Below are 230,686 nucleotides of genomic sequence, written 5' to 3'. Positions count from 1 at the left end.
TTACCGGCGGCGAAGTGCGTTACGCCTCCAACAGGCTTACCAAAACCTACTGATCCTGCGCAGTCAGTTCCGGAACATCCGGCCGTTTGCTCATTGCGCGATAGCCGCTTGGTGGTTAAGTTGGAAGCGGATGATTTTTGCGGGTTATCATTGCTGAAAAAACATCCGGCAACGATGACGAGCAATCAAAAACTTATCCGCTATACACACCAACTTTTACTATGGCTGTTTTTTTTCGCCTGCACATTCTCATGCACCAACCACACGCATAGGAACGATGTCAAGCCCGAGGAGAAGACCTTTCCGGAAATCCATACGGGGCCCGCTACGTTTCATGTGCTGGGCGGTGTGGTTGAGACTTTCAGTGTCAACTTCGACAAGTTTGGCAACATCCCGGTGGAGGAGTATGGGGTCGTGTATGCATTTCTACCCGAAACTACTTTGGTAGACCTGGTTGTGGACGGCCCCTACCCAATGGCCAGATTCAAAGAGACGGCCAAGCTGGGCGCTAACACCGAAACTTTTAAAATTGGTTTCCCCACGGATAAGCACGCCCTGAGTTATCGGGCGTATGTAAAACTGAAAGGCGGCGAGGTACGCTACGCCGATAACAGTTTTACTAAAACCTATTAATCGTGCACCGCCCGCTCCTGAAACTTCCTGCTGACGAGGTGGTAATTGAATAGTTCCACCAGATCGATCAGCACGGTATTGGGGTCATTGGTATTCAGATAGGTGCGGACTTTTCGGATGAAATCGTAAAGCGGCTCGTAATACTTATGGCCGGTCTCCTCCTGGAAATCCTGGATCGTGAACGCATTGCCTTTTTTCAGGATCATATAAACAGCGATGAAAAAGTACGAGATCGGAAGTTTGCTGCCTTCGAGCACGGTGCCGCTTTGCAATGTGGTGCGGAACCGGCATTGCTTGCATTGGAACTGCTGCTTCGGCGCGAGCCAGTAATGATGGGTGCCGCCACACTTCTTGCAGACGATCCCGCGCCGTAACCTGAAATCCTTAAATGCCTCCGTCGCGATGGTTTCGTTCTTGTAAATGTCGATCAGATTGCCCGCTTGCATAGTAAAATGATAGAATGAGAAGTCCAAAGCTAACAAAAAAGTCAATATAATATAAAGTCTATCGAATTTATATAGAATAATTTTAGTGGTATACTTTCGAATCGATCAATCCACGAATTCTATAAAAACGATAGGGAAATTAGCCAAATTTTAGTCGGCTTTCGGGTGGTTTTTGAATACATTATTTCTGGTGTTTGATTAATGAAAACAGTATCTTGGTATAATCTATGGAGGCTGGCCGATTGGAGAAATGCAGTGGCAAACGGCTGGTGGCAGGTTATGGGGTTCTTTAAATGCCTGATTTATAGTTCACGTATGTTTGTGATCGTTAATCCGGCCGCTTTCCGGCAATGTCCGGCGGCGCAATGCAGCTCGTTTCTCATTAATAATCAAATACAGAATGGCCAAGTTAAACCAAAATCAAACTGCGCTCGGTGACGTGGCAGCACGGCAGTTGGCGATCGCAACCCGTACGGTGCCTCAATTCGAGGCGATCACACCGCGTTGGCTGACGCATTTGCTAAACTGGATACCGGTAGAGTCTGGCGTGTACCGCCTGAACAAGGTGAAAGAAGGCAGTACCGCTGAGGTGGATTGCTCCCGTCGCGACGAACGTGAATTGCCGCATACCTTTATCGATTACGTTGAAAATCCGCGCGAGTATAACCTGACGGCCGTGAACACGGTGCTCGACGTGCATACCCGCGTGTCGGATTTGTACAGCAAGCCTTATAACCAGATTAGCGAGCAGCTCCGCCTGACCATTGAAAGCATTAAAGAGCGGCAGGAAAGCGAGCTGATCAACAACCAGGAGTATGGCCTGCTTTCGAGCATAGCCGATAGACAAAAGATTTCTACCCGCCTCGGCCCGCCTACACCGGACGATTTGGACGAACTGCTCACGAAAGTCTGGAAAGAGCCTGGTTTCTTCCTGCTGCATCCCAAGGCCATCGCCGCATTCGGTCGCGAGTGTACGCGCAAGGGCGTTCCGCCTCCGACAATTTCGCTTTTTGGCTCCCAATTTATCACATGGCGGGGCATTCCACTGATCCCATCCGACAAGGTGCCGATTGAAAACGGCAAAACGAAAATCCTTTTGCTCCGGACCGGCGAAAGCCGCCAGGGCGTGGTAGGGTTGTATCAACCGGGATTGCCGGGTGAGCAGTCGCCAGGGCTTTCGGTCCGTTTTATGGGTATCAACGACAAGGCGATCGCCTCGTACCTGGTTTCGCTTTACTGCTCGCTGGCCGTACTGGTCGACGACGCGATTGCGGTGTTGGAAGACGTAGAAATCGGTAACTACCATGAGTACAAATATTGATGGAATGCCGGAAGGCATCCCAAACGGTTTTCCGGGCGGTTCTTCAAGCGGTCTGCCCGATACCGGCGCTTTGGAGCGGCTCGCCAACGAGCTTTTCAAGGCACTGCCGGGCGAAATGCCGTCTCCCGTATTCTCGGCGAATCTCGAAGACCATCCGAGGGCGCAAAAGATGCTGGGGATCATTCAGCAGGAATTCGGAGGCGGGCAATCGCCATCAGACCCGTATTCCCAATCGCATCAGGATTTTGATCTGAGCGAGCCGCAGACGAGCCTGCCTGACCCGCATTTTACCGATGGCCATGTTCCGCCATCGGCCGCCGGCGTAGGTATTTCCCCGGCTGGCCAGGTGCCTACGGGGCAGTCGCCGGTCAGTAATACGAATCCGGCATTGCCTTACCAGGATAGCCAGCATGATTTGACGGATGTATTCAACAGACTTCCGAATTTTGGGAGTTCTGCGCATTTGCCCTATTCAGGTGCTTCGCCATCGCTGCCATCCTATTATTTTCTGAATGAAAATTTCACAGAAAAGCCGCATGTCCCGGGCGCTGCCAACTTTTTGCCACATAGCTTTTCACCGTTTTCATTGGGTAATATCCATGTCGGCAACGATCGCGACCAGCTAGGCCGGGCCGTACAGAGTCCGATTGGCAAGATACCCTTTGATGTAAATCGCGTTCGAAACGACTTCCCGGTGTTTAAGGAAAGGGTGAACGGCAAGCCGTTGATCTGGTTCGACAATGCGGCTACTACCCAGAAGCCGAAACAGGTAATCGACCGGATCAGCTATTTCTACGAACACGAAAATTCCAACATTCACCGTGCCGCGCATGAGCTCGCGGCCCGCGCAACAGACGCATACGAGAGCGCACGTGAGAAGGTACGCGCATTTGTGAATGCGAGATCGGTGAATGAGATCGTGTTTGTACGGGGCACTACCGAGGCGATTAACCTCGTAGCGAAAACCTGGGGTGACCAAAACTTGAATGCGGGCGACGAAATCATTGTAAGCCATCTCGAACACCATGCGAATATCGTTCCCTGGAAGCAGCTGGCGGATAAAAAGGGCCTTGTGCTACGTGTAATCCCTGTCGATGACGACGGTCAGATTTTGCTCGACGCTTACGCAGGATTGCTGAACCCGAAAACCAAGCTCGTTTCTTTTACGCAGGTTTCGAATGCATTGGGCACGGTAACACCCGCAAAGCAGATCATCGAAATGGCCCACGCTGTCGGTGCAAAAGTGCTGCTCGACGGCGCACAATCCGTTTCGCACTTGCGTACGGATGTGACGGGCCTCAACTGCGACTGGTTTGTCTTCTCGGGGCATAAAGTTTTCGGTCCGACGGGCATCGGTGCCTTGTATGGCAGGGAGGAAATCCTGAATGCGACGCAGCCATGGCAAGGTGGCGGTAACATGATCGTGGATGTGACATTCGAGCATATTCAATATCATAACGCGCCTTCGCGCTTCGAAGCGGGCACCGGCAATATCGCCGACGCAGTAGGCCTCGGTGCGGCATTGGATTATGTGAATCAGCTCGGTATAGAGAATATTCACCAGTACGAACACTTCCTGCTCGAATATGCGACCGGTTTGATGAAGCAGGTGCCGGGCCTGCGTCTGATCGGCACAGCGAAGGAAAAAGCATCGGTGCTATCATTTGTTTTGGATGGTTATAAAACCGAGGAAGTAGGCGCGGCGCTCAACAAGGAAGGCATTGCCGTGCGCTCAGGCCACCACTGCGCGCAGCCCATTCTCAGAAGGTTCGGTCTCGAAACCACCGTGCGTCCGTCGCTGGCATTTTATAATACCTGCGGAGAGATAGACGTGCTTGTGACAACGCTGCACCGGCTGAGCGGCCAGAGGAGATAAAAAGCATGTCACCACTCATCGATCTTCTTAAAAAAACACATCATGCCGAGTGGGAGGCGACTCCCTCCTGGCATGATGCCACAGCCTGGCTCGACGATCTGATCCGTTTTCTTTTCCCCAGCAATCATTTGCCCAAAAAGACCTCATATGAAGGTATTTTAAAGAAGAACCAGATCGATCTTGAAAACATCCTGCTCAGTTACCTCGATCCTAAAAAGGTAGCCATCGAGCAAAAAGTGGCTTCATTTTACGACGAGCTTGAAACGATTTACAAGAACCTGCGCCTCGACGCCAGCAAAATTTATGAATACGATCCGGCCGCTACGAGTGTCAACGAAGTGATCGTTTCGTATCCTGGTTTTTACGCGATCGCCGTTTACCGAATCGCCAATTACCTGAGTATCCTGCAAATTCCCGTTTTGCCGCGTATCCTTACCGAATATGCGCATGGTAAAACGGGCGTAGACATTCACCCGGAAGCCACCATCGGCGTGCCATTCATGATCGACCACGGTACCGGCATTGTGATCGGCGCCACTTCGGTGATCGGCCGGAATGTAAGTATTTATCAGGGCGTTACGTTGGGCGCATTGCAGGTCGCGAAGGAGCTTTACAATACCAAACGCCACCCCACGGTCGGCGATAACGTTATCATTTACGCTCGGACAACCATCCTGGGAGGCGACACTGTCATCGGCGAAAACAGCGTCATCGGTGGCAGTGTTTTTCTCACCAAAAGCGTCGCACCCAATTCGCAGGTGTTTAATACACATCAGCTGCGGATTACGACCCGCGGGGAAGGGTAGCGATGGGGGCATTTGTCAGGAGTAGTCAAGAGTAGTCAAGAGTAGTCAAGAGTAGTCAAGAGTTGTCAAGAGTAGTCAGGTGTAGTCAAATATCTTGAATGTCGGTTTGGAGCCGCTGTCACGTAGTGAGAATAAAGCATAGCCAACTTACTATTTCTGACAATAAATGACCATTCCTGACTACACCTGACCACCACCGTGATAAAAATGCTATCGGTCGTCGGCGGTCAGCGGTCGGTCGTCGGCGGTCATCTAGCTTTTTTCGCTATCTTGGCATCATGCCATTCGCCGTCGACCGCAACACCATCAAACTCCTGAGAATCCCTTTCTCATTATTTCTCGCGCCGCTGTTTTTGTTTGCATACAGCCAGGCCGAAGCAGTGGTACACAGGCAGGCATTGTGGAGTTTCCTGATCATCCATTTCCTCGTTTATCCGGCGAGTAACGGGTATAACAGCTATGTCGACCGCGACGAAGACAGCATTGGCGGGCTGGAAAAGCCGCCGCTTCCCACCAGGGACCTTTTTTACCTCACGATTTTTTTGGACGTTGCCGCAACCGTTCTCGCACTTGTTTTCGTAAATACATTGTTCGCGTTTTGCCTGGTGCTGTACATCGGGGCGTCAAGGGCGTATAGTTCGCGGCAGGTCAGGCTGAAAAAGTACCCGATCATCGGTTTTCTGACCGTGGTGATTTTTCAGGGGGCGTTCACCTATTATATGTCGATTGCCGGGATTTCGGGAGGCGCGCTGCGGCTCGATACGGCCAATATCTTCGTATTGTTGGGTTGCTCTTTCCAGATCGCGGGCGCGTATCCGCTCACGCAGGTGTACCAGCACGAGCAGGACCTGTGCGACGGCGTGGTTACATTGAGCTATAAATTGGGCTATATCGGCACTTTTGCATTCACGGCCGCCATGTTTGTGCTCTGCAATGTGTTTTATTATTTGTATTTTACGACCAGGGAGCTTGGAATGATTTTTTACATTGTCCAGGTGTTTTTTATTCCCATTGTGATCTGGTTCGGGATATGGTTTTCGCTGGTTTGGAAAGACCGCCGGCAGGCCAATTTCCGGAATACCATGCGGATGAACTGGGTGGCGGCGATTTGCATGAATAGTTGTTTCATCGTTTTAATTATTATCAGCAGAATTCCATTGAGTTATCTATCCTCTATTGAAACAGCCGTTCCCGAATATGGTTATACACAGGAAACGCTCACCGATTTCTATTTGCGATCGACCGACGACCTGAATACCCGCCGGAAAATCAAGATCGTCGCAAGAAAAACGGGTATCGAAAAACGTTATTCCGTAATTCCCGATTTTGATAAAACACCCGAAGAATTCGAGTTCTTCAACCGGGATGCTACATTACTCCCGGAGCCCACGCTTTCGCGGCGGATGCAGCTTTACCAAAAACACGCGACCGCGCTTTCAAAAAAGGCCATCGGGCAAATCCCCGGTTTTGAAAACATAAAAGAGGATATCACCCATCTGATCACAGTCACCTGCACCGGTTTGTTTGCGCCCGGTCTGGACATCGAGCTAATGCGCGAGTTGCGTTTGAATCCCGCTATCGAGCGTAGCAGCGTCAACTTTATGGGTTGTAATGCCGCCATTCTCGCATTGAAGAACGCCGATGCTATTTGTAAAAGCCATGCAAATGCCAAAGTGTTGGTCGTATGCACGGAGCTTTGCTCCATTCACTTCCAAAAGCGGTATAATGACGATTACCTGCTTTCGAATATGATTTTCGGCGACGGCGCGGCGGCCTTGCTGGTATCGTCTCAGCCGGACGACCGGTATTTGCATCCCGTGAAAATCGATGGTTTCAATTCGATGGTGTTGCATAATGGTTATTCCGACATGGCATGGCAGCTTTCTGAAACGGGTTTCATCATGAATTTGTCGTCCTACGTACCCGACCTTATCCGAGAGAATATCGGGCCTATGCTCAAAGCCGTGGGGCTCAAACCGGAGGATTACCGGCATTGGGCGGTGCATCCCGGCGGAAAACGTATTGTGGACGACTTCGCTATGGCGTTGGAGCTGGACAAATGTCTGCTCGGGCCTACCTATGACGTGCTGAAAAATTATGGAAATATGTCGTCGCCGACGGTGCTGTTTGTCCTGAAAGAAGTGCTCGAAAAAGCACAGCCCGAACACCTGGGTAACCGCATTTTCGCTGCGGCATTTGGCCCGGGACTGAGTATCGAAACCATGCAGTTGCAGTATGTTCAGGCATAGGAGCTTGCAAAAGGAACTGCTCGACCGGGACGATATTCCTTCGGCAGATCTTTTTCAAAATCTCCGGGAGCTGGATTTTATCAACCATTGGCTGGGCGGTTATAACATTTCATTCACGGCATTGAAACGTGTGCTGCAAAAAGGCAGGCGCTACACGCTGGTCGACATTGGATGCGGGGGCGGAGATACATTGAAACGCATTGCCCATTGGAACCGAAAAGCGGGTTTCGCGCTCGATCTATACGGCGTCGATTTGAAACCGGATTGCATCGCATACGCCGAAGAAAACCTGAAAAACAGCGGTGTGACACTCATTTGTGATGATTATCGGAATACTTACCAGCATTTGGCGAAGGTCAATATCATCCATGCGTGCCTTTTTTGTCACCACCTTACCAACGACGATCTCCGGGAGTTGGTGCAATTTGCGTTGCGCAACCGGGCTGTGCTGGTTATCAACGACCTTGAAAGAAATCCCTTGGCACATTATTCGATCAAAATACTGACCCGGTTTTTTTCAAAATCATATCTCGTGAAAAACGATGCCCCGTTGTCGGTTTTGAGGGGTTTTAAGAAGAAAGAATGGCACGAAATATTGAAACAGTCCGGTGCCACTCGATTTTCTGTGCGTAACAAATGGGCATTCAGGCATGAAGTGATCGTTTATGGAAACCAGTAATGAACATTTCGAATGCGCTATTATCGGCGGAGGGCTGGCGGGCATTTGCCTGGCGATTCAATTGGCTGACGGCGGTGTTTCAGTGGTGGTATTCGAAAAAGGCAAGTATCCTTTCCATAAGGTTTGCGGGGAGTATATTTCGATGGAAAGCTGGCCGTTTCTGGAAAGTTTAGGATTGCCGCTTGCCGATCTCGCATTGCCCAAAATCAATAGCCTGGGTATTAGTTCTGACCGCGGATTTCTATTAAATCACAACCTCGGAATGGGTGGTTTCGGCATTAGCCGGTACAGCCTCGATCATTACCTGTGCGAAATAGCCTTGCGCAAGGGCGTGCGCGTGATGCAGGAATGCAGGGTTACGGATGTGCAGGGGAGTGCCGCGGATGGTTTTCAGATCCGTACTTCTGCCGGGGATTTTAGTTCGGAGGTTGTTTGCGGAAGTTATGGCAAATATGCGCCGCAATTTGTCCGGTTTTCCGAAAGTGAAAGATTAAATGCTGATAACCAGAATTATATCGGCGTTAAATACCATATTAAAACTGATTTTCCTGCCAATCGAATTGAACTGCACAATTTCAGTGATGGCTATTGTGGTATTTCCAAAGTGGACCACGACTGGTATTGCCTCTGCTACCTCACCACCGCACGGAACTTGCTTGAAAATGGTAAGGATGTAAAGCAAATGGAGGAAGCAGTTCTATTTAAAAACCCATTTCTGAAAAAATACTTTCAAAACTCCAAGTTTGTAAATGCGCGGCCACTAGTCATCAGTAATGTGCAATTCAGCAAAAAGCAAACCGATTTAAGCGGCATATTCCTGCTTGGTGACGCGGCAGGTTCCATTACGCCGCTTTGTGGTAATGGCATGAGTATGGCCATGCGTGCTTCCAAGCTGCTTGCGGGGCAGTTACTGCACCTTTTTAATGGAAAGCAAACGCACGGCCAGGCCGCGCAAAATTACCGTCGCGAATGGAACGCGGTGTTCGGTAGGCGCATCAGGGCGGGGTACCATTTGCAAAAGCTTTTCGGGAAAAGCCGCACGACCGATTTCGCATTAAAAGCGCTGAACAAATCCCCCTGGCTCACATCAAAGCTGGTTGCGCTTACGCATGGGGACGTGTTTTAAGAATTGCTTTAGTCGCCAATCCTGCGGGCTATGACCGGCATGCATATTTTGAACCATTCGGTGTAGGCATGCGGGTTTTGCGCGATGTCGGCCTGGATTTCAGGTACTGTCAGGTATTTGTAGTCGCTGGCTTCCGCAGGGTCGATGGCCGGTGTGGCGTCCGTCACCCCAAAGAACACATGGTCCAGTTCGTTTTCGGTCAGGCCGTTTTCCAGATCGGCACGGTATTGAAAGGTGTAGAGGAATTCGAGGTCGGTTTCGATCCCCATTTCCTCACGCAGGCGTCGCACGGCCCCGTCGTGTACGGCCTCGCCCGGGAGCGGGTGACTGCAACAGGTATTCGACCAGAGGCCTTCCGAGTGGTATTTTCCGAATGCGCGCCTTTGCAACAGCATTTCGTTTTTTGAATTAAAAATAAACACCGAAAACGCGCGGTGCAGCACACCTTTTTCATGCGCTTCCAGCTTGGGCATCAGGCCAATGGCTTCGTCGTTTTCCGTTACAAGCACCACTTGGTCGTTCATAGGATGGTGGGTTTCAGGTTTTGTGTTGTGGGTATATCCCCCCTGTACAACACAAAAACGTCATAAAAGGTCAAACTGGTGCCCCAGTAATGACCGAAACCTTATCGATATCCGGATTCGTAAGTTGGGTCGATCATACCAATGCTTTTATCTCGCCTGTTGGGGTTTCGTTTGTTAGGCACTTAGCCCGATTGTTTTATAAAATAAATTCTTTACTTTTTTGTAGGAAAAATAAAAATTGCTGCTACTTTTGATATTGATAATATCTTATGTCTGATTTTAAAAATATCAAATCATGGGTGCGCAGGATACATTCTGGTCTGTCAATATCAAGTTCCTTCGTTTGCGTCAGAAACTGAGCCAGGAGGCGCTGGCGGAAAAACTCGGGATCAGCAGGGTGAAGCTCAACGCGATCGAGAGTGGCAGGACGGCCAATCCCACGGTCGACGACCTGATCAATTTCTCCGAGTATTTCCGGATGAGTATTGACAGCCTTCTGAAAATGGATCTGGGCAAGCTTTCCGGCCAGAAGTTGAAAGACCTGGAAGAGGGGAGCGAGCTGTTCATGAAAGGCAGCCAGATCCGCGTGCTGGCTATTACGGTTGATAAGGAAGACAAGGAAAATATCGAGTATGTGCCAGTGCAGGCGCGGGCTGGTTACCGCTCGGGATATGCCGATCCGGAGTTTCTGGCTTCATTGCCCCGCTTCAACTTGCCCACCGTGCCTAAAAACGGTACGTTCAGGATGTTCCCCACTGTGGGAGACTCGATGCTGCCAGTACCCGAAGGTGCGGATATTATCACGAGATACGTGCAAGACTGGACGACCCTCAAACCTGAAACCCCTTGTATCGTTATTTTAAAGGGCGACCAGGATTTTGTCTTCAAACAGGTAACGATCAATCAGTCGGCAGGTACTATGCTGTTGCAATCATTCAATAAGCAGTATTTCGCCTATACGGTGCCGGTTGGCGAGGTGATCGAGCTCTGGGAATATTACAGTTTCCACAGCAAGGCGTTACCCGAACCGCAAACCGACATGCAGCAGCTCATGCGGATGTTGCAGGAAATGCAGAACGAATTACGGGAGTTAAAGAAGCGGTCGACCTATAAATAGGGGCGATCGGACACCTACAAATAATTGGACAGGCTGGCTGATACCCGGCCTTTTTTCATTTGAGGGCTGGTGGTTGTCTTGGAAATGTTATAGTGATTAAAATGGGGGTTAACGGTGGGGAATCGAACATTTTACAGTTTTCGGGATACGAAATTCTAGGAATAACGATGGTTTTAAATATTTTGTGTAAAACTAGTACGACTATTTACACATTAAAAATGTTTTCATAGACTTAATACTACTTTGCTATCAAGTGTGCGTTATCTTCGATTAGTGCAATTTTTATGGAAGTTGTCACCCCCGAAAACGTTGAAATCACCCCAAAGTCCCCCGGACTGGTCACAAAAAGAATAATGGATCGAAGGAGGAGGTCTAATTTCGTTGAGCAAGAAAATAAAACTCAACAATATGCTCGTCAAATCTTTCCTTATAAGTCTATTAGCGCTCCTTTCGTTAAATGCAAGCCAGGTATCCGCTCAGAGCCCTACATCTGCTGCTCAGCGGTTCAATATATTCGTCAAAGGTGATGCCACACTACAATCCAGTGAAACCGAAGGCCCGATTGCGGCTGGCGGTAATGTAACAACCAATCAATACCAGATCAGCTTCAATAAGCAGCACGGTGCTTTTTTCGTAAACAATGCATCCATCGGCTTGGCGGTTCGCGGGGCAGTAAAGCTCAATAGCGGAAGCCTTACCGTGAATGGCGACAACTATGTCAAAATCGGCAACTGTGATCCTTCGAATGGTTCAGGCACGAGCCTGAAAGTCTGGTATAAGGACAACAATAATGCTGCTTCCACGATCCGCATTACGGAAAACAACAAGCAGTATTGGGAAACACCGAATATCACGATCAATGCAAATATCAACGCCTGGTCGCCAAGCGTCAGCGAGTCGGTGAACCCGGTTTGCGAAAATGTCTTCGGGACCGGTGCAAATCAGATCGATATCGACGGTGCGTTCGCAACATTTATTAAGCGGTCGAACCAACTGAGGGATATGGCAGATAACCTGCCGATCCGTGATCAGAACGGTAATATCATGGCCTCTGCGCCGATGGGACCTTACCTGGACCCCAATGTGATAGGCAATAACCCCAAAATTGTCGTTGATCCCAATAAAATCAACGTCCTGACCGTATCGGCAGCCGTTTGGAACAAGATCGGAAATGCCAATATCGAAGGTATACCCCAGGGCCCGCAACTGGGACAAACCGCTTCCGGCAACAGTTTTGGCCTGGTCATCAACATTGTCGATTTCCCCACATTCTGCGGAATGACGGGCAGTAACAAGATTAATTTTCCTGGTTTCGGCGGACTGTCCGATTCGCAAGGCAGCTATGTAATCTATAACTTCACCGATGCCACCAAAGGCATTACATTGGGCGGCAATGCGCAGATCAGCGGTACCATTTTCGCACCACAGGCCGATTTGGTGAAAGAAAACAACGGAAATATCAACGGGCAGATCATCGCGAAAAGTTTCGTACACAAGAGCGACGAGGTACACTTCTGGCCGTTCCTGCCGTCGGTCCCCGAGCCGGTTGAAAAGAAAATCGATGCGGCCGCTTCATCGAAATGCTTGAAAAATGCTGCCTGGCTGGATTACAGCGTAACACCCAATTACGACGCTACCGGCAAGACGGCGAAAATTGAATGGATCAATTCGGAAGGAAAAGTGATCCAGGAGGATAGCGACTTACCATTGACAGGCAGCCTCCTGTTCCCCGGTGCTGCCGTGGATGTTAACGGAAACGGCATAGCATGGCCCGGATACAAGCAGGAAAACAGCAAATGGGTGGAGGATCCGAGCGATCGTTACGGCTCGCTGCGCGCAGATGGTGCGACCATCCGTGTGACCGTTGATCCATCGACTGTGTTGAATATTACCTTCCCTGCGTCGACCACAACATGTTACACTTCGCCACCTCCTTCAACAGCTTTACCTGTAACATTAGCATATTTTACCGTACAAAATGTAAATTGCAGTGCGGAACTGAAATGGAAGGTAACCGAGGCCAAAAATTTCTCACATTTTGAAGTCGAACGCTCATCAGATGCAAAGACTTACAATGCTGTTGCCCGGATCGATTACGACGCCACCAAGGCCACATATAGTTTCAACGACACACCATTTTCATCAGAGTCTGTACCTGTAAAGAGCTACTATTATCGTCTGAAGCAGGTAGACAGCGACGAGACATTCGAATATAGCGCAATCCGTAGCGTACAAGCCGGAACGTGCGACGCCCGGTTGGCGGTGGACTTCTTCCCGAACCCGACCCAGGACGAAATGAATGTCAGAAGCTTCTCGCCGGTGAAAAAAATCGAAATCTACACACTAGGAGGAAAGCAGGTTTACCAGGCAATGCCGGTGACCGGTCAAACAGAAATCAAAGTTAATGTTCAGGCTTTTGCGCAGGGAATGTATATTGTGAACGTGGTAAATGCAGAAGGGAAGTATTCTTCCAAAGTGCTCAAAAAATAGAATGAATTGATCTTATATAGCGTTATGTGAAACTTAAAGCTGCCGGCATTTTGCTGGCAGCTTTTTTATATGCCTGGCGGGCCGCGCCCCTTTGGCTCAGGACAGTTGCCTTCCCTTCCACTCGTACTGGCCTTTCTGAGCTGCCAATCCGAAAAAGCAAACGTATAGCGGGTAAAAGAGCTGGGTTACCGGAATGAATGCGAGCGACTTCCTTTTTTGCAGAAAGCTGAGCACGGAACCCAGGAAAAACCATTCAGGCACACATTTCAAGGCCAGCATCCCGCCAAAAGCGGCGGCAGAAATGCTTCCTGCGGCTGCGAGTCCGCCTGCGAGTAGTACCGAAAAATTGCTTGCGAATATGTAAACGGCCAATATCAGCGGTGTTTTGCTCTGGTAATGCTTCCATTTGCTGGCCCATCGTTTTCGCTGCCTGTAAAAGCTCGCCCAGTTACGGTGTGGTGCGGTGCGGATGATGGCATCGCGGTGGCGGAGGAAATGTACCGACCCGGGGTACCGCGCAGCGATTTTATGCATCAGAAACTCGTCGTCGCCGGAGGCAATATGCCGGACGCCGTCGTATCCGCTTACTTCCAGGAAAGCTTCTTTCTCGTAGGAAAGGTTTGCCCCATTGCACATCGACGGATAGCCAGCCGACATCGAAGCTGCCCCGCTGCCGATCAGGCTGGCGAATTCGACCGTCTGCAAATGGTCGGTTAGACTGGTTTCGTCGGTAAATGTGACCGGCGAACTGATGAGCTTCGCACCCGTATGCAGGTAGCACGCCGCGATCGCGTGTAACCAGCCTGGCTGCGCGCGGCAATCGCCGTCGGTGGTTACGATCAGTTTCCCTTGCGCGTGCCCGATCGCCGTTTCGATCGCCCGTTTCTTCGGTGCCGAAGTGCGTATGTCGGGGAGGGGTATCAGTTTGATCTGCGCCTTTGAACTTTTCGCGAATGCACGTACGATGTCGGCGGTGTTGTCGGTAGAGCTGTCATCCATCACCAAAACCTCGAAATGGGTAACGGGCAAGGTTTGTCGTTCCAGGTCTTCGAGCAGGAAGCGGATATTTTCGGCCTCGTTCCGCACCGGTACGATGACGGTAATATAAAGATCATCGGGAATAGCCGCTACTGCCGCAGACCTGCGAATCCTGGACCACAGAAACGTCAGCGCGAAAGTGAACACCGCATAGCTGCCCAGCAATATCCAGATGACTGTGGCGGTCCAGGAAATGAATGCCGTACTGCTCATCGGGATTTCTTCCATTTGTATTTCCAGATCAGAAATATGCCTACGAGGATCGGACCCAGGACGTTTAATATCCAGATCAGGAATGTGGCCGCGATGACCTGCTCGGCGGGCAGTTTGAATGGGGCGAATACCAGCAGGGCCGTAAATTCGCGTAAACCCAGATCGCCCAGCACATTGATCGCGGGTATCAGTGTTTTGGCCAAAAAAATCAATGTAACGCACGCTGCCAGCTGTTCGATGCCCACGTGAAAGTGGAACAACGACAATGCGAGTACAAACTGTGTGAGGAAGACCAGGTAACGCAGCAGGCCGTAGCCGGTACCGGTTGCCAGTTCGGAAGGCGTGTAGCGCCCTATTACATTTAGATATTCTTTTGTCTTGATAAAAATCTTTCGCGAAGGCTCCCAACTATCAATCTGCTTTCTGAAAGGGACCAGCGCGGGGCCCAGGCAGATGATCAGGAACAAAACGCTGTTCACGATTAATCGCGCTGTTTGAGGTATGTCGAGCTGATTATTCAAATAAAGCCAGCCGCAAGCGCCGGCGAGTACCGACACGTAAAACTGGATCCCGTTTGAAACGAGGGCGGCGCCGATTGCCTCTAATCGGCGGTCGGATTTGAGGGCAGCCACGCGCCCGAGCGTATCGCCCAGCTGTGCTGGTACGGCCACACCCACGGCCAGGCCCGTAAGGGTTCCCCGCATCGCGTCACGGAACGAAAGCGGTATGATGCGCGAGATGAGTTTCTGCCATTTAAGGCTTTCGAGCGCCCAGTTGACGGGCACGAGTAAAACCATCAGCACAAATACCGGTGCGTTTGGCGCAGTCCAGATTTCGCCGAACACGCTTCCAATATCGCCAATGCCCTTTTGCTCGTTGCGGAATGTGCGGTAAATGTAACTCAGCACCAGAGCCGTCACCACGAGTTTGATCACCCAGAGCAGCTTTGCCTGGTTGCTTTTTGGCTTTGGAGGGGAGAGTTCCTTATCTTGCACCATGTTAAAAACGGAGGTTTCGGAAAAGGTCATTATCGGGGTCGATCCCGGTACCCAGGTGATGGGTTACGGGGTGATATCGGTCAAAGGACAGCAGATTTCGCTGGTTCAATACGGTGTGATTCATTTGAGCAAATATAGTACGCACGAGTTGAAGTTGAAGAAAATCTTTGAACGCCTTACCCAGCTGATCGAGGATTATCTGCCCGATGAAATGGCCATTGAAGATCCTTTTTACGGTAAAAACGCGCAATCCATGCTCAAACTCGGCCGTGCGCAGGGCGTAGCGATGGCCGCCGCACTTGCCCGCAACATCCCGATCGTCGAATATTCCCCCAAGAAAGTAAAGCAATCCGTGACCGGCAGCGGTAATGCTTCCAAAGAGCAGGTTGCCTATATGCTCGAAAAGATCCTGAAAATGGAGCTCAGCCGCGAATTTATGGATGCCACGGATGGCATTGCCATCGCGATTTGCCATCAGTACCATGCCAATTCGCCGGCTTCGGCGGCAAGCGGTAGCTCCAAAAAGGCCAAAAAAGGCGGCTGGGATGCTTTTGTGAGCGAAAACCCCAACCGGGTCCGGTAATGTCAGTGAATGAGTTTCAATGATTTGACGACTTTGCCTGTTGTCAGGCGGTAGACATATACGCCCGATCTCAAATCGGCCAGGTCCGTTTGTATAAAATTCCATCCTCCCGGAAATGCGGTATTGCGAAGCTGTCTGATGAATTGTCCGCGTACATTGAACAAGTCGATCCGTGCTTCTGCGGCTTGCGGAAGGTAAAACGCAATCTCCGTCGGGCCTGTCGCAGGGTTGGGCGTGTTTTGCAACAGCGTCACCTCATCCGGCTGTGTATTGGTCGGCGAATCTTTCGGCACGACCCGGAATGGCTGGCTTTCATGGCTCATGATTTCAGGCGCGGTGGTTAGGAGGTTGATGGTATATTGGCCTGCACGAAGTGTGTCGGGTAGTGTAAAATCGACGGCATGGCCATTCACGGTGGTCTGGGTAAGGGTTATTTGGGCGCCGGTGGTTTGGTTGTTCAATTGGATGGAAATCCGGTTCTCGGCATCAAATGTCGAATTGGTACTGAGCTTGACAGTAACGGAAGAGCCGGCAGGGTAGCTTGCTTGCGGTTCAAAGGAAAGGATCTGGCGTTCATCGAACGTATGGAGTTCACCGCCGGTGGTGAGGATAACGAGCTCGCCTTTGAAAAACTCGATCTCAAAGGGCTCGCGAAGGAAATTGAGGCCTTCGGTGTAAGCATTAACTTTCCCATTGGCATAACGAAGAAGCCCGAATTGGGTGAAATCATCATCGGAAACCTCCGGCCAGCGGTACATAACGAGCCACATCCGGTTCTGGTCATCAAATAGGATTCTCTGAATGCTTTTGTCGAACAGTGGGCGGATCACTTCCCATTCGCCTTTCTCCTTGTTAAATCCCATCACGCCCCAGTTGCCATAGGCGTATGCGTTGTTGTCGTTATCGAACGCAAGGCCATGAAGCGCGTTCCAGAATGGCATTCGGGGTTGGGATACCCATTGATTGTTTTCAAAATACCAGGTAGCACCGCCCTCGGTGATGGTCCAAATCCTGTCCTTGTTGTCCTTCGCAAGGCAAATAGGGCGCAGTGACTGCAACGCGGCATTGTGGGAGATCCAGTTTCCGTTCAGGAATTGCGTGATACCGGCAGTATAGTTCATATAAAACAGGCCGGCAGTTTCGGTGGCAAACAAATCCTCCATGCCGCTCACGCCGCTGAGTGGTGGGAGCGGCAGCCGGGTATAGGTATTGTCAGTTTTCTTGACCATGGCATCCAGTCCGTCGACCGTATAGGTGATACCATCCGGGTAAGCGGTAATGGCTGTTACCCTTTCCGGGCTCTGGCCGTTGGTAGTCGAGGGCAGGAACGGGGTCCAGGTTTCAAGGTCGGTGGTTTCGTAATATCCGGCCAATGTGCTGGCGACAAATAGTTTTTCCCGTGATTTGAATAGCTTCATCGTCCTGATGTAGCTGCCCGAGCCGCGTGCGCTGAGCATGGCGGGATGCGGAACGCCCAGGTAAGTGAACCGTGTGTCTTTTACACCCGTCCGGAACTGGCCGTTCGCCCATAGCGACTGAAAACCTGTTTTAAGTCCAATGTTCGACCGCGAATAATAGGTGGTATTTTCTGCAAGAGTGGGGAACAGGAGTTTTTTGTCAAAGAAGCCGTTATTGGGCGCATTGGGATGGGTAAACAGCTCGTCGATGACCAGGTTTTTGAATTCCGGGTCGGTGGCGAGCTGGAAAATACCGGATACCGGGCCCGCGGTAGGCGTGGGGGTCCATTGCCGGATTGCCAGAATGGGATCGGTCGAAACGACGGGGTTGCTCCGCAAGGGGGCGGAGGTAGGAATGGTGACCACATTTATATTGTCAGACCACACGCTCCACTGGTTGTTCCGAAATACCCTGTACCTGAGTTTGGCCCTGAGGACCACACCTTCTTCGGGTCGTAAAGAGAATGTTTCTATGGCTGTCCCTTTCGGGATAAGATCGAACGTTTCCTCGGAATCGCGCCATTGTTCGGATGTCCGAACCTGATAGGCGGTAATACCTGATAATGCTCTGAATGATCCGACAATATTCCCTTCATTGTCCAATGCAACCGACAGGAGCACAGGAGGGGCGCCCTGGGTTTGGGTATCATCGATATTAAATGAAAGCGCCTGAGACCATTCGGCGGACGAGGAGGCGTTCTGTGGTTGGTATCTCACAAAATAGTTGCCGGGATTCAGGCCTGGGGAACGGAAGAACGGCTGAGTTACCAGTGTGTCGTCCATAATGCCCTGAAAACCGGCATCGCGGGCAATCTGCACCCGGTACCGACTAGCCTTTGCGGACGGATACCACTCGAACGCAGGCAATGCCGCCGAGCCGCCGGATTCACCGGGAAGTTTCGAAATCAGACCGGGGGCGGCGGGTTTCTCTTCCAGTTCCGTCAATTTAAATGCGGGGTTCACCGTCCCTTCCGCATAATTGCGTATCAAGTTCCGGCATAGTGGATGAAAGGTCATTTCGCCCAGGCAATACGACATGATGGTACCGTTCGCCTCCTCCCTGAAACCGTCAAGGCAACTTTCGGAAGTACCCTCTACCGCCACGCAGCGGTCAATCGGTCCGCCTGGCCAGAAGCAGTTGTGCGTATGCGGCGATCCCAGCGTGTGTCCCAGTTCATGACAAAGCAGATCGATGGAGAAATATTGGTTCGGGTCCGGGAAGTTAGAAGTGCACATGCGAAATCCGCCATAAAAAGTACCATACCGGTTCGACATGCCCACCACGGCATCCCGCACCTCATGACGCTCTGCATTCCAGTAAGTCAGTACATTGCCGAAATAGTCCTCCGAAGTGGTTAATGCGTAAGGTTCCGGCTTGTCCCAGATATGAATGTGATAAACCGTGAGTTTGATACGCATCTCCTCCTCAAAAATCGCCGACGCCTCTCTGAATATTTCGTAGACCCGCCGACGAATGCGCATGACGTCGCCCCCGTAATCCAGGTAGGTTTTGTGATCTATATCTACGCCGAGCCGGTATTCGAGCACGGGCTGATTGGCTGTACGGGCCCGTGTGAGGTCAATTCGTTTACTGATTTTTTCGAGGTATTTCGCTGCAAGGGAATCGTTGGTGCCGCATGACGGTACCGCCTGCTGGGCGGTAAGCATGCGGGATGTGATGGATAATAGGATGATTATCAGAATTTTAAAGGTATAACATGTTTTCATGGAAAGGTTGGAGAGGCTATGTAACCGGTCGGTTTCCAGTGTTAGACAAAAAAAGTCCCTTCGAGGGTTGCACCTTTTTAATCTCAGTATTAAAAAAAATTAATGGTACTAATCCAACATTTGCTTTTACTAATCAAACGTTTGTTTAATAAAATCAAACGATCGTTTGATTTTTGTCTGACAGCCGGTTACCTTTGTATTGTCATTAGCAAAAAGAAGAAAAGAATCCCTGCTAATGAGCTACTTAAATGGAATACAACGCGAAACAATTGCAGATAATAGAAGTGGCGGAGCGGCTGTTTTCACAGAAAGGTTTTGCCGGAACTTCGGTCAGGGATATCGCCCAGGAAGCAGATGTGAACGTCTCGATGATATCCTACTATTTTGGTTCGAAGGAAAAGCTGATCGAGGCGCTTTTTCAGCTACGTATGACGGAATCGAGATCCCGGCTCGAAACACTGATGATGCTCAGCGAGCTGTCGGCGCTCCAGAAGTTCAATGTGTTTATCGACAGTGTGATCGACCGTCTGATGGGTAACCAGTGTTTTCATAACATCATGCTGCGCGAGCAGCTGTCTTCGGAGCGAACGCCCGTGATTTCCGAATATATCCGCGGGTTGAAAATGCGGAATGTGGAACTGATCAAGCGGATGATCCACGAGGGCCAGGAAGCCGGGGATTTCCGGAAGGATATCAACGTGAGCCTGGTAACTACTACACTCTATGGCACGGTGAACTACGCCATCGCTACGCAGGATTTTTACAGAATCTTCAATAACCTCGAACACCTCACCGATGACGAGTTTCAGGCGCATCTGCGGAATGAGCTGAGCCAACACCTAAAGAACTTATTCAAATCAACAATAACCAATGAACACCACATCCAGAATTAAAAGAATGGTTTGTCTGGCAACCGGGATCATCTGGATTACCGTGACCGGCCATTCGTACGCACAAAGCGCACGCACGATCAAGCTGGAAGAGGCCATTACGATGAGCCTGCAAAACAGCAAGCAGCTGAAACTGAGCCAAAGCAATATCGACCTCGCCGGACTGGGTATCCGCCAGGTGAAGGAAAATCAGTTGCCGAGCTTCAGTGTATCGGGTTCCTATTTGCGGGTGAACTCGCCGAATGTGAACCTGAAAATCAAACAGGAAGGTAACGACAGCACAGGTAACTCGGGGGGAATGCCGAATGTACATCAGGCGATGTACGGAATGGCGAGCGCTTCGATGCCCTTGTTTTCGGGTTTCCGTTTCAAATACGGCCTCGAATCGGCCAGGTATGTGGAGCAAGCCGCAAAACTGGATGCCGACAATGATCGCGAAGCGGTGATCCAGAATACCGTGGCCGCTTATGGAAACCTTTACAAAGCCCAAAAGGCGGTTGACCTTGTAACGGAAAACCTGGCGAGCGAGCGCGAACGGGTGCAGGAGTTTACCAACCGTGAAAAAAACGGAATGCTGGCCCGCAACGACCTGATGAAGGCGAAATTGCAGGAATCCAATGTGGAACTGGCTTTACTGAACGCGCAGAATGATTTGAAAATTACTACCATTAATATGAACCTCTTGCTGGGCTTGCCGGAGGAAACAGTGCTTGAAGCAGATTCCAACAGCTTTACCGCGCTCAAAGAAGAAGGTATTGCAGCAGAGTGGGAGCAAACAGCCCTGGAACACCGCAAAGACTTCGCAGCGAACGGTATCCGCCAGAAAGCGGCCGATAGCGATATCAAGGTAGCGAAAGCAGATTTGTATCCCAGCGTGGCGCTTTCGGCAGGGTATGTAGCATTGAGTATTCCGGGTGTAGTGACCGTTCCGAATGCGGTGAATGCAGGCATCGGTTTTAAATACGATGTAGCATCGCTCTGGAAATCGGGAGCGAAGATCGCCCAGGCTCGTACAAAGGCTTATCAGTTGAAAACCAACGAGCAAATCATTCTCGACAAGATTCACCTGGAAGTGAACACTGCCTACTACAACTACGTGCTGAGCAAAAGAAAGATCGATGTGTATGCGAAAGCAGTAGAACAAGCCAACGAAAACTATCGCATCACCAAAAACAAATACGATAACAGCCTCGTGACTACGACCGAATTGCTGGATGCAGATGTGGCACAGGTCCAATCACGTATCGATTACGAAGCAGCGAAGGCAGACGCCGTCGTAGCTTATAAGAAACTCGAACAAACGGCAGGAGTTATTAACTGACATTCACTCATTCAATCATTCAGTCATTCACAATTGAATATGGAAACGAAACAAAACACCACCGAAGAAGCACCTAAAAAGAAAAACACCCGCTTCCTCATTATCCTGGCCGTGCTGATTATTGGCGGCGGTAGCTGGGGTTTTACCAAATATAACCACGGACAGCACCACGAAGAAACCGACGACGCACAGATCGACTCAGACATTAGTCCCGTAATTCCCAGAATTTCAGGATATGTGACCGAGATCCGGGTGAAGGATAACCAGACTGTGAAAAAAGGCGATACCCTGATCGTGCTTGACAACCGTGACCAGATTATCAAACTCGAACAAGCCAAAGCGGGCCTCCTGGGTTCGGAAGGCAGCCTGACCGTAGCACATGAAACGACGAATGCCTCCGCGGCCAGCGGCATTACCTACGAAGCGAACATCGCCGTGGTAGCAGCGCAGATCGAAGAAGCGAAAGTGAATTTGTGGAGAGCTAACCAGGACTATGCACGCTACGAAAACCTGATCAAAGATCATTCGATCACCCAACAGGAATTTGAGCAGGCGCAGGCAACCAAGCAGAAAGCGGAACGCGCATTGGCGGTTTTGGAAGCACAGAAAGGTGCAGCGGAACGTCAGGCAAAAGCAGCTGGTCGCCAAACCAAAGCTACTTCGGTTCAGTCGGCTGTGGCGAATGCGAACATCAAGGCACGCCAGGCTGAAATTGCGAATGCAGAACTGAACCTGTCGTATACCGTTATTACCGCGCCTACCGATGGTCGCGTGTCCAAAGTGAATGCACAACTGGGCCAGTACCTGCAAGCCGGACAATCGCTGTTCAGCATTATTTCAACCCACAAACCATGGGTTACCGCAAACTTCAAGGAAACACAGCTGACTAAAATGAAAATCGGCCAACATGTTAGAATCCATGTCGATGCCTATCCGGAACACGAGTTCGAAGCACAAGTAGCGTCGTTTTCACCTGCCACAGGCGCTCGTTTTGCGTTGCTGCCTCCTGATAATGCAAGCGGTAACTTCGTGAAAGTGGTACAACGTCTGCCGGTGCGCATCGAGTTTACCAAAGCCGACGATGAAAAGATCGCGCAACTGCGCCCGGGCATGAACGTGTTCGTGGACGTGGAGCTGAACTAAGGTGTTCGAACCGAATTTTTGATTCTAAAAACCAATAACGAATGGAATTACAGGAATCACTCGTCGAGTACGGCTACCGCAGGGTAATCATTACCATCACGGCTGTACTGTGCGCGCTGCTGGAAATCGTGGATACCACGATCGTGAACGTGGCGCTCAACGACATGCGCGGAAACCTGGGCGGCACATTGTCGGAGGTGAGCTGGGTGATTACCGCTTACGCAATCGGTAATGTGATCATCGTGCCGATGACCAGCTGGCTCTCGCAGCAATTTGGTCGTCGTAACTACTTTGCCGCTTCGATCATCATATTTACGGTTGCCTCATTTCTTTGTGGTAATGCCGACAATATCTGGGAGCTGGTATTTTTCAGATTAATACAAGGTTTCGGTGGCGGTGCATTGCTCGTAACCGCGCAAACGCTGATCACCGAAAGTTACCCGCCTGAAAAACGCGGAATCGCACAGGCTATTTATGGTCTGGGTGTGATCGTAGGCCCTACATTGGGTCCGCCGCTGGGGGGATTTATCGTAGATAATTACAGCTGGCCTTACATTTTTTATATCAACATCCCGCTGGGTATCATCGCAGCCATGCTGACTATGGAATTTGTAAGAAGTCCAAAGTTTGCCAACAAAAAGGCAGCCAACGAAATCGACTGGTGGGGCATTATTTTCCTGGCCGTCGCAGTAGGCTCATTGCAATATGTGCTGGAAAAAGGTCAGGAAGAAGACTGGTTCAATGATGAGATCATCTTGATTCTTACCGTAGTTTCCGTTTTTGCATTCTTCTTCTTCATCTGGAGGGAATGGACTTACAAAAACCCGATCGTGAACCTGCGCGTACTATCCAACGGTAACCTGCGCGTCGGAACGGTGCTGTCTTTCATCCTGGGCTTCGGTTTGTATGGGTCAACATTCATCATTCCGCTTTACACCCAGGCTACGCTGGGCTGGACGGCCACGCAATCGGGTATGCTCATGGTGCCCGCGGCGATCGTGACGGCAATGATGATGCCCGTCGTCGGCCAGCTGCTGCAACGCGGCGTGAAGCAACAGTACCTCGTGGCAATCGGGATGATATTCTTCTTCGTATACAGTTACTGGGGCTACCTGATATTGACACCCGACACCGGTAAGGATGCATTTTTCAGCATGCTGATCGTTCGTGGGATTGGTCTGGGGCTTCTTTTTGTCCCCATTACCACCCTTGCATTATCGACGCTGAAAGGCCGCGAGATTGGAGAAGGTGCGGCATTTACCGGTATGATGCGGCAGTTGGGCGGCTCGTTCGGGGTGGCGGTGATCACGACATTTATCGCACGCCAGAACATGGCGCACCGCAACGACCTGGTAAGTAAACTGGACGTGAACAGTCCCATTGTTCAGCAGCGCGTAGAAGGCCTGCAGCACAGTTTTATGGCTAAGGGCATGACGCCCGATGTCGCGCTGAACAGCGGGTATAAGATATTGGACTACACGGTGTCCAAGCAAGCACAGGTAATGTCGTACATGGATGTGTTCCTGTACCTGGGCGTGATGTTTTTGATTTGTGTTCCCTTTGTGTTATGGACGCGGAGCGGCAAAACAAAAGTCGACGCTTCGTCCGTGCACTAGTGTTTTTAAGTGTAGTAGTATTGCAGAAGAAGCCTTCCGACACCGGGAGGCTTCTCTTGTTTTGTTTAAAAGGAGGAAAGGGACGATGGAGGCCGGTCGGGTGTGCACGAATCACGGCCCGGAGGGCCATCCTGTTTATAGCAAAAGGGATTTGTGCGAAATTTGGCTCCGGAGGAGCCTCCTGCTTGTGTCGAAGGAGGCTCCTCCGGAGCCAGGAATATAGTGGAACCGTACCTTTAAACAAGCAGCCGCTCCGCGGCTATTCGGATCGCATATATCAGATTTTTAGACGCAGTGCTACTCATTTGGCAGGGACAAATCGCGTAGCGATGTAACATCGGTAGCCAAAAGAATGAGGTGTATAGCGGAAAATCCCGTCAGGGATGTAACAACAAATCGACGCACCAACCACTTCATGAGGGCGTTTTGCTATTCCTGCGCCACTTCACCGCCTCGCCATTATGGTTGTTACATCCCTGACGGGATTGCTATACCATTTATTCTTTTCTGTGCTACCAACATTACATCGCTACGCGATTCAAGGTTTGTTTGGTATATGTTTCCTTCTTCCTCCCTACATTTGCCCGAATACAATCCCGAATAAAAAGTGCATCAGAATTACCATTTCATCAAACAACTCGCGCCACGCCTGCATTCTGAACTGGCAGGTAAGCGGTTTGTGGAAGCATTCAGCCAGCAGAAGGATGAGCTGATCATCATGTTTGCAGAAGAAGCAGACGGTGAGTGGAATGATCAGCCAGAGCAGCAGGATCATCCATTGATTAACCCATTCTTCATCAAAGCCACTTTAACCAATAGCTTTTCATGCCTCAGCTTTCCCGAACGTTTCGACCGGGCGCGACGGAATAGCGTCAATCTTTTCAACGATTTCGAAGGAGATAAGGTCGATTTTGTAAAAGTCTGTAAAAACGAGCGGGCGATTCAGGTGCATTTCGAAAGTGGCAGGGATTTGATATTCAAACTCTTCGGGAATCGCTCCAATTTCATCGCTTTGAATGCGGACGGGGAGGCTACACAGCTTTTTAACAACAAACTTTCAACGGACCGCGCGTTGACCGTAGCGTCGCTGAACCGTGACATCGATCAGTCGTGGAAGGCATTCGTTGCCAATGACGGCCGTTTTGAACCGCTTTTTCCTACATTTGGAAAGGTGGTGAATAAATACCTTGCTGGCAAACTGGAAGGCAAAAGTGATCTTACCGAGCGCTGGCAGATTGTGCAGGAGGTTTTGGCAGAGCTGGAATCATCGGTTTTTTACATTACTAAAATTGAAAATATCCCTGCCCTCACACTCTTCGAAACCGGCGAAGTCGTGCAGGTTTTACACGATCCAATCGAGGCGTTAAACGCCTTCTATCTCGCTTACATCCGGCTGAGTGGGCTGGATAAGGAGAAGGCCGATATCATAAGGCTGCTGAAAAAGCGTATTCAGCAGACGGATAATTATCTTGAAAATACCTTCCAGAAACTCGTGGATCTGGAAAATGCGACCAAAAACGATGAATTGGCTAACATTATCATGGCCAATCTTCACATCATTCCGGAGCGCGCGGAAAAAGTGGAACTGTACGACTTTTACCGCGATCAGCCGATTACCATTAAATTGAAGAAAGACCTGTCCGCACAGAAGAATGCAGAAGGCTATTACCGCAAGGCGAAGAACGAAAAGATCGAAATAGATCGACTGAACGACAGCCTCGCCGCGCGTGAGGCAGACAGGAAGCGGTTGCAGGAGCATTTGACGCATATTGAAGTCATAGAAATGCTACGCGATTTGCGGGCATACATCAAGGCCAACAAGCTGGAACAGGGAAGCGCAGCCCCTACGATCGACGATCTTTTCAAACGGCTGGATTTTATGGGCTACACCATTCTGATCGGCCGCAATGCGAAGAACAGCGATTTGCTGACGAAGCAGGCCCATAAGGAAGATTTGTGGCTCCACGCAAAGGATGTTACGGGCTCGCACGTGGTGGTGAAGAACCAGCCCGGACGCAAATTTCCGGCACCGGTGATCGAGCGGGCGGCGGAACTGGCGGCATTTTATTCGAAACGAAAGAATGATTCGCTGTGCCCGGTGATCGTCACGCCGAAGAAATTTATCCGCAAACCGAAAGGCCTCCCCGACGGACTTGTGCTGATAGACAAGGAGGATATTGTGATGGTAGTCGCGAAGGGGGAGTAGAAGGGGGCAAATGTCCTAAAAATGAAGTTTTTATTATTTATTAACCGAAATCCTACTTTGAATAATCTTTTGCTATTGCGAACTTCGTGTGAAAATTGAGAACCGGAATTTTTAGTGCAGAATGCTCGAAAGTCGTCGATTTGTTATCATTGGATTTTTTGCTTTAGTAGGTGTTATATACTTATTACGACTTTTCTACCTCCAGGTGCTGGATGAGAGCTATTCCATCGAGTCTTCCAGCAATTCCATCAAACGTGTTACCGAAATCCCGTTCCGCGGCCAGATCTATGACCGTTACGGGAAACTGATCGTATATAATACCCCCGTTTACGACCTGCTTGTGACGCCAAACAGGGTGAAAATGGACGATACGCTCCGTTTTTGCCAGGTTTTGGGAATTGAAAGACATGATTTCGACAGTCTCATGGCCGCGGCGAGAGCTTACAGCCCGGTAAAGCCGTCGCTGTTTTTACGGCAGCTTTCCAAAGAGGATTTTGCCTCGATCCAGGACATTATGGTCGATTACTCGGGTTTTGAGTTTGCCAAAAGCTCCCTGCGCACCTACACCGCGCCTACGCTCGCGAATACGCTCGGGTATGTGAGTGAGATCACCAAAGGTCAGCTCGAAAAACAGGAAGAGCCCTATTACCGTCAAGGCGATTATATAGGGCAGAGCGGTGTCGAACGCATTTATGAAAATGAGCTGAGGGGAAAACGGGGAACCAAGTTTGTGATGCAAAACGTGGCCGGAGTGTATAAAGGCCCGTGGAAAAACGGGGAACTCGATACGATGGCCGTGGCAGGAGAGAACCTCTACACCGGTCTGGACCTTGAAGTGCAGCAGTACGCCGACAGCCTGATGGTGAACAAGGTAGGAAGCGTGGTGGCGATAGAACCGAAGACCGGGCAGATCATTTCCATGGTGTCGGCCCCGACGTATGATCCGAACATCCTTGCGAGCCGCTATTTTTCCAAAAACTTCGCTGCGCTGGCCCGTAACCCTTACAAGCCGTTGTTCAACAGGCCGGTCATGGCGAGTTATCGTCCGGGATCCACTTTCAAACTGATCCAGGCGCTGATCGGTTTGCAGGAGGGAGTGATAACCCCCAGCAGCGGTTTTACGCATGCCAACTGCCCGGTAGGATGTCACAATCACCCCGCGACAAGCACGGTGGCACTTGGGGTGACGCATTCATGCAACCCTTATTTCTACAATGTATTCAGGCGGTTGATTTATAAAAACAATATTAAAAATACCTTTAAAGCTTCGGCGGTTGGTCTGGATGCGTGGCACGACGACATCGCCAAGTTCGGGATCGGGCAGCGGCTCGGGATCGACTTGCCGAGTGAGTACAAGGGGAATTTGCCTAACAAAAAATACTACGACCGCTTCTATGGCGAATACCGGTGGAAATTCTCGAATATCTACTCGCTTAGTATTGGCGAGGGAGAGTTGCTCATTACGCCTTTGAAAATGGCGAATGTGGCCGCCATTATTGCCAACCGAGGGTATTTCTACACGCCACACGTGATCCATGGCATTGGTGACAAGAAAACCGTGAAGCCCGAGTTCCTGGAAAGACATGAAACCGGTGTGGATGCCCACAACTTTGAGCCGGTAATCGAGGGGATGATCGGGGCAGTGGAGGCTGGTACCGCACGCCGTTCGCGCGTGGAAGGCATTACGATTGCGGGTAAGACCGGTACTTCACAGAACAAGCGGGGTGACGACCATTCGATTTTCATCGCGTTCGCGCCTGTGGAAGACCCGAAAATCGCGATCGCCGTATTCGTAGAGAATGCAGGTGCAGGTGGTTCGGCGGCGGCGCCTATTGCTAACCTGATCATCGAGAAATACCTGTCGCGCAAGGTGACCAACAAAGCGCTGGAAGAACGGATGATGAAGCTCGACCTGATGAGCAAGGTGGTGTTGCCGACGACGAAAAAGCCGGACGATACGGAAACGAAGAAGAAAACCGAGGAGGTGAAAAAGCCGACCGGTGACCCGAATGATCCGGCCAACCGCCTGCCGGGCGCACCACATCCGGCCAACCCGGCCGCGATGAGGGGGCCGATAACCCTGCCGAAGCAAAACCAGCAAAAAAGACTTTAAGAACTTACAAACCGATACTGAAATGGCTGAAAGCAAGCCGATAACCAAGAATGTGGACTGGATGGTGGTGCTGATTTACATCGCTTGCCTGATGATTGGCTGGTTGAATATCTACGCTGCCGTTTACAATCCCGAAGCGCACACGAATATGTTCGATTTGTCGAACAATGCGGGTAAGCAGCTGATGTGGATCGGGACGGCCGCATTGCTGATCATTTGTATCCTGGTGATAGACTACAAGTTTTACGAGACATTCTCTTTCGTCATCTATGCCGTCGTGATATTCCTGCTCGTGGTGGTGCTCTTTGCGGGGTCTAATATCAATGGATCGCGCTCCTGGATCAAACTGGGGAGTTTTTCATTGCAGCCGGCAGAGTTTTCGAAACTGGCGGTGAGCCTGGCCATCTCCAAATACCTGAGCGACCCGGCGATCAGTCTCAACCGGAAATTGAAGGACTATTACCCGATTATGGGGATTATCGCATTGCCCGCGTTCCTGATCCTTTTATCGAACGAAACAGGTTCCATGCTGGTTTTCGCCTCCTTTGCGATCGTACTGTACCGTGAAGGCATGCCTGGTTTCATCCCGGCCATCGGGATGATCGGCGCGGCTTTGCTGATCATTACATTGCTTTTTGTGAAATGGTATATTGCCGGTGCCATTATCGTGATCGCCGGATTGGTGATCTGGCTGATGCCGGTCATGACACGACGCCGAGGCGGGCTTTGGGCTACGATCATCGTGGCTTTTGTGATGATCGGCATTGTGTTCGGGGTGGATTTCTTTATGAATAATGTGCTTCAAAAGCACCAGAGAGGCCGGATTATGGTATTGTTAGATCCCGATTCGGACCCGCGGGGTATCGGCTGGAACGTGATCCAGTCCAAAATCGCCATCGGTTCCGGCGGGCTTTGGGGCAAAGGCTTTTTACAGGGCACCCAAACCAAATTCGACTTCGTACCCGAGCAGAGTACCGACTTTATTTTCTGCACGGTGGGAGAGGAGCACGGCTTCCTGGGAACAACCATCGTGGTGTTCCTTTTCGTTGCATTGATTTCGAGGCTTGTAGTGCTCGCTGAGCGGCAGCGCAGCCGTTTCGCGAGGGTATACGGCTATTGTGTGGCCGGGATTATTTTCTTCCACTTCCTGGTCAACGTCGGCATGACCATCGGGCTAATGCCCGTAATTGGTATCCCGTTGCCGTTTTTCAGCTACGGAGGATCGTCGCTGTGGTCGTTTTCCGTACTGCTCTTCATTTTCCTGAAAATCGACGCGCAAAGGCCGTTTACGCTTTCGAGGGGGTAATGAGTTAATGAGTGAATGAGTTAATGAGTGAATGAGTGAATGATCCGCCGTGGAACGGGGAATGAGTGAATTTTGAATGAGTGAATGGATGTTTGAATTTTTTAAAAGTAGTCGTGCGAGTTGGAATGCCGTTAGGCATGCAATATTGGTAGAAGAAATCTTTGCCAGAAAGTTCTAAAATGCCCTTGGGCATGTAACAACCGCGCTGATGCTTTGTTGTCGCATCCCTGACGGGATTTTGAAAACATCTTACCTCTTTGTTTCTACCAATATTGCACCGCTACGCGATTTACTAAGGCTTAAATATCCTCTACGGCCAACGGTCCATTCCCGAAAATGCCGCAGCCTCCATTCAATCATTCACTCATTCAATCATTCAAAATTCACTCATTCCCCATTCCACGGCGGATCATTCAATCATTCACTCATTAAAACTTCCCCGCCGCCAAAATCAGCAGCACCCATCCAACAATCAGCGCGAGTCCGCCAATCGGGGCCGTTGCGCCGAATTTGGTGATCCCGGTAAAGCAGATCGCGTACAGGGAGCCCGAGAAAATGATCACGCCTACCGCAAATGCATTACCGGACCAGCCCAGCAGCTTCACCGCGTCTTCGCCTGCGCGTTGCATGAGAATGCCCACGAGTACCATCGCGAGCGCGTGGTAAAACTGGTATTTCACGGCTGTTTCAAACGTTTCGGTGCGACCGGAAGCTTCCAGCATTCCTTTTAATGCATGTGCGCCGAATGCGCCGAGGGAAACTGCCAGAGCACCAAGGATGCCGCCTGCCTGTATCATGAATTTCATATCGTAAACCGGTATTAGGTATGGGTTAAATTGTGATAAAAGCCATTTGCCGTTTAGTAGAATACGGGCAAATCGGTCCGGTAAAGTTAGGCCCGGGCGGAGGCGCGACCAACTCTTTATGCCAATTTTATTAACTTGCGCGCTTCGGAAAGGCATTTCCGAATGCCGATCTTAGGGGAAACGATTTGACCAATGACGATAGAACGACTTATCCAGCTGTGGACACACCGCTATCATAAATACACACACATTGCAAAGGCGCATTTAAAAGGCCGGCAGGCCCGGGCGCATTTCCGGGGCGTGAAACGGGGGCTGAAAAAAGGCCGGGAACTGATCGGTATCATTCGTACCGAGCATTTCGGGGACATTGTGGCTGCTGAGCCGATCTCACGTTACGTGCGCGAGCAATATCCGGATGCGCACATTGTCTGGTTTGTTAAGCCCGGTTTTGCGGAGCTGGTAAGCCATAACCCGAATGTGGATGAGGTTTTTAAGGAGTTCTGCGTCACGGAGCGACGGGTGTTGCTGGAAGGCAATGTGTTTGACAAGGTTATCGAACTGCAATTCGCAAATAATAATTATTGTCCTAAATGTCAGGTGTTTACCGATAATCCGGTGGCACTGAAACGGGATATTAATGTTCTTAACTATTTTGACTACGGCAATCTGCTGGAAGTTTTCGCACAGACGGGCGATCTTATTCCTCCCAAGGCCGCTTTTCCGGCAGATGATCAGCCGCGTTTGTACCTGCAACCGTCCCACCAGGCGAAAGTAGCTAGTCTGGGTTTACCCGAAAAATACATTGTGATGCATTGCCGCTCCAACTATGAACCCAAAGACTGGCCGGCCGAACACTGGAACCGGTTGGTGCATTGGATGGCTGGACAGTATGATTATCAGTTGGTTGAAATTGGCTTGGAAAGCAATCTGAATGTAAAAACACCCGCATACCGGAACCTGTGCGGCCAGCTGAGCATTTTGGAAACTGCGGAGGTGATCCGTCGCGCGTCATTTTTTATCGGACTCGACAGCGGGCCTTCGCATTTGGGTAATGCAACAGGTACGTTCGGCATTATCCTGATGGGTGCGCTGAATAACTTCCTGAATTACAATCCGTATTCGGGCAGGTACGGTCGGGAGGAGAATGCATTGCTGGTGCGGCAGGCAGGCGTGCCTTGTGCACAGCTACCATTCGAATTTGTACAGGAGCAGGTGAAGTCGGTGCTCGAAAAGAGCGCGGATAATGCGCCCCGGGTGCTATCGTGAGCCAAAAATGGCGCTTCCGACACGCACGAGCGTGCTGCCTTCTTCCTGGGCGATCAGGTAATCGCCGCTCATGCCCATAGAGAGCTCACGCATCGTAACCTGGCCATTTTCGTGGGTTTTGAAGGATTCGAAAGTATTTTTCAGACCGCGGAATTCCGCCCTTACGATACGGAGGTCGTCGGTATTGGAAGCCATGCCCATCAATCCGACAATCCTTATATTCGTCAGTGCCGTGAGTTCAGCGGAGGTGATGATTTCCCATGCTTCTTCTTCCGAAAGACCGAATTTGGTTTCTTCCCTTGCAATGTAGATCTGCAAAAGACAGTCGATCACACGGTTATGCTTTTTAGCCTCCTTGTTGATTTCTTTCAGCAGCTTGAAACTATCGACGGAATGCACCAGGCTCACAAAAGGCGCCATGTATTTCACCTTGTTGGTTTGCAAATGCCCGATCATATGCCATTCGATATCCTTGGGGAGCTCCTCGTATTTCGCCACCATTTCCTGCACCTTGTTTTCACCAAAAAGCCTCGCTCCGGCCTCGTAGGCTTCGGTCAGCAGGCTGGTTGGTTTGGTTTTTGTAACCGCTACCAGGCGTGTCTCGGGGCGTAATCCTTGTTGTATCTGGGCCAGATTGTCGGCTATGGAAGGCATGTGGAGTGACTAAAAAATTGATAATTAAGCGGTTAATGCAGGAATTTATTGACCGGACACTATAAATCGCCGTTGGCGTGTTTCAAAATTGAAAAAAACATACTTCTTTTACCAACTAAATTCAAAATTTAACCTTCTGTATGGACTACAACCAGGAACAAAAGCAAGACAGAAAAACTCTCCTATGGGCCGCATTGGCCGTTTTGCTGTTGCTTAATTTGGTGCTTGTGTACTTTATATATCACGAGAAGCAGGAAAACCTCGCGAAGGACGAGATCATTACCGCCAAAACCGAAGAGGTACTTTCCATTAAAACCAAACTGGATTCTATTTCCACAGAGCTTGACATTAAAATCGCGGAAATCCAGAAACTGGGTGGAAGCGTGGATTCACTGGTGGCATTGAAAGCCCAGCTTGAAAAAGATAAGAAAGAGCTCAAAAATGCCAGCACCTATTCGGCTGCCAATTATAACCAGAAGATCAAGAACTACGAATCGGTACTGTCTGAAAAGGACGGCGAGATTGCCCGCTTGAAACAGGAACTGGGTATTGCTACGACGAAAAACGAAGAGCTGAACCAAAAGGTGACCGGTCTGGAATCAGAAAAACAGGTGCTCGCGGATTCGGTGTCGACCTATTCGGCTCAAAACAAGGAGCTGGCCGAAAAAGTAACACTGGCTTCTGCACTGCATGCCGAGAATGTGAGCGTCAATGCGGTTTCTTCCAAAGGAAAAGAGCGCGAAGGCGGCAAATACAAGGCGAAACGCATCGATAAGCTCAGAGTGAATTTCAAACTGGCGGAAAACGCCGTTGCGAAGCAGAACGAGAAAGATATTTACCTGCGCGTGCTCGATCCGGACGGAGCGGTGCTTTCCGACATGGCTACCGGCTCAGGTTCGTTCATGTTTAATGGCAAGGAGTTGATTTATAGCTCTAAACAGACCGTAAGTTTCACGAATACAGGCCAGTCGGTGGATATTTTCTATGGCCGCGGCGGCATTCCGATGAAAGACGGAAAATACGTGATCGAGCTGTACAGCGAAGGTTTCAAGATCGGCCAGGGCGATTTTACGGTGAGATAACAGGGCCGTAGTTTTGGTTAAGTCATTGCAGGGCTTGGAATTTTAAATTTCAAGCCCTATTTTTGCACCCTCATTTTGATGATTCTGTCAGAATGAGGTTTTTAATTTATCATACAATAACCAATTACCGTATGTCTAAGCAATATGAAACGGTGTTCATTCTAACTCCCATTTTGTCTGAGGCCCAGGCAAAGGACGCCGTTGAAAAATTCACGACAATCATCACTTCAAACGGTGCTAAGATTGTACATGAAGAAAACTGGGGATTGCGTAAGCTGGCCTACCCCATCCAAAAGAAAAACTCAGGTTTCTATCACGTAGTAGAATATACTGCGAATGAAGGAAACGTGGTGGATGTTTTGGAAACCGAGTTCCGTCGTGACGAGCGCGTTTTGCGTTTTATGACCATCGCCCTGGATAAGCATTCGATTGCTTACAACGAGAAAAAACGTAAGGGTCTGGTAGGCAAGAAGAAAGAAGAAGCAACTGAGTCAAAAACCGAAAACGCATAAGCTATGTCACTCGTAAACGAGCCGGTTGAAAAAAACATTAACCGCAAAAAATACTGCCGTTTCAAAAAAGCAGGCATCAAATACATCGATTACAAGAACCCGGATTTCCTTCTGAAACTTGTAAACGAGCAAGGTAAAATCCTTCCGCGCCGCCTTACCGGTACCAGCCTGAAATATCAGCGCAAAGTATCACAGGCAATTAAAAGAGCACGTCACCTGGCCCTGTTGCCGTTTGTTGCTGACCAATTGAAATAATACAGTAAAGAGCTATCATAATGGAAATCATACTTTTAACGGATATTGCTGGGGTAGGTTACAAGAACGATATCGTAACTGTGAAAGCAGGTTACGGTCGTAACTACCTCATCCCGCAAGGTTTTGCGTTGCTCGCGAATGAGTCGAACCGCAAAATCGTTGCTGAAAACGTGCGTCAGGCTGCGCACAAAGCTGAGAAGCTGAAAAAGGACGCAGAAGATATCGCAACGGCGATCGGCGACCTGGTAATCGATATCAAAACTGTGGTAGGTGAAAGCGGCCGTATCTTCGGACGTGTTACCAACACACAGGTGGCTGACAGCCTGAAAGCAAAAGGCTTCGATATCGACCGTAAGAAAATCACTGTGGATGACGTGAAATCGATCGGTACTTACGCCGCATTGATCGACCTTCATAAAGAAGTGAAACACAAAGTTACCCTGAACGTTGTTGCAGCGGAAGACTAGTTGTTTCCAAGATCATAAAAAAAGGCAACCTTTCGGGTTGCCTTTTTTTATGATCTTGGAAATGCTTTAGGCTCTAAGCTTTAAGCTATATGCTCAATATACATTCTGCCTTCGCCTATTGCTTACAGCTTAAAGCCTATTGCTTATAGCTTAACGCCTACTGCTTACTGCTTAAAGCTTACAGCTTAAAGCCTATTGCTTATAGCTTAGGCCTACTGCTTACTGCTTAAAGCTTACAGCTTAAAGCCTATTGCTTATAGCTTAACGCCTACTGCTTACTGCTTAAAGCTTACTGCTTAAAGCCTACTGCTCACATCCCCAACTATTTCAACGCCGGAATCCGCAATACCTGTCCCGGATAAATCAGATCGGGATCCTTCAACATAGGCTTGTTGGCTTCGAAGATGATCGGGTATTTCATCATGTCGCCGTAAACAGTCTGGGCGATTTTGGAGAGGGTATCGCCTTTTACAACCGTGTGATAGGTTGCTTCCGGCTCCGGTGTTGCGACCGACAGGCGGTTGTCGACCACGCCTACGCCTTCCACGTTACCTACGGCCAATGCGATTTTCTCCGCGTCCTGCTGTTGGGCAACCTCGCCCTCGAGGGTAACCGTGTCACCCGATGTTTTCACTGTAAGGCTGTTATACGCAAGTCCGAGTGACTTCACGTGCGCGAGTAATGCGCTGGCCCGCAGCGGTTCTGCTTCCGGGGTAGGAGCTGCTGCGGGAGCATCTTTACCACCGAATACTTTTTCTCCAACGCCTTTGATAAAAGAGATTAAGCCCATGTTTTGTTGGTTTTGGTTAGATAATAGATTTGAGTTTGTAAATGAAAGGTAGCGGTAATGTTAACTTTCTTGCCGGTAAGATGCAATTATTATGCCAAAATTGCCAGCGCATATTGATTTGATAATATGGTTATTTCCCGGCGCAACTTCGTACTTTTGCAGCTGGTCACAACTACGCTGAATCTGCTTTAAGTCTCAATGAACCGCACCACATCGCTTGCCAGGTTACAAAATGAATTCTTCGATATCTGTATCATCGGCGCAGGTGCCAGTGGGGCCGGATGTGCCCTGGATGCGGTTTTAAGGGGATATAAGGTCGCCCTGATCGATAAAAAGGACTTTGCTTCCGAAACATCTTCCCGTTCCACCAAGCTGATCCACGGTGGCGTCCGCTACCTCGAACAGGCATTTAAAAAGCTCGATTTCGCGCAGCTCAAACAGGTCCGCCACGGTCTGGAAGAGCGACACATTGTGTTGAAAAATGCGCCGCATCTTGCGCGCCCGCTCGCGCTGATGACGCCGGTCAACTCCTGGTTGGAAGGCCTGTATTTCAAGATCGGCCTGTCGCTGTACGACACTTTTGCGACCAATGATACTCTGCCGAAAAGCAAATGGCTGAACAAGCAGGAAGTGCTGGACAAAATTCCTACGCTCGACCGGAAAAAGCTGCATAGCGGCGTGCTCTACTACGACGGCCAGCTCGACGATGCACGATACTGCCTTGCGTTGGCGCAATCGGCCTCTGAGAATGGAGCGGCGGTGGCCAATTATGTGGAGGTAAATGGATTCGGGAAAGATGGTAGTGGCAAGTTGAATGCGGTGCAGGCGACCGACGCGCTGAGCGGACAGAAGTTGACTATCCGCGCGAAACTGGTCATCAATTGCACCGGACCGTTTTCAGACCATATCAGGCTCATGGCGAACGCCGTGTTGAGCGAGCGTATCCGGCCGAGCAAAGGCGTCCACCTGGCATTGCCCCACAATACACTGAACAGTGAGTATGCGATGCTGATCCCGAAAACCTCCGACGGACGCGTGGTATTCGCTATCCCGTTCGAAGGTTCGACGATGATCGGCACGACCGATACCGAATGCGACGAGATTGACGCGGAACCGACTCTTAACAGGGCGGAGAGGGAGTATCTGGCGGCCACATTGAATCCCTACCTGGCCAAGCCGATCGACCCAAGCGAGCTCAGGGCCGGTTTTGGCGGGCTGAGGCCTCTGCTGGCAGCGGACCCGTCCAAATCTACCAAGAGCCTGGTGCGTGACCACGAGGTGGAGATCGATGAAACCTCGGGACTTGTCAGTTTGCTCGGAGGTAAATGGACTACCTATCGCCTCATGGCGAAAGATACGGTCGATGAGGCCGACAAGATACTTGGCGCGGGTGGCGCCTGCAAAACGGCGGACTACATATTGGCCGGAGGTGAAAACTATCAGGCTAAAAGCTGGCAGGATATTCAGGCGCAATATGCCTTGCCGGAAGACATTGCGCGGCATTTGGCACGTAAATACGGCTCGCGCGCGCACATGGTAGCGTCGCTCGCACGCGAGGATGCGCAGCTGAAAGAAAGGCTGAGCCAGGCTTATCCGTATATCCGTGCAGAAGTGGTGCACGCCGTTCGGAATGAAATGGTGGTCACTCCGCGCGACTTCCTGGCGCGCCGTATCCGCCTCGAAATTACCGACTGGGATGAAACCTTAAACTCCCTGCCGGTTGTTGCTGATCTAATGGCGGGCGAACTGGGCTGGACCGAAGCGGAGAAGACCAGGTATGCCGACGCGTACGCCGGCGAAATCGGGAAGTTTATGGCGGACGCCCGATAAGCCCATTCGTCAGCCGCAAACCGTTTGCCCGGAACCACCAGAGTTAATTTTCAAGAATGTATATTACCGATTCAGCCTGTATATCGCCCCAGCGCACTTTTGACAATGCTTTTTTCGAAGGCGATATCAAGGTGCATGAAGGCGACAGGTACATTGCGATTGAACCTGCCTATGGTCAGCTCATTCCCGCCGGCCTGCTCAGGAGAATGGGCAAGGCAGTCCGAATGGGCGTAGGGGCGGGCCTTCCGCTGATCCAGCATACGCAGATCGAAGGAATTGTACTCGGTACCGCGAACGGAGGTCTCGAAGATTGTCTAAAATTCCTGAACCAGATTGTCGATTACAACGAGGGGACGCTCACCCCGACGAATTTTGTGCAAAGCACGCCCAACGCGGTAGCGGGCAACCTCGCATTGATGAGCAAAACAACGGGCTACAACACCACCCATGTGCATAAGGGCCTCGCATTCGAGGCTGCATTGCTGGATACGATGCTGCTGCTGGAAGAAAAGCGCGGCAAAACGTACCTGGTTGGAAGTATCGAGGAAATTTCAGATTACAACCATAATATAGACCTGCTTGCTGGCTCTTTTAAAACCGGGCATTTCACGTCGGAAAACCTGTTTACGCTCGATTCCCCCGGCTCCGCCAATGGCGAGGGGGCAGCGATGTTCATCGTAAATGCGGAACGTCCTGAGAATGCCATTGCACAGATTAAGGACGTATTTCAAAGCAATAACCTGGCTGAAAAGGAGCTGGCGCCGGTTGTGAATTCCTTCCTGCAACGCAATGGCTTACAGGCAGTCGATGTAGATACGGTGATCATGGGCATCAGCGGTGATAACCGCACGGACCATTGGTATTTTAATCTTCAAAAAGCATTGTTCGAAGAGGGGAATATCTATACCTACAAGAATATGGTGGGTGATTACCCTACGGGCTCCGCGTTTGCGACGTGGATGGGCGCGCAAGTGCTCGCGGGCAAGCGCATACCTGATGCGTGTACGTGGGCACAAAAAAACACCCGCACTCCGAGGCATATCCTGATTTACAATCATTACAAAGCTTCGCAGCACGGGTTTATATTGCTGGGGGCCTAAATCAGTTCTGGCCCGCTTCTTCTGCCTTTTCTTTCATTTTTATCACTTTCGCAAGCGTGGGCAGGATGGTATCGTGCTTTTTCACGAAGGGGTTGGTCTGGTCCCAAACGTAGCCGGCGAGTACCGAGCAAATTTGCCGCTTGATATCCTCGTCTATGTACTTGGCAAATACAATGGTTTGAAAATCACCCGTATACCAGCCGCTCACATAGCTTCTGAACACGTCGATCCCTTTCTGTATCACGTCTTCGTAATCCTTTTTCCAATCGACAGGGTCGCCTTGCAAATGTTTATGCGTCATTTTGGCGGAAAGCAGGCCGGAAGCGGTCGCGAACGTCACACCCGACGAGAAAATAGGGTCAAGGAATTCGGTGCTGTTGCCGGAAAGGACAAAACCTTCGCCCGACATTTTAGTCACGCCGATCGAGTACCCCAGGATCGCCCGCGGCTCGAATTTAAGCTGGGAATCGGCGAAGCGGCCATGCAGGTCCTCGAAGTTCCGGATAAATGCTTTGTATCCTTCGCCATTGTTTTCGGCTAACGCTTCGATTTTCTCCCGATCGCCTACGATACCGACGGACGTCGAGCCGTCGGAGAACGGGATCGCCCAGATCCAGGACCTGTTATTGTCGAATGAATGCACGAAAATGTTGTTGCTGGCTGTTTCAGTGCGGTTCTTGTCTTCCAAATGCGAGAAAACCGCCCCACGAGGAGTGAATGCGGAAGGCTTGCTCAAATCGAAAAGTCTTGGTAAAACACGGCCATAGCCGCTGGAATCGATGATAAACTTCGCCTCGATGCGATGCGCGTTGCCTTCTGCATCCTTGTAATCGACGATCTGCTTTTCGGGGCCGCACTGCACGGCGGTTACCTCGCATTCGAAGTTGACGTCCACCCCTTTTGCACGGGTAGCCTCTGCCAGTTTACTGTCGAAATCGGCCCGTTTTACCTGCCATGTCCAGGTCCAGCCTTTGGTAAACTGGTCTTCAAAGAGGAATTCGCACCGCTTTTCACCCCGCATGAACGCTGCGCCCGTTTTTTTCTGGAAATTCAGGGGCTCTATCGCCTCCCGCAGCCCGGCTTCCGTTAAATGCTCCATACAGCACGGGAGCAGGCTTTCCCCGATCTGGAAACGGGGGAATTTCTCTTTTTCCAGGATCGTGACGTCATAGCCTTGCTTTTTCAGGTAAGAAGCCGCGACAGTTCCGGCAGGGCCGGCCCCAATAACCAGCACATCGACAGTTTGCATATTCAAGCGTTTTTTACTTTTTGAATGAGTTTTTCTTTATCTACAAATGAGAAGCACGTCACAAATGCGCCGACGGTCACCCCTAAAATTCCGTGCAACGACACATTTTGTCCCGTCAGGTGCAAGTTCGGTATTTTGGTGCGGGTATTGATCCGTGACTTCATCGGAGAGGTCGAATCTTTGAGGATGCCGTACATCGTACCATTGCCATTGCCGATGTAATCCCGGAAGGTAAGCGGCGACGCGCTGTGTATGGCCTTGATACTGGCCGAAATACCCGGAAAGACGGTTTCCAGCCGTGCGATTACTTGTGCTTCCTTCTCCTTTTTGAATTGGGCGTATTCAGCATCCCGCTTGCCCGGCTCGGCTACGGTACTGAATGTCCCGGCCCATTGCGCGGTTTCGGACGCGTCCATATAGCACATGACCGACATGGAGTCGGCATATTCCCCTTTTTTTGAAATATAGGGCGTGCAGATGAAATAGGTTTGCGGCCAGGTAGCCTCGTCGTATTCAACCCCGCTCCAAACATCGTCCGTATGGTGCTGGTAAATGTTGTAATTAAGGTATTTGAAACTGTTTTCCTGAAACGAAATATGTACAAGGAACGTGGAAATGCTGTTTTCGAGTGCTTGGACCCGGTTTTTATAAACACTCAGAAACCGCTCCTGACCGAAGATATCGATGGTAACGGTCGGGTGCACATTGGAAATAAATTCTTTTCCCCGGAAAGTCTCGCCATTGTCACATACCACCTCGGTAATGCGGCCTCTTTCATCATAATGGGCCGACACTATTTTCTTATGCTTGTAAATCTCTCCGCCATGCAGGCGTACCGACCTGCTCAGTTGAATGGCAATCTGCGAACCGCCGTCCACGAATTTGTAAGCGCCCGTCAGGTAGCTTTTCATGATGAGCGCATGTACGTAAAACGGGGTTTTTTGCCTTACACCTGCATATAACAGGTTGCTGCCCGCCAGTACGTTGCGCAACCTGACGTTATCGGTCAGGGAGGCGATATAGTCGTGCGCGTTCAGGGACAGTACATCTTCGTCGGTGAGGTAGCTGTCGCCGGCTGTTTCGAGGTTGTAGAGCGGGAATTTATCGCAGGTTTCGTTCAGCTTATCGCAATAGGCGTATATGGCTTTCGCCTCTTCGGGAAAGTAGGAGACGAGTTTTTGCTGAAAATGTTCCAGTCCCTGCGCATAGCCGTATTCGGACCCGTCGTCGAAGCGGATCAGGTCGAATTGCTCGTCGTCGAGCCGTTTCAGTTTCAGCTTGTCGAGAATGCCGAAGTATTTGAAGAACTGGTGCAGATTTTCTCCTTCATCCAACCCGCCTACATAGTGCACGCCGGTATCGAAAATGCTTTTATCGCGGCTGTAAACCTGCAAATGCCCGCCGATCTGGTGGTTTTTTTCCAATACCACCACACTATAACCTTCCATCGCCAGAATAGCGGCGCAAGCCAGACCGCCCAGTCCGCTTCCAACAATCACAAAATCGTATTCCTTTTGCACGGCGGAAGTTTGCATTTAAATATCTATTCGGGAAATGCTAGTTAGTAATCGGCGTCTTTACAGGCTGCTGTATGGAAAGTTTCCGCAACACGAAAAGAACATTGGATGTGTTCGACGAATGTTCCTGCATTTCATAACCAAAACCATACCGTGCGGCAAAGTCGCGGATGTCCTGGGACGAAAAGAAATGGAAATCGTCGGTTTTCCGGTTGAAGGCAAACAGGCCGGTCGATAATGCTTCCGTTTTTCGTGTATTCTGGTGTTTGGCGGTCAGATCGGTAATGCCGTCGCGGATAAAAAGCAACCCGTCGGACGGGAGGGCGGCTGCACACCGGTCGAGCAAAATACGCTGTTTTTCTTTGGACAAGTAATGAAGTACGTCATTCAGGCATATGACATCCTGCGCGCCAAGGTCGGCGGCCATGATGTCCTGGTACACAAATCGCAGGTTGCCGGTTTTGTTGTAGCTGTTCTCCGCGATTTCGATTTTGTCCTCGTCGTAGTCAATGCCCGTAATTACTCGTTCTTCGTTTTTATAATGCAGGAAAAACGACAGGTAGCCATAACCGCAGCCGACGTCGAGAATGCGCTTCCGGTCGCCGATCAGCTCATTATAATAAGTGAAATTCTTGCTTTCCAGTCGCCATTTGACTTTGAAATACCATTCCAGTACGGGCCCTTTGAAAACATAATTGGTAAAAATTTTGTGTTTCAAATAGCCGGTATCCTCCATTTCATATTTAAATGCCGCGAATTGCTCTTTGTAGTAAGCAGCGATGGCCTTCGTTTTTTCGCGCAACGTCATACCCCAGCCCGCGTCCGCGTACGTAATGCGAGGGAGCACGCGCACATTGAGCGCGCCCGGACGTATGAGGAAGTCGTTTTTGGGCAGCACATCGTGTGCGCCGTGGAGCAATATCGGCTGAATGTCGAGGTTCAGCTGCTCGGCTAGGTAGAATGCGCCTTTATGGAAGCGTGCAATGGTGCCGTCTTCCGAACGGGTACCTTCCGGGAAAATGAGAATGGAATAGCCGTCCGCCACCAATGCGCGCACTTTCTCCATGTTCTCTTCGGGGCCGTCTTCGCTGTACACATAGCCGGCATATCGGATAATAGGCCCGAAAAACGGCGATTTGTACACCCATCCCTTCACCATCAGCACGATTTTCGGATGCAGCATGATCGCCAGCAGGATGTCCAGGAACGACGTGTGATTGGCAATGAAGATCACCGGTTTGTTCATATCCAGGTTTTCCCGGCCGGAGATATTCTTCCGCACATGCGGACCGGAATAAATCACGGTTTTGGCATAAAAGGAAAGCGAATTATTGATCGCGGCCTTCTTTTTCTTCTTCGACATCGGTAACAAAAGGATCGTCACCAGTTTGGAATGCAAAAACAGGCAGCCCGAAAGGAAATAGGTGAAGCTCGAAATGCTGATCAGGAACGGCAGCATCGTCACCGGCGCTTTCTTTTTGGCAATGCGTTTTTGAACAAAAAAGTCAAACAATACCGGCTGGAACACAAAGGATATGAACAGAATGCAGACGATGCCCAGCACGCTGATCAGCGAAATGGAATGAATGGCCGGATGTTTGGCAAAAATCAGTACACCGGTGCCTATTAATGTGGTCGTCGCCGATAATGCGATCGCGGCCTGGTAGGAACGCAGCGTGTCTTTGCCGGATTTGTATTTGCTCAAAAGCCCATCGGTGACGAAAATACTGAAATCGTCGCCCAGGCCGAAGATGAATGTGGTTACGATCACATTCACGAAGTTGAATTTGATGCCGAGAATGGCCGCGATGCCCAAAATCCAGATCCAACTGATCACCATCGGGAGGAAGGACAGCAATGTGAGTTCGATACGACCGTACACGACCAGCAGCGTGAAGAATACGATGGAAGCTGAAATGAGCAGCAAGTAATTGAAATCGTCCTTGACCATCGTCAGCAGCTCTCCCGCAAGCTCACCACGATCGAACAGTTCCACGCCCGGAATGGCCCGCAGCTCTTTTTTGACGTCGGTCAGTTTCGCCTGGTCCACTACCACGGTGGAAATGAATGTGGTGCCGGAAGCTTTGACGTCGATCAGGTTGTCGACGCCCAGCTCGCTGAAAAGCGTATCGAGCGAAATATGGGAAGTGCTCCGTCCGCCAATCCAGCCTTTGAAATCATTGAACGCGTAAGCATTGAACCCGTTTCGGGCCGCGGCCTGATTGAACACGCGGAAGGTGGAATCGGTGCGGGCAGGGTTCCAGTACTCCTGCCAGCGGCGCATACGCTCGCGTTTGAGGTCCTGCGGGATCAGCAGCGAACCGGAGGAAACAAAACTGACAATGCGCCCCTCGCCACGCAATGCAGCCAGTTTTTGGTAGGCGTCATGGTTGATCTTTTCGGCTAGGTCGCGGCGCGGGTTGGAGGCAAAAACGTAAATCCGTTTCTGTTTCCGGGGATTAATGCCTGTCAGCGCTTCCTCACGACCGCTTAGTTCCGGGTCCTGAATGCTGAGGTTTTCAAAACCGGCATCAAACTCCGTGCCGCCGGCAAAAAACAGGAACACGATGGTTAAAACGCCGACGCCTGCGAGTGTGATACCGCGCCATTTCTCCGGAATAGTGGGGATGCGGAACGAACGATTCTCGCCGGGGATTTTCTGAATGTCGAAACGGGTCGAGGATAGGACGACCGGTAATGCGGTGAGCGTGAAAACTGCCGCTCCGAAGAGGGCGAGTGACGAAAACAGCCCAAAATCCTGCAAGACGGTGGAGTTGGCAAAATGCAATGCGCTGAATGCCATCACCGTCGTGAAGCTTCCCGTCAGCAACGGCCCGCTCACTTCCTTAATCGCGACCGGAATAGAATGCGTATGCCGAAGGTGTGTGAAAAAATGGAATGCGTAATCGAGCAGAATGCCGAAGATTACCGCGCCCGTAGCCAGGGATATCCCCGAAATCTCTGGACGGACGTACCCGACGATCCCCAATGCGAACAGCGCCCCGAAAATCCCGGGCATTGTAATATATATAGGTATAAGCAGCTTGCGGTAATAGGCGATCAGCAGCGCCAGAATGCCCGCCAATGCGAGAAAGGACGTGAAATAGGAGTCCTGCTTTACCTGAATCGCGTTGCGTGCAGCGATTTCGAACGTACCGAAATAGGAGAAATGGTGGTAGCGATGCTGCTGGTTCCACTTCGTTTTGAATGTTTCCATGAGCTCGAACAGCGCTACATTCTTGTCCGAACTGCCTGAATCGAAACTGGTGGAGGCGAAAATGAGGATGTTTTTGCGGTTGGCTGAGAACATAATGCCATCGTCCATCACCATCGCATTGGAATTGTTGGCGGCATTCAGCGCTTTGAAATACTTTCCGGTAAGGCCTAGCGGGTCGTTTAATACAAATTGTTTCAGGAACGAGCCGCCGGGCGTTAAGAGCTGGTTGTAGGTGGATGCGACCGATGCACGGATCGAGTCGGGCGCAATGCGCGCCTGGATATGCGTGTAATAGGAAGGTTCGATCAGCAGCGGAAAGTGGCTGTATACGTATTGATATACATCTTCCTGCACATTCGGTCGTTCCGCCTGGATATTGCGCACATAGCCGTTGGTGTAGCGCCCCAGCGAGTCGGTGAAGTTTTCGGCGAGCTCCCTTGCGGCATCCGTGTCCATATCAGCCGGGATTTCGAGTGAAAACACGATCTGATTGATGATGTTTTTACTTTCCACCAAACGGTTGAACTCTTCGAAGCTTTTACCCTTCGGTAGCGTCGCGAAAATACTTTCGGTTACTTTTAGCCGCGCAATACCGGCCACGAGGATACTGACAATGACGAGCAGGCTAAGGAAAAACGCGGGTTTGTGACTGGAAAGGAATTTGTTTAGCCTTAATAGTAAATCTCCTAGCATTGACAGGGGAAACGTGAATGTCCGACAAAATTAATGAATTGTATCACTCAGGCAACTTCCGTGCCTGTGACCGCTCACCGGGTCGTGTTTGCCAAAGCCGCAAAAAAAGATTTATTTTACACCATATTCAATTACGCCATCATTAAATGAATCGTATTTCATTAGCTCAGATCGAGCAATATGCTTTTGAAAAGAAGGAATTTATCTTAGCCGAAGACGCCCTCCATCAAGTATCCCAATCATTTGCCTTTTTAACGAATTTCTCCAAAGACAAGATCATATACGGCATCAATACCGGTTTTGGCCCGATGGCGCAATACCGTATCGAAACCGACCAGCTCAATAACCTGCAATACAACCTCATCCGCAGCCATTCGAGTGGGGTAGGTAGGCCGCTGAATGAGATATATGCACGGGCTGTGATGCTTGCGCGCCTGAATTCATTTTTGCAGGCCAACTCCGGTGTGAGTACGGCCGTCATAAAGCAATTGGTGGCCTTTTTAAATAATGGCGTTGTTCCCGAAATTTTCGAGCACGGCAGTGTAGGCGCCAGCGGTGACCTGGTACAACTCTCACATCTGGGCTTGAACTTGATCGGCGAAGGGCATGTGTACGAGCAGGGCTTGCGTCGCAAAACCGCCGAAGTATTGGCCGAAAAAGGTATCAAACCACTCAAAATGGAGCTTCGCGACGGCCTCGGGCTGATCAACGGTACCTCCTGCATGACGGGTATGGCGGCTATCAACATTATATATGCCAAAAGGCTGGTACAATGGGCCATTACCGCGTCGTCGATGATCAATGAGGCCATCGAATCGTTCGACGATTCTTTCTCCAAGCAACTGAATGCGGTAAAACACCACAAAGGTCAGCAGCTGGTGGCGCAGCATATGCGCGATTTCGTGGCGGGAAGCGGTCTGATCCGCAGCCGCGAGGAGCTTTTCCGCGACGATACGGCGATGCAGAAGACCGAGTTTGAAAGAAAAATACAGGAATACTATTCGATCCGCTGCGTGCCGCAAATCCTGGGCCCGGTGCTGGATACGATCCAATATGCGCAGGAAGTGGTTGAAAACGAGTTGAATTCAACCAACGATAACCCCATCGTGCGGCCGGAAGACGACAACGTTTTCCACGGCGGTAACTTCCACGGCGATTATATTTCGCTGGAAATGGATAAGGTGAAACTGGTGTTGACCAAACTCACCATGCTCATGGAGCGCCAGCTCAACTTCCTGATGAACAGCAAACTGAATGGTAAATTCCCGCCATTCCTCAATGCCGGCACCTGGGGCCTGAACTTCGGATTCCAGGGAGTGCAGTTTACAGCCACGTCCACCACGGCCGAGAGCCAGGCATTATCGACTTCGGTTTACATTCATAGTATTCCAAACAATAACGACAACCAGGACATCGTAAGCATGGGTACCAACTCCGCGGTGATCGCGAAGCAGGTGCTTGAAAACGCATTCCAGGTCATGGCGATCCATATCATGGCCATCTGCCAGGCGATCGATCTGCTGCATCCGGAAGAGAAGGAGAAACTTTCGCCGAATGCGAAATCGGTGTACACGCAGATTCGCGAGCGCGCCCAGTTTGTGACAGACGACGTGCCGCAGTTCGAAAGTATTGCCGCCGTTTTTGAATATATCAAAGAAACCCCATTCCACTTATGAATTGCGCATTGGTAACCGGTGCATCCAGGGGACTTGGCAGGGCCATCGCGGTCCAGCTTGCCAAGGACCATGGTTTACATATATTGGTCAATTACGCCTCCAACCAGGCGGCAGCGGAAGAAACGCTAGCCGAAATCCAGGCCAATGGCGGCAGCGGCGAGTTGCTGCATTTCAATGTGCAGAATAAGCTGGAAGTGGACGGAGCATTGAACGGCTGGCGGGAAAAGAACGAAGACAAGTTCATCAGTGTTTTGGTGAATAATGCGGGCATTACCCGCGACGGGTTGTTTATGTGGATGCCGGAGAAGGACTGGGACGATGTGTTGAACATTTCGGTAAAGGGCTTATATAATGTAACCCAGAATGCGATCCAGCAAATGCTGCGGAAGCGCTCCGGCCGGATCGTGAATGTGGCGTCGGTGTCGGGTATGAAGGGGGTCGCCGGGCAGACCAATTATTCGGCGGCAAAGGGGGCGATCATCGCTGCCACCAAGTCGCTGGCGCAGGAAGTTGCCAAGCGGAAAATCACGGTAAATGCGGTAGCGCCGGGTTTCATCACCAGCGACATGACCAAAGATCTCAACGAGGACGAATTGAAGCAAATGATCCCGATGAACCGTTTTGGCAAGGCGGAAGAAGTGGCGCACCTGGTGAGCTTCCTGGCTTCCGACAGGGCTGCGTATATTACAGGAGAGGTAATCAATATAAACGGAGGAATTTACTCATAGTCCATGAGCCATAGGGTTGTCATTACCGGTATCGGCATTTATTCCTGTCTGGGTGCAAACCTGGGCGAGGTCACCAAATCGTTGTATGCCGGTAAAAGCGGGATCGTGTTCGATCAGGTAAGGAAAGATTTCGGCTTCCGCTCGGCGCTTACCGGCATGGTGCAGGAGCCCGACCTGAAAAACTACCTCTCGCGCCGCCAGCGTGTGGGTATGCACCAGCCCGCTGTGTACGCGTACATGGCTACGCACGAGGCATTGGCTTTGTCGGGCCTCGATGTCGATTTCCTCGAACAAACCGAAACCGGCATTATCTACGGCAATGACAGCACGGCGGCATCGGTGATGGAGGCGATTGATAAGGTCCGTGAAAAACATGATACGACGCTGATCGGCAGCGGTGCTATTTTCCAGAACATGAACAGCACCGTGAATATGAACCTTTCGACGATATTCAAGCTGAGAGGTATCAATTTTACATTGAGCGCGGCTTGTGCGTCGGGTTCGCATTCCATTGGTATGGGTTACCTGATGATCAGCCAGGGTTTGCAGGAGCGCGTGATATGCGGGGGCGCACAGGAGATCAATGCTTCCGCGATGGCGAGTTTTGACGGACTGGGTACATTCTCGGTTCGTGAATCGGAGCCGGAGAAAGCCTCCCGCCCATTCGACCGCGATCGCGACGGGCTGATCCCGAGTGGTGGTGCAGCCACCGTTATCCTTGAATCTTACGAAGCCGCTGTGAAACGCGGCGCGCCCATATTGGCCGAACTGATCGGTTACGGTTTCTCTTCCAATGGTGACCATATTTCCAATCCTAGTATCGACGGCCAGACACGTTCGTTGCAAATGGCTTTGAAACAGGCCGGCATTACAACGAGCGAAGTCGACTACATTAATGCACACGCTACCTCCACACCGGTGGGTGACGGCAGCGAAGCGCGTGCGATTTACGAGGTGTTTGGTGGTGATGTGCCCGTGAGCTCCACGAAATCGATGACCGGGCATGAATGCTGGATGGCGGGAGCGAGCGAGATCGTTTACTCATTGCTGATGATGCAGAACTCCTTCGTTGCGCCCAACATCAATTTCGAAAACCCGGATGAGGATTCGGCGAAAATCAACATTATCCCGGAAACTAAGGAGCAGACAATCAATTGTTTCCTTTCCAATTCGTTTGGTTTCGGCGGTACCAACTCCACGCTGATCGTCAGGAAAATCTGAGCGCGGGCGGGCGGAGAGCCCGTCACATTACTACTACAACTTCGTAAACGGCGGTATGCTGCCGGTCGAAATTCTGTATTTTTGTTAACCTCCAATATTCCATCCGCCAACTGCAATGATTTCCAGTGGAATTTATTGTATGACGAGGGTCTTTTATTTGAAAATTTGGGAATATTTTTAAACTATCAGCAAGAATAAACTAATTTTGTGGCTATGTATGCTAACGACGTAAAAATGAGTTTGGAAGAAGTTATTGAAGAAACCAGAGATTTTTTATCTGAGGAATTTGAGGTGGACCGGGATTTGATTCTTCCTGAAAACAGTCTGAAAGACACTTTGGATCTGGACAGTCTCGACTACGTCGATCTGGTTGTGCTCATTGATGAAAACCTCAATATCAAGCTCACCGGGGAGGATTTTAAAGGAATCGAAACCTTCGGTGATTTCTATCAGCTTGTCGGTAAGAAACTTGCGTTGTAAGAATGAGCCGTTGGGACGGTAAGACCAAAGGATCGTTAACGGGTTACAAAATTTTCCTGTTTTTTATCAATACCCTGGGGCTCGGGTTTGCCTACGGGCTCCTGAGGGTGGTTACTTACTACTACTATCTTTTTGCCGCAAAGCCCAGGAAGGCATTGCTGGATTTTTATCAGAATACCCTTCACATTGCCGGTTCCGACGCCCGAAAAATGGCGCGAAGGAACTTCTATATTTTCGGGCAGACGCTCGTGGACCGGGCGGCGTTCCTGCTGGGAAAAGACCGGCAATTTTCCCACGTTTTTGAAAACGAACAATACCTGATCGATATCCGCGACGCGGGCAAGGGCGGTATATTGCTGAGTGCGCACGTTGGCAACTGGGAAACAGCCGGTAACCTGCTGAAAGGCCGCATTACCCCGACGATTAACATTGTGATGCTGGACGCGGAGGTCGAGAACATCAAAAAGTACATGGATCTGTCCACCGGCGGCTCGCGGTTTAAAGTGATTGCCATCAAGGACGATCTTTCACATATTATATCCATCCGTAATGCGCTGGTCAACAACGAATTCGTAGCCATTCACGCGGACCGCTACCTCGAAGGCGCTAAATTCATCGAAATGGATTTTCTGGGGCGTAAGGCCAAATTTCCTTACGGACCGTTTGTAATCGCTTCGAAGTTCAATGCGCCGGTAACGTTTGTTTTCGCCGCCAAAGACGGTAAATACAGCTACCATTTAAGCGCCACGAAGCCGATTGAGGGGAAAATGAAGCCGGAGGAAATCGCGCAGCTGTATGTGGAAGAGCTGGAACGGAAGGTGAAAGCATTTCCGGAACAATGGTTTAACTACTTCAACTTCTTTCAATAATGATCGTCGCGAAAGACGCCATCACCGACTATATCCCGCATCGCCCCCCGTTTGTGATGATCGATAACCTCGTAAGTGCCACGCGCGAGCGGTTTGAGTCGGATTTTACGGTTACGGGCGACAATGTACTGGTGCAGGATGGCTTTTTCCAGGAAACAGGGTTGATCGAGCACATGGCGCAGACCTGCGCGGCGTCGTTCGGTTATCTGGACAGGGAAGAAGGGGGCGAGCCGAAAATCGGTTTTATCGGGGCGGTCAGCAAAGTACTTGTGACTGAGTTGCCTCCGGTTGGTGCTACGATCCGCACGGTGGTCATCCCTGTGCACCAGTTGGGAAATATTTACCTTGTAAAGGGCGAAAGTTTCCTGGATGGGCGTATATTGCTGGGATGTGAACTAAAAATCGTAGTAAGCGAATAACCCCTAATAACTGATTGATGATTGCTTCCGAAATAGATATAGATATCCGATTCAGCGAAACCGATGCCATGGGTGTGGTGTGGCACGGCAACTACCTGAAATTTTTCGAGGACGGCAGGGAGGCTTTTGGAAAGAAATTCGGATTGGAATACCTCGACATCCACGCCAAAGGCTTTGTGACGCCCATTGTAAAGTCGGAAATCGACCATAAGGCACCTGTTTACTACGGTCAGGCGATTAGAGTCATTACCAAATACATTCCTACCAAATCGGCGAAAATTCAATTTGAATATGAGGTGATCAACGTCACCACCGGCCAGCTTTGCGCGACGGGCAAAACCATGCAGGTGTTCCTGGATCGCGATTCGCGCGAGCTGGAACTGATCTCTCCGGATTTTTACAAGGAATGGAAAGCGCAGTACGACCTATGATCTATATTGGTGCCGAGGTCATCGTAAGCCCGCTGGGCGACAATGCCGAGGATAACTGGCAGGCGCTCGCTGAAAATCGCAGCGGTATTGCACTCGTCCCGGCGGTCGGTTTTAATAAGGAAGATATTCATTTAGCCAAAATAGCCGGCCTGAACGGCCGATTGCGCTTTCAGCAGCTGGTAATCAAAGCATTGATCGGGGTTAAAGCGTGTATTGACGACTCTATTCTTACGTCCGATCGCACGATTGTGCTGATCAGCTCCACCAAAGGTGCGCTGGACGATAACCTGCACGACCAGTTCGGCGAAACCTGCGCTGCGGTCATGCAGCAGTTTAACCTTGCGCATTTGCCGCTGGTGATTTCCAATGCCTGTATTTCAGGCGTGCTCACCTTGAATGTGGCGGGTAATATGGTCGAGGCGGGACAGTACGAGCATGTCATCGTGATCGGCTGCGATGTGGCTTCGGATTTCGTACTTTATGGTTTTCAGTCCCTTTTTGCGGTAAGCGACAAGCCTTGTGCGCCGTTTGACGCGGCCAGGAATGGTATTACGCTGGGAGAAGGTTGTGGGGCGGCATTGGTTTCCGCTTCAGAATCAGTTTTCAAAAACACCCCATTGCAACTCCTGACGGGAACAAGTGCGAACGACGCCAACCATATCTCAGGACCGTCGCGTACGGGCGAGGGACTTGTGCGAAGTGTAAGCCGCACTATGCAGAAACACGGGATTGGCACGAAGGAGATTGATTTTATCTGTGCGCACGGTACAGGCACGGTTTTCAACGATGAGATGGAAGCCATTGCGTTCGACCGCCTGTCGCTGCCGGATAAGCCGCTGAATAGTTTGAAAGGCTATTTCGGGCATACGCTTGGAGCCGCAGGGCTGATCGAGACGGCCGTTTGCATGCAAATGATGCGCAATGGGATGCTGATCAAAAGTTTGGGTTACCGGAATGAGGGCACTTCCAGGCCTTTGAATATCATTCTCGAAAACGAACCGAAAAGCTTGCGGACGATTCTCAAAACGGCCTCTGGTTTCGGAGGTGGTAATGCTTCATTGATGATCAGGGATTTATGAAAGTGATTACGGCATATTGCAACCTGCGGGCCGACGAATGTCTCGTGAACGGCGAGGTAGTCTCGCGGCGGGATGCGGGTTCGGACGATTCCTGGTTCAAGCAGATTTACAAGCAGCAGGAGTTGGCCTATCCCAAATTTTACAAAATGGATGTGCTTTCCCAGGCAGGTTACCTGGCTTCGGAACTCATTAAGCGGGCAACCCCGGGTATTTCGGAGACATATGCGGACGATGAGATTGCGCTGGTGTTTGCCAATGCGTCGTCCAGTGCGGAAACCGACCGGCGGTTTATTCAGTCTTATGAAGGCGGCGGCTCGCCAAGCCCGTCGCTTTTCGTATATACATTACCCAATATTGTACTGGGTGAAATCGCCATTCTGAACAAATGGTACGGTGAAAATATGTTTGCTGTTTTGCCTAAATTCGTCCCCGGTTTTTACCTCGATTACGGCGGGATACTGTTTGCCTCGGGTAGCCGCGCGCTGCTTGGCGGATGGCTGGAAGTGACGGCCGGCGGCACCGATGTTTTACTTTTTATGGTGGAAGAGCAGGAAAGCGGAATGGAATTCAATGAGGCCAACCTCCTCCACCTGTCGCAGAGGGTTGCGGCATATTAACAGACGCTCAATTAATCAGCAATATGGATAGTTTAAAAGAAGATCTTAAAAAACAGATTATCGAACAGCTTAACCTGGAAGACCTGACGGTGGCAGATATCGCAGACGACGCGCTGCTTTTCAACGACCAGGGCCTCGGGCTGGATTCGATCGACGCGCTCGAGCTGATCGTACTGCTCGAAAAATACCACGGTATCCAGCTCACTAACCCGGAAGAGGGTAAGGAGGCATTTAAGTCCATCGATACGATGGCAGCATATATCCGTAAAAGAAAAGAAGCTTAATCACCATACCGAATGGGCGTTTGCATTACCGGGATCGGCGTCGTGTCGGCCATTGGCATGTCGGTGGACGAAAACCTGAGCGCATTGCGGGACGGGAGGACGGGCATCGGGCCGCTGCATTACCTGCGGGGCACGAAGGCATCACTGGCGGGCGAAGTGAAGGCTTCCAACGACGAACTGCGCGCCGCATTGGGCGTCGGCACGGAGTATGTTTCGCGGACTTCCCTGCTCGGTTTGCAGGCAGCGCGCGAGGCCTGGGGTGCTAACAAACGCTCAGGCGTGATCCGTACCGGCTTGATTTCGGCCACATCGGTAGGAGGGATGGACCGCAGCGAGGTTTTTTACAAAGATTACCTGGCCCAAAGCAACCCCGATTACCGGCTGCTTACCACGCACGACAGCGGCAGTACCACCGAGCGCATTGCGAAGGAGCTGGGGATTACGGGTTACATTAATACGCTTTCGACCGCCTGTTCCTCAGGCGTGAACGCCATTATGCTCGGTGCGCGGCTGATCCTGCAAGGTGTGCTCGACCGCGTGCTCGTAGGCGGTTCCGATGCGCTCAGCGGTTTTACCATTGATGGCTTCCGGTCGCTGATGATCTATGACGACCAATGGTGCAGGCCATTCGACGATTCGCGGGCCGGGCTGAACCTGGGCGAAGGAGCGGGGTTTTTGCTGCTCGAAGGGGAGAAAAGTCTTGAACTGACAGGTAACAAGCCCATTTGTAATGTGAGCGGCTGGGCGAATGCAGCCGATGCCTATCACCAGACGGCGTCGTCGCCCGACGGCAAAGGCGCTACATTGGCGATAGAGAATGCTATTCGCCGCGCCGGAATAGGGTCCGGCCAGATCTCTTACGTGAACGCGCATGGCACCGGCACGAAGAACAACGACCATTCCGAATCGGTGGCATTGCAAAACGTTTTCGGCAGCCACATTCCGCCATTCAGTTCTACCAAAGCATTTACCGGACATACTCTTGCTGCGGCAGGCTCCATTGAAGCGGTGTTTTCGGTGCTGGCCATTCAGCATAACCTGATTTTCCCTAACCTGAACTATCATACGCCGATTGCGGAGACAGGCCTGGTACCGGCAACGCAGCTCGAAACCGGTCTGGAAGTAAATGCGGTGCTTTCCAATTCATTCGGTTTTGGAGGAAATAATTCATCATTGGTTTTGACGAAATATGAATAAACCGGCATTGTACCTATCGGCGGCGTCGTCGATTTCGCACCAGCCTACGTTCGGTAACCCGGGCTTTTCGGCGGCACTGAGGCCGGTTGAAGCGTCTTCCGCATTGATCAGTCCCGATTATAAGGCCTATATCGAAGCGGGGTTGTTACGACGCATGAGCAAGCTTCTCAGGATGTCGGTAGCCTGCGCCAAAGATTGCATTGAACAGGCCGGTATCGGCCAGCCCGATGCGATTGTGGTGGGCACCGGGCTGGGCTGTTTGCAGGATACCGAAAAATTCCTGAACACCTCGCTGACAGTGGAAGGGTTGCTGCCGCCTACGTCATTCATCCAGTCGACGCATAATACCATGGCGGGGCAGATTTCGCTGAGCCTCGGCAACCATGGCTACAATATGACCCACACGCAGAATACGCTTTCTTTCGAATACGCATTGCTCGACGCAGCCATGCTCCTGCGTGAGGGCGATCGTAACGTGCTCGTAGGCGCAGCCGATGAACATATCGATATTCTGGAAAATATTGCAGTTCAACTGGGATTCGAAATCAATGCTCCGCTGACGTCCGCTACTTCGTTTTTTGTGCTTTCTGCTGAAAAACAGGGTAGTGCAAAGGCTGCTCTGGCCGATGTGTACACGAGCGGCGGAACGGCATACGGGCAGGAGGATATCGACGCGTTTCTGGATCGCAACGGCTTACGGGCCGGAGATATTGACCTTGCATTGTGCGCGGGAGCTCCCGTGCCAGGGGTAACACGGAACCTCGACTATCTGTCGCTGGCCGGTACTTATCCGACTGCATCCGCATTTGCCTTGCACTATGCAGTGGATTTGCTCGGAACGAGTGGCGAGATAAAGAATGTGTTGATTTGTAATGGATTAAGGAAAAGTAACCTTGGGCTAACCCTTCTGAAAGCCATTGAAGCATAACCTTCTCATATTCTTCTGCATTACCGCGGCGGCGCTCAGTACCATTATTTTCTGGGAGACGGATTACATGTGGCTGGTGCTGGCAGGCATTGCATTGCTTTTTATCAGCATGACGGCTTACGGTTCCGCGCAGATCCGGGCCAATTACTTTGTAAAATCCATCAATAAGGGACGCACGAAAGCGGTCGCGCTCACATTCGATGACGGCCCCGATCCGGACTCGACGCCCCGCATTCTCGACACGTTGCTTGAAAACAACTTGAAAGCGACCTTTTTCGTGATCGGGAAGAAGGCCGTAAACCACCCGGACCTGTTACGCCGGATCGTGGACGAAGGCCATACCATCGCAAACCATTCGTACAGCCACCATTACCTGATAGCTTTGTTTTCGACGCAGAAACTTCGGACGGATATTCAGCGGTGCAACGAGGCGATTCATGACATTACCGGTCGCATGCCGGTGTTTTTCAGGCCGCCATTCGGGGTGACAAACCCCAGGTATGCGGCTGCTTTGAAGGATTTGCAAATGCAGTCCATCGGCTGGTCGCTCCGTAGCATGGATACCCGTGCGAGGAACAAGTATCACCTCATTCAGAAGATTATTTCAAAATTAAAGCCCAGGGACATCGTTCTGCTTCATGATCACCTGTCGCTGACAGCTGATACCCTGCCGGACATTATCGGGCATTGTCGTGAAATGGGCATTAAAATAGAACCGCTTCCCGGGCTGATCGGGAAGGAACCTTATGAAAAGCATTAAAGTACTCGTGATACTGGCCGTTCTGACGGCCGCCCGCGGCTCGATGGCGCAGTCGTTCAAGCCGTCGGCCAGCCCCGAAAAAGTGCTGGCTGAGTTGAAAAAAACTTCGCAGGGCACGACGTCCATTCAGGCAGCATTTACCGAAGAAAAGTACCTGGCGGTACTCAAAGAGCCTGAAAAATCCTCAGGATTGTTTTATTACCAACAGAAGGATAAAATGCGCTGGGAGCAGCGTACGCCTTCGAAATACATTATCCTGATCAATGGCGAGAAGCTTCGTGTGCAGGAAGGTAATAAGGAGAAAAACGTAGGACAGGCCGGACGGATGGCGGCGCAGATCAAAGAGCTGATGATCGGGCTGGTAAACGGAGATTTTCAGCAGAATAAAGGCTTTTCGTCGGCTGTTCTCGAAGATAACGATGCGTACCAGATCGTGCTCACGCCGGTGAACCGCCGTTTAAAGAATATTTATTCCAAAATAACGATGAACTTTTCCCGGAGCTCGCTGCGGCTGAAAGAGCTCTCTTTTTTCGAGAAAGGCGGGGACAAGAGTATCATGAAGTTCCAGCAGGAGAAATTCAACCAGCCGATCGCTGAAAACCTATTCAAAGACCTTTGATGACCATGCCCCTGAGCGATTTATATACGATTACAAGCCTGGAACAGGTGCCTGGTCAGATCACCTGCACGTTACAGATCGACGCGACGCATCCGGTATTTCAGGGACATTTTCCGGGCGCTCCCGTGCTCCCGGGCGTTGTCCAGGTGGAAATGGTGAAAGCCGTGTTATCAAAAGCATTGGAAAAAGCATTTGCATTGAAGGAAATGAGCACGTGCAAGTTCCTGGAAGTGTTGAATCCGGCCGAAACGCCGGAACTGACGCTCCATATTCAGTACAAAGGGGATGAAGTACTGGACGTGAATGCGTCGGGCAAGCATGGCGAAAAGACCTATTTCAAAGCGAGGGCCAGTTTCCATTCAGTCATTTAAATCTAACATTTAGAAGCCACAATGACCCTCTCGGACATTCAATGCTGTGTGATTATTCCGACCTACAACAATTGCAACACGTTGCGGCGGGTGATCGACGGCGTTTTGCACTATGCGTCCGGGCAGGAAGTGATTGTGGTAAACGACGGCTCTACGGACGATACGACCGCCATTCTGGCCGGTTACGGCGCGAAAATCCGCGTGCTGGATAATGTGGTGAACAAAGGAAAGGGGTATTCGCTTCGAAAAGCATTTGCGGAGGCCATACGGCTGGGTTTTGCGAATGCGATCACCATCGATTCGGACGGCCAGCATTTACCTTCCGATATACCGCTTTTCATCGAGGCGGCTATCGAAAACCCGGGCGCATTGCTCATGGGATCGCGGAATATGCAACAGGAAGGCGTGCCGGGCAAGAGCTCTTTCGGGAATAAATTCTCCAATTTCTGGTTCAAATTCGAGACCGGGCTAACATTGCCCGATACGCAGACGGGCTTTCGCCTGTACCCGCTCGGGCCGCTGAAAAAAATGTCGCTTTTCACGACGAAATTCGAGACGGAAATCGAAGTGATTGTCAAAATGGCCTGGAAGGACGTGCCAATCCTGCCGATCAATATCCGGGTGATTTATGACAAAGACGAGCGTGTGACGCATTTCAGGCCGTTCCGCGATTTTACGCGCATCAGCATCCTCAATACCTGGCTGGTTACGCTCACGCTGGTGTACTATCTGCCGAAGCGGCTGTTCAGGTACATTCAGAAAAAAGGCCTCTGGAAAATCATCCGCGACGAGGCGGTTAAGTCCGATGAAAGTAATTTCAGCAAAGCCAAGTCGGTGGGTTTCGGTTTTTTTATGGGTATCGTGCCAATCTGGGGTTTTCAACTCATGGTGGGCATTCCGCTGTCGATCCTGTTCCGGATGAACAAGGTGTTATTCCTCACCGCGGCGCATATCAGCATTCCTCCGGCCATTCCTTTCATCATTTACGCCAGCTACAAATTCGGCGGGTTGTTTTACCGCAATGGGGTACAGATTACCTCCCTTGAAAACCTGACGCTGAAGTCGATTCATGTCAACTTTGTACAATATTTTTTAGGTGGCACGCTCCTTGCTGCAGCGGTGGGTGCAGTCGGTTTTGTAGCCAGTTTTTTACTGTTGGCCTTGCTTCGTCCGAAGCGTTAAATCAGGCATTTTTAAGCCTGTTTTTCATTGATTATCCCAAATAATTCATTTTATTATTCTATTAAATAGGGGCGGGATTGCTTTCGCTAAGTGTTCCTGTTATTCCTTGAGAGCCAGTTTGTTACCAAAACAATGCTTCGGAATTGGCTTAAAAACTCTCCGAAATTTTATAAAATCTATACGAATTGATCAAAAATAAGGGTTTTGCGATTTTGATATGAGGTGCCTTTCTCTATATTTACGAGAATTATAAAAAACCATTTAACCAAATCGTTGATCATCGCATGAGTAACATTACCTATTTAGTGCCGGCGTTAGGCCTTGTTGGCTTGCTGGTTATGTTCTTCAAAAGAGGCTGGGTTGTCCGGCAGGATGGTGGAAGTCCTGAAATGAAAACCATAGCGGACGCAATTGCAGATGGTGCCCTGGCCTTCCTGAAAGCCGAATGGCGTGTACTCATTGTTTTTGGTTTGATTGTAAGTGTGATACTGGGTTACTCAGGCACACTGGTTGAAAATTCCAGCGCGTTTATCGGTGTATCGTTCCTGGTGGGGGCTTTTATTTCCGCATTTGCCGGATATATCGGGATGAATATCGCTACCAAATCGAACGTGCGTACCACGCAGGCGGCGCGTACGAGCCTTACGAGAGCGCTCGAAGTGTCGTTCACAGGCGGTTCCGTGATGGGGATCGGCGTTGCGAGCCTTGCGGTACTGGGATTGGGTGGTTTGTTTATCATTTTGTATTCCACTTTTATAGGCGACAGCACCGACGTGAACGGCCTTCCGATGGAGCGCGTGCTGGAAGTTCTCGCGGGTTTCTCGCTGGGAGCTGAGTCAATCGCCCTTTTTGCACGCGTGGGCGGCGGTATTTATACAAAGGCAGCCGATGTTGGCGCCGACCTCGTGGGTAAAGTCGAAGCCGGTATCCCGGAGGATGATCCGCGTAATCCTGCTACTATCGCCGATAACGTTGGGGATAACGTGGGTGACGTGGCCGGTATGGGCGCCGACCTTTTCGGGTCTTACGTTGCGACAATCCTTGCCACGATGGTACTGGGCCGCGAGATCGTGGCGCAGGGCACCGATAACTTCGGCGGTATCGCGCCGATCCTTCTACCGATGGTGATTGCCGGTGTGGGCCTTATTTCTTCGATCCTCAGCATGTTTCTCGTACGCGTGAGCGACGATCACGGTAACGTGCAGGCTGCATTGAACCGCGGTAACTGGGGTTCGATCATATTGGTATTGGTCGTAAGCTATCCGCTCACGATGTGGATGCTGCCGGAAGGTAATCTGAATATCCGTGGTGTCGATTTTACGGCCATGGACGTGTATTGGGCGATTTTGCTGGGCTCGGTTGTAGGGGCTATTATGTCGATGGTTACGGAGTTTTATACCGCAATGGGTAAGCGTCCGGTTCAGTCCATTGTAAACCAATCTTCAACGGGCCACGCAACCAACATTATCGGCGGACTTTCGGTAGGTATGGAATCGACAGTGATCCCGACCCTGGTACTAGCGGCCGGTATTTTTCTCAGCTATGAGATGGCCGGGTTGTATGGTGTAGCCATTGCCGCGGCAGGTATGATGGCCACAACAGCCATGCAGCTGGCGATCGACGCATTCGGCCCGATTGCCGATAATGCGGGCGGTATCGCCGAAATGGCGCATTTGCCGGAAGAAGTACGCGGCCGTACCGACATTCTGGACGCAGTAGGTAATACCACGGCAGCCACAGGCAAAGGCTTTGCGATCGCTTCTGCGGCGTTGACCTCCCTCGCACTGTTTGCTGCATTCTGCGGCGTCGCAGGGATCAACTCGATCGATATTTATAAAGCCAACGTGCTGGCGGGGCTCTTTGTAGGGGCTATGATACCGTTTATTTTTTCGTCACTCGCCATTGCGGCGGTAGGACGCGCCGCCATGAAAATGGTGGAGGAAGTACGCCGCCAGTTCCGCGAGTTGCCGGGCATTATGGAAGGTACAACAAAGCCTGAATACGATAAATGCGTGGCGATTTCGACGCAGGCGTCTATCAAAGAGATGGTGGCGCCGGGGTTGATCGCGCTGATCGTGCCGGTTTTGGTAGGTTTCCTTTTTGGCCCCGAGGTATTAGGCGGAACACTGGCAGGGGTGACGGTTTCGGGGGTGTTGATGGGTATATTTCAAAACAACGCGGGCGGTGCCTGGGATAACGCTAAAAAGTCGTTCGAAAAGGGCGTTGTGATCAACGGCGAGACCTACTACAAAAAGTCGGACCCGCACAAAGCTGCGGTAACCGGTGACACGGTGGGTGACCCTTTCAAAGACACTTCCGGGCCATCGATGAATATTCTGATTAAACTGATGTCGATTGTGTCATTGGTAATCGCTCCGCATATCGGAACCGGTTCTCACGGAGCGGCAAGTGTTAAGGTTGACCAGAAAGTGCAAACCGTGACAGTCGCACATACGCCTGAAAATGCGGATGCACCGGTGTCGCGTCTCGAAAGAAAGGGAGAATGAATTTTCCTGAAAGATATGTGACAAAGCCCGGCGATGAGCCGGGCTTTTGTGTTGCTGTCGTTGGGGCATCGGATTTGCTTTTCAGGACGAAGATTTCTATTTTAGACTAAAACTGATTATCATGGAAACGCTGACTATCGAAATAAATAACCCCAAAGCCAGACGTTTGATTGACGACCTGGCAGACCTTGGACTTATATCCGTGAAAGAGGAGAAATGTCCGTGGAGTGAACGTTGGGAGGAGTTTTCCAAGACATTGCCCAATACGGACTCAATTACAGAGGAGGAGATTTTAGAGGAAATAAAAGTAATTCGTGCTAATTCACATTGAGAGTTGTCATTGACACAAACTTATATGTTAGTGCGCTGATTAATGAAAATTCGAGGCGCAGGTTAAATCTCGTTCTTGAAAGCCCCAAATTTGAAATTGTCACGGATGCTTTGCTGCTGAAAGAGCTGACGCTCGTTATTTTTCGGCCTAAATTCTGTCGTTTGGTATCTGATGTTCAAATCAGAAACTTCTTCGAGCTCTTGCATGAAAGAAGCATATTCTTTGAAACCACTTCCACTGTTCAACACAGTCCCGACCCAAAGACGACTTTTTGCTTGCCTTGTGCCAGGATAGCTCCTCAGACTTTCTCATAACCGGAAATAAACTCGATCTGCTGGGTTTGAAAAGATTCGGAAAAACAGAGATTGTGAGTCTGACCCAATTCATTGATTTGCACAAACTGTAACTAAAAGCTTGGCTAGTACCGGGCTTTTAGTTACAGCTCCACAGAAAATCACCCCAATTTCTTCTTCAAATACGCCAACGACAGCTTGTACGCATCAGCGGCGGCATTGGCGTCGTATTTCGGGTTGCTGGGGTTGGCGAAGGCGTGGACGGCGTCGTACATTTTGATGGTCACTTTTTTGCCGGCTGCCTTCATATCTTCTTCGAATTTAGCGACGGTAGCAGGCGGAATGCCCTGATCCTGACTACCGAAAATGCCCAGCACATCGGTGTTGAGTTTTTTCAACTTCTCCACATCACTTTCGGGGCGGCCGTAATACATCACGCAGCCCACCACCTGGTCGCCACCGGCAATGGCATTCTGCAGTGACAGCATGCCACCAAAGCACCAGCCGATGCTGGCGATTTTGGCCTTAGCGCCGGCATACTCAATACCCCCTTTGGTAATGGCCGAGAGGCGCTCAGCAGGCGTACTTTGCATGAGCTTGCCGGCCTCTTCACGTGTGGTGCCTACTTTGCCATCGTACATATCCAATGCAAGTACGTTTACGTCTCCAAGGTCTTTGTGCAGTTTGGCGGCCTCCTGTTTGACATAATCGTTTAATCCCCACCATTCCTGATACACAAAAAGCCATTTGTCGGACTTTTTCGGGGATTTGAGAAGAAAGCCGGATGCAGTTTTACCATCGGAAGTCGGGAAAGTGATGGTTTCGCCGGCGCCTTGATAGGTGAAAGGCAGCGGTGTTTCGTGCAGCATCCGGAAATCCGGGTCCGCGGCCAGTTCCGACATGGCGTTGGCAGGCGTGTGACAAAGCGGAATGGCCGTCGAGATAGCTTCCGGGGCGGGCAGGTTCATTTTGACCAGAAAAATGGTAACAAGGATGAAGATAGCTCTCATGTGTACAGGATTGAAATGAATAGTTAGGATTGTGATATTAAATATATACAAAATACGGACCAAGGAGAATATGAGTTGCGTTGGCCTTTTTGTTGCAGATTGATGAAATTCTTGCACTTATCAAAACACAGGAACTTAATGTGCTTACCTGCCCGTTAACTTTACATTGAGTGAATGTAAGTCCATGAGCCGTAAGCAATATTTCTTTATTATCCTGATCCTCGGATCGCTGGCGACCGTCAGTCCTTTTTCCATCGACATGTACCTGCCGGGCTTTCCCAGGATTGCGTCGGACCTGCAAACCACTATCGACAAAGTACAACTTTCGCTAACGAGCTATCTCATCGGTATTTGTATCGGACAGGTGCTTTACGGCCCGCTGCTCGACCGCTTCGGTCGTAAGAAGCCGCTTTATGCCGGGCTGATATTGTACGTGATCGCTTCGTTCGGTTGTGCGATGACTTCATCCGTGGATGCGTTGATCACGATGCGTTTCTTCCAGGCCATGGGAGGGTGCGTGGGCCTCGTAGCTTCACAGGCGCTCGTGAGCGACCTTTTTCCTGCTGATAAGCGTGCAGAAGTTTTCTCGCTGATTACGCTGGTAATTGCAGTTTCACCCATGATAGCACCCACCGTGGGCGGCTATGTGACGGCTTCTATCGCCTGGTACTGGATTTTCGTGATCCTCGCGGGCATTGTCAGCCTTATTATTACGGCTATTTACTTCTTCCTGCCTACCGGACGTAGCGCAGATGCTACGGTTTCACTGCGCCCGGAAGCGGTGTTGGGAGGGTATATGACCGTTATTTCGCAGCCCCAGTTTTTGATTTACACCCTCGCAGGAGGCTTGGCAACAGCCGCGCCATTTGCCTATATTTCGGGCTCTTCGGATGTGTTTATGAACATCTACAAAGTCTCCGAGCAGCAATATGGCTGGATTTTTGCATTCCTGGCCGTCGCCATGATCGGTTCCACCCAATTAAACCACTTTCTACTTAAAAAATACACCAGCGAGCAGATCATCCGCTTCACGCTCATTTATCAGAGTATTGTCGGGCTGTTCCTGATAGTCGGCGTCTATAACAACTGGTTCGGGCTCTTTTCACTGATCGGGACGATGTTCGTCTTCCTGACGGGACAGGGACTTACCGGCCCTAATGCTTCGGCGCTTTCGCTCGCTCCTTTCCGCAAGCATACAGGCAGCGCGTCGGCACTCATGGGTAGCTGGCGTATGGGTGCAGGGGCCGTCATTTCGGCCATCGTGAGCTTCCTGCATAACAATACCGCCATGCCGATGGTCGGCATGATGGCTTTCTGCGCATTCGGGGGCCTGGTTATCCTTCACGCGGGTAACGTGGTGGTACGTCACCGTGCCGCGCGCCGGGATGTCGAGGACGAGGTTTCGGTACTACTTTAAGGCAACACTTTGATCGCGTTGAAAAGTAAATCCATAAACGCGTCACGGTCGATATCGTAGGCTACTGTCGCGTTGGGTTCCATTTGCAGGGTATTGTAAAAATCCACCACCGTTGCGCCACGGGTAAGTTCGCCTTTTGTTTCTACATCGACGTAGCAGGATTTGGTTTTAAAAATGCCCGGATTGATCAGCCACGCAATGGCACAAGGATCATGCAGGGCGGCACCGCCGTTGAGCTCCACACGATTTTCACGGTAAAAAATGGAAAAGAAATCCATCAGGTCGGCAGCTGCTTTGCCGGACTGGTTTCCTAATGCCCGTAAAAGTTCGATATCCTTCTGAAAAACAAGCGCTTTGTGGGTTACATCGAGCCCGCACATGGTGATAGGAACGCCGGCCCTGAATACAATAGCGGCTGCTTCCGGATCGGCGTAAATGTTGAATTCGGCAAGGGGCGTCATATTGCCCCGGAATATCCCGCCACCCATCAGCGAAATGCGTTCGATTTTACTTTTGAGATGCGGATAAGCGAGCAGGAACGTCGCGATGTTGGTCAGCGGGCCGGTAGGCACAATGGTAACGGGCGTTTCCGACGCGGCGAGTATCGCGGCTATCCCTTCCACGGCGCTTATGGGCTGAGCTTGCATCACCGGCGCAGGCAGGGAGGGACCGTCGAGGCCGGTTTCGCCGTGCACGTAATCCGCAATGACGAGCTCTCTGAACAGGGGCTTGTCGGCACCGTGGTAGACCGGAATATCCGTGGCTCCGATGAGCGTCAATACCTTCAGGGCGTTCTGCAGCGTTTTTGCCTGCGTCTGGTTACCGGCCGAAATCGTCACGGCCTTGATATCGAAATGTCCGCTTCCGTGCGCGAGCATGAGCATCAGCGCATCGTCGTGGCCGGGGTCGCAATCTATGATAACGGGGATTTTAGTCATGATTAAAAAAGGTATCTAGTTCATGTTGATATGGGGCCGAGCTTTGCGCACCCATACGCGTAACCGAGATGGCGGCCGCGCGGCATGCGAAGCGACTGGCTTGTTCAAGTGTTGCACCATCGGCAAGCGCTTTCAGCAATGCACCATTGAAAACATCCCCGGCAGCCGTTGAGTCCACCGCTTCCACAACCGGCGTCGGAATGATACCGGTGAAGCCGTCGCCGGCTAGGTAAATGCCTTTGCTGCCGAGCGTAATAATGACATTCTGCACGCCCTGTTCAAACAGATGTTGTGCTGCCTTTTGAAGTGCTTCTTCGCTTTCTACTGCAATGCCTGTGATGAGTTCGGTTTCGGTTTCATTAGGCGTGATCAGGTACAGGCCTTTGAGAAACGCTGGGCCGAGCTGCATGGCGGGGGCGGGGTTAAGAATAGCGCGGATTTGCTTTTCAGCACATTTCGCCAATGCCCAGCTGACCGTTTCTGCCGGAATTTCGAGTTGGAGAAGGGCTAATGCCACATGGTCAAAAGCGTCATCGGCAATGTCCGTGGGATGCAGGTCCATATTCGCGCCCGAGGCGACTACAATTTCGTTCTGCCCTTGCGCATTGACGGTAATCAGCGCAACGCCCGAAGCCAACCCCGCCGACTCGGTCATGAATCGGGTATCAATGCCCTCCTTTTCAAAACCTTCAAGTGCCTGCTTCCCGAAAATATCATTTCCTGTTTTGGCCACAAAACGCACATCGGCGCCGAGCCTCGCTGCCGCCACGGCCTGGTTTGCGCCTTTCCCCCCCGGGTTCATCAGAAATGTTCCACCCAGCACGGTTTCGCCGGGCTTAGGAAAATGTTCCGTTTTGACCACCATATCGGTGTTGGAACTTCCGATAATCAGCACGCTCTGTCTCATTTTCGTTTCGCAATTGTTTTTGTGTCGACCAGAATACCCAGTCCGTAATGATGAGGATAATTGAACAGTTGCTGCCCGGTGGCTTTTGCAATGTCCTTTACGGCTTTACGGACCTCCGGGAAGCTTTCCGTATCGTGGAAAACAACGCACTCGCTATGCCGCGCTGCCCATAACCCGCATTCGAAGGTCTCTTTGTAGTTGTGTACAATGTCGACGTGTGCAAAGTTATAGCGTTGGTTGTCGCGCACAATCCAATCGCGGTAGTCGGACTTTACCAGGTGGATATTGCCGTACGGTTTCAGCCTTTCGCGGGTCTGTTGAAAGTGTTCCAGTTTGTTAGCCGTGTGCATATCGCCTTCAAACGTATCTACTCCGGTAACGCGTTCGAAAAAATTGGAGAAAACCACTGCCGAATAGCCGAACTCGACGCCGAATTCAATGCATTTTTCCCTCCCTATCCCGAAGCGGGTAATAATGTCTCCGATGATCATTTCAAGGCCCTTCCAGGCGGATACGGCGTCGAGCAGCTTCTCTGGTTTGGTGAGGTTGGCCGGTTTGTAGGGCCGGATATCTTCCAGGAAGTTCTCGCGTATGTAAGTTCTCAATCCCATGGCTTATCAGAATGTTGTCCTGCGCAAATTAATGTCCCCTCATTTCTATTCATAGTGTGGAATGAAATAAAACTAAACGAATAGTTTCTAGCCATGTCTAAATTTCTTAGCGTACTTGTAGAAGAATTTTAAATTTTTTTTGGGGAGAAAAAAGTGCTTTTGTAGTACGCCTGAGGGCTATTTGCCTGATAATTAATGTGCTTTTGTTTGATTCTAAGTAATTTGTAGTATTAATTTGCATGATTTTGTACCACATTATGTGACGGATTTATTTTATATTTGATGTAGAATTGGATAACCTTATAACTATGCCTCGAATTTGTTCTATAATTCTATCTGTGTTGTTTTTCTGGGGAGGTAGTCGGAGTGTGAGCGCGCAAGACAACAGTGCGATCTTCACCAAGAGAGATTCGCCCATTGGTATTGTAAGTTTCGGAGCGGCAGTCACTTCGGGTGTGCTGGGTGACGGCAAGTTTATCGATGGCTACATCAAAAAATCGGGCTCTGAACCATTCATTTTTCCGGTAGGCGATAATGGCGCATTGCGTCCATTCTCGGTCGGCTCCGATCAGGCGGTTGGGGCGTATTACGGCGTCAACCCGGCGGTGGCCATTACAAGCAATCCTGCCGGCGGCGACTACGGCGTGTTACCGGAAGGAGGCCCGTTTAATACCAGTACAATGGGAGACGGGCTGGCCGCTATCAGCACCAGCGAATACTGGGATATCAATGGCACTTCGCCAACCCGCATTACCCTTTCGTGGAATAGTAACAGCGCGGTGAATGCGCTGGTGACCAACCGGGGCCTTTCCAAGCTGACGATTGCCGGATGGGACGGTACCAAATGGGTGAACCTGACCTCTACCGTCGACGCGACTTCACTTTTCGGGCAGCCCAGTACGGAATCGTCCGGGTCGCTGACGACGATGGTCGATATTGTTCCCAACACTTATAATGTATATACACTTGCTGCATTGCGTGACGGGGCGTTGCCGGTTGTGCTGGTGAGTTTTACGGCGGTTGCCCGTGAGCACACAAGCCATCTCGAATGGGCCACGTCCGAGGAGGTCAATAGCAGCCATTTCGATGTCGAACGCAGCGATGATGCGAAATCCTGGCGGCAGATAGGCAGTGTGGCAGCACGCGGGGATGGCATCACAACGCCTTTGGAGCCGTCGCGATATGAGTTCACTGACAAGAATCCTCTGGGCGGCAACAATTTTTACCGGCTTAAAATGGTGGACCGCGGGGATGAAAAGTTTGCTTATAGCCGCATTGTCAAAGTGGCTATGGATGGCCAGCCCGACTGGGCCGTTTATCCTAATCCGGTCGCCGAAAAATTGTTCTTTTCTTCAAATATCAGGCAAAACCTGGCCTCCGCGCGGCTTACGGATGCGGGCGGCAGGACGGTGTACGCGTCGCGCGAAGTGTCGGGCGACGGCATTGATGTAAGCCGGATGCCTGCCGGCCTTTACCTGCTGAAATTCTCCTTTACCGATGGGTTGTCAAAATCATATAAGGTGCTGATCAACAGATGATCATGTGCTCAACCGGACGGAAAATACTAATTCAATGACATATGGCTTATCTTGATCCCTATACAGTACCCCTAACGGCCAACAAGGCGGCCCATCTGCTCAGAAGAGCAACTATGGGCCCCACACGCTCGGAGATTGCCGCATTTACCGGCCTGAACCCGGGTACGGCCGTTGACCAGCTATTTGCGAACGTCAGTTACACTGCGTCACCGCCCCCGCCGATCGATCTTACACCCACCAGCCCTAATTACCAGCAGCCTCTGATGAGCTATCCGTTCATTTCAGCCAAAAGCGGGGAGCATAGCGTGCATTTGCGCTATTGGTGGGTTGGGCTCATGATGCTTCAGAACGGCAAGCCGTCGGTATTGGAAAAGCTGACCGCTTTCTGGCAAAACCATTTTGTGGTTTCGCAAAACGTGATGGCCGATTACCGTTACATGTACCGTTACCTTAAATTCCTACGCGATAATAGCCTCGGGAATTTCAAGACGATGGCTATCGGGATCACAAAAGACCCGGCTATGCTCATTTTCCAGAACGGGGCCGGTAACAATAAAGACCAGCCTAACGAGAACTACGCCAGGGAATTGCAGGAGCTTTTTACCGTAGGGCAGCAAGACTATTACGGTAATCCGAACTACACTGAAGAAGATGTGAAGGCAGCGTCGAAAGTGCTGACTGGCTGGTGGGTTACCAACTACTATGTGAACGGAACGACCGATTTTACCTCGGAGTTCCACAGGAACTACCACGATACGTCCAACAAAACGTTTTCGGCGAAATACGGCGGCATCACCATTCAGGGCCGCAGCGACGACACTGCCGGCGACGTGGAGATGAATGAGCTGATAGACATGCTGCTTCGGCATCCCGAGACGCCAAAGCACATTTGCCGTAAGCTTTACCGCTGGTATGTGAACCAGAATGTGACACAGGACATCGAAAACAATGTGATTGTTCCGCTGGCGGCATTCTTCGCGAGCCCGGAGAATAATTATAATATCAAGCCGGTGCTCGAAAAGCTGCTCAAAAGCGAGATATTTTTCAGCGACCAGAACGTTGGCGCGATCATCAAATCGCCAATGGAATACCTGCTGGGTATGGGGCGCTATTTCGAGTTGCCTTGCCCGGACATGATGACGGACACCGCGGCGTATGTCAACTACATCCGTTTTTTCCTTTGGGGAATGGGCGGTATGAACCTCGAAATTCTCAACCAGCCGTTGGTGTTCGGCTATCCTCCCTATTACCAGGTGGGTTACTCCAAAAACTGGATCAATGGTTCGACAATCACAGCGCGCAGAGGGAATAGCGACACGATCATCTTCCCAAGCCTGGTTGTGAAGACGGGTTATACTTTGGGGATCGATTTCCTTGCCTGGATCCAGAAGATCCAGCCCAATTTTTCCGACACGAGCACCCCGGCCATCACCCCGGATGAAGTGTTGGCCGCATTCTCCAAAAACCTTTTTGCGATCGACCTCTCGGATGCACAGAAAACCTACCTCATCGATGTGGTTTTTATGAACAACCTGCCGCGGATCGAATGGCGCTACGAGCTGAACGGCTACCGCTCCAATCCGACGAGTACCACCGCTGCCAATGCCGTTAAAAACAGATGTTCCAACCTGATGCGGTATATGATCAGGATGGCTGAGTATGAGGTGTTTTAATTAGAAATTGTATGAAAAGAAGAGACTTCCTGGCATCAGCCTCAGCCATGACGTTACCTGTAATGGTAAACGGATTTGGCATAACCAGCCTCAGTAACCGCTCATCCCTGGTGCAATCGCTTATGGGGACGGCCGCCGCGGCTACCGACCGCATTCTGGTGATCATTTACCTGAACGGGGGAAACGATGGGCTCAACACAGTCATCCCGCTTCAATATTATTCCAAATACCAGAGCATTCGACCCAACATCGCTATTCCGCAAAATAAAGTACTCACGTTGTCGGGTATGGCGGAGGCGGGGTTACACCCGTCAATGACCGGCATGCGCGACATGTATAACCAGGGCCGGCTCGCGATTGTCAATTCGGTTTCCTATCCGAACCCCAACCAGTCGCACCACCGGTCGTCGGATATCTGGATGACCGCCACGGATGCCAATCAGTATGCCAACAGCGGATGGGCGGGTCGTTATCTCGACAACCGCTTTCCGGGTTATCCTCAGAACTACCCGAACGATACCATGAAGGACCCGCTGGCTTTGCAGATCGGTGTACTTAACTCGACGAGCCTGCTGGGGCCGCAGAACCCGATGAATATCTCGGTGGAAAACGTCAATAACTTTTATGCCTTGCTGAACGGGGGCCAGGGATTGGCTTCCAATGATTTGCCCTGCTGCGAGGCCGGGGAGATGATCAAGCACGTGCGACAGCAGCAGATCCTTTCTACCGGGTATTCAGGGCAGATCAAGCGGGCTTACGATGCCGGTAGAACGATGGCGACATATCCTACGGCGAGCACCGCCACCGAGCTTTCAGAGCAGCTCAAAATTGTGGCGAAACTGATCCACGGAGGTTTGCAATCGAAGATTTATTTTGTGGAGCTAGGTGGATTTGACACACACGGCGATCAGGTCACAGCGAGCGATACTACGTTGGGAACCCACGCCAATCTGCTCAAAAGGCTGTCCGACGCAGTGTCGTCATTCCAGAACGACCTGGTGCTTCAGGGTACTGCCGACAGGGTTGTGGGTATGACCTTCTCGGATTTCGGGCGACGTGCCAATTCCAATGCGTCGAGGGGTACCGACCACGGCGTGGCGGCGCCAATGTTTGTGTTTGGAACAGGTATCAAGCGCCAAATGGTAGGCGTTGTGCCGGACCTGAACAACGATCTCGAGCCTCCAACCACCACGCCGACCAATGATAATCAGGAAGTCAAAATGCAGGTCGATTTCCGGCGGATCTATTCCGATATCCTGCGGGATTGGTTCGGTGCCCAAAGTAACGTTACCGACTCACTGCTGTTCAGGAACTTCAAGACCACGTCTCTTTTCTCGAATGTGATCGAAACAACTGCCTCGGGCGCGTGGCTCGACCGCTCGATATGGTCAGCCGGGCGGCCGCCGGGCGTAGGCGACTACGTGCGCGTGAACCCCGGCCACGTGGTGGCGGTCGGTCAGAATATCACTGTCCGGAACATCGAAGTGGAAGGAGGCGGAGAGCTGAATATCCTCGGAAATTATACGATTAACACCACAGGGTAAGCAAGAAACTTGCCTGTCGTCTTGTTGAAAGTGCCGGAGAACGTTGATTTCTTCCGGCACTTTTTGTTTACTTTACGCTGTTCCAAACGATATCATTCATGAAAAAACTGGTTTATTACGCGTTTGTCGCCACGGTTCTGCTGATGCAGGCCTGTCAGAAAAAATCAGAAAAAGCAGAAGGTACCATGCCGCCGATTAGTGAAGTATTTGCCCGCTATTATGAAGAAAGGCTTCCGCTCTATCCGCTGGAAGCGACCATGAACGGTGATAACCGTTACAACGACAAGATGTCGGACGACCTCTCGCAGGCAGGGAAATCCCGTATGACGGCATTTTACAGGAAGTATCAGGATGAGCTCGCCAAATACGACCGCGGGAAGCTGACACCGGAGGAAAAAGTAAGCTGGGACCTGATCGAATGGGAATGCGGCATTAATCTGGAAGGCTTAAAGTATCCGGTAGAGCTGATGCCGATCAACCAGATTTTCTCAACGCACCTGATGATCGGGCAAATGGCGAGCGGCAGTAGCTTGCAGCCTTTTAAGACAGTGAAAGATTATGACAACTGGCTGAAACGCGTAGACGGTTTCGTCGTGTGGTGCGATACGGCTGTGGTGAACATGCGTAACGGGATCAAACTGGGCTATGTTTTGCCGGCACCGCTGATCAAGAAGGTGATCCCGCAGTTGGCGGATATGGATCATGGTCCGGTGAAGGACCATCTCTTTTATTCGCCGGTCAAAAATTTCCCGAAAGATTTTTCCGAAGAAGACAAGGCCAGGCTTGAAAAGGAATATGCTGCGATGGTCGAATCGAAAGTCATTCCGACCTTCCAGAAAATGCATGTTTTCATGGAAAAGGAGTATCTCCCGGCCGGGCGGATGACCGATGGGTTCGCGGCGCTTCCGAATGGCAAGGCTTTGTATAATTACTATATTAAATACTATACCACCACGGACCTGACAGCAGAAGAGATCCATCAGACCGGATTGAAGGAGGTAGCGCGCATTTCAGCCGAAATGGAGAAGGTGAAGGCGCAGGTGGGTTATCAGGGCGATCTCAAATCGTTCTTCAACGCGGTGAGGAATAACAAGAAACTCATGCCGTTTACGAAAGCCGAACAGGTTATCGCGCATTTTAACGAGATTCACGAGCGGATGAAGCCGAACCTGACGAAGCTTTTTGAACTAACCCCCAAAACACCCTTCGAAGTGCGCAGGACGGAGGCATTTCGGGAAGCATCGGCTTCTGCCGAATACAATCCGGGACTGCCAGATGGCTCGCGGCCGGGGATTTTCTATGTGCCCGTGCCGGACGCCAAAGCGTACAATATTGTTTCGGATGAAAGCCTTTTCCTGCATGAAGCTATTCCGGGGCACCATTATCAGATTTCGTTGCAACAGGAGAACTCCGCGCTGCCCGAGTTTCGGAAAAACCTTTGGTACAGTGCCTATGGCGAAGGCTGGGCGTTGTACACCGAGTCGCTGGGCAAGGAGCTGGGGCTTTATACCGACCCTTATCAGTATTTTGGTATGCTGAGCGCCGAAATGCACCGTGCGATCCGCCTCGTGGTGGATACCGGCCTGCATTCGAAAGGCTGGACGCGCGACCAGGCGATTAAATATTCGCTGGATCACGAAGCCGAATCGGAGGAGAGCATTACCGCGGAAGTGGAGCGCTATATGGCAGGTGCCGGGCAGGCATTGTCGTACAAGATCGGTCAGCTGAAAATCCGCGAACTGCGTTCGAAAGCGGAAAAGGAAATGGGCGCGAAATTCGATATCCGCGCATTTCACAAGCTCGTGCTGGAATCGGGGTGTGTGCCGCTCAAACTGTTGGAAGAGAAGGCGAATGCCTGGATCCTTGCAGCTAAATAACCTATTTTAAGGGGCAATGCCGGTCACGGCGTTGCCCTTTCATGTATTGTCACTTTTTCCCTTTTCGAACGACCACGTTCGTTACCTTGCACTCTTCGAGCACGTCGGGGTTGTGTGAACAAATGAACAGGCCCACCAATACCTTGTTTCCGAAGTTGGCCATCTCGTGAGTACCAATTAGTTGAAGCGGTTTGCCTTTTGCTGCGCCGTGCATCATGTAGGTGTTACCTTGCCGACTTACCTCGATGGTTTGAATAGATTTCTCCTTACTGAAAATCTCGTCTTCCGGGTCGCGCATTTTATCCCCTTTCCTGACCCGCCACTGCAATACAGTGAGCCCGTCGCCATGAATGACGGCGCTCAGATGCGAGGCATTGTCGTCCGTCGATTCCCGCACCATCCATCCCACTTTCCGATGTGCATCTTGCCCTTTTCCGACGAATTCAAAGTCGGCGGAAACTGTAAAATCTCCTTCCATTTCACGAAACAGGTATTGGAATTCGTCGCGCTCAAACCAGATATTATAGCCACCGCCTTTCATGGTGTAGGTTTTGGTGGAATGGTCGTAAGTGGAGGAACCTGCCAATTTTGGGTTACCAATGTCCTTTCCTGTCTCGAATAGGCCGATTTTGGAGGGAGCGAAACTTGCCAACGCAATAGTTGTCAGTAGAATAGCTAAAAAAGTTCTTTGCTTCATTGGAGAAAATAAATGGAATAGGAACAGTATAGAACAGGATAGTTGCTAGTTCTTAATTGGCATTATTGCTTCAATAAATGTACATTTTTTTAGTTAAGTATATATACTAACAAAAAAGTGTGACTGATGAACCTGAACCCAAGATGATGTATTTAAGGACCAGTTTTTTGCTGCTGACCGGGGCGGTGGTCACTGCTTTGAGCTTCCAGTCTTGTAATCAAAACCCTGGAAGCCCTGCCGAGGAGAAACTGCCCGAGCAGGTAAGTTACAACTTCGATATCAGGCCCATTCTTTCCGACAAATGCCTGGCTTGTCATGGCCCCGATGCCAACAAGCGGGAAGCCGGTCTTCGCCTGGATGACCCTGTGAGCGCATTCGCCGCATTGAAGGATAATCCCAAAGCGCACGCGCTGGTGGCAGGCAAGCCCGATCATTCCGCCGTTTACCTGCGCATTACCACGGAGGATACGACCCTCCGGATGCCGCCACCCGCCTCTAACCTCAAACTATCCCAGCGGGAAATCGACCTGATCGGCAAGTGGATCAGGCAAGGTGCGAAGTATGAAAAGCACTGGGCATTTGTGGCGCCGAAAAAACCGAAAGTGCCGGAAGTTGATCACAAGGATTGGGCTAAAAACGACATTGACTATTTTATCCTCGAAAAACAGGAGCAGAAAGGATTCGAACCCAGTGCCGAAGCCGATAAAGAGCGTTTGCTCAAACGCCTGAGCCTCGACCTGAACGGACTGCCGCCGAGCTTGCAACTGATGGACGAATTCCTGGCCGATAACAGCCCGAATGCCTATGAGAAAGTCGTTGACAAGCTGCTGGCCAACCCGACCTACGGGGAAAAAATGGCGATCCACTGGCTCGACCTGGCCCGCTATGCCGACTCACACGGCTACCAGGACGACGGCTACCGCACCCAATGGCCATGGCGCGACTGGGTAATCCACGCATTCAACAAGAACATGCATTATAATGATTTTGTGACGTGGCAGCTGGCCGGCGATCTGCTTCCCAATTCTACCAAGGAGCAACTCCTGGCCACGGGCTTCAACCGCAACCACAAGATCACCGAAGAAGGCGGGGTAATACCCGAGGAATACCGCATTATGTACGTTACCGACCGAAACGACTTGTTTGGTAAAGGTTTGCTCGGTGTTACACTCGAATGCGCGCATTGCCACGACCACAAATACGACCCGTTCTCGCAAAAGGAATACTACCAGATGTTTGCATTCTTTAACAACGTGAACGAAGTCGGCATCGAATCGGTGATTGGCGGGCCGGAGACATATGCGAAGAAGCCGCTGATGGAAATCAGTAACGAGGAGGCCAAGAATATCCTGACGTTCATTAACAAGCCTGATACCAACCGGCTGATCGTGTCGGTGATGGGGGACCTGGACACGCTACGCAAAACTTATGTCCTTAAACGCGGGGCGTACGATGCGCCGGGCGAGGAAGTGCAGGCTGGTACCCCGAATGCGATCCTTCCATTTGACAAAAAATATCCGAAAAACCGGCTGGGGCTTTCGCAATGGCTATTCGATAAGCGTAACCCGCTGACAGCGAGGGTGTATGTGAATATCCTCTGGCAGGAGTTCTTTGGAAAAGGTATTGTCAAAACGTCCGGTGACTTCGGTATGCAAGGCGAGCTGCCGACCCATCCCAAACTGCTCGACTGGCTGGCCGTGGATTTCATGGAGCATAACTGGGATATCAAACGGTTTGTGAAGCAAATGGTGATGTCCGCTACTTACCGGCAATCGGCCGTGGTAACGAAAGAGCACCTGGCGCACGACCCGGATAATGTGTACCTCGCACGCGGCCCGCGCTACCGCATTCACGCGGAGTTTGTGAAAGACCTCGTACTCGCGAGTAGCGGGTTGCTCAACCGTACCATTGGTGGACCGAGCGTGAAGCCTTACCAGCCTGCGGGTTTGTGGGAAGGTGCTACTTCGGGACGCGGTCTGCTGTCGGTATACAACCAGGACCACGGGGCAAGTCTCTACCGGCGCGGCATGTACACGCTCATCAAGCGTACCGTGCCCCCGCCTACGATGGCGATCTTCGATGCCAGCAACCGTGACTTATGCGAGGTAAGGCGACTGAAAACCAATACGCCGTTACAGGCATTGGTGATGATGAACGACCCTACCGTGCTGGAAGCCTCGCGCGTGCTCGCCGGCAAGCTGTTGCAGGAAAAAACCAGTACGGAAGAGAAGATCACGAAAGCATTCAGGCAGATCGTTTGCCGGAAGCCCAGCCAGAAAGAGCTGGAAGTGCTTATGGGCTATTATGCGAAGGAACTGAAAGAGATTCAGCCCAAAACAGCCGAAAAAATGGTGTCGGTAGGGGAGTATCCGCTCATCAAAAACGTAGATAGAAAAGCGCAGGCTTCATTAATGCGGGTTATTTCGACAATCTACAACCTGGAAGAGACGATTACGAAATCATGATGGCTGTCGGCAATCGGCTGTCGGCAATCGGTTGATTGTAAATAGCATAGCTAAAAAAAGCCGACTGCCGAAAGCCGAAGTTTATTCCCAAAAAGCCGACTGCCGACTGCCGAAAGCCGAAGTTTAATCCCAAAAAGCCGACGGCTGATTGCCGAAAGCCGAAGTTTAATCCAAGAAAGCCGAAGTCTATAAAGATGGAAAAGGAAATCATTGAACACGGATTCAGTTTCAACAGGAGGCGCTTCCTATCCACGATGAGCCTCGGGATCGGGAGCGTGGCGCTGGGCTCATTGCTCATGCCCGATTTGTTGAAAGGCGGAGGACTGGAAGAGGAGGGACTCGCGCCGGGTATCCCGCATTTCGCGCCCAAGGCCAAGCGGGTAATCTATTTATTCCAAAACGGCGCGCCTTCGCAGCAGGAGCTTTTTGACTATAAACCGAAGCTGCGCGAAATGTTCGGACAGGAAATACCGCCTTCCGTACGAGGTACGCAGCGGCTTACCGGCATGACCGCCAATCAGGCGTCGTTTCCGCTTGTTGGATCCTTTGTGGATTTCAAACAATATGGTCAGTCGCAGGCTTGGGTGAGCAATCTTATGCCTTATACTTCCAAAATCGTGGACGACCTGTGCTTTGTGCGCTCGATGTATACCGAGGCGATCAACCACGATCCGGCATTGACATTCCTGCAAACAGGCTCGCAACAGGGCAACCGGCCCAGTATGGGTTCCTGGCTGAGCTATGGGCTTGGAAATGAGAATAAAAACCTCCCGAATTTCACAGTATTGCTGTCACGCGGTGTGGGCAACGGGCAAGGCGTGTATTCCAAGCTATGGTCTAATGGCTTCCTCGACTCGGTGCATCAGGGCGTGCAGTTCAGCAAGGGGGAGGACCCGGTGCTTTACCTGCGCGATCCGGAAGGAATGGACCGCAAGGAGCGCCGCGACATGCTCGACAAGCTCTCCCAGTTGAATGAATTGTCGTATCAGGAATTCGGCGACCCCGAGATTACGGCGAAGATCAAACAATACGAAATGGCCTACCGCATGCAAACGGCGGTGCCTGAGGTAATGGATCTGTCCAAAGAATCGGATGATATTATCAAGTTGTACGGTCCTGAATGCCTCGTACCGGGTACGTACGCGGCCAACTGCCTGCTCGCGCGCAAGTTGTCGGAAAATGGTGTGCGGTTTGTGCAGCTCTATCACCAGGGCTGGGACCAGCACGGTAACCTTCCTTATGAAATTACCAAACAGGCCATGGACGTCGATCAGGCATCGGCCGCATTGGTGACCGATTTGAAACAGAGAGGATTACTGGACGAAACGCTGGTTATCTGGGGTGGGGAGTTCGGCCGTACCAGTTATACCCAGGGCAAACTCACACCGGAAAACTACGGCCGTGATCACCATCCGCGCTGCTTCACGATCTGGATGGCCGGCGGCGGTATCAAGCCGGGTATTGTGTACGGAGAAACCGACGAGCTTGGCTATAACATTGCCAAAGACCCCGTCCACGTGCACGATTTTCAGGCGACGATCCTGCATCAGCTGGGCCTCAACCACGAAAAGCTGATATTCAAGCACCTGGGACGCCGCTACCGCCTTACCGACGTTTCGGGCAAGGTGGTCCGCGATATTATCAGCTGATTTTTTGAGAGTTGTTATCATTGGTCAATTTTTTGGTGGATTATAAATGCATTTGAAACTCAGGGTTTTCGCGGAACAGTTACTCGTTGCTTCCAATATTTTCATACTGTTTTTACTGCTCTTCGAAAGCAAACTCGTGATCCCGGCGTGGCTGCAAACGATCGGCCGCATGCACCCGCTCATTCTGCATTTCCCGATCGTGATCCTGCTGCTGGCAATGCTGCTCGAATTCTTCCGTTTCAAACCGGAATATGCGGGCAATGCGTTTTACCGCAACTTCTTGCAGGGCTTGTTGCTGATCGGAGCACTTTTCGCGGCGGTGACGGTGATAATGGGCCTGTTTTTGTCCAGGGAAGAAGGGTATGAAGGTGCCACTCTGACCTACCACAAATGGACCGGCGCGGGAATCTTCTTTTTTGCATCCATCATCTATTGGGTAAGGAACGCCCGCTGGTACAAATCGGTGACGGCAAAGGCCGGTGCACTGCTGACCGTGGTGGCGCTGGTGCTGACAGGACATTACGGTGCTGCGCTCACGCATGGCAGCAACTTCATTTGGGAGCCTATTTCAAATAAAAAGGAAATCGCGGAAGTGCCATTGGAGCAGGCGGTTGTTTATACCAATGTAATCCGGCCTATTCTCGAACAAAAGTGTACGAGCTGCCACAATCCTGATAAGCTCAAAGGAGAGTTGATCCTGACCGATCCGCAGTCGATCATGAAAGGAGGGAAGTCGGGCAAACTGCTGGTACCGGGCAACCCGCAAATGAGCCTTTTGCTGCAACGCGTCCACTTGCCGATGGAGGAGAAAAAACACATGCCGCCAACGGGCAAGGCGCAGCTTACCTTGCAGGAAATTTCGCTGCTCACATTATGGGTTAAACAAAAAGCGGATTTCAAAAAGAAACTGACCGATTTGCCTGCTTCCGACTCGCTGCGCATGCTCGCGACCGCGTTCCTTCAACCGCATACGCAGGAGGAAGAATTCGATTTCCCGGCTGCCGATGAAGACAAAGTGAAGGCGCTTAATACCGACTACCGGACGATATTGCCTCTCGCGCGCGAGTCCCCGGCATTAGCGGTGAACATTTACAATGCCGCAGCATATCATGTAAACCAGTTGGATGAATTGGGCGATATCCGTAAACAGGTTATTTCGTTGAACCTGAATAAAATGCCGGTCAAAGATGCTGACCTGAAAAGCGTTGCGAAGTTTGAAAACCTCCGCAAGCTCGACCTCAACTTTACGGACGTCAGTGCAGCGGGTTTAAAGGAGCTTTCAGGATTGAAACATTTGCAAAACCTCACATTATCCGGCACAAAGCTCGGTTTGAATGATCTGAAAGGATTGTTGCCCCAGCTGAAAAGTGTGAAGACGGTCGCCGTGTGGGATACAAAATTGTCGGCTGCCGATGTGCAGCAATTGCAGCAGGCCAACAAGGGAATGAACATTATCGGAGGGTTCAAAGACGACGGGAAGAACCCGTTGAAGCTCAATCCGCCGCAAATGAGGAATGCTTCGCCGATTTTCGCACAGAGCCTGGTCGTGGACATCCAGCATCCGATCAAGGGTGTAGATGTGCGCTACACCATGGACGGTTCCGAGCCGGATAGTATCAAATCGCCATTGCTCGACCATAAAACGGTGATCAACAGCAACACAACCATCCGCGCCAAAGCTTACAAAAATGGCTGGTATGGCAGCGACATGATCACTTTCGATTATTACAAAAGCGCCTATCAGCCCGATAGCGGCACATTACTCGCGCCACTGAACCGCGTGCATCAGGCCGAGGGAGTGAAGACATTCTTTGATCATAAACTGGGTGTTATCGGTGCCAATAACCCGGCCTGGGCCAACAATTGGGCGGGGGTAAGGGACAATGACATGGCTTTTGTGTCGGAATTCAAAAAGCCCGTGACGCTCTCGTCGCTTGGCGTACGCTACATGGTAGAAGAAGATACGGGTATTTTTCCGCCTGAACTGGTCGAAATATGGGGTGGTACCACGCGAGAGAATATGAAGTTGCTTACCAAATTCAAAGCGCCGATGCCAGTGAAAGGGGAGCGGGCGTCGCTGCGCAGCGTGGCGGGGTCGTTCAAGCCGCAGCAGGTTTCTTACATTAAAATAGTAGCCAAACCGCTCAGCAAAATTCCTGCCTGGCATCGTAACAAAGACAAACGTGCATTGCTGCTCGTGGACGAAATGTTCCTGAACTAATCAGGCTTTCCCGAGCCTGCGCCACATTTCCGCGCAGGCGCGGGCATTGTGGTAGGGGCATTTCCAAAAGTTGATCTTGTCGCCCTTCACCGGGGTACCGTCCTCTTTGACAGTCCCAAACCATTCGCCCCTTTCGTGGTCGACAAATTCGTTGACAATGTAATCCCAGCTCTTTTCGGCCTTGGTTTTAAATTGAGGATCTTTCGTGAGCTGGTAAGCATTATAAAAACCGACCAATTGTTCCGCCGCAACCCACCAGCTGCGGTCGGTTTGGGTATGCTTCGTTTCGGGATCGTATTCGTAGTTCATTGCCCCATCTGGCCCGAGTCCTTTTGAAGCCGCGGTCGCCATGGCGATGGATTTCTTTTTCATCCGGGCGATGAGCTGCTCGTCGTGCAATATTTCCGCCGTTTCAAAAAGGAGCCAGGACGCCTCGATATCGTGCCCAAACGAAACGATATGATCCTTCGCTTTCCATTGTTCATCGAAAAACAACTGCATGGTTTCTGTTTTCGGGTTCACAATGCGGGTGATGATCGCGTCGAGCATTCCGGCTGTTTGCTTTTTGAGTTTTGCGTCCGGCCACACGCTGTACAGGTTGGTATAGGCTTCTACCAAATGCAAATGCGTGTTCATGCTCTTGTTCCATGGGCTTTTACTCAGGATGTAATCATCGGTTGCCGACCAGTCGCGCGCGAATGCTTCGCGGTAACCACCGTTGATGGGATCGAACGCATGTTTTTCAATCACTTCAAAAAGTGACTGTGCTTTTTCCAGTGCCGGCTTGAAATGCGTGACGCGGTAGTATTCAGCCAGGCCGTACATCGCGAAAGCATTGCCGTAGATTTGTTTTTTCGTTTCGAGCGGCGAGCCATCCGCATTTACCGACCAATACACGCCGCCATGTTCGGTATCAAAGAAGCTTTTGACCAGTTGCTGATAAGCCCGGTCGGCCAGGGTAAGGTATTTAGCCTCTTTCAGTAAGCGGTGTGCGAGCGAGAAAGTCCACAAAAGTCTTCCCGTAAGCACCACCGACCGCGCCGAATCCTTCACCGGCTGATTGTCGTAATTAACCCTTCCATAAAACCCGCCTTTCTCCGGGTCCGGCCCATATTTTTCCCAATAATCGAGAATCGCAACAAATTCTTTCTTAAATGCTTCGGGCGTAAATGCGGCCATGGTTCCGGGATGTTTTTTAGGGAAAAAGCAACCTCCGGTTGGTTCATACTTGCTGGATGATTTGTTACTCCATTTTTGTTTGTAACTCCTCTTTAACAAGCAAAGATTCAAGCAATTTGTCGGAGGTGACAAAGAGATCTGCACGATTTTTCAATGCAATGGCTGTGGCGGGCTGAATGCTATCAAGCGAGCGAAGCCCTTCAAGTCCATACCTGTTCAGCAAGCCGCAGGCATTTTGAACGATATGATCATTCAAAGGAATGAAAGTAAATCGGGCGGCGTCTTCCTCAAACAGAACAGCCATTTGTTCGACTATTTCCGTGCTCAGTTCACCCTGTCTTCGCTTTTTCCACAACGCTGACAAAAACTCGACGCGTGTCAGTTCGGAAAGGAAAATGGACGAGATGGAGTTTTGGATAATGATGTTTTTGAAGGACTCGCTGTCCTTTTCTTCATGATAAAGTTTTATCAGTGAAGAAGTATCGAGGAACAGACGCATTACGCATTTCGTCTTTCGGAAACTAGTTCTTCGGACAGCGAGCCTTTGAGGTCTTTTAATAGTTTCCGGCTTCTGTCAAAAGAGAAATCGCTCCATTGTAGCTTTTTCTGACTTGTTTTAGCCGGGGCATTCAGATCTATTTCAGGGAAGGTGACAACTACCTTTGACGGGCTGTCAACACCAGGGTTCGAATCCAGGCGGATTCTACCGTTTTGATATGTTCCTTTAATTTCAAGCATAGCGGTATATAGTATTAAGGTGAGTAACAAAGTTACTGTTTTTCAGCGACTGACACCAGCTGTTCCTTCCCATTCCACCCTTCGATAGATACCAAAGGCGCCAGGCCATTTTTTGCAGAGTATTCGAGCAAAACAGTCTTGCTTTCGCCAGGTAATACCGACACGTAATTATCGTCGTAGAACACCGGCAGGATGCGCTTTTTTGTGACCGGGTCAACTAATGCAATGCGGTTAAAGAACGCAAGTGGGGCGTCAGCTGGATTCTTGAGGGTTACCGCTACTTTGCCGTTGGAAACGACGCGTGCCGTTGCAGTGGCTTTCGACTCGGGCATGGTTTGCAGCCCGCTGTAACGGCCGGTGGCATTGGGCAGCCAGTAAAGGTTGTCGCTAACCGGCTTCTGGTCCATGTTCAGGAGGCGCAGCGATAGGAACATGCCTTCCTTTTTTGCCAATTCCCTGATCTCTCGATTAATGTCAATGATCTTCCGAGTAGTCGAGGGACCTATTTCTACAAAGACCTGGGTCAGGTTTTTGATGTTACCCTTCATATCAATGGCATTAATGACGAGCATCAGATCGTACTGGTGCGTGAACGTGTTGTTCACGATCGCCACGGCGGTGTCGGCCGGGTTGTACATGACGTGTAACGGTTCGCTGCCGGAATGCAACCCGTAGAGGCAAGCATTGGGGTCGAGGTAGTAGTCGTACATCTGCCCGCGGAGAGATGTCCATGGGTTTTGCGTCTTCCAGATGATTACGCCCGTGTACCAATCCCACATATGCGCGCTGAAACCTTCCATCAATGCGCGGTATTGATCAAAGTTGACGAGTTGGGCTTTCTTGCCGAAATCTCGCATATCGGTGGCTTTGCCATAAGGCTCGATGAAACCGTCGTAGCCAATATATTTATGGTATTGCCAAACAGAATCCACTTTCTCGCGGCGTGTTTCCGCTGAATATTCGGGTGCAATGCGGTTAGCTTCGGGCAAGAATCTTTCGAGCGAATGATGATCGCCCACGCCCACGGAGCCGATTTCTGAATTGAAAGGCCAGGTACGGTAATTCCAGAAGCGAGTGAGCGGCTGTATGCCGTACGGGCCGTCACCGTTGCCGCCCAGCGCGTTGAACGACATGTCGTCAGAATTGGAATAGTCTACAAACCAGCGTGTTCCGTCAAGCGCCGGTAGGATCGAGTCGCGCAAAGGCGTCATGATATCGACGGGCAGGGTAATCTCGTTTCCGCCGCACCAGATGGCCAGGGACGCGAAGTTGCGGATCATTTTGATCTGATCGGCAGCCGATTCGAGGAAAAGGTTGTGATCGTCGGGGTATTTGCGGCGCGTCCATTGGTCGTCGGCTTTCGCCGGATCGATCCAGCGGCCGTTGCAGTCGCCGGAGCCCCAGAAATCCTGCATTACCAGGATGCCGTAACGATCGCAGGCTTCGTAAAATTCAGGGCGTTCGGTCAGTGCGCCGCCCCAGATCCGCAGCAGGTTCAGGTTCATGTCGTGGTGGAAGCGTACTTCCGCATTGTAACGCTCGTCCGAAAAGCGGAGCATTGCGTCGGAAATGATCCAGTTGCCGCCTTTGATAAACACTTTCTGGCCATTGACGGATATTTGTTTGCTGCGCGTTGTCTTGTTCCATTCGGCTTGTATTTCGCGGACACCTACTTTCAAAGTTTCCGTATCCGAGACTTTGCCGGTTTGCGTGAATTGTATTTTCAGATCATACAAATCCTGCGCGCCATAGCCGTTCGGCCACCATAGTTTCGGGTTTTTCAAACTCAGGTCCGGCAATTTAACCTCCATCGTGGAATTGGGCTGGATAGTAAGTTCCCTGGAAACCTTGTTGCCGTCCAAAGTATAATGCAAAATGCCCTTCTGAGGCATGTTACCAGCGTTTTCAAGTTCGGCAGCTACTTTGATGGTTGCCGGTTGCTGGGTTGCGCCGGGTATTCTTTTGCCGGGTACCAGCGTGACCACATGCGGGTTTTTGATATTGACTTTGCCGGTCTTTTCGATGGTAACCTTATCCCAGATACCCGTATTGCGGTCGCGGACAGGCTGGATCCAATCCCAGCCGGCCACGTATTGGTGTGCTACATTCCGTGCGATGGTACCATCGCCACCCTGGCCGCCGTTGGGATTGCCCACCGGGTTCGGCGGGTAAACGATCACTGCAAGCCGGTTTTTGCCTTGTTTGCGGATCTGGCTTGTAATGTTGTACGTCTGCCGCAGGAACATGCCCGAATGCAGTTTGGCATTCAGTTTTTTGCCATTCAAAAATACATCGCAGCTGTAATTTACCCCGCGCAAGTGCAGCCAGACCTCCTGTCCCGGCCCGACTTTTTCCTCAAAATCTTTAACAAACCAATAGGTATAATAGTCTCTTCCAATGTTGAAAATATCGGGGATGAGCTTATTGTTCATGCCGAAAAACGGGTCGGGGACCTGCTTGTTTTCCAGCATGGTGGTGAGCACGGTGCCGGGTACCACAGCTGGTTGCCAACCGTTCAATGCGAAATCGGGAGACGAAATGGCAGTGCCGGGATCTTTCACTTTCGAGACCGGGATGCATTTCCAGTCATCGCGTAGCTCGTAACGCTGGGCGTTGGCATTGATCGTCCACAGAATGACGGCGGATAGGAGGAGGGTTCGCAGGTTAGTCATAGAAAACAGAATTTGTCGTTATCGGCGATAGGGCAAATATATCTGATCCAAATGCCTCCAAACAAGGAAGGATATTGTATTAATTAAAATATTAACGAATATTCCTCTTATTTTTAAATTTAAATAAAAATACATTTCCGGAGTGTTACTGAATGAAAAAGCCTGATGCAGTTACGCATCAGGCTCGCGGGAATGGGGCGATTGGTTAGTCGCCCTGGTTCTCTTCCTGCCATTCGTGGTTATCGCCACCCAGGCTGTAATAGTTGTTTTCTTCATCTTCCCTGCCAATTTCCTCGTCGTCGTCGTCATATTCAGAGCCCGGGACATCGAGATCGTCACCGGTCAGGTCCTCTTCAAACGATTTTTCGTTCCATTCGTCGGCGTCCAGGTCGAGTGCACGCTTGACGCGCGAGATATCTTCGGGGTCAATATCCGGGTCGATAAGTCCCTGACGGTAAATGTCTTCACCCGCTGGATAATTTCCGGGAAGATCATCATCATATAGTTCGTCGTCTTCATCGTATGGGCCCATAGCTGTAATGGTTAAATGTACTAAAATCGGGTAGTTGTTTTTGGATTGGTTAAAAAAGCGTTCCCGTACGCTTTTACCTAAAATAAGTGTTTTCACCCAATTTTACGATTGCATGCAAAGAAAATTAATCCGGTCAACCGGAGCCCTGGCAGTATTGGCCGCTACAACCGCCGCACTGTTCGGTTACCGAAACGAAACTCCTGAAAAATCCCCTCTCTACGCGCCTGTCGACGCAAAAGAACTGAAACTGCCCGCGGGCTTCTCCGCTACCGTGCTGGCTACCGACCTGGGTGCGACCCGGCACATGGTAGTGGGTAAAAACGGCGACATGTATGTGAAACTGTCTAAATTGAAAGACGGCAAAGGTATTTACCTGCTGCGCGACACCAACGGCGACGGCGCTATCGACGAGCAGAAACTTTTCGGCGATTACCCCGGTACGGGCATAGCGATCAAAGATGGTTTTTTGTACAGTTCTTCCAACAAAGGCGTTTTCAGGTATAAACTGAATGAAAAAGACGAAATCCTCGATTTTGACAAACCGGAAAGCATTATCACCGGGCTGACCGACCACGGACGCGACAATGCGAAGCCGATTACCCTGGATAGCAAGGGGAATATTTACGTAACCGTGGGTTCTTACAACGACAACTGCCGCGCGGCGGGCTCGGCGAAAGGGATGTCGCCCTGCTCGATCCTCGATTCGGCGGGCGGGATTTGGCGTTTCAAAGCGGGACAGCTCAATCAGCAGTTTTCCGACGGTACCCGCTACGCGACGGGTGTGAAAAACGCGGTGGGAATCGATTGGGACAATAAAACCAATGCTTTGTACGCCACCACACATGGTCGCGGGAAGTTCGACGACATGTACCCGCAATATTATACGCCCAAACACAGCGCGGAACTGCCGTCCGAAACGCTTTACCGCCTGAAAGAAGGCGACGATGCGGGTTGGCCCTACATTTACTACGATCATTTCCAGAACAAGAAAATGCTTGCGCCTGAGTACGGCGGCGATGGAAAGAAAACCGGCGGAGAAAAGGCGATTAATCCGCTGGTGGCTTTCCCGGCACATTTGGGGCCGAATGCGTTAATGTTCTACACCGGCAATATGTTCCCGGCGCGGTACCGCAATGGCGCCTTCATTGCCTTCCACAGCCAGTCATCGGAACTGAAAAAAGGTTACCTGGTAGCATTTGTACCATTTGTGAATGGCAAGCCGGGTAAATGGGAGATTTTTGCCGACAATTTCGCCGGTACCGATCTCGCCAAACCAACCGGCCCTATTCAGCATCGCCCATGCGGGCTCGCGCAGGGACCCGACGGCGCGCTGTATGTGACCGACGACCTCAACGGCACTATTTTCAAAGTCACTTACAAAAAGAAGTAAGCAGAAGGAGTTAATAAAAACGGGATTGTCAGAACGACAATCCCGTTTTTATTGGTGCCATAGCTGGAATTACACTTTTGGCAACGTGGCAAATGCCCTTACCGGGAATGTGCCTACGCCTTTGAACTTTGGCGGTACCGCGCTGAACAAATAGCCCGAAGCCGGAAGTTTTTCCAGGTTGCAGAGGTGCTCAACGATCAGGATTTCGGCGCCTAGTAAAATGGTATGTACCGGGCGGCTGTTGCCGCGGGTATCGTCGATATTGTGGCTGTCGATTCCTACCAGTTTTACACCGCAGTCGCGCAGGTAAGTGGCCGCCTCGCGCGTGAGGAACGGGTGGTTTTCAAAATACGCTTCCGTATTCCAGTTTTTCGACCAGCCTGTGTTTACAATGACCGCCTTGTTTCGGATTTCGAGATTCCGGAAAAACTCAATTCCTATTTCCAATGCGCCGGTTGCATCGATCGTGATGGCATCCAGGTTCGCAAAAGCCTCCAATTCAACCTCCGAAAGGTCTTTCCCATGCGCATAACGGTGAAACGGGCAGTCGATATAAGTGCCGGTGTTGCTCACCATTTCGATTTTGCCGATCTGGAACTCGGTACCCTCTTCGTATTTGCCTTTTGAATCTTCACGGCTCAGAAAATCGCAGATTACCGGTGCGGGAAGGCCTTTGTAGGTAACCAATCCATCAAAAATCGTGTGACTCAGATCGACGAGCAGTTCCGTTGGCGGCTGGTTTACGGGCTGGCGTTTATGCTTTTCCTGAATATAAAACTTATTGAGAATACTGACCTTTCCAACCATTAGCAGCCGAAGGTCTTTGACGATGTAATCGGCCAGCTCGGCGTCGGTGATTGTTTCGCCGGCAATATCGAGCCGGAAATCCTGGCCCTGAATACCCCCGCCGTTGGTAAACTCAATGTCGAAATCAAAAACTACTCTATGATCCATCAGACTGTGGTAATGTATTTTAGAAATTGGTGTCCGGCTTGCCTAGGTCGACTTCTTTAATCCAAATATTACGGTAGTACACATCGTGGCCTTCCGATTGCAGTTTCAGGCCGCCCGGAGTGTCGGTAATGCCCTTGCCACCGTCGTTACCGCCATCGATCCCCGAGTTTTTGCCGCCCCAAACCTGGCTTATCTTTTGGTTGGTATGCACTTTTTTGCCATTGAAATACAGGGTTACCACCGGCTGCTCCACCAGTTTCCCGTCTTTGAAACGCGCCGCGCGGAACAGGATATCGTACGAATTCCACTTCCCGATCCCGTTGTAGGCATAATAGGGCGATTTGGATTCGTTGATCACCGCGCCCATACCGTGCGACGTAGTATCGCCGTCGAGCACCTGGATTTCGTAGCGGTTTTGCAGGTAGACCCCACTGTTACCACCCGGTTTGGTGATCAGGAACTCCACATGGGCGCGAAAATCCTTGAATTGTTTTTTGGTGACGATATCCGCTGAGCCATACAAACCACCTGCTGACGCCGGATCATTACAGTTGATCACCGTACCCTTATCGACCGGGTCGTTCACAACCGTCCATTTGATCGGTGGCTTGGCCGCAAACCGTGGGCCTTCCCAGTAAATCCATTTTTCATCAAGCATTTTGCGGCTGCCGTCGAGGTACACTTCTGCGCCTTTGGGGGCCTTTACGCCCACGCCTACCTGCGCGTACGCGAGACCGGTGAATGCGATGACGAGTGCCTGGCCGAGGAAAATGCTTTTCAACTTCGAGAAATTTCGGTTCATGTTGTTTTCGTTTTTTATGCTGGATATAAGGGTAGGAAATTTTAAAATTTACTCAATCATCGGCTACAACTTCTCTTCAAACAGTTTCAAAATGCGCTTATACTCGTCGGTCCACGACGATGCTTCCACAAATCCATGGTCCTCCATGGGATAGGAGGCGAGCTCCCAGTTGTTTTTGCCCAGCTCAATCAGCCTTTGCGAGAGGCGTACCACGTCCTGGTAATGCACATTCACATCCACCATTCCGTGGCAGATCAGCAAGTTGTTTTTCAAACCGGCCGCGTGGTAAATGGGCGAGCTCTTGCGGTAGGCCAGGCTATCTGCTTGCGGCTCGTTGAGGATATTGGCCGTGTACGACTGGTTATAGGCGGCCCAGTCGGTAACGGGGCGTAGCGCGGCACCCGCAGTAAACACATCGGGCGTGGTAAACAACGCCATTAGAGTGATGAAGCCGCCATACGAACCGCCATAAATGCCGATCCTTTTGGGATCGACACCATACGTTTTTACAAGCCATTGTGCGCCGTCGGTATGGTCGGTGAGATCTTTGCCGCCCATGAAGCGGTAAATGCCCGTGCGCCAGTCGCGACCATACCCGGAGCTCGCCCGGTAATCCATGTCGAGCACGGTGTAGCCTTTGTCGGCGAGCAGGTTATGGAACATGTATTCCCTGAAATACTGGCTCCACCATTTGTGGGCATTTTGCAGGTAACCCGCGCCGTGCACAAAAATGACAGCCTTGCCATTCGACTGTTTCGGTTCGTAAACCCGGGCATAAATATCCTGGCCGTCACCGGCTTTGATGGTTACGACCTTGGCCTCACGCCACGGATACGACAAGAATTCAGAGGAAACGGAACGAGTAATCTGAACCGGTTGTGCGCTCTTGGTCTGCGTGTTATCCAGCAAATAGAGCTCCCAGGGAGCAGTGCTTTTGGAGAAGCGGATCGCGAGCGTCTTTTCGTCGGGCGACAGCGTCATTTCATGCGCGCCGGGTGTATATGTAAGGCGCGTGCGGGCGCCTCCGGTCACGGGCATCCGGTACACGTGTTGCTCGCCGGGATGTACTTCGTTGGTAATGAGGTAGAAATTCTTTCTGTCCCTTGAAAGTACCACGTTCTGCACTTCGAATTTGCCGGAAGTCAATGCGGTTTTTCTGCCGGTCGCGATGTTGAACGTATACAAATGCGAGTAGCCGGTGGCTTCGCTCTGGAAATAGATCGTCTGGTCGTCGAGCCAGCCTACTTCCCCGGCGCTTTGCGGGTAGCCGCCTACACCCGGCCCACCGATCCACGCTTCGTCGCGTTGGCGGTCGAGGAGTTTCAGTGAGAGCGTTGCCGGATCGAGAGACATAATCCAGCGGTCCTTGCTATCGAGCGAACGGATCACTACTACGGCATTTTGCCCGTTAACCGACCAGAATGGGCCATGAAAAATAACCTTCCGCTCCTTTTTCTTCCAGGCAGTATCCTGTTTGGGATAATCTTTGAGATAATCGGGCTTGTCGTAAATACCGGGAATATCCGTCGTCGAAACCTTCCGCGCGGTGTCCTTTTTTACATCATATACCCAAAACTCATTTTCCGAGGCCGGCGCGCCTACTTTTGTCCGTGCCGGAATGTCCTCCGTGAAACCGCTTTCAGTCACGTAGTTCGGGACGATGGTGGATTTCGCGCTCTTATCCATTTGCACCAGCGCGTAGGTTACGAACCGGCCGTCCGGACTCGCCTGCTGGTTCGTGACATTTTTATCGCCTAGGTAAATTTCCTTCGGTCTGGCCGGTTTATCGGCTTCGGTAATCTTTTTGCCGGCGTCTTTTTTGTCTTTTCTTTCCTTCAAAACCTCAAACATACTCAGCTGATCGGCTTTCAGGAATTTTTCCTGCCCGCCGGGTTGAGTGTCTTGTTTTTGGGTGCCTGATTTGAAATCGGTCAGCTGGCTGACAAGACCGGAACCCAGGGAAATGCTGAAAAGATTGTTCCCCCGCTCGAACACGACGGTCGTTTCATCGCCGCTGAATACGGGGTTAGCCTCCCGTTCGGTGGTATTGGTAAGCTGGCGGATCGCGAAATCCTTGTAGTTGACGACAAAAATATCGCCGTTTTTCTCGTAGAGCCGCATCGAATGCGCGCGATTATAAATGCCGTTCTTGCCGGGCATACGTCTACGATCTGCCGGGGCTACTTTGCTGATCTTCTTACCCGCAAGCGAATAGGCATACAGCGAATCGGAGGGGTTTTTGTCCGGATTCCAATTGAAATACACGGTTTTGGAATCATCGCCCCAGGTAATGTCGCTCGGTGAAGTACCGATCCACATTTTTGGGTCCCGCATGATTTTCTCGACGGTCAGCGGAGCGAGGGATTGGGCCCGGATGTAATTGGTGTAAAAGACTGATGTGAAAAGAAGGAGCTTGTAAAAATGGTTCATGTTTGAGTTTTTGAAATGCAATGCTGTTAGTTGCTGTGGGCAACCTTTTCTTCCTGATATGGAATGGCTTTTATGAGCCGGGTGTTGTTGAGTTCTTCAATGATCACCATATCCTCCTCGGGAATAATTCCTCGTTTGATCCAGTTGCTAACCGTTTGTGTGTTAGGGATATTGAAACGCCTGCAATACTCGGCTACGGTTACCCAGTCGTGGAGTTCGTAAATTTTACCGTCCTTGGACAGGTAATTCTGGGCTTTTGCCAAAGTTTCCCGTGCGGCCTGAAGCAGCTCGTCGAGCTTATCCGGGCTTGATTCTGTGATTGTTTTCATATGCATGATATGGCTACCTTTTCCTTTTTTCTAACTCTGCGAGCACCTGCATTAACTTTGATATTAGGTCCAGCACCTGGTCGGTTTGCTCAGTTGTCATCTGATGTTGAAAATCCCGCAAATACTGTCGTAGTGAAGCGATCCGCATGCGAATCTCCATTTCGTTCATAGTGTGCGATTTTTTTGAAGCAATATACAAAATGTTACGTTTCGTAACGGAATGCGGGGCGAGATTTATCCAGTATTAAAATGGATATGCTATTTTTGAGCGTATCCTTAATCCGATGACTACCATACGCTCCCTCATTTTCCTTGCAGCTGCAATTTTAGCGGTCTCCGCCTGCACCCGCCCGCAAAATCCTGCCCCCGAAAAGGGTGTTTCATTCGCCCTGAACCAGTATCGCAAGCAGCATATCGATAGTATCCGGTACCAGATCGAGCTGGATATCCCGGCAGGTAAGGTGGGAAAGATCATGGGGAAGGAGTCAATTGCGTTTCACCTGAATGCGCTCGATTCGGCGCTTGTGCTGGATTTTAATGTGGATGCCAGCCATTTGCAGGAAGTCCGGGTGAATGGTGAGAAAGGAGATTACCAGTTTGTCAATGAGCATATTGTCATTGATGTAAAGCATTTGAATAAAGGAAAGAATGAAGTCGGTATAGACTTTGTCGCCGGAGATTTGTCGCTGAACAGGAGCGAGGATTATCTGTATACACTCTTCGTCCCCGACCGTGCTTCGACCTGCTTCCCGCTTTTCGATCAGCCGAACCTGAAAGCTTCATATCAATTGACCCTGAAAACGCCGGAAGGTTGGGAGGCAGTTTCAAACGGTAAGCTGCGAGCCAAAACCGTCGAAAATGGCAAGAATGTGTACCGATTCGGCGAAACGAAGCCGGTGAGTTCTTATCTTTTTGCATTCGCTGCGGGAAAGTTTTTCAAGGAAACCCGCATGGTGGATGGCCGGGAAATGACCATGTACTACCGCGAAACCGATACCACGAAAGTAAACCGCAACCGGGACGAGGTTTTTCAACTTCATGCTAAGTCACTGGCATGGCTGGAAGACTACACAGCGATTGACTATCCGTTCGGGAAGTTCGATTTTGTGTTGTTGCCATCGTTCCAGTATGGCGGAATGGAGCATCCGGGTGCCATTTTTTACAATGAACCAGCCCTGTTCCTGGATGAAAATGCATCGGTGAACCGCAGAATGGCCCGTGCGAGCGTGATCGCGCACGAGTCGGCGCACATGTGGTTCGGCGACCTGGTGACGATGGACTGGTTCAATGATGTGTGGTTGAAAGAGGTATTTGCGAACTTCATGGCTGCGAAAATCGTGCACCCCAGTTTTCCCGAGATTAACCACGAGCTGCGTTTTCTGCTCGCGCATTATCCCAATGCCTACGAAGTCGATCGTACGGCAGGCACCAACCCGATTTTACAGCAACTCGACAATCTTAAAAATGCCGGCACGCTTTACGGGGCTATTATTTATATGAAGGCGCCGATCGTGATGCGGCAATTGGAAAGGAAGATCGGCGAGAGCATGATGCAGGAAAGCCTGCGCGAATATTTGAAAACTTATGCATTTGGAAACGCCCGCTGGGACGATCTGATCAGCATTATCGATAAACGCTCCCCGGAGGACATCACCGCATGGAGCAATGTGTGGGTGAAGACACCCGGAATGCCGGAATACGGTATCGAAGCGGGCAAACTGGTGCAGCTTAAAGACTCTGCCCCGGGGCGTATCTGGGAGCAGCCGCTGGTTTTGAAAACCATGGCGAATGGACGGCTCGTTTTTCCCGACAACGACGGAACGGGTTACGGCTATTTTAAAATGGATACCGCATCCAAAGCATGGTTCTTTGCGCGTTATGGCAATGCGGAAGCGTCTGATCCGGTTTTCAAGGGGGCTATGCTGGTGAATAGCTGGGAAGGGTTGCTGCGTGGCGATGGTCCTGAACCGGAGAAGATGTTGAACTATATTTTGAATATATTGCCCAAAGAGCAAAATCCGCTATTGGTCGACTATCTGTTGGGTAACCTGCAAAGCAACTGGTGGATATTCCTGAATGCCGCTCAAAGGGCTGCATATCAGACGCTCGTTGAAAGCGAGATCTGGCAACTGTTGAACAGTACCAAAGATAAAGGCATTCAAACATCCTATTTCAGGGCATTTAAAGCACTTGCATTAACGGACGACGGCTGGCAGAAAATGCACGGGCTCTGGACAGGCAAACTGGAAGTAAAAGGCCTCGTTCTTTCGGAAGAAGATAAGATTTCGCTGGCCTACGAGCTGGCATTGAAAGCGAAGGACGATGGCAAAGCAATCCTGGACAGTCAACTGAATGCCACGAAGAATCCTGACCGGAAGGCGAGAATGCAGTTTGTGATACCTGCGTTGAGCGCCAGCGAAGCGGAACGGGATGCGTTTTTTGAAACATTAAAAAAGGAAGAGAACCGTGAAAAGGAGGCGTGGGTGCTCGATGCGCTCACTTACCTGCACCATCCGCTGCGGGCGCAAAGCGCATTGAAGTACCTGCGTCCCTCGTTGGATCTTTTGCAGGAAATCCAGCTTACCGGTGATATTTTCTTTCCAACGCGCTGGCTGCATAACACATTTGCCGGGCATTCGTCGCCCGAAGCCGCGCAGATCGCGCAGGCTTTTTTGAAAGAGCATCCCGATTATCCTTATTTCCTGAAAAACAAAATACTGCAAGCGACCGATTTGCTCGATCGCTCTGTAAAACTCTCCGTGACTTATGCCCAAAAAGAGCATTCCCCTGCATTATCTCAGCAATGAGTCGGGCCTGGGCATTTCCCTGCATCGCATCGACCGGATGAACCGGGTAAATGCGCCGCATATGGATGCCCACCGCGACGATCACGGGAACTTCTTTTTCCAGGAAGACGGCCATGCGCGGCTCATGGTCGATTTCCGGGAGGTGGAGCTGAGAGGCAGCGGGGTATTCTGCATTATGCCGGGGCAGGTGCATTACCCGCTGGAAACGGAAGGCTCGTATGGCTGGTTTTTGGGCGTGGACATGAGTTTGCTCGATGATCACCACCGGGCTGTGGTGGAGGAATATACCTTGCACGGCTTCCCGATCAGTGTGGGTCCGGCACAGGCCGACCTGCTGGCGCGCAGCCTGCATTTGCTGCTGGGATTCTACGAAGCGCCCTCGCAGTACGGACACCCGGTCATGCAATCGATGCTGAAAACATGCCTGGGAATTTTTACGTCGCTTTTTGAAAAGGAAATTTTACAGCGGACGGCGCAAACGCGGCCGTCGGCCATTACTTCGCAGTTTCGTAAACTTTTATCGCAACATTTTAAAACTGTGAAAAGTCCTTCGGGATATGCCGGAATGCTCAGCATTACTTCGTCTTATCTGAACGAGGTAGTGAAGGAAACGTCAGGGCAACCGGTGAGCCACTGGATTCAGAACGAAGTGATAATGGAGGCCAAAAGGCTGCTTTACTACACCGATTTGAGCATTAAGGAGATTGCATTCAGCTTGGGTTATGAAGATCATACCTACTTTTCGCGGCTGTTCAGAAAGGTGGCCGGCAAATCGGCGGGACAATTCCGGGAAGAATACCGGAAATAGTAGTTTGGAGTAAAACCGCGATTTGTCCAATCATTACCCCTCTTTTGCCCTTTATTCTCTGCGTGCGGGCGTGTTGTTTTGTAAAGTAAAATTTCTGCTGGATCGTCAGCCATGGAACAACACCAAGCCAATCGCACTAAAAATGAACATCATCAAACAGAAAGCGCTACACTTACTTGAAAATGCCTTTGGAAAAACAGGAACCGTACTTGCGATACGGGCCTGGGAACCTGCTACCTTTTTTGAAGTGGACGTCCATTTTCCCGAAATGGACATGAGCGGCTGGAAGCGTGTCCAGCATATTAAGGTGAGAGTGGGAGATGGAATCTATCGTGATTATACCCCTGCCGGCTGGGACGAGGATATCCGCACCTGCACGTTGTACATTAATGCCGAACAGGATGGCCCGGGCGCGCAATGGATACGCTCACTGCGTACCGGCGACCGCATTACCTACGTGGGCGTGGGCGCGACCATGCACCGGCCTACGTACGCGGGGGAAATGGTTGTTTTGGGAGATATGAGCAGCATAGGGCATTACCTGGCATTGCAGCAGCTGGCCGGTACACGTAAAATCAGCGGAGCCATCACGATCGCGCACGAAAATCACCGCGAGGAATTTAAAGAATATTTCAACTGGAATATCCAGCCGGTGAAAAAGAACGGCGATGGTGGTCTGCAATCGATGCTCAAATGGACCAGCGACAGGCGGCTGGCCAATTCGAACGTCTATATTTCGGGGCATATCCCCACCTGCATCCGTTTGCGGAAGGAACTCAAAAAAAGGGACGATTCGCCGCTCGGGATCCAGGTGCAGGGATTTTGGTCATAATCAATCGAAAATGCCATTCATGGCCGTGAGGATCACGGGTTTGCCGTCCGTGACGATGATCGTGTGCTCGTGCTGCGCCACATACCCGCCGCGCGAGCCTACGAGCGTCCAGCCGTCGCGCTCGGTGGCCGCATTGGTGGAAATGGTTGAAATGAATGTTTCGATGGCCACCACACTGTTCTTGCGGAAGCGGGTCGTATTGTTACGATCGTAGAAGTTGGCAATTTCATGCGGCTCCTCGTGCAGGCTGCGCCCTACGCCGTGACCGGCCAGGTTTTTAATAACCTTGTAGCCGGATCGTTTGGCTTCGGTTTCGATCAGCCGTCCGATATCCGCGATCCTTACACCGCCCTTAATCTGGCCGAGCGCTTTGCCCAGTATCCGTTTGGAAGCATTCACCAGTTTGTTATGCCCGTGAATGTCTTCGCCCAGCACAAAGGAACCGCCGTTATCGGACCAAAACCCATTCAATTCGGCGGAAACATCGATATTTACCAGATCACTCTCCTGCAAAACTTTTGTTTCGGAAGGGACGCCGTGCGCGACTTCGTTGTTGATACTAATGCAAGTCCAGCCCGGAAAACCATACGTAAGTTTCGGGGCCGATTTCGCGCCGAGGCTGCTCAGTATTTCACCCCCGAAATCGTCCAGTTCCTTGGCCGTCATGCCCGGCTTCGCATGCTCGCGCATCGCGCGTAACGTGGTGGCTACCGCGCGGCTGACATCCTGCATGCCGGTTAGCTCCGATTCTTTTGAAATAGACATGGTTGATAGTCTGTCTTATTTTGTCATATTTTCTACCGCGATCTCCTCAAAAACGCCGTCCCACAGGGCAATACGCTTTTCGAGGGATGCGATGGTAGCCTGTTGGGCTTCGTCCCAGAATGCTTCATTTTTGTCGCAGAGATTGGCGGTCATGCGAAGCGCGAGGTGGCTGTGGTGGTCACCGTCCACTTCGATATGGCGTTCAAGGTAGTATTTAAAAATGGAAATGCTGTCCGGGAAATTACGGTGGATATCTTCGATGATCGACATGAACATGCCCGGAATAAGATCTTCGCGCCCGAAGGTGAAAATGGCGGCCTGAAGGTGATCTTTACGGGTTGCGATCGTGTCGAATGTGAAGCGGACAAATTCACGGGCTTTTTCAGGTGTTCCCGCTGCATCGAATGCTTTCTCAAAGTCGCCCGTCTCGCGCAGCACGGTGATAAACCGGCCTATTTCGGTCGTATCGGCACCGCATTGTGCCATGGCGTCGAGGTATAGCTCGAAATGGCTTTTGAAATTTCCTTCATTATCGACATCGGACTCTTCGCCCGCTACGATCTCGTTGATGAGATTGCGCGTTTCGCCATCTCCTGTCGGGAACCAGGGCACCGATGTGCAGGTCAGGCTGTTTTGAAGCGATTTTAATAGTGACATAAAATCCCATACGGCGTAAACATGGTATTTCATGAATACTTTGAGGTCCTCGATGTCACGGATAACGGAATAAACTTTGTGCTGGATAATCTGTTGCCGTAATGGCTCGATCTGCTGTTGGATTCTGGAAATGTGGTCGTTCATTATTTGCGTAGTTCTTCTTTCTAAACCGTTGTTTGAGAATGTTTGTTCGAATTTTTTGCAAATAAAGAGAATCCCGGAAGTGGTTTGCCGGGAATTAGTGAAAATGCCATGCGGGCGTATGACAGGGCACCCGCATGGTTTTGACCTGCTATTGTTTTTGCGGCGGTGAATATTTCAACAGATCGATTCCGACGCCATTCGGGTCCTGGATTGCAAAATGCCTGTCTCCCCACGGCTCGTCCCGGATATCGATTTTGATTTCTACCCCCTTATTTTTGAGCTCTTTATAAAGCTCGTCTACGTCCTCTACTTCGATGGTCAAGTACGTGCCCTGGCCCTGGAAAGCCTTTTGAAAGAGCGGCTGTTGCGACGGGTGATCGGGCAGCAAAAAGCTGATTTCGGAGCCACCTCCCGGCACGTGAAGCAAGAGGTAGAATTCATTTTCAAATGTTACGCCGAAGCCGAGTGTCCCGGTGTAAAATGCTTTGGTTTCGGCGAGTTTGGAAGTGATGATGCCTGCGTTCAGTTTCATTTTGTGGTGGGTTTGTGTTGATGAACTGGTTTGAGAAAATACGTTGGTAGCGATGCAAAGCAATGCGAGTAATACGATGAGCCTTTTCATGATGCCGTCCGTTTTGTTGATGCTACTAATTTCGGCCGGACAGACGGAGCAGGATTGTAAAAAACGGACAAAATCACTTGCCGAATGCTCTTCCCGGCGTCACACCGTAAAGGTTTTTGAATTCCTTGATGAAATGGGCCTGGTCGTAGTAACCGTTGTCGTAAAACAACTTGTTCTCGCGGAGGCTCTGCTGTGAAGGTTTGGCGCGGAGGATATTCTGGAAACGCACGACCTGGCTGAACGTCTTGGCGGAGTCGCCGATGTAATATTCGAAAAGCCTGCGGAGCTGTCGGGCACTAAGGCCGGTGTCCAGGTCTTTTTCGACATTCAACACGCCGAAATTTTGAAGGATCACCGCCAAAGCCCCATACAGGCGGGGATCGGGGTTAAAATCAATGGCTGCTGCCAAATGCAGGAAGTAATCGTCCAGTCTGCGCTTGATTTCGTCCGGAGATAAACCCGGGTCGAAAGCCGATGCAATGAACCGCGCCGTGCCGGGTACGACAAGGTTCAGATTTTCAAACCGGTTGCTCAGCTCCGAAGCATTGATTTTGAAGAGTTGTGGAAACATCGTGGGTAAAAAACGTACACCCACGTAATCGAAACTGTTTTCAAGCGGAAACTCCGTGTACCTTTTGCAAAAGCCCATTACAAAATTTTCGGAAGGGTTATGCAGCTCAAAAAAGATGTCGATACAGCCATCGGCCACGACGCGGTAAAGGAAGGGCTCATCGAGCGGGGCAGTCGTTCGCAATTGCCAATAGCAGTAAATAAAGCCCTGTAACGCCCTGACAGGAAGAAATTCCTGGTATGTTACCCGCTCGGCCGACTGTTTCACGGTTGGTTGAACGGGAATATATAGTCCGCGAATATCTGGGGTTTTATACATCCGGTTTGTACCGTTTGAAAGCTGGGCGATTTACGTTCGATAATCGATCTGGCACAATTTTTGGAATTTGTTGAATTGTATTTACTTGTAAATCAGTATTTTCACTTAAATATCCGCCACATCTCGTTAACAGGGTCTCGCGGGCTCCGACAGAAGCTTTGCGTTTCCTCTGAATCGTTCAATTTAACACATACGCATCTATGAGCAAAGCATTGGATAATTTCCGCTTGTATGCAGGTGTTTTAAAAAGGGTAGGATATACCCTCACGATCGGCATGCTGAATTCCGGTTTCCGGGATGAGCTTCTGAAACTGTATAACAGCTATAACGGGCAGCAACCGTCCGGGGATAGTACGCCTGTCGATCCTTTTATTATTCCCAAGACCGACGTTTTTGAGCTTTTTGGCAACGATTCGGCCGCTTATGAAGGTGTTTACGAATGCGGTTTCGGGCACACCACGGAGTTTGAGCTTAAAGTGATCAGTAACCTCGTCAGGAAATGGAACCCGCGGCGGATTTTCGAGATCGGGACATTCGAAGGCCGTACAACTTTAAATATGGCCTTGAACAGCGATAGGAACACCGAGATTATCACGCTGGACCTGCCTGCTGAGGAACTGGCTTCAACGAAGATGGAAATCGAGGAAGGGGAGGTGCGGTATGTTAAGAAGGAAATGTCTGGCGGGCGGTTTATAGGTCATCCGGCGTCGTCGAAAATCCGGCAGGTGTTTGGGGATTCGGCGTCGTTCGATTTCGGGGAATACCACAATTCTGTGGATGTGGCGTTCATCGATGGTTCCCACGCGTACGAGTATGTGCTGAACGACAGCGAGAAAGTATTCACCATCATTCGAAAGGGCGGCCTCATTATCTGGCACGACTACACCAACTGGCCCGGTGTATGGACCGCCCTGAACGAGCTCTACGAAAAGGACCCGCGGTTCAAAGGTATCCGGCACATTGGCGGCACCAGCATCGCGATGCTCACCGTTTAACGAACGAAAGCCGACGTATATCTACTAGCGGTTTGTGAGGAGGTCCCGTGTTTCCATTAATGTAAACCCGAGAAGATTGAGTCCCTCCCATCGTGTGGGATCATGTGCGCGCGGATCGTCTGCCGGAAGCCCGATTCCCCAGACAGGATCAACCGGACTGGCTTCCACGAGGATCCTGTCGGAGGTATTCAAAAGGTACGAGCCAAGCTCGGGATTTTGTGAGAACTTTTGAATACTACCTTCCAATACAATCTCCCGGCGCTTTGTTATCCAGGTTTGTTCATCGAAATTTTCGACCATCCGGCCCAGCGCTTTTGCTTCACCGGGTGAGGCGCAGGCAATGATCCGCTCCCTCAGAGGTTCGTTTTCGAACAGACGGGCTTTCTCGGCCATCATCCAATGTTCTGAGGTACGGTAGGTTACATCGCCGATCACAAACGCCGATTGCCACCATTGGCTGAGGCACGATTGGGTAATCTGGCCGCCACGGGCTGGTTGATGCCCCCAGAAGTGGAGGAACTTCATTTTGCGCTGCTCTTCATATTTGATTATAAGCCAGTCGAGGTCGTATTTCATTTCTTTGATTTCGTGCCGGGCAATCGCACGGCACTGTTTTTTTTGAGTTTGCTTAAAAAACGAACGATACGATGAGCAACAGGACCTTAGTAGACGCCTACATCAAAGAACTGGACGCGGAGTATACTTCGACCCGCAAATGCCTAGAACGCATTCCCATGGCATTATTCGACTACAAACCGCATCCTACTTCCATGCAAATGGGCTATCTCACGCTTTTGGTAGCGGAGATCCCCCTTTGGATAACTTTCATGGTAGAGCAGGGGGAAGTTGATTTTGCCACTTACAAACGTTTCGAATTCACCACCAGCGAGGAATTAGTTGACCATTATGAGGAAGTTTTTAATGGTGCGAAAAAATCACTGGCAGGCATTACCGATGACGACCTCGATGCGCCATTCTATTTGAAACGGCAGGGCCAGGTACTATTTACCCAGCCCAAACGCGAGGGAGTCGGTTCGACGATCAACCACTGGGTGCACCATCGCGGCCAGCTAACCGTGTACATGCGCCTGAACGAGATTCCTGTGCCATCCATTTATGGACCTTCGGCCGACGACCGTACATTCTGATCAGCGCGGCGGGCCGAAGCGGTCGAACTGCTCTTTTTTCAGCTCTTCGAGGATTTCTTTCGTCGATTCGAAACTCGTGTGCTGGTACGCGCGTAACCCGAGTGTTTTGGCCATATTGGAAAACATGATGCGGTCGTCGAAATACACGCATTGGCTGGGAGTAGCCTGCGCAATACCCATGGCGAGTTCGAATATCCGCGGATCGGGTTTGCGCATTTTTACTTCGCAGGAAGAGATGAATGCATCGAAGCAGGTGTGCAGTTTGAACTTCTGAATGCGGTAATCGTTCAGCTCTTTCCCCTCGTTATTGATGGAGATGATCCGGAAGCCGCAATCTTTCTTCCATTCTTTGAGCCAGGCCAGCATTCCGGGCAGCTCAACCGACTGAGAGTACATGAATTCCTTGAAATCCTCCCGGACGAAGTCGCGCGGATGGTTGAAGATCACCGTGTCGAGGTACTGGTCGAGATTGACGCTCCCGATTTCGTAGACATTGAAAATGAAGTTATGGAGCTGGTCCATTTCCTTATAGTTGAGTCCGAATTTCTCCGCCGCCAGAATGCGGGATTCGTGCCCCCATCCATTACTCAAAAGGACGCCGCCGATGTCGAAAAAGAGGATTTTGAGATCGCTGATCTGCATGATTAAGTTCTGTATATTAGTAAAAATGACGGCCGCTAATTTAATTATAATCGCGGTAGTTCGAACGTATACGTTCGGACTCACTATTCCTAGGCCTCTGGCCGGTCAGTACTGCTCTACGGTATTGACCGGCCAGAGGCCTAGGAATAGCATGTTTGAAGGGTTCACCTTGAAACTATCACCTAACTCAATTTCAGCGCAGTCTCAGGATTGGCACTACTGTAAATATAGTGTTGCGGTTCCAATACAATTCCAGCTTTAACAGGATTGTTTAATATGTAATTTGCTTTTTGCCTGATGAAGCGATTTGTTTCCAGACTGATCGGATGGTTCCGATGCTGCCAAAACTGAAATTCGCATTTTGGACTTGTACCTTTTGCAAAATACCGGAACATGTAAAGCAACCATTCACGCCTGCTTTCTGCCTTGTTCTCTTGTATAAGCCTTATGATTTCCTTTGCCGTAAAACTTTTGAAATCTTTGATAATCCTCGAGACATTACCGTCCCGTGCCGAGCAGATTAGATGAACATGATTGGTCATGATCACGAATTCAAATACTTGCAGTCCTTTGTGATCAATACAATAGTTAAGACTTTTGATAATCTCGTCTGCATATATTTTTCGACTGAAAACATCAATCCATCCGACGATCGTGATGGTGACAAAGAAGAGGCCGCCGTTGAAGAATTTATACTTTTCAGACATAGCTTTTTTTCTATTGATACGAAGCGATATCAAAAAAGTAACACTTTGTAGTACTGCGCTAAGGTGGAGCTGGTTCGAACGTAAACGTTCGGACCAACATTTCGAAGGCCTCCGGCCGGTCAATACCATAGAGCAGCATTGACCGGCCAGAGGCCTTCGAATAGAGTGTTTGAAGGGTTTACCTTCAAACCAGCATTACTGGCTAAATATGCGCGGATAATTTGTGAATTCCGCCTTCCGGGAATCGGATTGGCTTAAAAGTGAAAATTGTGCGGGAAATGCAACATATTTGTTTGGTTTTATGATGAAATTTGTAGTCTGTACTATACTCAAAAGTTCCTTAACGATGATGAATGAAACTATAAAACGCTACGAGCGCATTGTTATGAACATTGGAGAACTCATTGAAGTGTCTGGGTATCGGAATGATTACCTGGCAGGTAAGTTAGGATTGACAACCGTGAATTTCTCGGCAAAGAAAAAACGGAAGACCTTTACGTTGGAGGAGATTAGGAAACTCGCGTATATCATCAATAATGATGATGTGCAGGATTATCTGCTGGCTCTCGAAATGGAAGCACGCGACGACGAAGAGACCATTACCCATGAAGAGTTTATGAAGCTAATGGGATGGAAATAGTTTACAAAAAGTCATTCATCAGAGAGTTCGCACGGTTACCAACTAATATTCAAAGCGCTACCCAGGCTGTACTCGGGAAATTAATGAGCGCCGATGCTTTGGAGACAGCCGGTGTTGACTATGCCCCAGTTCGCGGACAGAAAACTGGTCGCAGGTATTATCGAATTCGCATCGGCCAGTATCGTATGGGGATCGAATGCATTGCTCCGAATGTAATTGTGATAACAATAGCTGTTCGAGGTGATGTTTACAAAACCTTTCCTCCCAAATAGAAAACGCTCGGTAGTCCCAACGTAAACGTTCGGACCAACTATTCGAAGGCCTCTGGCCGGTCAATACTGCTCTATGGTATTGACCGGCCAGAGGCCTTCGAATAGAGTGTTTGAAGGGTTCACCTTCAAACCAGCATTACCGGCGTCCTCCGCGGAAACCTCCTCCGCTGAATCCACCCCGGCTAAATCCACCACCGCCACCATTAAATGTCCGGCCTCCAAAAGATCCGTAAGAACGGGAAGGGGCGCTGAAAGTGTTGCTGCGGGTCATCGGACGGTAGCTTTGCGCTGCCCGTGGGGCCGAGCGGAACGACTGACCTCTGTCGAACAGGTAGGACCGCGCGCCTACGGATGGATTAAAATGTCTTGCAGCCGAACCGATGAATGCGGTTCTTGGCGAATACATATAATTACGCGGAGCGACGGTATGATAGTAGTGGTCGTATTGGCGGTACAAGTGCGGATAGTACCGGTAGGCTCCACCGAAAAACCATCTCGAAAAGCCGAGCGAAGGCATCGCGTAGACCATCGGATAGCCACCTAATCCGAAATAGAAGCCGGAACCATAGCCATACAAGCCGGGATACCACATGGGTGAGCCGTACCAGTAAGGGTAACCGAACCAGTAGGAGTAAGGGCTGCCATAGTTGACTACCTTGTCGCCGGTGGGAGCAGGATAGCTGTAACCACCCTGAGAAGCGTATTCCTGTGAAGCCTGGCTAAGCTCCTGCATCGCCTGCGGATTTTGTTTCAACTCATCCTGGTAGGCAGCCAATTCCTCTTTGTTTTGTGCGTCGATCTGGTCGTGAATGGTTGCCAGGTCGTTGCGCACGTCGGCCGGATTGTCTTTGAAACGTTCCCCGAGCCGGGTTACGAGGTCGGAGTGGTCGTTGAGAAGCGACAATACGTCGGGCATTTCTTCCAGGGTTTTGAACGCCTGCCGTGCATCCGGGTTGAGCAAGGCGATCATGCTTTGAAACTGGGCGCCGGCTTCTTCGTTGAGGTTATCGACTGCCACCAGGTCGTTGTGGTGATTGTTATACAACTTCCAGGCAGCTTCTTTCAGCTCGGAAGAAGGGTTCACATTTGCCAGCATGCCGTCGATCGTTTCGCGGGAGGTTTTGCGGGGCAATGTGGCCAGTTTGTGCATCAGCTCGGGGTATCGGCTGACTTCGTAGAACCAGCTTTGTTTCTTTTGAGGGTAGTCCTGAATAATTTGCTGAAAACCTGCGCTGCTTTTCTCCCGGATACCGGCCAGTTTGCCGAGCACGTCGGGGTATTGGGTAGCTACGAGAATATCGTTGCGGACGTCGTCATTGTAGGGTGCAATGGCTTTGAGCAGGCTTTGGTCAGTGACAATGTTTTGTTGCGCGTTACTAACCATTTGATCATCCTGGCCGTAGCTGGTGAAGCTGGCGGCGGAGAGCAGAATAGTGGCTAACAAATGAAGCGGTTTCATGGTATTAAACTGTTAAAATTGAATAGCTTCTTTGACTTTTGATGATACCAAGGTACCCTTCGATTCTGTTGAAATATTGAAGATTCGGGCATTTTGAAAAAAATAATTCCCGCGTTACTTCCGAAGTTCACAACATGACCCCCAACCCGAAACGGTGACTTCGGAAGTGCCTGCGGGAAATGCCTGTCAGATTAATCCCTGCTGCGCAGGAAAGTTTTTCATGAGTTTTTTAACACCCTTGTTAATCTGTTTTTCGAGCCGGTTTGGATTGCTCACATCGCCGGAAATCGCTTTTTGCCAGATAATATCACCGGTTTTGGTATCCACCACATCGAGGATCAGCGTACCGTCGGTGCCGGTGGTAGAATAGGGATAGCCTCCGTAGCCATACCCGCCGAAGCCGCCATAGTAAGGATATCCCCAGCCGAACCGGCCCCAGCCCATCATGGGGTAGGCACCGAATGGGTAGGCCCCGCCACCATAGTAGTTCTTACGCACGCGTTGCGTGTAGGTGTGGAATTGCAGGAGCAGGTCGGGGTGCTGGGTATTTCGTATGAGCCCCTTGCTTTCCAGCGCCTTGTCGAAAGCAGTTTGGATGCGGTGACGCGAAAGCGAACTGGCGTACATTGGGTTTTGGTTGGTTTTCATGTCGGGGACAATCCAGTTATAAGTCAAAGCCTTGCCGGACGTAGGCTGTTGGGGACTTTGCGCGAGCACCACACTGCCCAGCAGAGTCAGCATTCCCAACAAAATCAGGTTCTTTTTCATTTGAATGGGTCATTTTAAGTGGTTTTCCGGGAACGCCTTTTCCCGGAAAACCGAGGGTTACTACAAGCCAATTGCAAAATATTGGGTTTCATCGTTGCCGGGATAAAGCCCCTCGATCATCACCCCGCCTTTTTTGCTTTGCAGCATTTTAATGGCTTCACGGGCATTGGCAACCGGTGTCTTATCGATTTTGGTAATCACAAATCCTTCTTCCATATCGGTACCCTGGCGGATTTTGCCGGCATTGATGGCCGTTACTTGCGCGCCGGCACCGATTCCGTATTCTTTTTTCTGCTGATTGGTCAGGTCTTTCAGCTCAATACCCAGCTGTTCCATCACGGCCGACGACGAGCGGTCGGCAACGGAAGGCTCGGAAATGCCTTTCAATGTCACGGAAACCACTTTTTCGACACCGTCGCGGTTCACATTCACGGTGACTTTGTCGGATGGTTTATGTTGGGCGATGGCTTCCTGCAACTGCGGTACGCTGGTAATCTCATGGCCGTCGATCTTGGTGATCACATCACCGATTTTGATGCCGGCCTCTTTCGCGGCACTTTCGTCAGCGAAATTCTCGACGCGGACGCCTTCATCCACTTTCAGGTCAAATGATTTGACTTTGGTCGCATCCACTTCGCTGATACCCACGCCCAGGTACCCGCGCTGTACGGAGCCGAATTTGGAAATATCTTCCACCACTTTGTGGGCAATGCTCGAAGGGACCGCGAACGAATAGCCGGCAAACGAGCCTGTCTGGCTGGCAATGGCGGTGTTGATGCCGATGAGGTTACCATTCAAATCCACCAATGCACCACCCGAGTTGCCCGGGTTCACAGCCGCGTCGGTTTGAATGAACGACTCGATAGGCGCCTTGGCATTCTCGCCGAGGATATTGATGCTGCGTCCTTTCGCGCTCACGATGCCTGCGGTCACGGTCGAGGTGAGGTTGTAGGGGTTACCCACTGCCAATACCCATTGTCCCACTTCCACATTCTCGGAGTTGCCGAACGACAATGCCGGCAGGTTCTTCGCGTCGATCTTGATCAGCGCAATGTCCGTGTTCGGGTCGCTGCCGATTACTTTGGCTTTGTAGGTATGTTTGTCGGCAAGGGTGACTTCCAGCGTTTCCGCGCCCTGGATCACGTGGTTGTTTGTCACGATATAGCCGTCGGGATTGATGATCACGCCTGAACCGGTGGCCTGGGGTTTCTCCATTTTACCTTCGGGAGCCTGCTGGCCGAACGGGTTGCGATCACCGAAGAAATCCCTGAACTCTTCCGGGATTTGCATTTGACTCACCGTACGTTCCGGTTTCAATGTCGATTTAATGTGCACAACCGCCGCAGTGGCTTTTTTGGAGGCAAATGAAAAGTCGGCGGGGATCATCGCCGAGGGGCCATTGGTAATTGGCCCACCGGTCGCCGGGCCGGCGGCTTTACCATCCAGCCGGGCTTTGACGAACGGGGTTGCATTGCTGACCCATGTCGAAATAGTATCGGGCTTGCCGAAATGCTCGTAAGTAGCGTAGGAGGTTCCGCCCAACAATGCGGATGCAAGGGCTACTGCTGTTATTTTTCTGAAATTACGGGTTGTTGTCATCGCTATTAAATTGATTAAGTGTATTCAAATTTCAGTAGCGATCCTGTTGCAATTCTGTGTGAATTCTGAAGACAATTTGTAGTTGCGCGTTTTTTTGAAATACATAAAAAAAGGAGAATCAAAGACCCTCCCTTTATTCACTACTAGCCATGAAAAATCTTGAATATCGTTACCAGGTCACGGTGAGAATGTGCCATGTGCCTTCGGTTTCATATCTGAGCGTTTGCCCATTTACCTGGCAGATCGTTTTCGCCAGTGCGAGTCCCAGGCCGAGCGATGCTGAATTGGAGCCTTCCTTACGGAATCTTTCAAACATCAGTTCGGGGTCGATATGGATGGGCGCGCCGGTGTTGCGGACAATCAACTGTCCCGGGACGAGCCTGATATCGATCGTTCCCCCATTTACATTGTAGCGAATTGCATTGGTCAATAAATTATTCACCAGCACTTCCGCCAATGCTGGGTGCATTACCGGGCCCGTCGGCTCTATCGCAGTCTTCACGGTAATCTCCCGCTGCTCGATCAGATCTTCCAGGTCCCGGAGCTTGCGGTTGATGATCGGAACCAGGCTGATCGGCTCTGTACCGGCCAGAAACTGCCGGTTTTCGATTTTGGTAAGCAATAATAATGCCTGATTCAGTTTCGCCAGCCGATTGGCTGCCTCGCTAATCTCCGAAAGTGCCACTATTTGCGATTCTTTCAGGTCCTCGTCCTGGAACAGCCCTTCGATTTTGGACAATATCACCGCCAGCGGGGTCTGTATCTCGTGCGAGGCATTCTCGGTAAACTCTTTCAGGTTTTGGTAAGTGGCCGCAAGACGGTCGGTAAACTGCGTCACTGACAGGTTTAGCTGGTCAAATTCGACGGTATGCTGTTTGGGAAAAGTCAGTACTTCGTGCTTTTCGACCTGGTAGGAATCCAGTGCGCGCAAGGTCCTGTAAAACGGCCGCCATAACCGACGGGAAAGCCAGCTGTTCAGCAGGAGCAGGGATATAAGCAGCAATGCCACAATGAATGTGACGGTCATGACCACCGCTTCCAGTAATTGCTGTCGCTGGGCTAGTAACTTGCTGATAGTCACACGGTACCATGCTCCCTCGACGCGTTCGTAGAAGGTCAGCTGCCGGTAGGGCTGGTATTCGTTTTCAAACTCGTTGAACAGTTTTCGCTCCACAAGCACCATTTGCCCCGGGTACCGAACCTGATCCAGTTGCAGGCTGTCGCCGAGCTGTAGAATGTACACCGGCAGTTCGTCGATGTGCCGGAGTTGCCAGCTCACTTTGGTCTTGCTGCGCATGAGTTCCTTGTTTACTTCCAGGTCTATCAGGTAATCTACTGAAAAATAGAATAATACGGCACCCAGTGTGAGCACGCACAGCGATGTGACGATCTGATATTTGAGAATGCGTTCCAGCAGTTTCATTGCTCGCTGAATTTATAGCCGACCCCGTAAATGGATTTCAGATAGTCGGGGCAGCCTTTGTCCATCAGCTTCTTTCGGAGGTTTTTAATATGTGTGTATATAAAGTCAAAATTGTCCATTAAGTCCGCATCGTCACCCCACAGGTGCTCGGCGATGGATTCCTTGGTCAATACCCGGTTTTTGTTGGCGATCAGGTACACGAGCAGATCGTATTCCTTGCGGGTCAGGACGATTTCCTGCTGATCGACGAGCACGAGATGTTCCTGTGGATCGATCTGGATTTTGCCGAACCGTATTTGCTGGCTTCCCTGGAAGCTCCGTCGGCGTATCACGGCCTGCACGCGCGCATTCAGTTCCGAAAGGTGGAAAGGTTTGGTCAGGTAATCGTCCGAGCCGAGGTTCAGGCCGGTAATGCGGTCGTCGAGTGAATTTTTAGCGGAAATGATGATGATACCGGTCTCCGGGAAGTTGCGTTTGAGCTCCCGGACGGCGTCGAGACCGTCGCCATCGGGTAACATCAGGTCCACAAGTACACAGTCGTAGCGGTAAATATGAATCTTTTCAACCGCCGTCCGGTAGTCTGCCGCCCATTCGCAAATGAAGTTTTCGCGCTGAAAATAGTTTTGTATGCTGGTGGCCAGCGCTTTTTCGTCTTCAATGAGCAGCAGTTTCATAGCATTGTTGTTTGTACAAATGAAACTACAAATTTTGGAGGAAATCTGAAGTCATTCCATGCCCGGCATGAAATGCCGGGTTACTTAACAGTGCGTTTGGCCCAGTTGAAAATGGTGGAGTACACCTCGTCGCGGACGGGTTGTTTGGAAAGGATGAGGTCATGCATGCCACCCTGGACTGCCTGAATGCTGTATTGACCTACAATATTCTGGGCCTGCTGCGCCACGTCCCCGACATTGAGCACCGCGTCGCCGGTGAAAAAGATATCACTCCATTTCTTTTCGTCGATGGATTTGGCCGAATGCAGCACCAGTACCGGTTTATTGATAGTGATACCCTGTGCAAGCCGCTCCTGCGCCTGATGCACGGCGCGTATCCATCCGAGGTTGACGGGCGGGGCGATGAATGGTTTCAAGCCCAGGCTATACGACCATTCGCCATGCGCTGTCACATGCAAGCTTTCGCCATAGAGTGGGTTGATACCCAGGTCGAAGGTCGTTTCCGGGTGTTTTTCAGCCCTTTTTACGAGTAACGGCAACGCCTTTTTTTTGAGTCCCGATTTGATATTTAATGCAAACATCGGACTGTTGAGCAGCACCGCATCGAATTTCTCCCTGCCCGCCCGCTCGCTCGCGTAAAGCGATATCGTGAGCCCGCCCAGCGAATGCCCGCTCAAAAGCACTTTTTCGTTGCCTTCCGCTTTGATAACCGCCAGAGCGGTGTCGATATCGGCGTAGTACTCGGAAAGGTCGCGGACATTATTGATCTTCTGATGGCTGAGCCACGAGCGACCGTATTTCCGGAGATCGACGGCGTAAAAGTTGAACCCCTCCTTTATGTAGCGCTCGGCCATTTCCTCCTGGAAGAAATAGTCGTTGAAGCCGTGGACATAAAGAACCGCTTTGGTGCGCTTTTCCGGAGTCGTTTTCCGGATGATCGTGCAGGTAACGCTGCCTTCGTAGTCGGAAGGCTGCACGATCGTCGCCTGTTTGAAACCCTTGCCCATCATATCCGCGAAATAGGTAACCTGCGCATGAACGGCGCCGGCGGAAAGTGTGACGAAGAGTGCGGACAGAAGGCGGTTTTTCATGGAAATGTGTACGAATCAGGCGTAAATATAAATGCTGTAAGTCCTCAGGGCAACTCATCGCGGCTATTCCATCGCGGCTATTCGATCTTTTTCAGTTCGGCCCCGCGGTCGGGTTGGAGGTTAACCTTGCCAAACTCCGCATTGGTATTGTTTTCAATAGTGAAACCCCTGGCCATGTCGATTTCGACGGTGAGGACGTCGGCAGTGAAGTTGAATATGTGCCCGCCCGATTTGTGATCGTCCGCCAGATAATGCAAATGAAACCCCGGCACATTGGTTCGCGCCAAATACGGCGGGAGCAGGAACCCGGCGCAAACGCCGGTCGTGTTTTTCAATTCAAAAACGACCTGGTTATGCTTCAAGTGCTCGGGTAGCGAAGTGTAAGGCTTGCTGGCGGGTTTTTCGGCTCTGGTGGTCATGGTAGAGAATTTAGCCGAAATTCTCAATGCGTAAATGCCGTTGGGATTCAGCAGATGTTCGATTTGTTCCTGTACTTTTTCGTAGGTCAGGCCGGGGCCATTCAAATGGATCACCGTGTCGGCCTTGAAGAATTTCACGAATGCGACCGAGGTGCTGTCCGAATCGGGGACTTCCTTCACAGAGCCGTCGTAGCTGATCTTGTAAACATGCCCTTTGTCGATCAGCAGCTCCCCATCGACCCTGTTGAATGTGCCCACGCCGAAATCACCTTTCTTTTTCAGTTGCCCGATCGTCAGGTCGCCGTCGAAAACGCCTGCCATGAGCGCGTCGATGATGGAATATTGGTACATGAAATCCTGCCCGGAGGCCGCATGATGCCGGTTTTTCGCTGACTGTGCGATGGTATTACCTGCCAAAATGCAGGCGAGAAAGGCTGCCAAAAGGCATTTGAAAACACTTTTGTGAAGCAGGGAAAGACGAAGCATGCGTAGAAAGGGTTTGGGATTGGTTACAAATGACGGCATATGGCCGAATCTTTGCAATGCGGGCGGTGACATTCTATCCAAAGGTATTAATAGCACCTGGCCGGGGATATTTTGGAGAATAGCAGGGAAAGCGGGAAGGTAGTTGACAATCCGGGAAAAAAAGATCAATTTAAAAACAGTTAATATTCCTTTACCAATCACCAATTAATCCTGAAAATGAAAAGGTTTTTACTCCTGTTACTAGTTCCCGCGCTGACACATGCGCAACTCGCACCACCCGTGATGTCGGACAAGGCCAAGAAGATCCACGCGGCCGCATTGACCATCGACACCCACGCCGACGTGCCTATTAATATGATGAAACCCGGCTTCGACGTGGCCGTCGAGCACGATTTTGAAAAAGACCGTTCGCAGATAGACTTCCCGAGGATGATCCGGGGCGGCATGGACGGGATGTTTTTCGCCGTGTACCTCGGGCAGGGCAAACGCACCGAAGAAGCCAATGCAGAAGCCAAGAAAAAAGCCCTGGCGATTTTTGACAAAATCCATGAGGCGGTGAAGGCCAATCCGCAAACTGCCGGGCTTGCCACGACTTCCAAAGATGCCTACCGTTTGCAAAAGGAGGGAAAACGGGCCGTGTTTATCGGTATGGAAAATGGTTGGCCGGTAGGGAAGGATCTCGCAAATTTGAAGCTCTACTACGATCTGGGCCTGCGCTATATTACCCTTTCGCACTCGCTGAACAATGACATTTGTGATTCTTCCACGGACGGTGATGGCCCTGAATTCAACGGATTGAGCGCATTTGGCGAAGAAGTGGTGAAGGAAATGAACCGCCTCGGCATTATGGTCGACATTTCGCACGTTTCCGATTCCACTTTTTACGACGTGATCAAATTGACGAAAGCACCTGTGATCGCTTCGCATTCGTCGTGCCGTGCCTTATGCGACGTGCCCAGAAACATGACGGACGACATGATCAAAACACTCGCCAAAAACGGCGGGGTGATCCAGATCAACTTTGTGCCCGGATTTGTGAAAAAGCCTTCCGAGCCGCATGAAATGTCGCTGAAAGCATTGCGTCTCAAAATCCGCCAGACCGACCTTTCGGATGCGGACAAGAAAGCATTGCGTGACGAAATGAAGGCAATCGATGAGAAATATAAAGCCGACAAACCTACTGTGCAGGACGCTGTGGATCACATCGAGCACGTGATCAAGCTGACCAGCGTGGACCACGTGGGCATTGGTATGGACATGGACGGCGGTGGTGAGGTGATCGGCTTGCAGGACGTGAGCCAGATCGGCGCGATTACCGAGGAGCTGGTCAAAAGAGGCTATTCCGCAAAGGATATTGAAAAAATATGGGGCGGCAACATCATGCGCGTTCTGGATCAGGTAGAAAAGGCCGCAGGCCATATCTGATTTGCTTTCAGGTGGCGCCCCCGGGGTGCCACCGGCGCTATCAGCGGGACAAAAAATATATACATTTTAATAAATAGTTTAATAAAATTGTAAATCTTACGTCCTCGAACAGATTACACATTAATTGAAGAATTACAAATGGCTAAGTCAACCGGAAAGAAAAAAACAAACGCAACCGTCGACCCTGCCGAGGATGCCGGCACCCCTGTGGCGGCCCAGTCGGTGAATGCGGTGGAAACCATTAGCCGTTTTTCAGACTTCGATATACACCTGTTCCGTCAGGGCAAGCATTACAAGCTTTACGAGAAGCTGGGTTCGCATGTGATGGAGGTCAATGGGGTGGTAGGGACGTATTTCGCAGTGTGGGCACCCAATGCGACTTATCTGTCGGTGATCGGGAATTTCAACGGCTGGAACCACGGCAGTCATTCACTGTCACCACGCTGGGACAGCTCCGGTATCTGGGAAGGCTGGATTCCGAATGTAGGGGTAGGAGAAGTTTACAAATACTACATTATCTCGCAAAACGGGCAGCACCTCGAAAAGTCCGATCCGTTTGCGCTCTGGTGTGAAGTAGCGCCGCGCACGGCTTCCATCGTTTGGGACACCTGGTACGAGTGGAATGATGCCGATTGGATGAAAATCCGCAAGGAAAAAAACAAACTGAATGCGCCGATTTCGGTGTATGAAGTGCATTTAGGCTCCTGGCAGCGCGACCCGTCCAATCCCGAAAGGCATTTGACCTACAAGGAAATCGCGGAGAGCCTGGTACCTTATGTGAAGGAAATGGGTTTCACACACGTGGAATTGATGCCGATTATGGAGCACCCGTACGCGCCGTCGTGGGGTTATCAGATCACCGGGTATTTTTCTTGCTCTTCGCGCATGGGTACGCCGCAGGAGCTGATGTACCTCGTCGATCAGCTGCACCAGGCGGGCATCGGCGTGTATATGGACTGGGTGCCTTCGCACTTTCCGGGCGATGCCCACGGGCTTTTCCGGTTCGACGGCACTTCGCTGTACGAGCACGAAGACCCTCGCAAAGGTTACCATCCCGACTGGAAGAGCTACATTTTCAACTACGGAAGAAACGAGGTACGCTCGTTTTTGATCAGTAATGCCATTTTCTGGCTCGACCGCTACCATTCCGATGGCTTGCGCGTGGATGCCGTGGCTTCAATGCTTTACCTCGATTATTCGCGCAAACATGGCGAATGGATTCCGAACGAATTCGGAGGCCGTGAGAACCTGGAAGCAATTTCGTTGCTCCGGGAAATGAACGTGGCTGTCTATACCGAGTTTCCGGACATCCAGACCATCGCCGAAGAATCGACCGCATTCCCGGGCGTATCGAGGCCTGTTTTCGTGGGTGGATTAGGCTTTGGTATGAAATGGATGATGGGTTGGATGAACGATACCTTGAAGTATTTCGAGAAAGACCCTGCCTTCCGCAAATGGCACCAGGATCAGCTTACGTTCAGTCTGGTGTATGCATTTTCCGAAAATTTCATGTTGCCGTTCTCGCACGACGAGGTAGTTTACGGCAAGAAGTCACTCATTAACAAAATGCCCGGTGACGAATGGCAGAAGTTCGCGAACCTGCGTCTGATGTTCACGTACATGTTCACGCATCCGGGCACGAAGCTGATGTTCATGGGCGGCGAATTCGGGCAGACTTCTGAATGGAACTTCCAACAAAGTCTTGACTGGCATTTGTTGGAGTATGCGCCACATAAAGGCATCCGCGAATGCGTGATCGCGCTCAACAAGCTGTACAAGGAAGAGCCGGCGTTGTTCGACTACTCGTTTTCGCACGACGGCTTCGAATGGATCGATACGCAGGACCGGGAGAATTCCGTACTCGTTTACGCCCGCAAATCGACCGACCCGACGCGCAACCTTATCATCGCGCTCAACCTGACACCGGTTCCCCGGAAAGGCTACCGCGTTGGCGTGGCCTCCGAAGGAAGCTGGCAGGAGATATTCAATTCGGATGCGGCGCAATTCGGCGGTAGCGGAATCATCAATTATGAGCCCGTCACCGCAGAAAGCCACCAATGGCACGGGAAAGCCCATTCGCTGATCCTCGATCTGCCCCCGCTGGGTGCCGTGGTGCTGAGAAAGGAGCCCAAAAAGCGGAAATAGTTTGACAAAGGAGCAACGGTAAGGTCGCGGATCTGTGTCTACCGTTTACTTAATTCGTAGATGATCTTGAGGCAGAGGCTGGGGTCTCTGCCTTATTTTTTTACCTTTGCCGTTCAAAACATCACGATCAAATGAAAAGCATTCGATTCATAGTACTTTTTGTTTTTTTAGGTTTATCAGAAGCTTTTTCTCAGGACATATCCCGCGTTACTTCCGGCATCGATGTTGGCCTGGGCTACCAGGACAAGGTTTGGGTGCCTTCCGCTACCTATCATCAGGAATTGAGCCTCAGTAACTTCCCCTGGTTCAGGGTGGGTTGGGGCGTACGAGGCTGGGGGTATTATGCCGGCCGGACGGACATGCTGCCCAAGTCCAGCGCCCTCAATGCCGATACACTCAAATTCGGAAAGCTCTCCGCAAATGGTGTCAGCTTCCTGTTAGGGGCTAATTTCAGAGTTTGGAAATTTGACATCGGCGCTAATACCGACCTTTTTGGCATTGCATTCGGCCTGAAACGCAATGCCTTGTACGAAGGTGGCGGCCTTTATGGGGAAGGTGGCGCGCATTATAACTCTTACATCAAAAGCGGCCCCGCCACGCTGAATGCGTTGCCGCTTTTCATGGATAAGCAAAACGGGCAGTCGGAAGCATATATCCGCTTTTGGATCACCGATCAGATCGGTGTGAAAGTGGCTTATGTGCATGGCCGCCTGACATACGCGTCACCTGAGAAGCTGATTAATGGTCAGACGCGCTACTCGACCACCTACGGCGTACCTTACGTCGCATTGTCGTTCCCGTTGTACAACTAAGCAACCCACACCTGGCATATGGCAGAGAATCTGACGGATTCGCATAAATACAATCTCTGGAAAAACCGGCTGATCAAAAATGGGCTGAACATCCATCGGATAGACGAGCTTTACACCCGTCGTAACGGTCACGGCGAAGTGTTGTTTTCGCTCCTGTACACCGACGCAACAACGCCGGAAGGCAACAAAATACCGCCGATCTGCTTCCTGAAAGGTGAAGTTGTCAGCGTGCTGGTATGCTTCATCGACGTGGTGACAAGAGAAAAATTTTTGCTCCTGGTCCAACAACGCCGCATTTGCGATGGATCGATGACCTACGAGCACCCCGCAGGTATGCTCGACAGCGAGAGCGACGCAGCCTCCGTGGCCGCACGCGAAGTTTTCGAAGAGACCGGCATCGTCGTCGAAAAATCCCAGCTGATCAGCGTCAACCGGGAGCCATTCTACCCGTCGACCGGCACGAGCGACGAGGCTATGTACATGTTCTACTGCGAGCTGGAACTCACTTCTGAGGCCATTCAGTCGTACCATGACAACGTGCAGGGGCTGCTCTCCGATCATGAATACATCAAGACCTTCGTGGTACCATTCGAAGAAGGCCACAGGCTCATCACGAATGTGAACGGGGTATTGCTCGATTATCTTTACCTGAAAAGCGTGGGTGACTGGGAGTTGCTGAAAAAGTTATGATTTCGTCACAGAAATTTGAAAACAAATCCGGCAATAATAGGTCAAAATTCAAAATAGGGGCTATATTTGCAGCCCATTAGAGGCGAAAAGCCAGCTACGCTCCCGTAGTTCAATGGATAGAATAATGGTTTCCGGTACCATCGATAGGGGTTCGAATCCCTTCGGGAGCACCCTAAGGGACAAGTCGTTTTTGAACGCACTTGTCCCTTTTTTTGTGCTCTTAACTTGCTCGTTATCTGATAGATAAGATCGATGCCTTCGTTGAGTCGAGCGGTTCGATGTTCCGTTCCGTCAAAAGTCAAATTTTCGGGGAAGATCGAACCAATTATCTGCCTTTTTTCTTCTATAGTGCCTGATTTATAGAGCTTTGAGAGGTGTTCGAGTCCCGTGAGGGTATGCTTCAGATATGCTCCTATTTCTGCTTGATCATCAGAAAAGTTGAAGAGCTTAATTTTAAGCTCTTCAATTCGTTTTGTGCAATGCGATTTAACATGCTCAAAGTCTTCCGTCACGATATGCCCATCGACCAATTTGATTCGGGCATTTCGTAATCTCTCATTTATCTTGTCTAGTTCTTCTACTAAATCTTTTCTCTCCCTTTCCCGGATTTTCGTCTGTTCCTTGTAGCTACTAAGCACCAAATCAGAATAAATTTTCATCCGGCCGGGACGGGGTACAAGCATGTTGAGTTGACGTTCGAATTTTTCATTTACGTCGTCCGCCTTAAATCGAACACCACACGACGAAGAACAATGATAATAGTAGTAGTAAGTGCTTCTTCCTTTCGATGCGCTTCCTGATAGCATTCTATCGCATTTGGTTCAACGTAAGAACCCCCGGAGTTTTTCTGACCGCTTGCTTCCATACTTGTTCTGTGTTAAATCTACCCAGTGCAAGTTCTTCAAACACCCATTTCATTATCGGTGCCTTATTTGTGTCAGGCTCAATTATCTTTTTTCCGTCAAATGACCGGGAATTACGATATCCTATTGGGGCGGTGGCCATCCAGCGTCTTCTTTCTTAGCGCCGCCGCATGCCGTGGAAGACATTCAATGCGCTACGATCATTCTCAACTTCGGGCGCGGCCATTGGTCAGAGAACAGGTATGGAAATTTCTTTTCGTTTTGGGACAACCGCTCTATGTCGGCTCTACGCAGGTCGATGTTAACCCTGTGGCAATAATGGTTTAACCGGCCAGTAAGTGGGAGTAAAGTTTAGTCGTTATACTGGAAATCTAGTATTTTATAGATGTCCTCCGTTCTTGCTCTATCTTTATTAATTTAGCTCTCCTCCCGTTCTTGAATCCGAAAATAAACAAGGGAACGGCCCCGCCACTAATCAAAAAGCCGCCTGTCATTTGCGCTAAGGATTTATCGCTATCATCCCATATCTTATTACTGCCGCTGATGATTAAAGCGGGGCCGGCGATGGCTGTAATGATGCCGAAGACTGTGCAAACAACTGAATTGCTTCGGAACTTTTGTTTTTGGGAGACCAGCTCGCTCGGTTGCCAGTGGGTGATTTCTTGCTGGAATGCCAATAATTTCGCTTGTTTATCATACCTCTGACGGGGTAACTTGATAGCAGTGTCCGGGGCAATGGTGAGGCCTTGGAAGGCTTCTCTTTCGCTGTTCCCGTATACGAGCAAGCCAATTTCGGCTTTCGGCAATATGTATATTGTGAAGGTGTCATCTTTGATCTTACGATTCTTTACAGTATTGATGCTTAGCTCGGTAAACCTAATCACGAAAGTGTCTTTTCTGACTGCGAGTATTGAATCAGCATTCCCTTGCTGGGCTGAACTATGGCTTGGTAGAAATACAACAGCTATCAAAGCGGTTATCAGTAATAGCCCCTGCGAAGTGTTTCTGGCGAACACAGTTGACTTAGTCTCCATATTCTTAAAATTTCAGTGATAATGAGCCAATCTTGTTTATGATTGCTGTATCCTGGATTTAAAAGTATACTCTGGGGCCCTTTTCTTCTGAGTAGTTCCTTACGTACAGGGGAACCATTCGAAGACATTTCTTAGACAAGTCCGCCCAAAGTAACCGAATGCTATGATCTGGATTGAGTCAGAATGATATGCTTATCTTTAAAACAGTGGAAAAATGATGTCTTTGAACGAAAAAAGCACCCTTTAAGGTGCTTTAAGTGATCCACGTGCGGAGTATGGATCTTAAAAGCGCCCGTGTGTCAAAAGCTTGTAATTCTTTCAAAACAGGTAGTAGAGATCGTGGCCGATTTTTTTCAGCCTGTCTTGATGCATTTTAGGCATCTGAACGATTAAAACAAAAGTATATATAAAAATTGGATCTTTCCCCAGGTCCCTTAGTACGTAATGGTGGCGATCCATTTGTTCTGCGTATACCGCCAACGTTCGCTAATGAGCACCGCTCCAGCGTTCATAAGAGTTTATGCGATTGTATTGCCCTCCGGCGCCTCATGCTGTTGATCCTCCTTTTGATATACAGACCCGCTTTGGCAACCGTGCGCTATCTTGCGGTACTCTTTTTCACCCTTGGCCTTTAGGTCTTCCAGTGTGTCCCGACAACTCAGTTCCACGTCTTCAATCAGGTCTAAGACCGCGTTGCTAAATTTCCGCCGAGTACGCTTACCTTTTTCGGGCGAATGTTCGACCCCCAAGGAATGAGCCACTTCCCGCACGGTCAGGGTCGTGGTGGAAAGCGTTTGCTTGGTTTTTTCAATGAGCTTATCTTGAATATATTGCTGGGCTTTTGCCGATCTGTGGTCGCAGCTTGTCGCTCAGGTAGCTGGGGAACCTTTCTCAGGTGTTAAACGGGGGGCATTTTGTTTGCCAAGCAGTTTCTAAGTCCCTTGACCTCACACAGATAATTGAAACATGCATAACATAGACCAGCGTTCGTAGGAGACCGACTAAAGCTTTGAAACCAGCAGCAAAGTACTTAGGCAGAACCAACTATCGTTACAATCCCGAAAACTGGCTTGGTGGATAACCATATTGTTTTTTAAAGGCGAATGAAAAGTGAGAAAGGTCTTCGAAGCCAGTATCCAAGTAAACTTCCGAAGGTTTTCTTCTTTGTTCAACAATTTGGTAGTGCGCCAGTTCCAGGCGTTTATACGTAAGCCAACGGCCGGGCGACGTGTTAAAAGCATTTTTAAAATCCTTTTTGAACGTTGTCAGGCTTCTGCCGGTTAAATAGCCGAATTTTTCCAGCGGCAGGTTAAACCGGAAGTTATGTTCCATAAAAGTGACCAGATCAAGCTTCCCGGGTGCTTCAAAATGCCCTAACAAGCCGTCCGCCTCAGGATTGATCGCTTTTAAAATGCGGATAGCTTCTTCCACCTTAAATGCGGCAATATCGGCGGGTAGCGCATCTGCCAAATCGAAGTAAGGCTGCAAAGAGTTAAACAAGCTTTGCAGCAGGGGGTGATCTGCAAAGATCAGCGGCTCATGGCTGCGTTCTGCCGCAGGTTTAATCTCCTTATAGTATTGTTCCAGTCTATCCTGGCGGAAGATTACCGAGATGGCCACGCAAGGCTCGCCGTGCAGCGGTAGCTTGCTCATTCGCCCCAGTTGGTCACGCGGGAACAGGACCGTATCACCGGCAAAGAAACGATAGCTGCGTTCGGCTGCTGCGACCCGCACCTCGCCCGAGATCACGCGTACCAATGCAGGCCAGAGGAGCATTAGCTCCCGGCTGTAATGGGCTTCCTTTTTACAGGATATAAAAACTTCGGCGACTTCCCGCATAACTCAATTTACAACAAATTTAAACGGATCAGGCTTTCGGCAGCGGCCAATATCGCATCTTTCGGCGAACGGGGCGACCAGCCCAGTAGCTCAATCGCTTTGGCGCTGGTCAGGTTCATCGGGATACCCAGTAAAGATACCATGCTTTTGACCATCGGATCCTTTAGTGCTGCAATACGCAGAACAATATTCGGTAGTTGCATCGCCTTCACCTTGCCTGCCTTATTGCCCAGATTGGCTTTCAGTATCTTTGCCACTTCCACCAGCCAGAAGCTTTCGCCGCCGGTAGCGATAAAGCGCTCACCATTGGCCTTAGGATCAAGCATAGCGCGCAAGTGCAGGTCAGCAACATCGCGCACGTCGACAAAACAGGAGTTGATCTTAGGGCACCCCGCCATTTTACCGGTCAGCATGTTTTTGACCAGGTAGATGGAATGGGAGTAATCCGGCCCTAGTACCGGCCCCACTACCGCTGCCGGGTTCACGACTGCCAGTTCCAGACTTCCGCCTTCACTTTCCATAAATTCCCAGGCTGCTCTTTCTGCCAACGTTTTGGACTTCTGGTAAGCCGGGGCATGGGTAGTATCCGTCCAGACGGTTTCATCGTAAGGTGTGGTTTGCTTAGGATGGCCGTAAACGATGGCACCGATCGCCGAGGTCAATACCACTCTTTTTACGCCCGCATCCTTGGATGCGCGTAACACCCGCAGTACGCCCTCCCGGGCAGGAATGATCATTTCATCCTCATGCTTGAAATTCAGCTTCGGTGTCGGTGAAGCGACATGCAACACGTAAACGCAGTCTTTCACCGCGTCATCCCAGTGTGCATCGCTCGACAGGTCGGCGTGTATGAAGGTTAGCCTCTCACCCGCCTCGACGCCACCTTCACGCAGCATTGCTCTTACCGCCGGTTCCCGGTTTAGATCGCGAAGTGTGGTCCTTACCCGGTATCCGGCATTTAATAATTGCAGGATGCAGTGTACGGCGATAAAGCCCGCGCCACCGGTTACCAGTACTAATTTTTCTGTATTTGAATTTGTGTTCATCATCTATTAATGTTTGGATGATGCAAAATTCAGTTTAAACCTGTCATTGTGTTTTGTTTAAAAGGCGCAATATACTTTGTTTAAAAGGCGGATAGAATAGAGGTACTGCTCCTAACATGGTATCTTCGATCACAGTGTACATGAACAAAACCGCCGGACCATTGCGAAGGGGCTATCCAGGTAAGCGAACTTGAAGCACCATCCATGTTTTGGCTAATCATTGCCCTGACTTGGCTTATTACAGGTTTTTGATTCGCTGGACATTTGTCATGTAGTTAAATGTCCAACAATTAAAAGCCCCGGAAATGAGCAAACAGTATTGATTACGGAGTGGCAATCAGTTATTGAAACTGGCACGAAACGCTAGCGGAGATTGTGAGGTCTTTGTTTTAAACAGTTTGCTGAATGACTGCGGGTGCTCAAAGCCTAGCTCATAAGCGATTTCTGACACAGAAGTGTTGGTAGCTGCCAGTCGCTGCTTTGCCTTATCGATGAGAATACCCTGGATGTATTGCTGCGTGTTAAGCCCTGTCCAGGATTTGAGCATATCACTCAGGTATCGTTGTGACAACGTTAGTTCAGCACAGATATCCACGACGGAAGGCAGACCTGCTATCAGTGCCTTGCCGGACGAATGACAATATCGCCCACCTCTACGTCCTTTGGCTGGCTGATTGCATAGATCACCGCGTCGGCAATGGCGTCAGGGCTTATTGCCATTTTCGCAACAGCGTCGCTAGCTGCTGTTTTCATCTCATCAGTTTTTACACTTTTTATGGCAAATTCTGTCTTAATGTAACCGGGGGAAATACCTGTGATGCGTATGCTGCCATCGGACTCTTGCCTGAAAGCCTCTGTTATGGTTCTGACAGCATTCTTGGTTCCTGCATAGACTCCCTGGGTGGGCACGATCTTTATTCCGGAAGCCGAAATGATATTGACAATATGCCCTGACTGCTGCTGTTTAAAAACAGGAATCGAAGCCGCCATGCCATATAAAACACCTTTGATGTTACTGTCGATCATTTCGTCCCAGCCATCCGTATCAAGTTCATCAATTCGACCGAGCCGGGCAACCCCGGCATTGTTTACGATGACATCAAGCCTACCGTACGTTTCTACTGCCCCCTGGACAAGCCGTAAGAGATCCACCTTGCGCGTAACATCCGTTTTGACGAACGCGGCCTGGCCGCCGTATTCCTTGATAAGGTTAGCTACTTCCTGCAAACGTGAAATGCTTCTGGCCCCAAGCATTAATTTCACACCTCTGGCGGCCAGCTTCTTTGCGATTGCGCTCCCGATGCCCTCACTTGCTCCGGTAACAATCGCCACCGTATCTTTTAAATCCTGCATAACATTTTGGTTTTAATGAAGTGTAAAGTTCCAGCCGCACAACCGGGAAAAAGTAGTTGGATTGGTATTTGTTGTAGCCATCTTTGCCTAATTCCGAAAGCCTCTGGTATCGCAAAATGCCTTGCTCATCAGAAGGGATTAACTTATGTCTAACCAGCTTTAAATCAGTCTTCTAACATACACGAATATTCTCATTCTTCCGCATTCACATTCGGATGCATTAAGAGAAACTCCGGTTCGGGCGCCAATGAGCTCAATCGAGGCGTCGGAAACGCAGCCGCTTTAGCGCATTCCTCCCGAGACAGCTAATTTTTCACCAGTGATCCAGCCCGCATTGTCTGAAGCCAGGAATGCGACTGCCGGGGCTATTTCATTTGGCTTGCCGAATCTACCCATCGGTATAGCGGCAATCATGCCCTTTTCGATGGCGCTACCTGCCAGGCCCAGCGCCTTTGACCCTTCGGTATCAGTCGGACCCGGGGCAACCGTATTGACCCGGATGTGCCGGTTCACCAGTTCTCTTGATAAAGAAACGGTTAAGGTGTTCAGGGCCGCCTTCGATGACGTATAAATGCTGGTGTAGGGCCCTGGATTCTGTCCGCCCACAGAGCTGATATTGATAATGCTACCTCCTGTTGGGGGAAAATACTTCAAAGACTCCTGGATCGTCAGCATGGGACCCAATACATTGACCCGGTACTGTTCCAGAAAATCTTCCTCCGTAACGGCTTCGATAGGGCCGAATCGGGCGATACCAGCGTTGTTCACCAGCACATCCAGCTTGCCAAACCGCTCCTTTACCTGTTTTAACAAATCAATAATATCGGTATGCCGGGCCATATCGGCCTGAAGGGCAATGGCCTGTCCGCCTGTCTCCCGGATGGCGGTAACCACGCTTTCCGCATCACTTTCCGCCGAATGATAGGTAACAATGACAATCGCGCCACAGGCGGCAAGTTCCTTGGCGATGGCGGCGCCTATACCCTTTGAGCTGCCTGTAACGATGGCAATTTTCTGCGTCAAATCTATTTTCATGATATCTTTTTTTGACAAAGCTAAATGAACGAACTTTACCCCGGGAATGGGTTTCCCTTTAGAAAGTAGTTTCCATAGAGAAACTAAGTTGCGCCAAGATAGATGAAAAAGAAAGTATTTATTGATCAAAAGCCCCTGCACTGTCCAAGTCAGCTCAGGGCTATCCATGATACGATGGATATTTTAAGCGGCAAATGGAAAATCACGATCATTGGCTGTCTTGCCTTCGGCGACAAACGGTTCATGGACTTAATGCGGGAAGTAAAAGGGATTGGCTCCAAAATGCTGTCCAAGGAGTTACATGAGCTGGAAATCAACGGTCTGGTCAGTCGCTCGGTGCAGCCAACCAAACCAGTCACGGTGGAATACGCGCTTACCGCTTATGGTGAGACCCTAAGGCCTATCCTGTGGGAAATGGCTGATTGGGGACAACATCACAGATTGAAAGTAAAAGCATCATTCAACGGAGAAATTAGGAATGGCTAGAACATCGCCTTGAATCTGGCGGGATACATCATGCAGACTATCGAAATCAGTTACTATCTCTGTAAGTTTTGCGTGTGTGATACCGATGGGGCGACGCACGAAAATCGCTACTTCGCTGTACTCGGGATCATTCAAAACAGTACTCAGAAGATCTTTGCCCGTGGCACCCGTAGCACCGATCATGATTGCTTTCATATCCTATAAATTTAATATTGGATTAGTTCGTTTCAGTAAAAGGTGGCGACATTTAACCATCGCCACCCTAAAATACTGTCTGTTATTTGACCAGCCATTTTTCCACGGCCCGTGAAAAATCGGCAACATCGATCGGGTGCCTGCTGGTGATCAGGTTGCCGTCGGTCACCACCGGTTGTTCGAGGACGGTCCCCCCGGCATTCTTCAAATCCACCTGAATATTCCAGTAGCCGGTCAGCTTGCGGCCTTTGAGAATGTCGGCCGATGCCAGTACCACCGGCGCGTGACAGATGGCAGCAATGAGCTTGCCGGATGCATTGAAATCACGAATGAATTTGAGCACGTCCTTATCCTGGCGGAGGTTATCCGGGTTCCAGGCGCCGCCGGGAATGAATACCGCATCGTAATCAGCCACTTTGATCTGGTCGGCGGTCCGGTCGAACTTGATCCATCCGACGGGCTGCAAGTACTGAATAGCCATGATATGCGTTTTGGCCATTTCAGGGAACATCAGTCCGTAGCGCTCAGGCGCGGGGACAAACTTCGGTGCGACAATGTCCACCTGGGCGCCCAGCTCGCGGAAGTACCACACCGGGCCGAGTAATTCTATTTCTTCGAAGCCATCCGCGGCCAGCACGGCAATGCGTTTGCCTTTCAGTAATGTTTTGTTTTGGACAGGCGTAAAAAAGAATGCGCGTAATGCTTCATTTCCCGGTGCATTCAGCAGCTGCGACACCGGCATGTTGACAACCGCAGCGGGCGATCCGAGTTTGTTCAGTACCGACAGCTGGTAGTCGGCTGCTGCATTTGATTTGTCCTGGGCTTGGGCGTTAGCCACTGCTGAGAGGCCTACCAGGCTTGCTACCGTTAATTGTTTGATCGTTTTCATTGTTGGAATTGATTTAAAAAAGTTTGATGTTAATTTTTTGAAGTATGGATCCTGATCCGGCTATCGGTCTCCGGTACTGCGATGAGTCTGTGGAGCCCTTTCTGGAATGGCTGCTGACGGATGCTGGTATTGAGATAATCGATGACCGGCTGAATCGGCGGGTAGTTCAGGTGGTATTGAAAAGCTTCTTCGCTCCTGAATTTTTCGTAGGTGACAAATCGGGTGCTGTCATCGGCAAGCTGCGAGAGCTGGTAGTTGATCACGCCAGGTTCGCCGCGGAACCGGGGCATTGCTGCATGGTACACCTGCTGGAAGCGCTTTTCCGTGCCGGGATGCGCATCCACGAACAGCATGATGGTCAGCGGCGTATCATTCCCGGCCGCCTCGGTACGCCATTGCTTTTTGGATACCGGTTCCAGGTCTTTGATGTACAGCCGTTGAGCAGCTTTGGACAGGGCATTTTCAGACAAACAATCAACTTTTTGAGAAGGAGGGAGCTGGGCATTCCCTTCGAAACCGGCTTTGCTGTTCCACCTTTCAATGACCCAGAATACTAATGGCTGTTCCTGCTCGGTGTAGGCTTCGGCCATGATGTTGTGATCATTCATCAGCGCCATGGCCACGTAACTTTTCAATGCTTGCTGAAACGCTTCCCGGGAGCTTTCTTTTACATCGTACCTGGTCAACACAGCTACGGTTTCAAGGTTGTTTTCGGCAGTTCCATTTGCCTGGGCATGCATGCCGCCCAGCCCGAGCCAGATCATACCGAATGAAAGCCATCGGTACGGTGAGAAATTCATTTTCGCTTTCATGGCCGTGTTACTGCGCGATTTTGATCAGAAGGTCCGATACCGCGTGCGGCTGCGAGAGGAAAGGCGAATGGCTGGTATTCACCTGGTACACCGCTTTGATACCGGCGGCGGCTATCATTTTGTCCTGAAAGCCCGGGGTAATCACCACATCCTGCGTCGTTTTGATATAAGCCTTTTCCACCGAGCCGAAGTTGGCATTGGTCAAAGTTACTTTATCGCCGAATGGGATCGACGGTTCTGCGCGGTAGTTCGCGAGTACCTGGTCTTTTGCGGCTTGCGGGCCATCGCCGATGAACAAAGCTGTGAGCGCTTCACGCTTCACGTCGAGCGTGAGATGGTCGGCGGAGAGGACAAGCTGAGGGCCAAGTTTGGAATCCGGGTCGTTCTGTGATAGCTCTCCCAGGTTTTGGCCCGAAGCGGGAAGAAATGCGCCGATATACACCAGTTTGCTGATTTTCCCGGGGATCTTTTCCGCTGTATTGGTAACCACCATACCGCCCATGCTATGGCCGACCAGGACAACTTTGCCATCTGTGTGGGAGATCGCGTCAATTACCTTACTGGTATATACGTCCAAGCTTAGCGTATGCGTCGGGGTATGGTCGGTTCCATGACCGGGAAGCTCCACAACGATCACTTTGTTACCCTTACTTTCCAGGTCCGCCCGTACGGCGTCCCAGACGTAGGGAGCTTGCCATGCCCCGTGCACCAGCACGTAGGTATTGGCTTTTGAAATGGTGGGCTCATCGCTTTTTGCACAGGATGAGCACGCGAAAACTGTAAGCACTGCGGATAGCAGTGACGAAATCGTCTTTTTCATTTGACTAAAAATTTGATTGTTAAAAAATGAATTTGCCTACTTTGTGTGACGGTGTTCGGCGGGTTCCGTTTTTTCTTGAATCACTTCTCCGGGTCGGGCGTTGCAATGTTCGGGGCAGGGATGTCAAATCCGTTTAATAAGGTAGCAATCAGGCAATATCCGGCTACGAGAAAGAAAAGCTCTGCTACGCCGTCCTGGCCCAGCAGCTTTACAGCGAGCCTGTAAGTAGAGTCGGGAACAATGTTGCCGCTTACAAGGGTGCGGGCAATATCGTGCGCGACGCTTTCCTGATCGCCCAATGCGAACGGGCTGCCGCCTGAGGCCAGCGTGGAGATCACCGATTGCGGGACGCCGAACGCTTCGGCCATAATTTCATGAGCATAGAGTTCAAAGCGGGCGCCGAGCTTACCACCGACGGTAAGGATGGCCACTTCGCGAACCCGTTTCGGTAGCGTGGCGTGATTGTCCAGCGAGCGCAGGAACGTCAATGCGGGTATCCCGAATTGCGGATAATGCAGCATCGGCGGAAATGGCCCCACCAGCGCGCCGTCGGTGTCCATCATATTTACCTGGCCTTGGCTGCGGCCGATCAGCCTGGCAATTTCATCGTGCACGAAACGGACTTCGCCTTGAAGTGTTTCCGGTGCTAATGGTTTGATACGCATAGTTTTATAAGTTTATAAAAATGAGGAGATTAACTGGTGAACCGGCCGTCTATCAGCACAAAGGCAATGCGGCAAATTTTGTCCGACCGGTTGGCCCAGGCATGGTTGGTGCCCGTCTGGACCACGATGTCCCCGGCTTTGACTACCGTTTCGGCGCGGTCGAGGACTAGGGTGATTTCCCCTTCCAGCACAATGCCGTAGTCGATCGTCTCGGTCTTATGCATGAGCGGATGCGGAGCGCCTTCGTGCGAGGTGGACGCTTTTTCATCGCCCATCGCTTTAAATTTCGCAGCAGCGTCGGTGCCGGTCAGGCTGCGTATTGCTTCGCCTTCCGGCGGGAAATCGATTACCCGGATGCGGGTGCCATTTGCGGGCGGCGGCAGTACGAGCCTGTCTTCGTCCACTTCTTCGAGTTGCGGGTGGATCAATGCAGGCGTTTCAAGTGTGTGCCATACTTCGTAAAATGTGGGGCCTCCGGGGCCGCCTACAAGCTGGATATGCACGGGCGCCGCGTCGGAAATAATGATGGCTTTGCCGTCTGCGTCGTGGCCTGTAACAATGCGTCTGAATGTGTTTTGCTGCGGGTTCATGATTTTGATGTTTTAAAAGGCTGTGAATGGTTTAATATCTTTTGGCTTTTTTGAATACAAAAACTCCCATGTAATGGAAGACGATACCGATCACCCAGGCGCCTGTTTGCCACAATGGCCAGAGGTAGGTTTGGTTGGTGAGGGACCATACGAGCCAAAGGGCCGGTACTGTCAGCAGGAACACCAGCAGGTGAATGTTGAAACCTTTTTTGAGCTTGACGGGAGCAGCAGCGCCCATTTGTTTTGCGTGTAACATGACGTTTAGGATTTGAAGTTTTATGAAATGGATAAATGAATTCAAATGAGTTTCCGGCCGAGTTTCGCCACTTTTTCCAGCCATTTCATTCGCTGCATGTCGGTGGTTTTTCGCATGAAACCGAAAGTGGTGAACCGGATCGGGTCGAAGCCGACGTAGCCGAACACGATGTCTTTCAGGATCTGGTATTGAGATGCGCTGTAAATGATGTAATACCACCATTTCGGCGTGTCCATCGTCACCAGGATCCGCATACTTTTGCCTTTCAGCAGCTTCTGTGGAAATACTTTGCCCGACTGGTGCTTGAATGCGAAGCCGGGAAGCAAGATCCGGTCGATGAAACCCTTCATGACAGCCGGCATGAAGCCCCACCAGTTCGGGTAGGCGAGTACCACGTGGTCGGCCCAGGCAAGGAGTTGCTGCGCTTTGGCCAGATCTTCTTCGAGCGGTATATCCACACCATTTTTATACCCGTCGTGCAGGGTCAGATCGAAATTCAGCCGGGAAATGTAAATCGTCTTACAGACCGCCCCGGCGCTTTCCGCACCCATTTCGTAGGCATCGAGCAATGCCTTGCAAAATGAATTTTCGGATGGGTGGCCCAGGAGTAGTAATATGTGCTTTGCCATTGCATTATCATGTTTAAATTGACAATACAAAGTTGCCACCCGGGCGCGGGGCGTGCCTGACACAAATGCGTCAAAAAACTATTGATGTGCTAATCTCTGGCGGATGCGGGTGAGCGTTTGACGTTCGATGCCGAGATAGCTGCAAAGGTGGGAGAGGGATACCCGGTTGAAGAGGCCAGGATGCTTCTCGATGAACGTCAGATAACGTGCTTCGGCAGTTTGAAAAATGAAGCTTTCAATGCGCGCCTGCTGGCGTTTTAAAATCTCTTCGGCCACCAGCCGCCCGTACCGCTCAAAGCTGGTCGATTGCTGGTAGACCCACTGTAGATCTTCGTAAGAGAGACAGGCCATAACCGTCGGTTCCAGGCACTGAATCGTGTAGTTGCTGGGCTGGCGGGTCAGAAACGAGTGGTAATGTGTTGCATAATCTCCTGCCTGATAAAATCCGACGGTTATTTCATCACCCGCGGAATCGACATAAAATGACCGGGCCAGACCTGCCGTGATGAAGCCTATTGCCTTCTGGACGGCGCCGGTTTCGAGGAAGAATTCTTTCTTTTGGAGGTTATGAAAAGAGAGCTTCGAAACAAACAATGACAGCTCATTGTCCGTTAGTGTGGGACAAATTTGCTTTAACGAAAGAATGTATGCCTGCTTCCCTGATTCCATGACGAGCCGACTTTACCTTTAAAATCTATTTGTACAGATATCCCTGTTGAGACTTGCATTTAAATGTAGCCTATAAATTCCATCTATGTGGAATCGGGATGGAAAAAATCGGTCGTTAAAGTATCCTCTTAGTGTTGACAAAGAGTATGTTAAGGCAGCTTATCCGTCTTTGTATTTGAATCCCGGGAAGTGCTATGCACTCCCCGGGATTTCATGAAAACTGAAAAGTGATTACACATGCCGGTCTGCCTCGTTGATTTCGAGATCATTGATACTTGCATACCGCTTTGCCATCAGGCCATTTTCATCAAACTCCCAGTTTTCATTCCCGTAAGCTCTGAACCATTTGCCTTCTTTGTCCCTGTACTCGTATTCAAACCTCACGGCAATTCTGTTGTCAGTATGCGCCCAATATTCTTTTTTGAGTTTGTAGTCTAACTCTTTTTCCCATTTTTTGGTCAAAAATTTTACAATTTCTTCTCGTCCATTAACAAATACATTTCTATTCCGCCATTCGCTGTCGACGGTGTAAGCTAGTGATACTTTTTGCGGGTCTTGACTATTCCAGGCATCTTCTGCCAATTGGATCTTTTGTAGCGCCGTTTCTAATGTGAACGGAGGCAAAGGAAGTTTCTGTTCCATTTTTTTTATAAATTAAAGTGAAAAACTATATTAAATTATCTACAATTTCTTTGGATTTATAGACCAACTCATTTGACTTAAATAGTTGGCTTTCAATGATTGAACCTTCGAACAATAAATATATGTGGTCGGATATCGACTCGCTTACATCTTCGTTTTTGAAAAATATTCTCAGGTCATTCTTATGTGCTTGTATAATAGAGAGAATTGAAGCCTGATCTCTTGATATTTCAGATAAAATATTCAGGAAACTACACCCCCTGAAATCTTCCTTTTCATTCATGTAAATAATGAAATCAAAAGCAGCTAACAAGCGCTGCTTAGTTCCTTTTGATTTTGAACAAAACCTGTTCAATTCAGAAAACCAATATTCATGCCTCGCAGTCAGGAACGCAATGCAAAGATCATCCTTTGACTTAAAGTGGTCATAAAAACTTGCTTTGGCCACTGCGGCTTCACTAATGATCTGATTAATGCCTGTACTATTGTAGCCCTGCTGATGAAACAATCCCGAGGCTGTCGTAAGTATTCTTTCTTTCGGTGAGTTCATGTTCGTCGCTGTTATGATACAAATGTATGCAGTGTATTTTAGACAGACAAGTCTGTCTGTATTTTTTTTTAAATTTTTTTTGAAAGCATTGCAGGCAATTTCGGGGACTGGCAAGAAAACGCGCTAAAATATATCCTCCAAGGTACTCCCATACTTCAATGTAGCCTGGCTGTGATAGGGAGTTTTTTGTTCATTAAGCTAAGAGGGCCTGTTTTTGCTGAGAGCTCTCCCCTTAGAGAAACGACGCAAGGTGCACGATGCCGCCTGGATGTCAATCACGCGGCCCGAGTGGCAATGTATCCAGGATTGCTTCGTCAAGGTCCAAACTTTTGCGAAACAATCCTGTAAACTAATGTAACAGGCTGTTATCCTGTAATTTTCAACGATCTAATCAATGCATTTTCCATATCAAGGTGGTATTGCATCACTGCCGGGCTGCCCGGAAACGTGCCGCTTGCTTCCACGGAAAGCGTTCCTTTTGTGCCGTTTTGCGTGAAGTCAACGGGCGTCACTTGCATATTATACTTTTCCGTCGCTTCCTGTATCCAATGTTTGATTTCCTCTCTACCGGTGTAGGATGAGCCTTCGTCGAAAACGGTTGCGTGTTCTGTAAAGAAACGGGCAAATGCGGTGCTGTCTGCATCATTTTGTGCTTTGATAAAGCCCGCTATGTTTTCAGGAAGTTTCATGATGATGAATGGTTTATGTTATTAAACAAATGATTTGGTATTGAAAAAATGAGAATAAAGTAAAATGGTGAAAGCTGGTTAAATCGTGCGGACCGTGCCGCCGTCGATGATGTATTCGGTCCCGGTGAGATAGCCTGCTCTGGGCGAGACCAGGAAACCGACCAACTCGGCAACTTCCTCCGGCCAGGCTGCCCTGCCGAACGGAATGCCGCCCAATGCATCGATGACGCTTTTTTCTGCTTCTTCTATGGTACCACCCGAACTTTCGGCAATGCGTTCCATCATTCGGACGGATGCCGTCGTCATGATCCAGCCCGGCGAAACGGTGAGCACACGTATGCCTTTCGGGGTGACTTCGTTAGATAAGCTTTTACTATAATTTACCAGAGCCGCCTTGGCCGCCGCATAAGGCAATGTGGAATCGTACAAAGGCAACTTTGCCTGAATGGACGCAATGTGAATGATCACACCGCCGCGCCGCTCGATCATGCCGGGCAGGAAGCCGCGGTCCAGTCGCACGGGCGCCAGCAGATTGGTTTGAAAGGATTTTTCCCAATGTTCGTCGGTGAGCACCGCGAAGCCACCGCCCGGCGTTTCCGAGCCGCCCAGGTTATTGACCAGGATATCCAGGCGACCGAATCGTTTATGGATCTCTTCCACCACTTTCTGGGTGCCTTCGGGTTTGCTTAAGTCGGCCGATATAAAATGAACGCCGTTTCCATGGTCTTCGGGCTTGTTTCTTGCGGTGATGATCACCGTTGCGCCCGCTTTTAAAAGGCGGTCTGCAATGGCTTTTCCGGCGCCTTTTGATCCCCCGGTTACAAACGCAATTTTGTCTTTTAGTTCGTTTTCGAAATTGAAATCCATGTCCTTGCTGGTTTTATTCAGGACAAATTTCAGCACTATGCTACCTGCTGACAAGTACGGATTTGCGATTCAGATAGGGATAAATTTATCCCTATTGAACCGCCCAAGGCATATGTTTATATTTGCAGAATGTACGAAAGAAAGACAATGCCCAACCTGAATTGCGGGCTCGACCTGATCGGTGAAGTACTATATGGCAAATGGAAAATGAGGCTTTTGTGGTTCATTCACCAGGGCTTCCAACGCCCCAGCGAACTGCAACGGAAAATTCCGGATGCATCCCGCCGGGTGTTGAATGTGCAATTAAAAGAGCTTGAAAACCACGAGCTGGTCGGGAAAATCATTTACCCTGTCGTTCCGCCCAAAGTCGAATATTATCTTACCGATTTCGGAAAATCACTGATCCCTGTCATCGGTGCGATCGGTGCGTGGGGCGATCAGAATGACCAGCGCTTGCGGAAGCTTATCGAAAAGAGCATACTGTCTTCGTAACTACATTTTCTTGACAAGCCTTTTCCAGAATTCGCTCCATTTTATCAAGCAAACCAGGGATCGGCGTATCGCTTGTATTGGCAAGACCAAGCGAACCATTGGTTGTCAATGCGCCGATTGTCTGCTCCATTCCCTTTCCGGACCGAACCATCGGACCATGCAAGGCTTCGAACTTCAACGGCCCGAACTGCGTTTTGTATCTCACCCGCACCAGGTTAGTAACCATAATGTGATGGTTAAGTGCCAGTTTCAAAGCATCCGGCATTTGCCGCATATCATTGTGACCGAAAACCAGGTCCCTGAAAAACGACAGATAGCCGGTTGTATATTCCGCCGAACCGGTCCCGCCGAGCCCGGCCTTTGCCAACCTTGCCAAATCCCTGAAGGTTTATGCATTGACAAACCCGGTAGATTCGTCTTGACATTTGTCAATGCAATCCGTTAGATTTACTTTTAGCGGAAAGACCTGTCAGCATGACCCACGAACCGCTTTTTGCGTACATCGAATCCAAATCTTCGCACTCGCTCACGGCTAATGAGAAGGTGCAAATCACAGCAGCATTTAAAGCCAGACACCTCCGGAAACGTCAGTACTTGTTACAGGAGGGCGATGTTTGTAAATACATGGCATTCATTGTGAAAGGTGCCGGGCGGATGTATACGATGAAAGAGAATAGCCAGGAGACGATTATCAGGCTGGCCGTTGAATCCTGGTGGCTTGGGGATTACGAGAGCTACAATCTTCACACGCCATCCATTTACTACATCGAAATGACCGAAGATTCCGATGTGCTGCTGGTTACGCATGAAGACATGAAGAACCTCGGCGCGGCCATTCCGGCCATCGATGAAATGGTGCGGGAAATTGACCGGAAAGGGACCATCGCCACACAAAAGCGCATCCACGCTGCGATCAGCATGGATGCGGAAGAAAGGTATGAGCTACTGGCCAAGACGTATCCGGAATTCGTCAGGCGGTTTCCCCAAAGCATGATTGCATCATACCTGGGCATTTCCCCCGAAACGCTTAGCCGGGTGCGAAAGAAAACGATCTACAAATAGACGCTTCCCGATTTTTTAGGGCTTGGGAGCATCCAGGAAAAGATGCAGGGACTTGATTTTCCCGTCTTCAATGATGGCGACGTCCATGCCTGTCGCGGCGGGCGTTTGGCCTGGAATGCCCAGGTTCCACGCCACGTGCTGCACCAGATGGTTTGCGCTTGCGGGCCGGGTGATTTCAAATTGGAACTCTGTTGGCCATTGCGCCTGTAAATTGGAGATGACATCGTTAATCTGCTGGTAACCGACAATAGCCGGGCCGTGATCAGCTTCGTAAAAGTGAATATCCGTGGCGTAAACGTTTTGCATGGCCTGCAACCTGCGTTCCGCGTTTCTATCATTCCAAATAACTAAGAGGCTGTCTTCCAAAAGTTGTGCTGCATTTTCCATGTCGCTGATGTTTTGTACGATGCAAAACTAGCGGTATCTGTGGCAGTTGCCTTTGATCTAAATCATGGAATTGTGTTGATAAATGTCAAGCGATAGACTTGCACCTTCAATTTGGCTACAACATTTCCTGTTTCGGCTACAAGCGCTGTGTCGCGATGACGGAATTTTGCTGTGTAAAAATTAAAATGATATGCAGACAGAAACAAAGAAAGTGGCACTGGTTACAGGAGCAAATACAGGCGTGGGATACCAGATCGCAAAATCACTTGCTGATGAAGGCTATACCGTTTACGTTGGTGCCAGAAACCCGAACAAAGGGGAGGTTGCCGCTACCGAGATCGGAAAACAGTCAAAAGCCATTCAATTGGATATTACCGATTCCCAATCCATCGATACAGCGGTAAGGCAAATTCAAAGCGAAGCCGGATACCTGACGCTGCTGGTTAATAACGCGGCCATCTCGAATGCGGGGAAACCTGGACGCACCCTGGAAGAGGTCCTTGGAGCTCAGCGCGCCAGTATTGCGCCTATCGACGAAATGAAAAAGGTCTGGGAAACGAATGTGTTTGGCACCCTTGCCGTGACACAAGCCTTTTTACCTCTACTAAGGAGAGCTCAGACAGCAAGGATTGTGACCGTGTCGAGCGCACTGGGTTCTCTTAATCTGAATGCCAATCCAGCTAATCCATACCGCTCGGCGTTCGATGCCGTTTATGGGGCATCCAAAACTGCACTTAATGGCGTTTTCCTTTCACTGGCCATCGATTTAGCGAATACCAATATTAAAGTTCACCTGGTAAGTCCTGGTTTTACGGCAACGGCACTCAATAATTTCCAGGGGACCGATACGGTGGAAGAAGGATCTATCGAGCCAATAAGGGTTGCTTTGTCAGAAGACTTGCCAACCGGAAGTTTTACGGGTCCGGCTCATTATGCCGGAGCAGACAACATTGTTCCCTGGTGATGGTATTAAGGTCAAAATCCTGTGGCTGGAAACAGTCATGGGGTTTTGGTATATTTATAGGATGAAAAATAAGGACGACAAATTGATACGGTTCATAACAATCCCGGAAACGCATGAGGCCTTCGGCTTGCCCAAACCCCAGCATCCTTTGATCAGCCTTGTTCATTTCAACGAGCGCAATCCCTTCAATACGAGCATGGCACCGATCTACGACGTGCTTAGCTTCTACAAGATCACCTTTATCACCGATAACAACGGAAGGCTAAAATATGGAAGGGATTATTATGATTACGACGAAGGAAGCATGCTGTTCCTGGCGCCTAACCAATTAGTGGGCAGCACGGATTATAATAGCAGGACCTATTGTTACATCCTGCTCATACATCCCGATTTTTTACTGGGCTACCCTTTGGCAAGTAAGATCAGGCAGTATGGGTATTTCGCATATTCAGCCAATGAAGCACTGCATTTATCCGAGACGGAAAAGGAAAATATCCTGTCGATTTACAGGAATATGGAAAAGGAGCTCAACAGCCGTGTAGATGAATTCAGTCAGGAGCTCATGATCGCCCATATCGAATTGCTGTTGAGCTATGTCAACCGCTACTACAAGCGGCAGTTCATTACCCGCAAAGTGGTCAACGATGATATCCTGTCAAAAACAGAAGCCGTACTGGATCATTATTTGAACAGCCGGCAATCTCTTCATGACGGGGTTCCTACGGTTCAATTTCTTTCCGACAAACTGAACCTTTCGCCAGGTTACCTAAGCGATATGCTCCGTTCGCTGATCGGGCAGAATGCCCAGCAGTACATCCATGAAAAATTAATCGAAAAAGCCAAAGAGCGGCTGACGACGACGCAGCTAAGCATGTCCGAAATTGCCTATGAGCTCGGATTTGAACATTCGCAAAGTTTCAGCAAGCTCTTTAAAAACAAAACCAATCAATCGCCGATGGAGTTTAGGGCTTCGTTCACGTAAAAACATTCGTTTAGGGTAAATTAATTTAAAAATGGCAAAGGATTGATTTTATTAACTTTGCCAAATGCTAAACGAAGAAAAGACTGGAATACCGGGTCTGAATGAAGTAGACCTTCGATTGAAAGGTTTTAAAGTTCACGCCCTTCCGGAATCGACAGAAGTCCCGGTCAAAGCCGGGCGGCGCGACTTTTACAAAATGGGTTTGGTCAACGGCGAGATGACTATTAATTATGGTGGCCAGCTAGCGGAAATCAAAGGAACCGCACTCTTTTTCGTCAACCCGCAAGTACCACACGCGCTTGTCCGCCGCATCAACCGTACCAGTGGTTACGCCTGTATCTTTACCGAAACCTTCCTCAATGGGCGGGACTTACAGGACTCCCCGCTTTTCAGGGTCGGGGAAAATCCGGTTGTAACGCTGAATGCAGAACAAGCCGCATTTATGACTGGCCTTTTTGAAAAAATGCTGTCAGTGTACGATGGCGACTATCTTCATAAGGGCGATCTGATTAAAAATTACATGGCGCTCATCATCCACGAAGCCCTTCGAATACAGCCCGCGCAGCATAGCGCTGCCTTCCGAAATGGCGAAAGCCGGCTTACACATCTCTTCACTGAACAGCTCGAAAAGCAGTTCCCGATAGAACGCAGCGACGAACCGCTCCGCTTGCGCAGTCCGCAGGACTATGCCAGGCATTTAAATGTACATGTCAATTACCTGAACCGGTCTGTCAGGGAAACGACGGGCAAGACCACTTCGGCGCATATATCCGCACGGATTATTGCCGAAGCAAAAGCACTGCTGCAACACAGTGATTGGTCTGTGGCCGAGATCGCTTACGCGCTCGGGTTTGAATATCCTGCCTATTTTAATAACTATTTCAAACGGCTGACAGGCAGCACGCCGAATACTTTCCGCAAGGTTTGAAAATCATAGTGATTGGTTTGATATTGATTGGCTGCCCGCCCAACTGCGGCCTAATTTTGCCGTATCATTATTAAATCATTCAACAATGAAAATTTTAGTAACAGGAGCAACAGGAAAGGTAGGAAGCCGTTTAGTGCCACGCCTGATAGCGAAAGGCTATAATGTATCGATATTAGTAAGGGACATTGCAAAAGCTGGCGAACTGATCGAACTCGGCGCGACACCCATAACCGGCGACCTGTATGAACCAGCTACCTTGCCAGCGGCGGTATCCGGTATGGATGCGGTGATCCACCTTGCAGCACTCTTCCGGACCTTTACAGATCATGAAGGTATCATCAAAACCAACCGCGAGGGAAGCATCGCATTGGCGCATGCGGCACACGAAGCTGGTGTCAAACGATTTGTTTTTACCAGTACCTCGAATGTGTATGGTTCGGGTTACCACCGCCCGGCAAAAGAAGACGAACGGGTGGATATCAACGATCCGCGCGCTTACTCTTCCAGCAAAATCGCCGCAGAAAGGGAATTGATCGAAATGCAGCGAACTCAGGGATTTGACGTCCGTATCCTGCGTCTTGGCTTCGTCTACGGAGACAAAGACCCGCACATCGTCGAAATAATCCCATATATTAAAAAGCTGAACATGCATTCAGGATCGCGCATGCATATGGTACATCACCTGGATGTCGCGCAGGCACTGGTCCTGCTACTCACCACCGAGGGATTGGATGGCGAGATCTTCAATGTAGCCGACGACGCGCCCATCACTTTGTACGAATTGGCTGATTCTGTGGGAAAAGCAGCCGATACCTTTGATGGAACCGAAGGCCCCCTTAACGACCCTTTCCAGGGCGTTCAGGATATTTCCAAACTCCGCAGGAAAACCGGCTTCCGGCCATTGGTGCCTAGCTACTATGTGGCACGCGATCTTGATATATTGTGACCATAGGCCGTGTGCTACCTTGAAAGCCTGAATTAGGCAATTGCTGCAACCGCCGACAAAAGCACCTCTTGTACGCCGGTGAAAAGCGGGATATTGATTATCCTGACTACCTAACTTCGATTGTGCCAGCAAATGCAGATAAAACACCTGACCCTTGTTTTGGCTAATCATTGGCTTGATTTGGCTTACTACGGGTTTTTAATCCGCAGGACATTTGCCACGTAGTTAAATGTCCAACAATTAAAAATCTCTGAAATGAACAAAACAGTATTGATTACGGGAACGTCTTCGGGGTTCGGCGCTTCGGCAGCTAACTATTTTGCCGCCAAGGGCTGGAATGTCATCGCTACCATGCGCGACACCGGCAAAACAACAAGTCTCAGTAGTTCCGGGAATATCTTTATCGCTAAACTCGATGTGGAAGATCAAACGTCCATTAGAAATGCCGTCCAGGCAGGTATCGACCGCTTCGGAAAAATTGATGTGCTGGTTAACAATGCGGGCTATGGGCTATTCGGGGTTTTTGAAAGTGTCGGCGTCGAGGCCATCAAAAATCAGTTCGCGGTGAATGTGTTTGGGGCAATGAATGTAACCAGGGCTATCCTTCCCCACTTTCGTGAAAACAATTCAGGTGTCGTTATCAATGTCAGTTCCGGAGCCGGCGCTATCGGTTTCCCAATGGCTTCCGTGTACAGCGCATCAAAATTTGCGCTGGAGGGATGGTCGGAAGCGCTCCGGTATGAACTGGCTTCTTTGGGTATCAGGGTTAAAGTAATTGAACCGGGAGGTGCGCCTCAAACCGGTTTTCTTAACCGCGTGGGCGGTGAAAGTACCGGATTGGTAATGATTGAAGACTATCTTCCTTTCCTGCATCAGACCGGAAAAATGTTTCAGGCTATGGCCGAAACCTCCGACGCGGATGCTGTCGAAAAAGTAGTGACCGCTATATACGAAGCAGCTACGGACGAGACAGGGCGCCTTCGTTATGCACCGACAGCAGACATACAGCCCATCCTGGACGCTCGTCGCAGCAGTTCGGAACAAGCATATCAAACCTTCACCGACAGCATTTTTGGCCAAAACCAAGGGTAAGAGCCATCAACCATTCAAATTGCTTACATTTATTCAAAAAACAGAACACTTTATGGGCAAAAGTATCCTGACAACAGCGTTGGTTGTCATCACATTGATATTGGCTTCCTTTACCCAAAGGAAGCCAAACCAAGATCCGCCTGTAAAAAATATCGTACTGGTACATGGGGCTTTTGTGGACGGATCGGGGTGGGAGCCTGTGTATAAAATCCTGGTAAAAAAGGGATATAATGTTTCTACTAAGGAAGTAGCACGCCTAATCGAGGATGCGGCGACGGCGGCGTCTAAATAAACAGTCATGATAGGTTCAATAATGATAGCTATGATAGATAAATCAGTTCAAAAGAAAGAATTGCATTATTTCAAATCAGTGTCCCAGCTATGTAAAGCGCTCGGTGTCCCCCAACCCAGGCATCCGTTGATCGTTCTGGTTAATCATGCCGAAATCGCTGCCAGCTCTCAGGTCAGATATCTCGTTCATGATTTTTACATGATTTCTTATAAGAGCAATTTAAACGGCAAGCTGAAGTATGGACAGGGCTATTACGACTTTGACGAAGGGGGGCTGATCTTTGTCTCGCCGGGGCAGGCACTTTCCGCGGCAGACGATGACGAATGCAAAGGGCATAGTGTCTTTGTTCATCCTGATTTTTTTGCGGGACACCCATTGGCGAAATCCATAGCTAAATATGGATTCTTCGGCTACCATATCAGCGAGGCCCTGCACCTTTCCGAGAAGGAAAGAGATAAAGTCCTGAGTGTTTTAAATGATATCAGGGAGGAACTGGAAACGGCCATCGACGATACGAGCCAGCAGTTGATCACCTCCTATATTGAAGTTCTTCTGAATTACAGCAACCGTTATTACAAAAGGCAGTTCATTACAAGGAAAGCGGCTAACAAGCCCATTGTTGAGCGTTTCGAGCAGACCCTTAGCCAGTATTATGACGATGGACTCAGCCTGGAAAAAGGGATTCCATCGGTCAGGTACTTTTCCGAACAGCTGCATGTTTCTTCCGGTTATCTGAGCGATTTGCTCAGAAATCTCACTGGCTTAAACACACAGCAACATATACATGCAAAGTTGATCGAGGTGGCTAAGCAAAGACTTTCGCAGGCAGAGCTTACGGCTGCCCAGACCGCCTATGAGTTAGGATTTGAACATCCGCAGTCTTTCAATAAATTGTTTAAGAACAAAACCGGGATGACGCCTATGGAATTTAGGGAACGCCTTAATTGAGCCTGTCTTCACTTCTTGCCCGCCAGTGCTGACACTTTTAGGTGTACTTGATGATTGCTCCAGGCGTCGAGCCTCCGATGGCTTTATGGATGTGGATAGCTGCTAACACCCGTTTGAATAGCAAGCTGATACAGAATGCAGGACATTAAAGTGCGTAAAATGAACGCCAAACTTTCAGATCGGCGTTCATTTATCCAAGTCAAGTTAGGCCGCATTTTTTTGTATCTACTGACATACGGCTGTCAACCGGCGGGTATTTCTTTGGGAATCCAAAAACTGAACGATTCCTTTTATGACATTTGTTTCGACCCGTATTATCACCGCCAACATCGGCCGTCTTGTCGATTTTTACGAGCAGGTTACCGGCTACGCCGCTGTCCGTTACACGGATGATTTTGCAGAGTTCCGCACACCGCTGGCCATACTTGCGATTGGAAGCACGCGAACTCTGCAGTTGTTTGGTGGCGACGGCGTGGCGTCACCTGCGACAAACCGTTCGCTCATCCTTGAATTTCGCGTCGAAGATGTGGATTCTCTTTTCAAACGACTTGCTGACTACCTTGGGCCTGCGCTCGTGCAGGCGCCGACCACAATGCCATGGGGCAATCGGTCGCTGCTTTTTCGCGATCCTGATGGTAACCTGGTCAACTGCTTTACCCCGGTTACCCTCGCGGCGAAGGAACGTCAGTAGATGGTTCGGAAAGCTGGCGGCCGAACAATGCTGCCAGCTTTCTCAAATCTTGCAATGAAAGGTTCGAACTCTGGGCCTTCGGGAGCACCCTAAGGGATAAGTCCAAATTGAATAGATTTGTCCCATTTTTTTTCTTGTAACTTGTTGAAAATCTGATAAATAGTGTCGATACATTTGTTTCGCCCCGGGGTTCATTCACTTGCTCAGCTTTGTAGTGCACACCACATGGTGCTTTGCAGTGATAATAGTATTTCTTCCCTTAGAAGCGCTCCCAGAAAGTTTTCGATTACATTCCGGGCAGATAAGGAATCCCCGTATCGATAGGGATAATCGTATAAAACCTGCTCGTCATCTTCCCACTGGACAGCACCCAATTTCGATAATGTAGATTCAATTAGTTCAGCAGTCGTCAGTTTTTCGAATAGACCTAAGCCAATTTACTGGCAGCGAGCATTGGTATCGCCACCGCAGCGTTAGAGGCATCCTTTATTCTCATGCTTCTGTATTTGAATAATTCGGATGATTAAATAACAAATGTCAAGCGCTCGCGACCCGGAAGTCTTGAATTTTGTCCCGAACAATCAGAAAGATTAATAATGGGACAAAAGAATTTAGCGCTGGTTTCCGGCGCAAACGGACATCTGGGCAACAACCTGGTTCGACTGTTGATATCGAGGGGTATCCCGGTAAGGGCTTCGATACGCAGCATTGAAAACAAAGCATCACTTTTAGGGTTGGATTGCGAGGTAGTTCAAGCCGATATTACCGATAAGGCGTCTTTATTGAAGGCACTTGAAGGCGTGGAGGTGTTTTACGCGGTAGGCGCAGCATTTAAGCTTTGGGCAAGGGATCCGCAAAAGGAGATCTACGATGTAAATCTGAATGGCACACGCAACATGATTGAAGCTGCGGCTGAAATGGGTGTCAAACGAATCGTGTATGTAAGCTCGGTTGCCGCACTTAATTATTCGAAACTTCCCACTAAGGAGAGGTACGGTTACAATCCCGAGAGACGGGACATGTATTACAACTCAAAAAATGACGGCGAACAGCTGGCGTTTCGGTTGGCCGACGAGCTCGGTGTTGAGTTAGTAGCCGTATTGCCCTCGGCGATGATAGGAGGGGACGCTACCCTCCCGTTGAATGTTTCTTATGGAGTTTTGAAATTGATACTGAACAGGCAGATTCCTGTCGACACCAAGATCACCTTGAATTGGATCGATGTCAAGGATGTGGCCCAGGGGTGTTACCTGGCTGCTCAAAAGGGCCTTCCGGGGGAACGGTATATCCTGGCCAACGAGCAGTGTATGAGCATTACCCAGACAACCCGGTTGGCCGGCAGCCTTTACCCGGAACTGAATTTGAAAGTGCCGGGAGCCTTGCCCGGATTTATGCTGTTGGGCCTGGCGGCTCTGATGGAATTGTCGGCGAAGTTCTCTGGAAAGGCCCCCCTGCTGACCCGAAAGGACATAAAGATGTTCTCGGGCTTGCAGCAAAATTTCGATATTGAAAAAGCGCGAACGGAACTCGGTTTTAATCCCGGCAAACCTGAACAAGCTGTTGAATCGGCACTGGCCTACCTTATGGAACATCAGAACCTGCTTCAATAGTTTTGCTTATATTGAAAGCCTCGATCAAGCGACGGTCAATGCACAACAAACTCATCGATTTTATCAAACAATATCATGCACTTCCGGAACCAGAAGTAATTCTGATCCGGAAGGCATTTGATCCTGTGCTTTTTCCCAAGAACCGGGTCATTGAGGAGCAGGGGGCCGTTCCTAAATACTTGTACTACATCGTGTCCGGCTTCTTGCGTCTGTTCCACTATCATGAGAATGGGGACGAAGTGACGACACACATTAACTGCCCCCCAGGTTTTTTTACGTCTTATGGCCATTTTATTGCCCAAACCGTCTCGGGCGAAAATGTTGAATGCATTACTGAATGCGAGCTCCTAAGAATTACCAAACCGGAACTGGACCAGCTGATCGCTTCCAGCCCCGTAATGAAGGATTTCAGCATATCCGTTTTTCAGCACTCCATTACTTACAATGAAAATCGGTCAAAGGAACTTGCCAGCCTCAATGCCGAGCAACGGTACCGCAAGCTTATCGCCTCGCACCCGGAAATACTGCACAATGTGCCCGTCCAATACATTGCATCTTTCCTGGGTATGAAGCCGGAAAGTTTGAGTCGGATCCGACGGAAGGTCGCGCTCGAAAACTTCCGGTAGGTAATGCATGCCCGGTTTCCGGCAATTTTGTATATCAAAGTATGGAGAACTCGGCAACATTGACCATCGGATTCCGTGGTAGATAGACTACCAATAATCGTATTTTAGATTGTTTCAATAATTACAACAGACAGAAGTGTATGAATTCAATGAGCTACATCTGCTCAAACAAAACACGCCGAAGGCCGACAAGCAACCATTTTTGATTTTCAGGCAAGACCGTTTCATTAAGCACTTTATCGCCTCCTTGCAAACTGTAAGAAACTCATGCGCTGTGCCCTCGGAAACGTATGAAACCGAATTATATCCAGCCGTTTTCAGCGCAGAAGCTGCATTTCTCACGCCGTCGGGCTTTTCTTTACTACCTGCACTGAGGAAAACGAGCTTAGGTTTGGTTTTGTCTTTCAGATCCTCGGGTGATACACACCTTCGCTGAGTAGTGTATAGTAGCCGAAAAGCCGTAATAGTTCGGTGTACCCGGATCATTAAAGGTTCCTCCATCTACATTAAGATGGTAATAATGAAAACCCTCGTCCATGGGACTCTCGGTGCATTCTGTAAAAAAACCTTCCGGATTTTTAGTGAGTTTGGTCCCGCCCCGTCCGCCAAGTCCAAGGCTTACCCTTACACTATCTGCCTGCGGTGCCTTTCATGGCCATAAACATCGCTTTTTCAAAGTTCCCACTGGGGAGGGCCGACTCGTAACTACTGCCCCAGGCAGCGGGGCAGTTCCATGAACCGGGATCGGAGGTTCGTAAAATCAGACTCCGTATATTTATTGTTAAAGTGAAAGTGAATTAACGAAGGTGTTCAACAAGCCCTATTATGAAAAAGCCAGTGCGAGTATACCCCCTTCTTAGCTTGCTGATGATATTTTTCTGGCGCTCCTTGTCTATGCGTGCGCAAGACCTTCCTTTGCCGTCCGGGAAGTCCGAAATCGGGCATTGCAGATTTGAATGGACTGACACTTCCAGGCAAGAGATCCTGGCTGGGGAGCCCGGCAGTCGGCGCATTGTGGCAGACATATGGTATCCTGCTGACCAATCCAGTCAGGTATTAGTGCCTTACCTGGATACTGCTGCAATTAAGCGCGCCCTTGGTGAGACGGGGCTATCATCTTTTGTGGGTGACCATGGTGCGGCACCAATCCGGTCAGGCTCGATTCGCACACATGCGAGGGAGAACGCCCCTTTTAATCGCCGCCTGAGGCAGGCCCCGGTAATCTTCTTTTCACACGGAATGGGGATGATCACTCAGTTGTATACAGCACAAATCGAGGACCTGGCAAGCCACGGGTATGTTGTAGTAGCACTTTCGCACCCATACGATGCCTGGCTTGTATCCTTTTCGGATGGTAAGCAGATAACTTCTGAAACCAAACGACGGAAAGCTGCCGGCAGCACCGAGCAGCAGCATATCGCCTATGAAAATCAACGGATTGAATGGTGGGCCGCAGATATTCGTTTTGCATTGGACCAGCTATTTGCTATTAATAACGGAAAGCCGTCGGCAACAACGCCTATCGCCGGGCATATGGATCTGGCGCGGGTGGGCGCTATGGGGCACTCTTCGGGAGGCCGCGCGGCAGCCCGGGCCTGTCAGCTCGATACACGCATCAAAAGCTGCGCAGATCAGGATGGCGTAGCTATGATGCAACCATTTTATCTGGCAGCAGACGGTAGAGGAATGGGGCAGACCTTCTTGCTTTTTGAAAGGGTCCGCAATGTATCACCGGATGAGAAAGATGCAGCCTCTTTGGATATGACGCTTGCAGAGCTGAACAGGCTTGTGGACAGTTTGCGCAATAACAAAAAGCGTGCGCTGGCCGCTACCGGAGGTAGTTTTCATGTGCTACTCCGGTTCGATAGCACCAGCCATATGAGTTTCAGTGATTTACCGTTGTTGCAGGCCGAAAGCGCTGCCAAGGCAGCACTAGCTCTGCGGGTATTGCAGGCCACGTGCAGGTATACGCGTGAATTTTTCGATCAAACGCTGCGTAATGCAGTTTCTACTTTGTATGATCGTCGCCAGGCATCCGATTACATTGATCTTGTGGAGTATTACCCGAAAAAGTAGCGGGAGAGCCGATGATTATTTCGAACTGCTTTCGCTCTGTAAAGAATAACCGTCTGCCAGCATTTTACTCGCTTCTCAAATGCTCGACCGGGTTCACCAGCGCGGCTTTGATGCTCTGGAAACTGACGGTGATGACGGCAAGCACCGAAACCAGCAGCAAAGGTGCTCCAAGCATCCACCAGGCGATATCGATCCGGTAAGAGAAATTTTGTAGCCAGTTTTGCATCAGATGCCAGGCAATCGGCATGGCAATGCAACCCGCCAGGACCACCGGTTTCAGATAATCTTTTGACAACAGCACTGCAATACCGTTCACAGTCGCGCCCAGTGTTTTGCGGATGCTGATCTCCTTGGTTTTTTGAGAAGAAGTGAACGCAATCAGACCATACAATCCAAGGCACGCGATCAGCAGCGACAATGCCGAAAAATACAGAATGATGCTTGAAAAACGCTCTTCGGCAAGGTACTGCTCCTTAACCTGCTGATCAATAAAATCATAGTCCAGCAAGGCGACGGGGAAATGTTCGGACCAGGCGCGCCGGATAAGCCCTATGGACTGGCTGACCTTCCGGGGATCGATCTTGATGGTGATCCTTGAAAAATATTGGTTATGGCCCAACATCGCCAAAGGGGGAATAGTGTGTTGTAACGAATTGAAATGAAAGTCTCTGACGACACCGACAACCTCCCCGGGCTGATTATCCATTTCAAACGAACGCCCGATCGCATCTTCCGGATTTTTCCAGCCTGCTTTCGCGACCGCCGTTTCGTTCAGTACGACCTGTCGAACTTTGCCGCCAGCACCTACATCCGCGATATTCCTTCCAGCCAGTAATTTCAGGCCATAAACCGCCAGGTAGTCAGCATCTACCCGGACACTCGATGTGTTCATTCGTACGGACTCGCCCTGGCTGCCCGTTAATCTTGCATTTCCAGATTCCAGGCCCCTGATCTCAAATGAATTGGAACTGGCCAGGCCACTCACAAACGGACTTGCCATCAGTTCGTTTTTAAACGCGCTGTATCCCTTTACCACATCCGCATTGCCGTTCAGGCGTATCATGATCAGCGCATCCTTGTTATAGCCCAGGTCTTTATGTTTTATATAGGACATTTGCGAATAGATGACAACGATACTGATCACCAGGATCAAGGTGATCACAAACTGGGATACAATCAGCGATTGGCGAAGCAAAACCCCTTTCCCGCTCGACTTGAAAGAACCTCTCAAAATCGCCAGCGGTTTGAAACCGGCCAATAGGAAGGCGGGATAAGCGCCGGAAAGGAGCCCGAGAAAGACCGCTACCCCCGCAAGGAATAGCAACAAGGACGGGGAGGAAAACAGCGAAAGGTCTTTGCCTGTGACAGATAAAAAAGCAGGCTCGATGAAAAAGGAGACCCCTAATGCCAGCGCCAACGCAATCAGGGCAATCATTACCGACTCTGACAAATACTGAAAAATGAGCTGTGTTTTTGACGCGCCAATTACCTTCTTGACTCCCACTTCTCTGGCCCTGCCCACCGAACGCGCCGTAGCCAGATTGGTGTAATTGATCCCTGCTAAAAAAAGGATCAATAAACCAATGGTAGAGAAAATGTAAATCTGTTCCATACTACCGTTGGCACTCAGTTCATTTTCGAGGGAAGACGAAAGATGGATGTCTTTCAGGGCTTGCAGTTTAAAATGATAAGCGTCCGTTGAGATTTTGGGTTGAGGTGCAGCAGGAACACCCTTTAACCGGCCGATTTTTTCAATAAATCGTGCAATATGGACATTGTTTTTCAGCAGCAGGTAGGTGTAAAACCGGCTGTCCTTCCAGCCTTCGGTCGAAGAGAGCTCAGGTCTGCGGGCCTCGATCGTTTTAAAAGAACCCAGCATGGAAAAGGTGAAATGTGCGTTTACGGGCGGGTCGGCGGCAAGCCCGGTTATTTTATAGTTGGCCCCTGTGCCGGTACTGTCGTATAGAAAAATCAGCAGTGACTTCCCGATGGGATCGGTCTGCCCAAAATACTTTTTAGCAGCGGACTCGGTCAGTACAAGAGAATAAGGATCATTTAATGCTGTGGCCGCATCGCCCCTGATCAGCTTATAGCTAAAAACATTGAAGAATGAAGGTTCCGTTAGCAGGATACCCGGCTGCAAGGTTTGCTGCCCATTGTGCTGTACGATTTCTTCTTTGCGCTCCAAACGCACGGTGCTTTCTATTTCCTCATACCCTTCGAGTAGCGCCTGAGCAACGGGCGCGCTGGACCTTGCTGATTCAATACTACCCCTTTCGGTGTCTTTAACCGTTGTTACACGCATGATACGCTCATAATTCGCATTGAATTTATCGAAGCCCAGCTCGTCATTTACCCAAAGTGCAATGAATGCAAAGCTGATCAGGCCGGCAGCGAGGCCCACCATGTTCAGAAGCGTATACGTTTTCTCGCGGAATAGCCTCCTTCCGAATTGTTTGAAATATCTGTTGTGCATATCCGGGTTGTAAAAAGGTGGGCTGAAAGCAGTAGTTTTGAATTTGCGTTTAAAAGCAACAGACAAAAGGAAACCAAAGGATTCCAGGATGAATTGGTGCCGGGCCTGCCGTTCTCCCACCTGGTGCAGCCTGCGATGAAAGCGTTCCAGCAGATCGCCTTCTATCTCTTCGATAAGCGGCTGATCACAAAATCAATATTTGTGGAGAAAATAATGTGCCAAAACTTTACCGAGTATAATGTGTTATATATGAGGCTGTTGTAGTTGAGTTTGTTTAAGGGGGCGTCCGTTTGTGAACGGTAGGTTTTGTTTTTGAACAATCCACTGCGAACTACTGCGTATTCCGACCGCTTTTATACACGGCAGTTCCTGACGCGTAAGCCCAAGTACAACTGTCAACGAAATTGCGTTTCTGCTCGGCTTCGAACACTCGCAGTCATTTAGCAGGCTTTTTAAATCAAAAACCAACTTGATGCCCTCAAAATATCGCAGTACGTTGAACTGATCCACCCAGCTGGAAACAAAAAACGGCAGTAGCTCACGCCACTGCCGATCTCATTAGATCCGTTCCGCTTACAATAACTCACCCATCCCGAACACGGCCAACCCTTTGGCAAATTGTTCGGCTACGGCCTGGTTGGCGGCTTCAATGTATGGGCCGGTGATCGGGTCTACCACGGTGCGTAATGGCCGTGTGCCCTTGGGCGTGCCGATCAGTTTGACAATGGCGTCGGCCACGTCCTGCGGGTCAGGGTTTTTAGCCTGCATTTCTCCGCCCAGTGCGGCTATCATTTTATCGGGCATATCAGCAATGGCGCCGTACCCCTCCGATACCCCCTGATCAGATGCGGGGTTGTTCTTTTGCTGCATTTCGGTCGGGAAAGCGCCTGGCTCCAAAACCACGACATCAATGCCTAATCGCTTCACCTCGTAATGCAGGCCTTCGCTGATGCCTTCCAGCGCAAATTTGGAGGCCGCGTAAATGGTAGCGAACGGGAACGATACCCGCCCGAAGCCGCTGGTCACGTTGATGATCAGTCCGTCGGCCTGTTTACGCATAGCGGGCAGTACCTGCTTGATCAGTCGCCAGGGGGCATAAACGTTGATATCAAAAGTGGTGTGCACATCGGCCGTGGTAAAGCTCTCGGCCACACCGCCCATGGCATAACCGGCGTTGTTTACCAGCACATCGATAGCGCCTTCTCTATCTAGAATGGTTTCGACGGCCTGCTTCACGCTCTGCTCGTCGGTCAGGGTAACGTCCAAAACCGTCACATTTTCCAGGGCAGCAAGGGCTTGGGCTTTATCGGCATTCCGGCCCTGCGTATCGCGCATGGTGGCGTATACCTGATGCCCTAAGGCGGCTACAGTGTGGGCGGTAAGCCAGCCAAAGCCACTATTTGTCCCGGTTATCAATACGATCTTTTTGCTCATCTTTATTACTTTTAAATGGATAAGCAAAGGTTGAAAACTGCAACAAAAAAGCGTTTATCATTTGGTAAAAAGCGCCGCTAGCGGATGTTACGGCGTATGCGGCTGAGCGATTGCTGGGTGATGCCCAGGTATGAAGCCACGTATGAAAGCGGGATGCGGTTGATCAGGTTGGGGAACGCTTCGATGAACGACAAGTAACGCGTGGTGGCGTCTTCTGAAACCAGGGGACTACGCCGCTCCATGGCCAACGTAAGGCATTTCTTTACCATGTTGGCCTTCATCATTTCCCAGCCGACAATGGTGCCGGATATCTGGTCCCAGTTCTTTTTATTGAAAGCCAGTACCTTGCAGTCGGTAACGGCCTGCACATATTCGGACGCTACGATCTGCGATTCGAATTTTTCGTTATCGACCACAAAGTTGCCTTCGTCCACAAAATAATTGGTGATCTCTTCGCCGCGGTTGTTATAATAGCAAAAGCGGAACACGCCTTCCAGCACGAACGCCACATACCGGGGCACCTTCCCGGCTTCCGACAGGTAGTCGTCTTTTTTAAATTCGAGCATTTCGACCTTGCTCAGCAAAAACTCGATCTGCTGTTTGTTCAGGTCACCAAATTGCAGGATAAGATTTATCAGTGCTTCCATCACTTAAAAATAGTACGCATCATCGGGCATCTTTTTATCATATGGTAAAAAATGAGGTGAGGCATGAGTATTTCAATTGAAGGACTGCCGGAAATCCAACGGGCTTTGCTTGGTCTTGCTTTTAAATAACTTATTGAAAGACTGAGGATGCTCGAAACCCAGGCCATATGCAATCTCGCTGACCGACATGGTGGTTGTAGATAATTGCTCTTTTGCCTTCTCGATCAGTTTCTCGTGGATGATCTGTTGCATCGTCTGGCCGGTCAGTTGTTTCAGCAGGCTACTTAAATACTTGGAGGATATGTTCAAAGCATCGGCAAAATATCCAACGGTCGGCAGTCCTTCGGAAAGCAGGTCTTCGTCGCTTAAATAGGCTGTTAAGATCTCCTCCACCTTGTCCAGGACCTGGTGGTTGGTGATTCTTCGGGTGATGAACTGACGCTGGTAAAAACGTTCGGCGTATTTCAGTAAGGTCTCCAGATACGAGATAATAATGTCCTGGCTGAACTTATCCATATTGGAATAGTATTCGGCTTTAATATTTTTGATCAGGTCATTGATCACGATTTCTTCCTTGTCTGACAGGAACAGCGCTTCATGGGTCGCGTAGCCGAAGAATTCGTACCGCTTGATTTTGCTGGCAAGCGAAGTGGTCCAAAGAAAGTCGGGGTGTACGAAAAGCATCCAGCCCTCGAGACCTTCCGGTACACCGTTCTCCTCGCCGCGCAAGATCTGGCCGGGAGACAAAAAGGCCATAAGCCCTTCGTCAAAGTCGTATTTTTGTTGCCCGTAATGTAAGCCGTCACATCCTCTTTTCATAGATATTACGTACAAATCGAAAACCACCGCCTTTATGCCTGTATCATTCTTCAGGCCTTTCAGGTCAACGATGCTGATCAGCGGGTGATGGGGTTTAGGGAGACCCATCAAACGGTGTATTTCCGTGATGGAGCTGATCCGGTAGGGTTTGCTGTTTGCCATCCTGCGGGTTATTTTAACTTAAACGGATATTTGAGCCATATCATCACCAATGGTATGGCTAGAAACGGGATCTCCAACAACGCCATGCGGTAATTTCCCGCTCGCAGCGCCAGCCCCATGATCATAACAATCAGGACCGCATTGAGCATATTGCCCAGGAAAAAGGTGCCGGGGATGAGCAAAAGTACACCGACCGCTATGGCCACACAAGCCAGATATGGAATGAGCGTTTCGCTGATCCCTAAGCTTTCCATCATCTTAACGGATTCCGGATTGTTTTTGTAATGTAGGGTATCCCAGGCATGTTTGAAGCTGAGCGTTACCGAAATAAGTAGCAGCACAGCGGAAGCTATGGTTTTGATCATGATTTAACTAAGGGCAAATTTTGATTTCTTTATACCTGATTTTTTATTGTTGATTATTCAGTCTTTTGAATTTTTCAAATTCCCTGTGCCCCATTTTCATCAATTGATTGGGAATCAAACGGCTTAAAAATTTGATCACGCCGACCAGGAATGGCTTGATCTCGGGTGTGTCGTTCATCAACCCTTTCACGGCGACATTCACCAGCTTATCCACATCCATCATTTGGCTTGGATTCGGTGGCAGCACCCAATCATTTTGCAGATTGGTATTGACGCCCGGGGGGACCAATTCGAATACCTTAACACTGGTTTTCTTTAATTGCAGGCGCAGTGCCAAGGAGTAAGCATGAACCCCTGCTTTTGAAGCGCTGTAAACCGGAGCGGTGGAGTAAGGCATGAAAGCAATGGCAGATGAAACATTCACAATCGCCGCAGAAGGCTTCCTCAGCAAGTGCGGCAAAAATTGATGAACCATCCGGATCGTTCCCGTAAGATTGATATCGATCTCACGGGTGATGTTTTCCAGGTCCTTACTGGCGTCCTGAACGTCAAGCAACCGCATTTCACCCGCATTGTTAACGATCATATTCAGATTAGGGAATTGTTGTGTCACCTCTTTATAGAGGCGCTCAATGTCTTGCGGATCGCTTACATCGCTCTGAAAGACGTGTATTTTAGGGAACCGCCTCTTGGTATCATTTAAGGCCTCTTGTTTACGACCTGTAACGATGATTGTTGACCCTTGCTCGGTAAGTTGCTTGACAAGTTCCAAACCTATCCCGCTGGTTCCACCTGTGATCAGGATAGTGCTATTCTTTAAGTCCATATTTTTCTCGCTGTTGTTGATACAAAGTTCCGCCGATGTCAATTAGCGGATGTATCCAAAAGTCGCGAGGTTGTAGTAAAAAGGAAGATTACGAGCTTCTGTGAAAAGTCAATCAGATCGTGGTAAATCACGTTACGTGTCAGAAATTGCCGGTTGTAAAAGCGATTACAATGGTGAAGCAACAGCTCGATCTGCGAGACGAGGACGTCCTGGCTGAAATGGTCAATCTGTGTTCCCGGTTCCGCGGCTATCGATTCAAACACCGACTTAATTATACGCTTCTCTTTTCAGAGGGGAACAGCGCTTCGGATACGGAAAAGGAGAAAAAGCGGTATCGGTGCATGCGGGAGGCAAGCGGATGTTTGCAGAACAGATCGGGGACGCAACGACTGCCTGGTCCCGGGAAAAGTCTTCGTTCTTCAATTTAAGCACATGCGCATGCGGCACTAGGTGGAATTTCCACGCCCTCTCAGATCGATCGCGTAGGTTTCATACCCGTTTGAGGTTAGCTGTTCCGCCACCCATTGATAATACCCGCTGTGAGAGTTAAATCCATGGACGATGACAACAATGCCCTTAAACGGATCCCCTTTATACTACCTATTTTTTTCTATCGCTTCTAATGCCTTGATTCCACTCTCGTTATTTGGATTGAGTTTGAGCGACTTTTGGTACATTGTTGCTGCTTCCTCCGTTCTGCCGACGGTCAAAAGTGCTTCTCCCAAACTGTCGTAGACATTCCAGCTTGAAGGAAACAGTTCAGCATTCAGTTTAAATGTCTCTAGCGCCTCTTGAAATCTGTGTGATTCAGGCAAATGGTACGGGTTGTCTTTTCCGAGAAAATCGTATCCCAATTGATTCAACTCCTTTTCATCCAGATAGTAATTGAGTGTGTCTTTTCTGAGCTTTTCAAACACTGCTTTGGCGGCATCGATACCCCGTTTTGAAAGAGCCTGCCCGTAAACACGTGCAATACTTATTTTGGGTGATTCCACCGGCTGGCCGTTTAAGATCCCTAGAACTTTTGTCCCAATGGCGTGGGCATTAGTGTGGGTATTATCGAAGACAACAACCGTTTGATGCCTGGTTATATTTCGCATTATGACGCAGCTCAAACCGACAGCCGCTCCGCTATGGTAGACGGTTTTTCCCAAGACAGTGTCTTTTTCAATTTCCCAACCCAGGCCAAATAAATCGGGATGGAGCTTGCCGTTTGTCAGGGTAACTGGTTCGAAGGCTTGATGTAATGTTTCACGTCTCAGCAACCGATCGCTGTACAAGGCTTCATCGTATTGCAGTAAATCGCCAACTGTACTTACATAATCTCCAAACCCCCAAAGAGAGAATGTCCTCCAATAGCTTTGAACGTAGGGAATGGCATTACATTTAACGGGGGCTTGATCATATAAATGAAGATACAGGTGCGGGAAGGAAAAATGACGCAGAGTGTCAGTATTAAACTGTTGGGAAAGAGGCAGAAATAGGGTGTGTTTCATGCCAGCGGGATCAAGTACTTTACGCTGTATATAATCAGCATAAGTCATACCAGAAAGGTGTTCAATGAGCAAGGCCAGCATGACATAATTGACATTGTCGTAATTGCCCCTTTCGCCAGGTTCATAAATTAATGGGGTGTTACTCGCTGCCATTGCCGGCAGAACATCCATGTTAGTGAATATTTTGTCTGGCTCTTTCACTTTAACGGGATTCAGATAAGCATTGTAAGGCGGCATTCCCGAACAATGAGAGAGTAGATGTTGGATCGTAATCTGTGGGTAAGGAAAATCGGACAAGTACTTTTTTACAGGGTCGTTAACTTTTAGTTTGCCTTGTTCGGCAAGTTGAAGAATACCTGTTGCTGTGAAGGTTTTGGAAATAGAGGCGATTGGAAAAGATATCCTCTTTGTATTGGGTGTGTGAGTCGAAAAGTCGGCATGACCAAAGGATTTTTCATACACCACTTTGCCTTTGTCGGCCACTAATATGTTGCCGCTAAATTTTTGATTACTAGCCAGCCGAGTGAAGTAAAGATCCAGTTTACGATTAATATCCTGGGCTTTTACATTTACTGTCAATAATAGCTGGAATAGGATAGCATGAACGGTTTTCTTTGAGAGTTTCATCTGGGTCGTTGGAATGATTACGCTCTGCTATACAGGCGGAGCCATGTTTAAATATTGGGCTCCTTTGCTGCATCAGTTTTAAACTAAAACTGGAAACTCCCTTTTTGAAACAAGGTTACAAGAAAATGCAAAAAAAATCAGGGAATGTCCGAGTTCAGGATGTAAGTTTTCCCGGATTCAGGAGGGTGCGGGATAAGACTCGAAATGATCGGATCGCCGAAGCGGCTATTTTAACTGTCACATGAAGAAGAACCGTGGCGGCGGCACGCTACTACATAAATTTTCGGCTTCAACCAGTCGAGGAAGGCCCTGCCTTGATTAGGTAAAACCTTCCCCTATGACAGTAGTAAAACTTTTCCCTGAGAGCTAATCAATATATTCCCAGTGGAAGGTGAGGTGTTCTATCGTATCGCCGTTGTATGAACCGGAGATCTTTGCCAGCTTCGGGTTAAAACTGTCAGCAATATCAGCACAAAAGAAGTGGCGTGCGTAATGGGGGGCCTGATTGCCGGCGCCTGTCGTATTCCCTTTTTGGGTGGTAAACCAAACCCCTTCAACAAAGTTGCGAAGGTACCCGTACACACTGGTAATATACTCGCCTTCCTCCAAAACGATGCTATTCGAATTGGTACCCCTGGTACCTTTCAAGCCAGACGATTTACCATCATAGAAAACCTCGAGCCCACACAGCGTACTTGCTTTGTTGGAGTAGGCGATAATTTTTGTGATCGGTTTTCCATCCACACCTGTAAAGGGATTATGTGAATACGGCCCGCCAAAGGAACCGACTTCTTTTTTAATGATCGTTTCCGTATATGGGGTTGATCCGGGGTCAAAATAGGGCCAGAATTTGGCTGCGCGCAAAAACTCGTTCAGCTCAGATTCATATTGTATCTTAACCTGGTTTCTGCGCTGCTGTACAGCGTTCTGTGCACGTTCTTTGTAATCTTCGTCACCGTTACCGTTTTCATATAAATGCCATTGCATGGACCAACCATCATACGTATCCTGCACGGTAGATGTCCATCCCACACCTGCCCGTTGGTCGTCGTTCCGCTCTTTCACATGGGTCATCCGCCATTCCAGCAGTTCTGCTTTACTTTTATTTACAGCATCTGAGTACTCCTTTATACTATTCCTTAACTTGGTTTTATTAGAATCAAGTGTCTCCTGATCTGGATCTTTACCGAACAGGTCTTTATAATTGGCTACCATCATATGTCTTAACGTGATCATGATTGTGCCTAGTCCTACCATATAAGGCAATACTTCTTTGGATTGCTCGAGAAAATGCGGTTCTTTTTCCACTATCTTCAGAATCACCTCTTCGAGTTTCGCCCCTTTTAAACCAGGGGAATTTTTGATTTCATTGAGCACTTTCAACTGTCCTGCCAGCATTTCCCTTAATTGTTTCAGTTGTGCCTCTTTGAGCAGTTCGCGTATACGGAGATCCACGTAGCTTTTCATCTGGTCCCAAAGATCTGCCAGTTTATTGTGCTCGGTCCAGAACAATCCTACCAGAAATTTAAGTGCACCCCCACCGTCAGGAATCAAACCTATCAGACCCAGTGCTCCGGTCCGGATCATTTCATTCACCTCAGCATACGATGTGGCACTAGCCCCCACCGCCTGGTCTATCACAGGTACTGGTTTAAAAAGTTGGTTGTCTGATGCCATCAAAGAATGTTGTACCACGCCGGCATCATCAGTCGTTTTCGCAAGATATACATCGAAAAATTTCTCGCTATGGACTGCTTTTACGCGATAATAACCGCCACCAGCCGGCTCCAGGCGGAAGCGGATATTTTCCTGAGTCGGCTCCCATTGCCATAAGATGACCGGTACGCCGTCTTCCTGCGAACTGTTGTGAATAGCTACATAGCGGTCATAATGAGCCAATACAAGCCAATGGAAATTAATACTAGGGTCAAAACGGAATTTCTGAAGGTTGTTCTTAGGGTCGAGTGTCAGTTGACGAAGTCCATTGCCAAGGGTGTTGGAGGTGAATCCAAGAGCTTTGCCGCTATGTTTGGCGATGAGATAGTACTGCTGTTTTCCAAGCGGTTTAAAGGCCATGTGTCTGATTTAAGGGTGATAGAGGTTTGTAACTTAGAATAGATTCCCTAAGTTAGTCAGGTTTTCTATGGTAGAAAATATTTTTGAAAACCTCAACATTTAGCAGATAGGTCCCTGACCGCCGGCGCTGGCACTGGCCCGACAAGCGCATTAAAAGTACCTTTCAGTGGATGAGCTATTTGTACCTTGAAAAGAGAATTCTATATCGAATTCTCGTGACAGCCAGCTTGCGGTCCCCGGTCCGTTGAGCCCGGTTGAAATGACTTACGTCTTTGAAATATGAAGCGATTCTTACGTTATTGCAGGTGATAATTTTTCACTTCTAAATTAAAACAAGTATGAGCACGCTGAAATTAAGGGATGGGGCCGAGATGTTTTACAAGGATTGGGGTACGGGGCAGCCCATTGTTTTTCATCATGGCTGGCCACTTTCCGGGGATGATTGGGACAATCAGATGATGTTTTTCCTTCAAAAAGGCTTCCGCGTAATTGCTCATGATCGCCGCGGGCATGGCCGGTCTTCGCAAACATTTCAAGGACATGAGATGGATACCTATGCTGCCGATGTAGCTGAGCTCGCAGCACACCTTGACCTGAAAGATGCCATACATGTCGGCCATTCGACAGGTGGTGGAGAAGTGATCCACTATGTCAACAAGCACGGGAAGGGAAGGGTGGCAAAGGCCGTGCTGGTGAGTGCCGTGACGCCGATCATGGTGCAGACGGAAAGCAACCCGGATGGTGTACCAATGGGCGTGTTCGATGAAATCCGGCTGCTGACTGCTACTGACAGGCCACAGTACTTCAAAGATTTTTCAAATGCTTTTTACGGATATAACCGGCCGGGAGCAGTAGAGAAACAAGGTGTGCGCGACAATTGGTGGCGACAAGGTATGATGGGAAGTATACTGGCGCATTACGAATGCATTCAGGCTTTTTCTGCGACGGACTTTACCGATGATCTAAGAAATGTAGATGTTCCCGTACTGGTTCTGCACGGGGAGGATGATCAGATTGTACCTTATCAAATAACCGCATTGAAAGCGATCAAGCTTTTAAAGAATGGTACATTGATAACTTATCCAGGCTTTCCGCACGGAATGCCGACAACGGAAGCTGATACGATCAATAAGGATATCCTGGAATTTATTGCGCGGTAAGCGCAAGGTGTTGATCTAATGTCAGTCAAGAATAGACAGCCGGACGGGCCATTCCCGCTCGGCTGTCTATCCTGAGATAGTGAAAACTCTCTTCCCGGTATCCTACCTCCCCATTTGGTATCTTTCCAAACCGACTCAGTGGTCGCGATATCCGCGCCGGCAAAGTAACCTTCGCTTTCGCCGGGCATAAAAAGTTATAAATGTCAGATAGAATTCGATACAAGACAAAAATCATGGTCATCGGTGCAGGCCAGGCCGGCCTGGCCGCAGCTTATCATTTGAAGAAGTTGGGGTTGGAGATTGGACCTGATTTCATAGTACTCGACGCGGCTTCGGCAGCGGGTGGTGCGTGGCAATATCGTTGGCCATCGCTTACGCTTAGTACTGTAAACAAGATCCATGATCTGCCGGGAATGGCTTTCGAAGAAACGCTCGATAAGGCCAGCGCGACTGTGCAAGCCAGCATTGCCGTGCCTCATTACTTCGACCTTTACGAGCAAAAATTCGGCATCCGGGTATTTCGCCCGGTGAAAGTAGAAAATGTGTACCTCCACAATGACCGGTTCTACATAGACTCGTCGAAAACGCTGTTTTCAGCAATGGGGATCATTAACGCCACCGGTACATGGGAAAACCCTTACATTCCTGCCTATCCGGGAGCCGACCTATTCATGGGTGAACAGCTGCATACAAAAGATTTTAAAACTGCCGACTATTTCAAGGGAAAGCGCGTTGTAGTGGTCGGCGCTGGTATATCTGCAATCCAATTACTCGACCAGATTTCAAAAGTGACCGCTACGATCTGGGTCACCCGCCGCCCGCCCGTTTTTAGAGAAGGCCCTTTTGATGATGTGGCCGGCCATAATGCCGTGGCGATGGTGGAAGAAAGGGTGAGAAGCGGTCTGCTACCTTCATCTGTCGTTTCCGTTACCGGGCTGCCTCTTTCGCCGGAAGTGGTAGACATGAGACGCAGGGGCGTACTGAACCGCTTTCCGATGTTCAGCGAGATCACCAGCGACGGTGTTAAATGGGAAGATGGGAGGGAAGAGAAGGCCGATGTCATTCTCTGGAACACCGGCTTTCGAGGGGCGCTGGACCATTTGAAAGCCGTTTTACCCGGGGAAGAAACCGGTGGCATTATCATGTCTGGTCGGCTGGCAACGATGGTCGCAAAAGAACCCCGCATCCATTTACCGGGATACGGTCCGTCTGCGTCCACTATTGGAGCCAATCGTGCCGGTGCGGTAGCAGCCCGGGAGTTGATGTCGACTTTGGGTTTGGTCGAACGGTCCTCTAGCTAATTTATGCATAACTATTTATAGGAAATACAAGGTGTAAGCCGCTAAGCTGGCAACAAGGAACAATACATGTCGACCTATTCAACCTTCACCGATTTGCAATTGATCGATCTTTTAAAAAAAGACGATAGCAGTGCCTTTTCCGAAATTTACGGTCGATATGCAGCTGTGTTGGTAGGTTTTGCAAGTTCCAAATTATTTGATTTGGAGGATAGCAGGGATATTATTCACGACATTTTTGTAAAGCTCTGGCAGGAAAGGAAAGAATTGAAAGTTGACCGCGATTTAAAAGCATACCTGTTTAAACTCGCCCGCTATCGCATAATTGATAAAATTCGGAAAAACATCACTCGCGAGGAGTACGCAGCAATGGTAGATTCGCTCGCTGTCGACTATGGAATTACGATTGAGCAGGAAATAGCGGCAAAAGAAATAACCCACATTATCGAGACATCGCTGAATCAGTTATCTCCGCGCGTGAAAGAAGTTTATTTGTTGAGCCGGGAAGAAAATTTAAGTATTACAGAAATTGCCGACAAATTGCAGATTTCCGAACAGACGGTCAAAAACCAGCTTTCTACTGCATTAAAACATCTCCGGACTTCATTGGCAGGCGCATCCGCCGTCGCATTCATGTTCTGGCTTTCCTGAATAAGGCGTCCATGTTCCCTATTCAAACGGGCATTACCGATCCTGGGTCATTATCGTTACGATGCTTGCCTAAAAAAAATCATTTTCCCAATAGTACTAAATGGCACCTCAAACGACTACTGCGAAACGGATAGCAAATGAGTCGCCAACAAATAGTCGCTTTACTGGATCGCTACTTAAAGGGCGAGACCACGCAGAAAGAAAACCAGCTGGTGGAACGCTGGCTGGAGGAGCATGGTAGCCCCAATCAGGAATGGCAAAGTCTGGATGAATCAGGGAAAGATCAGTGGCTTTCCAGTGTATTCAGCGACATTAACAGCACCATTCGCCAGGCGGAGGTTAAAGTTGTGCCGCTGCCGCAAAGCAAGCGTTGGTGGTGGCAAAGCGTTGCAGCTGCCGCAGCGGTGTTACTGATCGGTTGTACCTTGTACCTGGAATGGCCGTTACTGCAAAACCTCTTTAATCCTGTACAACTCACAGCGCTCCAAGCCCCCATTAACCAAAAAAAGGCAATTACGCTCGCTGATGGTAGCCGGGTGTGGATCAATGCCGGGTCTGAGTTAAAGTATCCTGAAAAATTCAATGGCCGGACAAGGGAGGTTTACCTCTCCGGTGAAGCATATTTTGATATTCACCATGACGCTTCCAAACCCTTTATTATTCACACCGGTAACCTGCTGACAAAAGTGTTGGGTACCGCATTTAATATCAAGGAGGACAAAGGCAAACATACTATCCAGGTTACGGTGACCCGCGGTAAGGTGAGCGTTGCCAACGGTGATGAATTGCTGGGTATACTTCGCCCTCACCAGCAGATCAGTTTCAACACCTTGAAAGAGGAAGCTTTACAGGCAACTGTTGATGTCGCAGCGGTGATTGCGTGGCAGCAAAGTGACCTGCATTTTGAAGATGTGAGCTTTGGTGAGGCTATTGCACAATTGCGACAGCACTTCAATGTGAAGATCAGTTTCGGTAATGCAAAATTGAAGGACTGCCGTTTTACCGGCACATCCATCCAGGGTGAAGAATTGGAGAAAATACTAAAAGTAATGTGCGCTTTTAACAACGCCACTTATCGGGTCGGGCCGGACGGCAGCATCGTTATCGATGGGCCAGGTTGTAACAACTAAGAAGCTTACATACTCGCATCAGCGATGCGATAAAATCAAAAAAGCCATCTATTTTTTCACTAATGCGTATAAGCGTTATCGTTACTTCTATTGTATTAACCATTTTCCAGTCACTGTTTGCAACCGCTACGAGGGGGCAAGATATGCACTCGGACATGGTTACTATCGGTCTGCGGGATGAAAGCCTCGCCAGTGGCCTCAAAAAAATCGAGCAGCAAACCTCGCTTCGCTTTTATTACCGTAAAGCGGAAATTAAATCATTTGCCAACCTTACCTTGCCCGTAGCGACAAGAACTATTGAACAAACTTTGCAGGAGCTATTGCAAGACACTTTTCTTTCATTCCGGCAGATAGAAGGGAATATACTGATCGAACGAAAGATTGCGCAAGCCGACTATGAGATCAAAGGCCGTGTCGTGGATATCAATCATCGATCCATAGCGTTTGCGAACGTAATGCTAAAGCAGCTTGCTACTAATCGATGGATCCAGGTTGCGCAAAGCGATACCGGAGGCCATTTCAGGCTCACGGCAGCAGAGCAGGGGGATTATTTGATCAGGATTTCGGAAGTCAGCAAAGATAGTTTGTCCCTTTCCCTTGCATTAGGAGATATCAGGACGCTTCAATTACCGGATATCATACTCATCGAATCAACCAGACAACTCAAACAAATAACTATCACCAGTACACGTCCTGTTCTTGAACGAAAGGCTGATCGATGGATATTCAACCTGAACAACACTATCATGGCCAATGGCTCTTCCCTCTTCGAGGCTTTGCAAGGGGCGCCGTTTTTGAAGGTGTCCGACATTGGCGTTTCGATGGTGGGTAAGGGTGGGATGGGCGTTATGGTCAATGAGAAAATAATTTATTTGAGTGGAACCGACCTGACTAATTATTTGAAAACACTGAGATCCGAAAGTGTAGAAAAAATCGAGATCATTACCAATCCGCCGGCGAAATATGAGGCCCAGGGGAATGCCGGCCTGATTAACATTGTTTTGAAGAAAAACGAATCTTTGGGGTGGCGCGGGTCAATTAGTTCGTCGTTTGTGCAGCGAACATACAGCTCCTATCATAACAATCTGGCACTTTTCTACCGATCGGAAAAAGTTAGCAGCTCTTTTACTGTTAATCAGTCGAAGTACCGAAGTATTATCAAAGAATCGAACGATATAATCGATAGGCCGAATCCGATCCTTGGCCGCGGCCGGCGTGTAACGACTACACCAGGTGTGCAGGCTAGTTTAAGTGTTGATTATAAACTGAATAAAAATAATAATATCGGGCTTATTTACAATGTATCGGACAGCAAGTCGCTCACTACCTTGAATAATAAGACCAGCTATCAAACGAGCAATACTATCGACTCGGTTTTGAACACAACAGCCAGCATTTCAAGGCCATTGTTCACGCAGACCTTGAATACATACCACGATCTAAAGATTGACACGGCCGGAAAGAAATTAAGTAGTTCTGTCAGCTTTTTTACGAACAAGCCGAGAATACGAAACGATTTCGTTTCTGAATCTGAAAATACCTATGCCTCAGTTCGAAATAATAGCATTTCAAGATACCGTATCTGGTCTATTCAATCAGATTTGACATTGCCTTATAAATGGGTAACGGTAGAGACAGGAGTTAAGTTTGCCAATTTCAATAATGGTGCGGACGTAGCATATTATAACTACTTCCACGAAAAATTCTTGCTGGATAACACGCGCAGTAACGAATTCAATTATACCGAAAATAACCTGGCCTCCTATGTCAGCATGGAGTCTGAACTGTCAAAAAAATGGACCGCCAAAGCAGGATTGCGTTATGAGTACACGACCATGGATGGCTACTCGCCGACTTTGGAACAGCGTAGCAGGCGTAGTTATGGCGCCTTATTTCCCACAGCTTATCTCCTTTACAAGGCTACCGGGAATGATGTTATTTCTTTGAATTATTCGAGGAGGATCAATCGCCCCGGTCTGAATTTCCTAAATCCTTTTACGTTTTATTCAAACATTTACAGTTATTCCGTGGGCAATCCACTTCTTCTGCCATCATATAGTAACAATTTGGAAATCAGTTATTTGTATAAAGGCATGTTTTCTTTTACCGCATTCACACAACATAGCAGCGATATATTTTCATCGATTACGACGGTTAATGGTCCGTCAGTAGTTTCGAGGATAGAGAATTATTTAACTCAGGATAACCTGGGAGCCTATGTATCGTTTAATAGGGCATTGTTTAAATGGTGGGACAATAGCACCTCCGCCTCTTTTTTCTTTGCATCCTCAAAATCTAAAATCGAAGATGTTCCTACTCAGAATGGAAGCTCTGCGTCATTTAGTATTAACAATAGTTTCAAGGCAACACCTAAGTTGAGTTTTAACCTTAATTATAGCCAAAATCTTCCCTCAACGGGCGGAAATGTTTACACATACAGTCAACGCAATCTGACAACCGGAGCCAGATTGAAATTACTTAATGACAATTTGATACTCAGCTCGTCGATTTTTATAGGGTCTGTAAGCAAGTATGAAATACGTTTCAGCGATTTTGTGCAGAGCGTAAAAACGGACTACGATTATAAAACCTTCAATCTTGGCCTTACCTATTTGTTCGGAAGATCAAAGGTTTCGGGAAATAACAGGAACGTACTTTTTGATGAGAAAAGAAGAGCTCAGTAGAAATTGAGGCCTACCAGAGTTCTAAATTCTTTTATTGATAAGGGGATCATGTGGCCTGATTTTTATCCTGACAAATTTGGAGGCTGGCATATTGCTTTCTTTTACCACATTGTTGATGGATACAAGAACATTGGTTTCCGGGAAATAGGTGACGGTGTTTCTTTCCGGGATAGGGTAGGATACAATGATGAAAAGCGGTGCGATGCGTTCGATGCCATCGTCATAGTTGAAGAGATCCACCTTGTCCCCCGCATGCAGTCCAACCTTTTCAATGTCGTTTTGATTCATGAAAATTACGCGGCGCTCATTATGGATGCCACGGTAGCGGTCGTCTAAACCATAAATAGTGGTATTGAACTGGTCATGTGTACGGGTGGTAGCCATCAGGTACTCATCATCCGCAAGTTTGTTGTCCGGTAGTTCGGTTAGCGTGAATGCCGCTTTCTCACCATATTCAGAGCTGAAATGGCCGTCGCGGGCCGCATTAGGCAGATAGAACCCGCCTCTTTGCACCACCCGTTCATTATAGTCTTCGAACCCTTCAATGCACCTTTCGATATCGTCACGGACTGCGTCATAGCTCCCGGAATATCTGTCCCATTCTACGACCGACCTGTCCGCCAGCGTCTCCTTGGCCAGGTTGCAAACGATCTGGGTTTCGTTCATTAACTGGTCGCTGACCGGTGTAAGCATTCCGCGAGACCATTCTACTACACCCATGGCGTTCTCGGTGCTTACATGCTGCAGCTCGCCATGGACGATATCCCTGTCGCTGCGGGCCAATGTTGGCAAAATGATCGCCTCTTCGCCATGTATAAGGTGGCCCCTGTTCAGTTTTGTGGAGACACTTACGGTCAATTTGAGTTTGCGGATTCCCTGGGCCGTGTAAATCGTGTCGGGCGTTGCGGAAAGGAAATTGCCGCCCATGCTAAAAAACACTTTGAGTTTTCCTTCGTGCATTGCCTTGATGGAGTTGACCACATCGTAACCTTCCTGCCGCGGCGGATCGAACCCGAATACTTCTTGCAGTTTATCGAGCTGGGCCTGTGTGGGATTGTTGTTGATGAGCATGGTACGGTTGCCTTGCACATTGCTATGGCCTCTGACAGGGCATACGCCGGTGCCAGGTTTACCGATGCTTCCTTTCAGCAACAGCAGATTGATTATTTCCCGGAGGATATCGACCCCGTTGGGCTGTTGGGTGAGCCCCATTCCCCAGCAAACGATAATCCTTTTTTGGGAGGACATCATTTCGGCGGCCTGGTAAATCTGATCCCGGCTCATGCCTGTCTGCGCTGTAAGCTCTTCAAAGTTGTAACCGGCCAGGTGCGCTACAAACGCCTGATAACCGCCGGTTTTGTTTTGGATGAATTCGTGGTCGAAAACTTTCCCCGGGGACTTTTTTTCGAAATCAAGCAATAACCATTCGATTGCTTTGATCAATGCCATATCGCCATTGATCTTTACGGGCAGGTAGAGGTCGGCCAGTTGGACCCCATTACCCAAAACACCGCTGATCTCCTGCGGGTTTTTGAAACGCATCAGTCCGGCTTCCGGCAGGGGATTGATCGCGATAATCTTTGCGCCGTTTTTTCTACCCTTTTCCAGAGCGCTCATCATTCTGGGCGAATTCGTGCCAGGGTTCTGCCCGATGACAATAATGACATCCGTATCGTAGAAGTCGTGAAGCTTTACGGTGCCTTTACCTACGCCCAGTGTGGGCCACATCGCGAAGCCGGAGGTTTCGTGGCACATATTGGAGCAGTCGGGAAAATTGTTGGTGCCGAATTCCCGTACGAAAAGCTGGTACACAAACGAGGCTTCGTTGCTGAGCCTGCCTGAGGTGTAAAAGGCTGCTTCATGCGGAGAATCCAGGGCATTCAGGTGCTGTGCGATTTTTTGAAATGCCTCGTCCCAACTGATGGGCCGGTAATGTGTACCTCCTTTGGGTAAATACATCGGCTCGGTCAGGCGCCCGAAATGCCCGATCTCGTAGTCGGTCAGCTTCGCGAGGTCATAAACCGAATTTTTTGCAAAAAAATCCGCGGTTACCTTTTTGGAGGTAGCTTCCTCTGCCAGGGCCTTGGCGCCGTTCTCACAATACTCGGCGATTGGCGAACGGTCGTCATCCGGGTCGGGCCAGCCGCAGCTCGGACAATCGAACCCATCGAACTGGTTCATTTTAAATAGTGCTTTACCACCTCTTACAACCGTCTTATTAAGAATCAGGTCGCTCACCGAGGCGGCTACTGCCGGGATTCCCGCTGCCCAGTTTTTGGGGCCGGTCGTCATCAGGTCCAGTAACTGGTAGGGAGGAATGGCCGACGGTAATTTTTCCTCTTCTTTTTCTCTATAATGGTCTTCGGACATGACAATTCAGGTTTAAGGATGAGGAGATTTATCTGATTTACGCTGCCTACCCCCCGAAATCGGAGAGCATATCAAAAGTCGGCACGAAGAACAAGGTACCCGTGTGTGCCGTGCTGAAGTCCAGAATGCGGTCATAGTTTCCTTCCGGCTCGCCGACGAACATTCTCGTCAGCATCAGCTCCACCGTACTGAAAGTACTGGCATATGCGATGAAGTAAGTGCCCATTTCGTTGGAGGTCACGTTTCCAAAAGGCATATTGTCACGCACGATCTTACGGTCATCCCCCGCATTGGCCAGGGCGGAGTGGGAGTTGGGTGGTTTTACACCGTCGGGCATCTCGACATCATAACCCTTGGAGCGCCCGATGACTTTTTCCTGCTCGGATTCCGGCATGGCCCGCCATGCTTTCAGGTCGTGCAGGTATTTCTGAACAAACAGATAACTACCTCCCTTATAAACGGGGTCATCATCACCAACTATGCCAAAGTAAGCCCTGGGTTCGCCTGTCGGATTCTCGGTGCCGTCTACAAAGCCGAGTATGCTGCGGCTGTCCCAATACCGGAAGCCGTGTATCTCCACAATACAGTCTGCTGCGCATTCAAGTATGGTGGAGAGGTTGTAAGCGGCATCGATACAAAAGCTTTGCTTCGAGCTTCGGATGTGAAAATGCAGATCACCTTCGGTAGCCACGGCTGTGTGTTTACTTCCCGTTATGGGTGTAAACCGTTGTAATTCCTTCGGCAATGGTTGCAGCAGGCCGAGGTTTAGCCAGGCATCATGCCCTATGCCCATCACCACGCTTGCCTTGACGTCGGGGAAGCGCACATCGGCGGATTTGTTTAAATTGATGACCAATGCGCACACTTTCCGGAAAGCTTCGTTGGGGGCCGGGCCATCTTTGAATTTCCATACAAGAAATATAGCGTGCTGGTTAGGGTAGTCCAAAACATTTTGTGCCCGGAAGCTCATCGTAGTCAGGTATTTTTAAGCGTTATAGTCTAATCGGCTCGTGTTTAAAGATATTGAATTAGATTCGAATGTCAACAGATTCACAGTAGATAAGGCACCTTCGAGCATTAATCAATGCGACACCCACATTGACATCATTATCGGACGGGTGATGTCCAAAACCGCACATTTTATTTAGGGAAAGGTGGCTTTAAATGACCAAAAGGCAGTTTTGTGTTGATGGTACGAAAATTGGACAGATCCGGTCCGGCGGCCATTACCGACCCGCCCTCAACATCCTAACTCCCCATTATGCTCTATAATTATTTCAAAATCGCATGGCGTAATTTGCGTAAGAATCAGGCTTACACCGTCATCAACATCAGCGGACTCGCACTGGGCCTGGGTTGCGCATTATTGATCTTCGCCCTGGTCCGTTTTCACTACCAGATCGACCAGCATCACCGGAATTACGACCGGATATATCAGCTCACTTCCAGTTTCACATTGTCGTCGGGTACATTCAACATCCAGGGCATTCCTTATCCGCTGGGTCAGGCTGTCCGGAACGAATACCCCGACATCGAGCGTGTGGCGATGCTGGAAGAATGGTATTCGCCGATGGTGGCGGTGCCGGTTGCCAACCAGGCCGATAAGAAAATCAAGGACAAAACGCACCGCGGCGCGTTCGTGGAGCCAGCCTTTTTCAACATTTTCGACTACACCTGGATAGCCGGCGGCCCCGGCGAACTGAGCCAGCCGGGTACTGTGGTGATGAGTGCCGAAATGGCCCGCAAATGTTTCGGCTCCACTTCCCATGCCATAGGCCGGCTCGTGCGACTGGACGCGCGCATTCCCGCTCGCGTGGTGGGCGTATTTGCCGACTACCGCGACGATACCGACCTGGCTTATTCGGTGATGGCTTCCTGGCCATTGGTGAAAGAACAGCTCAATGGCCGCCCCGAAGATCAGCCTTTCGACAATACCAATGGCAGTACCCATTGTTTTGTCATTTTCAACGACCGGTTCACCGTCGCGGACTGGAACCGGCAGCTGCCATCATTTGTCAAAAAATACAATCCTGCGGAAGCGAAGAAAACGTCCTATCCGGCGGTACTGTTCAGCAGCATGCATTTATCGCCCGAATATGGCGGCGTGAGCCGCGGGCTGCTATGGTCGCTGGCACTGATCGGCATGCTTTTGATCGGTACGGCAAGCATCAACTTTGTAAACCTGGCCACTGCACAGGCGCTCAACCGAGCGCGGGAGGTAGGCGTACGCAAGGTGTTGGGCAGCACCAAAACGCAGCTCTTCTGGCAGTTCATAGGCGAAACGACGCTGATTGTACTGGCCGCTTTGGCGCTAGGGATGGTAATTTTTAATTATGGTCAGATATTGGCGCAAACTTATCTGCACGGGCTGTTCCGGTTTACTTTTTATTTCTCACCGGAGGTCGCCGGTGGGCTGGTTTTGCTGGTGCTGGCGGTTATCCTGCTGGCGGGTTTGTACCCGGCATTAGTGGTGGCGGGCTTTCGCCCGGTGGTAGCGCTGGCCGGGCGGCTTACCACGCAGCAAGCTGGCGGGTTTTCGCTGAGGCGCGGGCTGGTGGTTATGCAGTTCGCCATTTCGCAAATGCTCATCATCGGGCTCATTGTGGTTGCCAACCAGCTGCATTATGTACAGACTAAGGATCTCGGTTTTCGGAAAGATGCCATCCTGACGATAAGCCTGCCCAACGTGCCTTCGCAGGACGTCGGCAAAATGCGCGCTTTCCGCAACCTCGCCAATGCACTTCCCGACGTAGCCAATGTGAGCTATTCGATGGGCGGCTCTCCCCAGTCGGGCTGGACGAGCCAGACGAGAATACGCTTCGACAACCGCCCGGAGGAGGAGCCATATGGCCCCCAACAGGCCTGGATCGATGCCGATTATGTGGGTTTGTATGGTTTGAAACTGATGGCCGGTCGTAACCTGCAACCATCCGACACCGCCCGCGAAGCACTCATTAACGAAACGCTTATGAGGCGCCTGGGTTTCACCCGACCTGTCGATGTGGTGGGTAAACACCTGCATAAGGCCGGTTTTGCGCCGCTCGAAATTGTAGGTGTATTAAAAGACTACAACCAGTCGGACCTCCGCCAGCGCATTAATCCAATGTTCCTGACTACCGTAGCCACCGGCTATTATTCCGCCAACATTCAGCTCCGGTCTGCCGATTACGGCCGCGCATTGAAACAGCTGGAAAAGACCTACAACCAGGTGTATGCCGACAGTTTTTTCGAGCCGAAATTTGTGGACGACCAGATCCGGGAGACTTACGAGCAGGAGCAAACAATGGGGCGGTTGATCAACTTTTTTGCCGGCGTTGCGCTGCTTATTGGCTGCATGGGTTTGTACGGGCTCATCCTGTTCATGGTTGTGCAGCGCACCAAGGAGGTGGGTGTGCGTAAAGTGCTGGGGGCGAGCGTGGGCAGTATTCTCTGGCTATTCAACCGTGAGTTGCTGCAACTCATAGGTATTGCATTTCTCCTCTCGGCGCCGGTGGCCTGGTGGGTGATGAACGGCTGGCTGAGCAACTTCGAATACCGGATTTCCTTGAGTCCTGCTATTTTTCTGCTGGCATTGCTGGCAACGCTCATGATCGCATTGATCACGGTGAGTTTCCAAAGTGTGAAAGCGGCGGTGATGAATCCGGTAAAATCGTTGCGGAGCGAGTGACGTAGAGCAAAAGGAACCTTACAATTTGAACGCTGGATCTCAAATCGGTCGCTGTTAGTTTCTTCGGTCGTCGCCCATGGGAGTACCGACGAGGATTCCCGTCTGCTTACATCAAATGCCACCAGTGTGACAGGCAAACTGACGCAGGTTACGTCGTATGTGTCGCCGGAGATCGCCCAGTTCTTGCTGGTAATCAGGGACTGCCTAGCCGCGGATGCATCCGGGCCATAGGTTAACCCAACAGGGCACGTAGTGATGTACTATCAAACAATGCGAGGAATAGCAGTGCAAGCCGCAGGACGCGATCAAGAGCCGAATGTATAGTCTTAGGAGAGATCTGTATCATACACGTCTGGTTAGCTTGTCACCTGGCAGTTAAAGGTGCTAAGATATTCCTTTTGTCGGCTTACGATGCAGTGATATGAACTATGCGCTTGTCAAATGATTGTTGCATTGCCCAGGGCTTTTCGTAAGCACTTGTAAAATCCCGTTGTGGGTGGGCAATTATCAAAGACTTCTTTGTAACTTTCGATTACATTTTGTGCACATTATAAACACCGGTCAATTGAAACACTATACACTATTAAAGCTGGCGGCGCTTTCGGCCATTTTTCTAACCGCAATGGCATTTTCCTGCCAGGATCATAACATTCCAGATCCTGTTTCCAATTGCAATCGAATAGATGGCACTCCGCGCGCGGTAAATTGTGAATTTGAATTTGTAAAAGCCGATTTCTTTCGGGTCGATTACTATTCAGGAAAGCCGGATACTACCCGTTACGGAACAGTAACGCCGGGACAACCGGATGTGAAGCTAATAGAGCCGCAATATGGAAGCTGGGTCGCAAGTTACATCAGCCAGTTCTTCTATATAGGTCTTCAAGGCAAGGTGACGATCAAACGCATTGCTCCGCCACCCGCCGGTTCCAACAAATATATTTTAAGAAAGGATCTGGTATCGAGTCCTATCGCTGAATATGATAGCCGGTCAGGCTTTTTTGAGCTTGAAAAGGATGAGGATCTGCCGCAGGTCACTATCGATATTCCAGTGGGCGGCACATATACCTATGATGTCACCTACGATTTCTCCGGTCGGTTTAATTACAATGGCGATTACCTTGACTATCCGCTATTTTCCAATTATTATCTGTTGGTGCAAAATGTAAAAACTTCACAAATGCTGCGGGGGGCGCCTTATAATTATCAATGGTACAGAGACATCGCGGAAGCCAGGATGTCCTTTAACCCGAAAGTTGTGCCGCACGTCTGCGTTCCATGCCGGCAATCCCAATAGATTTACCGTTAGTTTTAGTTAAAAATTTAAATAGGTTCTTAGGCGGTCGCCACACCATTGTGCATTGTCAATACAGTTTGGTGCCATTATTGAACGATAAGCATTCCCAATTGAACTCAACTTTACCCGGGAACTGCTTGTCAGGAGATTCGCCATACACGCATGTTTCTATCAACTAAACAGTCATGATGATCCAGAAAGTCTACTATCTGCTGTTGGCGATGATTCTGTCGGGCTTCTGCCATTTTACATTAAAGGCGCAGCCTAAGGACATTCACGGGCCTTCCGAGTTCGGCGGGTTCGGCGCGAAGGTTACGGTACTCACCAATGGCAACTATGTGGTGACGGACCCGAATTACTATGCACCCAACGGACCTTACAACGCCGGTGCGGTGTACTTATACAATGGGAAAACCCACCAGCTTATCAGTACTGTGACAGGCCATGAAAATGAATACATCGGGAACGAAATCTACCCGTTGCCTAATGGCAATTTCGTCATCAAAAGTTCCGGCTGGTTCGATAGCAACATGCAGCGCGTTGGTGCGGTGACATGGGCCAGTGGTACAACGGGGATATCGGGAACGATCAGTGAGGCAAATTCGATTGTCGGCACAGGTAGGGACCAGTTGCAGGAGTCGGGAGGCATTACAGTACTTCCCAATAGTAACTTTATCATTTCCTGGCCTGGCTGGGCAAACGGTAATGTTCAAAGAGCGGGTGCAGCTACATGGGTCAATGGAGATACCGGCATAACAGGGACTGTTTCCCCGCAAAATTCCCTGGTGGGGACTTCCACTGATGCCGCCATTTCGCAGCGGGGTGTTATCATTCTTTCCAACGGTAATTACGTGGTGGGATCGCCTGCCTGGGCGACCTGGGGTAATGGCAATACGGGTGTTACGGGGACCGTTAGCACTTCAAATTCTTTAAGCTCGGGTGGATATGTGACCGCGTTGAAAAACGGCAACTATGTGGTGGCCAGCCCGGAATGGAGCAATGCCGGTTCTGCGTTGGCGGGGGCCGTCACCTGGGCCGATGGTAACACCGGGCTTACAGGCATGGTTTCGCCATCCAACTCGTTGATCGGCACAACAACTTTCGATAGAGTAGGCTCGGGCGGGGTGATCGCATTGACCAACGGCCATTATGTGGTTAACAGCCCTTTTTGGAGCAATGGAGCCGTCTCGCGGGCGGGAGCAGCGACCTGGGTAAATGGTGCAGGACCGGTTACCGGCATAGTTTCGCAAGCCAACTCCTTGTACGGGACCCATCAGGACGACCAAGTAGGTGCCGGGGCCGGCGCGGCGCTAACCAACGGGAACTATGTCATTTGTTCTCCTTATTGGGAGCGCAACGGAAATGCGGATGCAGGAGCTGCGACCTGGGGTAACGGGTTTGCCGGTACTACGGGTGTGGTTAGCGAATCGAATTCCCTGGTTGGTACACTTGCTACCGACAGGGTCGGGTATGGAGCTGTCGCGCTGACAAACGGCCATTACGTGGTGGGATCGTCAGCGTGTACAATCGACGGCAAAGTCGGCGCAGGAGCGGCAACCTGGGGAAATGGAGTTACCGGGACCACCGGAGTAGTATCCGGTGCCAATTCCCTCGTGGGGCAATCAGAGGGCGACCATGTGGGTACCATAGACGGATATGGACAAATCGTACCGCTGACGAACGGAAATTATGTGGTGAACTCGCAGCAATGGTACGGACAGGCGGGGGCATATACAGCCATCACATGGGGTAACGGAGCAACCGGTTCGGTAGGCGTCGTCAACAGTACCAATTCGCTCGTCAAACTTTCCACCCTGCATAGCGACTACATCAACATCGGCGTTACGCCCCTGGTGAACGGGAATTATGTGGTTACGACGCACTGGTGGGTGGACAACGACCCGGTTCGTCCGCATCTTGGCGCCGTGATCTGGGGAAATGGCCAGGGAGGAACCATCGGGAATATCAGTTCTTCGAATGCGCTGCTGATACCGAAAAATACAGGCGATTATAGCGATGTTATTAAAATTACCCCATTGCCGGACGGCAACTACGTGGCTACTATTCCTATGTATGGAAATCCGCCAGGCGGTTTTGGCACGGGTAGCGCTGCTACCTGGGGTAACGGTTTTACGGGTACTGTCGGAGAAGCCAATCCATGTAACAGTATCGTTGCGCCATTCCCGGCCTACCGCGATAATACTGTTTACAATCCCGTTTATGATTACCTGATTTTCACCCGCTCGGCGGAAAACATGATCACCATTTTCTCTGCAACCAGCAAATCGCTCGGTACCAATGCCGTCAGCGGACAGACAAACGTCCAGGGACCGGCCCGGACGCCGCTCGCGACCGCTGACAATTGCCAGATTATCGCAGCTGTGCAGCCTTCCGGCGCCAGTCCCGTCAACGGGCCTGTCGACGCAAGGGTTTGGGTAGAAAACAGCGTCCCGACCGTAGGGGCCATACCATACCTGACCCGGCACTACGAAATCACGCCAACGAGCAATGCGGCGACGGCCACAGGCACCCTGACACTATTTTTTTCCCAGGCCGAATTCAATCTTTTCAATAGTTCCCCTGCCAGCAATCCTAAATTGCCGACAGGGCCGGATGATACCGAAGGCATTGCTGCAATCAGGATCGGGAAGTATCCAGGCACCAGTGGCAACGGCACAGGTCTGCCCGGCAGTTACAAACAGGGCGTAGCGCTCATCGACCCGGACGATGAAAATATCCGCTGGAGTACGGATTTTCAGCGCTGGGAAGTCACTTTCGACGTGACAGGGTTCAGCGGATTTATTTTGCAAACTTACGACGGCCCGTTGCCCGTTAAGCTGGTTTCCTTTACCGGCGAGCGCCTGGAAAAAGATGTGATACTCCAATGGGACATTGCCGACGCGGAGCATTTCAGCCACTTTGAAATAGAAAGAAGCGCCGATGCCAAACGGTTTGAGCATGCAGGTGACATGGCATTCGATGCAGCAAAGTCGCGCTATCGTTTTCTTGATTCAAATCCATTTAAGCCCTCTCAAACGCTGTATTACCGGCTGAAAATGGTGGATCTCGACAATACCTTTGCTTATAGTAAGATTCTGAATGTCAGTAGCAATGATCTTAACCGGGCCCGGCATTATGTTTCTCCCAATCCGATAACGGACCACATTGATATTCACCTTCGGGATTACGCAGATCAAACCGCTACCGCGCGTATCACGGATCTTTCCGGACGTACCATATTGTCGAGACAAGTGCAGATTTCCAGCGGGAAAATCTCGCTGGATATTACGGACAGGCAGATACTGCCGGGTGTGTACGTGATCAGCATAGAGTCGGAAAAAGAAACGCTGCAATTCAGGATTGTGCGGGAATAAGTCTTTACGGGGGGACGATGAGCCGCAAAGAAAGGCCATCTTAAACGTTTCCTGGCTACATTTGCGACACTAAATTTGTATCCAACATAACTCAATCAATAGCGCTATCGGGAGAGCGGTCTTGTGACAGATAAACCTCGCAGCCCTGTGGAGCACCTGTTACCAGCCTTTCGATAAGGTATAATTACCAACATAATGTACACTCCTACTAAGAGGATAATTAAACGTTTCGTTTTCCTGCTCTTTATTGCAACGGTCGGCTCTCTGATTATCAGCTGCGTGCCAGTCAAGCGAATGCCGAAAATACTGGACGAGGATGTCCCGAACGTAAACCTGGCCTACCAGGTTCAGCATATCGAAATAGTCGACAACAGAAGAAACGTTTCGGCAGGTGAAATGAAAATTCCGACCTTTTCGACTCCGAAAAGCTATGCCAAGCATTCACCGGCCGTTACGGCCGAGCACCGGCACGAAATAGAGGCTTTTTTCAAGAATAATATCAAAGGCTCCGGTCCGTCCGTACAGGCAATCGTTGTTTTGGTTGATGCTTACAAAGAGTTTTCTGCAACGGCGATGTCTGAGAGAGAACGGGGCCATGTCAGGATGGAGGTTACTCTGTATGATTTGGCGACCGATAAACGGCTCATTTCCTGTGAATCCATGGCTGAGTTCGGTGTGGAATCCATAGATGCGGACCAGGAGAAAATGGAGAAAATCTATCGATATTCGCTTCGGCAGGCAGTTTACAAGTGCTTCAAATCTATTGCAATGAGTGCTGATGAGGGGCAGGACTTATAAAAATTTAAGAATTACGCAGCAAAGCATGCTCTAAATGCTATTTCAAACATCAAGGACTACAAGGCGTTTCTGACACAAAGCAAAATTGATGGAAAACTTTGGGCGGGGAGAAAATAATGGCCGGGTACTTTCGATATTTAGAATATAAAAATACCTCACCTATCAGTTCAATATCTAATTCATGAAAAGAAATCTGCTGCTTTTTCTTTTGCTGTATCCTGTTGCAGTCACGTTCTCACAATCTAAAATCCAACCTCTCTTTAATGAGTTTCAAACGGGAATTGATTTCAGGACGAATACGCCGCTGAAAGGTAGGGAAATTGGTTTTGGAATGCCCGTTTTTCGCATTCACCCGCTGCCCGACGAGTCGTCATTCGCGGTGATGCTCCGCAAGAAAAATCCTAACAATGAGATGTGGGCTTTCAAAGGCGAAGTAATGGTTTTCGATATCACCAGCGGACGTACCAAATGGCAGAAAAAATTCAAATACGCGCAAAGCCAGTTGCTCCTGGATGGAGATGTAATACTGCAACAGCGGGGCAACAAGCTGGAAAGGCTCAATCCCGACAATGGGTTGCCGCTTTGGACTTCAAAGGGAATCGCGTTCAAAGTTTTTCCCGAGCTCGACCGGGCACTGTGCTACAACTTGCAGGATAGTGGTCTCAGGGTCATGCAGGGCATCGACCTGGAAAATGGTAAATCGGTCTGGCACAGGTACGTACCGGGTACTTATGGCTGGCAGGACCTCCAAATGCTGGACGACGAGACGGCGCTGATCAAATCGTCGGGCCTGCATTGGGTACGGATTACCGACGGAGAAGGTTGGTCTGTGGACCGTGTTTCACATGCCGAAAAGGTGGATATGAAGCGGGTGGGCCTGGCCGTACTCACCGGCGTGGCAATGGGCGCCGCGAGCGGCGCATTGAGCGGGGGCGCATATTACGCCTACGGGATACCTTACGGTGGAAATGCCTACATGAACCTTTTCCTGGACATTTGCTCGAATGTTGTTTTCAGTAAAGACACGATTTTCTTCGCAGCCAAGAACAAGATCAGCTGTCTCTCGCTGGAAGGCAAAACCATTTGGTCCACCGACCTGAACGAAAAACAAACCAGTAAATCCCATCTGTTCCGGGAAGGTGATGTACTTTACATGATCAACACGGGGCATGCAATGAAGTATGGCAGCCCGGCACGCTTCGGTACACCGTTTATCGCAGCATTCGAAGCGTCCACCGGCCGGCAACTTTTCATGAAGGTTTGGGACGAGCGTAAAAACTACTTTACGGATTACATGATCCAGGGGCGCGATCTCTACCTTCTGCATCGTGACAAACTCGAAATTCACGAATTTTCGCCCGAGGGGCTGACCCAAAAGAACATCATAGACTTGCCCGATGGCGATGAAATACGCTCGTTCGTTTCGGACGAGTTGTTTGCCAAAAAAGATTCGGCCTGCGCGCAGCTAAGCCTCGACCGCGACCATTATTACCTTCTTTCGCAGGCTGGGGACGTCCTGAAATTCAACAACGATTTTGCATTTGTGGAAAAGGTAGACAAGAATATTCTGTACAGGAATTACTTCGAAAATGCCCATTTCAGGTTTCTGGGCAACAGCAGAGAAACATTTGTCGTCGACAAGATTAACAGTATGCCGGTAGCGCACTGTGAAATTCCGGTTTCCGCATCTCGTTTCGGGAGCAGGTTCTATTACCGAAAATCCAACCTCAACATCGCGGAAATGGATATGCGTCCGTTTATGAGTGTATTTATTAAATGATTAATCATTAACGGGATTATTCCTCTCGCGAAAACCGAGAAAATGGCCAATGTCTTTCATGAATAGATTTTTTACCTACATCCTGCTAGCTTCAATTGTTATTGCGTGCCACATCGAGACGCCTCAAAGGCCGGTGTCACGATTCAAATTCACTCCCGAAAATGGATGCAAGGCCCCTTGCACAATTACCTTCATCAGCGAGTCGGAAAATGGGGAGAATATTTGGTGGGATTTTGGCGACGGCAGCGAGTTAAAACCGGGAGATTCTGTAAGTCATCGTTTTGAAGCCGCCAAAAGCTACGAGGTAAAATTGATTGTGAAGGGCGTCGATGGAGGAAGTAGTGGCTTTACTCAGATCGTAAATATCGAAGCGCCCTCGCCTGATGCATTCAGTATATCGGGTGATCAGAATTTTCCAACCGATATCGTTGCCGACGCAAAGGGGAACGTCTACGTTTCCGGCACCGGTAGCGGAGAAATTAACTTCGGAATTGGATTTACGCGCACTTTGTCCAATGGCGCCGACGACTTTTTTGTGGCCAAGTACAACAGTGAGGGCCAGTGCCAGTGGGTGTACACGGGCGGCAGCTCAGGCAACGACCATGCCAATGCCCTTGCGCTCGATAGTGCTAACCATGTGTATTTGACGGGTTTCGTGGGTGATGCATTGCTGGGAGGGAGCACATCTGCCAAGGGTAATTTAGATGGATTTGTAGCGATGCTCGATGCTAACTCAGGAGCTCCGCTTTGGTTCAAGACTTTCGGCGGACCACTAAATGACCAGGGGAGATCGCTGGCATTTTACCAGGCCGCGGAGGGGCCCAAATTGTATCTGACCGGCACCGTCGAAGGGGACGGACAGAACCAGAATATTGAATTTGACAACCATCGGAAACTAGCCGATGAGAGAGACGGTTTTCTGGTAATAATGGATGTGAGCGCTGCGCAGGGTACATTTGGAGACCCGGCATTGATTACAGGCCGGAATATACAGGCCCCCGAGGCAATAGCGGTTGATAAGTCCGGCGACGCATACATCACCGGAGCATTTCTAAGAACGATCAAATTTCCATCGACCGCTCTTGAAGGTGTGGATAGTGTCGATGTTTTTGTTGCTAAATGGAAACGTGCCGGGCCAACATTTCAATGGGCACGCCGTGCCGCTTCAAGTGGTGTCGATTTTGCATATGACATTTTAGTGGACGAAGCGTCCGAAAACGTATATGTGACCGGCATGCATAGCGGGAACCTCGGCGAGTTGAAACTCAATAGTAGTGATAACGAAAACGTCTTTCTCGCTAATTGGAATGCCGATGGTGAAGTCCGGAATAATGCACGCAACGGGTTTAACGAGAAGAATCCGGACTATCATGGCGGCATCGCGCTGACACCCAATGGTGAAATCGTCATTGCAGGATCATTCTCTGACAAAGGGTGGTTTCCCATGAAGGGCAATCCTACGCTAAAAAGCAAAGGGGGGACGGACATTATCATTACCAAAGTCGATCCCGAAAGCCTCAATCCAACCATTGATAGCCCCATCTCGGACGGCGGAACTGATGAGGACCGGGTGAACAAAATTTGTACTATTAATGGCTATGTTTATGCAACGGGATGGTTTTATGAGTCATCGACTTTTAATGGTGTCAGGTTAACCGGCCGCAATTATCCGATGCGAAACACTTTCATTGCACGTTACAGGCTGTAAATTTCTTCCATTTAATGCATGTCAAGGGGCTGACTAAAAAGTCCGAAGTGTCCTTATTTTATTCGGATATCTATCTGGGAGAATTCTCGTATGGGCGATTCCCAGGTCAGAAAATTTACTTTTTAGCCAGTCCCCGCACTAATAATAAGCCTTTTATTTCACTACAAATGTTCTCGTGTGAACGTCTCCGGTCGCAGACTTGATGTGCAACACGTACATGCCCGCGCCTAATGTAGCCACGTTTAACTCACGGTTCGTTCCCAGGTTGTATTGCATGACACGCACACCACTCAGGCTGTACACTTCTGCTTGATAGGAGCCGGTACCCGAAATATCGATGCTTAATTTCCCGTTCACCACCGGATTTGGATAAGCCTTCAAATTACTTACGGACTGATCATTTCTAAGTGATCTGATTTGGCTGTAAGCAAACGTACCATCCAGATCCACCATTTTGAGGCGGTAGTAATTGATACCTGCTGAAAGCATAGTATGTGTATAGTGGTAATCACGTTTAATCACGCTTTCTCCATAAGATTTTACCGTACTCAGGGTAGTCCAGCTTTTGGCATCCCCACTATGTTCTATGCCAAAATAGCTACTGTTTACTTCTTCAGTAGTAGACCAGGTAAGACTGGCGGCAGAGCCTTCGCTTACTGCTGTGAAACCGACGAGTTTTACAGGTAGAGGGGCCGTATCGATACACGCGGTGTGGCAATGAGCGCCGTCGACACCTGATAGGGCGGAAGGCGTATCGGCTAATTTGGCCCTTGTACCTGTGGTAATATCAAATTGATAGAATCCGCCATTATTGGCAATTCCGAAAATGCCATTACAACCACCCATCAGCGCCCCGAAAACACCTGTTCCAAATGCGGTTCCAATATCAGTTACCGCGCCTGTTGCCGGGTCGATTGAAACCAATTGACTATTGCTGTTCCTTACGCCATAAAAGAGGCCGTTATGATACGCAACATCCGATAAAGAGATAGCGGTTGCCGGACTTAGAGAAGTAGCGGTGGAAGTCTTATTGATTACATCTATTTTATAGATGCTACTACTATTATTATGCATCACATACAAGAAACCGGCATTATCAAAATCACCCGCATTGTATTCGGTTGTGTTCTGAACAGGAAGACCTGTAACTGCTCCGAGGTCTACGACACTACCAGTACTGTCTATTCTGATCAAATGATTTGAATTCGCGCCCAGCTCGCTGAGAATACCGTATACGAGACCATCCACAGGATTAAAACCGATCGCATTGTATATGCTTGCTGCCGAAGCACCAATCGGGGTTCGGGTAAGAGGATTGGAGCTATAATTCACATCATAGAGCGTAGTTGTACCGCCTGGGGATCCTGAATAAAGAATTTGCGAGTCGCTGCAAACGAACGCAGGTACTTCGGGTGCCTCTAACCACGTTGCCGATGCTTCGCGGAATGGTTTGGGGCTTTCGCCATTGCTAATGCCCAAAAATCCCTGATAAGCGGATTTTGGGTAGGAATCGCATGGTTCGTATACAATCAGGTTATTTACATTCCAAAAGTTGGGCTGATCATATACGACGCGCACCGTGGCAGCTCCGGCTACTGCACTGGTTACTGAAACTGTTGCCGTAGCAGGTGAGGAGGCGAAAGTAATGGTTTTGTTCACCGAGTCATAAGTCACACCTGAGCCTGTTACCGAATTAATGGTAACACCCGCGGGAACTTCCAGCCTAAACACCCTGACGTGCCCGCCATCATTGGTGAGGTCCACTACAAAATTCTGGGCAATTCCGGCTGGCACACTGGTGCCGGGACCTGCAATTGAGAAATCTGGTTCGATAGGGGAAGGAAGAGATTGGATAGCATCGTAAGCCTCCCCGGCAAGACCCGCATATTTGATGTTCGGATTAATATTGGTCGCGTCTATGGCACTTTGTACGGCCATGAAATTTGCAAAATCCGAAATTGGCTGGGGGGCGTGTGATAAAATATACACCATTCTTGCTGCTACAATTGCATCAATTGGCTCCACTGTCCCATTTTCATTATAGTCAGGACGTGCAGTAGGATGAAAGACAAACTCGCCTGGATAGTTAGCATTGCCTATTGATGGTGCGTCCTCACCGTAATCGGTACAAAAAGATATTTGCGAAGAAACCAATTGCTTTGAATCGTTAAAATAGGCAGTAGCGATTGGGACAGCCCAATCCGGATAATTTTCAAGAGCGATATAGGAATTAGGTGTGATGAAATTAGTCCAATAAGCCACCTGAAAACCGAATGGCGAGGTTACAACCTGATCTCCCGTCGTGTAAGTGATTCTGACATTAAAATCACCGCTTGATCCAGCCGTCGGGCTCTCAAAAGTAACGGTGACCGGGCCATTGTAAACACGTGTTTGCAATAGATAAGAACTTGCATTGGTACTATTAATTACTTCCGCAGGAACGCCAGTAGCAAGAGTCCCCGGATATACTTTGATCGTGGCAGAAGTACCGGACATATCCAGAAGGTCGAATCGCAGCACAGCCCGGCCAACAGTCCCGTCAGTAAATTCGGGATTAATAGTAACTGTACGGAGCGGATATACTGCATTCTTCGGCTCTTCAGTTACGAATCTTCCAGCAGTACAATGAGGGTCCCCACTTTTCCCCGCGGGTAGCGTAGCGGGGAAGAAGAAACGGTTATTCTCGGTACCTGTAAACCAAAAATATCGTGTGCCTCCATCCAGAACAGGGCAGGGCTGGGCATTGCTAAAAGCAAAAGCCATCAAAACAAATAGCACAGCGTAAGCAATGCAGCTGACACTTTTTATCAAGCTGCTTTGTGAAGAGTAGTAGTTAACCATAGAAATTTACTGATTAGAATAAAAATTGTTTTAGCATTCGGATAAATACAGGGTTGCGGCAGTTATTAATTCCGTTCGGATTTCTTCAAAAAAGCTTGATGCATGTCCTGCTTGTGATTTATCGATATACGATTGCTAAATACTCGATTTTTAGCTATATCAATGGGGGAAGAAATTGTCAACTTGGGGTGGTTTTTTGGGCTTGATGTATTTTAATATGTGATTTCGTATCTCCGCCAGTAAAGGTTAATGCAAAACGGGGCGAAAAATGCCCCGTTTTAAATGTTTTCAAAAATTCACAGTTACTTTATACCGGTTTTCCCTTTCTATCACACGTCCTTTCTCATCCTCAATTAGAAAACTATTTTCCCTTAATCACCTTTTGTGAAACAGAATAGCCATCGGGCGTTTGAATGTTGATCAGGTATATTCCATTCGGAAGAGACCGAATGTTAACGGTTTTCCTGGTTTCGCCTTGATGAATGAGGTCTTCGATCAGTGTGCGCCCGGAAGTGTCCAGGATTTTAATCGTTTCCGCGCCGCCTAACCCGTCGATGGTCAAATCATCGGTTGCAGGATTAGGGTAGGTATGAGTAACAGCGCCATTTTCCGAAAGTCACTACTCGGATAATTGTTCCACGTGTTGTAACCTATCGAGTTAACTCTCGCCGGCAATGCTCCCAGCAAGGTTCAGGCGCCTGTGGTGACATTGTAGCTATAAAGATTCGAATTTTCGGTATTGGGCCCGCTCACTTGATAAGCAAGGCTGGAACAAGCAAATGGTGTAGGTTCTTGCGCTGAGGCAAAGGGAATACCGGACAAATACATGAAAATTAAAAATGTTGTTTGAAGTAATGGTTTGCAGTCAAAGATTTTTTTTTCACTTGCTACGAGGTTTAAGCCGTGAGTAAATCAATTGCTTTTCTGTTTTGAGGGTGCGCTTGACTTGAATCGGATTATTTTAGACCAATAGAATATTGGTTTAAAAGGAGGGGTAAATGACAATATCGATTGCGTGATATTGACTATGTGAATGGATCATTTAAAATGAATTTCATTCACATTTAAAACTAATTATGTTTTCCATATTTTAGGCATTGTTGCCTCGGAATGGAATGGCAACAACCATGAATTGGCTGCGTCGTAATATTAAAAATTTGTCATGAAACGGATGGGGCGTTTTCTTGTCAAATAGGGGGTAGAATATTGTCAAAAAAATATATCATAAGTCAGCCACCGCATTAGACGGGCTCACCGATATCAAGGCATCGAGGAACACTTTTTGCTGGCCGATTTGAAAGGGAGGTCTTTTATCCGAATCCTATTGTTATCTCTAATCACTAATCGTTATGACTATCGACCAGATTGCAGCCCGTTTGGCGGATCATTGCCGCAAAGAACAATTTACGCAAGCTCTTGAATCGCTGTATGCAGAAAATGCGGTAAGCATCGAACCGTCTGAATTTCCGGGCTTTGATAAGGAAACCAAAGGGTTGAAAGCGATGATGGAAAAAGACAGGAAATTTAGCGCGATGGTGGAATCCCGGCATGGCACTACCGTTTCAGAACCACTAATTGCGGGAAATTCGTTTTGCTTTGTCCTGTCGATGGACATAAAAATGAAGGGTAGGGACCGGGAGAACCTAACTGAGCTCTGCGTGTATACGGTGGCTGACGGAAAGATTATTTCGGAGCAATTCTTTATGTGAAAATAGCCTTGAAATGGCCGTAAATGGGCTACGCCGATACGAACAAACGGGCAATTAGTGAGCGAACGAGCACGGGCCCATAAACACAGGCCCATAAAAAAGCGGAAGAGCAACACGCTCTTCCGCTTCTGATTTGAACGAGTACCACCCACGGGCATCATTGGTACCCGGCAGTCTGCACCAGATTGGGGTTTTTGATAATCTCGTCGGCGGAAATCGGGTAATAATTATGAAATGGCTTGATATTGGCGGCGCCTACCGGATTGTCGTCTGCCACGGACTTGACGGCTTCGAGCAGTTTTCCCCACCTTACCAGGTCCGGTCTGCGCTGGTATTCCCCCACGAATTCAACGGCACGTTCTTTCATGATTGCCTCCCGCAGATTGTCTTTGGAAAGTCCGGCCACCAATGGTTTCAATCCCGCACGTTTTCTTGTTTCGTTCATCCATTTTGCACATTCGGCTGTGTTCCCCTGTTCGTTATAGGCTTCCGCCAGCATTAGCAGTACATCGGCATACCGGAGCACATACAGGTTCTTGCCGCTCGCCTGCGCATTGGCTTCCAGGTCCCAGAATTTGGGGCCATACCAGGGGTGATTTTCCTTAGGCCAGGTTTTGAACTTCTGGCCATTGTAGCCATAACCGAGCACAACCTCCCTGCGCAGGTCGTTGGGTTCAAACATATCCACCAGTTTGGCTGTGGGGATGTAAACATGCCATCCGTCGATTACATATTTACCAAAATCAACCCCCGCGTAGGTGCTCAATCCCGCATCACGCGTGGGCATGTAGTAGTTCACCAGCTGGTGGGTCCGGACGTTGTTGGATGTAGCCGCGTTGCGCAGGAATTGCACGGCGAAAATAGATTCCGCATTGTTTTTATTCCGGTTCCAGATGTCGAAAACATCGGCATAGCTGGGAAGCAGGGAATACTTGCCGCTTTCAACCACCCGCAATGCGGTCTTTTGTGCGTTGGCCCAATCCTGGTTGTATAAATATACTTTGGCCAGGAGCGTCAACGCGGCTCCCTGGGTTACCCTGCCCGCGTCGCCGGCGCTCGTAGTCAATGGAAGCGCTTCCACGGCTTCGCTCAGGTCTTTTACGATTTGCGCGCGTACATCTGCAAGCGGGGCGCGCGGAAGCTGGCTTACGGCATCTATGTCCAGTTCGTCGGTCCAGAGCGGTACATCGCCAAATGTATTGGTCAAAATAAAATACCACAATGCCCGAAGGAACTTCGTTTCGCCCACAAGCCGCGCTTTGATTTTTTCGTCGATAGGCGCTTTCGATACCCGGGCAATCACCATATTACTGTTTTTGATGGCACCGTATAATGTCCCCCACATTCCGCCCGTCCCGGTGTTCCCCGAATTGAATGTAAAGTCGTTGGGCACAAGGTTATTAGCGTCTGTGCTGAACGAGAGGTCGGTCCCAAGCTCGGTCATCGACCAGAACGCCGTAGCGCCATAAACGCCATACAGGGATGAGTAAACGCCGTTCACTGCCTGGGTACACTGGTCGGCATTGGTGAAAAAATTGTCCGGCGCTATAAACGTTTTTGGATCTTCGTTCAAAGCGTTATCGCATCCTTGTAGAAAAATGCCGCCGGTCAGTATGAGCAGGAATGCGTATATTTTCCCGGCCTTTAGTTGGATTTTCATCTTGATAATGAGCATGAATTAGAACGAAACATTTAAACCGAATGTAGCGACACGGGCATTAGGGTAACTCCCGTTATCCGCCGCGATGATCGTGGAACTCCCGCCTCCGTTGTTGACTTCGGGGTCAAAACCATTGTATTTGGTCAGCAAAAACAGGTTGGAGCCGCTTACATAAACCCGCATGTCTTTGATGACTTTTTTCAGGAAAAGCCCGCCCAGGTTGTAGCTGATCTGCGCCGATTTGAGCCGGAGCATCGAAGCATCGTGCAGAAAACGGCTCGTGGGGATATTATCACGTGAGTTGACGGCCGGGATGTCCGAGTCAGGGTTTCTTTCCGACCAGCGGTTAACCATATACCTGAACTGGTTGGTCAGATAGGCACCGGTCCCCATGAAAAACTCCTGCCCGTTATACATCTTGTGCCCCTGGCTGAACTGGAAAAAGAAATCGAGCGACAGTCGCTTGTAGCTCAGTGTGCTTCCGAAGCCGCCGTAAACTTTGGGGTTAGCCGGTGCAAGGTAGTGGTAGTCCACGGTGTTCAGCACCCCATCGTGGTTGTAATCCAGATACCGCGGGCCACCGGGTTTGTAAAAGCTGGCGGCAGATACGTAGGTCCTGTTGCCAGCGGCCTTTTGCAGCTCGGCGTCGATTTCAGCCTGGTTTTTCCATGTGCCGGCATATTCGACACCGTAGTTGGCCCCGATAGGGATGCCCTTTTCCAGGTAACTGGTAATCACACCATAGCCGAATCCGGCATCGAGTGCTACCTTGGTAAGCGGCCCGATGTCCGTTACCTCCTGGCGGTTGGTCGAGATATTGATCACGGCATTCCAGCTGAAGTCGTTGCGCCGGATCACATCCCCGCTGATCGAAAAATCAAAACCTTCATTCAAAGATTTCCCGAGATTAACCAGGCGCGAGGAATACCCTGTTTGCGAGGGGACCTGTACGGTAAGCAGCAGATTTTTGCTCAGCATCCGGTAGTAATCAGCCACGAGATTGATCCTGCCGTTAAAAAGTTCGAAGTCCAGACCGGCATCCAGCTGACCGGTGGTTTCCCAGGTAAGTTTGTCGTTCATGAGGTTACCTTGCGTGTACCCCAGGGCCTGCGTGCCACCAAAAATGTAGGAGTTACTGTTGGCATTCAACGACGCCAGCGACTGATAGTTGACAATCCCCTGGTTTCCTGAAACACCATAAGTCAACCGAAGGGAAAGGTCTGAAATGAAGTGTTTGATCCGGGAGGTCTCATAAAAAGGCTCGGCGGATACCCGCCATTTGATGGCGCCCGACGGAAAAAAGCCCCACTTTTTGCCTGCCGCAAAGTTGGACGCGCCGTCGCGGCGGCCTGTGAGCGTCAGGTAATACCGTTTTTTATAATCATAATTGATACGGCCGAGGAAAGAGACGATCGTATTTTCGTCGAGATTGGAAGCAATGCCCCTGTACGCCTGTTCCGTCAGGCCGAGGTTGTTGTATTGGGTAATGTCGTTGGTGAGCTGGCCACCCGATGCATACAGCCGGTCGACTTTCCTGGATTGGTAGCTGTTGCCGATCAGGAAATCGATGTGATGCTTGCCGATGCTCGTGGAATAGTTCGCCGTGTTCTCGTTAATCAGGCTGGTTGTGTTGTAAATATCCGATGATGCCGATCCGTACATGGCGTTGTTGAGAATTTTGGTAGGCATGTCGGACGGGCTGTAAGTGTCGCCGCGCTGGTTGATGAAATTGATTCCCAGCGTCGATTTCAATTTTAGTCCGCGGATCGGTTCATATTGCAGATAAAAGTTTCCAATCACATTGTTGGCGACCTGGCTGTTTTTTACTTTGTCCGTGATCGCGACAGGGTTGTCGATATGCCCACCCGAATACCAGATCGGATTGAAAGTTTCATAGGAACCGTCAGGTTTGTAAACCGGCATGGTCGGCGGCAGGTAGAGGTACGACGACGCCCAGTTGCTGTTGGCACCCAGTGCGATACTGGTAATCTGCCTTTTTTCACGGCTTATATTCAGATTAATCCCCAGGTCGACTTTGGAAGAAAGGTTTTTGGTGAAATTCAGGCGACCCTGGTAGCGCTGAAAGCCGGTATTTCTGATGATCCCCTTCTGATCCAGTACATTACCCGACAAAAAATAGGTATACCCGCGGTCGCCGCTCGCCCCGCCCGATGCCGAAAGATCATAGGTCGAAAAAGGGGCCGTTCGGGTAACGGCATTCATCCAGTCGGTTCCTCTTTCGCCTCTCAGATTGACGATGGAATCGACATTCGGATAAACAATAGGCATTTTTGCGTCAATCCGTGCTTCGTTGATGAACTCAGCAAACTCGCGGGTGTGCATCAGATCGAGTTTTCGGGGCAACTGCGATACGCCGTGACTGGTAGAAAAACGGAAATCGTTCCGGCCTGCCTTTCCTTTTTTGGTAGTTACGAGCACCACACCATTGGCCGCGCGGGAACCGTAAATAGCCGTGGTGGATGCATCTTTCAGGACATCGATACTCTCTATGTCGGCAGGATTGATGGAATTGAGGTTCGTGCCGCTGGGGTCGACAATGCCGTCGATGACGTAAATCGGCTCGTTGGTAGCGCTGATAGACCTCGATCCCCTAACCCGGATTGTCGTAGGGCTGCCGGGTGCGCCATTGGTAGATTTGATGTAAACCCCGGCCATACGTCCCTGTAACATCTGGTCTACGCGTGTCGCGGGTGTATTTTTAAGATCCTTTTCGACATTAATCGAAGACACGGACCCGGTCAGGTCCTCTCGTTTGCTATCTCCGTAACCGATGATCACGACCTCGTCGAGGGCCTTGTTATCGACCGACAACCGAACGTCGATCACGGATTGGTTGCCGACAACCACCTCGCGACTGGTGTACCCCACGAAACTGAAAATGAGCGTAGGGGAGTCCTCGGTGGTCGCCAGCCGGTAACGGCCATTCTCATCCGCGGTGGTACCATGCGTAGTGCCCTTCACCACGATGCTGACACCCGGCAGAGCCCCGCCGTCATCGCCGGTGACCTGCCCCGTGATGGTTTTTTCTACCACCACTTTCTTCACCGCCGGCAGGGCCATGGAAGCGGTGTAGATCAAATTTCTCTGATTAGATACACCAAAGAACGAAGGGACTACGTACGTGTTGATTTTTGCCTTTTCCCCGGGCGCTTTTTCCATCACCATGTATCCGCCATCGTTGGTCCGTTTATAAGTCAAACCCAGGGGCTTCAATATGCCGGAGATGTTTTTTTCAAGGGGCGCTTTGTAGTTGACCTTGTCTGCACGGACGGTTAAGCCGTTGACACTGTGATCGAAAAAGACGATGTCGACACGGTAATGGGCCTGCAATTCCCTTAGCACGTCTTTTAATGCCCGTGTGGCGGGTTGTTTTTTCGAGGGTGTTTTCTCGATTCGTAACTGGGCCGAGGCCAGTACCTGGGCGACACCGGGGTTGAGGACCCCGAGCCAAACGTTTAACAGGAGCGGAACTGGTAGCAATCGCGTGAGTCGCATAATAGGAAAATAAAGTGACAAGAGTTCTTTGCTTTTCCCGGAGACGATTTACATCCCCCTCACTACGCGAATGTTAACTAAACTTAATATTATAATGCGGTGGAACGCGACAAGGTGACGGTCTGCCCCTCTCGGTGCACATCGAGATGGGCCGCTTCTTTCAGGAAACTCAGGAGCATATCATCCGTACGGGCTGTGAATGTGCCGGTGATGGTCATCCGGGCAATCGTAGAATCGGCAATCCGGAGATCCACGCCGAAATGCTCCCTGAACAATGGCGCGAGCTCGGCCAACGGGGTCTGATCAAAAATGAACCTGTGTTTTTTCCATGCCGAATAATCCTCGCCATCGGCAGTCCGGCGGAGATTCGCATTGCCCTGCGCATCAAATGTTACCAGCTCGCCCGGTTTGAGCGTGAGTGCCCGGCGGCTTCTCTCCCCGCCATACAGCAAGCGGACCTTTCCTTTCGTAAGCACGACTCTGGACGTGGATGGGCGGGCATTGACGACAAATTCGGTACCCAATACCACTACATCAAAGCCGCGCGACGTTTTTACCGTAAATTTCCTGTGGGTGGGGGTGGGCCGGACGGAGAACTCTGCTTCTCCTGTCAGAACGACTTCCCTGTCAAACCGTTCGAAGCCGAGCCGGGGTACCAGCAGCGAAGAATGAGCGTTGAGCGTAACCAAGCTACCGTCGGGAAGCCTGACAGCCCTGATTTCACCGAAAGCAGTGCTATGCTTTTCGTACAGGAGCCGGTCTTTGAACAAAGCGATGCTCCCTCCCAAAACAATCAGTGCGACCGCGGCCGCGAGCCAGCGTTTACGGTGAAAAAGGCTTTTCTTTTCAGGCAATGCTTCCTGCAATTTCACGGTTCGTTCATCGCCGCTCTCTGCGTCGCGCCGTTGTTCCAGACCCGCGCGATGCCTCTCCAATGCCGCTTCGAGATTCGCTATATATTGGGGATAGGTGGTTTCCCATTCGTCCAGGCAAACAAAAAAAAGCTCCCGGTTCGCCGGAATTTTTGCCCAATCTTCAATCAGCTCATTTTGCAGGGGCGTGGTTTGCCCTGCAAAGTAATTAAAGAGTAATTCGTTTGTCACTTGCAGTTTCATCAATCTCGGTAATTAAACAGCCTTGTTACCGGCCATGTACCTTCCATCGCTTAAAAAAGTCGATGGAAATAAAAAAACAACAACAGGAAAAGCCATTTGTCGCGCAATATCCTTCTGATTTCCTGGGTGGCCTGGTAACTCAATGTCTCAACCGACCGGATCGGCAACCCCAGCTCTTCGGCGATTTCCACGTATTTTTTGCCTTCAAATCGGTGTTTGAGGTAAACCTGCCGCCTTTTCAAAGGCAGCGATTGCACCGCATTCTCCACGTCGTGGTACAGTTCCTCGTACTGCGTGATCGAGTCGGGATCGAATGCGATCGACGCGGGAATTTCGCCCGATTGTTCATCCAGCGGGTTACTCCGCAACAGTTCACTTTTCAGGTAATCGAATGCCCTGTTACGGACAGAAGTATACAGATAGGCCCTGAATGATGTAGTGACAACCTTGTGGAGCTTATTAAGCTGGAATTCGAGAAAGATATCCGAAACAATGTCTTCCGCTATTTCCCGGGACGAGACAAACCGGGCCGCATGGCTGCACAGTTTAAGATAATATCCCCGGAACAGCAGGATAATGCCCGTATCGGGGTCCTCTTCAAAAGCTTTTCGGATAAAGAGTTCCGAGTCCGCGGGGAGCTTTTCGGCACGGGTGGGCGCCAGCCCTCCTGCGCGGAACGTAGCTTCTGTGCGGCCATCTTGTTGTGAAGAAACCTTTTCCCCTGAATGAAAAGTTTGGTCAGATATCATGATCAAATCGAAAAGAACAGGCCATCACAGTTGCGTTATTTGTCAGGAGACGATCATACCCCTGCAAACTACGCTGTTTTTTTTCGGGAAAGTGCTCCCGCGCTCAAAAGTCGCGTAATCTCACCTTGACGTCGGGTAAGGGTACGATTCATTTCCATAAGTCAATTCAAATGTCGTTTTGGTGTTCTATTGTTGCTAAATTGCCGGGCCATCATGCTTATCATTGCCCATATTCCAAATTTCTTACATCCATGAATCGAAAAATTCTGATCGTCACCGGGGATGGTGGCGAGAGTTACGAAACCCTGTATGCCGTTCACCGCTTTCAGGAAGAAGGCGATATTACCGTGATTGCTGCTCCCAGCAAACGCCGGCTTAACCTGGTAATGCATGACTTTGAGCCCGGTTGGGATACGTATGTGGAGCGTCCAGGCTATTGTCTGGCGTCGGACCTCACAATTGAGGAAATTGTAGTAGACGACTATGATGCCATTTTGCTGCTGGGCGGCCGGGCTCCCGAATACCTTCGCAACAATGCTGCGCTGTTGGAGGCCGTTCGGGAATTCGATCGGCAAGGCAAATGGGTCTTTGCCATCTGCCACGGCATTCAAATTCTGGTAACTGCCGGTTTGGCCAATAATCGCGAATTAACAGCCTATGAACATGTGCGTACCGAAATAGAGATGGGCGGGGGCACTTATTCTTTCCAACAGGCCGTGCGTGATGGAAATATTGTAACGGGGCAGACCTGGCAATCACATCCTGATTTCTACCGCGAAGTCTTTACGTGTCTTAAAACAGCCGATCTCATGGAAGATTAAATATCATTGAAGATTAATTAGAATCAATGAGGTGTTTATGGCCTGCTCGTCGCATGGCATTACTCATTCAAATGCACTGCCTCCCAAAAGTATATAACTCTTGGAGGCAGTGCATTTTGCCGGAATTTTAAACATTTGGAAGGTAACCCGTTACCTTAGAGGGTAGCCATTCCGCCATCGATTATCAGCTCGGTCCCGAGCAGGAATCGCGATTCGTCGGAGGCGAAATACACTGCTGCGCTGGCGATCTCTTCGGGAGCGCCGAAACGTCCGGCCGGAATTTGGGCCGCAATGCCCTCACCGATTTGTTTGAACTCGTCTTCGGAGACACCGAACTTTTCGGGCGTATGGAGGGGCGTTGCAACCGGGCCCGGGCTAATGGCGTTCACGCGGATTTTTCTGGATACCAGTTCTGCCGAAAGGTTTTTCGCCAGTGACAGAAGGGCTGCTTTCGATGCGGCATAAATGCTCGCGCCCGGCATGCCCACATGCGCATTGATCGAGGTGTTCAGGATGATCGACCCGCCATCGTTCACCAGCGGAAGCAAAGCCTGGATCGTAAAATAGGCGCCTTTGAAATTGACATCGAGGATTTTATCGAAGAAGTCCTCGCTCACCTGATCGATGGGCGCGAACTGTGCGATGCCTGCATTGATAAAAAGAATATCCACTTTCGGAGTGACGGCTTCGACCTGGGCTTTAAGCGACTGAATGTCCTCCCATTTCCCTGCGTCCGATACAATGCCATGCGCCTTGCTTCCGAGTGCTTGCACCACTTTCTGGTTGGCGTCTGCATTTCGGCCGGTAAAAATAACTTCTGCACCTTCCTCAATAAACGCCTGAACGGTTGAAAATCCGATTCCGCTGTTACCGCCTGTAACCACTGCTGTTTTATGTGCTAATCTTGACATGATCGTGTTTGTTTGTATGTTTTGTAATGATCGATACAAAACTACGCACATATTTTGTAATGATCACTATAAAAATAAAAAAAATTTTAGAGAACCGAAATAATGACGTCCAAAGCGTTGTGCAGGTGTTTTTTATCGCTATTCGTGGCAGCAATCACACGGATGCCCATGAAATTGATAAACAGGAAACTGGCCAGGACGTCAGCATCTTTATCGGGGGAGATCTCGGCAGAGGCCTGGCCCTTGCGGATCAGCTCAGCCAGGATCGTACGGACCTGGGTCTCATTATCGGAAGCAATCCTGAAAACCTGGGGATCCTGATTGGCCATTTCGGTCACTGTGTTAACCATGAAGCAACCGCGGCGCTCGGGATCCTCCAAGGTATCGTCAATCAGCGATGCCAATAGGAATTTGATGATTTCCTTCACGGATTTGTTCTCGCTCACTGCCTGCCGCATCCAATCGTGCTGGGACTGTATGTAAGTTTGTAAGGCTGTGACGAACAGCTTGTGCTTATCGCCGTAGGTAGCGTACAGGCTCGGTGCATTGATGTCCATACTGGCGGTCAGATCGGAGATCGAAGTGCCGGCATACCCTTTTTTCCAGAAAACATTCATCGCTTTTTGTAATCCGGCAACTTCATCAAATTTCTTGGGTCGGGCCATAGTAATTCTGTATCGTTCATTACAATAACAATAGATGCTTTCTTTGGTTCCCGAACTGTGCCGATGCCATGGTTATCATGATGTCTTTGGGGGGCATTAGTAACACTTTTGCGTTCACTCACATTGCACCATCGTCCATTTTTGAACAGTTTGGAAAAAGTGTTTCTGGTTTAATGTTCTCATTACATGGTATTTACTTCATGATTTTTGTTTTGGCATACCATTTGTTTAGCAAATAATAATCAAATACAATCCAAACAGAAATGGGCCGATCCTACCTGGGCGAGTTCGAGGAACTTGTCTTGCTTGCTGTAACTGTAATAGCCACCGGCGCTTACGGGGTGGCGATAGCCGAAGAGCTACGCCAGCGGGCAAACCGTACCATCAGTCTTAGCGCGGTGCATATTGCATTGTATCGTCTGGAGGAAAAGGGATATGTGACATCCGAAATGGGCGGGGCGACGCTCAGCAGGGGAGGACGTAGGAAGCGGCTTTTTACAGTTACAGCGGCAGGGCGGCAGATACTGGCCGAGATTCAGCAGGTACGCAGTCAGTTCTGGAATGAAATCATCGTCATCCCTCAGCCATGAAAACGCATCGTCATAACGAGCCGCCGCTTTGGGCGGACAAGCTTTTTCGGGCGTTGTGCCCGCCGGAACTTTTTGAGGAGCTGCAGGGCGATCTTCAAGAGCAGTTTGAAATGGATGCTGATCGGTTCGGGCTAGCGGCCGCTCGGCAGATGTACTTGTCGGAAGTGCTCAAATTTGCCAAGCCCTACTTTCTGAAAAAACGTATTCTAAGCCTGTATGCTTTTAAAAGGAGCAAATCAAACGCGTATCACATAAAGCCAACATCTCCATTAGCCATGCTTCAAAACTATTTCACCGTTGCCCGGCGTAACCTTACGCGCCACCCGTCATATTCGGTCATCAATATACTCGGCCTGGTACTCGGGATGACTTGCGCGATTCTGATTTTCTCGCTCGTGCACTATCATTTGAGTTTTGAGAAGTTCCATTCCAAAGCCGACCGTATTTACCGGGTTACGACGGACTTGCATAATGAGACAGTCAGTAAGTATGGAACCGTTCCACAGCCGACTGGCGCTGCGATGCGGGACGATTATTCGTTTGTTGAAAAGTCGTCGATGCTGATCAGTTTCGGCGGAACGATTTCTATCCCGTCTTCCAGCAGCCACGCGAAGTTCAAAGAGCCGGGTGGTGTTGCTTACGTCGAGCCTGCATTCTTTGAAATAATGGATTTCCCAATGGTGGGCGGAGAAGTTCGGGCGATGCTATCGGGACCGAATGCGGCGGTGATTACCGAGAAACTGGCCGAAAAGTTTTTTCCGGGACAAAATGCGGTGGGTAAGCGCTTCCGACTGGATAACAAAACGGACTTTACGGTCACAGGGATTATGCAAAACCTCCCCGAAAACACGGATTTTAGGCATGAAATCTTTCTTTCCTATTCTACAATCAGTCAGACCCAGCCATGGCTCAATACCTGGGGTGGTATTTACAGCGGTACGCAGGCATTTGTGCTTTTGAAACAGGGAACCGACGTGGCTAAGGCCAGGCAGGCGATGGCAGGCGTTTCAACGAAATATTACAATGCAAAGGATGCCAAAGTGTTCCGTTTCGGGTTGCAGCCGCTTTTGCAAATGCACATGGATCAGGAATATGGCGGGTCGGTAGCGAAAAGCCAGCTACTAGCATTGTCGTTCATTGCGGCATTCATCATTATTACGGCATGTGTAAACTTTATCAACCTCGCCACAGCCCAGGCGTTGGGCCGGTCGAAGGAAATCGGCGTTCGTAAAGTGATGGGCAGCATGAGAGGGCAGCTTTTCTGGCAATTTATTACCGAAACGGCGCTGATTACGGTGGTAGCATTCGTGCTTGTGATCGGGCTGGCGTATGTGGCGTTGCCGTTTATGAACCAAATGCTGTCCACACGCGTCACCTTCGATTTGAAGGATGCCAGCCAGCCGCTTTTTATCGTCGGGTTATTGCTGGTCGTCATTTTTGTGTCAGGCTCATATCCTGGTCTGATACTGGCCGGTTTCCAGCCGATCAGGGCGTTGAAAGGCAAGCTGTCGCAACGCGATGTTGGCGGATTCTCAGTGCGGAAAGGCCTGGTCGTGACGCAATTCGCCATTTCACAAACGCTGCTGATCGGAACTATTGTTGTTACCAGTCAGATGCGCTTCAACAGCGAGGCAGATATGGGTTTCAAACGCGATGCGATCGTGATGTTGCCCGTTCCTGAAACCAGCGCGACGAAAATCAGTGCCTTGCGGGCACGGATAACGGGATTGCCGGGTGTCGAACAGGTCGCATTCTGCCAGGCGCCGCCGGCTTCGACGAACGGAAATTTCGACACGGGCATCCGGTATGCGGCGCGTGCGGAAGGCGAGAAATGGCCGATTTTTGTCAAGCATGGCGATCCGGGCTATCTGCCGATGTTCGGGTTGCAGCTTGTGGCGGGACGTAACCTTGCTGAATCCGACACGGTAAGGGAATACCTGCTGAACGAAATGGCTGTGAAGAAGCTGGGTGTGCGGCATGTCGAGGAAGTTTTAGGTAAAAATGCGAATATCAATGGCAAGGAAGGCATTATCGTGGGTGTCATCAAAGATTTCCATAGCGCCTCGTTTCGACAGAAGATCGAGCCGCTCTGCATTACTACACGGGTAGATCAGTACGAGACCTGTGCTATTAAGATCAGCGCCCGGAATGTACCAGCTACACTGGCTGCATTCGAAAAAAATTGGAACGAGGTAAACCCCGAATACATTTACTCGTACCAGTTCCTGGATGAGCATCTCAAAGCATTCTACGAAAACGACCGGCTCATTTTGCAGCTCATGTGGCTCTTCGCGGCAATCGCCATTTTTATAGGCTGTCTGGGTCTATACGGACTCATTTCTTTCATGGCCGCTCAAAAGACCAAGGAGATCGGCGTACGCAAAACACTGGGCGCTGGCGTAGGCAGCATTATCTGGCTTTTTGGCCGGCAGTTTGCTCAGCTGCTTGTCGTTGCCTTTCTGATCGCCGCACCGGTTGGCTGGTGGTTAATGGATAAATACCTGGCGGATTTTAAGTATCATATCGACCTCAATGCCGCCGTTTTTGTGGCTGCGGCGGGAATCTCGTTTATGATCGCAATCCTGACAGTCGGATACAGATCAATAAGGGCCGCGTTAATGAACCCGGTGAAGGCATTGCGATCGGAGTAACGTGGCTTTTTCTGTGAAGATGAGGCAGCCTTGGGTAATTATCTTTCCGCCGGGGTGCCGGGTGCCTGCCGCATTTTAATCAATTTGTTAATAGTGGGAACAGCAGTTTTCCGGTTGCAGCCGTCAGGGGAAATGGGTAATTTGAAGGCCTCTTTCTAACTATTCCTGATCACTATGCAACATTTCAAAACAAGGCGCATTGCCTTATTCCTGTTTGTGAACGTTTTCATTTTGTTGGCCGCAGGTTTTCGTGCACCGGGCCGCTGGGTAACACTTTTCGATGGCAAAAAAGTGGAAGGCTGGCACAGCTACAACCAGCAACGGGCCGTGGGGTGGTTCGTAGAAAACGGCACGCTCACGACCGACGGTACGGGCGGAGACCTGGTTACCGATAAGGAATATGGCGATTTCGAGCTCGAATTTGAGTTCAAAATCCCGCAGGGTAGCAATAGCGGCGTGCTTTACAAGGTATTGGAGCAGCCTGATATCAAACGGACTGTCTTTTCTGCACCCGAATATCAGATCATCGACGACCAAAATTATGTGGTCAAGGATTCAACCGGCAAGAATATCGGTTTGAAGCCCGTGCAGCTTTCCGGCGCGAATTACGATATGAACCCGCCGCTGGACGCGACGGCTTTTAAGCCTGCCGAAAGCTGGAATACCGGTAAAATCGTGGTGGCCAAAGACCACGTCCGGCATTTCCTGAACGGCAAACTGGTGGCGGATTACCAGTACGGCGATCAGGCCTGGAAGGAGAAGGTGGCGAAAAGCAAGTTCCGTGACTGGCCCTACGCGACACCCCATCACCGCGGTAGAATCGCCCTTCAGAATCACAATGCGAAGGAAAAGGTATGGTTTCGTAACATTCGCGTAAGGGAATTGGATTGAAAGCGTAATTTACGCAAACCCTAGAAGAGCTGCATGCGGAAAACGCGGTAAGTATCGAACCGGTTGTATTGACGTTTATGGTCAAATTGGTTGCTAAAAGCAACTAATTTGTCGTTATATTTATATTATGAAAAAGAACGTCTCGCAGATTCGGCATTTCAACCGCTTTTATACCTCTCACCTGGGTATTTTGGACAATCATTTCCTGGAAAGTGCGTACTCGCTCTCCGAAGTACGTGTATTGTACGAAGTAGGGGAGCGCAGTTTGATAACCGCTCAGCAGCTCAGCGAGCAGCTCAAACTGGACAAAGGGTATTTGAGCCGCATGATAAAAAGCATGATGAAGAGCGGTCTGCTTTCGAAGGCTGCTTCTGCCGCTGATGGCCGCGCACTTCACATCCGGCTTACCGATGCGGGGCGGTCGCAGCTGGATGAGTTGAAGGAAAAATCCGACAGGCAAATAGGAGACTTTATATCGAGGTTGAATGCAGACGAACAAGCTCTCCTGGTCAATTCAATGCGGACGATTGAGAACCTGCTATCGGCTGGCTACACGACGCAGGGGTTAGCCGGGCAGGTGGTGTATCAGGAAGGGCTCAAAGCCGGTGATATCGGTTACCTGATCCATTTGCATGGTGTGTTGTATGCGCGGGAAGAAGGGTATTCGGATGATTTTGAAGCTTACGTAGTAAAGACATTTTGTGATTTTCTGGATCATTATGATTCCACAAAAGATAAGGTCTGGCTGGCGCGCTACAACGGCGAAATTATTGGCTGCATTGCTGTTCAAAGCCGGCCGGACAATGCCGCACAAATGCGGTGGTTTCTGGTTTGCCCTGTTTTTCGGGGCACCGGCATTGGAAAAAAACTATTGGATACCGCTCTTTCCTACTGTTTGGCAAGTTCGCTTGACCGGGTGTATCTGTTGACCACCGATGTACAGAAGAAAGCCATTTCCATGTACAAAAAAGCAGGTTTTGAACTTACCAGTTCCGCTGAGTTGCAACAATGGGGCCAGGTTTTGCGCGAAGAACGCTATGACCTTCTATTAGGTGACGGTGCCCGGTCGACATCGATATGAGACTTGTGTGAATCGGTTGCCAGCCAATTGAAAAAAGTTTGTGCCTACCTGTTGAAATGTATTTAAAAGAAGCTTTCAGTCTCTTGTTAAAACATAAAACCGGGGATTTCAAGGAGATCTTTTCTAAACTCAGATTAGAAAACCCGCTATTGTTCCCATCCAAAATGTTAAATTGATACCATTGCAAAGCGTTCAGTTTTTCACCAGGCTAAATGAATTCAATTATGAAAGAGTCAGAGAATATTCGCAGTGAAATGGGAATTCGTATCGAGGGAGTCCAGGTTATTCTCCGTGTGAAGGATATGGACATCAGCAGAGCCTTTTACAAACAGATTCTGGGTTTTGATGAAGCAGATTGGGGCACAGATGATTTTACAAGTGTCAATCGGGAAAATGCAGGCATCTATCTTACTACAAGTGCTCAGGGTAGCCCGGGAACCTGGATATGGATTGGGTTCGACGGTGATATTTTTAAACTACACGATAATTTAAGAAGCAAAGGTGTCAAGATAAGACAGCCTCCCATCAACTTCCCTTGGGCCATCGAAATGCATATCGAAGATCCGGATGGTCATGTGCTCAGGTTTGGTACGGATCCGGTTCGCGAAAATATACATTGAAGCGATAAGAAAATCATCCCCCCGAAAACCGGGAGGGGATTAAGCAATATCTTACTACAACGTTTAATCTATACGATTAACCGCGTTCAATTATAGCAATTTCATATTGACGCTGAAAGTTTTAGGATATATTATTGAATCCATTTTCGACCAATGGCCAAATTGTTTAGATGAATGATGGCATTTGCGAAGACGAATGCGATGCCCGGCGATTAATAGACGCCTATCAATTCAAATGTTGGATAAGTCATGATTTCAAATTGACCAATCCCCTAATCCTGCAAATTTTAAGAATTAATTGAAAGCAGAATCGCTTTCTTATGGCGCTGTCAACCTTGGGCTATTTTCATATCCACAGCGTTTACAGGTAGCCGGATAAACCATTCCCATATCCTGGTCCGGTAGTTGGAACTCTCAACGTCGCGGCGCCGTTGGTTGTTCAACTATGCAGAAATGACAAACTATCATGGATTATTCTATTTGGTAATATTTTTCCATAAAATTGTCTTTAATTGTGTAAAATATCAAAATGCAGTCGGAATCAATCAAATATTGAAGTATTTTTGGCGCTATTTCACTTTAAAATTGTGCTGAAAAGATCGATTGTTCTGTGTGCAGGCGTCACTTATCGACGGAAATAATAAGGGAAAGTAGTTTAATGTCGATCCAATAAATTATATCGAGACCGCTGCTTTGTTGCAAATTGCCTTATTTATACCCCTGAGTGATTTTTGAATTTTAGTAAAAATATTGGAGGAAGGCGAAATTTCGGTGTTTTTGCTCGGTATATGAGCCATCTATAAATCTGGAAACAGGTCAAATTTTATATTTCCATGAAAACATATTTCACTCCTGACAATGTTACTTACCCACATCAATTGCCCATTAATCATTATCTCCATTGACGTTTTGTTTTCGCGTAACCCAGGTGCGAGTCAGCGCATTTTCATCATTAAACCTGGTTTTGAGCCGCTTTGGGCTGCCAATTGTTAAGACCACCCATTCTCCTTATTATCAAGATCTTCGGTATGTATTACAACGTATTCATTTATTCCTTTTTATAAATCCTTGCCTATGAAAAAATAAAACTAACTACTCCAAACTCCATTTTAATGCAACGGCCGATTTTTTAGTCGGGAAGATTTCTTATGTCCTAAAAATTAAAATGACGGTATTCTAAACCATGTATTAATTGAAATTTATGACCAAAACGCTTTACTTAAAACGGCTATGCCCACCCGCAGGTGTGTGCCTGGCTATGATGGCTCTCGTCGTAAGCCAACCATTGCCGCTTCTGGCATCCGGGTTGCCTGGCACGAAAACAAACCTTTTACAAGCAGATGTTACGGTGAAGGGAAAAGTTACGGAGGAAAACGGTACCCCGCTGCCAGGTGTCAGTATACTTTTGAAAGGGACAAATTCAGGTACTACAACGGATGCCGCCGGACAATATAGCATCACAGTTCCCAATGCCGAAGCCATCCTTGTATTTAGCTATGTCGGTTTCCTTAGGCAGGAAGTGACGGTTGGCAGCAGAAATTCGGTCGACGTGACACTGATGGGTGATTCACAGGCCCTTAGCGAGGTGGTTGTAGTAGGATATGGAGAGCAGAAGAAGGAGACATTGACCGGAGCTGTAACAACAGTGAAAGGATCTGACGTTGTAAAATCTCCTGCCGTCAACGTCAGTAACAGTCTTGCCGGACGTTTACCCGGGGTAACGCTGGTTTCACGAAGCGGTGAACCCGGACAAGATGGATCTACCATCCGTATCCGCGGGATGAATACATTGGGTAACAACGATGCCCTTGTGGTGGTGGATGGTATTCCAGGTCGTTCATTGGATCGTATAGACCCCAACAGCATCGAAACAATCTCGGTTTTGAAAGATGCTTCTGCCGCGATTTATGGGGCCCAGGCCGCAAACGGGGTTATTCTGATCACCACCAAACGCGGTAAAACAGGAAAGCCTACGATTACCTTTAATGCCAATCAGGGTTTCAGCCAGCCTACCATCCTGCCTAAAATGACGAACTCATCGGAGTATGCCCAGGCATTGAACGAAGTGGACCTGTATAGAAATCGTCCGCCCCGGTATACTTCTGAGGACATTGCCAAGTTTGCCGACGGCTCGGACCTATGGAAATATCCGAATACGGACTGGTTCGATGAAATCTACAAAAAATGGTCAGGCCAGCATTTTTATAACGCTACTGTATCAGGTGGCGGCGAGGCTGTGCGCTATTTTGTTTCCCTGGGCACCAAATCCCAGGATGGCTATTACAAGAACAGTGCGACCAAGTACACGCAGCATGATTTCCGGACAAACCTCGATGCGACCATCACCAAGAATATCAGTCTGCGCTTCGACGTATCCGGTCGTATGGAAGATAAAAACTATCCTACGCGCTCAGCGGGGGATATATTATGGATGGTGATGCGGGGCAAGCCGAATATGCCCGCCTACTGGCCAAACGGCGCTACCGGCCCAGATATCGAGTATGGAAATAACCCTGTTGTGGTAAGTACCAACCAAACCGGGTACGACCGCGATAAGTGGTATGTTTTGAACAGTACAATGCAATTGAATGTCAAAATTCCATGGATTGAAGGACTTTCATTCACGGGTAACGCCGGGGTCGATAAAGGGTTCAATTTCAGAAAGCGTTTTCAGACTCCCTGGTACCTCAATTCCTGGGACGGGACCAGCCGTGATGCGAGCGGACAGCCTATATTGGTGCGGGGAAAGAAAGGGGTAGGCGATCCTAACCTTACCCAGTATACGGAAGACAAGCAGGATATTTTGCTGAATGGCTATCTTAATTACGACAAAGCCATAGGAGCCAATCATATGGTGAAGTTCCTGGTGGGTACTGAAAAGAGGACCGGTAATGGCGACAAGTTTAACGCATTCCGCCGCTATTTCGTATCAACCTCCCTTGATCAGCTCAATGCAGGTGGCGATGCGGAAAAGGATAATGCCGGAACAGCATACCAAAGTGCGAGGATGAATTACTTCGGACGTGTCAATTACAGCTTCAAGGAGAAATACCTGATGGAGTTCGTGTGGCGGGTCGACGGGTCCTACATTTTCCCCAAAGCAAAACGTTTCGGGTTTTTCCCGGGCGTGTCTGCGGGCTGGCGCATTTCGGAAGAGGGCTTCTGGAAAAACAATATCAGCTTTATTAATCAGTTCAAACTGCGCGCTTCGTGGGGACAAACCGGTAACGACCGTATCGAAGAGTGGCAATATCTTGGGACCTACGGCTTCCAGAACCAAAACATGGTATTCGGTACCAATATTGAAAGTAAAACATTGGGAGAAACCCGTATCCCCAATCCCAACGTGACATGGGAGGTAGCCAGCCAGGGAGATATCGGTTTTGACGCCAGCTTATTGAATGACCGCATCAACATTACTTTCGACGTATTTGATTACCGTCGCTCGGGATTGCTTTGGAAAAGGAACGCGTCAGTTCCTACTTCAACGGGTTTGACTTTGCCCAGCGAAAACATCGGAAAGACGTCAAACAAAGGATTTGATTTCAATGTGTCCTATCGTGGCGATGTGAAGGACCTGAAATACACGATCTTTGTGAATGGAGGGTATGCGATCAACAAGGTAAACTTTATTGATGAAACGCCGGGACGCCCCGACTATCAACAGGTTACCGGCCACCCGCTCCCCACCAAGCCCAGCGATCCCAACGCGCCTTTCGATCCGGATCGGGACTTGTATTATCAGGCAATCGGCATTTTTAAAGACCAGGCTGCGGTTGACGCATACCCACACTGGGGAGGTGCCCGTCCGGGTGACGTAATTTTCCAGGATGTGAACAACGACGGCAAAATCGACGCGAGTGACCGTGTTCGCAACTACAAAACAGATGTGCCCCGCTTCCAGGGCGGTATTGGTGCTAACCTGAGCTACAAAGGCTTTGACCTTTCTATCCTGTTTCAGGCAGCTACCGGTGCACTTCGTTATCTCTCGCTGGAAAGTGGCGATTTCGGAAACTACTGGAAAGAGGATTTCGATGGTCGCTGGACTCCCGACAATATCAATGCTTCGAAGCCGCGGGCAAGTAACAGAAGCGACGAATATTGGAGGTCACAGAGAAATACACACCTGCTTTTCAACACCAATTACATCAGGCTGAAAAACCTGGAATTTGGTTACACCCTCCCAATGGGACTTGCCAACCGCCTTGGTTTACAGAACGTTCGCTTGTATGTGAATGGAAATAACCTGGCTACCTATTGCCCTGGCCTGAAAGGGTTCGATCCTGAGGATAACAACACGGGCGGTATTAATTACCCGCTTTCCAGGGTTGTAAATGGCGGTTTATCGTTGACTTTTTAATAGATGATATATGAAAAAGATTGTAGCTTTTTTAACAGTTGCGTTCAGCTTTGGCAATTTGACTTCCTGTAACCAGGATTTTCTTGACAAGCAGCCGCAGGACCAGTTTTCGGAAACCGCAGTATGGAGTGACCCGGCGCTGATCCAAACGTTTATCAATAATACCTACCGGGGACTGGGCCACGGATTCAATAACGTGATGTTCTCTACTTACAGCGATGAGTCCATGGCTGTTTGGGGACCTGTCGTCAATGTGACCAAAGGCCTGATTAATGCCAGTGATATCAACGACTGGGCTTATGACCGGGCCGGATATTTCGTGTGGGACAATGTTTATAAAAATATCCGTGCTACAAACCTGTTTTTCAGCAAAATTGACGGTGCTACCATGCTGGATGCTGCTACCAAGAACATGTACATGGGGGAGGAGCATTTTGTACGGGCTTATCTGTATCATAATCTGGTATCGGTTTATGGTGGTGTGCCGCTGGTCACCCAGGCGTATGGCCTCGGCGAGGAATATTCCATGCCCCGTAACACCTATGAAGAGTGTATCAAGTTTATTGCCGATGAATGTGATAAAGCGGCTGCGCTGCTTCCCGTAACACAGTCTGCTGCCAATTTGGGCCGTGCCACCAAGGGCGCTGCCCTGGCACTTAAAGCACGTACGCTTTTATACGCAGCCAGCGATTTATATGCCAATCCGACGTGGGCGGCCGGATATGCCAACCCGGAGCTGATCGGTTATAAGGGCGGTGACCGTGCTGCGAGATGGAGAGCGGCCAAAGCTGCTGCCAAGGCGGTGATGGACCTGAACGTTTACAGTCTGAACGCGCCGAATCCGGCTACATTGGCCGAGGCCTCCAAAAACAGGGCTGATATGTTTGTCTCGAAACAATCACCGGAGGACATACATGTACGCTTCTTCCTCGCAAAACTGGACAACGACGGTGCCTGGCCGGGACGCTCCAATGGTCCTAACGGCTATCACAACTGGGGTGGGAATACACCGCTTGGCCAGCTCGCCGACGACTACGAAATGAAAGACGGTACTAAATTTTCATGGTCGAACCCGGCACATTCCGCAGATCCGTATGTCGGTCGCGATTCGCGTTTCTATTCCGATATTTTATTCGAAGGTGCGCCATGGAGACAACGGCCGGCCGATGTAATTGACAAAGATCCCAAAGGTATCATTCAAACAGGCTATTGGGAAAAATGGAACCCGACTACTTCAAAAGTGGAAGTGGTGGCCGGGCTCGATACCCGGAAGGGACCTATCGAAGACTGGAACGGAACCTACTCAGGGTATTATCTGAAAAAATTTATGGACCCGGCAGTGGATGCCCAGTTTTTCAGGTCTGAGGTGCCATGGAGATTTATCAGGTATACCGAGATTTTGCTGAACTATGCAGAAGCATGCCTCAACCTGGGCGAAGAAGCCGAGGCTAAAAAGTACCTGAACATGATCCGCAAACGTGCTGCCATGCCTGATATTACCGAAACCGGCGCAGCGCTGATGAAACGTTACCAGAATGAGCGCCGCATTGAAATGGCTTACGAAGAGCAGCGCTTTTTCGATGTTCGCCGTTGGATGATTGCGCCCCAGGTTTATTCCAACGCACGGGGTGTTGAACCGACCTACAAATTGAATCCCGACAAAACAACCGCTGCAAAACCTACTTACAAGATCATTGAAGTGCAGGAACGTAAATGGGTGGATAGAAACTACTTCCTGCCCATTAAACTGGATGAAATGAATAAGAACAGCAAGCTGATTCAGAATCCGGGGTACTAATAAAGGTGTGTAAAAAGAATGCCGATCCCTCAGGTCGGCATTCTTTTTTTATGATAGCCGGGCCTTCTTCCGGTACACCGGCAAGCGGCTTCCCGGGTCGTTAAACCATCTATTACGAAAGTCTGAAAAGTTTACTTGCGTCATCGTCTTGAAAAATTTGCTGAAAGTAGATGGGTCGTCAAATCCCAGTTCCAGTGCAATTTCCTTCATCGATTTGCTGGTGCTAACCGCTTTACGCTTTGCTTCCAGCAACACTCGCTGCTGGATATGGTGACTGGCTGAATAGCCGGAAACGCGTTTGATTATTTCGCTCAAATAATTAGACGAAACAGCCAGGTCCGACGCATATGCGGCAACTTGCCGCTGCAGGGCAAATTTGCCGTCGAGCAGGTTCATAAAACGGTTAAAAACCAAATAGTCGGTTCTGAATTGCTGCCCCGGTGTATCCGCGTTGAAACTGGATGGGAAGAAAGCGATCAAGACTTTCAAAAGTCCGTGCAGCATCTGTGCCCAAAGGCGTTGGCGGTTATTGTATTCCCACACGATCATTTCGATGATCGTCTCGACCTCGGTTTGCATCTCCATATTTAGTCGCAACACTTCAAACTGCCCCGCGCGGCCCGCATAATCAAGTGCTGGCGGCAGGTAAGCGAGCCCGCTGCCGGCACATAGAAATTCCCGGGAAAAAGCGATTTTATAACCCACCAGTTCCGGTCCGGCTACCAATCGGCTAATCTGGCCAGGGAAAAGACAAAATAGGCTGTTATCGCTGACCAGGCTCTTTTCCAAGTCCACCGTAAACGCGCCCTGGCCTTTTTTTACCCAGATAAGCTCAAACAATTCCGACTTCTGAAATCCGAAACAGGATTCGCTGAATGCGCCTGGTGCGTCGCCCAGCGTTGTGGCATAGAAGCTGCTTTGAGAGGCATTGTATTCCATGTGTTTCATATTACATAAGTTGATATGCTTTTTTGTAATCCGAGAAAGTCATTCCCGCTTTGTTTCGGAAAAACTTGCTGAAATGGGCTACATCCTTGAAACCCAGTCCATATGCAACCTCCTTCATGGTAGAACCTGACCCGATCGCGGCATGTTTGGCAGTGCGGATAATGTGTTGGTAAATATGATGGCTCGCTGGGCGCCCCGAGACTCTTTTGATCGTTTCTGATAATACCTCCGCCCGGATCGATAATGCCCCGGCATAGTTCTGAATGCCTTTTTTCGTGACGGCGTGCTGGCCAACTAAATGCATGAACTGCTCGAAGAGTTGCTGGTCAACGCAGCGGGCCTGATCTTGCTCGCGATGCTGGAATATCCGCGAAACAGATACGAGAAATATCTTTAAAAGCCCGGAAACAAGCAGGTGGCCCTTAGGTAACCGTTGACATTGAACGTCCAGGTTGGCAATGGTCCTTTCAATTGTTCTGCTAGTCGCGCAGTTCAACAGGTCAACTGTCGCCATTTGAGGCCCGGGTAATGCTGTCCTGGCGCGGAATGGAAATGCGTCTTCAAAGCCGAACATGAATAGAAACTCTTCCGGGAATGAGACCACATACCCTTTACATCCTGCCGTGCTCTGCCGGTCGGCCACGGTTCCGGGAGGCTGGATCAGCACCTTTCGGCTGCCCGCTTCATGCTCTGTTTCGAGCCAGAAAACCCTGTATGAATGGGCCAATTGCGCTACCACTTCTCCCGCCCGGATGGTTTGCACCGAAAGCACATCGGCTTCCTTATGCAATTTTTGCACCGCCCTGCTCATTTTTTAACAGCGCAGTTTGCATTGTTACACTTGTCGCCAGGTTTTTGAGCAGCAAGCCCGATCGGCGGATATGGGAGTGGCGGAGCAGCAGTGAATAAAGGAAAGTTTTGCATCATGACGAAAGAGTTTATGGTGAAGTCCTTTCCTTTTATTTCTATAACCATGCCAGTGTGTATATTGTTGATTTTCAGTGGTATGAATCGATTTCGTGGTTTGAATTTTGTTGAAATATCAATAATACCTGAAATATGAAAGCGATATTTCAATAGTTGGCAAGAGGCATGCCCCTCAATTTTGGACAACGGCAGCGGATTTGCCGAGCTGGGTGAGTATGGGGAAAAATAACGAAAAATGCCCTTGCGGTAGGTCAAGGGCATTTTGTTTGCTGAGAAGCTTTTATCAATAGTTTTTGATCCAGTCAAGAATGTAGTCCGCGTCGGATTCCCATCCGGCCTGGGCTAAAACGTGATGGTTACGCCCGGGAAACTCTTTGTACTCGATGATTGATCCGTTCTTTTCGTAACGCTCAAAATTCCGGTTGTTCAAATGCGCCGGAATGATATTATCCAGTGAACCTGATGTGAGTAAAAGCGGCGCATGGGGTTTGTCAAAATCCACTGCGGCAGCGCTCGTGAGCCCGCCTCGGGCTACGCGCTTGGATTCGGGCGCAGTAAACAGGTCGTATGCTTTTTGCTGTTCTTCCAGCGGCATTTCGTTCACGAATGCATATTGCCAGGTGTCAAACGGCATCAGGTAGGTTTCATCCAGCGAGGTAAAAAGCCCGAGCGCACCCCATGTCGATTTCAGGAATGAAAACTCGTAAGGTATAATCCCCTGCGGCGGCACCGAATGTATGGCCACCGCTGCCGCAGCCAGGCCACGGTTCAGGAGAATCTGGGTTAAGAGGCCCCCTAGCGAATGACCAATGATAATGGGCTTTTCGGGAAAGCTCTGCGCGATTCCGACGTAGTGGTCTACCAGTTCGGCTAGTGTCAGGCGTGCCAGGTCGGTGTCATTAGGCTGGCGTGCGCGAAGTTCGGCGGCTGTTGCGTCCTTGAAAGGCCAGGCGGGCGCAAGGGTCGAATAACCGCGGGCTTCAAAATAAACCCTCCATTCATCCCAGCAATGATGTGTCACAAATGCCCCGGTTACAAAAAGTATATTTTTGGTTTTCATAATAGATCTTTGGCTAATAGTGATGATCAGAGGTATTTTTTCAGCTGCTGCGCCGCCTGGATAAACAGCGCTTTCGTCTGGGGGATTTCTGCAAGGCCATTCAGGAGGCCAAAATCATGGATTACGTCGTTGTACCTGACGGTTGTGACCTCCACGCCGGCTTCGCTGAGTTTGCGACCATATTCTTCGCCCTCGTCGAGCAGGATATCGTTCTCCGCCACCTGGATCAGCGTCGGTGGCAAGCCCCGGAGCTGTTCGGTGGTAGCCCGCGCAGGCGAGGCGTAAATCTCACGTCTTTTGTCGGGCGTGACATACTGGTCCCACATCCATTGCATTAATGTAGATGTCAAAAAACGCTGTGTACCAAATTGTTGAAATGAAGGCCGTTCGAAATTGGCATCCGTAACGGGCCAGAAGAGAATCTGGGTCTTAAATACCGGGCCGCCCTTCATTTTAGATAGCAGCACGGCGGCAGTCGAAAGATTCCCACCCGCACTGTTACCGACGATAGCGAGCCTTGTGCCGTCCAAATTGATGGATTGCCCATTGGCCACCAGCCATTTTGCCACTGCATACACTTCATGCACCGGTTGGGGGTATTGGGCTTCCGGGGCACGGGAGTAATTTACAAACACGCCCGCAAAGCCGGTGAGCGTCGCCAGGTCGCGTACCATGCGCTTGTGGGTAGGGTAGTCGCCCAGGACCCATCCTCCGCCGTGGATGAACATGAAAACAGGAAGCTGGCCGTCAACGCCTTCGGGACGCACAATGTTGAGTATGATTTGAAAACCATCCTCGGTGATCGTTTTTTCTTCCTCGGTAATGCCTGAAAGATCAACTTCGAATGCCGCCTGTGCAGCTACGAGCACATTGCGGGCATCCGCTACCGGGAGGCTCTCCAGGGGCGGCCCGCCTGCATTCAACGGTTTAAGGAATTCCTTAACGGCTGGTGATAAATGCGGATCTTCGGCAAAGTCAATCGGGGACGATGCAATAGCTTCTGTCGTCATGATATGGTCAAGTTTAGTAAATGGATAATGCAGGAAGTAAGTTGCCCCGGGGTAGGATACAGGGCAAAACTAATGACGGTACTGTTAGGCCTCAATACCGATTTGACGGTACCGGTTGTACATTTTCGGGCCGTCCGGAGCTTTTTTGAATAGAATGCGGGGAGCGGGGGATCAGGGGAATTTCGTAACAGTTTTCATCGCTATGCAAAAAACCTGGATCCTTTAATGCCTAGTTTTTTCATCCGCGAGTTGAGTGTCGACACATTCAGCCCAAGCAGTTCGGCAGCACCGCCCGAGCCGGAGACGCGCCCGTTGCATTGCCCTAAAATTTGAACAATATAATCCCGCTCCATCTCCTCCATCGATTTAACCTTCGCAGTACCATCTCCTGTTGCAATTTTCATTTTGCTGTCATTCAGCAAGCCGACGCTCGTGATCGTGTCGCCCGAGCACATGAGCACGCTGCGCTCGACCAGGTGTTGAAGCTCGCGAATGTTTCCCGGCCAATCATAACTCATAAGCTGTTTGGAAACGGAAGGGGAGAAGCCCGACACCTCCTTGCCGAATCGGGCAGCAAAAATCTGAATAAAATGGACTGCCAGTGGCATAATATCGTCTCTGCGTTCGCGGAGCGGCGGGAGTGTTATGGGAAAGACGTTCAGCCTGTAATACAAATCGAGCCGAAACCTTCCCTCCGCGACTTCTTTTTCCAGGTTGCGGTTGGTAGCGGCTATAATCCTGATGTCCAGGTTAATGGGCGTCTTTCCCCCGATCCGGTCGATTTGTTTCTCCTGCAACACATGCAGCAGTTTTGCCTGCATGGAAAGTGATATTTCCCCAATTTCATCCAGAAATATGGTTCCCTTTTGGGCCAGTTCAAACTTCCCCGTCCTGCGCTCGGACGCCCCCGTGAATGCGCCTTTCTCGTGCCCGAAAAGTTCGGATTCGATCAAGGCGGACGGCAGGGCGGCACAATTCACCCGCACAAACGGGTGCTTTCTACGGTCGGACAGATTATGAATGCTCTGGGCAATTTTTTCCTTGCCGGTCCCGCTTTCGCCGAGTATCAATACGGAAACGTCGGATGGTGCGGCAATGCGGACTTGTTCCATAACCTCCAACAGGCCGGAGCTATTTCCGACGATAGCAGAAAATGGCGTGTTCGCCGGGATGTTTAGCGGTGGTTGCGGCTTGGACAACTCCGTCTTTTGTTGATGCAGATAATGGGCAATATCCAGGGTGACCAGGATATCTTTTTCACGGAATGGTTTGACCAGAAATCCATAAGGCTGGGTACTTTTAGCGGCATCCAGGATTTCTTTGGATGAATTCGCCGAGAGGTAAACAAATGCAATGTTCCGCTTGCGAAGAATGCGCGCAAGGTCGATACCCGTCTGATTTCCTTTCAGGTAAATGTCGAGTAAAACCAGGTCGGGGAGTTCGCCATCGATGATTTCCAGCGCCGAGCGGACGTCGTGTGCGATTGCTATAATCGTATAACCAGCCTTTTCAAGCACCATCTGAATGTGATTAGCCTCGATAAACTGATCTTCAACGATTAAAACCTTGCTGTTCATAGTTCGGAGACAGCTATGATTGCCCTGGTCGACCTGGAACATAGACTAGCTGTAAATGCAAATATAAATTAACCGCTCATATTTCGATGACTTCACCAATAGCTAACAGCATTAAATCGGTTGCCACTGACCGGCAGTATCGTGTGATCGAGGTATCTACTAACGGTTTGCCTTGTACGTCTGCTGATGGCTGCGGCATCCAACATGTGATCGAAGTGTCCCTGAGAGATCACAATGGGTTATAGTCTGGCGTACTTCACGAAGTCGTCAATGTAACGTACCACCAGGTCGGGGTGCTGGTTCTGCGGCCCGTGGCCCGTCTGCCCGAGCATGACCATTTGCAGGTTCGGGATTTTTCGGCTCAACGCGTACCAGTTTTCAATGGGGCATGCCGGATCGTGATCGCCGGAAATGACGAGGATCGGGACATTGATGGTTGCGAGTTTTGCCCTGGAACCGTATTCGTCGGTCGCATAGTCTTTGGCACCGGCGAAGTAGTTGTCCCACTTTTCTTTCGGAACCGGAATATCCCTGTCTACGGTACGTGCATTGATCCGCTCGAAATAGCTTTTTGCCGCCCGGCGGCTCAACTCAGATGCCGGTTCGAAAAATAGCACGGTTTCGTCGGTAAGGTCGTTCACTTCATGCATTGTCGCATCCAGGAAAGCCTGCTCCAGTGGATGCTGGTTTTTCCCCGGCGGATTGGTGCCAAACAAAATCAGGTGTGATACTTTTTCCGGGTAATGGGTAGAGAAGGTTTGGGCCACAAGCCCGCCGTATGACCAGCCGCCGAGGATAAATTTGTCGAGCTTCAATTGGGATGCGAGAAAACGGACATCTTCGGCCACCTCCGCAATTTTGACCGGCAGGGCGCCATCGGATGAGCCGATTCCCGAATAGTCGAAAATGATCACCCGGTAGGATTTTGCCAGTTCGTCCAGAAACGCCGGGTCCCAAGAGTCGAGAATACCGCGCAGCCGGTTACACAGAATGATGGGCGTTCCCTGCCCGATTGAACGATATGCAAGCTTTTTACCAGACCCGGCCGCAAATTGCGTTCGGGCATTAACAGCAGAAAAGAGATCGGATTTCATTGCGGCATTTGTTTGAACGGGTTTGGATGACTTGCGGCTGCCAGCAGCAACGCGCTCTTGTGACTGTCCGAAGGAGCAGGAGCAGATGCAAAGCAGTACTCCAAAGATGTAGCTTTTCATGGGCAAGTGATTTGATGGTAGGACTGGAGGCAAGCAGAAACACCCTGCTTTGATGGATACAAAGCAAGGCGTTTGGAGCAAGCAGGTCAATGGTGATCACCCGGTTATTGGTGTATTTTGAAGGTGCGGCTAAACCTCTGTTTCCAAAATGTGATGAAGCGCTGAAAACTGAACGGCAATGTTGACGCCCTGATCGGACTCGATCGTAAAACGGCCTCCCATCTCGTGGCTAAGTCCCTTCATCAAGTTCATTCCCAACGAACCGGGTCTACCCTGATCTGCGGCGGTGTTCAGCCCGACTCCGTTATCCCGGATATTCAGGAAGTATTGGCCATGGGGAATTTCGGTGAAACGGATCAGCATTTCACCAGACTTTCCGTCAGGGAAAGCATATTTGAAGATATTCGTTACCGCTTCATTAATAATCAGCCCGAGCGGAATGGCCTGCGCGACATCGAGGTAAATCGGATCAACCTGCATGTCGATGCAAATCCGGTTGCCGTCCACATGACTGCTCCCAAGATTTGAAACCAGTTCCTCGATGTACGCCTGCATATTTATCGTCGTGACGTTCTCGGTCAGGTACAGCTTTTGATGAATCAGGGACATCGCATGAATACGGTTTTGGCTGTCCTTCACTGCCGTCAGCGCATCATTTTTGAGATAGAAGGCCTGGGATTCCAGCAGGCTTATAACCGTTTGCAGGTTGTTTTTAACACGGTGGTGGATTTCCCTGACGAGCAATTGCTTTTCTTCGACCGTGCGGGTAAGCCTGGCGTTCGATTCCTCGATCACTTGCTGGTGCTGCTTTAATTCCAGGTTGCTTTTCTGCTTGTTCCGGAACTGGACATACAACGACAGCACGAGGAAGCTTAACAATACAGTGCCGCCGATCATCGCATTGCGCTGAAATTCCCGTTGTTCCAGGCGCGTCAACTGCGCTTTGTTTTGCTGGGTGAGAGCTAAAATGTCTTGTTCCTTCTTCTTGGTGTCGAATTGGATCTGGATACCCGCGATCTGGAGATTCTTTTTCAATGAGGAAACCGAGTCGCTCAATATTTTGAATCGTTGGAAGTGTTCAAGCGCCTTGCCGTAGTTGCCTTGTGCGGAATCGAGTTTATACAAGCCTCTTTCTATCTCAATTGAAATAGAGACAGTCTGAGGGGTGCTCACGGTTATTCTCTTCTTAGCCTCGTTAAGATGCTCCCGCGCCAAACCGAATCGGCCGGCCTTTAGATATAAATTACCAATAAATTGATGCAGGAGAAGCTCGAAGTTTATGATGGCGGTAACGTTATTGGCAATGGATAACAGCTTTTGAATGTGCTTTTCGGCAATATCGTATTCGCCCAAATAGGTGTAATAATGCGCGAGGACGTCCAAATGAATACTGGCGAGATTGTCGTCCGTTGGAGGATATTTCGAGAAAACAGGGGCAAAGTATTGTTTCGCCTCTTTTACCTTGCCTATCCTCATCAAAGTTTTGGCGACCCGCCTGGTAGAATTTAGAACAACAAAGGTGTTTTTGTCCTCAATTGCCTGATTGGTAGAAAGTTTAAAGTATTTTATCGTTTGCGACGGATCGTCCAATTCGTCATACACTCTGCCCAGGTTCGAATAGTAATAGGCCAACTCATTCAGGTCCCCGCTTTGTTTGGCACTTTCAATGGTCAGCATTCCATACCGCAGCGCTTCACTGAACATTCCGGAGGCCCGGGTAATATCGGTAGCAAGAAAGTACACGTAATGCATTCTCGGGTAACGAATCGACTTGTATAAACGCTCCGCTTCCAGGAGGTCGGCCAGGGCTCCGGGATAATCTTGAACATATGGCCCCCGGATGCTTGCTATCCGCACGAGGACATAACCCTGATAACGGATGTTTTTGGCCTTCCTAAACAGTTCAAACGATTTCCGATAAGCCGGGTTCAGCGAGCGGACAGTGCTGCCAAGAATAGGCTCAATTTCCCCTCTGAGGTACCAGCATTCAGCTTCCAGGGATGAATCACCGATTTTGTTTGCTATGCCGGCAGCTTTCTCATGAAGACTGATAGCCCGGCTGGCCTCATTCCGCTCATTAAGAATCGCACCAAGCAAATTAATAGCATGTACTTTATAGCGGATATTTTTAAACTGTGTAGCCAACCGGTCTGCCGCTAAAAAGTAGCTGTAAGCCGAATCAAGATCCTTTTTAAACTCCCCGGGCTTGTAAACATGATATCGCCCAAGCCGGACGGCCCGCATAAACTGAGCGGTATCGACCTCGTCCGGGTGGTATTTGGCCAGGTCATTGCGGGCGTCGGCAGCGCTATATCTGGGGTAAAAAGGTTCAATACCCCATACCAGGGAGGATGCAAAACAGAGGGTGAAGGATAGAATGAGTCGTGTCAGGTACATATAATGACTGCTCAGGAGGATGTCATAGAATCCATACTGCACCAAACGTTCGTTGGGGAAAAGGCAAAGTTCCTCAAATCTAGATTCAGTAGCGATGGTGAATTCCTGGTAATGAAAGTACAGCTCCGGTATTTCTACTTAAAAGCTAGGATTGACTTCTGTTACCAACCCGATCTGCAACGTTATGCCCCGATAATTTCCTTGCGATGCTCCATGCCCCAATCGGTCAGATGCCTGGTTGTTTGTCATGTGATTGATGCAATGTTTGTTTAAATAACAATCCCAAATATTCTGCGCGCAAGGACTATACGAGAAAAGAGGCCCGATTAAGCTCAAATTAAGTATTTTTATTTGAGCTTCCCGAAGTGCTCGGAAATGTTAATTCATTGCGTAAATGACTTTCACACGAAAAGAATTTTTGAGAACAGCCACGCTGGCCACGGCCGGTTTGCTTGCCCTGCCTTCGTCTTTCGCATTTGGTCCCATTGAAAAACAGGCCCTTACATTGTCCCATTTTCCGGATAGGATGCATGCGTTTTTATGGCGAAACTGGGGATTGGTACCTGTCGACCGACTTGCGTCAGTTACCGGAGCAGAGCCTGCCGACATATACAGACTAGCGACCGCAATGGGGCTGCCCGAGGTAAAAACGGTCTCGCAGGATCAGAAACAACGGAGCTACCTAACCGTGATCAGGCGAAACTGGCACCTGCTACCCAGGGAACAAATGCTTGAACTGCTGGGCTGGACCGACGAGCAGCTGACCTTCACATTGCAGGAAGACGATTTTTTTTACATCAAGCTGGGAAGTATGAAACCGGAATGTGAGCCCATCAGGTTCAAAGCATCCCCGGAAGTGGTGCGGAAGCGGGAGAAATGGCTGTCTGGCGTTATTCGGGAGGAGTTCGTGAAAGGATTCCCGCAGCACGAGGAGCCGCTTTTCCAGTTTGTAAAGGAATTGTCAAAAGCACAGCAAAAAGCGGAAAGGCAAACCTCGTCCGGTTTTTCGCCAAGGTTCGGCTATGCCTATTTTGCTCTTTTCGGCGATCCGCTGTTGCAGCCGGACATCGACCCGTATCCCGACGGATACCTGGCTCAAATGGCGGCCTCGGGCATGGACGGCACCTGGTTGCATATCGTACTCTCCAAGCTCACCCCGTTCCCATGGGACCCGTCCATAAGCGAACATTGGGAACAGCGGCTGGAATCTCTGGGAAAACTGGTTGAAAAGGCAGGAAAGCACGGAATAGGGATCTATTTATATCTCAATGAGCCACGATTTATGCCGCTGGCGTTCTTTGAGAAACATCCTGAACTGAAAGGTGTACAAATTGGCGAGCAGGCAGCATTGTGTACCAGCCATCCCGACGTACAAAAATACCTGGTCGACTCGATGGCAATGATCACGTCACGCGTGCCCGGTCTGGCTGGTTTCTTTTCAATTACCGCGTCGGAGAACCATACCCATTGCTGGTCGCATGGAAAAGGCGCGGAATGTCCGCGTTGTTCCAAACGAGGGCCGTCGGCAGTGATCGCCGAGCTGAACCAGCTCTATGAGAATGGTATCAGTCAGGGGTTGGCCGTCGCCAAAGTGGAAAAGGGTCCCGGGCTGATCGCCTGGGATTGGGGCTGGAAAGACGGCTGGGCAGAGGAGATCATTCCTGCATTACCCAAAAGTGCGGCGCTCATGAGCGTCAGCGAATGGGACCTTGAAATCAACAGGGGCGGGGTGCCAAACAAGGTGGGGGAATATTCGATCTCGTCGGTGGGGCCTGGACCACGGGCGACGAGGCACTGGGATATCGCGCGGAAAAATGGCCTGAAAACCATTGCAAAGATACAGGCCGGTTGTACCTGGGAGATTGCCGCCGTACCGTATATTCCGGCGATGGAGAACGTCGCACGGCATGCCGAAAACTTGCGCAATGCCCGCGTCGACGGCCTGATGCTGGGCTGGACGCTGGGCGGTTATCCGTCACCCAATCTGGAAGTGGTGGCCGAGATGGGCAACAGTAAAACCATCACGGGCAGGGAAGCCATGCAGAAAGTCGCCCGGCGCCGGTATGGCGCCGCTGGTGATGCAGTGACAAAAGCATGGGAGCAGTACAGTCAGGGATTCAGCGAATTTCCGTACCATATCGGCGTGGTTTATTCGGCGCCATTGCAGGCCGGCCCTTCGAATTTGCTATGGTCGAAGCCTACGGATTACAAGGCGAGTATGGTAGGGCTGCCTTACGACGATGTGAATAGCTGGCGCGCCAATTATCCCGTTGAGGTTTTCATTTCCCAAATGCAGAAAGTGGCCCGGCGCTTCGAACAGGCGCAGGCGCAGCTAAGACGCGAAACGGCAGGCCTGAAATTGTCGGCGGAATTCCGGAAAGCACTGACAGATGAATGCGGCGTAGCCGAAACAATCGCCATACATTACAGCAGCGTCGCTAATCAGGCGTCGTTTGTGGTGGCGCGGGATAAGCTCTCGGGTGAAAAAGACAAGGGAAAAGCAATGGAGCTTATCGCGGCAATTGAAAGTGTCCTTCGTCAGGAAATCTCCCTGGCCAAACGCATGGCGCATTTGCAAGGCAGCGATAGCCGGCTCGGATTTGAAGCTTCCAACCATTATTTCTACGTCTGTAACGACCTGGCCGAGAAAGTAATCAATTGCCGCGACCTGTTGGATCACTGGCTTCCGGAGCTGCGAAGTATGTTCTCCTTTAAATAAGTTACATGAGAAGTACTCCACGGAGATTCTGGAAGAAATTAAGTAAACTCTTTCCAGCATTCACCCTTTTTGATAATCGATTCGCTGATTAAATCTGTATCGGTTAAGAACCTGCCTATTGTAATTTGCTCAGCAGGGCATGCCCGATTGATTTCTCAAAACTAAGCCAGGGTTGCGGTACGCCGAGAAACATACCTGTCCAGAAGGTTACAGCAAAAGCGAACAAGTACCCGCCGAGTGTTGGCGTCACGCCCTCAATGAATATTTTGTTGGTGGTGTTAAAGATCTTCGCGCCTATAAACGCATTTTTCTTTACGAGCACATATTCTTCCTGTTTGTCATCGACAAGCTCGTATTTATAATCGTGTGAAAGCTCATTTTCCAGGATTGAAACGAGCTCCTCGCGCGATACCGATCTATTTACGGTCAGGGTCTTCATCGTTTTTATCAGTTAAGATTCATCCGGCAAATCGATAAAGTTCAATTAATAAAAAAGCATTTTTCTAAGCAAATAAATTGTGATGAGGAGAAAGAATGGGGGGCAGTTTCTGAATATCCTCCTGCCCCTCCAATAGAAATTGCAATTAAAGTGTTCGTTATTTAATTCTTGATAAATGAGCCGGTGAAGTTATCCAAGTGGTAGAAGTAGATTCCTGCACCAAGCGCCGACACGTCGATCCGGGTAATCTCGCCCTCTGAATGCGACCATATTACGGTTTGTCCCAGCACGTTTGTGATCACTAACGCACCATTCACCTTATTTCCTTTCAGGTCGAGGGTCAGCAGGGTATTCACAGGGCTTGGATAAACCGCAACCGGCTTGAAGTGGCTGTTATTCACGGATCTGATTGTCGAGTAGGCAAAGGTGCCATCCAGATCATTCTGTCTCAGGCGGTAATAGTTCACCGAGGGAAGCGGCGATTGGTCAATCCACTGGTAGTGACTCCCGGTGTTGCTGTCGCCTGCACCGGTTACTGTACCTATCTTTATAAATCTTTTTGCGTCGGCGCTCCGTTCGATATCGAAGCCTGCATTTTCTTTTTCACTGTGTGTTGTCCAGTCGAGACGTACCGAGCTCTCGAAAGCCGTTGCAGTAAAATTGCCCAGCCGAACCGGGAGAGCAGTTTCGTCGAGGAAGAGCTCGAGCGTGGGTGCGGTCGTTGAAAGCCCGGGTGCCAGGTAGGCGTCGAAGGGACGAATGTTTGGCTGTGAAGAGCCTGTTATGCGGTTAAATGCAGGTGTACCGTTTTCAACGCCGAGGTAGTAGCCTCCGATCGGGGCGGGCACGCCGATGTAGACTCCGCCTGTGATCCCGACCTGCATGTTGCGCAAATTGCTGCCCGCTAATCCGGAGCTTTCGGCACCTGATCTGAGATTGGACGATGCGTCGATAGCGCCCGAGCCGTTAAACACAAAAGTGCCGGTACCACTGATCAACACGGGCGTGTTAGCGGGTATTTTGCCGCTGATGATGATTTTTCCGGTGACCTTCGGATCTGTATATTCAAGGGTATAGGCTTTTACGCCTGTGGGAATGTTGGCTTCGAACGGCAAAACCAACATTTTCAGGCCGTTCAAAGTACATGCGTACGTGGCTGCGGTCGCGGTGAAGCCCGCTGGGGGATAGAAGTCCCCACCCGTGTCACTGAGCAGGAGCTTTGTGCATACACCCTGATAAACCACATTGTCTTTTGTACTCAGCTGTGCATCCTGCGTATAGAATACGGCGTTTTTGTTAATCGCGGCGGCGTGCCATTCAGCCTGGGAACCGATATTTGTTGCGTCGTTCAGATCGAGAGAGGTGAAGCTTACATCGTCAAGACAATCAAGGAGATAGCTGTCGGTGTCGCTGTACGGTCCGGCAAACCGGTAGCCTCTTTCGCCGCCGACTGAAAAATAGACGTTGGCAAACTTAAAGGTCAGTATGGAGCTGTAATTTCCATTAACGAGGCCAATGATTCCGGTGCAGCCATCGGTAAGTACGTTTTCTGAGATGTCGAAAACCCAATCGAAATTTTGTCTTCTTGGAAAATTCACGCTTCCGTAATTGTGGGAACTGGCCACTCCGGCGCTGTTTATATAGTACAGGGTCGTATTGCTTGACGAGTAGTTATTCGTTGAGGAGAGATTTTCGACGCGGAAAGTCAGCCTGTTGAATTTACCTGTGAGTTTCAGATAGCCATTGTCAGCCGTTTTATTCGCGCTGATTAGCTGCTGGTCATACTTGATCGTAGCTGTTTTACCGCTTAGCTGATAGGCCGTTCCAAAGGCGGGGTTTGTCGGGGTCTGGTTTTCTATTTTTCCATAGTTGATCAACTCGCTGGTCATCAGAGAAACGGGCCGTTCTCCGCTTTTTTCAAATACGAGCGTGGTGATGCTGGAGGCGCCTATCGTTACTTTCGGTCGGGCCGTTTCCTCCGTAAATGGCACGGCGGTTTCCACCAGGCTGGTGGTGTTGGTGGTCGTCACGGCCTTGCCTGTATTGGACAGGAAGGGTAGGTCGACGGAAAGATTATAGGTATTAGCCGACGGATTGATGATCACAACAAAAACCTTGTCGCCTGTTTCCGAAATATAGCTGGAGCCATTCAGTAGGCTGGTATTGTCATTCCAAACGTTCTGGATACGCCTGGCACCGGTAACGAATTTGGCATAATGCGAAAGGACATTGCCGCGCTTGGTAATTTCGCCGGCAACCGTACCAAACTGGCCGTCTCCCATTGGGCCGTAATATCGCTTGGTAGCATAATGGACCCACGCGTTCACATTGGCCAGAAGGGCATCGTTAAGTCTTGTGGCAAAATCGAAAGCATCCCGCTGCCAGTCATAGGTACGCGAGCCGCCGTCGGCATTCCAATTGATCAGATATTCGGTCATCCATACCTCTTTTCCCTGGGCCTGTACATTCAAATGTCCGGTCTGGATCGCGCCGTACTGGTGGCCGCCAAAAATCTCGAAGTTGGCAAGCACACCCGGATCCATAAACGCGGTTGCGTAATTGTCGGTGATCCCGACGCTTTCAGGCGCTATAACCTTGCAGTTGATCTTGTCTGCGTAATTCTTGATAAAGTTGGCCATCTGAGCGGGCGTCCAGATACAACCTGCATAATCTACCTGATAGTCAGGTTCGTTTTGCAGAGATATCGCCTCTAACTCAACGCCATTGGTCTTTAAATAACTCACAAACCCATCCAGATACTGGGCATAAGTAGCATAATTTTCTTCTTTCAGGTATACCGGCCGCACAATGCCGTTTTCGTCGGTGTATCGCGAAGCCTGCGTATTGTACGTTTTCCATTCGGAGGGCATCGACCAGGGCGAGGCAAATATCTTCAGGCCGAGCGATTGTGCGAGCTGCGCTGTTGCCAGCGCCTGCGGCCAGTTCGCTTCTCCAACGGGAATGTATATACGCATAATATTGTAGCCTGCCTCGCTATTTGCGCCCCACATCTTCCTGATTTCGGTTTCGCTCATATGATTGTAGCCAAACTGGGGGCTGTTTACAAATCCACCGAAACCGGAAATCTTCTGGTACGAAATATCTCTGTTCAACTTTACAGTTGCATTGATTGTCTGCGCCGTCACAGTTTGGAAAAGTAGGAGCAAACCGGCAATCGCAAATGCTGGTTTGATAAGCATGAATAGTTGTCTTTTCATTCGTTCTGATCGTTAATGGTTCGTTCATTTTTCTGGGGTAAGCGGCACCTTATTCTGGCCCCCTGCTGCTACCGGCGGGGCGACCAGTGTTCTGTCCTGGTCGGGCGGATCAAAAACGGGCATATGGATTTGTGATTTACTGAATAAATAATATGATTTTATTGAGCAAATTACGGGAGGTGAAAAGTCATTCTAGGGAACAAATCGCCAAATTAGTGCTACTGATGTTCGACCGCTGAGAGAATTGATGAATTTGCCAGATACGTTGCATGCTCACATGTCCGCACGCGGTACTGCATATACACACTCGAATTTGAATCGGTGGGGATATGCACCGATTCAAATTGGTGAAAAAACTTCTAGTAACGAGGATTTGATTTCTGGATTATGGTGTCCAGATGGAAGCGCGCAAATGATGTAGATGTGTTTTTGTCGAGTAGTAATAGAGCGCGACCATTTTACCGTCTTGACGACAAACTACCCTTGGGTACCCCAAATCATTCAGCTGCTTATCTTCCGACCAAAAATCGTCCATGATAACCTGTGGCTTACCCCATGTTTTACCTTTATCCGAACTGTAAATCACTCGAATGGTTCCATGATCGCGTTCCCCGTATACTACACAGAGCCGGCCATCCCGGGTGAGCGCAAATGCGGGAGGATTGCCGTTTTCGGCCCCCGTATCGGCGACTTTTGAAGTAAAACTCCACGATCTGCCATTATCCGCAGAAGAATAGGCATCTATCCAATGAAGTTCTTGCTTGTCGTTGGTTGTGAATTTTCTTCGGATCAACGTCACGATCGTCCCGTCACTTAACCTTTGCGACTGCGACATTACCGCCCGGCACTCATTTGCATAGGGATTCCTGGCGTCATCTTTAAATAATTTCACCTTGGGGAAATTTCCTGCTGAGCTACTTGGAGGCACAATCCACCCCTGAAAAGCGAAGGTCCTACCGCCATCAGTCGTTTTGATGCAAAAAAGACGGTCCGTCCCGAATGCCCCCGCTTTACGTACCGAGAAAAAAAGCAAACACTCGTTCTCGCTCTTGACGATATAATCTGTTCTGGGGGTCAGTTCGTCCATCCCGATATTTGAAAGCTCCTTCCATTGGAACAAATCCCCAAAACCGAATGGGCCCTGCCAGGAATTTCCTTTATCGTAACTAAAGAAGAAATGAGCGCGGCCGTCTTCCGCTCCGTGATAGGAAGCCCCGACGACCCGCATGGCAAACTCCGGATGCTTAAAATTGACAGCAGTTGTAAGGGGGCGCAAATCGGGCATATCGCCAAAATCTCCCACATAATTTTCAGGATCTTTGACGGTCCAGCTCTGCCCTCCATCGGTGCTGCGTCCGAGCCAGCTCATAAACGGCTTTTCGGCGTTGTGACTTTTCGTGATTTTGTATTTGGCTTCGGTAAATCCCACCAGTATTTCGTCATTATCGAAAATAAAAGCGCCACCATTCGCAGGCCAGCCGGCAAAACGCCCGGGTTGCTGGTATACGATTGCGTGTTGTACATCCCTGACTTTTTCTTGCGCTTGCAAAGAATCTGTAAGTGTTAAATGTAATGTAAAGCACGAGGCTAAAAAGCAGAGCCAACTGTTGTTTTTCATAAACAAATTCTGATTAGTTGCCTAGAATACTAAGCAATGTGGCTTACCGCCTATCCGTACCCATAATTTTATTTTCAAACGGGATATGGCAGCGGACGCAGATTTTGAGTATGAATGCAGGTTTCTATGCAAACATAGGGCACCGCTTAAAAAGCATAACCCAGAACCAGGTTGAACCGACGACCATTTCCTCGTGTGTAATTGGCGTCGTTACCGTAAAACTGGGCAATTGTCGGGTAGTAGGCCGTGTTTAGCAGGTTCTCTATCCCCAGGCTTAACCGGAATTGCGGGGTGATTTTGTAAGCAACGGCCAGGTTCCACAGATCGAATGATTTGATAGGGGCTTCTCCCAGCGCATACACGCCCTTTTCATTGGGTTGGAACCTGTTGCGGCTGCCGACATACATCCAGTTGAGATCAAGGTTTAGTTTCTTGTAATTCCATTTTGCATATGCCGTAACCTTTGCCGGCGTAATTCGGTTCGAGTTCAGATAAATGTCCTTCTCGCCGTCAAAATTCCCGTCCTGATCCTTGTCTCCCTTGCCCTCGACATAGGCGTAGTTTCCTCCAAGGGTGAGCGGACTGAGCACACGATAATCCAGCTGCACCTCGTATCCCCACACCCGCTCGGGCATCCGCTCGGCAATGTATACGCCATCAACTTCCAGCAGGTTGGACCCAAGTTTTGATGTGCTGTAATAATAGGCGGCAGTCAGACTGACTTTACCCAGCTGGCTGCCGAAACCAGCTTCGTAGTTATTTACGATAATGGGCTTTGTTTCCAGCTTGGATATAGTGCTTTCCCTGGCAGCCCTGAGCACCCTGCCCAAATCAAAAACGGAAAAAGATTGCGAGTAGCTCACAAACGGATTGAATAAGCGGAACTTGGAATACCGGGCGCCGGCGTTGAAGACGAGCGCATTGTAATCGAGGGTCCCGCCTTTCACGGCAATGCTCCCCGCTCCATTTGCGCCGGTGGCCAGCGTATTGTAGTCGTCGATTTGAATCCTGATGTTCTCCGCTCTGGCCCCGGCTTTCACATTCAGGTGATCAAACCACTGGGTTGACAGCTGCGCGTAAGGCGCCAGGTTCCGCATGTCGATGTTGGGCACCCACACTCTTCCGTCCACGAGGCTCTGGGCTGTCTTGTCATTCAAAAGGTCAAAGCCGTAGGTTACATCTCCTGAAATTTTGCTGCCGAGCTGTAATGGCGTATTTAAATTAACCCTTAAACCTTTTTTGTTGGAGACGATTTCAGACTGGCCGCTGCCGTAGAACGAAGCGGAATTGGAATATACAGTCCAGAAGTCCTGCAAGTAAACATTGGCCGTCAGGCTTGTCCGGCCAAAGATTTCCTTGTTGGTATATTGGAGATTGACATTGTGGTTATGCCTTGTGCCTTCATCGATCCCGATTCTTTTTCCAAGGATGCCGATCGCCGGACTTTTTCCAAATACCCCGTTTTTCAAAACAAAAGCCGAATGCTGGTTCGAGCTGTAATAGTTGTACATCAGTTCCAGCCGCTGTTTTTGGGAGAAATTGTACCCGATTTTCGTGAAGGCATTGTATATTTTCGTTTCGCCCAGACCGTACTCGGGTGAAATCACCTGGCCTTCGGCATCGCGGTATACGCCGGTCTTTTCGTACATACCACTGACCACGTAGTCGAATTTATTGAGCTGGCCAAAAAGCTGTTGGGAGAAGCGGTAACCGATAGTGCTGTCGCCTTTGGTATTTCCCGTAAGGCCTGCCTGCGTGAGTCCGCCAATTTTACGAGCGCCTTTAGGTATTTTGGTAATGTAGTTGATCAATCCGCCGTCGGCGCCGTTTCCATATATCGCTGTCGCACCCTTGATGACTTCCACACGTTCAATCACCGAGGGGTCAATCGAACGAATGTCCCTTCCGCCTGCCCGGAGCGGGGTGGATTGCGGTATCCCGTCGATCAGCACCAGCAGATTCCTGCCGCGAAGGGTTTGGCCGTAGTTTCCCGTTTGGTTGGTCGATGAGCCCAATCCGGGGACGGCGTACCCAACGATATTGGCGATGTTGGGACTGATGGTCGAAAGGGCATCTATTTCCTTGGGGCTGATCACCGTGACCGAAGAGGGGGTTTCTGCGAGAGATTCCACCCGGCGGCTGGCGGAAACGATTACCTCGTCTAGTTGTGACGTGTTTTCTTCGAGCCTGAATTCAACCAGAATGGTTTCGCCGGAACTGATTTGAACCTTCTTTTCCTGTGATACAAAACCTAATGACGACACGGTAACGGCCGCAGGGCCGGCTGCAACGTCCGTTACGATAAATGCGCCGTTCTCATCGGTTTGGACTCCCGCGCCGTTCCCTTTGATGAGGATATGCGCCGAGGAGACGGGCTGGTTGAAGGCGTTTTTAACGGTTCCTTTTATTGTTCCTCTTTCTGTCTGGGCAAAAAGGGTGTGCTTGGGTAGGATGCAAATGGATAATACAAAGACAAGTATAAATCGAGACAACATTTGTGGCGGGAAATAAATTGAAATTTCTGCAAATGTAATTTATTTAGACTTATTACAAATATTGTCAGCAAAAGTATTTACACCTGATACCGCGCAAGGGGGAAACGTTGAGAAGAATCTGTTAAATTGATTAAATTGGTGATTAGAAGGCAGATCATTACCCGGTGCATCAAATAAGCAGCATGAATAAGAGACTCGGAAATAGTACGGTCAGGCATGTGGTGTTTGGTGCTATTGCGCTGGCAGCTAGCGCATTGACAATGTATATGGGCTTGTCCCCGAATAGTTTCGGGATGGCAATTTTTACATTTATCACTGTGATCGTCAACGTCTATGCCGGACGGTGGATACATTTCCAGTCGTTAAAAGGCGGCCTGCTGGATTTGTTTAGGATGTCTTTTCTTTCATTTTTCTTTTCTTCATTGGCCGGCGTTATCGTATTTGCCCGATATGTTGAGCCTGACCAGCGCTTCCTTCATTACCTGGAAACGTGGATCAACGTGTCCGCATTTACCGGGTTGTGTCTACTGTTTGGTTTTTTCGCATTCCGAGCGGGAAGAAAGAGGGAGAGCGCCATTTGACGCAAAATTGGCGATGCAGTTGACTAGGCCGGCAGCAAGCCACTTGACGTACTTAGCCGGGCGGAATTGCATAGGGCAAAAGAATCGGTATTATTGCTGTTTTATTGCCGGTAATTTAATACAGATTTTCTTTGACCACAGATAACCCACTCTATTTCAAACTCAACAGGCTCTGGCAGCAACTTCAGGGTTCCAGTGAGAGATTTACGCTGCAAAGCCGCATTTTCCACTTCCTTTGCATCTCCACGCTGCTGGTGATGGTGTATGTACTGGTGTTCAGCCTGGCGGTAGGCATGACGTTGTATGCCTGGATTAGCGCAGCGTTGATTCCCCTGCAGTTGCTTTTGTATTACCTGTCTCGGGTCAAGGGGTTTACGCTTTTTTCGCTGGTGGTATATTCATTGCTGTTCCACGCTTTTTTTGTAATAAGTTATCGGGTGACGTCGGGCATAAATGGCTCTACCATGCTCTCATTCTGCCTGGTTTATTTTCTCTCGCTGTCGGTCAGTCCCAAACGAGGGTACCCGGTTCTGACAGTCGTCAATCTCGTCACCGTCGCTACATTGCTTTGGCTCGAGTATCAGGACCCGAAATTTATCCTTACAACCTACACGGATAGAAAAGAACAATTTGTCGATATCGCTTCAACCTATGTGGTCAACATAGTCATGATACTCATTGGCCTGGGATACATTATCAGTAATTACCGCAAGGAAAAAGACAAAGCCGAAAAGAGGGCAATGCTGCTCGACGAGCTGCATGAGGAAAAAGTGCGGTTGATCTCCGTTATATCCCACGATTATCATACTCCACTTGTTTCACTCAAAAGCTATCTTAATATTATTGAGAATCACGAGTTGAGTGCCGCTGAAAGGAAAATGCTGACGACAGAAATCAGGCAATCCATTGTTAATACCCAAAACTTATTGATGAACCTGCTGGATATGACCAAATCCGAAGGAAGATTGATAAATAAGGACGTATATTTCAATGCCTTCAAAGCAATTGAAGATACAATCAAAGTTTATCAGGATATTGCCCGGTCGAAGGGTTTGATATTCGAATCAGCCATACCCGAAACATTGTTTCTGAGGGGGAACCCGTATCTTTTTACCATCATCGTTCGAAACTTAATTAACAATGCAACCCGCGCATGCCGGGCAGCGGAAACAGTGAAGTTTACACACCAGCACCTGGATGGGCGGCATGTTTTTTGTATCAGCGATACCGGCCCCGGTATTTCTGAATCAGCTCAGAAGGACATTCTGCGCGGTTGGCAAAATCCCGTACCGAATACGTTGCGCTCGGGCGGGCTTGGACTGACACTCTCGAAAAAGTATGTGGAGGCTTTGGGCGGAGAATTGACGTTTTCGACACACCCGGGTGTGGGTACGAGTTTCTTTGTCAAGCTGCCCATCGCTGAGCACCAGAATGGAGCAATTTGAAAAACAGCGAACCTGGCTCGTCATTTTTTATCATCCGTCACCCGTCCTGTTTCAGATGAGTTGGATGGCGACGTAGCAAGAACGGAAATTTTTTTGTGGCAATTTCGCTACAAGTAGCCGCCGGTCCGATTTTCCAAAATATCAGGGAATGTACGTTTTTAGCGCACAGAAGTTACAAATTCCGAATATTATGTGTTTTGTGTAGAAACTTCGGTGCTTGAAAGTAGTATTGTATCTATAAAAAATATTTTTTTGTAGAATTTATTTTATTGTATTATTGGATCTCTGTTTGTAGCTTTCGATAGAAAGGTTTCTATTTTCTGTGCACACTGGGATATTCGATATTATCGGGAAGAACTACAAATTGGCGTAAGCACCTGTAAAGTGGCCACGGCCGGGCCTGTTTTAAAATAGCTTAGTTTCAATCACTATTCAGACGAGCGCTATGACGATTTTTACCTTATCTCCGCTTTTCTCCCCATTAAAATTACCCTCTTATGAAGGGGAACGACCGCCTCCGTGATGATGCGCACTGATGTGCCATAAGCATGCAGTACATCCGGTTACTTTTTTACTTTAACCCGACTTTAAACCAGGAGATTCTTTTCTTTATTCCTCAATGTTCGCCTTCGGTTGCAAAAGGCTTTGTGCTGTCGTTGCCAGTCAACATTCCAGCCAGGTTCTTTTGATGTCATAGGAGGATATGCCTATGACGTTTGTTTACCCCCGTTATAGCAGGCAAATCGCCTGTCAGGGATTGTTGTGCCCTTACAAAGGGCTGTCACCACCCGGTGTAGTATGCTCCTCGTAGTTCGCTATGCCGGATGTTGTTGTTACATTTTATCAAACGCAACGTATGGAAAAATTACTACCAAGTCGGGTTCTGCTTAGAACTGACCGACCGATCGGCTTGTCATCAACAAAAACGGTTCTTCTTTGGGTGTTGATGTTAATACCCTTTTTGTCCAGGGCACAAGTGGTTTCCCCGGACACTAGCCTGTTACCCTGTAACACACCTACCGCACTGAACCTGCCCACCTATCACATGAGCATCGTCCCAAGTGTGCCATTCGGGACAGTTTGGACGGGAACTTATGGCCTGGCGGCAGCAGTGGTCAGCAACCCTGCCAATGCAATCAGCTCCAGCACGAGTGATTTTGCGACCTTCCTGGCCGTGTTATCAGCCACAGGCGGGATGCGCCTGACCGCCCAGAGCGATAACGGGTATTATCCGGCAGGATATTTCGCTGGTTTCGAGATCCAGAACACCGGGATCATTGGCGCCACATTGCTGGGTTCGCTGACGGTTCGCACCTACCTGGGCACCACATTGCAGGAGCAATACACCGGGCCCGGCGGCTTGCTGGCTGCAAACATTGTCAACACCAATGGCAGGACCACGGTCGGCTTTGTGACGACCAAGAATTTTGACAGGATCCAGATCGATCAGGCCTTGTCAATAAGCGTCAATCTGGGCACGACCCAAATCTTCAATGCGGTGGCCACCAAGTTCTGCGCAGAATCGACGCCCCGTCCTTGTAATGTCGTAGAACAATGGAACAACCCGACGTTCCCCGTATACGTGAACACCGACCGGACCGGTATCAGCACTAACGTCGCCTGCGTGAACTGCGCAGTGAGAAATACTACTAATCTGGTCAATTCGGATGCAACCGATTATGCGGAAATAGACCTGGTTGCTTCCATAGCTTCAACAGGATCAGTCTCGATCAAAAACACAAAAACAATATATCCTGCCGGGACATTCGCCGGCTTTGAGATAGAAGACCAGCGAACGCTCGGGGTAGCATTCGCAGCAGGCCACACTGTTACGACTTACCTTAACGGCGTGCAGCAGGAAACGGTTTCCGACGGAGGTGCTTTGGGCAGCGCAGGCCTTTTTACTTCTTCCGGGCACGCCATCACCGGTTTTAAAACCAAATTGGCCTTTGACGAAATCCAGTTCAGTGTCTCCATGCTCGGTGCGGTACAAGTGGCCCCGATCAGGGTATATGGCGCAGTGACCGAACGGTTCTGCGAAGGCCCCGCATTAGCATGTAATACCAACACCAAGCTGGTTAAACCGAATTACCCTGTCTTTGTTGACACCCGCAACACGGGAATTGATGCTACCGCGTGTGTGCAATGTAACATTGTAGCGTCTGGCAATGCCATCGACGCAGATCCGGACAATTATACCGAACTGGTAGTTCCCGCTAATATCGGCACAACGGCCGCATATGGTGTAACCGACGGAGCGAAAATCTATCCGATCAACACCTTTGCCGGTTTTGATATCGATAACCCGAACCTGATCGGCGTGAACGCGCTCTCTGGGATTACCATCTCCACCACAGATCAATACGGAGCTGTTATCGAATCGTTTTCTGGTAACTCAGGGTTGATATCTGCCAAAAGCTCGGTACTTAACGGAGCTGGCCGGCAAACCATCGGGTTTCTGGCGACACAGCCTTTCAGCGGCGTTAAGATCACCGTCAGCTCGGTCATCAATGCGAATATAGGCACGACCCGTATCTACAACGCGGTATTCAAAGCATTCTGCGCCAACGAACTGGCTTGTAATACGCTGACTGCCGTCTCCAATCCGACGCATCCGGTGTATGTCAATGGCATCAGAACATCGATCGACGCAGTAGGATGCGCTGCCTGTCAGCTCAATAACTCGGAGAACATCGTAAATGGTGCTGTGATAGTGCCCGCGACACTGGTTATGGGCGCAAGCGTGGGCTCAAAAGCTACTGTTTCGGTAGCCAATGCCATTGAAACTTATCCGGCAGAGTCCTTCGCAGGCTTTGACATCGAGTCAGGCACACTGCTGTCCGCAGGCGCGTTGGGAAGTATGACGATCCATCTGTATAACGATGGGGTTCTGGTGCAAAGCGGTACCGGCAATTCGCTGGCCGCGGGTGTCAGCACTTCTCTGGTAACCGGTGGGGCCAACAGGCAAATCGTTGGTATTATCAGCAAAGTGCCTTTCGATGAAGCTCAGCTGGAAATTACCAACCTGGTCGGAGCAGACCTGGGTAATATCCTGATCTACCGGGCGTATATGCAGCGCAGTTGTGCTATCACTGTGGGCTGCGACTTCAATGTAACGTTGAGCGACCAGAACCACGGAGCGGTGATTGACGCCGAACAAACAGGAACAAAGGGAATTGCATGTGCCGGTTGTGAGGTGCAGGCGCCGTGGAATGCGGTTTCTGCCTCTACCACCGACTTTGCCAGGATCCATAACCTGGCCAGCGGATTGGAAACCAACTCGTTGGCTGTCGCAGTTCCTGCCACTACGTTCCCAGCAGGTACTTTTGCAGGCTTTACCATCAAGAAGAACCCTTTCCTGCTTTCAGGAGGGCTATTCACCGGTATCACCATCACGACTTACCTGAATGGGGTCCAGCAGGAATCGAAAAACGATGCGGCCTTGTTTGATCTGTCAGTATTGAACCAATGGTTTGGAACTCCTTCTGATTTTTACAACCCAGGCTTTTACAGTACCGTACCGTTTGACGAAATCAAGATCTCGATCGGTTCGCTGGCACAGGCTGTCGATCAATTCGTAGACGTCTATGGCGCGATTGTAGATACACGAATGGCTGTCGGTTTGAGTTGCAACAAGACCAATCCGGATGTGAACGTAGCGCTTGCAGGCGTAGCCATTAACGGAAATGTGTCTACCAACGACATGATTCTCCCAGGCACAACCTACGGCAGTGCGACGACCGTAGCAGGCTTCTCCAATCCGGGAGGTGAATTGCCAGCTGTCAACGCCGACGGAACTTATACGTTTACTTCCAGCACTCCGGGTGTGTACCGCTTCCTGGTACCGGTATGTCCGCCATCGGTGACGACAAATTGTCCTGTGGAACTGCTTGTTATTACCGTCAATGGCACGGGAACGAACAATCCGCCGATTGCCAACCTGGACATTGCTTCTACCAAACTGAATACGGCGGTAACTATCAACTCGCTGGTGAATGATGCAGCCGGAAACAAGGACGTGCTGTTAGTTCCAGGCTCGGTTGTGCTGACAGACCTGAATGGAGGTAATTCAGGCAACACGCGCCTGGGCGGAACTGCGGTCGTTAACTCGGCGACAGGTGCGGTAACTTATACACCTCCGACAGGCATTGTGGGTAAAGATACCATTCTGTACACCGTCAGCGACAACAGGCCCATTCCTTTAAGCGCCTCTGCTTACCAGATCGTTACCGTTTCACTTACCGGAACGACCAATAGTACCGAGGCCGCGGACGATTACGCTTTGTTATCCTCTCCGACGGGAATTACCGCCAACGCGGCAAACGGGGTGAAAGCGAATGATACAGATCCGGAGGGGGATACGCAAACTGTGACCCCCCAAACGACCACCGTTCCCGACAAAGGTACATTGACTTTACAAGATGACGGAAGCTATAACTTTGTGCCAGTGGCAACTTTCAAAGGCGGTGTTGGTTTCCCTTACACCACGACCGACTCGCAGGGTGCCACAGCTATGGCGACTTTGTATATCTCGGGAGACCAGGCGGCATTGCCCGTGACGCTGATTGAGTTCAAAGCCACCTCAGAGGGTGGTCAGGCGTTGCTTTCCTGGGCGACGACTTCGGAGACAAACAGTGATTATTTCGAGGTGCAGCACAGCAGGGATGCTAAAAACTGGAGACCGCTGGGCAGGGTTGAATCCTTCGGAGAAAGTGCAATACGGCGCGATTACACTTTCGTACACCAGGCAATGGTTCCGGGAGAAAACTACTACCGCCTCAAAATGGTCGACAAGGATCAGACTTTTGCTTACAGCGGCATCAGGAATGTCGAGTCCGGCGTTGTCGGTCTGGCTACGTACCCTAACCCTGTATCCGACAAGATTTTCCTGAACGATTTGCCAGGACGGAAAATCTCCCGCGTGACAATAACCAATAGCAGTGGTACCGTAGTTTATTCCGGCAAGAACTTCCCCGCCGCGGGCATAAAAGTCACTAACTGGGCAGCAGGGATGTATGTCATCGAAGTTACGGAGACAACCGGCTTGATCCATCACTTGAAAACGGCTGTTCAAAAATAAGCGTGTGCCTGCCAATAAAATGCCCCCTCTTCCGATCCCAGATCGGAGAGGGGGTAAAAAACGGGCGGGTATCTGGTTGAATGGGCCGTGCGACCTGCATACTTAACATTTTGGGTAAAGTAATGCACTCCTCGTGTTATCGGGACACTTTGGATATGTGGTCGTTTTATATGCAGATCATCAATGGCAATATGAACATTTTCGCCTTTGTTTATGATTTCAACGGTAATTGATACTCACACGCCCTCCATGATAAGACTGACGCAAACTTTGCGTGATGCGGTCAAGGGCATTCATATTTTTCCATTTGGG

191 protein-coding genes, 1 tRNA gene and 5 pseudogenes (1 of these 197 only partly in view) are annotated in these 230,686 nt (G+C 49.8%); 103 read left to right on the top strand and 94 right to left on the bottom strand.

Annotated elements, in window-relative coordinates:
- Together J7619_RS02650 and J7619_RS02645 are read left to right on the top strand one after the other, a co-directional pair.
- On the top strand, positions 1-53 hold the end of the coding sequence (locus tag J7619_RS02650; protein WP_291193621.1) for a hypothetical protein. The gene continues 397 nt to the left of window position 1, outside the view; only the last 53 of its 450 coding nucleotides appear in the window; its start codon lies beyond the left edge, outside the window; its stop codon occupies positions 51-53.
- A gap of 121 nt (positions 54-174) precedes the next feature.
- The gene (locus J7619_RS02645) at positions 175-633 is read left to right on the top strand and encodes a hypothetical protein (RefSeq protein ID WP_291193619.1); all 459 of its coding nucleotides are present in this window, start codon (positions 175-177) and stop codon (positions 631-633) included.
- Between the two features lie 232 nt (positions 634-865).
- Here the strand turns inward: J7619_RS02645 and J7619_RS32195 are convergent.
- Positions 866-1,079 (bottom strand): annotated as a pseudogene (locus J7619_RS32195) (transposase); the annotation flags it as partial.
- 400 nt (positions 1,080-1,479) lie between these two features.
- On the opposite strand from J7619_RS32195, the gene J7619_RS02635 reads away from it, so the two are divergent.
- From J7619_RS02635 to J7619_RS02610, 6 genes are all read left to right on the top strand, one after another.
- The gene (locus J7619_RS02635) at positions 1,480-2,400 is read left to right on the top strand and encodes a family 2A encapsulin nanocompartment shell protein (protein ID WP_291193615.1); all 921 of its coding nucleotides are present in this window, start codon (positions 1,480-1,482) and stop codon (positions 2,398-2,400) included.
- Positions 2,384-4,276 (top strand): family 2A encapsulin nanocompartment cargo protein cysteine desulfurase, encoded by a 1,893-nt coding sequence (locus J7619_RS02630; RefSeq protein ID WP_291193613.1) that lies wholly within the window; start codon positions 2,384-2,386, stop codon positions 4,274-4,276. Before J7619_RS02635 ends, J7619_RS02630 begins: the two co-directional genes overlap by 17 nt.
- A gap of 5 nt (positions 4,277-4,281) precedes the next feature.
- Positions 4,282-5,082: a serine O-acetyltransferase gene (locus tag J7619_RS02625; RefSeq protein WP_291193611.1), complete on the top strand. Its 801-nt coding sequence runs from the start codon at positions 4,282-4,284 to the stop codon at positions 5,080-5,082.
- Positions 5,083-5,360: 278 nt separating this feature from the next.
- On the top strand, positions 5,361-7,331 hold the full coding sequence (locus J7619_RS02620) for a UbiA family prenyltransferase (RefSeq protein WP_291193609.1): 1,971 nt from the start codon (positions 5,361-5,363) through the stop codon (positions 7,329-7,331).
- A complete protein-coding gene (locus tag J7619_RS02615) occupies positions 7,318-8,010 on the top strand; it encodes a methyltransferase domain-containing protein (RefSeq protein ID WP_291193607.1) in 693 nt (230 codons plus the stop codon). Before J7619_RS02620 ends, J7619_RS02615 begins: the two co-directional genes overlap by 14 nt.
- On the top strand, positions 7,997-9,136 hold the full coding sequence (locus tag J7619_RS02610; RefSeq protein ID WP_291193605.1) for an NAD(P)/FAD-dependent oxidoreductase: 1,140 nt from the start codon (positions 7,997-7,999) through the stop codon (positions 9,134-9,136). Before J7619_RS02615 ends, J7619_RS02610 begins: the two co-directional genes overlap by 14 nt.
- A gap of 8 nt (positions 9,137-9,144) precedes the next feature.
- Here J7619_RS02610 and idi read toward each other — a convergent pair whose 3' ends face one another.
- On the bottom strand, positions 9,145-9,660 hold the full coding sequence (idi, locus tag J7619_RS02605; RefSeq protein WP_291193603.1) for an isopentenyl-diphosphate Delta-isomerase: 516 nt from the start codon (positions 9,658-9,660) through the stop codon (positions 9,145-9,147).
- A gap of 295 nt (positions 9,661-9,955) precedes the next feature.
- Between idi and J7619_RS02600 the strand changes: the two genes are divergently transcribed.
- Together J7619_RS02600 and J7619_RS02595 are read left to right on the top strand one after the other, a co-directional pair.
- Entirely contained in the window at positions 9,956-10,777 is an 822-nt protein-coding gene (locus tag J7619_RS02600; protein ID WP_291193601.1) for a helix-turn-helix domain-containing protein, read from the top strand.
- 408 nt (positions 10,778-11,185) lie between these two features.
- Positions 11,186-13,267 carry a choice-of-anchor A family protein gene (locus J7619_RS02595; RefSeq protein WP_291193599.1) on the top strand — a complete coding sequence of 694 codons (2,082 nt, stop codon included), beginning with the start codon at positions 11,186-11,188 and terminating at the stop codon, positions 13,265-13,267.
- A 96-nt stretch (positions 13,268-13,363) separates the two neighbouring features.
- Here J7619_RS02595 and J7619_RS02590 read toward each other — a convergent pair whose 3' ends face one another.
- Together J7619_RS02590 and J7619_RS02585 are read right to left on the bottom strand one after the other, a co-directional pair.
- Complete coding sequence (locus J7619_RS02590) at positions 13,364-14,518, bottom strand: glycosyltransferase (protein ID WP_409012712.1); 1,155 nt, start codon at positions 14,516-14,518, stop codon at positions 13,364-13,366.
- Positions 14,515-15,516, bottom strand: a complete 1,002-nt coding sequence (locus J7619_RS02585) for a lysylphosphatidylglycerol synthase transmembrane domain-containing protein (RefSeq protein WP_291193595.1) — start codon at positions 15,514-15,516, stop codon at positions 14,515-14,517. The genes J7619_RS02590 and J7619_RS02585 overlap by 4 nt, the downstream gene beginning before the upstream one ends.
- Between J7619_RS02585 and ruvC the strand changes: the two genes are divergently transcribed.
- Complete coding sequence (ruvC, locus tag J7619_RS02580) at positions 15,515-16,099, top strand: crossover junction endodeoxyribonuclease RuvC (RefSeq protein ID WP_291193593.1); 585 nt, start codon at positions 15,515-15,517, stop codon at positions 16,097-16,099. The two genes, J7619_RS02585 and ruvC, sit on opposite strands and share 2 nt — an antisense overlap.
- 2 nt (positions 16,100-16,101) lie before the next feature.
- On the opposite strand, the gene J7619_RS02575 is transcribed toward ruvC, so the two are convergent.
- Complete coding sequence (locus tag J7619_RS02575) at positions 16,102-19,284, bottom strand: M12 family metallo-peptidase (RefSeq protein WP_291193591.1); 3,183 nt, start codon at positions 19,282-19,284, stop codon at positions 16,102-16,104.
- 248 nt (positions 19,285-19,532) lie between these two features.
- On the opposite strand from J7619_RS02575, the gene J7619_RS02570 reads away from it, so the two are divergent.
- From J7619_RS02570 to rodA, 7 genes are all read left to right on the top strand, one after another.
- Positions 19,533-20,177 (top strand): TetR/AcrR family transcriptional regulator, encoded by a 645-nt coding sequence (locus J7619_RS02570; protein ID WP_291193589.1) that lies wholly within the window; start codon positions 19,533-19,535, stop codon positions 20,175-20,177.
- Positions 20,155-21,495 (top strand): TolC family protein, encoded by a 1,341-nt coding sequence (locus J7619_RS02565; RefSeq protein WP_291193587.1) that lies wholly within the window; start codon positions 20,155-20,157, stop codon positions 21,493-21,495. The genes J7619_RS02570 and J7619_RS02565 overlap by 23 nt, the downstream gene beginning before the upstream one ends.
- Before the next feature lie 39 nt (positions 21,496-21,534).
- The gene (locus tag J7619_RS02560) at positions 21,535-22,638 is read left to right on the top strand and encodes an HlyD family secretion protein (RefSeq protein ID WP_291193585.1); all 1,104 of its coding nucleotides are present in this window, start codon (positions 21,535-21,537) and stop codon (positions 22,636-22,638) included.
- Between the two features lie 41 nt (positions 22,639-22,679).
- Positions 22,680-24,254 carry a DHA2 family efflux MFS transporter permease subunit gene (locus J7619_RS02555; RefSeq protein WP_291193583.1) on the top strand — a complete coding sequence of 525 codons (1,575 nt, stop codon included), beginning with the start codon at positions 22,680-22,682 and terminating at the stop codon, positions 24,252-24,254.
- 607 nt (positions 24,255-24,861) lie between these two features.
- On the top strand, positions 24,862-26,460 hold the full coding sequence (locus J7619_RS02550; RefSeq protein ID WP_291193581.1) for an NFACT RNA binding domain-containing protein: 1,599 nt from the start codon (positions 24,862-24,864) through the stop codon (positions 26,458-26,460).
- Between the two features lie 121 nt (positions 26,461-26,581).
- Entirely contained in the window at positions 26,582-28,573 is a 1,992-nt protein-coding gene (gene mrdA, locus J7619_RS02545) for a penicillin-binding protein 2 (RefSeq protein WP_291193579.1), read from the top strand.
- A 22-nt stretch (positions 28,574-28,595) separates the two neighbouring features.
- The gene (gene rodA / locus J7619_RS02540; protein WP_291193577.1) at positions 28,596-29,879 is read left to right on the top strand and encodes a rod shape-determining protein RodA; all 1,284 of its coding nucleotides are present in this window, start codon (positions 28,596-28,598) and stop codon (positions 29,877-29,879) included.
- A 428-nt stretch (positions 29,880-30,307) separates the two neighbouring features.
- On the opposite strand, the gene J7619_RS02535 is transcribed toward rodA, so the two are convergent.
- Positions 30,308-30,685 (bottom strand): DUF423 domain-containing protein, encoded by a 378-nt coding sequence (locus J7619_RS02535; RefSeq protein WP_291193575.1) that lies wholly within the window; start codon positions 30,683-30,685, stop codon positions 30,308-30,310.
- A 192-nt stretch (positions 30,686-30,877) separates the two neighbouring features.
- Here J7619_RS02535 and J7619_RS02530 point away from each other — a divergent pair, with 192 nt between their 5' ends.
- Entirely contained in the window at positions 30,878-31,951 is a 1,074-nt protein-coding gene (locus J7619_RS02530; RefSeq protein WP_291193573.1) for a glycosyltransferase family 9 protein, read from the top strand.
- On the opposite strand, the gene J7619_RS02525 is transcribed toward J7619_RS02530, so the two are convergent.
- Entirely contained in the window at positions 31,943-32,605 is a 663-nt protein-coding gene (locus J7619_RS02525; RefSeq protein WP_291193571.1) for a YggS family pyridoxal phosphate-dependent enzyme, read from the bottom strand. The genes J7619_RS02530 and J7619_RS02525 overlap by 9 nt on opposite strands.
- Positions 32,606-32,745: 140 nt before the next feature.
- Here J7619_RS02525 and J7619_RS02520 point away from each other — a divergent pair, with 140 nt between their 5' ends.
- The 4 genes from J7619_RS02520 to rplI all read left to right on the top strand — a co-directional run bounded on the left by J7619_RS02520 (position 32,746) and on the right by rplI (position 34,921).
- Entirely contained in the window at positions 32,746-33,687 is a 942-nt protein-coding gene (locus tag J7619_RS02520) for a hypothetical protein (protein ID WP_291193569.1), read from the top strand.
- Between the two features lie 131 nt (positions 33,688-33,818).
- Positions 33,819-34,199 (top strand): 30S ribosomal protein S6, encoded by a 381-nt coding sequence (gene rpsF, locus J7619_RS02515; RefSeq protein ID WP_090156305.1) that lies wholly within the window; start codon positions 33,819-33,821, stop codon positions 34,197-34,199.
- A 3-nt stretch (positions 34,200-34,202) separates the two neighbouring features.
- The gene (rpsR, locus tag J7619_RS02510) at positions 34,203-34,454 is read left to right on the top strand and encodes a 30S ribosomal protein S18 (RefSeq protein WP_015811483.1); all 252 of its coding nucleotides are present in this window, start codon (positions 34,203-34,205) and stop codon (positions 34,452-34,454) included.
- 20 nt (positions 34,455-34,474) lie between these two features.
- The gene (gene rplI / locus J7619_RS02505) at positions 34,475-34,921 is read left to right on the top strand and encodes a 50S ribosomal protein L9 (protein ID WP_291193567.1); all 447 of its coding nucleotides are present in this window, start codon (positions 34,475-34,477) and stop codon (positions 34,919-34,921) included.
- A gap of 322 nt (positions 34,922-35,243) precedes the next feature.
- On the opposite strand, the gene lysM is transcribed toward rplI, so the two are convergent.
- On the bottom strand, positions 35,244-35,711 hold the full coding sequence (gene lysM, locus J7619_RS02500; RefSeq protein WP_291193565.1) for a peptidoglycan-binding protein LysM: 468 nt from the start codon (positions 35,709-35,711) through the stop codon (positions 35,244-35,246).
- Between the two features lie 198 nt (positions 35,712-35,909).
- On the opposite strand from lysM, the gene J7619_RS02495 reads away from it, so the two are divergent.
- Together J7619_RS02495 and J7619_RS02490 are read left to right on the top strand one after the other, a co-directional pair.
- A complete protein-coding gene (locus J7619_RS02495) occupies positions 35,910-37,541 on the top strand; it encodes a glycerol-3-phosphate dehydrogenase/oxidase (RefSeq protein WP_291193563.1) in 1,632 nt (543 codons plus the stop codon).
- Positions 37,542-37,597: 56 nt separating this feature from the next.
- A complete protein-coding gene (locus tag J7619_RS02490) occupies positions 37,598-38,641 on the top strand; it encodes a beta-ketoacyl synthase chain length factor (RefSeq protein ID WP_291193561.1) in 1,044 nt (347 codons plus the stop codon).
- A gap of 1 nt (position 38,642) precedes the next feature.
- Here the strand turns inward: J7619_RS02490 and J7619_RS02485 are convergent, their stop codons facing one another.
- The 3 genes from J7619_RS02485 to J7619_RS02475 are packed head-to-tail and all read right to left on the bottom strand — an operon-like array spanning position 38,643 to position 45,317.
- Positions 38,643-39,890 carry an NAD(P)/FAD-dependent oxidoreductase gene (locus J7619_RS02485; RefSeq protein WP_291193559.1) on the bottom strand — a complete coding sequence of 416 codons (1,248 nt, stop codon included), beginning with the start codon at positions 39,888-39,890 and terminating at the stop codon, positions 38,643-38,645.
- 2 nt (positions 39,891-39,892) lie between these two features.
- Positions 39,893-41,425: an NAD(P)/FAD-dependent oxidoreductase gene (locus J7619_RS02480; protein ID WP_291193558.1), complete on the bottom strand. Its 1,533-nt coding sequence runs from the start codon at positions 41,423-41,425 to the stop codon at positions 39,893-39,895.
- A 22-nt stretch (positions 41,426-41,447) separates the two neighbouring features.
- Entirely contained in the window at positions 41,448-45,317 is a 3,870-nt protein-coding gene (locus J7619_RS02475; RefSeq protein WP_291193557.1) for a 1-acyl-sn-glycerol-3-phosphate acyltransferase, read from the bottom strand.
- 146 nt (positions 45,318-45,463) lie between these two features.
- Here J7619_RS02475 and hutH point away from each other — a divergent pair, with 146 nt between their 5' ends.
- The 19 genes from hutH to J7619_RS32190 all read left to right on the top strand — a co-directional run bounded on the left by hutH (position 45,464) and on the right by J7619_RS32190 (position 61,330).
- Positions 45,464-46,993, top strand: a complete 1,530-nt coding sequence (hutH, locus tag J7619_RS02470) for a histidine ammonia-lyase (RefSeq protein ID WP_291193556.1) — start codon at positions 45,464-45,466, stop codon at positions 46,991-46,993.
- A complete protein-coding gene (gene fabG / locus J7619_RS02465) occupies positions 46,990-47,721 on the top strand; it encodes a 3-oxoacyl-ACP reductase FabG (protein ID WP_291193555.1) in 732 nt (243 codons plus the stop codon). Before hutH ends, fabG begins: the two co-directional genes overlap by 4 nt.
- 3 nt (positions 47,722-47,724) lie before the next feature.
- On the top strand, positions 47,725-48,942 hold the full coding sequence (locus J7619_RS02460; protein ID WP_291193554.1) for a beta-ketoacyl synthase: 1,218 nt from the start codon (positions 47,725-47,727) through the stop codon (positions 48,940-48,942).
- Positions 48,943-49,155: 213 nt separating this feature from the next.
- Complete coding sequence (locus tag J7619_RS02455; RefSeq protein WP_106596299.1) at positions 49,156-49,422, top strand: phosphopantetheine-binding protein; 267 nt, start codon at positions 49,156-49,158, stop codon at positions 49,420-49,422.
- Between the two features lie 2 nt (positions 49,423-49,424).
- Positions 49,425-50,291 carry a lipid A biosynthesis acyltransferase gene (locus J7619_RS02450; protein WP_291193553.1) on the top strand — a complete coding sequence of 289 codons (867 nt, stop codon included), beginning with the start codon at positions 49,425-49,427 and terminating at the stop codon, positions 50,289-50,291.
- Positions 50,291-50,710 carry a hypothetical protein gene (locus J7619_RS02445; RefSeq protein ID WP_291193551.1) on the top strand — a complete coding sequence of 140 codons (420 nt, stop codon included), beginning with the start codon at positions 50,291-50,293 and terminating at the stop codon, positions 50,708-50,710. The genes J7619_RS02450 and J7619_RS02445 overlap by 1 nt, the downstream gene beginning before the upstream one ends.
- A 17-nt stretch (positions 50,711-50,727) precedes the next feature.
- A complete protein-coding gene (locus J7619_RS02440; RefSeq protein ID WP_291193549.1) occupies positions 50,728-51,141 on the top strand; it encodes a thioesterase family protein in 414 nt (137 codons plus the stop codon).
- The gene (locus J7619_RS02435; RefSeq protein ID WP_291193547.1) at positions 51,138-52,220 is read left to right on the top strand and encodes a beta-ketoacyl synthase N-terminal-like domain-containing protein; all 1,083 of its coding nucleotides are present in this window, start codon (positions 51,138-51,140) and stop codon (positions 52,218-52,220) included. The genes J7619_RS02440 and J7619_RS02435 overlap by 4 nt, the downstream gene beginning before the upstream one ends.
- On the top strand, positions 52,217-52,837 hold the full coding sequence (locus J7619_RS02430) for a hypothetical protein (protein ID WP_291193545.1): 621 nt from the start codon (positions 52,217-52,219) through the stop codon (positions 52,835-52,837). Before J7619_RS02435 ends, J7619_RS02430 begins: the two co-directional genes overlap by 4 nt.
- A 23-nt stretch (positions 52,838-52,860) precedes the next feature.
- Positions 52,861-53,121 carry a phosphopantetheine-binding protein gene (locus J7619_RS02425; RefSeq protein ID WP_291193543.1) on the top strand — a complete coding sequence of 87 codons (261 nt, stop codon included), beginning with the start codon at positions 52,861-52,863 and terminating at the stop codon, positions 53,119-53,121.
- 12 nt (positions 53,122-53,133) lie between these two features.
- Complete coding sequence (locus tag J7619_RS02420) at positions 53,134-54,318, top strand: beta-ketoacyl synthase (RefSeq protein WP_291193542.1); 1,185 nt, start codon at positions 53,134-53,136, stop codon at positions 54,316-54,318.
- Entirely contained in the window at positions 54,311-55,246 is a 936-nt protein-coding gene (locus tag J7619_RS02415) for a beta-ketoacyl synthase chain length factor (protein ID WP_291193540.1), read from the top strand. Before J7619_RS02420 ends, J7619_RS02415 begins: the two co-directional genes overlap by 8 nt.
- Positions 55,236-56,006, top strand: a complete 771-nt coding sequence (locus J7619_RS02410; protein WP_291193538.1) for a polysaccharide deacetylase family protein — start codon at positions 55,236-55,238, stop codon at positions 56,004-56,006. The genes J7619_RS02415 and J7619_RS02410 overlap by 11 nt, the downstream gene beginning before the upstream one ends.
- A complete protein-coding gene (locus tag J7619_RS02405) occupies positions 55,993-56,625 on the top strand; it encodes an outer membrane lipoprotein carrier protein LolA (protein WP_291193536.1) in 633 nt (210 codons plus the stop codon). Before J7619_RS02410 ends, J7619_RS02405 begins: the two co-directional genes overlap by 14 nt.
- 5 nt (positions 56,626-56,630) lie before the next feature.
- On the top strand, positions 56,631-56,996 hold the full coding sequence (locus J7619_RS02400; RefSeq protein WP_291193534.1) for a 3-hydroxyacyl-ACP dehydratase: 366 nt from the start codon (positions 56,631-56,633) through the stop codon (positions 56,994-56,996).
- A gap of 21 nt (positions 56,997-57,017) precedes the next feature.
- The gene (locus J7619_RS02395; RefSeq protein ID WP_291193532.1) at positions 57,018-58,178 is read left to right on the top strand and encodes a DUF2062 domain-containing protein; all 1,161 of its coding nucleotides are present in this window, start codon (positions 57,018-57,020) and stop codon (positions 58,176-58,178) included.
- Positions 58,179-58,462: 284 nt separating this feature from the next.
- A complete protein-coding gene (locus J7619_RS02390) occupies positions 58,463-60,685 on the top strand; it encodes a sodium-translocating pyrophosphatase (protein ID WP_291193530.1) in 2,223 nt (740 codons plus the stop codon).
- 121 nt (positions 60,686-60,806) lie between these two features.
- The gene (locus tag J7619_RS02385) at positions 60,807-61,016 is read left to right on the top strand and encodes a hypothetical protein (RefSeq protein WP_291193528.1); all 210 of its coding nucleotides are present in this window, start codon (positions 60,807-60,809) and stop codon (positions 61,014-61,016) included.
- Positions 61,013-61,330 (top strand): putative toxin-antitoxin system toxin component, PIN family, encoded by a 318-nt coding sequence (locus J7619_RS32190; RefSeq protein WP_409012698.1) that lies wholly within the window; start codon positions 61,013-61,015, stop codon positions 61,328-61,330. The genes J7619_RS02385 and J7619_RS32190 overlap by 4 nt, the downstream gene beginning before the upstream one ends.
- A gap of 140 nt (positions 61,331-61,470) precedes the next feature.
- On the opposite strand, the gene J7619_RS02380 is transcribed toward J7619_RS32190, so the two are convergent.
- Positions 61,471-62,319 carry a dienelactone hydrolase family protein gene (locus J7619_RS02380; protein ID WP_409012697.1) on the bottom strand — a complete coding sequence of 283 codons (849 nt, stop codon included), beginning with the start codon at positions 62,317-62,319 and terminating at the stop codon, positions 61,471-61,473.
- 184 nt (positions 62,320-62,503) lie between these two features.
- Here J7619_RS02380 and J7619_RS02375 point away from each other — a divergent pair, with 184 nt between their 5' ends.
- Positions 62,504-63,736 (top strand): multidrug effflux MFS transporter, encoded by a 1,233-nt coding sequence (locus tag J7619_RS02375; protein WP_291193526.1) that lies wholly within the window; start codon positions 62,504-62,506, stop codon positions 63,734-63,736.
- Here J7619_RS02375 and J7619_RS02370 read toward each other — a convergent pair.
- From J7619_RS02370 to J7619_RS02360, 3 genes are read right to left on the bottom strand one after another with little or no spacing between them, the layout of a single operon-like run.
- Complete coding sequence (locus J7619_RS02370) at positions 63,733-64,674, bottom strand: nucleoside hydrolase (protein WP_291193524.1); 942 nt, start codon at positions 64,672-64,674, stop codon at positions 63,733-63,735. The genes J7619_RS02375 and J7619_RS02370 overlap by 4 nt on opposite strands.
- On the bottom strand, positions 64,667-65,581 hold the full coding sequence (rbsK, locus tag J7619_RS02365; protein WP_291193522.1) for a ribokinase: 915 nt from the start codon (positions 65,579-65,581) through the stop codon (positions 64,667-64,669). Before rbsK ends, J7619_RS02370 begins: the two co-directional genes overlap by 8 nt.
- Positions 65,578-66,192: a class I SAM-dependent methyltransferase gene (locus tag J7619_RS02360; protein WP_291193521.1), complete on the bottom strand. Its 615-nt coding sequence runs from the start codon at positions 66,190-66,192 to the stop codon at positions 65,578-65,580. The genes rbsK and J7619_RS02360 overlap by 4 nt, the downstream gene beginning before the upstream one ends.
- Before the next feature lie 308 nt (positions 66,193-66,500).
- On the opposite strand from J7619_RS02360, the gene J7619_RS02355 reads away from it, so the two are divergent.
- From J7619_RS02355 to J7619_RS02340, 4 genes are all read left to right on the top strand, one after another.
- Positions 66,501-67,730, top strand: a complete 1,230-nt coding sequence (locus J7619_RS02355) for a T9SS type A sorting domain-containing protein (protein ID WP_291193520.1) — start codon at positions 66,501-66,503, stop codon at positions 67,728-67,730.
- A 41-nt stretch (positions 67,731-67,771) separates the two neighbouring features.
- Positions 67,772-69,403 carry a DUF1800 family protein gene (locus tag J7619_RS02350; RefSeq protein WP_291193519.1) on the top strand — a complete coding sequence of 544 codons (1,632 nt, stop codon included), beginning with the start codon at positions 67,772-67,774 and terminating at the stop codon, positions 69,401-69,403.
- A gap of 11 nt (positions 69,404-69,414) precedes the next feature.
- Positions 69,415-70,947 carry a DUF1501 domain-containing protein gene (locus tag J7619_RS02345; protein ID WP_291193517.1) on the top strand — a complete coding sequence of 511 codons (1,533 nt, stop codon included), beginning with the start codon at positions 69,415-69,417 and terminating at the stop codon, positions 70,945-70,947.
- A gap of 98 nt (positions 70,948-71,045) precedes the next feature.
- Positions 71,046-72,824 carry a DUF885 family protein gene (locus J7619_RS02340; protein WP_291193515.1) on the top strand — a complete coding sequence of 593 codons (1,779 nt, stop codon included), beginning with the start codon at positions 71,046-71,048 and terminating at the stop codon, positions 72,822-72,824.
- Between the two features lie 49 nt (positions 72,825-72,873).
- Here J7619_RS02340 and J7619_RS02335 read toward each other — a convergent pair whose 3' ends face one another.
- On the bottom strand, positions 72,874-73,521 hold the full coding sequence (locus J7619_RS02335; RefSeq protein WP_291193513.1) for a hypothetical protein: 648 nt from the start codon (positions 73,519-73,521) through the stop codon (positions 72,874-72,876).
- A gap of 146 nt (positions 73,522-73,667) precedes the next feature.
- Here J7619_RS02335 and J7619_RS02330 point away from each other — a divergent pair, with 146 nt between their 5' ends.
- Positions 73,668-75,986, top strand: coding sequence for a PSD1 and planctomycete cytochrome C domain-containing protein (locus J7619_RS02330; protein WP_291196447.1), 2,319 nt, complete (start codon positions 73,668-73,670; stop codon positions 75,984-75,986).
- Here the strand turns inward: J7619_RS02330 and J7619_RS02325 are convergent.
- Positions 75,973-76,197 carry a hypothetical protein gene (locus J7619_RS02325; RefSeq protein WP_291193511.1) on the bottom strand — a complete coding sequence of 75 codons (225 nt, stop codon included), beginning with the start codon at positions 76,195-76,197 and terminating at the stop codon, positions 75,973-75,975. The genes J7619_RS02330 and J7619_RS02325 overlap by 14 nt on opposite strands.
- On the opposite strand from J7619_RS02325, the gene J7619_RS02320 reads away from it, so the two are divergent.
- Complete coding sequence (locus J7619_RS02320; RefSeq protein WP_291193509.1) at positions 76,181-77,635, top strand: DUF1501 domain-containing protein; 1,455 nt, start codon at positions 76,181-76,183, stop codon at positions 77,633-77,635. The two genes, J7619_RS02325 and J7619_RS02320, sit on opposite strands and share 17 nt — an antisense overlap.
- Positions 77,636-77,681: 46 nt before the next feature.
- Positions 77,682-79,856: a c-type cytochrome domain-containing protein gene (locus tag J7619_RS02315; protein WP_291193507.1), complete on the top strand. Its 2,175-nt coding sequence runs from the start codon at positions 77,682-77,684 to the stop codon at positions 79,854-79,856.
- On the opposite strand, the gene J7619_RS02310 is transcribed toward J7619_RS02315, so the two are convergent.
- From J7619_RS02310 to J7619_RS02290, 5 genes are all read right to left on the bottom strand, one after another.
- Entirely contained in the window at positions 79,857-81,035 is a 1,179-nt protein-coding gene (locus J7619_RS02310) for an AGE family epimerase/isomerase (protein ID WP_291193505.1), read from the bottom strand. It lies immediately after the preceding gene.
- 64 nt (positions 81,036-81,099) lie between these two features.
- Positions 81,100-81,534, bottom strand: a complete 435-nt coding sequence (locus J7619_RS02305; RefSeq protein WP_291193503.1) for a type II toxin-antitoxin system VapC family toxin — start codon at positions 81,532-81,534, stop codon at positions 81,100-81,102.
- A complete protein-coding gene (locus tag J7619_RS02300) occupies positions 81,534-81,773 on the bottom strand; it encodes a hypothetical protein (protein WP_291193501.1) in 240 nt (79 codons plus the stop codon). The genes J7619_RS02305 and J7619_RS02300 overlap by 1 nt, the downstream gene beginning before the upstream one ends.
- Before the next feature lie 32 nt (positions 81,774-81,805).
- On the bottom strand, positions 81,806-84,445 hold the full coding sequence (locus J7619_RS02295; protein WP_291193499.1) for a glycosyl hydrolase 2 galactose-binding domain-containing protein: 2,640 nt from the start codon (positions 84,443-84,445) through the stop codon (positions 81,806-81,808).
- 205 nt (positions 84,446-84,650) lie between these two features.
- The gene (locus J7619_RS02290) at positions 84,651-84,977 is read right to left on the bottom strand and encodes a hypothetical protein (RefSeq protein ID WP_291193497.1); all 327 of its coding nucleotides are present in this window, start codon (positions 84,975-84,977) and stop codon (positions 84,651-84,653) included.
- Between the two features lie 112 nt (positions 84,978-85,089).
- Between J7619_RS02290 and J7619_RS02285 the strand changes: the two genes are divergently transcribed.
- Entirely contained in the window at positions 85,090-86,367 is a 1,278-nt protein-coding gene (locus J7619_RS02285; RefSeq protein ID WP_291193495.1) for a sorbosone dehydrogenase family protein, read from the top strand.
- A 69-nt stretch (positions 86,368-86,436) separates the two neighbouring features.
- Here J7619_RS02285 and J7619_RS02280 read toward each other — a convergent pair whose 3' ends face one another.
- From J7619_RS02280 to J7619_RS02265, 4 genes are all read right to left on the bottom strand, one after another.
- Positions 86,437-87,321, bottom strand: a complete 885-nt coding sequence (locus tag J7619_RS02280; RefSeq protein WP_291193493.1) for a cyclase family protein — start codon at positions 87,319-87,321, stop codon at positions 86,437-86,439.
- Positions 87,322-87,340: 19 nt separating this feature from the next.
- A complete protein-coding gene (locus tag J7619_RS02275) occupies positions 87,341-88,123 on the bottom strand; it encodes a DUF1080 domain-containing protein (RefSeq protein WP_291193491.1) in 783 nt (260 codons plus the stop codon).
- Positions 88,124-88,186: 63 nt separating this feature from the next.
- Entirely contained in the window at positions 88,187-90,553 is a 2,367-nt protein-coding gene (locus tag J7619_RS02270) for a prolyl oligopeptidase family serine peptidase (protein ID WP_291193489.1), read from the bottom strand.
- A 26-nt stretch (positions 90,554-90,579) separates the two neighbouring features.
- Entirely contained in the window at positions 90,580-90,882 is a 303-nt protein-coding gene (locus J7619_RS02265) for a hypothetical protein (protein WP_291193487.1), read from the bottom strand.
- 284 nt (positions 90,883-91,166) lie between these two features.
- Here J7619_RS02265 and J7619_RS02260 point away from each other — a divergent pair, with 284 nt between their 5' ends.
- From J7619_RS02260 to J7619_RS02250, 3 genes are all read left to right on the top strand, one after another.
- Complete coding sequence (locus tag J7619_RS02260) at positions 91,167-93,689, top strand: M1 family aminopeptidase (protein ID WP_291193485.1); 2,523 nt, start codon at positions 91,167-91,169, stop codon at positions 93,687-93,689.
- Positions 93,649-94,497, top strand: a complete 849-nt coding sequence (locus J7619_RS02255; RefSeq protein WP_291193483.1) for an AraC family transcriptional regulator — start codon at positions 93,649-93,651, stop codon at positions 94,495-94,497. The genes J7619_RS02260 and J7619_RS02255 overlap by 41 nt, the downstream gene beginning before the upstream one ends.
- Positions 94,498-94,639: 142 nt before the next feature.
- Positions 94,640-95,329: a hypothetical protein gene (locus tag J7619_RS02250; protein ID WP_291193481.1), complete on the top strand. Its 690-nt coding sequence runs from the start codon at positions 94,640-94,642 to the stop codon at positions 95,327-95,329.
- Here J7619_RS02250 and map read toward each other — a convergent pair whose 3' ends face one another.
- The 4 genes from map to J7619_RS02230 all read right to left on the bottom strand — a co-directional run bounded on the left by map (position 95,330) and on the right by J7619_RS02230 (position 98,406).
- Positions 95,330-96,094 (bottom strand): type I methionyl aminopeptidase, encoded by a 765-nt coding sequence (gene map / locus J7619_RS02245; protein ID WP_291193480.1) that lies wholly within the window; start codon positions 96,092-96,094, stop codon positions 95,330-95,332.
- A 15-nt stretch (positions 96,095-96,109) separates the two neighbouring features.
- A complete protein-coding gene (locus J7619_RS02240; protein WP_291193478.1) occupies positions 96,110-96,895 on the bottom strand; it encodes a DUF3050 domain-containing protein in 786 nt (261 codons plus the stop codon).
- A gap of 148 nt (positions 96,896-97,043) precedes the next feature.
- Positions 97,044-97,517: a VOC family protein gene (locus J7619_RS02235; RefSeq protein ID WP_291193476.1), complete on the bottom strand. Its 474-nt coding sequence runs from the start codon at positions 97,515-97,517 to the stop codon at positions 97,044-97,046.
- Between the two features lie 73 nt (positions 97,518-97,590).
- Positions 97,591-98,406: a helix-turn-helix domain-containing protein gene (locus J7619_RS02230; protein WP_291193474.1), complete on the bottom strand. Its 816-nt coding sequence runs from the start codon at positions 98,404-98,406 to the stop codon at positions 97,591-97,593.
- A gap of 200 nt (positions 98,407-98,606) precedes the next feature.
- Between J7619_RS02230 and J7619_RS02225 the strand changes: the two genes are divergently transcribed.
- Positions 98,607-99,401, top strand: a complete 795-nt coding sequence (locus J7619_RS02225; RefSeq protein ID WP_291193473.1) for a class I SAM-dependent methyltransferase — start codon at positions 98,607-98,609, stop codon at positions 99,399-99,401.
- Between the two features lie 24 nt (positions 99,402-99,425).
- Here J7619_RS02225 and J7619_RS02220 read toward each other — a convergent pair whose 3' ends face one another.
- Entirely contained in the window at positions 99,426-99,977 is a 552-nt protein-coding gene (locus J7619_RS02220) for an NADAR family protein (RefSeq protein ID WP_291193471.1), read from the bottom strand.
- Positions 99,978-100,048: 71 nt separating this feature from the next.
- Here J7619_RS02220 and J7619_RS02215 point away from each other — a divergent pair, with 71 nt between their 5' ends.
- Positions 100,049-100,549 carry a DinB family protein gene (locus tag J7619_RS02215; protein WP_291193469.1) on the top strand — a complete coding sequence of 167 codons (501 nt, stop codon included), beginning with the start codon at positions 100,049-100,051 and terminating at the stop codon, positions 100,547-100,549.
- Here J7619_RS02215 and J7619_RS02210 read toward each other — a convergent pair whose 3' ends face one another.
- Positions 100,550-101,191 carry an HAD family hydrolase gene (locus J7619_RS02210; protein WP_291193467.1) on the bottom strand — a complete coding sequence of 214 codons (642 nt, stop codon included), beginning with the start codon at positions 101,189-101,191 and terminating at the stop codon, positions 100,550-100,552.
- Between the two features lie 182 nt (positions 101,192-101,373).
- A complete protein-coding gene (locus J7619_RS02205; RefSeq protein WP_291193465.1) occupies positions 101,374-101,898 on the bottom strand; it encodes an REP-associated tyrosine transposase in 525 nt (174 codons plus the stop codon).
- A gap of 385 nt (positions 101,899-102,283) precedes the next feature.
- Between J7619_RS02205 and J7619_RS02200 the strand changes: the two genes are divergently transcribed.
- Positions 102,284-102,538, top strand: coding sequence for a hypothetical protein (locus tag J7619_RS02200; protein WP_291193463.1), 255 nt, complete (start codon positions 102,284-102,286; stop codon positions 102,536-102,538).
- A gap of 408 nt (positions 102,539-102,946) precedes the next feature.
- Here the strand turns inward: J7619_RS02200 and J7619_RS02195 are convergent, their stop codons facing one another.
- From J7619_RS02195 to budA, 7 genes are all read right to left on the bottom strand, one after another.
- Positions 102,947-104,269 (bottom strand): hypothetical protein, encoded by a 1,323-nt coding sequence (locus J7619_RS02195; protein ID WP_291193461.1) that lies wholly within the window; start codon positions 104,267-104,269, stop codon positions 102,947-102,949.
- Between the two features lie 186 nt (positions 104,270-104,455).
- Complete coding sequence (locus J7619_RS02190) at positions 104,456-105,037, bottom strand: DUF4136 domain-containing protein (RefSeq protein WP_291193459.1); 582 nt, start codon at positions 105,035-105,037, stop codon at positions 104,456-104,458.
- Between the two features lie 60 nt (positions 105,038-105,097).
- On the bottom strand, positions 105,098-106,636 hold the full coding sequence (locus J7619_RS02185; RefSeq protein ID WP_291193457.1) for a Do family serine endopeptidase: 1,539 nt from the start codon (positions 106,634-106,636) through the stop codon (positions 105,098-105,100).
- Positions 106,637-106,805: 169 nt separating this feature from the next.
- Positions 106,806-108,059, bottom strand: coding sequence for a HAMP domain-containing sensor histidine kinase (locus J7619_RS02180; protein ID WP_291193455.1), 1,254 nt, complete (start codon positions 108,057-108,059; stop codon positions 106,806-106,808).
- Positions 108,056-108,733, bottom strand: coding sequence for a response regulator transcription factor (locus J7619_RS02175; protein ID WP_291193453.1), 678 nt, complete (start codon positions 108,731-108,733; stop codon positions 108,056-108,058). The genes J7619_RS02180 and J7619_RS02175 overlap by 4 nt, the downstream gene beginning before the upstream one ends.
- Positions 108,734-108,813: 80 nt before the next feature.
- Positions 108,814-109,824 (bottom strand): alpha/beta hydrolase, encoded by a 1,011-nt coding sequence (locus J7619_RS02170; RefSeq protein WP_291193451.1) that lies wholly within the window; start codon positions 109,822-109,824, stop codon positions 108,814-108,816.
- Between the two features lie 77 nt (positions 109,825-109,901).
- A complete protein-coding gene (budA, locus tag J7619_RS02165; RefSeq protein WP_291193449.1) occupies positions 109,902-110,729 on the bottom strand; it encodes an acetolactate decarboxylase in 828 nt (275 codons plus the stop codon).
- A 216-nt stretch (positions 110,730-110,945) separates the two neighbouring features.
- Here budA and J7619_RS02160 point away from each other — a divergent pair, with 216 nt between their 5' ends.
- The 5 genes from J7619_RS02160 to J7619_RS02140 all read left to right on the top strand — a co-directional run bounded on the left by J7619_RS02160 (position 110,946) and on the right by J7619_RS02140 (position 115,971).
- Positions 110,946-112,154, top strand: a complete 1,209-nt coding sequence (locus J7619_RS02160; RefSeq protein ID WP_291193447.1) for a dipeptidase — start codon at positions 110,946-110,948, stop codon at positions 112,152-112,154.
- A gap of 138 nt (positions 112,155-112,292) precedes the next feature.
- Positions 112,293-114,299, top strand: coding sequence for a 1,4-alpha-glucan branching protein GlgB (glgB, locus tag J7619_RS02155; protein ID WP_291193445.1), 2,007 nt, complete (start codon positions 112,293-112,295; stop codon positions 114,297-114,299).
- 131 nt (positions 114,300-114,430) lie between these two features.
- Positions 114,431-115,111 (top strand): hypothetical protein, encoded by a 681-nt coding sequence (locus tag J7619_RS02150; protein ID WP_291193443.1) that lies wholly within the window; start codon positions 114,431-114,433, stop codon positions 115,109-115,111.
- An 18-nt stretch (positions 115,112-115,129) separates the two neighbouring features.
- Complete coding sequence (locus tag J7619_RS02145) at positions 115,130-115,801, top strand: NUDIX hydrolase (protein WP_291193441.1); 672 nt, start codon at positions 115,130-115,132, stop codon at positions 115,799-115,801.
- Between the two features lie 98 nt (positions 115,802-115,899).
- A tRNA-Arg gene (locus J7619_RS02140) sits at positions 115,900-115,971 on the top strand.
- A 1,064-nt stretch (positions 115,972-117,035) separates the two neighbouring features.
- Here J7619_RS02140 and J7619_RS02135 read toward each other — a convergent pair.
- From J7619_RS02135 to J7619_RS02110, 6 genes are all read right to left on the bottom strand, one after another.
- Positions 117,036-117,698, bottom strand: coding sequence for a hypothetical protein (locus tag J7619_RS02135; RefSeq protein ID WP_291193439.1), 663 nt, complete (start codon positions 117,696-117,698; stop codon positions 117,036-117,038).
- A 1,050-nt stretch (positions 117,699-118,748) separates the two neighbouring features.
- The gene (locus J7619_RS02130; RefSeq protein ID WP_291196444.1) at positions 118,749-119,447 is read right to left on the bottom strand and encodes an AraC family transcriptional regulator; all 699 of its coding nucleotides are present in this window, start codon (positions 119,445-119,447) and stop codon (positions 118,749-118,751) included.
- A 98-nt stretch (positions 119,448-119,545) separates the two neighbouring features.
- Positions 119,546-120,586 carry an aldehyde reductase gene (locus tag J7619_RS02125; RefSeq protein WP_291193437.1) on the bottom strand — a complete coding sequence of 347 codons (1,041 nt, stop codon included), beginning with the start codon at positions 120,584-120,586 and terminating at the stop codon, positions 119,546-119,548.
- A gap of 334 nt (positions 120,587-120,920) precedes the next feature.
- Positions 120,921-121,178, bottom strand: a complete 258-nt coding sequence (locus J7619_RS02120) for an AraC family transcriptional regulator (protein WP_310589795.1) — start codon at positions 121,176-121,178, stop codon at positions 120,921-120,923.
- Between the two features lie 20 nt (positions 121,179-121,198).
- On the bottom strand, positions 121,199-121,936 hold the full coding sequence (locus tag J7619_RS02115; RefSeq protein ID WP_291193435.1) for an SDR family oxidoreductase: 738 nt from the start codon (positions 121,934-121,936) through the stop codon (positions 121,199-121,201).
- A gap of 282 nt (positions 121,937-122,218) precedes the next feature.
- Positions 122,219-122,971, bottom strand: coding sequence for an SDR family NAD(P)-dependent oxidoreductase (locus J7619_RS02110; protein ID WP_291193433.1), 753 nt, complete (start codon positions 122,969-122,971; stop codon positions 122,219-122,221).
- Positions 122,972-123,073: 102 nt separating this feature from the next.
- Between J7619_RS02110 and J7619_RS02105 the strand changes: the two genes are divergently transcribed.
- The gene (locus J7619_RS02105; protein ID WP_291193431.1) at positions 123,074-123,457 is read left to right on the top strand and encodes a helix-turn-helix domain-containing protein; all 384 of its coding nucleotides are present in this window, start codon (positions 123,074-123,076) and stop codon (positions 123,455-123,457) included.
- On the opposite strand, the gene J7619_RS02100 is transcribed toward J7619_RS02105, so the two are convergent.
- The 13 genes from J7619_RS02100 to J7619_RS02040 form a co-directional block, all read right to left on the bottom strand.
- Complete coding sequence (locus J7619_RS02100; protein ID WP_291193430.1) at positions 123,428-123,652, bottom strand: hypothetical protein; 225 nt, start codon at positions 123,650-123,652, stop codon at positions 123,428-123,430. The genes J7619_RS02105 and J7619_RS02100 overlap by 30 nt on opposite strands.
- Positions 123,653-123,734: 82 nt before the next feature.
- Entirely contained in the window at positions 123,735-124,541 is an 807-nt protein-coding gene (locus tag J7619_RS02095) for a type 1 glutamine amidotransferase domain-containing protein (RefSeq protein ID WP_291193428.1), read from the bottom strand.
- 29 nt (positions 124,542-124,570) lie between these two features.
- Positions 124,571-125,353, bottom strand: a complete 783-nt coding sequence (locus J7619_RS02090; RefSeq protein WP_291193426.1) for a putative quinol monooxygenase — start codon at positions 125,351-125,353, stop codon at positions 124,571-124,573.
- A gap of 7 nt (positions 125,354-125,360) precedes the next feature.
- A complete protein-coding gene (locus J7619_RS02085) occupies positions 125,361-126,173 on the bottom strand; it encodes an alpha/beta fold hydrolase (protein ID WP_291193424.1) in 813 nt (270 codons plus the stop codon).
- Between the two features lie 80 nt (positions 126,174-126,253).
- Positions 126,254-126,838, bottom strand: coding sequence for a carboxymuconolactone decarboxylase family protein (locus J7619_RS02080; RefSeq protein WP_291193422.1), 585 nt, complete (start codon positions 126,836-126,838; stop codon positions 126,254-126,256).
- Between the two features lie 29 nt (positions 126,839-126,867).
- Positions 126,868-127,428, bottom strand: a complete 561-nt coding sequence (locus J7619_RS02075; RefSeq protein ID WP_291193420.1) for a cupin domain-containing protein — start codon at positions 127,426-127,428, stop codon at positions 126,868-126,870.
- 31 nt (positions 127,429-127,459) lie between these two features.
- On the bottom strand, positions 127,460-127,684 hold the full coding sequence (locus J7619_RS02070) for a 2TM domain-containing protein (protein WP_291193418.1): 225 nt from the start codon (positions 127,682-127,684) through the stop codon (positions 127,460-127,462).
- A 41-nt stretch (positions 127,685-127,725) separates the two neighbouring features.
- Entirely contained in the window at positions 127,726-128,313 is a 588-nt protein-coding gene (locus tag J7619_RS02065; RefSeq protein ID WP_291193416.1) for an NAD(P)H-dependent oxidoreductase, read from the bottom strand.
- Positions 128,314-128,391: 78 nt separating this feature from the next.
- Entirely contained in the window at positions 128,392-128,982 is a 591-nt protein-coding gene (locus tag J7619_RS02060) for a Crp/Fnr family transcriptional regulator (protein ID WP_291193414.1), read from the bottom strand.
- Between the two features lie 231 nt (positions 128,983-129,213).
- On the bottom strand, positions 129,214-129,624 hold the full coding sequence (locus J7619_RS02055; protein ID WP_291193412.1) for a nuclear transport factor 2 family protein: 411 nt from the start codon (positions 129,622-129,624) through the stop codon (positions 129,214-129,216).
- Positions 129,625-129,649: 25 nt separating this feature from the next.
- On the bottom strand, positions 129,650-130,174 hold the full coding sequence (locus J7619_RS02050; RefSeq protein ID WP_291193410.1) for a TetR/AcrR family transcriptional regulator: 525 nt from the start codon (positions 130,172-130,174) through the stop codon (positions 129,650-129,652).
- Between the two features lie 365 nt (positions 130,175-130,539).
- Entirely contained in the window at positions 130,540-130,863 is a 324-nt protein-coding gene (locus J7619_RS02045) for a nuclear transport factor 2 family protein (protein WP_291193408.1), read from the bottom strand.
- A 78-nt stretch (positions 130,864-130,941) separates the two neighbouring features.
- Positions 130,942-131,730, bottom strand: coding sequence for an SDR family oxidoreductase (locus J7619_RS02040; RefSeq protein ID WP_291193406.1), 789 nt, complete (start codon positions 131,728-131,730; stop codon positions 130,942-130,944).
- A 129-nt stretch (positions 131,731-131,859) separates the two neighbouring features.
- On the opposite strand from J7619_RS02040, the gene J7619_RS02035 reads away from it, so the two are divergent.
- Positions 131,860-132,222 carry a helix-turn-helix domain-containing protein gene (locus J7619_RS02035; RefSeq protein ID WP_291193404.1) on the top strand — a complete coding sequence of 121 codons (363 nt, stop codon included), beginning with the start codon at positions 131,860-131,862 and terminating at the stop codon, positions 132,220-132,222.
- Here the strand turns inward: J7619_RS02035 and J7619_RS02030 are convergent.
- Positions 132,194-132,598 (bottom strand): hypothetical protein, encoded by a 405-nt coding sequence (locus J7619_RS02030; RefSeq protein WP_291193402.1) that lies wholly within the window; start codon positions 132,596-132,598, stop codon positions 132,194-132,196. The genes J7619_RS02035 and J7619_RS02030 overlap by 29 nt on opposite strands.
- Positions 132,599-132,696: 98 nt before the next feature.
- Between J7619_RS02030 and J7619_RS02025 the strand changes: the two genes are divergently transcribed.
- Positions 132,697-133,284, top strand: a complete 588-nt coding sequence (locus J7619_RS02025) for a Crp/Fnr family transcriptional regulator (RefSeq protein ID WP_291193400.1) — start codon at positions 132,697-132,699, stop codon at positions 133,282-133,284.
- A 15-nt stretch (positions 133,285-133,299) separates the two neighbouring features.
- Here the strand turns inward: J7619_RS02025 and J7619_RS02020 are convergent, their stop codons facing one another.
- Entirely contained in the window at positions 133,300-133,671 is a 372-nt protein-coding gene (locus tag J7619_RS02020; RefSeq protein ID WP_291193398.1) for a nuclear transport factor 2 family protein, read from the bottom strand.
- Between the two features lie 190 nt (positions 133,672-133,861).
- On the opposite strand from J7619_RS02020, the gene J7619_RS02015 reads away from it, so the two are divergent.
- The 10 genes from J7619_RS02015 to J7619_RS01970 all read left to right on the top strand — a co-directional run bounded on the left by J7619_RS02015 (position 133,862) and on the right by J7619_RS01970 (position 142,750).
- The gene (locus J7619_RS02015) at positions 133,862-134,635 is read left to right on the top strand and encodes an SDR family NAD(P)-dependent oxidoreductase (protein WP_291193396.1); all 774 of its coding nucleotides are present in this window, start codon (positions 133,862-133,864) and stop codon (positions 134,633-134,635) included.
- A 148-nt stretch (positions 134,636-134,783) separates the two neighbouring features.
- Positions 134,784-135,617, top strand: a complete 834-nt coding sequence (locus J7619_RS02010; protein WP_310589794.1) for an AraC family transcriptional regulator — start codon at positions 134,784-134,786, stop codon at positions 135,615-135,617.
- A gap of 64 nt (positions 135,618-135,681) precedes the next feature.
- On the top strand, positions 135,682-136,545 hold the full coding sequence (locus tag J7619_RS02005) for an AraC family transcriptional regulator (protein ID WP_291193392.1): 864 nt from the start codon (positions 135,682-135,684) through the stop codon (positions 136,543-136,545).
- Positions 136,546-136,630: 85 nt separating this feature from the next.
- Positions 136,631-137,491, top strand: coding sequence for an NAD(P)-dependent oxidoreductase (locus tag J7619_RS02000; RefSeq protein ID WP_291193390.1), 861 nt, complete (start codon positions 136,631-136,633; stop codon positions 137,489-137,491).
- A 255-nt stretch (positions 137,492-137,746) separates the two neighbouring features.
- A complete protein-coding gene (locus J7619_RS01995) occupies positions 137,747-138,583 on the top strand; it encodes an SDR family oxidoreductase (protein ID WP_291193388.1) in 837 nt (278 codons plus the stop codon).
- Positions 138,564-138,875 (top strand): hypothetical protein, encoded by a 312-nt coding sequence (locus J7619_RS01990; RefSeq protein WP_291196531.1) that lies wholly within the window; start codon positions 138,564-138,566, stop codon positions 138,873-138,875. The genes J7619_RS01995 and J7619_RS01990 overlap by 20 nt, the downstream gene beginning before the upstream one ends.
- Before the next feature lie 30 nt (positions 138,876-138,905).
- Positions 138,906-139,823 carry an AraC family transcriptional regulator gene (locus J7619_RS01985; protein ID WP_291193386.1) on the top strand — a complete coding sequence of 306 codons (918 nt, stop codon included), beginning with the start codon at positions 138,906-138,908 and terminating at the stop codon, positions 139,821-139,823.
- A 292-nt stretch (positions 139,824-140,115) separates the two neighbouring features.
- Positions 140,116-140,514 (top strand): VOC family protein, encoded by a 399-nt coding sequence (locus J7619_RS01980; protein ID WP_291193384.1) that lies wholly within the window; start codon positions 140,116-140,118, stop codon positions 140,512-140,514.
- A gap of 596 nt (positions 140,515-141,110) precedes the next feature.
- Positions 141,111-142,124, top strand: coding sequence for an NAD-dependent epimerase/dehydratase family protein (locus J7619_RS01975; RefSeq protein ID WP_291193382.1), 1,014 nt, complete (start codon positions 141,111-141,113; stop codon positions 142,122-142,124).
- A gap of 38 nt (positions 142,125-142,162) precedes the next feature.
- Positions 142,163-142,750, top strand: coding sequence for a Crp/Fnr family transcriptional regulator (locus tag J7619_RS01970; protein ID WP_291193380.1), 588 nt, complete (start codon positions 142,163-142,165; stop codon positions 142,748-142,750).
- Positions 142,751-143,005: 255 nt separating this feature from the next.
- Here the strand turns inward: J7619_RS01970 and J7619_RS01965 are convergent.
- Positions 143,006-143,396 (bottom strand): annotated as a pseudogene (locus J7619_RS01965) (hypothetical protein); the annotation flags it as partial.
- A 179-nt stretch (positions 143,397-143,575) separates the two neighbouring features.
- Between J7619_RS01965 and J7619_RS01960 the strand changes: the two are divergent.
- The gene (locus J7619_RS01960; protein WP_291193379.1) at positions 143,576-144,826 is read left to right on the top strand and encodes a hypothetical protein; all 1,251 of its coding nucleotides are present in this window, start codon (positions 143,576-143,578) and stop codon (positions 144,824-144,826) included.
- Between the two features lie 64 nt (positions 144,827-144,890).
- Here J7619_RS01960 and J7619_RS01955 read toward each other — a convergent pair whose 3' ends face one another.
- The gene (locus tag J7619_RS01955) at positions 144,891-147,302 is read right to left on the bottom strand and encodes an ABC transporter permease (protein ID WP_291193378.1); all 2,412 of its coding nucleotides are present in this window, start codon (positions 147,300-147,302) and stop codon (positions 144,891-144,893) included.
- 54 nt (positions 147,303-147,356) lie between these two features.
- Positions 147,357-147,482: pseudogene (locus J7619_RS32185) on the bottom strand (permease prefix domain 2-containing transporter); the annotation flags it as partial.
- Positions 147,483-147,696: 214 nt separating this feature from the next.
- On the opposite strand from J7619_RS32185, the pseudogene J7619_RS01950 reads away from it, so the two are divergent.
- Positions 147,697-147,807, top strand: a pseudogene (locus J7619_RS01950) (helix-turn-helix domain-containing protein); the annotation flags it as partial.
- A gap of 68 nt (positions 147,808-147,875) precedes the next feature.
- On the opposite strand, the gene J7619_RS01945 reads toward J7619_RS01950, so the two are convergent.
- The 8 genes from J7619_RS01945 to J7619_RS01910 form a co-directional block, all read right to left on the bottom strand.
- Entirely contained in the window at positions 147,876-148,736 is an 861-nt protein-coding gene (locus J7619_RS01945) for an SDR family oxidoreductase (protein WP_291193377.1), read from the bottom strand.
- Positions 148,737-148,813: 77 nt separating this feature from the next.
- The gene (locus J7619_RS01940) at positions 148,814-149,383 is read right to left on the bottom strand and encodes a Crp/Fnr family transcriptional regulator (protein ID WP_291193375.1); all 570 of its coding nucleotides are present in this window, start codon (positions 149,381-149,383) and stop codon (positions 148,814-148,816) included.
- A gap of 72 nt (positions 149,384-149,455) precedes the next feature.
- Positions 149,456-150,364 carry an AraC family transcriptional regulator gene (locus J7619_RS01935; RefSeq protein ID WP_291193373.1) on the bottom strand — a complete coding sequence of 303 codons (909 nt, stop codon included), beginning with the start codon at positions 150,362-150,364 and terminating at the stop codon, positions 149,456-149,458.
- Between the two features lie 8 nt (positions 150,365-150,372).
- Positions 150,373-150,729 carry a hypothetical protein gene (locus J7619_RS01930; protein ID WP_291193371.1) on the bottom strand — a complete coding sequence of 119 codons (357 nt, stop codon included), beginning with the start codon at positions 150,727-150,729 and terminating at the stop codon, positions 150,373-150,375.
- A gap of 43 nt (positions 150,730-150,772) precedes the next feature.
- A complete protein-coding gene (locus J7619_RS01925; RefSeq protein WP_291193369.1) occupies positions 150,773-151,555 on the bottom strand; it encodes an SDR family oxidoreductase in 783 nt (260 codons plus the stop codon).
- Positions 151,556-152,001: 446 nt separating this feature from the next.
- Positions 152,002-152,127: an alpha/beta hydrolase gene (locus J7619_RS01920; protein ID WP_291196441.1), complete on the bottom strand. Its 126-nt coding sequence runs from the start codon at positions 152,125-152,127 to the stop codon at positions 152,002-152,004.
- 24 nt (positions 152,128-152,151) lie between these two features.
- Positions 152,152-153,678: a serine hydrolase gene (locus J7619_RS01915; protein ID WP_291193367.1), complete on the bottom strand. Its 1,527-nt coding sequence runs from the start codon at positions 153,676-153,678 to the stop codon at positions 152,152-152,154.
- Positions 153,679-154,044: 366 nt separating this feature from the next.
- Positions 154,045-155,754, bottom strand: coding sequence for an RICIN domain-containing protein (locus tag J7619_RS01910; protein WP_291193365.1), 1,710 nt, complete (start codon positions 155,752-155,754; stop codon positions 154,045-154,047).
- A gap of 338 nt (positions 155,755-156,092) precedes the next feature.
- Here J7619_RS01910 and J7619_RS01905 point away from each other — a divergent pair, with 338 nt between their 5' ends.
- The 5 genes from J7619_RS01905 (at position 156,093) to J7619_RS01885 (ending at position 162,677) form a co-directional block, all read left to right on the top strand.
- The gene (locus tag J7619_RS01905) at positions 156,093-156,914 is read left to right on the top strand and encodes an alpha/beta fold hydrolase (RefSeq protein ID WP_291193363.1); all 822 of its coding nucleotides are present in this window, start codon (positions 156,093-156,095) and stop codon (positions 156,912-156,914) included.
- 200 nt (positions 156,915-157,114) lie between these two features.
- Entirely contained in the window at positions 157,115-158,215 is a 1,101-nt protein-coding gene (locus tag J7619_RS01900; protein ID WP_291193361.1) for an NAD(P)-binding domain-containing protein, read from the top strand.
- A 66-nt stretch (positions 158,216-158,281) separates the two neighbouring features.
- Entirely contained in the window at positions 158,282-158,863 is a 582-nt protein-coding gene (locus J7619_RS01895) for an RNA polymerase sigma factor (RefSeq protein WP_291193359.1), read from the top strand.
- A 137-nt stretch (positions 158,864-159,000) separates the two neighbouring features.
- Positions 159,001-159,993 carry a FecR domain-containing protein gene (locus J7619_RS01890; protein ID WP_291193357.1) on the top strand — a complete coding sequence of 331 codons (993 nt, stop codon included), beginning with the start codon at positions 159,001-159,003 and terminating at the stop codon, positions 159,991-159,993.
- A gap of 275 nt (positions 159,994-160,268) precedes the next feature.
- Positions 160,269-162,677 carry an outer membrane beta-barrel family protein gene (locus J7619_RS01885; protein WP_291193355.1) on the top strand — a complete coding sequence of 803 codons (2,409 nt, stop codon included), beginning with the start codon at positions 160,269-160,271 and terminating at the stop codon, positions 162,675-162,677.
- Between the two features lie 21 nt (positions 162,678-162,698).
- Here the strand turns inward: J7619_RS01885 and J7619_RS01880 are convergent, their stop codons facing one another.
- Both J7619_RS01880 and J7619_RS01875 read right to left on the bottom strand, forming a co-directional pair.
- Positions 162,699-165,047: an FdhF/YdeP family oxidoreductase gene (locus tag J7619_RS01880; protein WP_291193353.1), complete on the bottom strand. Its 2,349-nt coding sequence runs from the start codon at positions 165,045-165,047 to the stop codon at positions 162,699-162,701.
- 46 nt (positions 165,048-165,093) lie between these two features.
- Positions 165,094-166,017, bottom strand: a complete 924-nt coding sequence (locus J7619_RS01875) for a Dyp-type peroxidase (protein WP_291193351.1) — start codon at positions 166,015-166,017, stop codon at positions 165,094-165,096.
- A 291-nt stretch (positions 166,018-166,308) separates the two neighbouring features.
- On the opposite strand from J7619_RS01875, the gene J7619_RS01870 reads away from it, so the two are divergent.
- The 6 genes from J7619_RS01870 (at position 166,309) to J7619_RS01845 (ending at position 177,668) form a co-directional block, all read left to right on the top strand.
- A complete protein-coding gene (locus J7619_RS01870; protein WP_291193349.1) occupies positions 166,309-168,714 on the top strand; it encodes an ABC transporter permease in 2,406 nt (801 codons plus the stop codon).
- A 565-nt stretch (positions 168,715-169,279) separates the two neighbouring features.
- Entirely contained in the window at positions 169,280-170,008 is a 729-nt protein-coding gene (locus J7619_RS01865) for a hypothetical protein (protein WP_291193347.1), read from the top strand.
- A gap of 185 nt (positions 170,009-170,193) precedes the next feature.
- Positions 170,194-173,382 carry a T9SS type A sorting domain-containing protein gene (locus tag J7619_RS01860; protein WP_291193345.1) on the top strand — a complete coding sequence of 1,063 codons (3,189 nt, stop codon included), beginning with the start codon at positions 170,194-170,196 and terminating at the stop codon, positions 173,380-173,382.
- A gap of 294 nt (positions 173,383-173,676) precedes the next feature.
- Entirely contained in the window at positions 173,677-174,180 is a 504-nt protein-coding gene (locus J7619_RS01855) for a hypothetical protein (RefSeq protein WP_291193343.1), read from the top strand.
- Positions 174,181-174,361: 181 nt separating this feature from the next.
- Entirely contained in the window at positions 174,362-175,960 is a 1,599-nt protein-coding gene (locus J7619_RS01850; RefSeq protein WP_291193341.1) for a PQQ-binding-like beta-propeller repeat protein, read from the top strand.
- Between the two features lie 58 nt (positions 175,961-176,018).
- A complete protein-coding gene (locus J7619_RS01845; protein ID WP_291193339.1) occupies positions 176,019-177,668 on the top strand; it encodes a PKD domain-containing protein in 1,650 nt (549 codons plus the stop codon).
- Positions 177,669-177,821: 153 nt separating this feature from the next.
- Here J7619_RS01845 and J7619_RS01840 read toward each other — a convergent pair whose 3' ends face one another.
- Together J7619_RS01840 and J7619_RS01835 are read right to left on the bottom strand one after the other, a co-directional pair.
- A complete protein-coding gene (locus J7619_RS01840) occupies positions 177,822-180,509 on the bottom strand; it encodes a T9SS type A sorting domain-containing protein (protein ID WP_291193337.1) in 2,688 nt (895 codons plus the stop codon).
- Positions 180,510-180,870: 361 nt separating this feature from the next.
- Positions 180,871-181,083, bottom strand: a pseudogene (locus tag J7619_RS01835) (T9SS type A sorting domain-containing protein); the annotation flags it as partial.
- A gap of 775 nt (positions 181,084-181,858) precedes the next feature.
- Here J7619_RS01835 and J7619_RS01830 point away from each other — a divergent pair.
- The gene (locus J7619_RS01830; RefSeq protein ID WP_291193335.1) at positions 181,859-182,218 is read left to right on the top strand and encodes a SnoaL-like domain-containing protein; all 360 of its coding nucleotides are present in this window, start codon (positions 181,859-181,861) and stop codon (positions 182,216-182,218) included.
- Between the two features lie 157 nt (positions 182,219-182,375).
- Here J7619_RS01830 and J7619_RS01825 read toward each other — a convergent pair whose 3' ends face one another.
- From J7619_RS01825 to J7619_RS01810, 4 genes are all read right to left on the bottom strand, one after another.
- A complete protein-coding gene (locus tag J7619_RS01825; protein ID WP_291193333.1) occupies positions 182,376-183,878 on the bottom strand; it encodes a RagB/SusD family nutrient uptake outer membrane protein in 1,503 nt (500 codons plus the stop codon).
- 18 nt (positions 183,879-183,896) lie between these two features.
- Positions 183,897-187,394 (bottom strand): TonB-dependent receptor, encoded by a 3,498-nt coding sequence (locus tag J7619_RS01820; RefSeq protein ID WP_291193331.1) that lies wholly within the window; start codon positions 187,392-187,394, stop codon positions 183,897-183,899.
- Between the two features lie 89 nt (positions 187,395-187,483).
- On the bottom strand, positions 187,484-188,509 hold the full coding sequence (locus tag J7619_RS01815; RefSeq protein WP_291193329.1) for a FecR family protein: 1,026 nt from the start codon (positions 188,507-188,509) through the stop codon (positions 187,484-187,486).
- Positions 188,510-188,559: 50 nt separating this feature from the next.
- Entirely contained in the window at positions 188,560-189,258 is a 699-nt protein-coding gene (locus J7619_RS01810) for a sigma-70 family RNA polymerase sigma factor (protein ID WP_291193327.1), read from the bottom strand.
- 251 nt (positions 189,259-189,509) lie between these two features.
- Between J7619_RS01810 and J7619_RS01805 the strand changes: the two genes are divergently transcribed.
- Positions 189,510-190,079, top strand: coding sequence for a DJ-1/PfpI family protein (locus J7619_RS01805; protein WP_291193325.1), 570 nt, complete (start codon positions 189,510-189,512; stop codon positions 190,077-190,079).
- A 155-nt stretch (positions 190,080-190,234) separates the two neighbouring features.
- On the opposite strand, the gene J7619_RS01800 is transcribed toward J7619_RS01805, so the two are convergent.
- On the bottom strand, positions 190,235-190,990 hold the full coding sequence (locus J7619_RS01800; RefSeq protein WP_291193323.1) for an SDR family oxidoreductase: 756 nt from the start codon (positions 190,988-190,990) through the stop codon (positions 190,235-190,237).
- Between the two features lie 86 nt (positions 190,991-191,076).
- On the bottom strand, positions 191,077-191,655 hold the full coding sequence (locus J7619_RS01795) for a TetR/AcrR family transcriptional regulator (protein ID WP_291193321.1): 579 nt from the start codon (positions 191,653-191,655) through the stop codon (positions 191,077-191,079).
- 263 nt (positions 191,656-191,918) lie between these two features.
- On the opposite strand from J7619_RS01795, the gene J7619_RS01790 reads away from it, so the two are divergent.
- The 7 genes from J7619_RS01790 (at position 191,919) to J7619_RS01760 (ending at position 203,646) form a co-directional block, all read left to right on the top strand.
- On the top strand, positions 191,919-192,245 hold the full coding sequence (locus tag J7619_RS01790) for a PadR family transcriptional regulator (protein WP_291193319.1): 327 nt from the start codon (positions 191,919-191,921) through the stop codon (positions 192,243-192,245).
- Positions 192,242-194,896, top strand: a complete 2,655-nt coding sequence (locus tag J7619_RS01785; protein WP_291193317.1) for an ABC transporter permease — start codon at positions 192,242-192,244, stop codon at positions 194,894-194,896. The genes J7619_RS01790 and J7619_RS01785 overlap by 4 nt, the downstream gene beginning before the upstream one ends.
- A 174-nt stretch (positions 194,897-195,070) precedes the next feature.
- The gene (locus J7619_RS01780) at positions 195,071-195,787 is read left to right on the top strand and encodes a DUF1080 domain-containing protein (protein ID WP_291193315.1); all 717 of its coding nucleotides are present in this window, start codon (positions 195,071-195,073) and stop codon (positions 195,785-195,787) included.
- 127 nt (positions 195,788-195,914) lie between these two features.
- A complete protein-coding gene (locus tag J7619_RS01775) occupies positions 195,915-196,868 on the top strand; it encodes a bifunctional helix-turn-helix transcriptional regulator/GNAT family N-acetyltransferase (RefSeq protein ID WP_291193313.1) in 954 nt (317 codons plus the stop codon).
- Positions 196,869-197,092: 224 nt separating this feature from the next.
- The gene (locus tag J7619_RS01770) at positions 197,093-197,488 is read left to right on the top strand and encodes a glyoxalase superfamily protein (RefSeq protein WP_291193311.1); all 396 of its coding nucleotides are present in this window, start codon (positions 197,093-197,095) and stop codon (positions 197,486-197,488) included.
- Between the two features lie 1,201 nt (positions 197,489-198,689).
- On the top strand, positions 198,690-201,848 hold the full coding sequence (locus J7619_RS01765; RefSeq protein ID WP_291193309.1) for a TonB-dependent receptor: 3,159 nt from the start codon (positions 198,690-198,692) through the stop codon (positions 201,846-201,848).
- A gap of 10 nt (positions 201,849-201,858) precedes the next feature.
- The gene (locus J7619_RS01760) at positions 201,859-203,646 is read left to right on the top strand and encodes a RagB/SusD family nutrient uptake outer membrane protein (protein WP_291193307.1); all 1,788 of its coding nucleotides are present in this window, start codon (positions 201,859-201,861) and stop codon (positions 203,644-203,646) included.
- Positions 203,647-203,694: 48 nt separating this feature from the next.
- Here J7619_RS01760 and J7619_RS01755 read toward each other — a convergent pair whose 3' ends face one another.
- From J7619_RS01755 to J7619_RS01720, 8 genes are all read right to left on the bottom strand, one after another.
- Positions 203,695-204,594, bottom strand: coding sequence for a helix-turn-helix domain-containing protein (locus J7619_RS01755; protein ID WP_291193305.1), 900 nt, complete (start codon positions 204,592-204,594; stop codon positions 203,695-203,697).
- A 1-nt stretch (position 204,595) separates the two neighbouring features.
- Positions 204,596-205,405, bottom strand: coding sequence for a helix-turn-helix domain-containing protein (locus J7619_RS01750; protein ID WP_291193303.1), 810 nt, complete (start codon positions 205,403-205,405; stop codon positions 204,596-204,598).
- Positions 205,402-205,776, bottom strand: coding sequence for a hypothetical protein (locus J7619_RS01745; RefSeq protein WP_291193301.1), 375 nt, complete (start codon positions 205,774-205,776; stop codon positions 205,402-205,404). Before J7619_RS01745 ends, J7619_RS01750 begins: the two co-directional genes overlap by 4 nt.
- A gap of 28 nt (positions 205,777-205,804) precedes the next feature.
- Entirely contained in the window at positions 205,805-206,581 is a 777-nt protein-coding gene (locus tag J7619_RS01740) for an alpha/beta hydrolase (protein WP_291193299.1), read from the bottom strand.
- A gap of 26 nt (positions 206,582-206,607) precedes the next feature.
- Positions 206,608-207,591: an alpha/beta hydrolase gene (locus tag J7619_RS01735; protein WP_291193297.1), complete on the bottom strand. Its 984-nt coding sequence runs from the start codon at positions 207,589-207,591 to the stop codon at positions 206,608-206,610.
- A gap of 200 nt (positions 207,592-207,791) precedes the next feature.
- Entirely contained in the window at positions 207,792-209,168 is a 1,377-nt protein-coding gene (locus J7619_RS01730) for a sigma-54 dependent transcriptional regulator (RefSeq protein WP_291193295.1), read from the bottom strand.
- 239 nt (positions 209,169-209,407) lie between these two features.
- Positions 209,408-210,382, bottom strand: coding sequence for an alpha/beta fold hydrolase (locus J7619_RS01725; protein WP_291193293.1), 975 nt, complete (start codon positions 210,380-210,382; stop codon positions 209,408-209,410).
- Between the two features lie 129 nt (positions 210,383-210,511).
- Complete coding sequence (locus J7619_RS01720) at positions 210,512-212,779, bottom strand: histidine kinase dimerization/phosphoacceptor domain -containing protein (protein ID WP_291193291.1); 2,268 nt, start codon at positions 212,777-212,779, stop codon at positions 210,512-210,514.
- Between the two features lie 394 nt (positions 212,780-213,173).
- On the opposite strand from J7619_RS01720, the gene J7619_RS01715 reads away from it, so the two are divergent.
- Positions 213,174-215,498 carry a hypothetical protein gene (locus tag J7619_RS01715; RefSeq protein WP_291193288.1) on the top strand — a complete coding sequence of 775 codons (2,325 nt, stop codon included), beginning with the start codon at positions 213,174-213,176 and terminating at the stop codon, positions 215,496-215,498.
- A 115-nt stretch (positions 215,499-215,613) separates the two neighbouring features.
- Here J7619_RS01715 and J7619_RS01710 read toward each other — a convergent pair whose 3' ends face one another.
- The 4 genes from J7619_RS01710 to J7619_RS01695 form a co-directional block, all read right to left on the bottom strand.
- The gene (locus J7619_RS01710; RefSeq protein ID WP_291193286.1) at positions 215,614-215,937 is read right to left on the bottom strand and encodes a hypothetical protein; all 324 of its coding nucleotides are present in this window, start codon (positions 215,935-215,937) and stop codon (positions 215,614-215,616) included.
- A 161-nt stretch (positions 215,938-216,098) separates the two neighbouring features.
- Positions 216,099-219,155, bottom strand: coding sequence for a T9SS type A sorting domain-containing protein (locus J7619_RS01705; protein WP_291193284.1), 3,057 nt, complete (start codon positions 219,153-219,155; stop codon positions 216,099-216,101).
- 385 nt (positions 219,156-219,540) lie between these two features.
- Positions 219,541-220,704, bottom strand: a complete 1,164-nt coding sequence (locus J7619_RS01700; protein WP_291193282.1) for a sialidase family protein — start codon at positions 220,702-220,704, stop codon at positions 219,541-219,543.
- A gap of 215 nt (positions 220,705-220,919) precedes the next feature.
- Positions 220,920-223,268 (bottom strand): TonB-dependent receptor domain-containing protein, encoded by a 2,349-nt coding sequence (locus J7619_RS01695; RefSeq protein WP_291193280.1) that lies wholly within the window; start codon positions 223,266-223,268, stop codon positions 220,920-220,922.
- Between the two features lie 182 nt (positions 223,269-223,450).
- On the opposite strand from J7619_RS01695, the gene J7619_RS01690 reads away from it, so the two are divergent.
- From J7619_RS01690 to J7619_RS01680, 3 genes are all read left to right on the top strand, one after another.
- Positions 223,451-223,849, top strand: coding sequence for a hypothetical protein (locus J7619_RS01690; RefSeq protein ID WP_291193278.1), 399 nt, complete (start codon positions 223,451-223,453; stop codon positions 223,847-223,849).
- A gap of 131 nt (positions 223,850-223,980) precedes the next feature.
- Positions 223,981-225,294 carry a sensor histidine kinase KdpD gene (locus tag J7619_RS01685; protein ID WP_291193275.1) on the top strand — a complete coding sequence of 438 codons (1,314 nt, stop codon included), beginning with the start codon at positions 223,981-223,983 and terminating at the stop codon, positions 225,292-225,294.
- Positions 225,295-226,339: 1,045 nt separating this feature from the next.
- The gene (locus J7619_RS01680) at positions 226,340-230,374 is read left to right on the top strand and encodes an Ig-like domain-containing protein (protein WP_291193273.1); all 4,035 of its coding nucleotides are present in this window, start codon (positions 226,340-226,342) and stop codon (positions 230,372-230,374) included.
- Positions 230,375-230,686 lie beyond the last annotated feature (312 nt).

Origin of the sequence: Dyadobacter sp., assembly GCF_017744695.1 — a bacterium.
In the GTDB taxonomy this organism is placed as follows: domain Bacteria; phylum Bacteroidota; class Bacteroidia; order Cytophagales; family Spirosomataceae; genus Dyadobacter.
Note: the sequence above shows the minus strand (reverse complement) of the source record. Positions and strands in the feature narration are given on the sequence as shown.

Excerpts from the sequence above, each read along its gene's own strand:
- J7619_RS02645 (WP_291193619.1), top strand. The coding sequence starts at position 175 with ATGACGAGCAATCAAAAACTTATCCGCTATACACACCAACTTTTACTA.
- J7619_RS02635 (WP_291193615.1), top strand. The coding sequence starts at position 1,480 with ATGGCCAAGTTAAACCAAAATCAAACTGCGCTCGGTGACGTGGCAGCA.
- J7619_RS02630 (WP_291193613.1), top strand. The coding sequence starts at position 2,384 with ATGAGTACAAATATTGATGGAATGCCGGAAGGCATCCCAAACGGTTTT.
- J7619_RS02625 (WP_291193611.1), top strand. The coding sequence starts at position 4,282 with ATGTCACCACTCATCGATCTTCTTAAAAAAACACATCATGCCGAGTGG.
- J7619_RS02620 (WP_291193609.1), top strand. The coding sequence starts at position 5,361 with ATGCCATTCGCCGTCGACCGCAACACCATCAAACTCCTGAGAATCCCT.
- J7619_RS02615 (WP_291193607.1), top strand. The coding sequence starts at position 7,318 with ATGTTCAGGCATAGGAGCTTGCAAAAGGAACTGCTCGACCGGGACGAT.
- J7619_RS02610 (WP_291193605.1), top strand. The coding sequence starts at position 7,997 with ATGGAAACCAGTAATGAACATTTCGAATGCGCTATTATCGGCGGAGGG.
- idi (WP_291193603.1), bottom strand. The coding sequence starts at position 9,660 with ATGAACGACCAAGTGGTGCTTGTAACGGAAAACGACGAAGCCATTGGC.
- J7619_RS02600 (WP_291193601.1), top strand. The coding sequence starts at position 9,956 with ATGGGTGCGCAGGATACATTCTGGTCTGTCAATATCAAGTTCCTTCGT.
- J7619_RS02595 (WP_291193599.1), top strand. The coding sequence starts at position 11,186 with ATGCTCGTCAAATCTTTCCTTATAAGTCTATTAGCGCTCCTTTCGTTA.
- J7619_RS02590 (WP_409012712.1), bottom strand. The coding sequence starts at position 14,518 with ATGAGCAGTACGGCATTCATTTCCTGGACCGCCACAGTCATCTGGATA.
- ruvC (WP_291193593.1), top strand. The coding sequence starts at position 15,515 with ATGTTAAAAACGGAGGTTTCGGAAAAGGTCATTATCGGGGTCGATCCC.
- J7619_RS02585 (WP_291193595.1), bottom strand. The coding sequence starts at position 15,516 with ATGGTGCAAGATAAGGAACTCTCCCCTCCAAAGCCAAAAAGCAACCAG.
- J7619_RS02575 (WP_291193591.1), bottom strand. The coding sequence starts at position 19,284 with ATGAAAACATGTTATACCTTTAAAATTCTGATAATCATCCTATTATCC.
- J7619_RS02570 (WP_291193589.1), top strand. The coding sequence starts at position 19,533 with ATGGAATACAACGCGAAACAATTGCAGATAATAGAAGTGGCGGAGCGG.
- J7619_RS02565 (WP_291193587.1), top strand. The coding sequence starts at position 20,155 with ATGAACACCACATCCAGAATTAAAAGAATGGTTTGTCTGGCAACCGGG.
- J7619_RS02560 (WP_291193585.1), top strand. The coding sequence starts at position 21,535 with ATGGAAACGAAACAAAACACCACCGAAGAAGCACCTAAAAAGAAAAAC.
- J7619_RS02555 (WP_291193583.1), top strand. The coding sequence starts at position 22,680 with ATGGAATTACAGGAATCACTCGTCGAGTACGGCTACCGCAGGGTAATC.
- mrdA (WP_291193579.1), top strand. The coding sequence starts at position 26,582 with ATGCTCGAAAGTCGTCGATTTGTTATCATTGGATTTTTTGCTTTAGTA.
- rodA (WP_291193577.1), top strand. The coding sequence starts at position 28,596 with ATGGCTGAAAGCAAGCCGATAACCAAGAATGTGGACTGGATGGTGGTG.
- J7619_RS02535 (WP_291193575.1), bottom strand. The coding sequence starts at position 30,685 with ATGAAATTCATGATACAGGCAGGCGGCATCCTTGGTGCTCTGGCAGTT.
- J7619_RS02530 (WP_291193573.1), top strand. The coding sequence starts at position 30,878 with ATGACGATAGAACGACTTATCCAGCTGTGGACACACCGCTATCATAAA.
- J7619_RS02525 (WP_291193571.1), bottom strand. The coding sequence starts at position 32,605 with ATGCCTTCCATAGCCGACAATCTGGCCCAGATACAACAAGGATTACGC.
- J7619_RS02520 (WP_291193569.1), top strand. The coding sequence starts at position 32,746 with ATGGACTACAACCAGGAACAAAAGCAAGACAGAAAAACTCTCCTATGG.
- rpsF (WP_090156305.1), top strand. The coding sequence starts at position 33,819 with ATGTCTAAGCAATATGAAACGGTGTTCATTCTAACTCCCATTTTGTCT.
- rpsR (WP_015811483.1), top strand. The coding sequence starts at position 34,203 with ATGTCACTCGTAAACGAGCCGGTTGAAAAAAACATTAACCGCAAAAAA.
- rplI (WP_291193567.1), top strand. The coding sequence starts at position 34,475 with ATGGAAATCATACTTTTAACGGATATTGCTGGGGTAGGTTACAAGAAC.
- lysM (WP_291193565.1), bottom strand. The coding sequence starts at position 35,711 with ATGGGCTTAATCTCTTTTATCAAAGGCGTTGGAGAAAAAGTATTCGGT.
- J7619_RS02495 (WP_291193563.1), top strand. The coding sequence starts at position 35,910 with ATGAACCGCACCACATCGCTTGCCAGGTTACAAAATGAATTCTTCGAT.
- J7619_RS02490 (WP_291193561.1), top strand. The coding sequence starts at position 37,598 with ATGTATATTACCGATTCAGCCTGTATATCGCCCCAGCGCACTTTTGAC.
- J7619_RS02485 (WP_291193559.1), bottom strand. The coding sequence starts at position 39,890 with ATGCAAACTGTCGATGTGCTGGTTATTGGGGCCGGCCCTGCCGGAACT.
- J7619_RS02480 (WP_291193558.1), bottom strand. The coding sequence starts at position 41,425 with ATGCAAACTTCCGCCGTGCAAAAGGAATACGATTTTGTGATTGTTGGA.
- J7619_RS02475 (WP_291193557.1), bottom strand. The coding sequence starts at position 45,317 with ATGCTAGGAGATTTACTATTAAGGCTAAACAAATTCCTTTCCAGTCAC.
- hutH (WP_291193556.1), top strand. The coding sequence starts at position 45,464 with ATGAATCGTATTTCATTAGCTCAGATCGAGCAATATGCTTTTGAAAAG.
- fabG (WP_291193555.1), top strand. The coding sequence starts at position 46,990 with ATGAATTGCGCATTGGTAACCGGTGCATCCAGGGGACTTGGCAGGGCC.
- J7619_RS02460 (WP_291193554.1), top strand. The coding sequence starts at position 47,725 with ATGAGCCATAGGGTTGTCATTACCGGTATCGGCATTTATTCCTGTCTG.
- J7619_RS02455 (WP_106596299.1), top strand. The coding sequence starts at position 49,156 with ATGTATGCTAACGACGTAAAAATGAGTTTGGAAGAAGTTATTGAAGAA.
- J7619_RS02450 (WP_291193553.1), top strand. The coding sequence starts at position 49,425 with ATGAGCCGTTGGGACGGTAAGACCAAAGGATCGTTAACGGGTTACAAA.
- J7619_RS02445 (WP_291193551.1), top strand. The coding sequence starts at position 50,291 with ATGATCGTCGCGAAAGACGCCATCACCGACTATATCCCGCATCGCCCC.
- J7619_RS02440 (WP_291193549.1), top strand. The coding sequence starts at position 50,728 with ATGATTGCTTCCGAAATAGATATAGATATCCGATTCAGCGAAACCGAT.
- J7619_RS02435 (WP_291193547.1), top strand. The coding sequence starts at position 51,138 with ATGATCTATATTGGTGCCGAGGTCATCGTAAGCCCGCTGGGCGACAAT.
- J7619_RS02430 (WP_291193545.1), top strand. The coding sequence starts at position 52,217 with ATGAAAGTGATTACGGCATATTGCAACCTGCGGGCCGACGAATGTCTC.
- J7619_RS02425 (WP_291193543.1), top strand. The coding sequence starts at position 52,861 with ATGGATAGTTTAAAAGAAGATCTTAAAAAACAGATTATCGAACAGCTT.
- J7619_RS02420 (WP_291193542.1), top strand. The coding sequence starts at position 53,134 with ATGGGCGTTTGCATTACCGGGATCGGCGTCGTGTCGGCCATTGGCATG.
- J7619_RS02415 (WP_291193540.1), top strand. The coding sequence starts at position 54,311 with ATGAATAAACCGGCATTGTACCTATCGGCGGCGTCGTCGATTTCGCAC.
- J7619_RS02405 (WP_291193536.1), top strand. The coding sequence starts at position 55,993 with ATGAAAAGCATTAAAGTACTCGTGATACTGGCCGTTCTGACGGCCGCC.
- J7619_RS02400 (WP_291193534.1), top strand. The coding sequence starts at position 56,631 with ATGCCCCTGAGCGATTTATATACGATTACAAGCCTGGAACAGGTGCCT.
- J7619_RS02395 (WP_291193532.1), top strand. The coding sequence starts at position 57,018 with ATGACCCTCTCGGACATTCAATGCTGTGTGATTATTCCGACCTACAAC.
- J7619_RS02390 (WP_291193530.1), top strand. The coding sequence starts at position 58,463 with ATGAGTAACATTACCTATTTAGTGCCGGCGTTAGGCCTTGTTGGCTTG.
- J7619_RS02385 (WP_291193528.1), top strand. The coding sequence starts at position 60,807 with ATGGAAACGCTGACTATCGAAATAAATAACCCCAAAGCCAGACGTTTG.
- J7619_RS02380 (WP_409012697.1), bottom strand. The coding sequence starts at position 62,319 with ATGAGAGCTATCTTCATCCTTGTTACCATTTTTCTGGTCAAAATGAAC.
- J7619_RS02375 (WP_291193526.1), top strand. The coding sequence starts at position 62,504 with ATGAGCCGTAAGCAATATTTCTTTATTATCCTGATCCTCGGATCGCTG.
- J7619_RS02370 (WP_291193524.1), bottom strand. The coding sequence starts at position 64,674 with ATGACTAAAATCCCCGTTATCATAGATTGCGACCCCGGCCACGACGAT.
- rbsK (WP_291193522.1), bottom strand. The coding sequence starts at position 65,581 with ATGAGACAGAGCGTGCTGATTATCGGAAGTTCCAACACCGATATGGTG.
- J7619_RS02360 (WP_291193521.1), bottom strand. The coding sequence starts at position 66,192 with ATGGGATTGAGAACTTACATACGCGAGAACTTCCTGGAAGATATCCGG.
- J7619_RS02355 (WP_291193520.1), top strand. The coding sequence starts at position 66,501 with ATGCCTCGAATTTGTTCTATAATTCTATCTGTGTTGTTTTTCTGGGGA.
- J7619_RS02350 (WP_291193519.1), top strand. The coding sequence starts at position 67,772 with ATGGCTTATCTTGATCCCTATACAGTACCCCTAACGGCCAACAAGGCG.
- J7619_RS02345 (WP_291193517.1), top strand. The coding sequence starts at position 69,415 with ATGAAAAGAAGAGACTTCCTGGCATCAGCCTCAGCCATGACGTTACCT.
- J7619_RS02340 (WP_291193515.1), top strand. The coding sequence starts at position 71,046 with ATGAAAAAACTGGTTTATTACGCGTTTGTCGCCACGGTTCTGCTGATG.
- J7619_RS02335 (WP_291193513.1), bottom strand. The coding sequence starts at position 73,521 with ATGAAGCAAAGAACTTTTTTAGCTATTCTACTGACAACTATTGCGTTG.
- J7619_RS02330 (WP_291196447.1), top strand. The coding sequence starts at position 73,668 with ATGTATTTAAGGACCAGTTTTTTGCTGCTGACCGGGGCGGTGGTCACT.
- J7619_RS02320 (WP_291193509.1), top strand. The coding sequence starts at position 76,181 with ATGGAAAAGGAAATCATTGAACACGGATTCAGTTTCAACAGGAGGCGC.
- J7619_RS02325 (WP_291193511.1), bottom strand. The coding sequence starts at position 76,197 with ATGATTTCCTTTTCCATCTTTATAGACTTCGGCTTTCTTGGATTAAAC.
- J7619_RS02315 (WP_291193507.1), top strand. The coding sequence starts at position 77,682 with ATGCATTTGAAACTCAGGGTTTTCGCGGAACAGTTACTCGTTGCTTCC.
- J7619_RS02310 (WP_291193505.1), bottom strand. The coding sequence starts at position 81,035 with ATGGCCGCATTTACGCCCGAAGCATTTAAGAAAGAATTTGTTGCGATT.
- J7619_RS02305 (WP_291193503.1), bottom strand. The coding sequence starts at position 81,534 with ATGCGTCTGTTCCTCGATACTTCTTCACTGATAAAACTTTATCATGAA.
- J7619_RS02300 (WP_291193501.1), bottom strand. The coding sequence starts at position 81,773 with ATGCTTGAAATTAAAGGAACATATCAAAACGGTAGAATCCGCCTGGAT.
- J7619_RS02295 (WP_291193499.1), bottom strand. The coding sequence starts at position 84,445 with ATGACTAACCTGCGAACCCTCCTCCTATCCGCCGTCATTCTGTGGACG.
- J7619_RS02290 (WP_291193497.1), bottom strand. The coding sequence starts at position 84,977 with ATGGGCCCATACGATGAAGACGACGAACTATATGATGATGATCTTCCC.
- J7619_RS02285 (WP_291193495.1), top strand. The coding sequence starts at position 85,090 with ATGCAAAGAAAATTAATCCGGTCAACCGGAGCCCTGGCAGTATTGGCC.
- J7619_RS02280 (WP_291193493.1), bottom strand. The coding sequence starts at position 87,321 with ATGGATCATAGAGTAGTTTTTGATTTCGACATTGAGTTTACCAACGGC.
- J7619_RS02275 (WP_291193491.1), bottom strand. The coding sequence starts at position 88,123 with ATGAACCGAAATTTCTCGAAGTTGAAAAGCATTTTCCTCGGCCAGGCA.
- J7619_RS02270 (WP_291193489.1), bottom strand. The coding sequence starts at position 90,553 with ATGAACCATTTTTACAAGCTCCTTCTTTTCACATCAGTCTTTTACACC.
- J7619_RS02265 (WP_291193487.1), bottom strand. The coding sequence starts at position 90,882 with ATGAAAACAATCACAGAATCAAGCCCGGATAAGCTCGACGAGCTGCTT.
- J7619_RS02260 (WP_291193485.1), top strand. The coding sequence starts at position 91,167 with ATGACTACCATACGCTCCCTCATTTTCCTTGCAGCTGCAATTTTAGCG.
- J7619_RS02255 (WP_291193483.1), top strand. The coding sequence starts at position 93,649 with ATGCCCAAAAAGAGCATTCCCCTGCATTATCTCAGCAATGAGTCGGGC.
- J7619_RS02250 (WP_291193481.1), top strand. The coding sequence starts at position 94,640 with ATGAACATCATCAAACAGAAAGCGCTACACTTACTTGAAAATGCCTTT.
- map (WP_291193480.1), bottom strand. The coding sequence starts at position 96,094 with ATGTCTATTTCAAAAGAATCGGAGCTAACCGGCATGCAGGATGTCAGC.
- J7619_RS02240 (WP_291193478.1), bottom strand. The coding sequence starts at position 96,895 with ATGAACGACCACATTTCCAGAATCCAACAGCAGATCGAGCCATTACGG.
- J7619_RS02235 (WP_291193476.1), bottom strand. The coding sequence starts at position 97,517 with ATGAAAAGGCTCATCGTATTACTCGCATTGCTTTGCATCGCTACCAAC.
- J7619_RS02230 (WP_291193474.1), bottom strand. The coding sequence starts at position 98,406 with ATGTATAAAACCCCAGATATTCGCGGACTATATATTCCCGTTCAACCA.
- J7619_RS02225 (WP_291193473.1), top strand. The coding sequence starts at position 98,607 with ATGAGCAAAGCATTGGATAATTTCCGCTTGTATGCAGGTGTTTTAAAA.
- J7619_RS02220 (WP_291193471.1), bottom strand. The coding sequence starts at position 99,977 with ATGAAATACGACCTCGACTGGCTTATAATCAAATATGAAGAGCAGCGC.
- J7619_RS02215 (WP_291193469.1), top strand. The coding sequence starts at position 100,049 with ATGAGCAACAGGACCTTAGTAGACGCCTACATCAAAGAACTGGACGCG.
- J7619_RS02210 (WP_291193467.1), bottom strand. The coding sequence starts at position 101,191 with ATGCAGATCAGCGATCTCAAAATCCTCTTTTTCGACATCGGCGGCGTC.
- J7619_RS02205 (WP_291193465.1), bottom strand. The coding sequence starts at position 101,898 with ATGTCTGAAAAGTATAAATTCTTCAACGGCGGCCTCTTCTTTGTCACC.
- J7619_RS02200 (WP_291193463.1), top strand. The coding sequence starts at position 102,284 with ATGAACATTGGAGAACTCATTGAAGTGTCTGGGTATCGGAATGATTAC.
- J7619_RS02195 (WP_291193461.1), bottom strand. The coding sequence starts at position 104,269 with ATGAAACCGCTTCATTTGTTAGCCACTATTCTGCTCTCCGCCGCCAGC.
- J7619_RS02190 (WP_291193459.1), bottom strand. The coding sequence starts at position 105,037 with ATGAAAAAGAACCTGATTTTGTTGGGAATGCTGACTCTGCTGGGCAGT.
- J7619_RS02185 (WP_291193457.1), bottom strand. The coding sequence starts at position 106,636 with ATGACAACAACCCGTAATTTCAGAAAAATAACAGCAGTAGCCCTTGCA.
- J7619_RS02180 (WP_291193455.1), bottom strand. The coding sequence starts at position 108,059 with ATGAAACTGCTGGAACGCATTCTCAAATATCAGATCGTCACATCGCTG.
- J7619_RS02175 (WP_291193453.1), bottom strand. The coding sequence starts at position 108,733 with ATGAAACTGCTGCTCATTGAAGACGAAAAAGCGCTGGCCACCAGCATA.
- J7619_RS02170 (WP_291193451.1), bottom strand. The coding sequence starts at position 109,824 with ATGAAAAACCGCCTTCTGTCCGCACTCTTCGTCACACTTTCCGCCGGC.
- budA (WP_291193449.1), bottom strand. The coding sequence starts at position 110,729 with ATGCTTCGTCTTTCCCTGCTTCACAAAAGTGTTTTCAAATGCCTTTTG.
- J7619_RS02160 (WP_291193447.1), top strand. The coding sequence starts at position 110,946 with ATGAAAAGGTTTTTACTCCTGTTACTAGTTCCCGCGCTGACACATGCG.
- glgB (WP_291193445.1), top strand. The coding sequence starts at position 112,293 with ATGGCTAAGTCAACCGGAAAGAAAAAAACAAACGCAACCGTCGACCCT.
- J7619_RS02150 (WP_291193443.1), top strand. The coding sequence starts at position 114,431 with ATGAAAAGCATTCGATTCATAGTACTTTTTGTTTTTTTAGGTTTATCA.
- J7619_RS02145 (WP_291193441.1), top strand. The coding sequence starts at position 115,130 with ATGGCAGAGAATCTGACGGATTCGCATAAATACAATCTCTGGAAAAAC.
- J7619_RS02135 (WP_291193439.1), bottom strand. The coding sequence starts at position 117,698 with ATGGAGACTAAGTCAACTGTGTTCGCCAGAAACACTTCGCAGGGGCTA.
- J7619_RS02125 (WP_291193437.1), bottom strand. The coding sequence starts at position 120,586 with ATGATGAACACAAATTCAAATACAGAAAAATTAGTACTGGTAACCGGT.
- J7619_RS02115 (WP_291193435.1), bottom strand. The coding sequence starts at position 121,936 with ATGCAGGATTTAAAAGATACGGTGGCGATTGTTACCGGAGCAAGTGAG.
- J7619_RS02110 (WP_291193433.1), bottom strand. The coding sequence starts at position 122,971 with ATGAAAATAGATTTGACGCAGAAAATTGCCATCGTTACAGGCAGCTCA.
- J7619_RS02105 (WP_291193431.1), top strand. The coding sequence starts at position 123,074 with ATGAAAAAGAAAGTATTTATTGATCAAAAGCCCCTGCACTGTCCAAGT.
- J7619_RS02100 (WP_291193430.1), bottom strand. The coding sequence starts at position 123,652 with ATGAAAGCAATCATGATCGGTGCTACGGGTGCCACGGGCAAAGATCTT.
- J7619_RS02095 (WP_291193428.1), bottom strand. The coding sequence starts at position 124,541 with ATGAAAACGATCAAACAATTAACGGTAGCAAGCCTGGTAGGCCTCTCA.
- J7619_RS02090 (WP_291193426.1), bottom strand. The coding sequence starts at position 125,353 with ATGAAAGCGAAAATGAATTTCTCACCGTACCGATGGCTTTCATTCGGT.
- J7619_RS02085 (WP_291193424.1), bottom strand. The coding sequence starts at position 126,173 with ATGAAAAAGACGATTTCGTCACTGCTATCCGCAGTGCTTACAGTTTTC.
- J7619_RS02080 (WP_291193422.1), bottom strand. The coding sequence starts at position 126,838 with ATGCGTATCAAACCATTAGCACCGGAAACACTTCAAGGCGAAGTCCGT.
- J7619_RS02075 (WP_291193420.1), bottom strand. The coding sequence starts at position 127,428 with ATGAACCCGCAGCAAAACACATTCAGACGCATTGTTACAGGCCACGAC.
- J7619_RS02070 (WP_291193418.1), bottom strand. The coding sequence starts at position 127,684 with ATGTTACACGCAAAACAAATGGGCGCTGCTGCTCCCGTCAAGCTCAAA.
- J7619_RS02065 (WP_291193416.1), bottom strand. The coding sequence starts at position 128,313 with ATGGCAAAGCACATATTACTACTCCTGGGCCACCCATCCGAAAATTCA.
- J7619_RS02060 (WP_291193414.1), bottom strand. The coding sequence starts at position 128,982 with ATGGAATCAGGGAAGCAGGCATACATTCTTTCGTTAAAGCAAATTTGT.
- J7619_RS02055 (WP_291193412.1), bottom strand. The coding sequence starts at position 129,624 with ATGGAACAGAAACTTCCTTTGCCTCCGTTCACATTAGAAACGGCGCTA.
- J7619_RS02050 (WP_291193410.1), bottom strand. The coding sequence starts at position 130,174 with ATGAACTCACCGAAAGAAAGAATACTTACGACAGCCTCGGGATTGTTT.
- J7619_RS02045 (WP_291193408.1), bottom strand. The coding sequence starts at position 130,863 with ATGAAACTTCCTGAAAACATAGCGGGCTTTATCAAAGCACAAAATGAT.
- J7619_RS02040 (WP_291193406.1), bottom strand. The coding sequence starts at position 131,730 with ATGGATTTCAATTTCGAAAACGAACTAAAAGACAAAATTGCGTTTGTA.
- J7619_RS02035 (WP_291193404.1), top strand. The coding sequence starts at position 131,860 with ATGTACGAAAGAAAGACAATGCCCAACCTGAATTGCGGGCTCGACCTG.
- J7619_RS02025 (WP_291193400.1), top strand. The coding sequence starts at position 132,697 with ATGACCCACGAACCGCTTTTTGCGTACATCGAATCCAAATCTTCGCAC.
- J7619_RS02020 (WP_291193398.1), bottom strand. The coding sequence starts at position 133,671 with ATGGAAAATGCAGCACAACTTTTGGAAGACAGCCTCTTAGTTATTTGG.
- J7619_RS02015 (WP_291193396.1), top strand. The coding sequence starts at position 133,862 with ATGCAGACAGAAACAAAGAAAGTGGCACTGGTTACAGGAGCAAATACA.
- J7619_RS02005 (WP_291193392.1), top strand. The coding sequence starts at position 135,682 with ATGCTAAACGAAGAAAAGACTGGAATACCGGGTCTGAATGAAGTAGAC.
- J7619_RS02000 (WP_291193390.1), top strand. The coding sequence starts at position 136,631 with ATGAAAATTTTAGTAACAGGAGCAACAGGAAAGGTAGGAAGCCGTTTA.
- J7619_RS01995 (WP_291193388.1), top strand. The coding sequence starts at position 137,747 with ATGAACAAAACAGTATTGATTACGGGAACGTCTTCGGGGTTCGGCGCT.
- J7619_RS01985 (WP_291193386.1), top strand. The coding sequence starts at position 138,906 with ATGATAGATAAATCAGTTCAAAAGAAAGAATTGCATTATTTCAAATCA.
- J7619_RS01980 (WP_291193384.1), top strand. The coding sequence starts at position 140,116 with ATGACATTTGTTTCGACCCGTATTATCACCGCCAACATCGGCCGTCTT.
- J7619_RS01975 (WP_291193382.1), top strand. The coding sequence starts at position 141,111 with ATGGGACAAAAGAATTTAGCGCTGGTTTCCGGCGCAAACGGACATCTG.
- J7619_RS01970 (WP_291193380.1), top strand. The coding sequence starts at position 142,163 with ATGCACAACAAACTCATCGATTTTATCAAACAATATCATGCACTTCCG.
- J7619_RS01960 (WP_291193379.1), top strand. The coding sequence starts at position 143,576 with ATGAAAAAGCCAGTGCGAGTATACCCCCTTCTTAGCTTGCTGATGATA.
- J7619_RS01955 (WP_291193378.1), bottom strand. The coding sequence starts at position 147,302 with ATGCACAACAGATATTTCAAACAATTCGGAAGGAGGCTATTCCGCGAG.
- J7619_RS01945 (WP_291193377.1), bottom strand. The coding sequence starts at position 148,736 with ATGAGCAAAAAGATCGTATTGATAACCGGGACAAATAGTGGCTTTGGC.
- J7619_RS01940 (WP_291193375.1), bottom strand. The coding sequence starts at position 149,383 with ATGGAAGCACTGATAAATCTTATCCTGCAATTTGGTGACCTGAACAAA.
- J7619_RS01935 (WP_291193373.1), bottom strand. The coding sequence starts at position 150,364 with ATGGCAAACAGCAAACCCTACCGGATCAGCTCCATCACGGAAATACAC.
- J7619_RS01930 (WP_291193371.1), bottom strand. The coding sequence starts at position 150,729 with ATGATCAAAACCATAGCTTCCGCTGTGCTGCTACTTATTTCGGTAACG.
- J7619_RS01925 (WP_291193369.1), bottom strand. The coding sequence starts at position 151,555 with ATGGACTTAAAGAATAGCACTATCCTGATCACAGGTGGAACCAGCGGG.
- J7619_RS01915 (WP_291193367.1), bottom strand. The coding sequence starts at position 153,678 with ATGAAACTCTCAAAGAAAACCGTTCATGCTATCCTATTCCAGCTATTA.
- J7619_RS01910 (WP_291193365.1), bottom strand. The coding sequence starts at position 155,754 with ATGGCCTTTAAACCGCTTGGAAAACAGCAGTACTATCTCATCGCCAAA.
- J7619_RS01905 (WP_291193363.1), top strand. The coding sequence starts at position 156,093 with ATGAGCACGCTGAAATTAAGGGATGGGGCCGAGATGTTTTACAAGGAT.
- J7619_RS01900 (WP_291193361.1), top strand. The coding sequence starts at position 157,115 with ATGTCAGATAGAATTCGATACAAGACAAAAATCATGGTCATCGGTGCA.
- J7619_RS01895 (WP_291193359.1), top strand. The coding sequence starts at position 158,282 with ATGTCGACCTATTCAACCTTCACCGATTTGCAATTGATCGATCTTTTA.
- J7619_RS01890 (WP_291193357.1), top strand. The coding sequence starts at position 159,001 with ATGAGTCGCCAACAAATAGTCGCTTTACTGGATCGCTACTTAAAGGGC.
- J7619_RS01880 (WP_291193353.1), bottom strand. The coding sequence starts at position 165,047 with ATGTCCGAAGACCATTATAGAGAAAAAGAAGAGGAAAAATTACCGTCG.
- J7619_RS01875 (WP_291193351.1), bottom strand. The coding sequence starts at position 166,017 with ATGAGCTTCCGGGCACAAAATGTTTTGGACTACCCTAACCAGCACGCT.
- J7619_RS01870 (WP_291193349.1), top strand. The coding sequence starts at position 166,309 with ATGCTCTATAATTATTTCAAAATCGCATGGCGTAATTTGCGTAAGAAT.
- J7619_RS01860 (WP_291193345.1), top strand. The coding sequence starts at position 170,194 with ATGATGATCCAGAAAGTCTACTATCTGCTGTTGGCGATGATTCTGTCG.
- J7619_RS01855 (WP_291193343.1), top strand. The coding sequence starts at position 173,677 with ATGCCGAAAATACTGGACGAGGATGTCCCGAACGTAAACCTGGCCTAC.
- J7619_RS01850 (WP_291193341.1), top strand. The coding sequence starts at position 174,362 with ATGAAAAGAAATCTGCTGCTTTTTCTTTTGCTGTATCCTGTTGCAGTC.
- J7619_RS01845 (WP_291193339.1), top strand. The coding sequence starts at position 176,019 with ATGAATAGATTTTTTACCTACATCCTGCTAGCTTCAATTGTTATTGCG.
- J7619_RS01840 (WP_291193337.1), bottom strand. The coding sequence starts at position 180,509 with ATGGTTAACTACTACTCTTCACAAAGCAGCTTGATAAAAAGTGTCAGC.
- J7619_RS01830 (WP_291193335.1), top strand. The coding sequence starts at position 181,859 with ATGACTATCGACCAGATTGCAGCCCGTTTGGCGGATCATTGCCGCAAA.
- J7619_RS01825 (WP_291193333.1), bottom strand. The coding sequence starts at position 183,878 with ATGAAAATCCAACTAAAGGCCGGGAAAATATACGCATTCCTGCTCATA.
- J7619_RS01820 (WP_291193331.1), bottom strand. The coding sequence starts at position 187,394 with ATGCGACTCACGCGATTGCTACCAGTTCCGCTCCTGTTAAACGTTTGG.
- J7619_RS01815 (WP_291193329.1), bottom strand. The coding sequence starts at position 188,509 with ATGAAACTGCAAGTGACAAACGAATTACTCTTTAATTACTTTGCAGGG.
- J7619_RS01810 (WP_291193327.1), bottom strand. The coding sequence starts at position 189,258 with ATGATATCTGACCAAACTTTTCATTCAGGGGAAAAGGTTTCTTCACAA.
- J7619_RS01805 (WP_291193325.1), top strand. The coding sequence starts at position 189,510 with ATGAATCGAAAAATTCTGATCGTCACCGGGGATGGTGGCGAGAGTTAC.
- J7619_RS01800 (WP_291193323.1), bottom strand. The coding sequence starts at position 190,990 with ATGTCAAGATTAGCACATAAAACAGCAGTGGTTACAGGCGGTAACAGC.
- J7619_RS01795 (WP_291193321.1), bottom strand. The coding sequence starts at position 191,655 with ATGGCCCGACCCAAGAAATTTGATGAAGTTGCCGGATTACAAAAAGCG.
- J7619_RS01790 (WP_291193319.1), top strand. The coding sequence starts at position 191,919 with ATGGGCCGATCCTACCTGGGCGAGTTCGAGGAACTTGTCTTGCTTGCT.
- J7619_RS01785 (WP_291193317.1), top strand. The coding sequence starts at position 192,242 with ATGAAAACGCATCGTCATAACGAGCCGCCGCTTTGGGCGGACAAGCTT.
- J7619_RS01780 (WP_291193315.1), top strand. The coding sequence starts at position 195,071 with ATGCAACATTTCAAAACAAGGCGCATTGCCTTATTCCTGTTTGTGAAC.
- J7619_RS01775 (WP_291193313.1), top strand. The coding sequence starts at position 195,915 with ATGAAAAAGAACGTCTCGCAGATTCGGCATTTCAACCGCTTTTATACC.
- J7619_RS01770 (WP_291193311.1), top strand. The coding sequence starts at position 197,093 with ATGAAAGAGTCAGAGAATATTCGCAGTGAAATGGGAATTCGTATCGAG.
- J7619_RS01765 (WP_291193309.1), top strand. The coding sequence starts at position 198,690 with ATGACCAAAACGCTTTACTTAAAACGGCTATGCCCACCCGCAGGTGTG.
- J7619_RS01760 (WP_291193307.1), top strand. The coding sequence starts at position 201,859 with ATGAAAAAGATTGTAGCTTTTTTAACAGTTGCGTTCAGCTTTGGCAAT.
- J7619_RS01755 (WP_291193305.1), bottom strand. The coding sequence starts at position 204,594 with ATGAAACACATGGAATACAATGCCTCTCAAAGCAGCTTCTATGCCACA.
- J7619_RS01750 (WP_291193303.1), bottom strand. The coding sequence starts at position 205,405 with ATGAGCAGGGCGGTGCAAAAATTGCATAAGGAAGCCGATGTGCTTTCG.
- J7619_RS01740 (WP_291193299.1), bottom strand. The coding sequence starts at position 206,581 with ATGAAAACCAAAAATATACTTTTTGTAACCGGGGCATTTGTGACACAT.
- J7619_RS01735 (WP_291193297.1), bottom strand. The coding sequence starts at position 207,591 with ATGACGACAGAAGCTATTGCATCGTCCCCGATTGACTTTGCCGAAGAT.
- J7619_RS01730 (WP_291193295.1), bottom strand. The coding sequence starts at position 209,168 with ATGAACAGCAAGGTTTTAATCGTTGAAGATCAGTTTATCGAGGCTAAT.
- J7619_RS01725 (WP_291193293.1), bottom strand. The coding sequence starts at position 210,382 with ATGAAAAGCTACATCTTTGGAGTACTGCTTTGCATCTGCTCCTGCTCC.
- J7619_RS01720 (WP_291193291.1), bottom strand. The coding sequence starts at position 212,779 with ATGTACCTGACACGACTCATTCTATCCTTCACCCTCTGTTTTGCATCC.
- J7619_RS01715 (WP_291193288.1), top strand. The coding sequence starts at position 213,174 with ATGACTTTCACACGAAAAGAATTTTTGAGAACAGCCACGCTGGCCACG.
- J7619_RS01710 (WP_291193286.1), bottom strand. The coding sequence starts at position 215,937 with ATGAAGACCCTGACCGTAAATAGATCGGTATCGCGCGAGGAGCTCGTT.
- J7619_RS01705 (WP_291193284.1), bottom strand. The coding sequence starts at position 219,155 with ATGAAAAGACAACTATTCATGCTTATCAAACCAGCATTTGCGATTGCC.
- J7619_RS01695 (WP_291193280.1), bottom strand. The coding sequence starts at position 223,268 with ATGTTGTCTCGATTTATACTTGTCTTTGTATTATCCATTTGCATCCTA.
- J7619_RS01690 (WP_291193278.1), top strand. The coding sequence starts at position 223,451 with ATGAATAAGAGACTCGGAAATAGTACGGTCAGGCATGTGGTGTTTGGT.
- J7619_RS01680 (WP_291193273.1), top strand. The coding sequence starts at position 226,340 with ATGAGCATCGTCCCAAGTGTGCCATTCGGGACAGTTTGGACGGGAACT.